Origin of the sequence: Flavobacterium sediminis, assembly GCF_003148385.1 — a bacterium.
Classification (GTDB): domain Bacteria; phylum Bacteroidota; class Bacteroidia; order Flavobacteriales; family Flavobacteriaceae; genus Flavobacterium; species Flavobacterium sediminis.
Genome location: NZ_CP029463.1, coordinates 1786765 through 2017450, shown reverse-complemented (window position 1 = coordinate 2017450; position 230686 = coordinate 1786765). Strand labels below are relative to the sequence as shown.

Here is a 230686-nt window from a genome sequence, read left to right as displayed (position 1 = left end):
CCACTCGTTATACAAGCTTTGTAACATTTTGAACTGTTCTATCTGTTTTTCAGACAAATCAGGAAAGTATTGCAAAATTTTATCCATCTCATAAATTTTCAACAAAAATACATCTTTTCGTTAAGAAATATTTTTTTTAAGTCGCATTTCGCAAAAGAATATTAGTACCTTTGAAACCATCAATGAATTAATGAATTATGCAAAATAAAACCCCTATTTTTTCAAAAACCAATAACGCTGCTTTTTTCAGAACGTTAAATAAAAGAGTAAACACATACTTCAAGGAAAATAACTTAAAGAAAACAGGAAACTGGAGACTTCACCTGAAAACCATTATTATGTTTAGCTTATTTCTGGCTCCTTATTTCTTTTTAATTGCAATGGATATGCCTTTTTGGGTATACTTACTTCTGAGCATTGTAATAGGAATCGGAATGGCCGGAGTAGGAATGAATGTCATGCACGATGGCAACCATGGGTCTTATTCTACAAAAAACTGGGTTAACAAAATAATGGGTAGCAGTATCTATATTTTGGCCGGAAATGTTTATAACTGGCAAGTTCAGCACAATGTACTACACCATACATACACCAATATTCACGGACATGATGAAGATTTAGACGCCGGAAAGATCATTCGTTTTACCGAAAAAGCAAAATGGCACAAATTCCATAAATTTCAGCACTATTACTCTATTTTCTTATACGGCTTATTAACTTTCAACTGGGCTATCACTACTGATTTCCTTCAAATGAAACGTTATTTAAAACGTCAATTATCTTACGGTGCATTTAAAAAACCTGCTTTTCAGTGGACTACATTAATCATCACTAAAGCCATTTACTTTTCCGTTTGGTTGGTTATCCCGATGATCTTGGGAATTGTTTGGTGGAAAGTACTCATTGGCTTTATTGCAATGCACTATACTGCCGGTTTAATTTTAAGTGTTGTATTCCAATTAGCACATGTGGTGGAAGACACTACTAATCCGGAACCAAACGAAGAAGGTGAAATGGAGCACACTTGGGCAGCGCACCAATTGTTTACTACTGCTAATTTTGCGCCTAAAAACTGGTTGGTCAATTATTTTACCGGTGGCTTAAACCATCAGATTGAGCATCACATTTTTCCGAATATCAGCCATATTCATTATAAAAAAATATCTAAGATCGTAAAAGAAACGGCTCACGAGTTTAATTTACCGTATTACGAATTCAAAACAACCCGTCAGGCTATTTATTCGCATTTTAAACATTTAAAAGAATTAGGAAGAAAACCACAATTTACCTAGTAAAAGTAACACAACAATAATAAATCTAATATGAATCACGTATTATCTGATCGTATCAACAATTTGGCTGTTTCGCAAACTTTAGCCATGGCTGCTTTAGCACGCGAATTAAAAGCTCAAGGAAAAGACATCATCAGTTTAAGTTTGGGAGAACCTGATTTTAACACTCCCGATTTTATTAAAGAAGCGGCAAAAAAAGCTATTGACGACAACTGGAGCGCTTATCCTCCGGTAGATGGTTATGTTGATTTGAAAGAGGCTATTTGTCACAAATTCAAACGCGATAATAATTTACATTATACTCCTACTCAAATTGTAGTTTCAACCGGTGCTAAACAATCCTTATACAATGTAGCACAGGTTATGCTGAACAATGGCGACGAAGTTATCTTGCCGGCTCCTTACTGGGTTAGCTATTTTGAAATCGTAAAACTTTCGGGAGGTGTTCCCGTTGAAGTTCCTACCGCTATTGACAGTAATTTTAAAATGACAGCCGAACAACTTGAAGCTGCCATTACACCTAAGACTAAAATGATGTGGTTCAGTTCGCCCTGCAACCCGTCAGGATCTGTTTACAGTAAAGCAGAACTGGAGGCTTTAGTTGAAGTATTAAAAAAACATCCGCAAATCTATGTTGTTTCTGACGAGATTTACGAACATATCAATTATACTACTGATTCATATTGCAGTATCGGTTCCATTCCCGGAATGGAAGACAGAACGATCACTGTAAACGGCGTTGCAAAAGCTTTTGCCATGACAGGCTGGAGAATCGGGTACATAGGTGCTCCTGAATTTATCGCTAAAGCATGTACTAAAATTCAAGGACAAGTAACCAGTGGTGCCAACTCTATTGCTCAGAGAGCTACTATAGCTGCTGTTTCTGCCGAACCTTCAGCGATTCAGTATATGGTTGACGCTTTCAAAAACCGAAAAGAAATTGTTTACCAATTACTTTCTGAAATCCCCGGCTTTAAGGTAAACCAACCGGAAGGTGCTTTCTATTTCTTCCCTGACGTTTCTGAATATTTCGGAAAAACTATCAAAGGAAAAGAAATTCAAAACGCTAATGACTTTGCCATGTTCTTATTGGCTGAAGCCAATGTAGCTACAGTAACGGGTGATGCTTTTGGCAATCCGAACTGTATACGTTTATCGTATGCTACCAGCGAAGAACTATTGCGTGAAGCGATAAAAAGAATTAAAGAAGCTTTGGCTTAACTATAAAACCTTTAAATAAATGCCCTGAGAGAACTTGGGGCTTTTTTTATAACCATCAACACAACAACCATGCGTAAAAAAATAATTTTATTAGGTTCCGGCGAATTAGGAAAAGAATTTGTAATTGCAGCACAACGATTAGGGCAATATGTAATTGCAGTTGATAGTTATTCCAATGCTCCTGCAATGCAAGTGGCTCATGAATTTGAAGTGATTAACATGTTAGATGGCGCCGAACTTGACCGAATAGTAGCCAAACACCAACCTGATTTTATAGTTCCGGAAATTGAAGCGATCCGCACCGAGCGTTTTTATGATTATGAAAAACAAGGCATCACAGTAGTCCCTTCTGCTAAAGCCGCTAACTTTACCATGAACCGTAAAGCAATTCGCGATTTAGCAGCTAAAGATTTAGGACTTCGTACAGCTAATTATAAGTATGCAACTTCTCAGGACGGACTAGAAAAAGCAGTTGCTGAAGTTGGTATTCCTTGTGTAGTAAAACCATTAATGAGCTCATCAGGAAAAGGTCAATCAACGATCAAAACGGAAGCTGATATTGAAAAAGCCTGGAAATATGCCGTAGAAGGTTCTCGAGGTGACCTTGTTGAAGTAATTGTAGAAGCTTTTGTTAATTTTCATTCCGAAATTACCTTATTAACGGTAACTCAAAACAATGGATTACCCACATTATTTTGTGCTCCGATCGGCCACCGACAAGAACGTGGCGATTATCAGGAAAGCTGGCAACCGGCAAGAGTCTCCGATCAGGATATTGCCGAAGCACAGAATATGGCTAAAAAAGTTACGGAAGCTCTAGGAGGAGCCGGTATTTTTGGTGTGGAATTCTTTTTAACTGATGAAGGTGTTTATTTCTCCGAATTATCTCCTCGTCCGCACGATACCGGAATGGTAACTTTAGCAGGAACTCAAAACTTCAGTGAATTTGAATTGCATCTGCGAACAATCTTAAGCTTGCCTATTGCTGAGATCACCTTAGAAAAAGCCGGAGCTAGTGCCGTTATTCTTGCTTCTGATTTTTCAGAGAACCCTCGATATGAAGGTTTAGAAAAAATAGCTGCTCTGCCTAAAACGGATTTCAGAATTTTCGGCAAGCCTACAACCCGCCCTTACAGAAGAATGGGGATTGCTTTAACACACGATACCTTAGACACTCCGGTAGAAGAAATCGTGGAAAAAGCAAAAGCAGCAGCTTCCTTAGTTACGGTTAAAGCTTAATTTAAAACAATATACAAAAAAACAACACCGGTAAAAATCCGATGTTGCTCTTTGCATATATTCAAGTATTTAGTTTTTGACAAATCTTAAAGTCGAACTTGAGTTTTCTGATCTTAATTTAATAAAATATACTCCTTCATGCCAATCTCCGATAGTAAGTATGAACTCTTTTTGAGTCACTTTGCCAACTTTCAAAATTTGTCCTAAATTATTATAAATCTCATACGTTAGATCATCCGTTATTTCTAATGGTATTGAAACATTGAGAATATTTTCAGCCGGATTCGGGTAAAGTGTAAAATCATTTGTTTCAAAGGCATCATTGCTTAAAACAGTTGTACTAAACGACAGGTATTCTGCAAAACTGAAACTACCACCACTTCCTACTGTAATGGCACCTGAATCAGTTGTTATACTCCAATTACCTGCACCACTTGTACAACAAATACCATCTCCGTAAGAATCATTAATTGTAAAATTATAACACCCGTCATACGGTAAGTTCCACACCATATTTGTGACAAGGTTCTGGGTACCGTTAAGTAGCTTGTTTGTATAAGGTCCTCCGGAATAAAGCACTACTCCGTTTGAATCCTTTAAATCCCATGTTGTTTCACTACCCCAACGATCTCCTACCAGATTAAACACAAAATTTTCAAACGGATAATCAGTCGGTAATTGCCCAAAATCAAATACCTTACTACTGTTATTATTTGAAGAACGCTCATCAACTCCTCCGTTTACTGAAGCAAGAGAAATATTTAATACCCCAGTCGTTTCTGTAGTATAGATCGTTATTAACTCGTATTTATCAGGCTCTATAATACCTGACCAACTGTAATTATAATTTCCTCCACCGTCAACATTATATGTTAAGGTTGCTGCAGTAAGATCAGAAGTTCCTCTATTGTAAAGGAGTATTTTATGTGTTGGGTTACAAGCCCTCCGGTACAATAGTTTTCAATTTTCACCTCAGCATCATTAGCGAATAAAGGTATCGGAGCACTGGTAGGGGATGTTTTTAAAGAAACTCTTCTGGGCGAATTATCCATGACTGCCAAGATCCTTAATTTCTGATCATTTGTAAAAATGTTCATGCATAAATCATCTGTATAATCCATATAGTTTTCAATCATATCGTTTCCTTGTCCATCCGGACAGGAATCGGTCGTATTGCAACCGTAATTAGCGGCGGCGGCATTCGGAGTATCCAAACAGAAATCATCTACCGAACAATTACCGTCGCCCCAAATATGGCGTAATCCCAAAAAATGACCAACCTCATGAGTCATTGTTCTTCCTTTATCATAAGGCGGATAGAAATTACCCGAAGTAAGATCAGAGCTGCCGAAAAATCTATACCCAGACACTACTCCATCAGTTGTATCTGTTCCATATCCACTAGTTAAACCGTCAAGTCCTGACCCGAAGGAAAAGTTGCATATCCTAAAAGGCTACCACTTGAAAAATTAACAGACCACATATTCATATACAGATTCGGATCCCAAATAGTATTTGGCTTAACGTAATCGTCGATAGCTGATGTAGACCATGACTCCTGACACATATTAACGCGATCAATTCCGTTTGTAGGATTTCCGTTCGGATCTACTTTTGCTAAGACAAATTCTACCATTATATCTGCACCTACAGGATTTGAATTATAGCCCGGAGTACCTGTCATCTTTCTAAAATCCTGATTCATTACTGTAATTTGAGATTCTACCTGCTCGTCTGTAATATTCTCTTCCGTTCCGTAAGGATCTCCGTTATGAATAACATGAACTACTACCGGAATATAAATAACTTGGGTAGGGCTAAGTAACTGTCTGCTATTTTTATATCTTTCAATGAGCGGAGCCAACCATTCTTCAAACTTATCGTTAGTTAATCTACCGGAATTTCTCTCTTGTAAATATTGTTCATATTCATCTGTTATACATTTTATATATCCGGATGAACTTATTTTATCGGCTGCTATTTCTTTTCCGAAAAATTTAGGCTTTTTTTCCATTGACTCCTGAGCATTTGAAAAAAATAAACTCACCGAAAAAAGCAACAAAAAGTATTTCTTCTTCATAATTGTTTTTTTAAAGACTGTATACGAAATTATCTAAGAATGTATTTTCTATATTTTTTTAATTACTGAAATAACCAAAATAGGATTTAAAATGAATCTATTTCTCATTGAAATACTCAACCTCACAATTTTTCTTTCTTCAAAGAGCTTACTTCTTTTAACAAAGTCTCTACTATTTGTTTCAGATTGTCTATCTCACTCTCCTGTTTTTCAATAATTGCTTGTTGCTCCTGAACCGCTTTTACCAAAGGTGATAATAAGTCATTGTAACGCACTCCATACATACCATCGTCTCCGATAGTGATCATCCCTGTATTTTGCACATTACAATTGATTAAACTCTTTTCCACCTCTTGTGCTATAAACCCATACTCCGTTTTATGACTTAAATCATTCTTACGTGTATACTTGACCGGCTTAAGATCCTTAATGAAAGTTAACCCCAAATCAGAAAGTTGAATATTTTCTTTCCATCTTTTATCGGAAGTAATTGTCCACCCTACCTGTATCCCTGCATAAGTTATATTCGTATTCCCAATTTGCACCTGATTATCTGCTGTTGCAGAAGGAACTTGAGCATCGTAGCCCACACCAATATTATTACCGCCTGATGTAACACTTGACAATGCCTGATAGCCTATTGCTGTATTATATCTTCCCGAAACATTATTATACAATGATTGTGTTCCTTGAGCTGTGTTCCACATTCCATCTACATTTCTATATAATGCTCCATATCCTCCGGCAACATTAAAGGAGCCTGATACATTACTTCTAAGCGATTGTGTTCCGGCGGCTGTATTATATTCTCCTGTAGTATTAGCATATAATGCCCAATATCCGACACCTGTATTATTCCCTCCTGTAGTATTGCTATTAAGAGCCTGTACACCGTTAGCTGTATTACCTCCTCCAATAGTATTGGCATATAATGCCTGATTCCCTACTGCTGTATTACTTCCGCCAGAAGTATTCCATCGCATAGCGGAATCGCCTAACGCTGTATTGCCGGATCCTATATTATTATTATATAAAGCTTGACTACCATTGGCTGTATTCCAATTCCCTGTTGTATTATTTCTCAATGTCTGACTTCCTGTCGCTGTATTATTTCCTCCGGTCGTATTACTATAAAGTGCCCAATAACCACTTGCCGTATTATTAGCTCCTGTAGTATTGCTGAATAATGATTGTACTCCGCTAGCCATATTCCAAGAGCCTGTATCATTACTATATAATGCTCCATATCCTGAAGCTGTATTCCATGATCCGGTAGTGTTTCCCCTCAATGCTTGTGTCCCGGCGGCCGTATTCTCTGAGCCTGTTGAATTGCTTCTCAAAGCCTGATACCCAGCTGCTGTATTATTTGAACCAGTACTGTTACTATACAAAGCATAACTCCCTTCCGCTGTATTACTTCCACCAGTTGTATTACTGAATAAGGCTCCATTACCATTTGCTGTATTATTAGAACCTGTACTATTACTATATAACGACTGGTATCCTCCAGCGGTATTATATACTCCGGTGGTATTAAAATACAAAGCTCCATATCCTAAAGCTGTATTCCATGATCCTGTGGTGTTACTATATAATGACTGAAATCCTTTAGCCGTGTTATAAACTCCGGTCGTATTATTATATAAAGCCTGATACCCTGCCCCGGTATTTCTTATCCCTGTTGTGTTGTTAAAACCGGACTGATATCCTAAAAAAGTATTTTTATTGTCTGACAGATCATCATTAGCACCTGCCTGATACCCTAAAAAAGTACTTCCGTCAGTGGCAATTCCGATCCGTCCTGCTTTCTGTGCATTCACTTTAAAATTCAATGCTGTGTTATTAATCGTTCCCAAAAAATTAGCATCATTAATCCCTGTATTCCCGTTAACAAGCCAACTCACACCATCTGTACTCGTTGTGAATCGGATCCATTTTGTACCGTCCCAATAATAATATCCGGGAGTTACATCAGCCGTTGTTGTCGTGTTATACACTAATTCTGATTCGGTGGGAGTTATTACTGTTGCTGTAGTCGTATTTACCAATGCTACTCTCGGAATTAAAATTCCGTCATCTACAGCTACAATATCTAATGCTGCTTTAGGTACAGTTGTATTTATTCCAACCTGAGCCTTGACTAACATAGTCATAAAAAAAATAAAGTAGAATTTTATTCTCATTGTTTTTCAAAATTTAGTTAATAGCATTTCATTTAGCAACTAAAAATATCAATAACGGGAAACGCTTTTCCTACTCAATATTCAATATGAACAAAAAGACAATTAAACTGAACATCAGTCACTCTTATACTAACATTTTTTAAATTGATACTTTTCAAAAGAAAAAAAAACGGAAAGCTATTCCTGTTTTAACTAACCAAAACTTATGCTTACTTTAGCAAAACCAATTTTTTATTTTATGAGTTTAATTTTAGATAATATTAGTAAACATATCACTTTGACAGAGGAAGAAAAAGCACTATTCTTATCTAAAACAAAAACCATTCATGCAAAAGCTAAGACCATGCTTTTAAATGCCGGAGAAAAAAGCCGGTATACTTATTTTGTAAACCAAGGTATTTTGAGAAGCTTCAATGTAACCGACAATATAGTGGAACACGTTTTAAGCTTTGCCTGTAAAGATTGGTGGATGGGCGACATGTATAGCTTAATCTCCGGAAAACCCGGCCATTTATTTATTGAAGTTCTGGAAGATGCCGAGTTGGTTTTACTTTCCCGTGAGGATCAGGAAGATCTATTCCATCAGATCCCGAAATTAGAACGCTTCTTTAGAATCTTAGTCGAAAACTCATTGGTAGCCCACCAAGAGCGTTTAATGGATAATTTAGGGCTAACTGCTGAAGAGCGCTACGAAAAGTTCTGTCAAAAATACCCTAGCTTAATTACTTCTGTTGCGCAAAAACACATTGCTTCTTATATTGGTGTAACACCTGAGTTCTTCAGCAAAATGAAAGCTAAACTACTCAGAAACAGCTCTCATTAACATTTTTTAACATCATTTTCAATTTTCCTGTCGGCTTTCTTAACCTAGGTTAAGTGATTGAGTATTGTCCTCATCGTAACTTTGTCATGTAAAAACAAAGGATATGAAACGAGCCGATTTTATACGAAAAGGATTTTTAGCCTCCGGACTTCTGTTCAGTAATTTATTTAAAAGTCAGGAAACAGAAAAATCGACTGCTCAAGAAAAACCTTTAGGCTTCAATCATATCCCTAACACAACATCAAAAGTCATGAAAAATGCAGTTTTACATAAAGCCGATAGCAGAGGGTATGCTAACCATGGATGGCTTAAAAGCTTTCACACGTTTAGCTTTGCTAATTACTACAACCCGGAACGCGTCAACTTTGGTGTTCTAAGAGTTCTTAATGATGACACTGTAGATCCGGGGATGGGATTCGGAACACATCCTCATGAAAACATGGAGATCATTTCCATTCCGCTTGAAGGAGATCTGAAACACAAAGACAGCATGGGCAATACCACGGTAATTAAACACGGGGACATACAAGTCATGAGCGCCGGAACCGGAGTAATGCACAGTGAATACAATAAGAACAAAGACGCTTTGGTTAAATTCCTTCAAATATGGGTTTTTCCAAACCAAAGAAATGTAGCTCCACGTTACGATCAAATCACATTAAATGTAGCTGACAGACATAATAAATTACAACAAATCGTATCTCCGAATCCTGATGATGCCGGGGTTTGGCTCCATCAGAATGCTTGGTTCAATATGGGAAATTTTGATAAAGATACCACAACCGAATATAAAGTACATGATGCGAAAAACGGTTTGTATGTTTTTGTATTAAAAGGAGAAATAACCGTCGGAGAACAGAAATTAACAACAAGGGATGGCTACGGAATCTGGGATTTTGATACTGTAACGATAAAAGCCGACTCAAATGCGGAATTCCTTTTAATGGAAGTCCCCATGTATTAAAGAATATAAATCATATAATATTAATCATTAAAAACAACCACTATGGCTAAGACAAATTGGACAATCGACACAACCCACTCAAAAGTAGGTTTTAAAGTAAAACACATGATGTTTACTAATGTTTCCGGTAAATTCAATACTTATGATGCTACAATTGAAACAGACGAAGACGATTTTACAAAAGCAGCTATTGCTTTTTCGGCAGACATTAATTCTGTTGATACAAACAACGATGACCGAGACAATCACTTAAAAAGTGCTGACTTTTTTGATGGCGAAAAATTCCCGAAACTAAGTTTTAAAGCAACTTCTTTAGCTTCTAAAGGTGACGATTACGAACTAACCGGAGACCTGACTATTAAAGATGTTACTAAAGCCGTAACCCTACCGGCTGAATTCAGCGGATTGATGAAAGATCCTTGGGGAAATACAAAAGCAGGACTAAATGTCTATGGAAAAATTAACCGTAAAGATTTCGGACTAAACTGGAATGCAGCTCTTGAAACCGGTGGTGTTCTGGTAGGAGAAGAAGTCAAATTCGAAATCGAATTACAATTACTTAAACAATAAGTTTATTTTCATAATAATTAGTTTTTGGTTACTTAATTCATACAAGCACTGCTAAGCGGTGCTTGTGCTTTTTAAAACAGTAACTATTTGCTTCTCATTAAAAAAACGTATTTTTGCCTGTTTTTGAAATTAAATATAAAAAACAGACTAAACATAAATTAAAAATATGAAAGCATACGTATTTCCAGGGCAAGGAGCGCAATTTACCGGAATGGGTAAAGAACTATATGAGAACTCTGCCGAAGCAAAAGAATTATTTGAAAAAGCCAACGAAATTCTGGGTTTCAGAATCACTGATATTATGTTTGAAGGCTCTGCCGAAGAACTAAAAGAAACGAAGGTTACACAACCTGCCGTTTTTTTACACTCTGTCATCTTATTCAAAACCTTAAATGCTCAACCGGATATGGTTGCCGGACATTCATTAGGTGAATTCTCCGCTTTAGTAGCCAACGGAGCCTTATGCTTTGAAGACGGACTGAAATTAGTTTCCCAACGTGCCATGGCCATGCAAAAAGCTTGTGAAATAGCTCCTTCAACAATGGCTGCCGTTTTAAACTTAGAGGATAAAGTAGTAGAAGATATTTGTGCGGAAATTGATGGCGTAGTCGTTGCAGCAAATTACAACTGTCCGGGGCAGTTAGTTATTTCTGGCGAATTGAAAGCTGTAGAAGAAGCTTGCGAAAAATTAAAAGCTGCCGGAGCAAAACGCGCTTTAATCTTACCGGTTGGTGGTGCTTTCCACTCGCCTATGATGGAGCCGGCTCGTGAAGAATTAGCGGCTGCTATTGAAGCAACATCGTTCAATATCCCGTCATGCCCAGTATATCAAAATGTAACGGCAAGTGCTGTTAGTGATCCGGCAGAAATTAAAAAGAACCTGATCGCTCAGCTAACCGGAGCCGTAAAATGGACCCAATCCGTTAACCAGATGATCGCTGACGGCGCAACAAGCTTTACCGAAGTCGGCCCCGGAAAAGTATTGGTCGGACTGGTTAAAAAGATCAACAATGAGGTAGAAACCATCTCTGCTTAAAACAATATAAACTCCGAAATACCATCGGAGTTTTTTATTTATCTTTGTTAAAAGAAGTTTCCGTTTATGAATTTGGATTTACGAACCGTAAATGTCATTCGCTATATTACCCCGCTTCGCGAAGGAGGCTCACTACCCGCTTTAGCAGAAGCCGATGACGATTTTAAATATGTCTTAAAGTTCAGAGGTGCCGGTCATGGTGTCAAAGCTTTAATTGCTGAATATTTAGGCGGACAAATTGCCGGTTATTTAGGCTTACCCGTTCCGGAGTTGGTTTTTGCTACCTTAGACGAAGCTTTTGGCAGAACAGAAGCCGATGAAGAAATTCAGGATCTGTTGAAATTCAGTCAGGGGCTTAACCTTGGCCTTCATTATTTATCCGGTGCGCTTACGTATGACGCTGCAGTTAATAATTGTGACGCTCTTTTAGCTTCCAAAATCGTCTGGCTCGATGCGTTTATCACTAACGTTGACCGTACGTTTAAAAATACTAATCTATTGATCTGGAAAAAAGAGATCTGGTTAATTGACCACGGTGCTTCTTTCTATTTTCATCACTCATGGACAAATTGGGAACAAAGCGCTCTTACGCCATTTGCCCTGATCAAAGACCATGTTTTGCTGCCCAAAGCCGATAAACTGGAAGAAGCTCATACTGAATTTACCAATAAACTAAACGATTCTATCCTAAAAAATATTGTAGATCGAATTCCGGAAGATTGGTTACAGTGGGAGGATAATGAATTAAGTCCTGAAGAAATCAAATCGGTTTACTTTCAATTTTTAGCAATACGGTTGAAGAATGCTTCAATCTTTTTAAAACAAGCTCAGGATGCACGAAAAACACTTATATGATTATGCAGTGATTCGTGTTGTACCGAGAGTGGAACGCGAAGAATTCATCAATATCGGCTTAATGCTTTTTTGTAAACGCCAGAGATACCTGCGCATTCAATATCACATCCCGAAAGAAAAGATCTTATCATTTTGTCCGGATTTTGATATAGAACAGCTACAGATCAATATCGAAGCGTTTACCAAAATCTGTTCCGGAAAAAAAGAGGGCGGACCTATTGGCGAATTTGAATTAGCCGAACGTTTCAGATGGCTTACCGCCGTAAAAAGCTCCAGTATTCAGACTTCCCGACCGCATTCCGGTTTTAGCGAGAATTTAGATAAAACTTTTGACCGATTATATACGGAATTGGTACTGTAATTTTTACTAAATTAGTACAACCGTAACTTCAAAACGATTTAATATGAAAAAAACAGCTTTAGCGTTGGTCTTTATCGCTATATTAACTGTTTCTTGTAAAGAAGAAACCAAAGAAAAAATTGATGATGCAGCTGATGCTGTAAAAACGGAAGTCAAAGAAAAAATAGATACTACTGCAGCTAAGATGGAAGCTCATGTTGATACTCTAAAAGTAAAGACAGGAGAAGCTTTAGAAAAAGGTGCTGAAAAATTAAATGAGGCGGCAGAAGAAATAAAAAAATAGCATAAAAAAACCGAAGCAATACTTCGGTTTTTATTATTTTTTACTTCTTTTCTCTGATCTTTTGTTCCCATTTCCAAGCACTGGCCAAAGCTTCTTCTAAAGTAGATTTCGCTTGCCAACCCAAAACGGTATTGGCCTTATCTGTATTGGCATATGCTTCCGTAATATCTCCTTCTCTCCTGCCTACAATTTTATACGGTAATTTTTGTCCGGATACTTTCTCAAAAGCATGGATGACCTCTAAAACAGAGCTTCCGGTTCCGGTTCCTATATTAAAGGTTTCTACCTTTGCCTCATTCTTGTTTTGCAGCAGTCTTTGTAAAGCCACAACATGAGCCTTAGCCAGATCTACGACATGAATATAATCGCGAACAGCCGTACCGTCTGCGGTAGGATAGTCATCTCCGTAAACTGAAAGTTCCTTCCGGATTCCCATAGCAGTTTGTGTAATAAAGGGAACTAAATTTTGCGGCACGCCTAAAGGCAGCTCTCCTATTTCTGCTGACGGATGTGAACCGATAGGGTTAAAATAACGTAATAAAACAGCATTTATATCAGATACTTTAACCACATCCGTAATGATCTCCTCTCCCATTTGTTTGGTATTGCCATAAGGAGACATCGCCTGCTGAACCGGCGCATTTTCGGTAATTGGCATTTCCTCAGCCTGTCCATAAACAGTACAGGAAGAGCTGAAAATAATATTTGCTTTAGGTTTTGACTGCAATTCCTGTAAAAGGTATACCAATGTGTTTATATTGTTCTCATAATACAACAACGGATTTTCCACGCTTTCTCCTACGGCTTTACTTGCCGCAAAATGAATGACGCCTGCTATATCACTATACGTCGCAAAAAGTTCCTGTACAGCCTTTTTATCGCGTAAGTCAATATTCTCAAAAAGGGGCTTTCTCTTGGTAATACATTCTATTCCTCCCAAAACATCTTTTGATGAATTGGACAGATTATCGACGATCACTACTTCAAAACCTTCATTTTGCAACTCCACAACAGTATGTGAACCTATAAAACCAAGACCTCCTGTGACAAGTATTTTCATAAGATTAATTTGTTGATTCGGGGACGTAAAGAAACAAATTATTAAACAAACTCTAAAACAGCATCCGTAATAAATTGTATCTGTTCATCATCTAATTCCGTATGCATCGGCAAAGCGATCACTTCTTTACACAACTGATTCGTTACGTTAAAATCAGCTTCGTTATAACGGGAATCTACATAAGCTTTTTGCTCATGAAGCGGAATAGGATAGTAAATAGCACAAGGAATTCCTTTTTCCTGTAAATGAGCCAATAAATCGTCTCTTTTTCCGTTCGTGATTCGGATCACATACTGGTGAAAAACATGATCGTCTCCATTCCAGTCAAATTGCGGAACAACAATATTTTCATTTTGCGATAAAATGTCATTGTATTTTTTTGCGGCTGTTCTTCTGGCTTGGTTATACTCGTCCAAATGCGGTAATTTCGCTTTCAGAACACCGGCCTGAATACTATCTAATCTGGAATTAACGCCAACTACATCGTGGTGGTAACGAACATACATCCCGTGATTTACGATTCCTCTCAGCGTATGTGCCAATTCATCATCATTCGTAAAAATAGCACCTCCATCACCGTAGCAACCTAAATTTTTTGACGGGAAGAAAGAAGTCGCACCTACATTTCCGATAGTTCCTACTTTTTGTTTAGCACCGTCATTCCATGTATAGTTAGCCCCGATTGCCTGTGCATTATCTTCAATTACAAATAAATTGTGTTCTTTGGCAATTTCCATGATTGCATCCATATTAGCCGCACGACCGAATAAATGTACCGGAACAATTGCTTTTGTTTTAGGCGTAATTGCATTTTTAATAGCTTCGATTGAAATGTTCATGGTATCCAAATCTACATCTACCAATACCGGAGTCAATTGTAACAAAGCAATAACCTCAACCGTTGCTGCAAAAGTAAAATCGGCCGTAATCACCTCATCACCCGGTTTCAAACCTAGTCCCATCATGGCAATCTGTAAAGCGTCTGTACCGTTAGCACAAGGAATAACATGTTTTGCTCCTAAATATTTTTCTAAATCTGCCTGAAACTGATGCACTAAAGGACCGTTCACATAGGTAGTAGTATCCAACACTTCCTGAATGGAAGCATTTACGTCTTCTTTTATTTTTTCATATTGACTTTTCAAGTCAACCATTTGTAGTTTTCTCATTTGTAAAACGAATATTTTGTATAGCAAAAGTAAGAATTAATTATGATTAGCACTAAATGGTTCTACCATTTTTACTTGTACATTTTACCGCCTTCCATTGCTCTGTAAAGAACCTTATTAGCAATTTTTTGTTTATTTTAGCCACTCAAATTCAAGTGAATGTTTTTTCTGTACAATATCGCAACTCTTTTGATTTCGCAGATCGTGAAATTGACCGCTTTTTTCAATCCTAAAATGAAGCTTTTTGTCAACGGACGAAAAGATGTCTTTTCGATCTTAAAAAATAAAATACAAGCTCAGGATAGGGTTATTTGGTTTCATGCTGCTTCTTTAGGCGAATACGAACAAGGGCTTCCGGTCATGGAAAAAATCAAAAAAGAATTTCCAGAACATAAGATCGTTTTAACATTCTTTTCTCCTCCGGTTATGAAGTTCGGAAAAACAATACGATTGCCGACGCTACAGTTTATCTACCATTAGACACTCAACCCAATGCCGTATCGTTTTTAGACCTTGTACACCCCGAAATGGTCTTTTTTATCAAATATGAATTCTGGCCTAATTATTTGAACGAACTCAAAAAAAGACAAATCCCCACTTATCTTATTTCCGGTATTTTCAGGAAAGAGCAGGCATTTTTTAAATGGTACGGAGGATTTTATAAAAAGGCACTGCAAACTTTTGAACATTTTTTTGTACAGAACGATTCCTCTAAGCAATTGATCCGATCTATAGGTTTTACGAATGTAACTGTTTCAGGAGATACTCGCTTTGACCGTGTTACAGCCATTTTAGAGCGCGATAATTCTCTGGATTTTATCGAAGATTTTATACTTGATGAAAATCGCACAACCATAGTGATCGGCAGTTCCTGGCCAAAGGACGAAGAGCTTGTAGCTAATTATATCAATCAAAGCCCCGATTCTATAAAATTTATTATTGCTCCGCACAACATTAAAAAAGAACAAATTGCTACTTTAAGATCGTTGATCACTAAAAAAACAGTTTTATTCTCTGAAAAAGAAGGCAAGCAACTTTCTGATCACACGGTTTTTATCATAGATACTATAGGAATTTTGACTAAAATATATAGCTATGCGGATATTGCGTATGTAGGCGGTGGTTTCGGAAATCCAGGGGTTCACAACATTTTAGAACCGGCAACATTTGGTGTTCCGATCGTTATCGGACCGAATTATTCTCATTTTGCAGAAGCTACAGCTCTGGTACAATCTGAAGGTTGCATTTCTGTAAAAAACCAAAGCGAACTAACTCACAGTTTTAATCTATTAGTCCAAAACATAGACGAAAGGAAGGAAAAAGGACATATTTGTGAGACCTTTGTTCAAATGAATAAAGGAGCAACCCAAACCATTTTGAATTATATTTTAACAACTAAGCAGTGCACGGCTAATTCTTAAAAACGTAAATTGCAAACCAAAAACCAATACAAAATGAAACTTTTAAAATTATTTATTCTTTTTCTTAGCTTCCCTATTTTAGCCCAGCAGGGAGGTATGTGGGTTCCCAGCATGCTAGAAGGCATGAACGAAAGTGAAATGCAACAGTTGGGAATGAAAATGACAGCAGAAGATATTTATGACACTAATACATCTAGCTTGAAAGATGCAATTGTGCATTTTGACGGTGGTTGTACCGCTGAAATCATTTCTCCTAAAGGTTTATTACTAACCAATCACCATTGCGGTTATGATGCGATCCAAAACCATTCAAGCATAGAACATGATTATTTACAAGATGGTTTTTGGGCAAAATCTCAAAATGAGGAGTTGCCGAACCCTAAAATGGTAGCTACCCTGATTGTAAGCATACATGACGTAACCAATACCGTTCTGGAAGGCGTTAGTCAGTTAACTTCAGAAGCTGAGAAGCAAAAAAAGATTCAGGAAAACAGTAACCGTATCCAGAAGAGCTTTCCGAAAGAATCCTGGCAGGAAAACAAGATCAAAACCTTTTATGAAGGAAACCAATATTTATTATTCGTTACCGAAACATTCAAAGACATCCGTTTAGTGGGAGCACCGCCAAGTTCGATCGGTAAATTCGGTTCTGATACCGATAATTGGGTTTGGCCCCGCCACACAGGGGATTTTTCCATCTTCAGAATTTATGCCGACAAAAACAATAAACCAGCCGAATATTCAAAAGACAATGTTCCGTATACTCCGAAACATTTCCTGCCCATTTCATTGGACGGGATCAGTGAAGGAGACTTCACTATGGTTTTCGGTTTTCCGGGTAGAACTCAGGAATATTTACCTTCATTTGCCGTAGAACAAATCATAAATACATTAAATCCGGCTAAAATAGAGATCCGCGACGCTGCTTTAAAAGTTCAGGATGGTTTTATGCGTAAAGACAAAGCAATAAAAATTCAATACGCTTCAAAATATGCCCGAATTGCAAATTATTGGAAAAAATGGATCGGAGAAAGTCAAGGGCTAAAGAAATCAGATGCCGTTCAATTGAAGAAAGACTTTGAAACCGAGTTTCAAAAAAGAGTTGTTGCCCAAGGAAAACAAGACACTTATGGTAATCTTTTAAGCGATTTTGAGAAAAACTATAAAGCAATCAACGATTATGCACTGGCCAGAGATTATTTTATAGAAGTCGTTTACCGCAATACCGAACTATTGAATGTTGGCTTCCGCTTGTATCAATTGGAACAAATTTACAAAACCAAGGGAGAACAAGCTTTCAACGACAGAAAAGAAAATACCGTTAAATCTCTTGAAAATTTCTACAAAGATTTCAATGTAAATGTAGACAAACAAGTCTTTGAGAAGTTAATTGCTCTGTACGGTCAGAAATCGCCATTGATCCCGACCGAATTTAAAACTATGGATTATGGTAAAACTACCGATGAAATCTATAGTAAATCTAAATTGACTTCTTACAAAAACCTGCAATCTCTTTTAAGCGGAGAAGCATCAAAAGTCATCAAGGCATTACACAAAGACAAAGGGTATCAATTGGTTAAAAAATTAGCCGATAATTTCTATGAAAACATTTCACCTAAATATGATGCAATTGATTTAGAAATCGGAGGATTACAAAGAGACTATATGAAAGCTCAACTGGAGCTTTTTCCCGATGGACGCTTTTTCCCTGATGCAAACAGCACATTGCGTATTACCTACGGACAAGTAAAAGGATATCACCCCAGTGATGCCGTATACTATGAAACTTCCACTCATTTAGAAGGCGTTATGGAGAAATACATTCCGGGTGATTATGAATTTGATGTTCCTGCTAAACTGATCGAACTCTATAAAACTAAAAACTACGGTCCGTATGCAGAAAACGGTAAAATACCGGTTTGTTTTATTGCTACCAACCACACAACCGGAGGGAATTCAGGAAGCCCTGCTCTTGATGCCAACGGAAATTTGATAGGTTTGAACTTTGACCGTGTTTGGGAAGGCACTATGAGTGATATCCACTATGACCCTGAAATATGCCGAAACATCATGGTTGACATTCGTTATGTACTATTTATCATCGACAAATATGCAGGAGCTGAGAATTTAATAGACGAAATGCAAATGGTACACCCTAAAAAATCGACAAAAAAATAAGAAATATATAGGTATTTTTTAATAATACCCCTTATAAATCAAGGGGTTCGAAAAAAAAATATTTTTTCACAAAAAAAAATCTAAAAATATTTTGACAAGTCAAAAAATTTATATCTTTGCTATGAATTAATAATTAACCTTTTATAATTTAGTAAGATGAAAAAAGTTGTTTTAAGCTTAGCATTAGTTGCTATGATGTTCGTATCTTGTAAAGAAGCTGCTGAAAATACTGAAGCTGCTGCTACTGAGGCTACAGAAGCTGTTGAAGCTACTGCTACTGAGGCTACAGAAGCTGTTGAAGCTGCTGCTGACACTACAGCTGCTGCTGTTGAAGCTGCTGTTGATAGCACTGCTGCTGCTGTTGAAGAAGCTGCTCACTAATATTAAGCAAACAGTACAAAAAAAGCCCTGCAAAATTGCAGGGCTTTTTTATTTTCATTTCTTTTCTTCTTCTATAGCTCCGAATATATCTATCGAAGCAGAAAAATCTAAGATCTCTGCTGTCTCCATATACTTTTTTATTTCATTGACTCCTTTTTCCATTAAAAGCTGAGTAGTATACTTCCTACTGATAGCAATTTCTTTCTCATCCAGAATCAATTTAAAAAAATATTTACCACTACCGGAACGAAAGTTCATAAAAAAGATCCGATCAATATGTTGTTTAATGTGTTCTATTTCTTCTTCACACTCAAAACGCAATTCAAACGGATTACTGGTGAAAATTGTTTTCCCTTTTCTGGATGTTAATTCGTACTTGTAGAAACCACTTGGTCTTTTTGTGATTATAAAAGTTGCCATAAAAGTTTTGTAATTGCTAAAACGTTATGTTTAAAAATTGAGTTCTGCTTTAAAAGTACTCAAAAAAGTATAAAACAAAAAAGCCAAATATTAAATTTGGATCTGACATCTTTTTAAGAAGGTTTATTTTGCAACACCTTTTTATTGATAAAGTATTTCAGAATATAGAAAACACTTCCTAAAAAAGGTAAGAACAGGAGCAACAGTATCCATAAGAAAATAACCATTGATTTTTCATTTTTTAGCACTAATACTAAAGCTGTAATAGTGATCAGTAAATAAACGATCGAACCCACCACAATATCTGACGGATTAATTATACCTAAATAAATAATCAATTCCATAATTTTATTTTTTAGTTACAACAAAAAACACACGGATTAAATATACTATTCCTTACTAAATACTTTTCTTACTCTTAAGCTTTCAGCTTAATTATTATATATGAAACAGCAAGAACAATACCGGCGGCTACGAGAAAATAAAAAGCTAAATCATAATCTTTAGTAAAGTAAAAATACACACTGGCTCCCCAAAAAAATACAGCATAAGGAGCAACTTTTTTAATTCTGTTCAAAATAAATTCCCCATACCTTAAATTTAATATGTGAATTTACACTTAAATAAGAAAATTTTAAACAAGAATGATAAAAATTATGTAATAGTAAAAAACAAAAAAGCCTTGACAATCTTAGATTAATCAAGGCTTTTGTACTCAAGGCGGGACTTGAACCCGCACGGACATTACTGTCCACTGGATTTTAAGTCCAGCGTGTCTACCAATTCCACCACTCGAGCTAATATCTTTATCTTGGTAGTTGAGCGAAAAACGGGGTTCGAACCCGCGACCTCAACCTTGGCAAGGTTGCGCTCTACCAACTGAGCTATTTTCGCGTTTTTAAAGAACTTCGCCATACTTGTTCCGTATTGCGAGTGCAAATATAGAACATATTTTTATTTCTACAAGTACTTTTAAAAGAAAAAAATAAACTTTTTTCTAATGTTTTGATAACGAATAGCTTATTTTTAAATTATTTTTTAGCCAACATTCGCTTTATCTCATTCAGCTTCATCAAGGCCTCAACAGGCGTTAATGTATTAATGTCAATATTGACAATCTCTTCCCGGATTTCTTCTAAAAGCGGATCGTCTAAATTAAAAAAGCTCAATTGCATTTCTTCTTCTGCGGCATCTTTCAGTCCGCTCAATTCGGCTCCGGAATGTTCTTTCTCTAACTTTTTCAACATCTTTTGCGCTTTTTGGATTACCGTTTGCGGCATTCCGGCCATTTTGGCTACATGAATACCGAAACTATGTGCACTTCCGCCTTTAACCAACTTACGAATAAACAATACGGTATCTTTCAACTCTTTTACCGAAACATTGAAGTTTTGAACACGTTCAAAGAGTCCTTCCATTTCGTTCAATTCGTGGTAATGGGTCGCAAACAATGTTTTGGGTTTATGAGGGTGTTCGTGCAAATACTCTGAAATTGCCCAGGCAATCGAAATTCCGTCATATGTAGAAGTTCCACGTCCGATCTCATCCAACAACACCAAACTTCTTTCAGAAACATTGTTCAAGATAGAAGCCGTTTCATTCATTTCGACCATAAACGTAGATTCTCCCATCGAAATATTATCACTCGCTCCTACCCGAGTAAAGATCTTATCAACAACTCCCATTCGCACGCTTTCGGCCGGTACAAAACTTCCCATTTGTGCTAACAATACAATCAAAGCCGTTTGTCTCAGAATAGCGGATTTACCCGACATATTAGGCCCGGTGATCATGATAAGCTGTTGCGTTTCTCTATTTAAGAAAACATCGTTAGAAATATAAGGTACGCCTATCGGTAATTGTTTTTCAATAACCGGATGCCTTCCTTCTTTAATATCCAGATCAAACGAATCGTCCAGTTCCGGTTGGATATACTTATTTTCAATGGCCAACTGTGTGAATGACTGCAAACAATCAAGTTGGGCTACCAGATTCGCATTATGTTGAACCGGTTTTATATACGTGGCCATCCAGTTGATCAACTGTTCAAATATCTGGCTTTCCAGTGTTTGAATCTTCTCTTCCGCGCCTAAAATCTTAGCTTCATATTCTTTTAGTTCTTCCGTAATATAACGCTCTGCATTGACTAATGTCTGTTTACGGATCCATTCCGAAGGAACTTTATCTTTATGAGCATTCCGAACTTCAATATAATATCCAAAAACATTATTAAAAGCCACCTTCAAAGACGGGATACCGGTTCGCTCACTTTCTCGTTGTTCCAGTTCTTCTAAATACGATTTCCCGTTTGCAGAAATATTACGCAATTCGTCCAGTTCCGGATTCACTCCTACTGCGATGGCATTTCCTTTATTAATATTAACCGGTGCTTCCGGATGAACTGTAGTTCCTATCTTTTCCCGTAACAGTTCACAGGCATGCAGACTATCACCGATCGCTTTTAATGCTTCATTCTCGCTTTGTAAAGCCAATGTTTTAATGGGAATAATAGCATCCAGTGAGTCCTTAAGGTAAATAACTTCTCTCGGCGACACTTTTCCGGCTGCTACTTTAGAGATCAAACGCTCCAGATCGGAAATTTGCCGGATCTGATACTGAATTTGCGTCAGAATTTCTGAATGTTCTTTTAAATAAGCAACCACTTCATGTCGGCTTTTAATTCGGGAAACATCTTTCAACGGCAAAGCCAGCCATCGTTTTAACAGCCTTCCTCCCATGGGGACAAAGTCTTATCGATAACATCCAAAAGCGTTACAGCATTTACATTCGCTGAATGATACAATTCCAGATTGCGAATGGTAAAACGATCCATCCACACATATGCATCTTCAGCGATACGCTGAATATTAGTAATATGTTGTATCTTATTATGTTGCGTTTCCGAAAGGTAATACAACACTGCTCCTGAGGCAATGATTCCCTCCGGTAATTCTTCGATCCCGAAACCTTTTAACGAATTGGTCTGAAAATGCTTGGTCAGGTTTTCTAAAGCATAATCTTCTTTGTATATCCAATCTTCCAAATAAAAAGTATGAAAATCTTCCCCGAAGGTTTCTTTAAATCTATTTTTGAATTGTTTGGACACTAAAATCTCACTCGGATTAAAGTTTTGCAGCAATTTATCTACATATTCTTCATTGCCCTGAGCTGTTAAAAATTCTCCGGTTGACACATCTAAAAAAGTGACTCCTAAAAGTTTCTTCCCAAAATGAACAGATGCTAAGAAATTATTGGATTTTGCGTGCAGCACCTCATCGTTCATTGCCACTCCCGGCGTTACCAGTTCCGTTACTCCGCGTTTTACAATGGTTTTGGTCATTTTAGGATCTTCCAGCTGATCACAGATCGCTACGCGAAGTCCTGCTTTAACTAACTTAGGTAAATACGTGTTCAGAGAATGGTGCGGAAATCCTGCGAGTGCTGAATTTTCTCCTCCGTTATTTCGATTGGTCAATACAATTCCAAGTATATTTGCTGTACGCACCGCATCTTCACCGAAAGTCTCATAAAAATCTCCTACTCTAAACAACAAACAAGCATCAGGATATTTTGCCTTGATAGTGTTATACTGCTGCATTAACGGGGTTTCTTTTTTTGCTTTTTCTTTCGTTTTAGACGCTTCCTTTTTTGCCACAATCTTTAATTTTAGTCCTTGCGAAGGTAAGAAATTCATGCACAATTGCAAGATCAAAATTCAATTACAATTAACTCCGTTTATAAAACTATCAAACTTTGTATCTTTGCAACTTTGTGACTTATCCACTGTATCAAATGAGAAAATTAGCCAACGAAGAGTTAAACCGTATTAGCAAAGAAGAATTTAAAACTGCTGAAAAGACACCTATTATTGTAATTTTAGATGATATCAGGAGTTTACATAATATCGGTTCTGTTTTTAGAACAAGTGATGCTTTTTTACTGGAAAAAATATATTTATGCGGCATTACGGCTACACCTCCTAACAAAGAGATACACAAAACGGCTTTAGGTGCTACGGAAACGGTAACTTGGGAATATACCAAAGATGTTTTGGAAGTTATTCAAAAACTAAAAGAAGAAAAGATCAATATCTTTTCTGTAGAACAGACTGAAAATTCAATTATGCTGAATGATTTTCAGGTTCAGGTCAATGAAAAATATGCTTTAGTTTTCGGAAATGAAGTAAAAGGTGTTTCCCAAAAAGCAATTGATCTAAGTGATGGTGTCATTGAAATCCCGCAATTAGGAAGTAAACATTCTCTGAATATCTCTGTTAGTGCAGGAATCGTTATCTGGGATCTGTTTCAAAAACTTGGATTTAAGGCTGAGAACTAACCTTCCTTTGTCTTTTTATGGATTTGATCTAAAATAAAAACATAATCTTCCTGCTTTTTCACAAAATCGAGGTCCGTAACGTCTAAAATCAAAACGTTCAAGTCAGTTTGTATCTTGATGTAATCCAAATAGCCTCGATTGATGTTTTCCAGATACTCTGAAGGAATTTCCTGCTCATAACTTCTGCCTCGTTTTTTAATGTTTCCTAAAAGGCGATCGGTATTTTGATACAAATACACATACAGGTCAGGCTTAGGCATTTCCTTGTGAATAATATCAAACATTGTTTTATACAAGCGGTATTCGTCTTCCTGAAGTGTTACTTTAGCAAAAATCAACGACTTAAAAATATGATAATCTGCTACAATAAAATCTTTAAATAAATCAAACTGCGCCAGATCATCCGTTAACTGTTGGTAACGATCTGCCAGAAAAGACATTTCCAGAGGAAAAGCATAGCGATTTTGGTCTTTATAAAACTTCGGTAAAAAAGGATTATCAGCAAAACGTTCTAAAACCAGTTTAGCATTGCAATCTTCTGACAGTTTGGTTGCTAATGTTGTTTTCCCGGCTCCTATATTCCCTTCAATAGCAATATAATTATACTGTTCTATTCCCAAAGTTGCTAATGGTGATCCCAATCGTTCCGGAAAAACCGCACAGTCGGAATCATCCTGAGTTTCCTGTAACAACTCTCCCGCTGTTTTCTTTAAAACCGGATGTTTCCATTGGCTATCAATATCCCTAAATGGGAGCAACACAAACTTTCGGTTCTGCATTTGCGGATGTGGAACAGTCAGATCATGGGTTGTTATAATATCTTCATTAGCCGCTATAATATCCAGGTCTATCGTTCTTGCCTGATACCCTGCTCCTTCTTGTCTTACCCTGCCTAACTCTTTTTCTATTTTCAATAGTTCTTTTAAAACTTTAGCAGGACTCTTAGTGGTATGAACCAAAATCGCTAAATTTAAGAAAGCTTCGCTTTCAAATCCCCAAGCCGGTGTTTCATATACTTTAGACACTTTTACGACCGTTGCAACTCTTTCATGAATAAGACGAATTGACTGTTTTGCATAATTACGTCTATCTCCTGTATTACTGCCTATGGAAATAATTATTTGATTTTGGTTTTTCATACAAGGGCAAAATAACAAACTATTTTACACTTAAAACCGAACAAATTTATTTTTTTATGAACATGTAACATTTTAACATTTTAACAGACATATTAGTCCAGATTATTTAATCAAACGAAAATGAAATTTTTAGGAAATGTATTAGCCACAGTTGTGGGAATCTTTATTTTTTGTATGTTATTCTTCTTCGGACTGCTTTTTATCAGTGTAATAGCAGGCGGAGATGGCGATAAAATTACACTAAAAGATAATTCGGTTATTGAACTGGATTTATCGAATGTAAACCTTGATTATGCAGGAAAAGTAAATTTTAAAGACTTTAATTATATTGAGACCAACCATAACGGTCTGATTGATGTTTTAAATGCTATTGATTATGCTAAAACAGACGAAAACATCAAAGGAATCTCTATCCTGAATAACTTTTCAGAATTGGGATTAGCTCAAAGTAAAGCCCTTCGCGACAAATTAGAAGATTTTAAAAAATCGGGGAAATTCATAGTTGCTTATTCTAATTACATGACGCAAAAAGACTATTACCTGAACTCGGTTGCCGATACTCTGTATTTAAACCCTGTTGGCGAACTTGATTTTAAAGGTTTAAGCTCTGAGATCCTGTACATGAAAGAGCTTCAGGAAAAAACCGGTATCAAAATGGAAGTTATACGTCACGGAAAATACAAAAGTGCAGTAGAACCATTCCTTTCACAGGAAATGAGTCCTGAAAACCGTGAACAGATGACTGTTTTATTAGAATCGGCTTGGAAAACCATTGTCGATGACATTTCTATCAGCCGAAACATTTCTGTAGATAGTTTAAACAGTATTGCTAATTCATTAGGCGGCCGTACTCCGGAATTAGCTTTAGCTAAAAACTTAGTCGATAAAATAGCTTATGAAGACGTTTACCACGAAGCTATTAAAACTGCTCTGAAAGTGAAACCTTCTGATGATTACAACAAGATTGAAATCTTAGATTATGCTAAAAAAGTAGCAACGACCGCAAAAGATTTCGACAAAGAAGATATCATTGCCATTATCTACGCACAAGGCGAAATTGCCGGCGGTGAAGGAGACATCAATGTTATTGGCGAAGGTGCTATCCGCAAATCATTAGAAGAAGCCCGTAAAAACAAAAATATTAAAGCTGTCGTATTACGTGTTAACAGTCCGGGAGGAAGCGCTTTGACCTCTGATCTGATCTGGAGAGAAATCGAACTTACCAAGAAAGTAAAACCGGTTATTGTTTCTATGGGAAATTATGCCGCTTCCGGTGGTTATTATATTTCGTGTAATGCCAATAAGATCTTTGCCGAGCCTAGTACTATTACCGGATCGATCGGAGTTTTCGGTATGCTGCCTAATATGAACCAATTGGCTAAAAACATCGGGATTAATGCAGAACAAGTAAAAACTCATGAAAACGCCGGTGGATACAGCATCTTTGAACCCTTAGATGAAAACTTCAAAAACTTTACACTGGAAAGTATTGAAAATGTATACGATACTTTTGTAAAAAGGGTTGCAGACGGCCGAAAAATGTCTCCTCAAGCCGTTGATGCCATAGCACAGGGAAGAGTTTGGACAGGAGCTGACGCTCTTAGAATTGGTCTGGTAGATGAATTAGGAGGATTAGACGACGCTATTGCTTATGCTGCAAAAGTGGCTAAAACCGATTCTTACAAAACAAAGAATTTCCCTGAATATGAGAAAAATTTCCAAGATCTGTTAGCCAATTATACCGGACTAGCTATGTTTAAAACACGCGAACAAATGATCAAAGAAGAGATCGGGGAAGCTAATTATCAGGTTTTAGAACAACTAAGACGTGTTCAAAACCGCAAAGGCATTCAAGCTATTATGCCTTATGAAATTAAAATTGAATAGTATTTCAAAAAAATAAAAAGCAAAAAGCCATTCTTCAGGAGTGGCTTTTTTTATGCACGTTTAAGTATCTTTGTGTAATTTTAAACAGAATGAGTAGTACAGATAAATTTTTAGCCCAACGCATCTATTTTACACTAAGTGCCCTGTTTATATGTTCTCTGGTTGTTTCCAATCTGATTTTTCAAAAGTTCTTCTATTGGTATCCATTCGGAGATATTGAAATTTTCGGCACTAAACTTTTTGAAATATCAGTAGGTATCATTCCATACCCGATAACTTTTTTAGTAACAGATATCATTTCTGAGATCTACGGAAAGAAAAAGGCTAATCAGGTCGTTACCACAGGAATCTTTGCTTCTGTTTTTTCCCTGGGAATAATCTATACTGCTAATCTAGCTCCTGCTATAGAGAACTCTCCGGTAAACGACGAACTTTTTACTAAAGTTTTCGGACAAACAGCTTTAGCCGTACTGGCTTCTATGATCGCCTATTTAGCCGCTCAGTATATTGACATTCAGGTTTATCATTTTTGGAAAAGAATTACAAAAGGTAAAATGCTTTGGGTTCGCAACAATTTCTCAACCATGACCTCACAGGCCGTTGACACGTTCTCTGTGTTATTCTTACTTTGTGCTTTTAAAATCCTGCCTTGGGAACTCTTCGGAAAATTATTTGTAAGCGGTTTTGCATTTAAAGTTTTTATTGCTTTACTGGACACTCCTTTTATGTATTTAGCCGTATATTTATTCCGCAAAAAGTTCAAACTGAATGTTAATGAAGAATTATTCATTGATTAGCTTCATTTTTTTAACGTAATATTAAATATTTTTAAATCAATAGCTTTTATTTTTGTAACTTACTTAGTTCATTTTTAACACTAAAAACCTCAATACGTTATGCTAAAAAAGATACTTAAAGGCGTTGGGATTTTCTTATTGATATCCATTATTGCCTTAGCTGCTGCTCCATTTATTTTTAAAGACAAGATCAAAGCACTTGTTTTAAAATCCATTAACGAAAATGTAGATGCGGAAGTGTCGTTTGCCGACGTAGATCTTAGTTTACTGCGAAATTTTCCCAATGCCAGCGTAAACATAGCCGATCTGAGCATCATCAACAAAGCTCCTTTTAAAGGAGACACTTTGTTTTATGCCGGAGACCTTAATGTAAAAATGAGCATTAAAGAGCTTTTTAAAGGCGAAAACGAAGCCATGAACTTAGAAAGCTTCTCTTCTTCAAATGCTTTAGTAAATCTGATCATCAACAAAGACGGAATAGGTAATTATGACATTGCTTTAAAAACAAATGAAGAAGACACTAAAGAAGATTCCGAAAGCCAACCTTTTAACCTAAACATTCAAAACTATGAGATCAACAATCTGAGAATGGTCTATTTTGATGAAGGTTCTAATATGAAACTGGCATTAGACAGCCTGAACCATAACGGAACAGGTAATTTTGCCGAGCAAAAACTGGATCTGGACACTCATACCAACACCAAGCTCTCTTTTGATATGGACGGTACAAACTACATGAGAAATGTGGCTTTATCTTTAGACGCTGTTTTAGGAATTGATCTGGACAATATGAAATTTGAATTCAAAGACAATAAAGCCCTGATCAATCAGCTACCTCTGGAATTCGACGGATTTCTGCAAATGGTAGAGGACGGGCAATTGTACAAGCTTACTTTCGGTACGCCGGACTCAGATTTCAAAAACTTTTTAGGTTTAGTTCCCGAGGCATATTCCGGAGATATCAGTAAAGTAAAAACAAGCGGAGAATTTAAAGTTTCGGGTAAAGTAGACGGAAAACTAACGGAAACAACTATTCCTAAATTTAACATTGAATTAGCCTCTAAAAATGCTTCATTCCAATATCCTGACCTTCCAAAATCGGTTAAAAATATCGTAATTGACACACATATTGTGAACGAAACCGGTAACATGAAAGATATCTATGTAGATCTGAACCAGTTGTCATTTGCCATTGACCAGGATGTATTCAATGCTAAGGCTAATATTAAAAACTTAACAGAAAACGCTCTTGTAGATGCAAAATTAAACGGCGTGATCAACTTAGCCAATGTTACTAAAGCGTATCCGGTACAGTTAGACCAACCTCTTTCAGGAGTTTTAAAAGCCGATGTAGCTACAAAATTTGACATGAAGTCTGTTGAAAACAGCCAATATCAAAACATACAAAACTCGGGTAATATAAGCTTAACAGGATTCAACTACGAAGGACCTGAATTAGCAAAACCGTTCAAAATCAATAATACTTCCATCACTTTTAACCCTAACCAGATTAAATTAAATGATTTTGATGCTGTTACCGGATCAAGTGATATTAAGGTAAGTGGCGGATTGGATAATTTCTACGGATTCTTGTTCAAGAATCAAACTTTAAAAGGAAATTTTGATCTGGCTTCTAACAAATTGATCGTTTCTGATTTTATGGCTCCTACGACCACTACTGACGAAACTACCGGAACAACCACTACTGAAGCTGTTAAAATACCGGCTTTTCTGGATTGTACCTTATCTGCTAAAGCCAACACTGTGGTTTACGATAATTTAAACCTGAAAAATGTTTCCGGTAATTTAGCCATTAAAGATGAAGCCATTACTTTGAGCAACCTCAAAATGGATATCTTCGGAGGAAATATCGGTTTAACGGGAACAGTTTCTACTAAAGAGAACACACCGAAATTCAATATGGATCTGGGATTGAACAGTGTTAATATTGCCGAATCCTTTACTCAGGTTGACATGTTAAAGAGCATTGCTCCTATCGCTAATACGATTAACGGTAAACTGAATTCCACCATTAAATTATCCGGTAATTTAACTAATGACATGACTCCCGATTTAAAAACTATTTCCGGAGATCTATTCGGACAATTACTATCAACCTCAGTAAATACTGAAAACTCCAAGTTATTGTCTTCATTAGCCTCTAACGTTCAATTCATAGATGTAAGCAAATTGAACTTAGACGATGTAAAAGCCTCTTTAACATTCAAAGACGGTAAAGTTGCTCTAAAACCAATGAACTTAAAATATCAGGATATCAACATGACCGTTGACGGAACACATGGCTTTGACCAGTCCATGAATTACAATGTTACTTTTGATGTTCCTGCCAAATATTTAGGCACTGAAGTTAACAATTTGATTTCAAAACTTTCTGCTTCAGACCAACAGAAAATCGAAAGTGTTCCGGTTACAGCAAATCTTACAGGAAGCTTTACCAGTCCTTCTGTAAAAACAGATTTAAAGCAAGCTACGACCAATTTAGCTTCGCAATTGGTACAAATGCAGAAAGAAAAATTAATTAATCAGGGAACAGGTGCATTAAGCAACTTACTAGGAGGTAACAAAGATGCTTCTTCTAATTCAGCCACTTCTGATTCTACTAAAACAGAAACAAAAGAAGACGTAAAAACTACAGTTAAAGAAAAAGCTTCTGATGCGATTAATAGTTTATTCAAGAAAAAGAAAAGTGAATAATCAATGATAAAATGAAAAAGCCGATTTTTAAAAATCGGCTTTTTTTATAATGATAGTTTTACAACATATCCCTCATACGTCCGTACATTAAAGACCGTACCATCTTCAAACATCAGGTATTGCCCTTTTATACCGGTTAATGTCCCTTTGTAATCAGGTACTTTTTCCAGATTTAGACTACTTACTTTTTTAGGGTAATGCAAAACCGGATAATGCAAATCATAAATTTTAGCATATTCCGTATAATATGGTAAAATTTCTTTAGGTAACCAATTCTGCACTTTCTCTCTTTCCTTTACCAGATCAGCCTGAACCACATCATTTTTTAGCATTTTCTGCCAACTCGTTTTATCCGTAAAATGTTCTTTTAATGCTACTTCTGTAATTCCGGCTAAATATCTGTTAGGCACTTCTACTATCGGCACTGCTTCAATCGCTCCCTGATCGATCCAACGAGTAGGAACCTGAGTTTTCCTTGTAACTCCTACTTTCACTTCACTTGACAAAGCAAGGTAAACAATATGCGGTTGCAATTGTACTCTTTTTTCATATTCCAGATCACGATCTTCAATCCCCAAATGTGCTGTACTCAATTCCGGTTTCATAATCCAGTCGCCTACTGCGGGGCTCTTCATAAAACAATCGTAACAAAAACCTTGTCGGAATATCTTTTTCGGTTGTCCGCAATTTAAGCACTGATAGCCTTGAAACTGAATTTCTAAATTTTTACCTAAAACCTGATTAAGATTTAGAAAACTATCTTCAAAAACCAGATAATAATCTATAGGATCCGTTAATTCTGTTTGCATTTTTTGCAGAACTCCTTGGTATGTCATTACTATTTTGCTTAATAATTAGATTTAAAATTTAAAAAAAATATTATTTTTGGTAAAGTTATAATTCATAAATTGTAATTCATAATTATACTTTTTAAAAAATGCCTTTACCTATAATTAATTCTATTGCTTCATGGCTTCTTAAAAAACGAGTCCATCAAATGGAATTGTTTTTGAAATATCCCCATGAAGTACAGGAAGAACTGCTTTTCAATCTTTTGAAAATAGCTGAAAACACTGTTATAGGTAAAAAATATGATTTTGGATCTATCAAAAGCTACGAAACTTTTTGCGAACGAATCCCGATCTCGAATTATGAAGATCTGGAACCTTTGATTGAACGAACGCGCAGAGGCGAGCAAAATGTTTTTTGGCCTACTTCCATCAAGTGGTTTGCTAAATCGAGCGGAACCACTAATGCTAAAAGCAAATTCATTCCGGTAAGTACGGAAGCACTGGAAAACTGTCATTACAAAGCCAGTAAAGACCTGTTGTGCCTCTACCTGAACAACAATGAAGATTCAGAATTATTTACTGGCAAAAGCTTGCGATTAGGAGGTAGTAAACAATTATATGAAGACAACAATACTTTTTTCGGAGACCTTTCTGCCATCTTAATTGACAATATGCCTATCTGGGCAGAATTCAGTTCAACTCCGAGCAACAAAGTGTCGCTGATGGGTGATTGGGAAACCAAACTTCCGGCTATCATTAACGAAACCGTTCAAGAAAACGTTACCAGTCTGGCTGGCGTTCCGAGTTGGATGATGGTTCTGCTTAATAAAACATTAGAAACCACAAAACGAGGAAGCATCCTGGATATCTGGCCTAATGTAGAAGTCTATTTTCACGGTGGTGTAAGCTTTGAACCTTACAGAGAGCAATACCAGAAGTTGTTCCCGAAAAAAGACTTCAACTTCTATGAGATTTATAATGCATCTGAAGGCTTTTTTGCACTTCAGGACCAGAATAACTCCAATGAGTTATTATTAATGCTTGACTACGGAATTTTTTACGAGTTCATTCCAATGGAAACTTTCGGCACACCGCAGCAGCGAACAATTCCTTTACATCAGGTTGAATTGCATAAAAATTATGCTTTGGTCATCAGCACCAATTCCGGATTATGGCGTTACTTAATCGGTGATACCGTGCGTTTTACATCACTCAATCCCTACAGAATTATGGTAACCGGCAGAACCAAGCACCACATCAATGTTTTCGGCGAGGAGCTTATGATTGAAAACACAGATAAAGCACTTGCCAAAACTTGTCAGGAATTAGGTTGTGAAGTGATTGATTATACTGTAGCTCCGATTTTTATGAAAGAAAAAGAAAAAGGGGCTCACGAATGGTTGATCGAGTTTAAGACCTATCCCATGAACACAGAACACTTTGCTTTACTTTTAGATGAGAATTTACAAAAGCTTAATTCTGATTACGAAGCCAAAAGACATAATAACATGACGCTTAATGCGTTAAAATTGAATATAGCACGTCCTCATTTGTTTTACGACTGGTTAAAAGAGAAAGACAAACTTGGCGGACAGCACAAAATTCCAAGACTGTCTAACAATAGAAGTTATTTGGATGAATTATTAAAAATGCAAATCCTACAAATGAAATAAACATGAAACATTGTATTAAAATTGTAAGCTTGGTGATGATAATCGGTATGACTTTGGTCTCCTGCGGACCGAGACGATACAAATGCGGACCTTACAGAAAATGTGAAGTAAAAGAACAGAAGTCGGAAAACACACCTATTCTGATACTTACAAAAGAAAACAAGGCTAATTGCTAAAAAAGTTTTGCCTTTTCAACCTATAACGCGACCTAATTGTATTAGGTCGTTTTTTTTTGTATTTAATCGATTTTAAGACTAACTTTTTTTTATTATATGATAAAAATCATGTGAAACTTATATTTTTGCACTCGTTTCTTAACTAAAAGCTAACTAAAAATTAAACAATTACTTTCTTATGAAAAAACTAATCGTTCTTTCAGTGATTGCCCTTTTCACACAACTAAAAATATTTTCTCAAGAACCTCAGCGAGTTGAAGGACTGGATTCAATCGTTGACATCCTAAACACTTCAACCAAAGGGAACCGTTATGTTTTAAGTGACACCGGAATCAACTCTGAGTTATCTGAAATAGGAACTTCTTTTTTTATGAATAAATATGTTATTTTATCTAACAAAAAAAGAAGACATTACGAAACCACTAAAAACGAAAAAACAAATACTTTCAACAACAACCTGTATTGCGTTAATGTTGATTCAGAAGGAAATTTATCATTCCCATTATTGTTTTCCTCAGCTCTTGACTCAAAAAATAATGAAGGATCATTAGCTTTTACACCGGACCAACAAACGATTTACTTTACTCAAGAAACCGACCCTGAATCCGGAAAATTTGAATTATTCAGAGCCACTTTAGCCAGTGAAGGTAGCAAAAAATTCTGGTCTGACATCACTAAAATAGACTTAGATAACGGCAACTATTCTATAGAAACACCAAGTGTTGCTCCTGACGGAAAGAAATTATACATCTCAAGTAATAAACCTGGTGGATTCGGTGGATATGACATTTATGAAGTAGCCATTTTAGAAAACGGAAGCTTCGGAACAATGAAAAACTTAGGCGCAAACGTTAACACTGCTGAAGATGACAAATATCCGCATTTAACTCCTGATGGTAAATACTTTTACTTTTCATCAAAAGGTCATTTAAACATCGGAGGATATGATGTTTTCCGCTCTTCAATTGTAAATGAAAAATATTTAAAAGCATTAAATTTAGGCCCTACGCTAAACTCACGAAAAGATGACTTGGCATTTATTTTAGTCAATGACAAACAAGGATATCTTTCTACAGACAAATCCGGAACAGATAATTTTGACATTTTAAAATTTGAAATCAAAAATCTGGAGAAGGGCAACAAAACTTTCCAAATTACAGAAAAGAACTCTCAATTACCATTACCGAACGCTAAAGTTGTGATCAAAGACGAATTCGGGAACATCGTTTCTCAAACGGTATCTGACAACAACGGTAATATAAAAGTTGATATCAATCCGATCTCTTACAATTATATCAGTGTTGAAAAAGACGGATATGAAAATTATGAGAATGATTTTACTTCAGAAAATATTTTGAAAAGCCCTATTGTTTTACAACAAGCTAAGCCTATCATTACGGAAGATGCTATTGTTATTGAAAATATCTATTTTGATTTTAACAAAGCATCCATTAAACCGGAATCTGAATTGTCCCTGAATAAGATCAAAATGGTATTAGAAGAACATCCTGAGTTTAAAATTGCTATCAACGCTCATACTGACACTAAAGGTTCGGACAGGTACAATCTTCAACTATCCGATAAAAGAGCAAAATCAGCATATAATTACTTAATTAAAAACGGTGTCGCTCCTGAAAAACTAACTTCTAAAGGATACGGAGAATCACAACCGTTAAAAAAATGTACTAGCTGTACTTCTGAAGAAGATCAGGCAAACAGAAGAATTGAATTCAAAATTATAAAACAACTAAACCAAATATAAAACAAAATGAAACGAAAATTAATTGCCTTATTCGCAATCTCAGGAACTATTTTAATTACTTCTTGTTCAAGTGGCTGGAGTTGTAAAGCCAGTTATTGTAAAAAAGATTCTACAACAAAAATGAAATCGGAGAAAGCTGAAGCATAGAAATTAAAAAGGGGAAGTTTAAAACTTCCCCTTTTTATTTCAATAATCTTTATGAAGCGGTTTTTAAACGCTGTAATAAATTTTTATTTAAACTATGTTCTGCGAACGTTTTTGTAACCACGAGTTCTTTCTCTGAAGAGCTAGGCAATTCAAACATTACATCTGTCAGAATAGCTTCGCACAGCGAACGTAACCCTCTGGCTCCTAATTTATATTCCAAGGCTTTGTCTACAATAAACTGTAACGCTTCCTCTTCAATTGAAAAATCAACATCATCCATTTCAAACAGTTTTTTGTACTGTTTTACTAAAGCATTTTTAGGCTCTGTCAAAATAGCTCTTAATGTTTTACCATCAAGTGGGTCCATGTGAGTCAGAACAGGCAAACGCCCTATGATTTCAGGTATCAAACCGAAGTCTTTCAAATCTTTGGGTACTACATATTGCAACAGATTGTCTTTATCAATAACATCAGTATTTTTTGAGGAACCGTATCCTACTGCCTGACGATTCAATCTTTTGGAAATAATACGTTCGATACCGTCAAAAGCACCTCCGGCTATGAACAGGATATTTTGCGTATTAACCTCAACAAATTTCTGATCTGGATGTTTTCTTCCTCCTTTAGGCGGCACATTAACTACTGTTCCTTCTAACAATTTTAATAATGCTTGCTGAACACCTTCTCCTGAAACGTCTCGTGTTATAGAAGGATTATCACTTTTTCGGGCTATTTTATCTATTTCATCTATAAAGACAATCCCACGTTCGGCTTTAGACACATCATAATCTGCTGCTTGTAACAGACGGGTTAAAATGCTTTCCACATCTTCCCCAACATATCCGGCTTCTGTTAAAACAGTTGCATCAACAATAGCCAACGGAACATTTAACATTTTAGCAATGGTTTTAGCTACTAATGTTTTTCCGGTTCCGGTTTGCCCCACCATAATAATGTTACTCTTTTCAATCTCCACCTCATCATCTAACTGCTTTTGCATTAAACGTTTATAGTGGTTATAAACAGCAACGCTCATCACTTTTTTTGTCTGATCCTGTCCGATGATGTATTCATCTAAAAAAGTCTTAATTTCTTTTGGTTTCAAGAGAACCAATTCAGCCATTAAATCACTTTTTCCACTTTGTTTTAACTCTTCTAAAACAATTCCATGCGCTTGTTCAATACAACGATCACAGATATGCGCATTAATCCCTGCGATCAATAAATTGGTTTCTGGCTTTTTTCTACCACAAAACGAACATTCTAATACTTCTTTAGCCATTTTTTTTAAGTCAAGGGTGAAAGGAAAAAGGTTAAGGCGAAAGGAAATGAAAAATACTCATTACCTCATACCGTTTACCAATATCCTAAAAAAATCATCTGGTTAATACTTCATCGATCATTCCGTATTCTTTTGCTTCGCTGGCAATCATCCAATAATCTCTGTCACTATCGTCATTTACCTTTTCAATAGTTTGTCCTGAATGTTTAGAAATAATCTCGTATAATTCTCCTTTTAATTTTAAAATCTCACGTGCTGTAATTTCGATATCTGATGCCTGTCCTTGCGCTCCTCCTAACGGTTGATGGATCATAACGCGAGAGTGTGGCAATGCACTTCTTTTTCCGGCTGCTCCGGCACATAACAATACCGCTCCCATTGAAGCTGCCATACCTGTACAAATAGTTGCTACATCCGGCTTAATGAACTGCATGGTATCATAAATACCTAAACCTGCATAAACACCACCTCCCGGAGAGTTTACATAAATCTGAATATCTTTGGAAGCATCCAAACTTTCCAAAAACAATAACTGCGCTTGTACAATATTAGCAATCTGATCGTCGATCCCCGTCCCTAAGAAAATGATTCTATCCATCATTAAACGAGAGAACACATCCAATTGCGTTACGTTTAACTGACGCTCTTCCATAATATAGGGAGTCATTCCTACAGGAGGTGTTACACGGCTCATAATTTTATCGTAATACAAGCTGTTTATCTTGTGATGCTTTGTAGCATACTTCTGAAATTCTTTACCAAAATTCATACTGAATTAAATTAAGGGTTTACAAAAAAATAAACGTCAAACATTAATGTTTGACGTTCAAAGATAATTATTTTTTACGAAAAAATTATTCTCCGTACATCTCTTTAATAAACTGATCGTAGTTTACTTTTTTAGATTTAGCTCCTACTTTTTCTTTGAATAGGTCTAACATCTTTTCGCTCATCACTTGTTCAGACAAACGTTTTACCTCTTCTTGATTTGAAAGCACACGCGCTACAATTCCTTCAACTTCTTCATCAGACGGATTTAGCTGACCAAATTGAGCCATTTGTTTTTTGATCAAATCTGCAGTATGTGCTTTTAAGTCTTCAAATTGAATTTGTAAATTATTATCTGCAATAATCTTGTTCTCGATCAACTGATAACGTAATCCTTTTTCTGATTTGCTATATTCTTCCTCTGCTTGTTCAATAGTTAACGGATTCTCTCCAACAGTTTGAATCCATTTTTTCAAGAATTCAGCAGGCAATTCGAATTTTGTGTTTTCAATTAGACTTTCAATAACATCATTCAAGAATTTTTGATCAGCTTGTTGTGCAAATTGTGCTTCAGCATCTTCTTTAATTTTTGCTTTTAATTCTTCAACAGACGTTACTTTTCCTTCTCCGAACAATTTATCGAAAAGTTCTTGATTCAATTCAGCTTTCTCTACTTCGTTAATCTCTTCGATTTTGAAATCAACACTGATATCTAAACCATGAACATCGTCATGAGATATTTTTAAATAATCCATTAGTTTGTGGTCATCATCAAAAAGCCCTTTAGTTGCTAAAGTCACTACATCTCCAACTTTTTTACCTACAAACTGTTTTGCTGTTTTCTTATCTTTAAAGATATCTAATGTAATATTTGCTGCATTATTAATGCCTTTTTCTTCATTAGAAAAAGTACCACGGATCGAGCTGTCTTCTGCAACTTTATCTTGAGGAACTAATTTTCCGTATTGTTTTTGAATACGCTCTACTTGTTCGTCTAACATTTTATCGTCTGCCTCGATATCGAACTTAGTCACTTTCGTTTTAGCTTCTAAATCAACTGTAAATTCCGGAGCAAGTCCTAATTCAAATTCAAAAGTAAAGTCATCTTTATCCCAATCAAAATCTTCGGTTACTTTAGGAAGCGGATTTCCTAAGATATCTATTTTTTCTTCTACTAAATAATCATTCAATGATGACTGTAATAATTTATTAACCTCATCAAACAATACTGATTTACCATATTGCTTTTGAATAAGGCTCATAGGCACTTGTCCTTTTCTAAATCCCGGGATATTAGCATTTTTTCTATAATCAGAAAGTACTTTTTCTACTTTGTCTGCATAATCTTCTTTTGAAATAGCTACTGTTACAATAGCATTTAATGCATCTACCTGCTCTTTTGAAATGTTCATTATGTTACTAATTTAATGTCATAAAATTTGGGTTGCAAAATTATAGAATTTTTACAACCCAAACAAGTTTTTAACCAATTGAATTTCAGTTTACTATTTTTTAGTTTTCCTCTACAAATATTTTATTGAGGATAGATTGTAAAACGGACAGAATGATACTAAAAAATAGTGCACTCCAGAATCCGGAAACATAAAAGCCTCCTACAAAATGTCCGGCTAATAAAATAATTACTGCATTAATCACAAATAAGAACAAGCCTAATGTCAGAACTGTTGCCGGAATTGTCAAAAGAACTAATACTGGTTTTACAAATACATTCAACAAGCCTAAAACGACAGCAACCACTAAAGCCGTTTGAATACTATTCACATTTATTCCCGGTAAAAAATGAGACAAAACCACAATTAAGACAGTGGTTATGATCAATTTAATAATTAGCTTCATCTTCTTAATCTTTATTAGTTATTTCCTTTTAAAACTGAAATTTAAAAAATAAAAAAGACACCAAAAAAATATTGGTGTCTTTTCTTAAAATAAAATATATAACCCAAATTTATTTTCTAGTTTGAGCCTACAATATGGATCCCCGGATAGTCATTCACATACTTCAACGGTAAATTTGCATTGTAGTATTGGTTGATCAAATTAATGATCGAATTCGTAATAACTGCATATCCTTTTGCATTCGGATGAACACCGTCTAAAGAAAACAATACTTCATTTTCAGTTTCAATACCACTAAAATAATCAGCAGTAAAAATCTGACCGGTTTCGATTCTCAATCCGTTTACTAACAAATTCATCATTGTATTCATATCTGCCACAGCCAAATCATTTGTATTAGCAATGGAAACAATCGTAGCATTGAAAGCATCAGTTGCCGCAGCTACTTTCGCTTTTTCATTAGCTGTTAACACCCATCTGTTTGCCATAGGATAAGAAACACCATTAATGTTTAACCCTAACGATGCTAAAGTTGCCGAAGCCCCTGAATTAACCGTACCGATAACTGAAGATGCCGGTAAAACTACTAAATCAGCAGTATTTGCCTGACGTGCTTTACCATAAGCCATTCCTATTTCATCAGCAATACTTGCCGGATACCCCTGCATTTGTAAAGCTCCGGAAATTTGAGCTGTTCTATCAGCTGCATCTGCATCATAAATTAAAATCGGATTAACTGCAACTGAGGAAAGCGGATTAATTCTATTAGGTTCGCCATAAGCAGTAAAAACTGCATCCAATGGTCCGTATAAATTTGCATTTAACAAATCAATATTAGACTGTCCTCCTAGAGCTGCTGGAGAAAGCGGAGCATAAGGAACTGTTGTAAAATAAGGGATTGATGTTACACTAGGAATTGTTGCTACCACCCCTTTAGCACCACCGGAAGTCAATGTATTCACAATTGTTGAATAAACATTTCCGAATACCATTGCATTTGTAATATCATTACCTCCGTAAGTTGAAGGATCCATATTTCCTGTTTCATTGTGATCTTCAGCCGGAGTCATTCCGTCATCTTGAGCACCACCGTTAGTTGCATATGCCAAAACATCATTAGAACCGATCCAATTTGTAAAGAAAGTCGGATCCATAGCCATTGCATCTGCTAAAACCGATGTACTAGAACTACTAGCCATTCTTACAAAATACGGATTAGCTGCCCCAATAGCAACTCCTGCGACATTCCCATATCCATTTGCTACTAAATGAAATGATTTTGCGCCCGGAACCCCCATATTATTATAAGGTCCTGCATGAATATCCGATACTTCTATTGTAGGCGTTCCTGTTATATTTTCCGGTCTTCCTTCAGAAGCATCAATTACCAATCTTGTCGAAGCAATCTGAACCCCTCCTAAAGTCAATCCTCCTAAATTATTTGCATCATCTCCGTAATAAGGCTGAGTAAAACTTCCACCTCCTACTAAAGCAAATTGTTGTGCCAGCATATTAGGATACGAATTCATCTGACCTGTTTTATAAACAGTACCGTCCATATAACCTGCAGTTAATGAATTACCTACTGCTACATACGATGTAAAATCAGCATTCCCAGAGGTGTAGTTAGCATCTACATCATTTTCAAACTCCGGCTCACATGAAGCAAAACCGGCAGCTAAAATCGCTAAGTATATAAATTTATTTTTCATTTTTTTCTTGTTTAAAATCAATATTAGAAACTATAAGTTACACCTAAACCAGGAGAAAACACCACTGATTTATAAGTACCTCCGAAAGACGGATTAGGTTGTCCTGAGATCGGATCTGTTGAATAATCGTATGAATTATCAATTTGATCGAAATGTAAGTACAAGAATGAGAAATCAACTCCGAATTTTTGGTTCAATTGATAAGTCAGACCTCCTGTAAAGCCCATAGAATCATTTCTAGGTGTTTCAGGAGCAAAGTACCCGTCTTGTACAGGACTTTGATCATGATACCATCCGGCTCTGAATGTAAATTTATCATTTGCCTCGTATTGAGTACCGATTCTGAATGTACTTGAATTTTTATAATTTCTAGGATTTAAAGACTCACTTCCGTTAGCAAATTTAACATCTAAAGCTTTATAAGTATCCCATAAAGTATAGTTGTAGTCAAAAGCCACCAACCATTTATCAGTAACTTCATAAGAGAACCCTACTGTTAACTCAGCCGGTAACGGAAGGTCTGCATTAAAAGTAGTATTTTGAAAACTAGGGTCATTAGTAGCAAAATCAGGCACATTATAGAAATTAGCATCTCCTCCACGAGCTTCCATCGTAATTTCAGAACGATAATTCATCCCTAAACGCATTTTATCGGTTGGATTAAACATGAAACCTAATGTATATCCCCAAGCTGTGATTCCTGAATCTTCAATTGTTAAATTAGTTCCTGTTCCATCAGCAGACTGAAAAGCCTGATTCATCGTAACATCTCTATTGAAAGTAACCTTCCCTATAGCATAGATTGGCCCACCACCAACGCTAAAGTGCTCTCCAAGACGAACTGAAATTGAAGGCTGAACAAAAATAGCTTGCAGATCAATATTATTTACGAGGTGCGCACCTTCCCATCCTTGATCCCATTCTACTGCACTACCATAAGGTGTATATACAGACAAACCTGCTGTTAACCAATCATTCAAACGATACGTGGCATAAACTTCTAATGGCGTTCCTACATTTGTCGTTGACGCAGTCCAATTATAGGTAGAATTTTGAAACTTAGTTTTAGCAACCAAAGCGTTAGCTCCTACAGATAAATTAAACTTATTTTCCAAATAAGCCATCCCCGCAGGATTAAAAAATGAAACCTCTGCACTATTAACTACAGCAACACCTGTATGCCCCATAGCCAACTGCTTTTGCCCTTGCATCGCTACTCTATATCCTCCTGCATAAACAGAAGTACCAGCCAGTGCTAAAAGCGCTAAAGAAAGTAATTTTCTCATAATTCTGATTTGTTAGTTTTTTTCGAATAAAAATTTCTACAATTCAAAATTATAACAAAATATGGAATATGCAATTTTTTACGCAAAAATATTATGAACGCATAATATTTTTATCCTTATTTTTCCAAATACTCAAAAACAAAGTCATAAAACAATTCCGGATTTTCCGCATGTAGCCAATGCCCTGCACCTTCAATTGTTTTTAGTTGCATCAATGGGAATTGTTCTTTAATACGTTCTACGTCTGAATCTAAAATATAATTCGAAACCGACCCCCTTACAAACAAACAAGGTCTAGCAAAATGTAAAGTAGTCGGAAGTCCTTGCCCTATGTTTTCTATTTTTTTATTAAAGACCTCTAAATTAAATCTAAAGGCTAATTGCCCGGGCTCTTTCCAATACAAACTTTTTAGTAAAAACTGCTTCGTCCCGAAATCATTGATATATTGGGATAAAATATTATCTACCTCCTGACGCGATGGTTTTAAACTGAAATCCACAGCATTAAGCGCTGCTAATATTTGTTGATGATGTGGCGGATAATATTTAGGTCCGATATCTGCTATTATCAATTTCTCAACTAGATCCGGGTTTTTACAAGCCAGTTGCATGGCAATTTTACCTCCCATAGAATGACCTAACAACACTATACTATCAAGTTGATGGAAACGACAATATTCCAACACATCCTGAGCCATAACCTCATAATCAAACACTTCTGAGTGAAAACTTCTACCATGGTTGCGCATATCAAGCAAATGTACCTGATATCCTAATTCGGAAAATTTAAGTCCTAACGTTTTCCAATTGTCAGACATTCCTAAAAAACCGTGAAGGATTAAGAAAGGCTTCCCGCTTCCTTCTATTTTTGAATACAACATTCTCTTAAATTTTTTTCTTAAACTATAGCCAGTTCTCTATTATTATTTTAATCGTTGTAAATACATATTCACTACATTTTCTAACCCTAAATAAATTGATTCGGAAATCAATGCGTGTCCAATAGAAACCTCTAACAATCCCGGAATATTTTCTTTAAAAAACTTTGTATTCTCCAAATTTAAATCATGTCCGGCATTAATTCCTAAGTCCAACTCATTTGCCTTGATCGCCGCTTTCACATAAGGATCGATCCCTTTTAAATTACCTAAACCGTATTCATGCGCATAACTTTCCGTATACAATTCAATTCTATCCGTTCCGGTTGCTTTAGCACCTTCAATCATTTCCTCTATCGGATCTACAAAAACAGACGTCCGTATTCCATTCCGCTTAAACTCATTGATAACTTCAACCAAAAAGCCTTTGTGTTTAATCGTATCCCAACCCGCATTTGATGTTATAGCATCGTCTGCATCAGGAACTAATGTAACCTGAGTAGGTTTTATTTCTAAAACCAGATCTATAAATTTTGCTACCGGATTGCCTTCAATATTATACTCTGTATATACAACATCTTTTAGGTCCCGGGCATCCTGATATCTGATATGCCGCTCATCCGGTCTTGGATGAACCGTTACTCCCTGAGCTCCGAACTTCTGCACATCCTTCGCTACCTGCAACAAATCCGGCACATTACCCCCTCTTGAGTTCCTTAAAGTTGCTATTTTATTGATATTAACTGATAACTTTGTCATGTTTTTATTTTATTTTTACAAAAATACAAAGTATGCCTCGCTTAAATGCTCTTTTTTGATTAATTTGCATGAAATTTTGGTTACCTATATATGAATCCACTCTTAGAATACCTTAACAACTCCATAAAACCCCTTAAAAGCTCTCAGTCATTAAAAGAAGCCGAAGAGTTATTTTATGAATTATCTTATTCCCACTTCCCGGTAACTGAGAACAACATATATATAGGAGTGATCAACAGAGAGAGTGCAGAGATAGGTTCAGCAGAAACTATTATTTCAGACAAACGATACGATTTCGATCGTTTTTATGTTCGCACTAATATGAACTGGTTGGACGTATTAGAAGTTTTTGCTAAAAACGAAACCAATTTAGTACCGGTTTTAGATGAAAAGAACCAATATGCCGGCTATTATGAATTAGAAGACGTTATTCGCTTTTTACACGAAACGCCTTTTCTTAAAGAGAACGGAGGAATTTTAGTTGTCAAAAAAGAAGCAAATGCTTTTTCAATGAGTCAAATTGCTCAAATTGTAGAAAGCAACAACGGTAAGCTTTTAGGCTTGTTCGTTTCTAAAACAGACGGACATTTTGTTGAAATTACACTAAAGATAAGCCAAACCGGATTAAATGAAATCATTCAAACCTTTAGAAGGTATGAGTATGAAATTATTTCGGAGCACCAAGAGGATTCTTATCTAAAAAACCTGAAAGATCGATCGGATTATTTAGACAAATACCTAAATATTTGATATTATTGCAAGCGAAAAAACACTAAGCATTATAACTCAGCTATGAAAATCGCGATTTACGGTCAATATTACCAGAACAACACAGAGGAAATTGTCTCCAAAGTCATTACTATTCTTAAAAAGAATGATTTTGAAGTATTCATAGAAAAAACATTTGCTGAAAATCTTTCAACTATCTCTACCAAAGAGTATAAAACATTTTCATGTCACGAAGAATTAGATGAAAGCACGGCTTTCCTAATCAGTATAGGAGGCGATGGCACTATTCTCAGAGCAGTGACCTATATTCGTAACAAAAACATTCCGATCGTCGGGATCAATTCCGGAAGGTTAGGTTTTTTAGCTACTGTTCAGATAGAAAACATAGAACTTTTCATCAATAAAATGATTCAAGGGAATTATACCATATCCCAAAGAACACTTTTAAGTTTAAGTTCAAAACCTATCAATCATGATTTAGACGATCTGAACTTTGCTTTGAACGAAGTTAGTGTTTCCAGAAAAGATACCACTTCCATGATTACTATTGAAACGTATCTGGATAACGAATACCTTACCTCTTATTGGGCTGACGGCCTGATCATCTCTACTCCTACAGGTTCAACCGGCTATTCTCTAAGTTGTGGCGGCCCGATTTTAACCCCTGAAGTCAAAAGTCTCGTAATAAACCCCATAGCACCACACAACCTGAATGCCAGACCATTAGTAATTCCAGATAATACTGAAATCAAACTAAAAGTATCCGGAAGGGAAAATGAGTATTTAGTTTCATTAGACTCCCGCATTACTTCTGTAAATAACGAGACCGTTCTTTACGTTAAAAAATCTGATTTTTCGATACAATTAGTTGAATTTCCAGAGGAAGGTTTTCTTAAAACCATAAGAAAAAAACTGTTGTGGGGAGAAGACCGAAGAAATTAGTTGCTTAAAAATATAACATTTTGAATTTTTTACGTTTAAAATAAAAATTTCCTTTACATAATGGTAAAGAAATCTATATTGTTATATTTGCAAACTGTTTAAAAAATGAAGCGCTTATTTTTTTACATATTAGTAGTATTAGGATTAAACCTATCATATAGTCAGATCAATGAATTAGGAGTATTTGTTGGTGGTGTTAACTATATAGGTGATGTAGGTCCTACAGATTATATTTCCCCTAACAATCCGGCCATTGGTTTAATTTACAAATGGAATAGAAGTCCCAGACATGCTTTCCGATTTGGTTTTACCACCGGTAAACTTGAATCTAAAGACATTGACAGCGATGTTCCGAGCCGCTATCTGAGAGGTTACAGTTTTGAGAACAACGTTATGGAATTCTCTGCGGGACTGGAATTTAATTTTTTCGAGTTTGACTTACACGAATCGGGTTTCTTAATGACACCTTATGTTTCATCCGGAATTAATTATTTTATTTACAAAGAATTATATATTTTAAACGATAAAAGCGAAGTAGACTATAGAGACAGTACTTTTGCTATACCAATGGTTGTAGGGCTCAAAGCTCGTTTAACAGAAAGTATCATTTTAGGTTTTGAAGTAGGAGCTCGTTATACTTTCACTGATAACTTAGACGGTAGTAACCCTAAAAATGACAATTTTGAAACGTTGCGTTTCGGTAATTTAAACAGTAATGACTGGTATGTCTTTACAGGTTTTACCTTAACCTATACCTTTGGTCAGAATCCTTGTTTTTGTGTAGAATAATTATGAGTTTATTAGAACAAATAGATACAAACAATTTACCCAAGCACCTGGCCATCATCATGGACGGTAACGGGCGCTGGGCAAAACAAAGAGGACTTCTGAGAACTTTAGGGCACGAAAGCGGCACTAAATCGGTAAGAACAACTGTTGAGACTTGCGCTAAACTGGGGATCGAAAACCTTACATTATATGCTTTCTCTACTGAAAACTGGAACAGACCCAAATTTGAAGTAGATACATTAATGAAGCTTTTAATCTCTTCTCTTAAAAAAGAATTAAAAACTTTATCAAAAAACAACGTCAGGTTAAATGCTATAGGAAATTTAACAAATTTACCAACAAAAGTTCAAACCGAACTACAGGAGGTTATTGCTAAAACTGCTGATAATTCAAGACTTACCTTAACTTTAGCTTTAAGCTATGGCTCCAGAGAAGAACTTGTTCAGGCTGTTAAAAAAATTAGTGATAAAGTTAAAAATAATATAATTTCTTCTGACGCTATTGACGAAACAATTATTAATCAGCATCTTTACACGCATAATTTGCCAGATGTAGACTTAGTAATAAGAACCAGTGGCGAACACAGAATCAGTAATTTTTTACTTTGGCAGATTGCATACGCTGAATTTTATTTCACGAATGTTTTATGGCCCGATTTTAAAGAAGAAAATTTATATGAAGCCATCATTAGCTATCAAAAACGAGAAAGAAGATTTGGAAAAACAAGTGAACAAATTTCATAATAACAAAATGTTTAAAAAGAGGATAAAATTACTATTTACCTTTATCGTTTTAGGAAATTTCGGTGCCTTAGTGGCTCAGGAAACAAAATTAGAAAGCGGAAAAGAATATATTTTAGCGGATGTTGAAGTAAGCGGTAAAAGTCAATATAGTGAGCAAACCGTTGTGACTTTCACCGGATTGGAAAAAGGGCAAAAAATCATGGTTCCGGGAGAAGACATCAGTACTGCTATTAAGAAATTATGGAAACTTGGTCTTTTCAATGATGTTGCATTCTATATCAATAAAGTTGAAGGCGACAGCATTTATCTTGACCTTCACCTAAATGAACTTCCGAAACTTTCGGATGTAAAAATCCAAGGAGTAAAGAAAGGAAAAGCTGAAGAACTTATCAAAGATACCGATCTTAAGAAAGGAAAGATCGTTAACGAAAATTTGTTGACTACAACAAAGAACTATATCGAAAACAAATACAAAAAAGACGGATATTACAACGCTAAAGTTAACATTAACACTATTCAGGACACCATAGATTCGCAAGTGAAAATGGTTGTTGGTATTGATAAAGGCGATAAAGTAAAAGTAAAATCTATTGATTTCAGCGGGAACAATGAAATATCTGACCGAAAACTAAGAAGAGCTTTTAAAAATACAAAGCAAAAAAATCCGATACGTATCTTTAAACGATCTAAATATATTAAAGACAAATACAAAGAGGATTTGGTTTCTGTTATTGATAAATACAAAGAAAACGGATTCCGCGATGCCAGAGTTGTTTCAGACACTGTCTCTTACAACAAAGAGAAAGACATGATCGCTATCAAGGTAAATTTAGAAGAAGGAAAAAAATATTATTTCGGTAACATTCGCTACATCGGAAACACTGTTTATACGGAAAATCAATTGAATCGTATTTTAGGTATCAAAAAAGGAGATGTGTATAATGGTGTTTTACTTCAGAAACGTATTGCCGACCAATCTAAACCAGATGGCGAGGACTTAACAAACCTTTACCAAAATAACGGTTATTTGTTCTCAAGCATCAATCCGGTTGAAGTAAAAACATACAATGACACCATCGATTTTGAAATCAGAATTACGGAAGGTCCTATTGCTTACTTCAATAAAATCACCGTTGTAGGTAATGACAAGACTAATGATCGTGTGATCTATCGTGAACTTAGAACAAAACCGGGAGAAAAATACAGCAAAGAATTATTGATACGCTCTATTCGTGAGATCGGACAATTAGGTTTCTTCGATGCTGAAGCCATTAAACCTGAATTTAAAAACGTAGACCCTCAAGCGGGTACGGTAGATATTGAATATAGTGTTGTAGAAAAAGGATCAAGCCAGGTTGAATTACAAGGGGGTTATGGTAGTGGTAGTTTTATAGGTACTTTAGGGCTTTCATTCAACAACTTCTCTATGCGAAACATCTTTAAAAAAGACGCTTACAAACCACTTCCTATGGGAGACGGACAAAAGTTAGCTTTGCGTTTACAAGGAAGTTCCTATTTCAGAACGTATAGTTTATCTTTCTCAGAACCATGGTTAGGAGGAAAAAAACCAATTAACTTTTCGACCTCTATTTCTCACAGTAGACAATACTCTTATAACTATTCTACAAGTAACGTTGATAAAAGTCAAAGCTTTAGTATCACTTCATTAACGGTTGGTTTAGCTAAAAGATTGAAAGTACCGGATGATTACTTTGTGTTATCTCAAAGTGTTTCTTTCCAATATTATGCCTTGAGCAATTATTACACCGGATTATTTACTTTCGGAGACGGTTCATCAAGAAACTTAACATATACTGTTGCCCTATCGCGTAACAGTAAAGGATTTAACCCTATCTACCCGACTTACGGTTCTGAATTTACAATCAGTGGTAAATTTACACCACCTTATTCATTATTCAACGGTGTAGATTATGCTAACCTTGGCGACAAAGAAGAGAACAAACAAAGAAATACAGGTGATAGTTATTTTAACGATAACGGTAACTGGGTTCCTTCCGGATCTTATCTTGATTCAAACGGTGATGCCGTAGCAACATATCAACAGGCTGCAACCGATCAGGGAAAAGTAGATCAGATAAAATTCAACTGGTTAGAATACTATAAAATCAAAGTGAAAGCGGATCTATATACTACAATATACGACAAGTTAGTTTTAAGAACTCTCGGTGAATTCGGATTTATGGGTGCCTATAATCAAGACAGAGGCTTGGTTCCTTTTGAGCGTTTTTACTTAGGTGGTGACGGTATGGCAAACTACTCCCTTGACGGTAGAGAAAACATTCAGTTACGAGGTTATCAAAACAACTCTCTTTCGCCTATAAACAGTAGTGGAAGTCAGATTGGGGCAACTGTTTACAACAAGTTCTCCATGGAATTGCGTTATCCGATCACTTTGAGTGGAGCGGCTTCAATTTATGGTCTGACCTTCTTAGAAGCCGGTGCTGCATTTGCTGACTTCAGCTCATACAATCCTTTCACAGTACAACGTTCAGCTGGATTCGGATTACGTGTATTCATGCCGGCATTCGGTCTATTAGGAATTGACTTCGGACACGGATTTGATGCTGTACCGGGATCAACAACTAAAAGTGGTTGGCAAACACACTTTATTATTGGACAACAATTTTAACAATTTGACGTTTTTAGTTTAATTTTAAAAGGAGTAACAAAAAAATTATATTTAAAAACTAAATTTTTATGTACTTTTAATGATTAATTAAAAAGGCAACTATGAAAAAAATACTTTTTATTCTTCTGTCAATTACTGCTACTTTTGCTTTTTCTCAAACCAGAGGCATTAGGATTGGCTACATAGATATGGAATATATTTTAGAAAAAGTTCCATCTTATGCAGAAGCCAATAACCAACTGGAATTAAAAGCACAAAAGTGGAAGCAAGAAATTGAAATTAAAAAGAATGAGATCACAAAATTAAAAGAGGCTTTAAAAGTTGAAAAACCGCTTTTAACAAAAGAATTAATAGAAGAACGAGAAGAAGAAATTAGTTTTTTAGAAAAAGAACTTTTAGATTTTCAAGAAAAAAAATTCGGAGCTCAAGGTGATCTAATAGTTCAGAAGTCAACTATAGTTAAGCCTATTCAGGATCAAGTATTCACAGCTATTCAAGATATTGCCGAAAAGAAAAAATATGATTTTATCTTTGACAGATCTTCAGATTTAACAATGTTATTTGCCAAACAGCAACATGACATAAGTGATTTAGTTATCCGAACTATTCTTAGATCTGAAAAAAGAGAAGAATTGACTAAAAAGCAACTTAAGGCACAAGAAGCACAGGAAGCTAAAGAGGACATGTTAGACGAAAATCCTGATTTAGCAGAAAGACAGAAAAAGTTAGACGAAAAAAAGGCTGCTCGTGAAAAAATGCTCGAAGAAAGAAGGTTAGCAAGAGAAAAACTGATCGAAGAACGCAAACAAGCTGCTGCTGACAAACGCAAAAAACTGGAAGAAGAAAAAGAAAATAAAAAAAGTGGCACAGAAATTGAAAATGAAAATATAGAAGAAAGTGCCGGTGATCAAAAAATAACAGATGACACGTCTTCAGAAGATAAATCAGAAGCTGAAATCTCAGCTGAAGAAAAAAGAGCTCAAATACAAGAAGAACGTAAAAGAAAATTAGAAGAACGTAAAAAAGCAATAGAAGAAAAGAAACAAAAGGCTATTGAGGCCAGAGAGGCTGCAAAAAAAGCGAAAGAAGAAAACAACAATAACTCGGAAGAAAACGAAAATCAATAAATTTAACTTAAGAATATAAACATGAAACAAATTAAAACTTTAATTATTGCATTAGTATTATTTGTAGGTACTCAAGTATCAGCACAATCAAAATTAGCTCATATCAATGTGCAGGATTTGATGGAGAATATGCCGGAAATGAAAGCTGCTAAAGCTCAATTAGAAAAAATCCAAGAGCAATATGACAAAGAATACAAAACTATGGTACAAGAATACCAAACTAAATTACAAAAATACGAACAGGAAGCGCCTACTGCCGGAGAAGCTTTGAATGAAACCCGTTCAAAAGAAATGCAGGATATGGGAGCTCGCATCCAACAATACCAACAAACTGCTGGTAAAGATCTACAACAAAAAGAGTTAGACTTATACAAACCTATCTTAGAAAAAGCTCAGGCTGCAATTCAGAAAGTGGCTAAATCTAAAGGTTTTGAATATGTTCTTGATTCAACAACCGGTAGTGGTGTATTAGTAGCAAACGGTACTGATTTACTTCCTGAAGTGAAAAAAGAACTAGGTTTTTAATTAATTCAAAAAAACTAAAACAAACCAACTGTCCAAAAGTAATTTTGGGCAGTTTTTTTTTAAATTTGTCGGTACAATATGGACGAGAATAAACAACCTATCGGCTTTTTTGATTCCGGAGTGGGCGGAACATCAATTTGGAAAGAAGTTAACGCACTTTTACCTCATGAGAACACTATTTACCTAGCCGATAGTAAAAATGCTCCATATGGCTTAAAATCCAAAGAAGAGATCATAGCTTTAAGCATTAAGAATACCGAATTTTTATTAGAACAAAACTGTAAGCTCATTGTAGTCGCTTGTAATACGGCTACAACAAATGCTATAGATGAATTGAGAGAAAAGTTCTCCGTACCGTTTATAGGTATAGAACCGGCTATAAAGCCAGCTGCACTACAATCTGAAACCCACAAGATCGGAATATTAGCTACTAAAGGAACTCTCAATAGCGAACTATTTCACGAAAAAGCTAAAACCTATACGGATGTTCAAATTATTGAGCAAATAGGTCATGGTTTGGTCCAACTCATAGAAAACGGAGATATGGATTCACCTGAAATGGCTGAATTATTAGAGAACTATCTTCAACCAATGATAGAACAGAATATAGACTATCTGGTTTTAGGATGTAGTCATTACCCTTATTTAATTCCTCAGATCAGAAAAATCATTCCGTCAAAAATCACGATAATTGATTCCGGAGAAGCTGTTGCAAAACAAACCAAAAACATTCTGGCTCAGCAAAGCATGTTGAATAATTCTACCGAACCAGGTAATAATGCTTTCTACAGCAATAGTGACATTGAGGTACTCCGGACAATATTAAACAAAAAGGAAAAAGTCTTTTATTTAGATTTCTAATTTACCGCTATTACTCCTCCTTAAACCAAGAGGAATACATGACATAATTATTTGAAATTCGTTCGATCTCGCCTGCAAAATCACTGGCATTGATGTCTTTCACTTTCTTAGCAGGAACTCCGGCATAAATAGTACCCGATTCCACAACTGTATTTTGAGTAACAACTGAACCCGCAGCAACAATAGAATTGCTTTCTATGACACAATTGTCCATAACTATGGCTCCCATGCCGATCAAGACATTATCTTTAACCTCACAGCCATGCACAATGGCATTATGCCCGATAGACACATTATTTCCTATAACTGTAGGGTGCTTCTGATAGGTACAATGAATAACTGCTCCATCCTGAATATTTACTTTGTCTCCAATAATTATAGTGTTAACATCTCCCCTAACCACGGCATTAAACCAGATGCTACACTTTTCCCCTAAAACAACATCCCCGACAATAGTTGCATTCTCTGCTACAAAACAATCTTCCGGAATTTGAGGATATTTCCCGTTTACTTCTTTTATCAACATATTATAAAATTAAAAAAGTCCCGAAAATCGGGACTTTAATATTAAACATTATATTTTTAGTTTACAGCAGGACAATTACAGTCCCAAGCAGCAGCTTTACAGAATACATCAATACCTAAAGTAATTTGATGGAAACCTCCTGTATCAAACTTAACATCTCCCATAATATGAGAATACGTATAAGCAAACATAAACTGCTTGTAATTGATCCCTATTATCGGGGTTAACCATTGAAGTGATTGTGTATCAACTGCATTACCGTTAAGATACTCCGTTTTATCAAAACTTCTTCTATAAGACAAACCTCCCCATACTCTACCGAAATCCATACTTTTATAAACTTTCAAGTTCAAATCAATAGCTTTTTCCGTAGTTTCTTCTGTATACTGAAATAAGAATGACGGCTCAAACATCAATCTGTCACTATCCCGAAAACTGCCCCTGCACTCCACAAATACTTTCTTAAGTTATCAGATTCGAAACCTTCTGTATAGATCTCTCTTCTGTTTGCCAAGAAATTTTTAATTGTAAAATGGGTAAAGAAATCCATGTAGTGGTATGAAGCTCCTAAATCAACATTAAAATAAGAATCTTTTTGATAGATACCACCGTAAACAAACGGATCAAATCCTTGAAATTCTGTCTCATCCAATTGACTTTGAATAAAAGCAGCACTTAAACCAAAAGATAACTGATTCAAATCTACCGTATTTCTCGAAAAACGAATATGGTGAGCATATGTCAATTTAGCTCCCTTTTGCGAATGGTAACCATTTTTGTCATTAAAAGCGATTAAACCGATACCTGATATTCCGTCTTCATCAATTGCAGTATTGAAACTTAATGTCTGTAATGATGGTGCGTCCTCTTGACCAAACCATTGTTGGCGCCCCGTTAATCTAATTTTTCCACAATTAGACGCTCCTGCCATTGACGGATGAATTAAATAATAATTATCAGATAAATAATCTGAGTACACCGCAATACCTTCCTGAGAAAAAGATACTTGCGAAAATAATACTAATAATAAAAATAAATAACTTCTCTTAAGATTCATTTTAGGTTATCGTTTTAATGAAAAATGCGCTTTAAATTCTTTAACTACTTGATTTTCTAGATATTCAACAGAAAACCAATAATCTGTTGACGGTAGAGGATGTCCATTGTAAGTCCCATCCCAACCTTCGCCTTCAGGACTTATTTGTTTTATCAATTTACCATAACGGTCAAAGATATAAATTTTTGTATTATCTGTGGCATTTAATCCAACAATATTCCAAGTATCATGTATTCCGTCTCCATTCGGTGTAAAATACTTAGGATAGTCTATCACCGTTACCGTATCCTGTAAGAAGGTACAGCCTTGTGTATCCACTACCGTGATCTGATGTTCTCCCGAGCTTACTCCGGTAAACACATTGCTCGATTGTAACGATTCCTCATCCAACTGATACAGGTAATCTCCGTTATTTCCTCCGGATACCGTTACCACTACCGTTGCACTATCCGTAAAGGCATCCGTTACCGTAGTCACTATATTTGTCGCAGGATTGGTCTCCTCTACTACTACAGTATTGGAGATCCCTTCACAATTCGTGTCCAGATTCGTTACCACTACATAATAACTCGCTGCCTCTGATACCTCTAACGTTGAATCATTAGATAACGTTGCTACTGATACAGGACCACTTCCATCATCCATAAACCATTCAAACTGATAGTTACCGCCACTGAAATCTCCTGCATTCAATATCGTGGTCTGATAAACCACACCGCTCACCTGTTCCACACAAATGGCACTGTCTTCTAATACCGGTTCAGGCAATGGGTTAACATAAACCGTAATGTATTTGATCTCGCCCATACAACTACCTAACTGTGTCCAGACTTTGTAGATCACATATCCCTGACTATCGCTTGTTGTAAACAACTGATCAGGTATTTCTGCAGGCAATACATTCGTATTACCCGGTAAAGCTCCTGTTACGCCTACGGCATCCTGTACTTCCCAGTAAACCTCTACACCTGTTATATTCGGATAACCTACATAAATATCCAGATCGTCATAAACAATCTCTCCGCTACAGATCTCAGGTGCTACTGTTGGCTCTAAAATACTACCCGGTATCGGATTTACTGTTATGGTATCGCTCACGATCACAGGACCTACACAAGTCCCTAAAACAGGGGTAATCTCAAAGTATACTGTTCCGGACTGCATAGGATCATTCACCGTAAACGGTAATGAGATCGTACTGTCTGTTGTTCCGCTGGTGGAACCTGTTGTACTCAATCCGCTGGTTTGTGCTACCCAGTTGAAGTCCATACCTGTAGGAAGACCTGAGATATTAACCTCTACCACATCTCCGCTACATACAGATACTGAGGCTATGTTAATGTCGATATTTGCCGGATCAGGCATCGGATTTACCTGTATGGTAAATTCTTCTTCTATTCCTGAACAACTACCTCCACTTAATACCGGTGTAATCTGAACCGTAATGTAACCTACCTCCAATAAATCTTGTAGGTTCACTACCTGGTTGATCGCTACGGTTTCATCTCCGCCTTGTACATAAGTGGTATTGTCAATATTCACAATCGTTGCACTCCAATAGTACGACGTTGTATTGTTTAATGTAAAGGAGATATCTGTTGATGTTCCGTTACAGATCTGATCGGAATATACCAAATCACTAATAGATGGTGTCGGATTGATCGTTATCGTTACATTATCTCCTAACGGTTGTACACAAGCAGGTGTCGTTAAAGATGTTACACTTACTAAAGTGTAAGTCGTATCTACTGTTAAGTCAGGGGTTGCCCAATTCGTATAACTTCCTGACGCATCTAATTGTACCTGATAGGTTGATGCTCCGTCTGTAAATTCTATTGTTGCATTTGGTGTTCCGCTAAAATCCAAGAACGTTGCTCCGTTTAAACAAACTGCACTGCTTTGCGCACTGATACTTGCTGTCGGTAAAGGCAATACTGATAATGTACTGCTGTTTCCTACCGTACTTGAACACGTAGTTGAAAGGTTGGTTATCATACTCAACTCCAAGTTTTGATCTACCGTTACATTAGCTACCGGTACACTTCCTGTCCCTGATGATGATAATGTTACACTACCCGGGGTTCCGTTTAAGGTATACTCTACCTCTGATCCCGGAGTTCCTGTAATGGTAAAACTACCCGAGGTTCCCTCACATACCGGACCGTCATTAGTCACAGAGGTAATACTTGGCAGAGGATTAACGGTTACCGTACTGTTCTGACCGACTACTACCGTACAACCATTATCTATAGATATTATATTTACTACTACATCTGATGTAGCATTGTTAACCGAAATACTACCCTGACCTGATGTATCTAACTGTACTTGTGTGCTGCTTCCTCCGTCAATTGTATACGCTACATAAGCATTTGCTGTTCCTTCTACATAAAACGTTGCCGTTTCTCCTGAACATATCGGGCTGTTATTACTGATACTTACAAAAGTAGGACTCGCATTTATAGTTACATTTACTGCTTCCATAGCTGCACAACCATTAACTGAATTCATAATATAATATGTGCCGCCGGCATCTATTGCTGTAGGATCGGATACCGCTACCGTTGCTGCTGCATCTTCCCAATAACTCAATGTCCCTATTGTTGTACTGCCGCTAGTTACAGCAGGATCCGTTATGTCTACTGTACTTGGTGTACATACCGATGCAGGATCATTCACTACAAAACCAGGAACTGAATTAATTGTCACTGTTACAGGCTGAATATCACTACAACTACCTAAACTACTCATAATGTAATACGTGCCGCTGACATCTATCGCTGTAGGATCGGATACCACTATCGTTCCGGCTGCATCTTCCCAGTAACTCAACGTCCCGCCTAAGGTACTACCTGCTGTTACAGCAGGGTCTGTTATGTCTATCGTTGTAGGTGAACATACCGATGCAGGATCCGTAATCACTAAACTTGGCGTTGGATTGATCGTTACCTCTACAGGCTGGATATCGCTACAACTACCTTGCGCATTCATAATATAATATGTTCCACTGATATCTATCGCTGTCGGATCGGATACTGCTACCGTTGCTGCTGCATCTTCCCAATAACTGAAAGTCCCTAAGTTTGTACTACCGCTGGTTACAGCAGGATCCGTTATGTCTACTGTATTAGGCGAACATACCGCTGAAGGATCTGTAATCACTAAACTTGGCGTCGCATTGATCGTCACTACTACAGGCTGAATATCACTACAACTACCTAAACTACTCATAATGTAATACGTGCCGCTGACATCTATCGCTGTAGGATCGGATACCGCTATCGTTCCGGCTGCATCTTCCCAGTAACTCAACGTCCCGCCTAAGGTACTACCTGCTGTTACAGCAGGGTCTGTTATGTCTATCGTTGTAGGTGAACATACCGATGCAGGATCCGTAATCACTAAACTTGGCGTTGGATTGATCGTTACCTCTACAGGCTGGATATCGCTACAACTACCTTGCGCATTCATAATATAATATGTTCCACTGATATCTATCGCTGTCGGATCGGATACTGCTACCGTTGCTGCTGCATCTTCCCAATAACTGAAAGCCCTAAGTTTGTACTACCGCTGGTTACAGCAGGATCCGTTATGTCTACTGTATTAGGTGAACATACCGATGCAGGATCTGTGATCACTAAACTTGGCGTCGCATTGATCGTCACTACTACAGGCTGAATATCACTACAACTACCTAAACTACTCATAATGTAATACGTGCCGCTGACATCTATCGCTGTAGGATCGGATACCGCTATCGTTCCGGCTGCATCTTCCCAGTAACTCAACGTCCCGCCTAAGGTACTACCTGCTGTTACAGCAGGGTCTGTTATGTCTATCGTAGTAGGTGAACATACCGATGCAGGATCCGTAATCACTAAACTTGGCGTTGGATTGATCGTTACCTCTACAGGCTGAATATCACTACAACTACCTTGTGCATTCATAATATAATATGTTCCACTGATATCTATCGCTGTCGGATCGGATACTGCTACCGTTGCTGCTGCATCTTCCCAATAACTGAAAGTCCCTAAGTTTGTACTACCGCTGGTTACAGCAGGATCCGTTATGTCTACTGTATTAGGTGAACATACCGATGCAGGATCTGTGATCACTAAACTTGGCGTCGCATTGATCGTCACTACTACAGGCTGAATATCACTACAACTACCTAAACTACTCATAATGTAATACGTGCCGCTGACATCTATCGCTGTAGGATCGGATACCGCTATCGTTCCGGCTGCATCTTCCCAGTAACTCAACGTCCCGCCTAAGGTACTACCTGCTGTTACAGCAGGGTCTGTTATATCTATCGTAGTAGGTGAACATACCGATGCAGGATCCGTAATCACTAAACTTGGCGTTGGATTGATCGTTACCTCTACAGGCTGGATATCGCTACAACTACCTACTGTTGTGCTTATATAATAAGTACCACTGACATCTATTGCTGTCGGATCGGATACTGCTATCGTTGCTGCTGCATCTTCCCAATAATCAAATGTCCCTGTATTGCTACTGCCGGCCGTAACGGAAGGATCTGTTATGTCTACTGTATTAGGCGAACATACCGCTGAAGGATCTGTGATCACTATAGACGGAACTCCCAAAACATTTAACTCAAAAGTCGTCGTACCGTAATCTCCTGTAGCATTTTCCTCTAATCGAACGTAAATCGTCTGGGGATTACTCGTATTGAGATAGGCATTGAAAGGTGTCGCTAAATCTATAGTTCCGTCATCGGCTCCGGCCTGCGTCGTATGGTACGTTATCGTATAATCAGATGCAGGTGTATACGACCCTAATACTGTAGCATCTTGCTGCGTTAAATCAAATGACTCTACTCCGTCTCCGTCTAAATCACATAAATATAAATCAGAAGGCTGTGTTGGGGTTATTACGGCGCAATTTTGCACCTCTGCAACAAAACTAGTATATGAAGGACATGAAAAGTTAAAATCTTCAACTTTAACATAAACCGTTAAAGGGCTTACATTAGTAGTATAAGTTGCTGGTATTTGAATATCGTCTATTGCATCTTGTTGAGACAAATAGAAGTATGTACTGAAATAATAATCCATATAATTAGGAGTACCTATAATTTCACTTAAATGATCTAAAAAATTATAGGTATAGGTTCCTGTACCATCATCACAAACAACATAATTCCCAGGAGTAGGATTAACTTCAGGTCCTTCTAAAAACTCTACTAAAATACAGTCACTTTGTATACAAGAGGCACCGGAAACATTACTCGCTTCAACACAGTATTGCCCCGGCTCACTTACCATAATACTCGGCCCGGTTTCAGAAGTTATAATCGCACCATCTTGATACCAAACAAAATTATAATAATTAGGATCTAAACCTGTATTAATTTCCCTAACTGTACCCGAACATGCAGCATAACCAGTCTCTACAGTCATATCTTCCGTAGTTGTATCGAGTCCAGCATAATAATACAAATCTGCAAGTCCTACATTAAAACTACCGGCTTCCAAGAACACTGCAGAATCGAATAGGTTATCATTATAATCACCAATTGCTAATTTAATCCTATAGTTGTTATTCGGCACAACCGTCGCTGAAGCTGTCATCGGAATCGTGTACCCTCTCATATTCATGATTGAATTTGGATTCCCACATTATACGTATCAAAATATTGGGAATTTGACGAAGGACAAGAACCATTATAAGCAGTATCTCTTATATTTGTAACCGATACCGGTATATTTGTTCCGGGGATTACCGCTAAATTTGTTGAAACCCCAGTGGTTAAATCCGTTAATATAAAAGCAAAAACATCAGAAAAACCACACTGATACTGACCGTATTCATTAGATGCAAAAATAAAATTAAAAGAGAAATTATCTGTTAAGGGTGTAAAATCAAATTGAATATAAGTAACATCATTTATTGAACCAGTATTACCATTATTATCACTAATCGTTTGCAAATCACCATCTCCAGTTCCTGAACAAGTAGAAGACATAGTAGTTCCAGTATAGGCTCCTTGTGAAGCTATAACATTTCCATTTCTTAAAATAACTCCGGAAGCAAAATCAAAATCAGCATTGTTACTATCGAAATAGCCTATCCCACATATAGGAGAACTTGTGATATTATAAACCTGAGCACATGCTGAATGAATTAACACATCATTAACCAGCTCCTCAACAGTATAAGTTGTAGCTGTATTCGAATTATTTGCTTGCTGAACAGAAATAGTTTTCGGAGCCGGTGTATCCGTATCCGTACAAGCAGAACATCCAGGATTAGGATCGGTTGTTTGACTTGTTACTGAAACTGTATTTGTTAAGTTTGTATTTTGATTATAATTCTCCGGCACCGATAAGGTTACATTAAATGTCACCATTTCATTAACTCCTAAATAAGGAATGAGGTAATTTATATTTCCTGTTCCTGTACCTCCTAAACTGTTTACCCAAAACATCTGAGTGTTTGAAGGTTGATTATCTGTAACATTTACATTGTAAGCATCACTTGGTCCGTAATTGGTTATACTTATAACGTATGACACATCTTCTCCGACTGTATAATTGGATTGATTATTTGTTTTTATGGTAACAATATCTGCTAAAGAATTTGGCATATCAGCATCTACACAACCCGTACAATCCGGATCAGGATCAGTTGTTGAAGAAGAAACGGACACACTATTGATTAAGTTTCCGTTACTTTCATAATCACTCGGAACAAAAATTGTTATTTGATATGTAAAAGTTGCTCCATTTGCTAACAATGGAATGGTTTCATTTAAAGCTCCTATTCCTGTTACACTATTTTGGTCAACCCAAATTATATCTGTCACATTCAAAGGCAGCCCTCCTAAAACATTAACATCTACAGCATCTTCCGGTCCATTATTCGTTATTGTTAGGGTATATGTTATGTAAGTACCCGGCGTATATGTAGTCGCATTATCTGTCAATTGAACCTCTAGATCTGCTCCTGTTGTATTCACAGGCGCATCTGTATCTATACAATCTGTACACCCCGGATTAGGATCTACTGTATCCATAGACAAGATCGTCGTTTCACTCGTTAAATCTCCGGTATAAGATACAGGAATGTCTAAAGTAATTGTATAGGTAACTGTAGAACCTGATGCCAATGCTGCAATGACATCATCTAAATCCGTATTAGTTCCGGAAGAACCATTACTTCCAGTCCACGAAAAATTAGTAATACCGGTTGGTATACCATTAAATACATTTACATTAGTTGTGGCATCAGGACCATTATTAGTTACTGTTACAGTATAAACAACGGTAGTTCCCGGCGTATATTCCGTTTGATTATTTGTATTGGTAATTACAATATCACTACCCGAAGTAACCATTGTATCAGTGTCTTCACAACTCACACAAGTAGTATCAGGATCAAAAGAATCACTATTCATAGTTACTAAACTCACTAAATCCCCTGTAAAAGTTACAGGAACATCCAATACTACAGTATAAACAACTGACTGCCCTACTTGCAAATAAGGTATTGTATCTACTAAATCCACATCTGCTCCTGTACTACCATTAGTTCCAGTCCAAGAAAAGCCAGTAATTCCGGCCGGGATTAAATTTTCTATTTGCACATTAACTGCGTCATCAGGACCATTATTAGTTACTGTAATAGTGTATGTATTTGTAGTACCCGGAACATATACCGTATTATTATCTGTATTTGTAACAACAATATCTGCTACATTTCCTTGCACATTAACATCCTGAGCAGAATTGTTTGCCGTTTCAGAATCAAACATAACAGTACTGTTTGCACTTGCATCCAACACCAAATCTCCTGTAAAACCTGACGGCACATCCACAACAACAGTATATACAACTGTCTCATTAGGACTAAGACTGGTTATTACATCATCCAAATCTGCATTTACACCACTATTTCCGTTTCCTGTCCATGAAAAAGATGTTATCCCTGTTGGCATTGGCACCAAAACATCTATGTTTGAAGATATCTGTGGACCATAATTCACAACTGTAACAGTATACGTTATTTGCCCTCCCTGATCATAAGTTGATGTATTATCTACTATACTAACCGCTACATTCCCAACAAAAGAATTACTGTTAATATCTGTATCCTGACTTGTATTATTTGCCATATCAGGGTCGAAAGTTGAACTAGTAGCCGAAGCCTGATTTGTAAAATCACCCGACACACTAAAAGGTACTTCAAGCGTGATTACATAAGTAATTGTTTGCCCTACCGCAAGAGAAGCAATTGTGTTATTCAAAGGAGCATTTATTCCATACGAACCGTTACTTCCTGTCCAACTAAAATAAGTTATCCCAGCCGGAATAGGATTAGAAACGACAACATTTGTTGCTACTCCAGGCCCATAATTAGTTACTGTCACATTATATATCAATGACTCTCCTCCGGTATAATACATCTGATTATCAGAGCAATTCACGACCACATCAGCAGTATTCATCTGTAGATCAGTATCTGTACTTGTATTATTTGTCATATCTGGATCAGTTGTATCGCTAGTAACAGAAGCTTCATTACTAAAATCTCCTGTAGCTGAAGAAGCCACTTCAACAGATAAATTATAAGTTACTGTTTGACCTGAAGTCAAAGTACCTATCGCATCATTGATTGCAATATTGTTACCTGAAGCTCCTAAACTGCTCGTCCAGTTAAAACTTATCGCTCCTGAAGGTATCGCATTTTGAACAACAACATTTGCAGCATCATTTGTACCCAAATTTTGAACCGTAATCGTGTAATTCAACAATTGGCCGGGATAATATTGAGCCTGGCCGTCCGTGACTGTAATAGTCAAATCAGCCTGACCAAATCCGACCGACGAACTCAGTAAGCATAATAAAAAGATAAAGAAAAAGTATTTTTTTTTCATAATAATGTGTTATGGTTAGTTTGTAGTTGTGTTTCTGGTTATATAAATGTTAATTTGTCGTTAATGGACAAATATAAAAAATCATCTATCATTTTCTTTATTACTTTTGCGAAAACGATGTTAAAATGAATAAATTAACGATAAAAAACACAAATAACCCCTCAATTGTTAAATTTGAATTTGACGATTTCATTGTTCGTAATCAAAGTTTTGAGTTTAAGAACATTGACGAAACAAAGAACTCTCCTTTAGCTCAAAAACTTTTTTATCTACCTTTTGTTAAAACGGTATTTATTTCAGGAAATTTTATAGCTATCGAACGTTTCTCAATTGTTGAATGGGAAGATGTACAGGATGCTGTAGCAAAGGAAATAGAAGATTTTATTGAGCAAGGCGGAAAAATTATTGAAATAGACGAAACGACAAAAAAAATACCGGTTACAGTTTATGGTGAAACCACTCCTAATCCAGCTGTAATGAAATTTGTCGCTAACAAATTGCTCACCAAAACCATGGTGGAATGCAAAAGCATCGACGAAACGAAAGCTGCTCCATTGGCCAAAGAATTATTCAATTTTCCGTTTGTCAAAGAGATCTTTATCGACGAAAACTACATTTCTATTACAAAATATGAAATTGCCGACTGGGACGAATTGACTTTAGAAGTCAGAACGTTTATCAAAGAGTATTTGGAAAACGGTAAAGCTGCTGTAGATGAAACTTTAATCACTGCAACGGCAAATCATGAAAAGCAACAGGAATCTTATTTTGAAAATTTAGATGCTACTTCTCAGCAAATCATCAATATTTTAGAGGAATACGTTAAACCGGCTGTTCAAGGCGATGGCGGAAATATTATGTTTGAATCTTACAATGAAAACAACAAACAAGTTAACGTTATACTTCAAGGGGCTTGTAGCGGATGTCCTTCTTCCACTTTTACTCTTAAAAACGGAATTGAAAATATGTTAAGGCAAATGCTTAATGATAATGAATTAGTTGTTATCGCTAACAATGCTTAAGAATACTATTTTCTACATATAAAAAAGGGAAGCAAAGCTTCCCTTTTTTATTATACTATCATTTTACCATTCTTCGTTTTCACATGCTTATCAAACTCCTGAAACAATTCCAAAAGATTCATTGTCGCCTTTATCAGATCATTTGTTTCCAATAACAGCCCAAAATAAAGTTTACTGTTTTTAGGACTGTTTTCCGTTGTTCTGATTCTTGTAATTTGTTTTTGAATCAGTTCAGAAATCGTATTCAACAATTCATCTTTTTCTTCCAATACAATTGCAAGAGCTTCAAACTTTTCATGAGCAAAACTATTTTGCAACCTCACAAATAAATGATGTAATTGAGCATCAACTGATTTTAAATCCCTAATTTGGTTAAACTTAAGGTTTTTATGATTGTTATTGATATGTTGGTAACTATTATTTGTAATATACCCTATTGATTGCACCATGTCTTGCAGGTACCCTAAGATAAGTATATAAAACTTACTTCCTTCAACAGAAGTTTCATCTAAATTTTTAATAAAATAGTAGACATTTCCTTTTAGTTCATCAACATCTTTTTCCAGTTTTTTTAGCTTCTTTTTACTATCTTTTAACTTATTCAGATCCTGAAGTCCTAAATTATTGACCACATCAGTATACAACAATTGTGCTTTATTGATAACACGTGCAATTTGAGCCGAACTCTCTGACATTACTTCTTTTATAGTGGCAATATCTTCTCTTTTAAGCTTAGCTTCTTCCTCTTGCTCTTTTGATCTCTGCAAATACTTTCTACCGCTTCTATACAATAGAATCCCCACTAAAATCATCAGACCTACGAAAGCAAACACTTTTCCTACTTTTAATAAAAACACTACTGTTACTGCCATTGTAAAGGCCACTATTGCTGTTACAAACCATCCTCCGATAACATTAAAAACGCCAGCTACTCTATATACGGCACTTTCCCTATCCCAAGCCCTGTCAGCAAAAGAGGTCCCCATCGCTACCATAAAAGTAACATAGGTTGTTGATAAAGGCAATTTCAAAGAAGTACCAACAGCAATTAAAATACTGGCAACCATAAGGTTTACAGCTGCTCTGACCATATCAAATGCCGGTTTTTCCTCTTTCTTTTCGTATTTTCTAGCTTCAAACTGTCTGTCAATTTTAATTTCCAATGCTTTAGGCATTACATAGTTTAGCATTTGACCTACATAAATACTTCCTCTAACAATAATTCTGGATAAATTATTCGCATCGAATTTTTCCGAACCTTCACTTTGGCGCGATAAATCCACTCCGGTTTTAATTACCTCTCTGGCTTTTTTCGAGGTCCACAAAGTGTATACCATGATTCCTCCACCAAACAACAGTAACCAAAAATTAGCTCTTATCTCATTAGAAGCTAAAGCCCCATCAACATATTGGCATCTCTTCCGTTTGCTACAAAAATATCATGCGATTGCAAAGCTGCAATCGGCACACCTATAAAATTCACCAAATCATTTCCTGCAAACGCTAAAGCCAATGCAAATGTTCCTATGATAATGATGATCTTAAAAATATTCTGTTTAAGAGTAATAATGATTTGGGAAAAAATAGCCCAAAAAACAAAATTCCCCAATATAATATAAACTTGATTTGCCTTCATCATATCCTTCAGCTCAGCTGTCATGAAAGAAGAACTCTTAATCCCTTTAAACAATATGAAATAGGTAATTGCCGTAATCCCTATCCCTCCGAAAATAGCACCGAAATACTTAATTCTTCTCTCATAATGAAATGAGAATACAATACGAGAAATGTACATTACTATAGCTCCGACTGTAAAAGATATAATTACAGAAAGTAAAATACTGGAAACAATTTCGGAAGCTTTTGCCGTATTAATATAAGAAGCCAATGTATTTATATCACCATCTTGTGTTACTATCTTATAAATAGCCAAACAAACGGCACCTCCTAACAATTCAAAAACTACTGAAACTGTGGTTGAAGTCGGAAAGCCCAATGAATTAAAGATGTCTAGCAATAAAACATCGGTAATCATTACGGCTAAAAATATAATCATAACATCTTCAAACGTGAACATGGACGGAACAAAAATTCCACTTCGAGCAATTTCCATCATTCCACTTGAGAATAACGCCCCTAATGCGACCCCTATACTAGCTACGATCATCAACGTTTTAAAAGAGACCGCTTTAGAACCTATACCTGAGTTTAAAAAATTAACTGCATCATTAGCCACTCCCACCATCAGATCAATAATTGCTAAGATGGCTAATGCAACGAGCATTACAATATAAACTTGTTCCATTTAAGTATTTTTATTTTCTGCAAAATTCTTTTAACTTTTTCTTTTCCATGTTAATTTAACGTTATCAATTTTAAGACAATCTAAAAAACACGCTGTTTTTTTAGATCAAAAATAAGTATCTTTATCACATTCGACATGTTCAAATAATGGATTACGTTATTTTTTTTAACTTTTTAAAGTGACAACAAGGTTTTTTCAACAAAAAACATCCGTCCAAACTAATCCGATATATCTGTTCTATCAATAAGAACATTCTATAATTAAAATCGATAAGTCTAATTGGGTTAACGCAAATATAAAATTTACATTTGTAGTACAACTATGTAATTTCACCGAAACTATTCATTATAATTAATAAATATTTTATCTATGGAAATTGAAAAATGGCTAACTAAGATCATTGAATTAGGTACAGAGTACGGACTTAGGTTATTTGGTGCTTTTCTGATATGGTTTGTAGGAAACTGGATTATAAAAAAACTAATTGCCGGCAGCAGAAAGCTCATGCAAAAACGAGAATTAGAAGAAAGCCTTCAAAAGTTCTTACTCGATTTACTAAGCTGGCTTCTAAAAATACTATTGATCTTAGCCATATTAGCAAAATTAGGCGTTGAAACCACTTCATTTGCCGCTATATTAGCTTCTGCAGGTTTAGCTGTCGGTATGGCATTACAAGGCTCATTAGGCAATTTCGCCGGCGGTGTTCTGATTATGATTTTTAAACCTTTTAAAATAGGGGATTTGATTGAAGCTCAAGGTGAAACCGGAGTTGTAAAAGAAATCGAGATCTTTACTACTAAACTTATCGGTTTATCGAATAAAGAGATTATTATTCCTAACGGAGTTCTGTCAAACGGAAATATTATAAATTACAATACTGAGGGTACCCGAAGAGTGGATCTGATCTTCGGAGTAAGCTATGACGCTAATATCAAAGACACAAAAGAAGTCCTAATGAACGTTTTAACCGCACATCCGCTTGTTCTAAAAGACCCTAAACCAACTGTTAATGTATTAGAACTGGCTGATAGCTCCGTAAACTTTGCCGTTAGACCTTGGTGTAATACGACCGACTACTGGACTGTTTATTTTGATGTTATGGAAAACACAAAACTGGCTCTTGATGCTGCCGGAATTGAAATCCCGTATCCTCATCAGGTTGAGATCAAGAAAAACTAAACTTTTATTTATTTAAAACAAAATCTTTTAAATAATACGGTTCAAAATAAGCGACATCTTCAAAGTCGCTTTTTTTGTATTTCTCAAAAGACAAAAAGCTCATTTCTTGGGTTGATGGATAAACTATTTCAGGATGGTATATAAATTTAGAAGCTGTTAATGTTTCCTGTAATTTTTGAGCTCCATCTCCTATCAAATGAATATCTTCTGAGATTTCCCGATACGAATCCACATCAATAATTTCGGCCTGAGTATCTCTGATCTTTCTTTTTCCGGTATTAAAAACGGCAGAGAACACCTCCATTCGTCTGGCATCTATCATAGGTACAATTACTCCGGATGTCACTGTAAGAGCATTTGCCAGTATCTCTAAAGTATCAACTGAAATAAGCGGCAAGTCTAAAGCATAACACAAGCCTTTAGCGGTTGAAACCCCAATCCGTAAACCGGTATAAGACCCCGGGCCTTTGCTTACGGCTACTGCATCCAGATCTTTAAATGTCAGTTGTGTTTCTTTTAAAAGCTCTTCAATAAAAACATGTAATTTTTCGGCATGAGAGAACTGCTCTGTCGCGATTTCTTTTATCCCGATTGTTTTTCCGTCTTTTGCCAAAGAAACCGAACAGTTCTTAGTAGCTGTTTCTATGTTTAGAATAGTCGCCATACATTTATAATTGAACGCAAAAGTACAAAGTTTAGCTGAAAAAAAATAAAGCACGAATTTGATTCGTGCTTTATCTTAAACCCAAAACTAAAATTTAAAATGCTATCATTTCTTTTGACCTGTAGCCGTTTCCGTTTTTACTTTATCACCGGAAACCAACTCTTTAGAAACAACAGTATAAGGTCCTGTTATAATTTCTTCTCCTTTTTTAATTCCCGAAACGATCTCAATATTTGAATCGTCCTGAATTCCGGTTTTCACCACTCTTAGCTTAGCCTGATCGCCTACTTTAACAAAAACACATTCAAATTTTTTATCAAAGCCTGAAGCCGTTTTGTTCTCTTTTTTCTCAAGCTCAGCCATTACATCTTTTTTAACGGAAGTCGTATCATCTTTAATGACTACCGCGCTGATCGGTACTGCTATCACATTTTCTCTTCTCTTTGTAATGATATCCACTGTAGCGGTCATTCCTGGTCTGAACGGTGAATAGTTTTCCGGTTTCCCTTCTAACAAGTCTTTGTAGGACTCTTTCAGAATACGAACTTTTACTTTAAAATTTGTTACTTGATCGGCTGTTAAGTCTGAACTGGCAGAATTTGAGATACTTGTTACAATCCCTTTAAATTCTTTTTTCAGATAAGCATCCACTTCTATTTTCGCTGAATCGCCTATACTCACTTTCACAATATCATTTTCATTCACATCAACTTCCACTTCCATATTATTCAGATTCGCCACACGTAAAAGCTCTGTTCCGGTCATTTGTTGCGTTCCTAAAACACGCTCTCCTAATTCCACTGATAAAAGAGATATGGTTCCGTCTGCCGGCGCATAAATTGTTGTACGCCCCAAGTTGTCTTTTGCTTCCGTTAAAGTTGCCGATGCACTTTGCACGTTAAAATAAGCTGATTGTTTAGAAGCTACAGCCACATCATAAGCTGAAACGATTTTATCCCATTCTGATTTTGAAATAACCCCTTTTCCAAACAACACTTTATTTCTGTCATAATTTGCTTTAGCCTCTTTTAACTGAGCCTCTGCCTGATTCAATCCTGCTTTTGTAGTAGAAAGTGAGGCTGCGGAACGATTTACTCCCGACACATAGATATCCGGATTGATCTTTACCAATAAATCTCCTTTTTTCACTTGTTGCCCCTCAACAATAGGCAAATCAATGATCTCCCCGAGACTTCCGATGATATCTTCACCTCTACTTCGGGCTGTATTTTTCCGGTAGCTGAAACTGTTTCAACAATTGTGCTTTGAGAAGCTTTGGTAATTTCAACTGTTTTACTATTTTCATTATTTCCTATCACACCGGCCTTCTTCAAGCCTAAAAGAACAACAAAAAGAGTAATTGCAACACCTCCCAGTATATAAATAGTTTTCTTTGACATGGTTAATTATTTTGAATTATAGGTATTCCGAAATAAAATTCTAAAATTTTGGTTCTAAAGATATAATCGTATTTTGCTCTGATCAGATCAGCCTGAGCATTATCAAAATTGGTTTTAGACTGCATAAAATCATAACCGTTCATCATTCCGATATCGTAACGTTCCTGTGAAAACTCATAAGCCGACTTACGCGCTTCTAAAGTTTTTTGAGCCGCTAAATATGTTTTTTGAGCGCTTATAGCATCATTATAGGCTTGATACACATTTTGCTCTAAGTCCAATTCGGATTGCTTCAGCAGGAACTCATTATTCAACTTGCTTAATTTAGCTCTTTTTACAGATGCTCTGGTAGAAAAACCATTCAGAATAGGAACTGTCAATTGAAGACCTATTGCTGTACCGTCTAATAAATATAACTGTTCCCTGAAACTCAACACTTGACTTTCAGACCAACGTGTATTATACCCTAAAAAGCCTGATATCCTTGGATAATAAGCAGCTCTTGCTATACTTAAATCTTTTGCAGCCAGATCAAAATTAGACTGTGCTACTTTTATATCATTTACAACATCTCTTGCTTTTTGATAAATGGCATCCGGTGTTTGGTCAAACACCTGAGACAATTCAGGGGTAAATGTTTCATCTGCAATATCAAAATCCACATAATCCTCAATCAACAGCAATTGGGCTAAACCCACTTTTGCAAAGACCAAAGTATTTTGAGCGGCAATTAATTGTTGTTCTTGGGAAGCCAATGTTGCTTCGATCTCAAAAATGTCTCCGGCAGGTAATTGTCCGGCTTCTATTAATTCCGATGTTCTTTTATGATTTTCTTTGGTTAGCAAAATTTGGTTCTCCAACACTTTCACCTGTTCCTTTTGTAACAAAATCTGGAGGTAGCCATTCGCAACATTCAGTGCCACATCATCCTTCATTTTATTCAAACGGTATTGATAGGCAATGTTATTCAGTTTGGCACGTTGCAATCTTTTCCAGTTAGCCAATCCGTTAAACAAATTTATCTGTGAATTAGCGCTGGCTGAAAAGGACTTAAACGTACTGTTTTCAAACTGGTTTGTCGTAGGATTAATATTAGCTCCTGTATTTACATTATAACTTGCACTACCATTAAGCGTTGGCAGGAAGTTACCTACTGCTTCTAATTTATCCACCTTTGCTGTCTCCCAATTAATCAGAGCTTGTTTTACTGATATATTGTTTTCTAAGGCATGCATCACACATTCCTGAAGTGTCCACTTCTTGTCTTGTGCTTGTAATGCCAGGGGTACTAATAAAAGTAAGGCTATCTTTTTTAGCATTTGCTTATGAATTTTACTATATGACCCTTTTTTAGCTTTTTTGTTACAGTAAAACGATAAAATTTTAATTTTACATAAAATTCAACTTATGAAACCGTTTTTCATCTTTGCTTTACTAAGTGTTTTGATAGTACTTTGCCTTACAGCCTGTAGTAGTGCTTCTCCTAAAATAGAAGCTATAAAGCCACTTCCTTCCGACAATACTCCTATGGTTTACACCAATAAGACATCTTTTATTTCCCTTCCGGTAGAAATAACGTTAAAAGACATCGAAAAACAACTAAACAAGAACCTGAAAGGATTGATCTATAATGATTCTATTTTAAAAGATGATAATTGCGAATTAAAGATCTGGAAGTCAGATCCCATAACTTTAGAAGAAGAAAATGGTGTTATCCTGTCAAAACTTCCTTTAAAAATATGGACCAGAATAAAATACGGCACCGACTTTTTAGGTTTAAACGATACTCGTGAAATCTATCTGGACGGGGTCTTGACCTTAAAAAGCAAAGCCCATTTAACCAATTGGAAATTAACTACTACTTCTGCTATAGATGATTTTGAATGGAATGAAAGTCCGGCTATTGTAATTGCAGGAAAGAAGATCCCTATAACTTACATTATTAACCCTACGCTTAGTTATTTTAAAAAAACTATTGCTCAGCAAATTGACAAAGCTATTGATGAGACCTGTGATTTTAAACCTCACGTTTTTGATGCTTTAGACAAGATCAGCGAACCTTTTTTGGTTCATGAAGCATACGAAACATGGTTTACAGTTATTCCTGTTGAATTATATGTTACTGAAGCCCGTTTAAAAGACAAACAGATTACTCTTGACATGGGGTTAAAATGCAATTTACAAACCATGATAGGTCAAAAACCGATGAAACAATTTGACCGCAATTCAGTTATTCTGAAACCGGTAAGCAAAATGCCGGACAAGGTTTCTCTGGCTTTAGCCGGCGTTTCAACTTATGAAAGCGCTTCAAAGGTACTGACTAAAAACTTTAAAGGACAAGAGTTTTCTTCCGGGAAACGAAAAGTGGTTGTTCAAAAAGTAGACCTTTGGGAAAAAGATAACAAACTGATCATTTCCTTAAGTTTAACCGGTAGTATTACCGGAGACATTTATTTAACAGGCTATCCAAGCTACAACTCTGCTACCCAAGAAATCTATTTTGACCAATTAGACTATATCTTAAGTACCAAAAGTGTTCTGTTAAAATCGGCCAATTGGTTAGCACAAAGCACTATTCTGCGAAAAATTCAGGAAAACTGCCGTTATTCTATTAAAGAGAATCTGGAAGAAGGCAAACAAAACCTAAGCCCTTATTTAAACAATTATTCCCCTATGTCGGGAATATATGTCAACGGAAACTTAAATGATTTTGAATTCGAAAAGATCGAACTAACAAATAAAGCTATAATTGCATTCTTATCTACAACAGGAAAAATCAGAATTAAAATAGACGGACTAGATTAATGCTCTTCTTTTTTAGCGTATCTGATTTTATAAATAGCATAACCGGCGGCGGCAACTAATACATACGGAATAACCATAAGGTAAACGATTCCGTCGTTGATTCCTTCAGCCTTTACCCCGCTTTCTTCACTCTCCAATGCAGCTCTACACATGGCACACTGTGAATAAGAAGAAAGGGAAAAGAAGAAGAACGAAAAAAGAAGAAAAAGCAAGGCTTTTCCTCTTTTTGTTAAATATCTTCTTAGAATTTTATTTCCTCTATCTTGCATAATAAGGTGAAATCATTAAATATACTACAACTCCTGTAACTGCGACATACAACCAGATCGGAAACGTAATTTTCGCTATTTTTTTATGTTTATCAAATCGTTTTGCTAAAGCTCTTACATAAGTAATCAACACCAAAGGAATAATTGCTATAGACAATAATATATGCGAAATAAGGATAAAGAAATACACATATTTCAAAACACCTTCTCCTCCGTATTTTGTCGAATCAGAAGTCATGTGATAAGCCACATACATAACCAAAAACATTACAGAACAAAGAATCGCTAACTTCATCAAGTTCTCGTGTAATTTACGATTCCCGTTTTTGATAGCCCAAACGGCGACGATCAGTAAAAAAGCCGTAACTCCATTAATAGCAGCATAGATCGGAGGTAAAAAAGTTAAAGGTTTCACATCAAAACCCATTTTTTTCAGGTTTACTCCGAATAAAACAGCAACTGCTAAAGGAATAATCACAGACAAAGCAATGATCAACTTATTGTATTTAGTTTCTACGGTATTTTTATTTTCCATACAATTTTCTATTCGTTTAATAATTTCTTAATATCTTCTGTTATTGCCGCTACTCCTTCCGGTTCGATCCCGTCATAATACAGGATCGGATTTCCGAATTGATCCTTCCGGCATCGGATATTTCCTTTTTTATCAATTAGAGCAAACATTCCCGAATGTTCAAAACCACCTGTAGCATTATTATTCTCTGCAGCATATAAGTTAAATCCTTTATTCGCTAAATCGTAAATATACTTTTGATCTCCTGTTAAAAAATTCCAGTTCGCATGCTTTACTCCCAAAATTTCCGCATGTTCTTTTAAAACCTGTGGCGTATCATTTTCAGGATTAATTGTGATTGATACAATTCCGAAATCATTTTTATCCATAAATTCATCCTGAATTTTCAACATATTCTGATTCATCTTCGGACAAATGGTCGGACAGGTGGAAAAGAAAAACTCCAATACATATACTTTTCCCAAATAATCTTTATCTGTAACTTTTTGACCTTCCTGATTTGTCAATTCAAATCTCGGTGCAGAACCTATTTCTACCAAATCAGAAGGTTTGAAATAACGTGCTCTGATTTCTTTTACTGTCCAGATCCCAAAGATCAGAACAATGAATGAGATTCCTATATAGGATTTATTTTTCATAATTAATCGTTTATTCCGCTTTCTATTTCTTCTGTAATCTTATCCCTGAATTCGTCTTTGCGCTTGTCATTCTTTTTCAAGGCTAAACGATATTCTCGCAACAATATCTTTACATCATCTCCCATTTCGTTATGCAATTCGGCTGCCGAAACAGTGTTATAACTTTCTTTAAACTCTTCTTCTCCTATTTTATTTTTCCCTTTTCTACCTCTGTGAGAAAGATTTTTATCGATAATATAAACTGCCGGGGTTCCGTGATTTTGATCCAATTGCCCGACAAAATGAAAAGTATTATAATATTGTTGTATAGAATCGGGAGTAGTAAACACAAAATTCCAACCCGACAGATCCTCCGTAACAGATTCTAACTTTCTCAAAATCTGTTTACAATCATCCTCTGTCCCTTTTGGCATTACCATTACCATTTGAAAATCCTTAAACCCGAAATATTTGTTATAGATTTTCTGGTTCAGATTAAAAAGATTCCCTTTTATTTCTGCAATATTAGATCCCGGAAAGCCTAAAACGGTAATCTTATCCTCTAAAGTAGCTGATTTCCCTTCTAATGTTTTCCACTGAAAAGGAACATCTTGGTTATTTTTAGAGATTACGGGTAAAAAAAGTGAATTGTGTTTTGCAGATGCGAAGATGAGATAGATTACAATCGGCAACGCAAAAAGTATAATTAAAATAATTTTATTTTTATTCATCGGGTTTTAAATACTTTTGCTTCTAACACTCTTTTAAAAGCATAAATTAACCCCACAAAAATAATAAAAAAATCCCGCTCGAAGCGGGATTTTAACTATATGTAAATATTTATTAGAATATCCATTCTAAGTGTCCTGTTTTATACACATGGTATACGTAATTACCTTCTACCAATAAAATAAAACATAGATACAAAATTAAGAATACTAAAGGACCTACAATTGACCAACGGAAACTTCCTTTTTCACCTTCTAAGTGCATGAATGCCCACATAATATAATAAGCTTTCACTAAAGTTAAGATGATGAAAATCCAATTTAAAGGGCTAGTCCCTAAAAATGAAGTCATGTGAAGTGCATCCGGTTTTAAGATACCTAAAGCAACTTCTACAGTCGTTACTACTGATAATATACCGAATACTGTCCAGATTCTTTTTGTGTTTGATTCGTGTGCGTGTGCCATAATAATATCTTTTCTAAAATTAAACCAAATAGAAGAATGTAAATACAAATACCCACACTAAATCCACAAAGTGCCAGTATAACCCCACTTTCTCAACCATTTCATAACTTCCTCTTCTTTCATAAGTTCCTAACAACACGTTAAAGAAAATGATAATATTAATCATAACTCCTGAAAAAACGTGGAAACCGTGGAATCCTGTAATGAAAAAGAAGAAATCAGCAAATAATTTATGTCCGTATTCATTATGAGCCAAATTAGCTCCTTCCACTACATATTTAGCATCTTCAATACGCTTTAATGATTCTTCTCTTGAAAGAACAATCTTCTTTTTATCTTTATTAACAAATTCTGAACGAATATAGATGTCCGGATTGGCTTTGAATCCTTCCGCAACTTCTGCTACAGAAAAAGAAGGAATTGAACTTTCCCCCATAAACCAAACTCCTTTATCACGAGTTAATGTTTCTCTTTCTTCCGGTAAAACTTTTGCAAAATCTGCCAAAGCTACTCTTTTACCGTCTTTATCTACAAATTGAAGAACAGAACCTCCGGTTGTTTCTAAAGCTCCGTATTCTCCTTTGATAAAGTTTTTCCATTCCCAAGCCTGAGAACCTAAGAAGATAAAACCTCCGACAATTGTCAAAAGCATGTAAACCGCTACCTTGGTCTTTTTCAATTGATGTCCTGCATCAACAGCTAAAACCATAGTAACAGATGAGAAAATAAGAATAAACGTCATCAATGCAACGTAATACATAGGAGCATCTACTCCATGTAAGAAAGGAAAGTGTGTAAACACTTCATCGGCTATTGGCCAAGTTTCAATAAACTTAAATCTTGAAAAACCATATGCTGCAAGGAATCCAGAAAATGTTAAGGCATCTGATAAGATAAAAAACCACATCATCATCTTACCATAGGTAGCTCCTAACGGACCCGGCCCTCCGTCTAACAAAGCGTGTTCATTTGTAGTAACTGTCGCTCCCATATTATATTAAATTGTTAAAAAGTTCCCAAATTTATTATTTTTTTTCTATTTGTAAAAGTAGAAAAATAAAAACAAGTATATCCAAATAAAATCCATAAAATGCCAGTACATCGCACTTAGTTCAATCCCAAGGGTTTGTGAGGCATTATATTTTTGTTTATAATGATTATAAATTACGTATAACAACGAAATAAATCCACCTAGTAAATGTACCAAATGCACAATCACCACTATGTATAAAAATGAAGTTGTGATATTACTCTCACTACCTGTAAAATAATAACCTTCTGCAATTACTTCATTGAATCCTTTGAACTGAAACACCACAAACAAGATACCTAAAACTAAAGTAGCCCAAAGCATCATTGTCGTTAAGCTTCTGTTATCCTTTTTAATTGCTTTCTTAGCAAGAATAAATGTAACACTACTCAACAGTAACAGAGCCGTACTCACAGAAAAAGCAACAGGCAATTTAAAATCAGATAACCAGTCCGGTCTTGTTTTACTAACAACATAAGCACTGGTTAAGCCCGCGAAAATCATCAAAATACTGATCATTCCGAAAATGAGCAACATTTTATAGGTCTTTCCCTTTTGTGTTTCGTTTTCCTTATATGAATTATTTGTTCCCATTTCTTAATGAATAAACTTATCAATTACATAAATAATCTGCAATAAAGAAATGTATGAAACACTTACAATCATTAGTTTTCGTGCTGCTTTAGCATCCATCTCTTTATATAATTTAACAGCATAAAACAACATCCAAAACCCTAAAAGGGCTACTATAACAGCAGCCACAACGGAAAGATGTAGCCTCCCTGTAAAACCAAAAACCGGAATTAAAGAAGCCGCGATCGTCCAAAAAGTATAAAGTATTGTTTGTAAGGCTGTTTTTTTATCTCTTTTACCTGTTGGCAACATATAGAACCCTGCTTTCTCATAATCTTCATACAGAAACCAACCAATAGCCCAAAAATGTGGGAATTGCCAAAAAAACTGAATAATAAATAACGTTCCTGCTTCGATACCGAAATGTCCTGTAGCGGCTACCCAACCCAACATAAACGGAATAGCGCCCGGAAATGCTCCTACAAAAACAGATAAAGGTGTTACTGTTTTCAACGGTGTATACAAACTCACATACATGAAGATCGATATAGCACCAAACATGGCTGTTTTAGGATTTATAATGTATAAGATCACTAATCCTACAAGGGTTAAAACAAAACCGAGAATCAATGCTGTTTGTTTTGAGATCATTCCGGAAGGAAGAGGTCGACTTTTTGTTCGATCCATTAATGCATCCAAGTCTTTTTCAATCACCTGATTGAAAACATTAGATGCCCCAACCATACAATAGCCTCCTGTTGCTAACAATAGTATTGTCACCCAACAACCGGCATTCCACTCTTCAACTCCCAATAAAAACCCTGCTACTGTAGAAAACACAACACTAATTGCTAAACGCGCTTTGGTTATGGCAACAAAACTTGAAAAAAGGGACGGTTTAGCAACTGAAGCACTCAAGGAATTCAAATTATTTTTTTATTTGGGCGCAAAGATACAAAGAAGATTTTTTAATCTCAGTAGTTTTTAACGTTAAAAATTTTAATAATCAAAATACCAATTAAACAAGTCACTACGCAATCCTATAGAGAACCAAGTTGTGGTACTTTTTATTGTTGAAGCCGTTTCAACAGTAGGATCAAAATTACGATACATAAATGTTCCGAACACTTTCAAATTAGAAGCAGGATTCACGATATACCCCAATTGCAAATCTGCAATCATTACATTCGTTTTATTTCCCTGTGCGATTGTAACACCGGTATCGTACGGACGATCCTCTTCATAACTTAAAAATATATTTCCTCCGTAATTATAGGAATCTGCAGCTGTATTATAATCAAAACCTCTTTGACCGTAAATCAACTTAGCTTCACCGTAACATCTTCCTTTAAAATAACGAGCGATACCAATCAACTCTCTGAAATTAGCCCCCAAAGGTGCCCCATGCTAATATTATTATGCGCATAATTAGTGATCGGGTTACTATGTGAGTATACATACGGACGTACTTGATTGTATTCCAATTGAAGCATTAAATTTTTCACTTTAAAAGCATCGTAGTATTTCGCTCCGATTTGGTAACCGAATTTATTACGCCAACTTTTATTTCCGGCTTTTACATCTCCTATCGCAAATTCATCTAACAAGAATTGACCGTAAAAATTAATCTGATTATTCCATTTGTATTTTGCTGTCGCACCTAAAACTGCATTCCCTGACTTTGAAGACGAGGAGAATTCAACAGCTCTGTAAAATATAACCGGATTGACAAAATTCATATCAAAACCTCTATCATTTGTATTGGTCCAAACTACATTTTCAAACAAACCAATATTTAATCGTTTTGAAACATTATAGCTCAAATAATGACTTGCCATGTATTTCGTTGCATAGGTCCCGTCGACAGTTACATCCGGACGAACATCTTTTAACCACATATAAGTATTTGTATACTTGATCTTCCAAAATGTTGTATTGATCTTGAAATACGGATACGGACTTGTAGCATCACTCTGCAACAATGAGCGGTAACCGTCTCCTATAAAATTTCTCCCGTAGCCCAGTTGCAGATCAATAAATTCACTAGGTTTGTATTTGATATTCGCTTCTGCCATAGGAAAGTCATAAGCATCTTCTTTGAATCGTTTTGCGATACCGATTCCCGGAATGATTGCCGGGTTTCCTCCCGATGGCTTTATACTTTCTGCATAAGCATTGTAATAATCTGCAAATCTTCCCTGACTTTCATAAATAGATGCCGAAAATGTCAGTTGTTTACCCAAACCTCCTTGTATCTGTACTCCACGCGTATTCACAAAAGTATTGGACAACTCACTGTCTGTATCTTTACCTAAACGGAAATCCACTACAGGATTAAGTGTAAACCAATATCCTTCACCCTGAATCGCTACTAAATTTTCATTCCAAAGTTTTCTTCCCAACCAGGTACTTTTATCTTTTAACTGACTCTTGTAAACCGATTCAAAATCATAATATTTAGCTACTTCGGCATAAGAATACGGTTTTACTGCCGTATGGTTATTAGCTCCTACCTGATTCATAAGCGCATCAAAATTCATATAATTCAAATGCGTAAACGGAATATTCAGATCGCTTTTAAACTGTGGATTTTCAAACTCTTTATAATTATCAGCAACCGCCTCAAACTCTTTTAGCTCTTTTGAATTATCTATAAGTTTGGTATTACTTTTATCCTGACCTTCATCCTCCTCTTTTGTCCCGTAAGGTTTAGGCGCTTCGAGCGGGATTGCAATTTTTACCGTATACTTTGCATATACTTTTCTTCCTGAAAAAGTAGCCGGCTCCGGCTTAGGCATTTTTTGAAAAACCTCTTCTGTTGCTTTTTTCAATTCTTCGTCAACGGCGTCAATATACAAAGGCTTTATTGTTCCTGTTGTATCCACTTCAAACAACACATACACATCTCCTGTATAATTTCGTTTTGAAGTACTTTCAGGCACCTCAAAATTATTGTATACAAACTCCTGTACCGTATTATAAAAACACGCTTCTAACTCATTCTGATTTACTTCTTTACATTTTTCAAAAACAGGAGGTTGTTCATTTCTGCCCCCTTTTTGAGCAGTTGCAGCCAACGAAAACAAAAATAAAAGGATAAAGATTTTTCTCATTATACTATTTTCAATTCAAATTAATATCCAGATTGTGAAATTCCGCCGTTTGCTATAACTTTTGCAGCTGATGTCCCGATCCTTTTAACGCCTAATTTTATCATTTCCACTGCTTCGTCAAATGTACGCACCCCTCCGGCCGCTTTAACAGGCAAAGGAAATGAATTTTCAATCATTAATTTTACCGCCGGAATAGTAGCGCCGTTAGGCTCTCCATTTGGTGTCGGATAAAAACCGGTTGACGATTTAACAAAAACATTTTCGTATTCGTCCTCTTTAAAATGTGCTACAATACTATTCTTGATCAAAGCAGATATCTGCACTATCTGATGGTTGTCCAACGCAGCAATCTCAATGATCCACTTTACGATCTTTCCGTGTTCTAATCCTAATTTGGTACAAGCCAGAACCTGGTTTTTAACCAACTCAAGCTCTCCCCTTTTAAACGCTTCATAATCGATAACAAAATCCAGATCATCAACCCCATCCTCAATGGCTTTAGTTGCTTCCGCCATTTTATATTCTAACGACTGCGCTCCTTTCGGAAAATCGATTACCGTTCCGATCGTTACTTTTGACTGAGCCTCATTAATCATCTTTCTGGCTTTTGCCACAAATTCCGGACGAATCATGATTAACTTAAAATTCTCATCAATAGCTTCCTGAATGGCTTTTTCCACTACTTTTTCATTTTCTTCAGGTAAAATCCCTGCCTGTTCTGCCGTTTTAAGATAGGTAGAATCTAAATATTGCTTAATATTCATAACCAAGATATATTTGGGGTAAAAATAAAAAAATCCCAAACAATTGGGATTCTTTTTAGAATATTATTTCGGCTTTTATTGAATTCTAAAACCTATCGGCAAAGTATACTTCACTTTTACAGGAGCATCACCTTGTTTGGCCGGATTAATTTTTTTCAACTTCTTCACCGCTTTCTCTGCCGCCCTAATCATTTCTAATGTTGCCGTTGTTCTCTTGTTATTCTCTAAAACTTTAACATCAGAGAACTCTCCTTTTTCATTAATCGTAAACTCAACTAAGGCAACTCCTTGCCTTCCTGCACTATAATCGTCTTCCGGGTAGATCAAATTTTTAGAAACTGCTTTCCGTAACTGCTCTTCAAAGCATTGCATTTGTTGGTTTCTGGGCAACCCTTTACAAGCCGGAAAAGCCGGCAACACCTCTACTGTCAACAAGGTAGGAGCCTTTTTTTGAGGCATATTATTTGCAACCGAACTATTTTGACTCTCACTTTGGTTTTTTCCGGATTCAACCACTGCCTCTACCGATTCGGTAACTTGTTCTTGCACCTCCTCTTCTTCAGGCTCTTCTATTTCCACTTCGTTCTTTTTTATCTCAACTTCACTTAAATCAGCAGGCTTTGGCTCAACCTTTGCTACCACCTTTTCACTACTTCTTTCTTCTCTTATAATATTAACAGGATCAAAAGAAAAAGCCTCTTCATCAGTTATTTCGATCTCCACACCCGGTTTGTAAGTATGAATTATTTTCTCAAAACGAAATTCTAATGCAAATAACACCACAACTAACACTGCAATCAAGCCCACTTGAAAAAAGATCATTAAAGGCTTTTGTTTCTTACCAAAGTCAACATTTTGTCTCATAATACGATTTTTAGGTTAACACTTTTTTAGTAAGAGAATACAAATGTTATGCCAAAAAAAATCCCATCACTTAGGATGGGATTCTGTTTTTATTTTTGATAAATTATTGTAATCTAAAAGTAATCGGCAAACCGTATTTTACTTTAACCGGTTTTCCTCTTTGTTTACCGGGAGTAAACTTAGGTAGCTTAGAAATGATACGTTTTGCTTCTTTTTCCAATAAATCCGAATCGGCTTTTACACCTCTTGCTCTGGTCAAGATATCAACCACATTTCCTTCTTTATCGATCGTAAACTGAACCGACACTGTACCTTGAGAACCATTTTCGGCAGCTCTTTCAGGATAAGTAAAATATTTTTTAATGTGCTTGTTCATGTGCTCGTTAAAACAGTCCATTTGTTTGTTTTTCGGCAAACCTTCACACCCCGGAAAAACAGGAATGTTTTCGATTACTGCAAACGGCATCTCATCCGGAATATCATCCAAACTATCACCTTCTCCGCCTACTTCAGATGCTTTTACCACTACAACAGGTTTATCCTCCTGTACTTCAGTAGTTTCTATCTTTTTCTCTTCCAGTTTGATCTCATCTTTTACCACTTCGATCACTTCCGGAGCCGGTGGTGGTGGTGGTGGTAACCTTTGAACCGGAGGCAAAGTTATAATTGTTTCCTCTTCATCAATAACATTGTTATCTGTGATAAACTCATTTGAAGTCTCTACCGATTTCTCATAAGTTTTCATCTCAATTCCAATATACGTCAATGCTAACACTGAGGTTAATCCAATTAAAAAATAGAGTCCACTATTTCTCTTCGGGTCTACATCAGGATTCTTCTTTAGTTCCATAATTACAATTTTGAGCTGCTAATATAGTTATTTATACTATTGAAATAAAATTTTTTTAAGATAAACTCTTTTAAAGCTTAGGCTTTAAAATTAACATCGCCAGCACTGCTCCACAGGTATTTGCCAAAACATCAAAAAAATCAGCTTGCCTGTTTACAGTACACACTCCTTGTAAAACCTCAATAATTATGCCATAAATAACAGCAACTATTACTATATAAAAAATTTTATCACTTTGTTTAAAGGTCTTGCTCCAAAAGTACACAAAGAAAAAATAAAATAAAAAGTGTACGATCTTGTCTTTGTTAGGGATCGGCAAAAAGGATCCTGCCGATTCCGTATCAATACTAACAAGACTTAAATAAGTAATTGCTAATGTCCAGAGGATTGCAACAAAGAAAAACTTACGCTCCGATAAGCGCTGCATAATCTTCACTTGACAATAATTGGTCTATTTCTGAAGCATCGCTGATTTTTACTTTAATCATCCAACCGTCTCCATAAGGATCGGTATTAACATTTTCCGGTGTAGTTTCTAAATCCTCATTGAATTCAAAAATTTCTCCTGATAACGGCAAAAACAGATCAGATACAGTTTTAACAGCCTCTACTGTTCCGAAAACTTCATCTTTAGCCAATGTTTGATCTAAAGTTTCTACTTCTACGTAAACAATATCACCTAATTCTTTTTGTGCAAAATCAGTGATTCCTACAGTCGCTACATCGCCATCAACAAGAACCCATTCGTGGTCTTTTGTGTACTTTAAATTGGTTGGAATATTCATTATTATTCATTTTAGTTAGACGCACAAATGTAATTGTAATAATTCAAATGTAAAATAGCTTTTTTGTTATTTTTTTAATTTATGAATCAAAAAAAATACAATTATTAAGGGATTAACAAATAAACTCCCGATATAAAATTAATTACCAAAACTATAACGCAACGTAAAGCCTGCTCTTATGTTTGTTATCGGATAAGAAGTCGAGACTACAGCATTAGTAAATTGATGATCGTAATATAGGATAGCCGTGAAATTTTTACTGAAAGAATAATCTGCCGTTAATTTAACAGACCACATATCCTGACCTCCGACTAATTCATTATTATTATAATCCAGATAACGAACAATTGTATTATTCTTTCTTAATGTAAAATCAGTTTTAATATTGATATCACTTTTTATGACTCCTGTCGGGTTATCAGCCAAGGCGGAATTAATAGTCACGTCTTTAATTCTATATCCCAGACCAATGGTATATTCATTTCCGCTTACTTCAGTCAAAAGGTTATTATCAAAGCTCAAGTTCAACGTTCGGTCTTTTTTCATTTCAGCTAATATGCGTATAGAATTCTTCATTTCAAAATCAACCCTCATTAACGGGCTGAACTGTTCCGTTAAGTTAACATTAGACATTAATTTCGAAGCATAGAAATTACCGTTAGCATCTACCGGCGAACTATTCAAATTAGAGGTATACGCATTAATATTATAACTTGCTCTGTACCCATGCTGTAACGAAAAACGCTTGAACTTATCTTTAAACCATTTGTAGCGCATTAATCCGGTATATTTCACATTCCAGTTTGGCAATGGTATATCTCTAAATAAGCCTGTAGATACTTTAGATGCATCTGAACCGGAATATGCCGCAATGAAAGCCGGCAACAATACTTGCTGACTATTTTTTCCGAATCCTACCGGATATCCTTCGGCATCAGTAGGAAAGGTTGTTGTCCCGTAATACTTTTCCGCTAATCGGTTTGCTATTACAATTCTATTATCTCTGAAGTCCTGAAATGCCTGCGAGAAATTAACATCACTTTGCGTAAAAGAGGTTCTGATCAGGATAGTAGAAATACTGAAGTTTCCGTAATTATAGGGTGATCGGGAATTATACTGTCCATTGCTTACATCATATTGTTCAGAGAAATTGTCGGCGTACATTCTATCTCCTGTTAAGTCTATTTTCAAGTCCGGAAATAATTCCATCTGAGCTGTAAAATTGAGCTGCTTATTGGTTACCTGTGTAAAACTTTGATTAAATTCCGGATAATTGGTCAACCAACCTCTTCTGGCGGCTTCGTAGCGAACATCAGATTGGCTACCGAAAACAAATCCTAAACTTGGTTTTGCTGAACCGAAGAAGCCTAAAGACGGTAAATACCCTGGCAAAACAGTACCATTTGTTTCACTATAATTGATCTGAATATTTTTCACACTTGTTAAAATTCCTTTCAAACCATTAATAAAAATATTGCCATCTTTATTCTCGTTTGATTTTGCAGCCGCCGAAATCTTTTGTCCCGGTAAAGGCACTGCTGCTTTTTTAGCCGGTACATTTTTTCGTTTCTTTTTACCTGTTAATCCGATATAACGATAAAAAGCCTCCATATTGAATGATGTGTTCAACTTATGGGAATTAGCATTCTGAATCGTATTCCCCAGTTGATATACAGCACCGCTTTCCGTTGTAACCGATGTAAAAGCATCTGATGAACGTTGCCAATTATAATCTCCCGTATAAGTATACGTGGATTTAACAAAACTGAATATCGGTAACTTATTGATCGGCAAATCATAGTTAACCGTTAACTTCTGATTGAACTGATTCGGATCACCTATATCCCAATAGTTATCCCAAATATCTAATGTATTGTCTGAAGTTCCGTCCTGATTCAGATAATTGCGTACTATATTATTTCGTGATGCCTGGAAATTTAATTTCAGTGATTTAGAGATGGTATAATTGAACCCGTAATTATAATTAAAGAAGTAATTTCTTCTATATAAAGGATCCAGTCCGATCCCCTGAACATCGACCAATCTGTATTGTTGTCTGTTGTATTGCCTTATAATATTTGTACTGAAAGCAACATTTGAAGGCAAGAAATTAAAATTAAAATCAGACAGCATTTTATAGTATCCGTTTTTCTTGAACTTTTTAGAATTTTTAAACGGTTCAAAGGTTGCCGGTTTGAACGAATAGGCATAGTCGACAGTACTTTTGTTCTGCTGATCTAACAAACTTTCTACTTCATAATCATGGTGTTCTGTTTCGTTATACGAATATGACAACGTCAGATTTTCCACATCATAAAAATGCTGTTTCTGTTCAGGCGCTCTGTTTTTCTTAACCCCAATAAAATTGACACTTGTCCGTTTTGTATAGTCTATTGCTCTGTTTTCAATGTTAGAACGTTGATCCGGATCAGTTGTTATATCTATCAACTCCTGCAATTCTATATCCTGATAATACGGATCATATTTCGGTGTAATAGTTGTTTCTCCGACTCCGTAATTGAATGGCAGATTGATACCCCATTTCTTAGGCAATAATTGTCCCAAGTTTACATTCGTGACTAAATCGTACTGAAAAAGATCTTCTCTACTACGTTCATTCGGACCTTCTTCAATTCCTCCGAAACCTATTGTACTAACTCTTGTTGTTGCTGAGACATTCGCAAAATCAGCTAAATTAGAATCCAAACTAGCTACGGCAGCATAGCCTCCTTTATTATCCATATCCGACAATCGAAGCTCATTAAACCATACTTCTCCTCGAATAATCTGACTACTTCCGTTCTTAAGACCCACCATTAAAGTACGTACCAATCCGAAATTAGGATTACCTTTAATACCTAATGTCAATTTACTACTTTCAGACCCGATTGCTTCTTCTTCAACGTAACCAATTCCGTTTGCATCATAAATAATCGAAGAATCATTATTGATTAACATCACTTTTAATTTAGTCAGTAAAGACAATGGCAACTCTATTTCATTATCCGTCGGCCAGATATCTTCCGCAGTAACAGCATTCTGACCGGTTACTTTCAACGGAATTTCCACTTGATAGAAATTTTCAGTAAAATCATTACCGAAACGTATAAAGGCTATCATCTGATCGTCTTGTAAAGGCAGGGTTTCAGGAGGTGTCGGTAATGCTTCCGCATGTAAAAACATACGTATCTTTTTATATTGACGCATGTCTACACTTACATTTTTAAACACCCCTCTTGAATCTCCGGGTTCCAATCCATTTACATAGCCTCCCAGTTTATCATAAACTCTCAACGACAAAGCTTGTTCGTTCTGATTGATAACAGTATTGTTGTTGTACAATTGTTCTCTTGTTACTCCAGGAGGAGAAACATAAGGAATAGGATAACGATTTGTGTTTTCCTGAATATTTACAGAAACTACATCAAAACCGGTTTCATCATCATCAGGGTTTGTATCATTAGCATCTAAAGTACTTGTGTATCTTCTCCATGTTCCTCGTACTAAATCTAAAGCTCCGAAACGAAGTGTGATATCATCTTTAAATCCTGTCAGGTACATTCTCATAAAACGGATAGATCGCAAATCTTCAATGTTCCCTATTTTTTCTGCATTTTCTATATCTTGGATCGGAATTTTATATAAAATCCATCTTGCACTACCTGTTTGTCCGTTTGGCAGAGCAATGCTGTTATCTATACGCGCATCTACCACATAATTTTGTCCGATGGTAACTCCGTCTGACGTTGACGGATAATACTGTATCGGAACCTCAAATTTAAAATATGCGTTTATGGTATTCATCGTATTATCTCTGTTCACATCTTCAACATCCGGATATGTTGTATTCCCTCTATCTGCATCAGTAACATTTACCGGAGAGTTCCCTGAAAACCGTTATAACTTTTATATCTATTGATAACATCACCTGTAGCACTTAAATAAAACTGGTAATTATCCCCTGCCGGGTCACCATAACCTGCATATTCAGTAAATTTCGCCGCCTCGTCTGCATCTAATAATCCGTCGAATCCGGCATCCTGCACATCTCTATTGGCTTGATCCGTATCAAAAGCATAGATCAAAGACTGAGAACTTGGAATTTGTCCCCAACTGGTTTGAATGGTCGGCTCAATTGCACCTGCTTCCGGCAATCCGTTTTCATATAGTTTTCTTCCGTCTTTCAGAATATCTTCTGATATTTCACCAAGGTTTATTACGAGTTTCCCCACATTCGTCGGATCTACATAATCATCCGGATTTCCGTTATTATAAAACGGATCCATCATCCAGAACTGGATATACTCGACATTTGATTGTTCAAAATTTGTCGTACTGATCGCTCTCATTATACCACCCCAGTTGTCCGGCGCATCGACATCCGAAAATATCCCGCCATTAGGTGCAATAGAAGAGTTAAAGTTATATTGCCCTCTTTCCTTAGGGAAATACGAAAGGTCTAATGTATTTACAACATTACTTTGCCCTTGAGCAACATCCGTATTAGGGTATAGCTCACTCATATAAACACGACGTGTTCTGTTTAATGACAAGTCATTTTCGCTTATCCCACCCGGGGTCTGAGAATAAAAGACCGGATCAATTGAATACCAAGCTAAATGTGCTCTTTTGTCACCAATGTGAATATCATCAGTCGTTGACTCATTATCTGTAGGGTCTCCGTCAAAATTTCCTTCCAGAGGTACACTGGCAAGTGTCCAACTTGATGCTGTTCTCAAATCTATTGTAGATTGAGAACCTTCAAAATCATCAACATAGGTCGTTGGCTCTCCATTGAACTGATCTGCTTTAGAAGCATCCGGCATCAAATATGCTATTTCTCCTCTGAAAGACACGTTTGAAGGCACATCTGTATCAATATTCGGTAATTTATTTACTAATCTGGTTAAGAAAGGTACCTCCGTAGAGAAATTAGTATTAAACCCGATGATCGTATTATTTACTGATTCCTGTCCGTAATTTGACTTATTCGTAAAAGGTCTTTCAGATAGTTTCAGAAAAGTACCTCCGACCATAAAATCTTTATTGAAACGATGCTCTACATTAACCCCATAGAAACGCTTGGTTTGCTGACCGAAAACGGAATTGTTCTCAACAGAAATCTCGATCGGTGTATTAGAAGCCTGCAATGAAGCATCGAGTATCTGAACTTTACCTAATTGATAATTCACTGTATAATCTACTCCTTCCACTAAAGTTCTACCTCCGGCAGTAACTACTACCGATCCTTGCGGTATATTATAGGCTCCGATGGAAATACCGTCTCCTCCCGTAGATTTGAATCGTCCTTTGAACTGAAATTTATTCTTTTCACTTTCCTGCAATGAAGCAGCTTGTGTTTTGGTATACATCGTTCTAAATACATACTTTGATTGATTCTCATTGTATGTCAAAGGATCTGTATAATCTTCTGAAGCTGTATTATCATTTAATTTACCGAACAAATGCTCTCCGAAAGGTTCTTTTACCGGAAAGATAATTCTAGCGTATTGAACATCTATTGTAATACCGGAATAGAAGTCAAAGAAACCGTCTCCTCCTTCCTGCGGGTCATTGGTATAATTCAAGCGATCCACATTAAACACTCTCAACAAAGGTGTTTCCTCAACATCAGCAGGCAAATTCGGTGCAGTGCTACTCGCTTTTGTAATATAATTTAAAGGTGAAGGATCTGTATAAAATATATTTAATTTAAAATCTTCTTGTTGTAATTGATAGGCTCCCGGTATCTGATAGATATTTTTCATCATCAAATTCCAAACCGGCATAGTATAGCTCCCGGATGAAACCGTATTAGTCACCAGAGTAAGGTTACTCTTTAACATTTTAAGAATAAGTGCCTGCGAACTCGGAACACCTGAATTATCAACATTAGTAGCATCTACACCATCGGTTCCGAATTCTCCCACTTGGTATACCTGATCTCCAACTGTATATTGATAAGCTACAGCTAACACTTCATCGTTTGACAAACTCTGATTTAAAGACACATATCCTAACTGCGGATTATAAGTATATTCTGAAGTTGTTAACTTTCTGGCATTTTCCAACTTGGCATAATCAGTTCCTTCTTCTATCCCTGAAATATTAAATCCGTTATTTGCCGTGGCAACATCTCTAATATTTGAATTCAGGTAATTACTTCCTATCAGATTAGGATTGAATTGATTGTTACCGTTATTAGTCGGCGTATCCAAAGATGTTGTTCCGAAAAAGCCTGCATTAGCTCCTAAATCTATAGCAACAACTTCCTGAGAAGCTAAATTTGTCAACGGCCCTTCTCCTAAATCTTGTAAAGCCACAATATTTCGGATATTATTTTCAGTAGAATTAACTCTGTTCTGTTTATTGGTAACCCAAACTTCAATACGAGTAATCTGAACCCGGCTATCTATTACCGGATAGTTTCTTAAAGCTCTATCGTATTTATCTCTAAAATATTGTGATAAGAAAAAGTGTCGATTCGCATCGTAATCTAATGCAAATAATTCAAACTCTTGCACTGTTCCGCCACCTTGTGATGTTACCGTCTTTGTCTGAGATTTTTGCTCAGAAAAAACGCCAGTTACAGTCGTTTTTCCAAATTGAAATTGTGCTTTTACACCGAATAAACTTTGAGCACCACGTATCAACGAATTAGACAGGGGAAAACTAACATTTCCCACTTCTAATTTTTGTAAGATATCATCTTCATTGGAACCGTACTCTAGCTTGATCAGGTTTTGAAAAGCGAAGGTAGACTGTGTATCGTAGTTAACATTTACATTTAAACGGGTTCCGACTTTCCCTTGTAAACCTACACTAATTCTCTGATTAAAATCAAAAGTTGTGGTTTTTCTGTTCCTTGGAGAAAGTGCCGGATTATCCTGTTTGGTAAAACGTACCCCTAAATCTATTTCTACAGAACCTGTCGGTTTAATATCAATGGTATTACTACCGAAAATAGTTTCAAAAAACTTAGAATTTACATAATACCTTGGCAACAGGTCCTTTTTAGCTTCTTCACTTCCCTCTTTTTTACCGTCTATCGCTGCAGATTTTTGCTGATAATATTCACGCATTTGCTCTCTTAACACCAATTCCTGATATTGTTCCGGTGTTAAAACCATTGGATAATTAATGTTAAAACCGTCAAAAGTTCGGGTATAAATATAACGATCTGTTATGGGATCATAAGTATAGGCTTCGACAATACTTTTAGGGTTCGGAACTTCTATCTTTCCGACATCGACACCTGTTTTAATAGAATCCTGTTCTTCTGTTTGTGCAAAAGAAATAACCGGAGCAAAAAAGAATAAAATTCTAAAAATAGAAATAATACTACTTAGTGAATTTTTTGTATAAGTCTGTTCCAAATTATAAATTTTTTAATGCTTCTTTAATTAATTGTTCTACTGAGGCATTTGGGACATCTCTAAAAACTTTGTCAATTGCTTTTTCAGCAGCTTTTCTGGCAAAACCTAAAACTTCTAATGCTGATAACGCTTCTTCTTTATTTGTATTGTCTACAACAACCGAAACATCGTCTAAATTGTAAACTTTTAACACTTTTTCTTTTAAATCCAATATGATACGCTGTGCTGTCTTAGCTCCGATCCCTTTTATCCCTTGAATAGTGGCCACATCATTTGATGCGATTGCCTGAATAATATGAGTGGGCGGAATGGAAGACAACATTGTTCTCGCTGTACTTGCACCTACTCCTGAAACCGATAAAAGCAATTTAAACAATTCTCTTTCTTGTTTTTCAACAAAACCGTATAGTGTATGTGCATCTTCTTTAATCTGTAAAAAAGTAAATAATTTTAAATTTTCAGAATCTGGAAGTAAAGAATATGTGTGAAGTGAAATATTAATAAGATAACCCACTCCATTGCAATCAATCACAACATCAGTAGGTGTTTTTTCGACTAATCTTCCTTGAATATGGGTTATCATTATAAATTATTTTTCTGTATGTTTATTTTTTCTCTCTTTTTCCTGAGCATCAACAACAGCTACCGCCGCCATATTTACCATTTCTTCAACACTGGCTCCTAATTGGAAAATGTGAACCGGTTTATCTAATCCTAAAACGATAGGTCCAATGGATTCAGATTCATTTAATTCCTTCATCAATTTATAAGTAATATTAGCCGCATCCAGATTAGGGAAGATCAACGTATTTACTTTTTTATTCACCAATTTAGAGAACGGGAATTTACTTTTCAACATCTCAGAATTTAATGCAAAGTCCGTTTGAATTTCTCCGTCTACGATCAGTTCCGGATTATTTTTATGCAAATACGCTACTGCTTCTCTGATTTTTTTAGCCGTTTCTTTTGAGGAAGAACCGAAATTTGAAAAAGATACCATTGCCATGATCGGTTCCATACCAAACATTCTAACCGTCTTAGCCGTCATTAAGGCTATTTTTGCTAAATCTTCCGCACTAGGATCCGGATTAATTGCTGTATCTGCCAAGAAAAGCGGACCGCGCTTTGTCATCATTAAATTGGTTGTTGCAATTTTTGAAACCCCTGCCGCTTTAGGAATCAGTTCCATAACAGGTTTCACAACCGCCGGATAACTTCTGGAATACCCTGTCACCAAAGCATCTGCTTCTCCCTCATTAACCATCATAAGAGCAAAATAATTGCGCTCTCTCATCCATTTTTCGGCTTCTAAAAGCGTAACTCCTTTTCGTTGTTGTTTTTTCCAGAATGAATTAGCGTAACGTTTTCTTGTTTCGTCTTCATCCTTAGTCTTAGGATCTAAAATTGCCACATTAGCATCAAAACCTATTTCCGATTTTAACTCCTGAATAGTTTCTTTATTTCCTAACAAAACCGGAATCCCTATTCCTTCTTCATAAACTATCTGAGCCGCTTTTAAAACATCTAACTGATCAGCTTCAGCAAAAACAACTCGTTTCGGATCTGTTTTAGCTCTATTCATCAGCAAACGAAGCATTTTATTATCTGCTCCTAAACGATCTAACAACTCAATTTCATATTTTTCCCAATCTAAAATCTCCATTTGAGCTACGCCCGAATCCATAGCCGCTTTTGCTACAGCCGGAGCTACGGTTGCGATCAATCTCGGATCAAAAGGTTTAGGAATGATATAATCTCTACCGAATGTTAATTTTGTTTCTCCGTAAGCAATATTCACTTGCTCCGGAACCGGTGATTTTGTCAGATTCGCCAAAGCGTGAACGGCTGCCATCTTCATCTCCTCATTAATTTTAGTCGCTCTTACGTCTAACGCACCTCTGAAAATATAAGGAAAACCTAGCACATTATTCACCTGATTAGGAAAATCAGAACGTCCGGTTGCCATAATAATATCTTTACGTGTGCTTACCGCCAGATTATAATCGACCTCCGGCACCGGATTTGCCATAGCAAATACAATCGGATCGTTATTCATTGCCAAAAGCATATCCGGCGTCAGCACATTCCCTACTGACAACCCTAAAAACATATCAGCTCCTTTTATGACTTCGCTTAATGTCATAGGCTCGCAGTCTTTAGCATATTGCATTTGAACGTCTAATAAATCCGTTCTGTTGGTTGTCAACATGCCGTCTTTATCAAACATGTAGATATTTTCTCTTTTTACACCTAACAGTACATAAAGGTTAGCACAAGCTAAGGCTGCTGATCCTGCTCCGGAAACTACTAATTTAATCTTATCGATTTCCTTTTCGGCTAATTCCAAAGCATTCAACAAGGCCGCTGACGAAATGATCGCTGTTCCGTGTTGATCATCGTGCATAACAGGAATATTCAATTCCTCTACCAATCTTCTTTCAATCTCAAAGGATTCAGGTGCTTTAATGTCTTCCAGATTGATCCCTCCGAATGTAGGTGCAATATTTTTTACCGTCTGAATGAACTCTTCTATATCTTTAGTTCCTACTTCAATATCAAATACATCAATACCGGCAAAAATCTTAAAAAGTAAGCCTTTTCCTTCCATCACGGGTTTTGAGGCTTCTGCTCCGATGTCGCCCAGACCTAAAACGGCAGTTCCGTTAGAAATCACGGCTACTAAATTTCCTTTTGTAGTATATTTATAAACGTTATTTACGTCTTTTTTAATCTCTAAACAGGGTTCAGCAACTCCCGGTGAATAGGCTAATGATAAGTCTCTCTGTGTTGCATATTTCTTAGTAGGTACCACTTCTATTTTCCCCGGTACGGGTTTAGCGTGGTATAATAAAGCTTCTCTTCTTTTTGTATCTTTATGCATATAATAAGTTTTATATGAACTTACAAAGTTAAAATAAGCTTTGAAAGAAAAAAATTTTAGGACTACTCTTTTATAAAAATGAAAAAAATATTCGTTTGATTATCTTTTTAATGAAAAATCCCCTTTTTGTACTCGATCATTTATCATATTTATTATATACCAATAATCCGATGAAGGCATGTTAATTGCATCAAAAGTACCGTCCCAACCTTGAGAACAAGGAAGAAATTTGCTTTAATAATTTTCAACATCTATCAAAAATGTAAATAAATATTTGATTTCCAAATCATTCATCAAATCCTTTTGTATTCCAGAAATCATTAATTCCAGATCTAGAAACATTAAAAGGAACACTTTGATTAGTAAAGGCTTGTATATAGTTTTGGCAATCATTTGGTAAATTTTGACTAAATAAGAAGCAAAAGAACAATCTTTTTATTACAAAATTTGTGATTGGCATCAAATATTAGGTGTTTAAAATTTACTCTAAATCAATATCATTTGGAAGATTCCCTATATTTTGAAGTTTTATAGAAGCCAGTTTTTGAGCAATTGTAACAGATTCTTCTATTGTTTTTTTATTTATTTGAGCATATAAAAAACCAGCCCAAAAAGCATCTCCAGCGCCAGTAGTATCTTTTACTTCTTTTACATATATAGCTTCTTGAAAAAACAGACCTTTCTTTAAATCCGAAACTACAACTCCTTTTTTCCCTTTTGTTAAACAGATTGTGGTGACTCCTAAATTATGAAAATAATCAAAAATAAATGTTTCTGATTTTACTTCTGCAAATAGCCTGTAACAATCGTCTTCACTTAATTTAACTAGCGGATCATTTGATAAATAGTAACTTAAAACCTGTTTAGCTTCTTCTCTATCCGGCCAAATTCTTTCTGAAAAATTAATATCTATACTTAATTGAACTCCCAATTCTTTTGCCTTCTTAGCCCTATTTAAAATAGTTTCTCTTGCAGGATTCTTGCTCAATGCGAAACAGGTGGTGTGAAAAACTTTTGCTTTTTCAATACTATCATCTGTTAATTGCTCGATTGTTATATTACAATCTGCTTGTCTATAAGGAATAAAATCTGGTGTATCTGTCGATTTTGAAACAAAAATCACCGACGTTGGTTCCGTATTTACTTTTTTAATACTAGACATATCAATAGAGTTTGATTTCAGTTTTCTAATAATATAATCCCCAAAACCATCTTGTCCACAAGAAGCCACAAGTAAAGGTTTTAAACCTATTTTTGATGCATTAACCGCTACATTAGTAGGAGACCCCCCTAAAAACCGATGATAATCTTTAGTTCTATTTATTGAGGTATTCATCTGATGACCAATCAAATCAATTAAAACTTCACCTATACATATTATATCTATTGTTTTCAATTTACAGTAAGATTTTAAAATTAGTACATAAAGATTGTTGCAGTAAGATTGCTGCTGCTGCACTCCATGCGCAGAAAGATACTCCGTTTGGCATTGAAGTATTTGAATTAAAATTTTCAAAAAAAGAAAAATCATTTAATGAATTCGCTTCATTTATTCTATCTAAAATAGCTTTTGCTTTTGTTTGTTCTGATTTAAAAAGTAATGCTAAACCAAAGAAACCATTCACCATTGGCCAACTTCCTCCATTATGAAATTCATAAGGATAATTTCTAAACTCATATTTACAATTATCTTTTAGTAAGTTCCAATGTTCATCATTTTCAAAAATTGGGGCCAAAAAGCTGGAAGCAATCCTAACTTTGTACTTAATGCTAAATCATATGAATGATTAACGATTTTATTTTGAGTTTTTTTCGTTCCGATATTTAACAATAAAGCTAATGAATTTGCAAAAGCATCAAACTGATTTTTATATCCTGATGGAGAGAAAGAACAGGGCAAATAATCTTGGAAATCCATTTCGTAATAAGCTCTTTCATGAATTTTTTGCCCTTCAGAATTAGGTAAGAAATTAATTTCAATTTGCTTTTCAATTTTTTCAATTTTAACAGAAATAGTTTTGCTTTTTTTAAAATAGTTATAACATTTTAAAGCCCAAATACGAAGTAATTGATCGTATAAAACGTAACCATCAGTTATATATTCATCTGCCCAATTACCAGATAACGGAACATATATTAGGTGTCTATTATTAAACTCCCAAGCTTCTAATAATCGTAATGCTTTTTCTATTTCATTCTCATGTTTCCAAATAAAGGAATCATCTTTTGTATGAAAAGCATATTGACAAACACCAATAATAAACCAAGTTACTGCATCTACTCTACCGGCCAATCCACCATAACTCACATCTACTTTATCGACACCTATTAACACATTAGATGGGATTGTTCCTAATTCATGTTGGTATTTAGCTAATGTTTCAAGTGTGTTTTTAAATGTTTTAATTAATTTTTCGTCACCTGAAGCTAAAGCAGCTAATCCACAAATTACACCATCGCGAGCCCAGACTCTTTGATAATTAGAAGTGTTTTCTGCACTTGCTAAAAACCCATTTGGTGTTGACACTTTATGCAATAATTCTATTGCTTTATCATAGTATATAGTTTCCATGACTATTTATGCTTTCTTAATTTCTTTTTTATTCTTAATTAACATAGTACAAATTGAAGCTAGTGCTAATAAAACCCCTGCAAATGTTATTGCATTTCTTGGATCGTTATTTAAAAAAGTTCTTAATATATAACCAAATGAAAGGTTTTGGACAATCATTGGTATTACAATCATCATATTAATAATTCCCATGTAAACTCCATAACGTTCTTTAGGAATATCAGAAACCACCATTAAATATGGTATTCCCATCATACTCGCCCACCCAATTCCAAAACCTGTTATCGCGAAAAATAAGAAGTTTTTATTTTCTATATGAGGAAAAATAAGAAACCCTATAGCTGCTAATAACAAACAAAAAACATGCACCCATTTTGCTCCATATTTTTTTGCAAAACCAACTAAAACAAATGCAATTAAAAATGTAACTACATTATACCAACCATTAACTAGACCTGTCCAACTTACCGCCTTTTCATAAGCTTCAGGATCAGACTTAGGAGTTGCATTCCAAACCGAAAGCGCTATACTTTTTGAGGAATTTTGCCAATAACAAAATAAAGCATACCACTGAAACAAATAAACTAAAGCCAGTTGCCACATTACTTTTGGCATAGCTCCAATGGCTGAAAAGATTTCAATTAACGGTTCAAAAAGGCCATTTTTTTTACTTTTTATCAACGCTAATTCTTCTTCCGTAGGTTGTATTTCAGAAGTTGTTTTCATACTCCACCAAATAGAGCCTATTGAACAAGCTGCACCTAAGAAAAAAGAGGCATAAACCCATGTAGGCAAAGAACCTGTTTTCCCTACAATGATTAAAGGAAAAATAAATAGTGATAAATTAGCCAACGTTTGACCAAAACCTGTAAAAAAACTTTGCATTTGAAATCCAAGAGGCTGTTGTTCTGGAATTAATTTATCCGCTACAAAAGCACGATAAGGTTCCATTGCCATATTATTCCCTGCATCTAAAATCCAAAGTAAACCAGCTGCCATCCATAAAGAACTACTAAAAGGAAACATTATTAAACTTAAACTACACAACAACGCACCAATTAAGAAATAAGGCTTCCTACGTCCCCATTTTGGATGCCAAGTCTTATCGCTTAATGCTCCAATTATAGGTTGAACCAATAATCCTGTCACTGGACCAGCAAGATTTAATAACGGAATTTCATCTGGAGTTGCTCCTAAAAAATCATAGATAGGATTTACGGCACTTTGTTGCAAACCAAAACTATACTGAATTCCAAAAAAACCAACATTCATGTTTAGGATTTGCCAAAAACTCAGTTTTACTTTTTTTATCATTATTCGTAATATGTAAAGTTTGCTATTCCGTTTTAACTCAAGTTATTAAAACAAATCCCATACCTAAAATTCGTATACTTTTAGGTATAGGGATTTATCTAATAAAAATCTAACTAAAAATTTAAAATCTATATGACAAAGCCATTGATAATGATCTACCAGGTAAAGGTCTAGCCCTTACAATATTTGTTGTATTATCTGTTATACTTCCTTCTTCTGCTTCAGTAATTGCCAGTGTATCAAATAAATTATTCCCTGCAATATTTAATGCTAAATCTTTTACTAAAGTAAATTCTAAAAAGCCATTCACAATGACAAAACCATTCATTACTAACTCATTAGTGTCTTGCGCGAATGCTTTAGATTGTCCTATAAAGCTTAATCCAAATGTATTCTTCTTCTTTGAAAAACTATATGTCGGAATAAAATTATACATTAATTTTGGTTGTCTTCTAGCTTCATTACCATCGTTTGGTCCAGAAGTAATTTCTGCTTTTGTATAAGTAAAAGCACCTCTAAGATTTAAATCTTCAGTTACATTATAAGAAGATTCTAATTCTAAACCTAATGATTTGTAATCATTCTCAATAATTCTATTTGATGTTGCTTCAAAGCCTCCTTCTTCATTTGTTGTCGATTGGAAAGCTGTTACAAATACATAACCATTTGTGAATTTTCTTTTATAACCAATCTCTAATTGGGCTAAAAAATCTCTTGCATTAATTTTATCACCATCTAAATAATTTAAACCTGAAAACAAAATCCTATCTGCTTTAGCAGAAGCTCCTTTACTATATCTTGCAAAAACAGATGATTGTTCATTTAACAAATAATTAGCTCCGAAAGTATAGGACACATAACTGTACTCATAATCTACAGCCGTTGTATTAGCATTATCAATTGCAAATACATTTTGTTCAGGGACTGAAATAGATCCGTCATTATTGATATCATAAGTCGTACTAGTTCCTCCAGCAAATGAACCATTAACTCTACCTTTATCATAACGAATTCCACCTTCTACAATTAAATCATCATTTATGTCTAAAGCTACGTTCAAATAAGGAGCAGAAACATTGTATTGTGTATCATAATTTCTAGCTAAATTACCCCAAAATGGTGTCCCATAAGCATATAATCCGTTTTCTGATAATAAATTCCCTCCCGCATCAGTAACATTAATTAAACGAGGATTATTATCAGACACTTCTTGAAGATAAGAGTTCCACAACCAAGAGATTGATACATTTTGAATCGATTTAAAATAACCTGCAGTTATTCCTAAACCAATTTCATTAAATTGTTTTGACACTCTCAAATCATTCATAAAGTTATTTAAATTATTTAATTTAGCATCAAACATATGGATTCTTGAAACTAATCCATTAGCAGTATTAAAAAGAGAACCATCATTAGCATAAGTCAAGGTTGAACCCACTCCAAACGAATCTGCAATCTCAGCAGCAGTTGCTACTTGTGCTGGAAAAGGAGCTATAAACTGTCCGCTATTAGCCGAAAATCGACCGTTATTATTCACTTTCCAACCTTCTCCTAAATTGAAATCCAAATTGGCTCCTATAGATTTTGAAACAGGATGCATTCCATCACTTACTGCAGTTCTATTTAATTGTCCATCTGGACCTAGACCTACATTATGATTTAAATAAATTGACTGTTGCGTTCCAGAAGTAGCATCATAACCACTAACACTTCCCCAATTAGGATCTGAGTTTGTTCCAGTTACTTGTATTGGCATTGGCATATAAGCTGCAGCCCTATCGTTTAAAAATTTAGTATAAATTGTAATAGATCCTTTTTCAAATTCTTTGGTTATATTAAACTTAACTTGACCACCATTATTTGCTATAAATCCTGGACTTCTCACTCCTTCTCCTAACCTATAAAATCCACCGACATGAAAGTATAATCCTTCCCCGATTTTAGTACCATATTCTAAATCTGTTCTAAAAGAATTATAATCTACGCCAAAAGTTGTTGCTAAACTACCTCCTTCTGTCCTACCAGTTTTACTAATAAAATTAATAATTCCACCAGGCGAATTAGACGATAAAGTAGATGCTGAACCACCTCTAATAGCTTCAATTTTTGCTATATTTCTATCAAATCTCGTAAAAATATCTGCTGTTGCAAAGGACATATCACCATATAAAAGCACTGGTAACCCATCTTCTTGTATTTGCAAATATTTTGAACCTCCAGAAGAAATTGGCACCCCTCTAACAGAAATATTCGAATTTCCTTCACCACCAGAAGACTCTGAACGAATACCTGGAATGGTTCTAAAAATTTCTGCTGTAGATCTAGGGGCGGTCTGTTCTACTTGCTCAATATTAACCGATGTAATAGAAACACTAGATTTTAATTTTGTTGCTTTATTTACAACTCCCGTAACAACAATATCTTGTAATTCAGTTGCATCTTCTTGTAAAACAAAATCTAAAGTCGTTTCTCCTTCAATAAGAACTTCTTTCTTTATCATTTTAAACCCAAGATATCTTGCAACAACAACAGCATTCCCAGATGGCACATCATTAATTACATAATTACCCTCAAAATCTGTTGAAGCACCTTTAGACGTGTTCTCAATGGTTAGATTAACTCCAAATAGTGGATTCCCAAAATCATCTTTAACATTTCCTGATAACTTCCCATTTTGAGCAAATGAGAAACTCATTGAAAAAAATAAAATGAAATAGAAAATTTTTTTTAAGCTAAAAATCACTTTCATGATGTAAAATTATTTAAGTTAATTGATTTTTTTGATTTAATTATTTCGAAATTATTATTTTTTTTATATTTAAATTATCGAAAACGTTTTCGATTTTTATTTTCCCTTTTTTATCATATTTGTATAATGAATAATATAACACTAAAAAGAATAGCAGAAATTTTAGGAATCTCAATTACCACTGTTTCTAAAGCCTTAAAAAATTATCCTGATGTAAGTAAAAAAACCCAAAAGGCAGTTTTGGATCTTGCGAAGGAACTTAATTATACTCCAAATAGTTTTGCCGTGAATTTAAGAACAAAAGAATCTAAAACTATTGGATTAATAATTCCTGAGGTAGTTCATCATTTTTTTTCTAATGTTATTAATGGCATTATTGATGAAGCAGAAAAAAATGGCTATTTAGTCATTACACTTCAATCAAACGAATCTTTGGAGTTAGAAAAAAAGCAAGTAGAATTATTACTTAATAAAAGAGTTGATGGAATAATTATGTCTCTTTCTAATCAATCCAATTTTGACAATCATATTAAAGAAATTATTTCGAGAGGAATTCCATTAGTCTTATTTGATAAAATCTCAAAGCTTGTCAATTGTTCCAAAGTAATTATCGATGATAAGAAAGCAGCTTTTGAAGCTGTAGAACATTTAATCATAAAAGGGTGTAAAAAAATAGCCCATATTCGTGGTCCAATAAATCCACAAAATGCCATAGATCGTTTTTTAGGTTATAAAATGGCATTAGAAAAAAACAACATCCCATTTGACCCAAAATTAGTTTACACTTGTGAAAACGTAACATTTGAAGAAGGTAAAACTTTTGCTAAAGAAATTATAGAGCAACACAAAGATATTGACGGCATATTTGTAATTACCGATTTAGTAGCTGTCGGAGTTTTGGCTTGTTTTAATGAAATTGAAATTAAAGTCCCTCAACAAGTTAAAATAATAGGGTTCAGCAATTGGTTTATGTCTCAAGTTATTACTCCAAAATTGAGTACCGTAGACCAACCTAGTTATGAAATGGGTGTTCAATCTTTCAAACTATTATTTGAAGAAATGACTCATAAAAAAAATGGAATTCCATTTGCTCCAAGGACTATTTCACTTGAAACAAGTATCATAGAAAGAGAGTCTACAAATAATTCTTAACCTTTTAAAAAATCAACATTTCTTTTAAAACCCTCAAATTTTGTTCTCTTAACTGCTGAGTTTTTAAATATTTGATTGAATGCTTCTTTCGATAGGTTTTCCCAATCATTCTTTGTAAAATGTAACAAGTTAAAATTAGGCTCAAAGGCAGTCTCATTGTGTGGCTTTGCGAATCGATTCCAAGGGCAAACATCCTGACAGGTGTCACAACCGAAGAACCAATCGTCAAATGTTCCTTTAACATCTTCCGGCAGTGCTCCTTTTAATTCAATGGTAAAATAAGAGATACACTTACTTCCGTCAACTACATAGGGTGCTATAATCGCTTCAGTAGGGCAAGCGTCAATACACGCCGTACAAGTTCCGCAATGATCAGTTGTAGGTGAATCATAGTCCAATTCCAGATCAATAATCAGTTCAGCAACAAAATAAAAAGAGCCAATCCCTTTTGTTATAAGATTAGCATTCTTTCCAATCCAACCTAAGCCTGCCTTAGCCGCCCAAGCTTTATCTAAAACCGGTGCTGAATCCACAAAATAACGCCCATTGACCTCTCCGACCTCAGATTGGACAAAATCTAACAATTGTCTTAATTTGTCTTTTATAACAAAGTGATAATCTTCTCCGTAAGCATATTTGGAGATTTTATAGGAGTCGTTACGTTGTTTTTCTTCCGGATAATAATTCAATACTAATGAAATGACGCTTTTTGAACCTTCAACTAATAAACGCGGGTCTAAACGTTTATCAAAATGATTCTCCATGTAGCCCATCTCTCCGTTTCGTTGTTCTTTCAGCCATTTTTCTAATCGGGGCGCTTCCTCTTCCAAAAAATCTGCTTTAGCTATACCACAAGACAAAAAGCCGAGTCTTTTCGATTCGGCTTTGATTAATTGTGAATATTTTTCTTTGTTGTTAATCAATTTAAAACAATTCTCCTTGATTAAACCCTTTTATCCTTCCTAAATGCTTGTAAGCTTTCTCTGTGACTTCTCGACCTCTAGGAGTTCTGATAATAAACCCTTCTTGAATCAGAAACGGCTCATATACTTCTTCAATCGTTTCACCGCTTTCTGAAACTGCTGTAGCCAAAGTTGTTAAGCCGACAGGACCTCCTTTGAATTTATCTATAACGGTTGTCAATATCTTATTATCCATTTCATCCAATCCGTGTGCATCAACATTTAGAGCTCTCAAAGCAAATTTAGCGATCTCAATGTCTATTTTTCCATTCCCTTTTATTTGTGCAAAATCGCGAACTCTTCTCAATAAAGCATTAGCAATACGAGGCGTCCCCCGACTTCTTCCTGCGATTTCGATTGCTGCTTCCATTGATATAGGCATTTTCAAAATAGAGGCACTACGTTGCACAATTGTTGTCAGTAATTCAGTATTATAATATTGTAAACGACTTTGAATCCCGAAACGAGCTCTCATCGGTGCAGTCAACAATCCAGAACGCGTTGTAGCTCCAACCAGAGTAAAAGGATTTAAATTGATCTGAACCGTACGTGCATTAGGCCCTGTTTCTATCATTATATCAATTTTATAATCCTCCATAGCAGAGTAAAGGTATTCCTCCACAACCGGACTTAAACGATGGATCTCATCGATAAACAGAATATCCCGTTCCTCCAAATTAGTCAACAATCCGGCCAAATCTCCTGGCTTATCTAAAACCGGACCTGAAGTAATCTTAATTCCTACTCCTAGTTCATTTGCCAAGATGTTAGCCAATGTTGTTTTCCCCAAACCCGGTGGTCCATGAAACAATGTATGATCCAGAGCATCATCTCTCAGATTGGCAGCCTGAACAAAGACCTTCAAGTTTTCCAAAACCTGATCCTGCCCGGCAAAATCATCAAAAGAAAGTGGCCGTAAAGCTCTTTCTATATCTATTTCCTGAGGCGTAAAACGTTCTTTATTCGGATCCAAATTTTCGTTCATAATCATCAAATATCAGCAAAGATAAAACAAAAAACCTTTCCAATCGGAAAGGTTTTCTTTATTAACGCTATATGAATTTAGTGATGTAATTCTTCTTCTCCTTCTTTCATAGGAACATTTTGCGGTACAAAATCATCCTCATGCCCTGGTTTACTATAATCATAAGCCCAACGGTGAACTACCGGTAATTCTCCCGGCCAGTTTCCGTGAATGTGCTCTACCGGAGTAGTCCATTCTAAGGTGTTAGCTTTCCAAGGATTTTCTGTTGCTTTTTTACCGTAGAACATGCTGTAGAAGAAATTCCAGAAGAAAACGATTTGGAAGATCGAACCTACAATTGCAAATACAGTAATCAATACATTAACGTCAGCTAATTCATCAAATAAAGGGAAAGCTGAATTTGTATAGTAACGACGTGGTAAACCAGCCATTCCTAAGAAGTGCATCGGGAAGAATACTCCGTAAGCACAAACTGCAGTTACCCAAAAATGAACATAACCTAAATTTTTATTCATCATACGCCCGAACATCTTAGGGAACCAGTGATACACTCCGGCAAAGAAACCGTAAAGTGCAGAGATACCCATTACTAAGTGGAAGTGAGCTACAACGAAATATGTATCGTGAACATTAATATCTAATGTACTATCTCCTAAAATAATACCTGTTAAACCACCTGTAATAAATGTTGAAACCAATCCGATAGAGAACAACATAGCAGGATTTAACTGTAAGTTACCTTTCCATAAGGTAGTGATATAATTAAATGCTTTTACTGCTGAAGGAATTGCGATCAATAACGTTGTGAAAGTAAACACAGATCCTAAGAAAGGATTCATACCTGACACGAACATGTGGTGACCCCAAACGATAGTTGACAAGAAAGCGATTGCTAAAACAGAAGCAATCATTGCTCGGTAACCAAAGATAGGCTTTCTTGAGTTTGTTGCAATAATTTCTGAGGTAATACCTAAAGCCGGCAATAATACAATATATACTTCAGGGTGACCTAAGAACCAGAATAAGTGTTCGAACAATACTGGAGAACCTCCTTGGTAGTGTAGTACTTCACCTGAAATAAAGATGTCTGATAAATAGAATGATGTACCGAAGCTTCTGTCAAAGATCAACAAAAGAGCAGCAGAGAACAATACCGGGAATGAAACAACACCGATGATCGCTGTTACGAACAAAGTCCAAACTGTCAATGGTAATCTTGTCATTGACATACCTTCAGTTCTCAAATTAATTACTGTAACAATATAATTCAATGATCCCATTAAAGAAGATGCAATGAAAATTGCCATAGCTACCAACCAAAGCGTCATACCAAGACCTGAACCCGGAATTGCTTGCGGTAATGCACTCAACGGCGGATAAATTGTCCAACCTGCTGAAGCAGGACCTGACTCAATGAATAGTGAACTCAACATGATAACACAAGAAAGGAAGAACAACCAGTATGAAAGCATATTCATAAAACCGGAAGCCATATCTCTTGCACCGATCTGCAATGGAATTAACAAGTTACTGAACGTACCACTTAATCCGGCAGTTAACACGAAGAATACCATAATGGTACCGTGTATTGTTACCAATGCTAAGTAAATATCTTGACGCATTACTCCGTCAGGAGCAAATTTTTCACCTAATAAAACTTTAAATATTCCAAATGATTCTTCAGGCCAAGCAATCTGCAAACGGAATAAAATCGATAATAAGATACCTACGATACCCATTACCAAACCAGTAATCAAATATTGCTTAGCAATCATCTTGTGATCATAACTAAAAATATATTTTGTTATGAACGTTTGTTTGTGATGACCGTGTTCTAGTGCTGACATAATCTATAATTCTATATTATTGATCTAATTAATTTAAATTTTGAGCTAAAACTTTAGTTGTATCCACTACTGTTTCCATAACTTCCGGAACTACAGGAGCCGTTTCAGCAGGAGCATTAGCCTCTTTCCATTGTGAAGCCAATGTAGGCTTTTCTGCTAACCAAGCTTTGAATTCTTCCGGAGTTTCAACTACAATCTTCATTTGCATATTGTAGTGAGAAGCCCCACAAATCTTATTACACAGTAATAAATAATCAAATGTATAAGGCTCTAAAGCAGATTCTCCTTTTGCTTCAAGTTCTTTACTCTTTTTAGCTCTAATTTCATTAATTCTAGCTACGTTTTCTTTTATATTATCATCTTCACGCATATCTGCTGTTGTTACAGTAGGAACATACGTAAATTGTGTAATCATACCCGGAACACAGTTCATTTGAGCTCTAAAGTGAGGCATATAAGCCGAGTGAAGAACATCTTGTGAACGGAACTTAAAAACTACTTTTTTACCTTTTGGTAAGTGTAATTCGTTTGTTACTTTATCGTCTTGTGCAGCAGGATCAGCCAAATCAACTCCCAAAGTATTGATACCTTCAATAAAACGAACATTCGCTTTACCTAAAGTATTATCAGTACCGGAATATCTAACTTCCCATCCGAATTGTTTAGCATATACTTCTACATACATTACATCCTCTTCATTATCATAGAACATAATGTTATTCCAAGTATACAATCCGTATAAGATCAAACCTGCCAAAGTAATTACGGGAATAATTGTCCAAACTGCTTCTAATTTACTATTATCAGCAAAATATAAAGCTTTCTGACCTTGTTTTCCTCTATATTTAAAAGCAAAATAATGCAACAAGAACTGTGTAATTGTTTGTACAATAAATATAATAACCAATGAAATAGCCATTAAGTTATCATAATCAGGGCCATGTTCTGAAGCCGGTGTACCTAAAACCAGATGTCCCCAAGCATAAATTGAGTATATAGTAAATATATATATAAACCCAACGAATGCAAACATTAAATATCCGTTAACACTATTATCTCTATCATCAGCAACTTCTGTACTAGCTGTGCCAACTTGAGTTAAATCAAATATTTTAGTTAACTGCCAAATGGCAACTCCGACTAAAACTAAAATAATAAATACCAATAAACCTGTCATTTGTTTATTTCTTTAAATATTAATAATGAAAATGTTTGCTTTCTTCCATTAACGGATTTCCTTTTGCTACTAAAGGTGCTTTTGTCAATGCAGTGAACACTACAAAAATAAACAATCCTAAGAAAAATAAGATAGCACTAATTTCAGGTAATCCGATGAACCATTGGTCACCAACTGTAGCCGGCATCACCATGTTATAAAAATCAACGTAGTGACCTGCTAAAATTACAATACCTGCCATAACTACAATCCAAGACAAACGTTTAAAGTCTGTATTAACAAGGATCAATAACGGGAAGACAAAGTTCATTACTAACATACCGAAGAACGGTAATTTGTAATGTTCGATTCTGGTTACGAAATAAGTAACCTCTTCCGGAATATCTGAATACCAAATCAACATAAACTGAGAGAACCATAGGTAAGTCCAGAAAATACTGATACCAAACATGAATTTAGCTAAATCATGGATATGACTGGTATTCACTTGCTCTAAATAGCCTTTAGATTTTAAATAAATAGTAACCATTGCTATAGCTGTGATACCACTAACAAAGAAGCTAGCAAAAACATACCAAGCAAATAAAGTACTATACCAATGCGGATCTAGTGACATAATCCAATCCCAAGACATTAATGACTCAGAAACGATGAAGAACACTAAGAATGATGCGGCCATTTTAAAATTCTTTTTATAAAAAGTCACACCATCTGCATTATCTTGTGCAATAGAGTTCTTTCTTGAAAAGAATCTATATAAATTCCAAACACCTAAAAATAATACGGCTCTGATTAAGAAAAATGCAACATTCAAGTAACCTGATTTCCCTTGGATTAAATGGTCATTAGCAACTACTTCAGGATCCATCCATGTAAACAAGTGGTTCATGTGTACTCCTGAAAGAACCAAAACCAACAAGAAGATTACTGAACCGGGTAATAAATAAGCCGTAATACCTTCCATAACTCTGAAAAGTATCGGAGACCACCCTGCTAATGCTACTTGTTGAATTGCATAAAAAGCCAGAACACCAACACTCAGCAACATAAAGAAAATACAAGCTACATAAAAAGCAGCCCAAGGTTTGTTTTGCAATTGGTGGAAAACATGGTTCACATGTTCCTGATGAGCAGCATCAGCGTGTGCGTCATGTGCTGCATGCGCATCGTGAGAAGCTACTTGATCATGATGACCATGGCTTTCTTCTAATAAGATCGTTTCAACTTCTTCTACAGTTTTTGGTGCACTCCAAAAACCTACTCCAATCCCGATAGCTCCAATCACCATCAAAATCAAAGAAAAAGTTTTTAATTTACTTGAAAACGTGTACATATCAATTATTTTCAAAAGTGTTTTACAATTATAATTCTGATTTTAGTTTTAAAACGTAATCTGCTACTTGCCATCTTTCTTCTTGAGACAATTGATTAGCATGAGATCCCATGGCATTTAATCCATAAGTTATTACGTGATAAATACTACCTTCTGTAATTTCTCTATCTTTATAGTTAGGTACCCCTAAGAATTTTTCTCTTTTCACTAAAGTTCCTTTACCATCGCCTTTTTCGCCGTGGCAAATAGCACAATAGATATTAAATAACGCCTTACCTTTTTCAGTATCTAACGCTAAAGAATCTAATGGGGATTTCAAAGTTTCCTTTGCCAAAGTGTATCCTTCCGGAGTATTCGGAATTTCATAAGGTACAAAACCCCTCTTGATAGTTCCTTCTACCGGCAACAGACCTTCTTTACCTCCTTTAAAAACTTCATGTTCTGAATAGGTCTCGTAAGGAACCGCTTCATACATGTTCGGGAAAAATTGATAGTTAGGCTTGTTCTTGTTGAAACAAGAAGTTGCAACAATTGATAGACCAACTACAGCTACAATTTTATATAAGCTTTTCATACTTGTTAATGCTTTTCAATTACTTTTACTTCAACTGCTCCTGTAGACTTAAAGAAAGAAACTAATTCTTCTTCATCACCATGAACACCAACTTCCATTAAGAAATGATCATCAGTAGTTCTTACATCCGGGTTTTCAGCTTTTTTAAATGGCCATAATTTACTTCTCATGTAGAATGTAATTACCATTAAGTGAGCTGCAAAGAAAACAGTCAACTCAAACATAATAGGCACGAATGCCGGCATGTTATCAATAAAACTAAAACTTGGTTTACCACCAATATCCTGAGGCCAATCAACGATCATTATATAATTCATCAATGTAGCTGCAAAAGACAATCCTATTAAACCATAAATGAACGAAGCAATTGCAATTCTTGTTGGCGCTAAGCCCATAGCTTTATCTAAACCGTGAACCGGAAAAGGTGTATAAACCTCTTCAATATGATGATGAGCTGCTCTTGTTTGTTTAACAGCATCCATTAACACATCATCATCATTATATATAGCGTGTATAACTTTATTACTCATGATATTAATGATTATCAGAATGATTGTGATCGTTTAATTCTCTCTCTCTTTTGTAATTATCACCTGAAGACTTCAAAATAGTCTTAACTTCAGCCTGTGCAATTACAGGGAAACTTCTTGAGTACAATAAAAACAATACAAAGAAGAATCCAATAGTTCCTATATAAATACCTGCATCCACAAAAGTTGGTTGGAACATTGTCCATGAAGAAGGTAAATAATCTCTATGTAATGACGAAACAATGATTACAAAACGCTCAAACCACATACCGATATTTACAATGATCGATATAACAAATGAAGCTGCAATGCTTGTTCTGATCTTTTTAAACCACATTACCTGAGGCGAAACAACATTAAAGCTCATCATACATAAGTATGCCCACCAGTAAGGTCCTGTTGCTCTGTTTAAAAACGCATATTGTTCATACTCAACTCCTGAATACCAAGCAATGAATAACTCAGTAATATAAGCTGTACCTACGATTGAACCTGTAATCATAATAATAAGATTCATCAATTCAATGTGTTGTAAGGTAATATAATCTTCAAGTTGTGATACTTTTCTCATGATGATTAACAAGGTCTGTACCATGGCAAATCCTGAGAAAATAGCCCCTGCAACGAAGTAAGGCGGCAAGATTGTAGTATGCCATCCCGGAATAACCGATGTTGCGAAGTCAAATGATACGATCGTGTGTACTGAAAGTACAAGAGGCGTTGCTAAACCGGCTAACACAAGAGAAACCTCTTCAAAACGTTGCCAGTCTTTTGCTCTACCACTCCAACCGAATGATAATGTAGAATAAACTCTTTTTGTAAAAGGAGTAACCGCTCTATCGCGAAGCATAGCAAAGTCAGGTAATAAACCAGTCCACCAGAAAACTAATGATACCGATAAATACGTTGAGATTGCAAATACGTCCCACAATAACGGAGAGTTAAAATTCACCCATAAAGAACCGAATTGATTCGGAATAGGTAACACCCAATATCCTAACCATGGACGCCCCATGTGAATGATCGGGAATAAACCTGCCTGCATTACCGAGAAAATCGTCATTGCTTCTGCAGAACGGTTAATAGCCATTCTCCATTTTTGACGGAATAATAATAATACAGCAGAGATAAGTGTTCCGGCGTGACCAATACCTACCCACCAAACGAAGTTAGTGATATCCCAGGCCCAGCCAATTGTTTTATTTAAACCCCAAGTACCAATACCAGTAGATACTGTATAAATCATACAGCCTAAACCGTATAAGAAAGCAGCAAATGCTATCGAGAATACAATCCACCATTGCTTATTTGCACGACCTTCTACCGGTTTTGCAACATCTACCGTAACATCGTGATAAGATTTGTTTCCTACCACTAAAGGTTTTCTAATGGGTGCTTCGTAATGAGACGACATAATCCTTTATATTGTTTCTGTTAATTAATATTTTATTTTTCGTTTCTAACTTTAACGTGATAGAATACATTCGGTTTAGTTCCGACATGTTCCAGTAAGTGATACATTCTTGCATCTTCAGCTAATTTAGCCACTTTACTTTCTTTATCATTCACATCACCAAATACCATTGCACCACTAGAACAAGCTGCAGAACAAGCCGTTTGGAATTCTTCGTCTTTTACCGGTCTTCCTTCACGTTTTGCTTTTAATTTAGAAGCTTGTGTCATTTGGATACACATAGAACATTTTTCCATCACCCCACGAGAACGCACGTTAACATCAGGATTCAATACCATACGACCTAAGTCATCGTTCATATGATAATCGAATTCACTATTCTTGTTATACAAGAACCAGTTGAAACGACGTACTTTATACGGACAGTTGTTTGCACAGTAACGAGTACCTACACAACGGTTATAAGCCATGTGGTTTTGACCTTCTCTACCATGAGACGTTGCTGCAACAGGACAAACTGTTTCACAAGGTGCATGGTTACAATGCTGACACATTACCGGTTGGAAAGCCACTTGAGGATTCTCAGCCGGATCTTCCATACCTCTGAAAGTTTCAATTGAATTCATCATTCCTGACGTTTCTTCTTTCAACTCAACATCTCCTTCAAATGTATCCTGAGAAGAATAGTATCTATCAATACGCAACCAGTGCATATCACGACTTCTTCTTACTTCAGACTTACCTACTACAGGAACGTTATTTTCAGCATGACAAGCAATTACACAGGCACCACAACCCGTACAAGCGTTTAAGTCAATTGATAAATTAAAGTGATGCGCTACACTTCTGTCAAAAGATTCCCAAAGATCCACTTCCGTAGAAGGCGTTTCTTTGTGATCTAAAGATACTAATGGAATAGGATTCCAAACTTCTGTATCTTTAGTATTGAATACCTCTAAAGTAGTTTCTTTAATGATATCTCCTCTACCCATTAATGTTTTGTGTAACTGAACACAAGCAAATTCATGCTCACCTTCATCTTTTGTTACAGTAACATTTTGAACAGTATTAAAATTATTATAAAGAGCGTAAGCATTAACACCTACCTGCATTTCTTCTTTTAAAGCAGCGGTTTTACCGTAACCGAAAGCCAAACCTACAGTTCCAACAGCCTGACCTGGTTGAATAACTACAGGAACTTTAGTTAAAGTAGCATTACCCACTTTTAAAGTCGCATAACTACCGTTTAAACCTCCGTTAGCTACATTCCAGTTTTCAAAACCTAGCTTTTCAGCATCTTTTTTCGAAACAGTAACATAGTTATCCCAAGAAACTCTTGTAATCGGATCAGGAAACTCTTGTAACCAAGGATTATTAGCCTGTTGTCCGTCACCCATTCCCGTCTTAGTATACAATACTAACTCCATACCTGAAACTTTTGCAGCAGCTAACTTAGAAGCCGAAGCCAAAGCATCAAAAGAAGCAGCTTCTAAAGGAGCAACTTCAGTTTGAGCAAAACCATCATGAACTACCTGATTCCAAGACTTACCACCTAATTGAGCAGCTGCGAAACCTTTCAAATAATCATAATAAGCCGTACTATTACCTAACAAGCTTAATAAAACTTCTTGGAATTGTTTTGTATCAAATAATGGACGAATAGTCGGCTGCATAATACTATAGTGTCCTCTTTCTATAGACACATCTCCCCAAGATTCTAAATAATGCGGAGCAGCAGCAGCTATTGTAGTTAAAGTAGCCGTTTCATCTTCTTTCAAAGAAAAAGCTACTGATAATTTCACTTTTTTAAGACCTTCAGTAAAGTCTTTTGCATTTGCTAAAGTATAAACAGGATTAACTCCATTCATAATTAAAGTATGAACAGCACCTGATTTCATATCTGCTACTAATTGAGCAACTTCTTTAACATTACCTTTTCTTGTTAACTTAGTTACACTAGGATTAAAGGCCTCAGAACTGATAGCAGCATTAATCGCTAATACCAATAACTGAGCATCCAAGTCATCTAACCCGGTTACCACAACACCTTTAGAACCTGCCGCTTTTAATTGTTGAGCAGCTTTAGTTACTTCAGCATTTTTCAATCCGGAAGCAGCCCCGCCTACAACAGCACTATACAAGTCTACTAATGCTTGTTTTTGCTGAGCAACTGTTAAAGGTATACGTTTATCAGCATTTGCGCCAGCCAAAGACATATTAGCCTCCATCTGGATATGCTTAGACATTTTTCCGTTTTTAGGAACTCTCCCCATAGCATAACCGGCATCGTATCCACCACCTTGCCAATCTCCTAAGAAATCAGCACCAACAGAAACAATAACATCTGCTTTAGAAAAGTCATAACCAGCAAAACCTCTAACACCATAAACCGTTTCAAAAGCATCTAAAGCATTTGATTCAGAAACAGCATCATAAACCACTTGTTTTACGGTCGGATATTTAGCTTTTAATTCAGCTAATAAAGCATCCGTTGAAGGACTAGCAGAAGTTGAAGTTAACACTACTACATTTCCGCCTTTTTCATTAGCCTCATCTAAACTCGATTTAATTTTCGCAGTTACTTCAGCCCAAGTTGCATCTTTACCCGCAATCTTAGGTTGTTTTAAACGCAAACTGTCATATAGAGACAAAACCGAAGCATGAACTCTGGCATTTGCCCCAGAAACAGCTCCTTTTAATTTATTGTTTTCAACTTTGATCGGACGGCCTTCTCGTGTTTTGATCAAAATGTTTGCAAAATCAAATCCGTCTGCAACAGTTGTAGCATAATAATCTGCTACTCCGGGAATAATTTCTTCAGGTTGCACTACATAAGGAATCGATTTTACTACAGGTCCTTCACAAGCAGCCAAAGAAGCAGCAGCTGTACTAAAACCTACGTATTTCAAAAAGTCACGACGAGTTGTCCCCGCTGTTGATAAATTCTCTTTGTTCCCCAAAAATTCATCTACAGGAATTTGTTCAACAAACTCATTGTTTCTTAGCGTCTCAACAATAGAACTATTTTCATTTAGCTCCTCAACACTTTTCCAGTATTTTTTGTTTGATGCCATATTATATATTGATATTAGCTTCTTAAATTAATTTATTAATAGTGGCATTTACCACATTCTAATCCTCCCATTTGAGCAGCTGTTAACTTGTCAACACCATACTTTTTAGAAAGCTCTTCATGAATCTTTTTGTAGTATTCATTATCTTCAACTTTCACATTAGTCTCTCTATGACAGTTCACACACCAACCCATAGTCAATGGCGCAAATTGCTCCATAACCTCATACGTTTCAACAGGACCGTGACATTTCTGACACTCAACCCCTGCAACCGTTACGTGCTGAGAGTGATTAAAGTATACAAAATCCGGAAGGTTGTGAATTCTTACCCATTTAACCGGTTGCGTTTTTCCTGTATACGCTTGCTTAGCCGGATCCCAACCAACAGCAGCATATAATTTTTGGATCTGCTCATCATAAAACGCCTTAGAATGCTCCTCTGTAGCAGTCGACTCAGCAACTTCACTAATGTTTTTATGACAGTTCATACACACATTCAACGAAGGAATACCTGAAGTTTTACTCACTCTGGCAGACGAGTGACAGTATTTACAATCAATAGCATTATCTCCGGCATGAATTTTATGCGAATAATGTATTGGCTGAACCGGAGCATAACCCTGATCCACACCTACCTGCATCAAATAGCCGTAAACAAAATAAGCAGCAACTAACAAGAACACAATTGCAGAACACAATACTAAAAATTGATTTTTAGCAAATGCTTTCCACAACGGTAATGATTTTTCCGAAGTACCAACTTCGATTCCGTTAGCCTTAGCAATTCTTCTTAAAACATTGTTAACCAACAACAACATTACAACAAGCATTGCCAACACCAATGTCAAAGCACCCAAAATCACTTCATTTGAAATACCTGAAGCATCCTGAGTTTGACCATCGGTACCAGGAACATTCGCCACCTCTTTAGGCTGCGCTGCTGGCTCAGACGTATACGCTAAAATATTGTCAATATCCTGATTTGACAATTGAGGAAAAGCCGTCATCGGGATTTTCCCGTTTTCTTCAAAAACTTTTACCGCTTGAGCATCCCCTGCTTTAATCAACTCTGCACTATTGCGAACCCACTTATAGATCCACTCTTTGTCATACTTATCAGCAACCCCCCTTAAAGCAGGTCCTGTTGCTTTTTTGTCTAATTTATGACAAGCAGCACAATTGGCATTAAACAACTCTTTACCTTTTGCCGGATCACCTGCGCCTGCAGCGGCTTCCGGAGCAGCATCTTGAGAAAATACAGATAAAGAAAAAGATAGCGTTAGCGCTAAACTGAAGAAAATCTTTGAAAATGATTTATGGTTACCCACCTTTTTCATATTTATTATGATTATCGTGTCATTTTTGGTATGGTTTTAGCACTATAAAACTAGTCTCCGCCACCACACTTTATTTTAAACTCCGACAAAAATACGACATTCGAACTATTATAAAAACCTTAATTTTATCTTAAAAGATAATTTATATCTATTCTAAATAACCTTTGTGTCGCGGTATAATAAGATTAATTGTATTTTTGTTTTAAATAACTATTCAAAATGAGAAATTTAGCTTTCAAAAGATTAACAAAAATTGTTTTTATAACCTCTTTCTTCTCAATTGGTATACATGCGCAAAGCGGAAAAACCACACTAAGCCAAGATGAGAAATTTTCAGAATTATTAGAAGAAAAAGCAAAAATCAATGCAAACTTATCAATAAACAACAGCTATAAGATACAAATTTTCTACGGAAACAGCTCGGATGCTAAAAATCAATTAGCCACATTTAAAAGAGATTTTAGCGGTATAGAAGGCACAATTATATATACCAATCCGACCTATAAAGTCTATGTCGGAAATTACAAATCCCGCTTACATGCTGAAAAAGCTTTAATCGAAATCAAGAAAAAATATCCGACCGCTTTACTTATTAAACCAGGAAAATAAACAAATCGCTCCCTTCAAAATATAAAAAAAGCCCGAACCAAATGTCCGGGCTTTTTTATATAAAATCTCTGTTCTTATTTTAATTTTTTCTTCACTTCAACTTCCTGGAAAGCTTCGATAGTATCATACTCTTTCAGATCGTTGTAATTCTTTATCTGTATACCACAATCATATCCTTTTGACACTTCTTTAACATCATCTTTAAATCGTTTTAACGCAGCTAATTCACCGGTATAGATAACCACTCCTTCTCTGATCAAACGAATCTTAGAATTTCTGAAGACTTTACCGTCAGTAATCATACATCCGGCAACAGTTCCCACTTTAGAAATCTTGAACAACTCACGAACTTCTGCAGTACCGGTAACTTCTTCTTTTAATTCCGGCGACAACATTCCTTCCATAGCATCCTTCACATCGTCTATTGCATCATAAATAATAGAATAATTACGGATGTCAATTTCTTCTTTTTCAGCTAAGGCTTTCGCACTTCCCTGAGGACGAACATTGAAACCTATAATGATCGCATCTGAAGCTGAAGCCAACAAAACGTCTGATTCTGTAATAGCTCCTACTCCTTTATGAATAATATTGATTTGGATTTCTTCAGTCGATAATTTTGAGAATGAATCCGAAAGTGCTTCTACAGAACCATCCACATCCCCTTTCAAGATAATATTTAACTCTTTAAATTGTCCTAAAGCTATACGACGTCCGATTTCTGCCAAAGTAATATGTTTTTGTGTACGAACAGATTGCTCACGTAATAATTGAGTACGTTTTGCTGCAATTTGTTTTGCCTCTCTTTCGTCTTCGTAAACATTAAATTTATCACCCGCTGTCGGCGCACCGTCTAACCCTAAAACAGATACAGGTGTTGACGGACCGGCTTCTTTTACATTATGTCCGCGTTCATCAAACATCGCCCGGATCTTACCGTGATGTTTACCCGCTAAAACATAATCACCGATTTTAAGAGTTCCGTTTTGAACTAAAATAGTTGTCACATACCCTCTACCTTTATCTAACTGTGCCTCAACAACTGTTCCCTGCGCTAACCTGTTCGGATTCGCTTTTAATTCTAGGATCTCTGCTTCTAACAACACTTTTTCCAAAAGTTCCTTAACCCCTAATCCTGTTTTAGCAGAAATATCCTGAGATTGGTATTTACCACCCCACTCTTCAACTAACAAGTTCATAGCTGCTAACTTCTCTTTGATCTTATCCGGATTAGCCGTTGGTTTATCTACTTTATTGATCGCAAAAACCATTGGCACTCCCGCTGCCTGAGCATGACTAATCGCCTCTTTTGTTTGTGGCATGATGTCGTCGTCCGCTGCAATCACAATAATTGCAATATCCGTTACCTGAGCACCACGAGCACGCATAGCCGTAAAGGCTTCGTGACCCGGTGTATCTAAAAACGTAATTCTTTGTCCTTCTTCTAATTTTACGGAATAAGCCCCGATATGCTGCGTAATACCTCCTGACTCACCGGCAATAACATTGGTCTTACGAACATAATCCAGAAATGACGTTTTACCGTGGTCAACGTGTCCCATTACAGTAACAATCGGTGCACGTTCTTCCAATTCTTCCGGTGTATCTTCAATCTCTTCGATCGCTTCTTCAATATCTGTCGTAATAAACTCAACCTGATAACCGAATTCATCTGCCACGATTGACAATGTCTCGGCATCTAAACGCTGATTCATGGTAACCATGATTCCCAATGACATACAAGTTCCGATAACTTTTGTAATCGGCACATCCATCATTGTGGCAATTTCACCTACCGTAACGAATTCTGTTACTTTCAAGATTTTACTTTCTAAATCTTGTTGTTGCATTTCTTCATCTAAACGCTGACGGTGAGTTTCACGTTTATCTTTACGGTACTTAGCAGCTTTAGATTTATTTCCTTTCCCTTGAAGTCTTTCAAGAGTTTCTTTAATCTGGTTTTTAACTTCTTCCTCAGTAGGCTCAACTTTTTGGATTACCGGTTTTTTACCTTTGTTGAAACGATCTCTTCCGAAATCTTTCTTTCCTCCTTGTTGGTTTTGCCCGTTTCCACCTTGAACCGGTTTAACAATACGCTTGCGTTTATTTTTATTTTCGCCTTCTTTTTTATTTGCGTTATTATTGTTATTCTGTCCCTGATTATTTCCGTTATTGTTCCCTTGATTGTTTCCGTTATGATTTCCTTTTTTGAAGTCTTTTTTATCTTCTTTCTTCTTTTTAGGTTTTTCAAACTGAGACAAATCTATTTTCTGCCCTGTAAACGTTGCTCCGGAAAGTTTTTTGTATTGCGTCTGTATCTTTTCATCTTCTATGATTAACCCCTCTGCTTTTTTCTCTTCTACTTTCTTTTCTTCCTGTTTTTGAACAGGTTCAGCCTTTGGAGCTGATTCAACAGGTGGAGTTACTTCTTCAACACTTTTCTTAGTTTCTTCAGGTTCCGGAGATTTTACCTCTTCTGATATGTTTTGCTCAACAGCTTCAACTTTCTCTTCCTGCTTAGGCGGATTCAAATCGATCTTTCCTACTGCCTTAGGCGCAGTTACAACAACTTTTGCTTTTATAATTTCCTGCTCCTTCCTCAACTTCTCTTCCTGCTGACGTTTCAGTTCTAATTCTCTTTCCAACTCTCGCTTTAAAGCTTCTTTCTCTTTCTTCTTTTCTTCACTCACTTCAATCGAAGCCTCTTTTTTGCCCTTATCAGCAGAAAACTGTCGACATAAGACATCATACTCCTCTTGAGAGATCTTGGCATTAGGACTCGATTCAATATCATGCCCTTCTTCTTTTAAAAAGTCCACAGCTCTATCAAGAGAAATATTTAGTTCCCTTAAAACTTTGTTGATTCTTATAACTCTTTTATCAGACATATAATGTTTTTAATTTTTCTAAAATTCAGTTTGTGTTGTGTGTTTAGCAATTATGTCGAGTTAGTCTTCCAATTCTTCTTTTAGAATTCTAAACACATCTAAAATAGTTTCTTCCTCTAAATCTGTTCTTCTTATCAGATCTTCCACATCTTGTCCTAACACGCTTCTAGCCGTATCTAATCCGATTTTTTCAAACTCTTCGATTACCCAGTTCTCGATTTCATCTGAAAACTCTCTCAATTCTACATCATCCACTTCTTCAACACCTTCACGAATAACATCAATATCATAACCCGTCAACATACTTGCTAAACGAATATTGTGTCCTCCTTTACCGATAGCTTTTGATACCTCGTCGATTTTCAAGAAAACTTCTGCTTTTTTGGTTTGTTCATCAATCTTAACCGATGAAACTCTAGCCGGGCTCAATGCTCTGGTAATATACAACTGCGGATTTGTAGTATAATTGATCACATCAATATTCTCATTTCCTAATTCACGAACGATACCATGGATACGAGAACCTTTCATTCCCACACATGCGCCAACAGGATCAATTCTGTCGTCATAAGAATCCACAGCTACTTTTGCTTTTTCACCAGGAATTCTAACCACTTTCTTAACATTAATCAAACCATCAAATACCTCTGGAATTTCTTGCTCAAAAAGCTTCTCTAAGAAATCCGGAGATGTTCTTGACATCACAATCTGCGGTTTATTTCCTTTTAATTCTACAGACTCAATAATTCCTCTTACATTATCTCCTTTTTTGAAATAATCATTTGGAATTTGTTTATCTTTAGGCAATACGATCTCATTTCCTTCATCATCCATCAAAACTATCATTTTAGGACGAACATGGTGCACTTCTGCTGTGTAAATATCACCTATAAGATCTTTAAACTGTTTGTAAAGATTTGTATTATCGTGTTCATGTATCTTAGAAATAAGATTTTGACGCAAAGCCAAAATAGCTCTTCTTCCCAGATCAATCAACTTCACTTCTTCCGACACCTCTTCTCCGACTTCAAAATCCGGCTCTATTTTACGAGCTTCAGAAAGTGATATCTCAGAATTCGGATCCTCAACCTCTCCATCTTCCACAACCGTTCTGTTTCTCCAGATTTCCATATCTCCCTTATCCGGATTTATAATAATATCAAAATTATCATCAGAACCGTATTTCTTCTTTAACGCATTGCGAAATACATCTTCCAAGATCGCCATCAAGGTAACTCTATCGATAAGCTTATTATCTTTGAACTCTGAAAACGAATCGATTAACGCAATATTCTCCATGTCAACTTATTTGTTTTTTAAAATGATATTATAACTGTTGCTTCTTTAATTTCAGCATACGGCAACACTTCTTTTTTCGCCACCGTTTCTTTTCCTTTACCTATTTTTTTAGGCTCTCTGGCTTTCCATTCCAAAGTAATACCCTCTTCATCAGCAGCAGTTATTTCTGCTTCTATTTCTCCCCCGAATTCTTTTTAACTTTAAGCTTTCTTCCGATGTTCTTTTTAAACTGTCGCACTAATCGCAACGGACTAGCAGCTCCGGCAGAAGCGACTTCAAGTGAAAAATCTTCTTCTTCTCGATCAAGATTGTGCTCTATAGCTCTACTCACATCAATGCAGTCCTGCAAATTTACACCATTATCTCCATCTATCACAACATTTATTTTATTTCCTTCGCTAATTTTCAAGTCAATAAGAAACAAATCCTCACGTTCTTCCAACGCTGAATTTAACAAATGCTGAACCTTATCTTTAAAACTCATATTTTATGAAAAGAGGCACGCTGTGCGTGCCTCATTATTTAACTAGTAATAAATAATTTGCAGCAAATATACGCATATTTTTTTAATTAAAAAAAAATTGTAGTTTTGATGCATATTTACTAACTTTATTATGTAAATCTTTACATCCAACCTTTTAAAAAACAAACTTTATGAAACGAATTTTAGTACCCACAGATTTTTCTCAACATGCCGAATATGCGTTAAAAGTTGCTGCCCAAATTGCTCAAAAAAACGATGGAGAAATTTTCCTAATCCACATGCTTGAGCTTCCGACATCCGGAAACGACGCTATTTCTACCGCACACGAGATGCCGGAACTAATGTTGTTTAAAAATGCTGCCATTGCCAAATTAGACACTTTAATGAGCGCGCCTTACCTTAATGACCTAAAAGTCACAAAGATAATTCAGTTTGAAATGGCTTTCAGCGGTATCATCAGAAACGCAGAAGAACACAAGGTTGACCTGATTGTAATGGGATCCCACGGAGCAAGCGGATTCCAGGAAATGTTTATCGGATCAAACTCTGAAAAAGTAGTTCGTAATTCTGAGATCCCTGTTCTGATCATCAAAAAAGAAGATGACAACTTCAATGTTGATCATTTTGTTTTCGCTTCAGATTTTTCAGACGAAATCAAAAAACCTTTTGAAAAAGTAGTTGATTTTGCTAATGAATTTAATGCTCACCTTCATTTGGTAACCATCAACACTCCTAACAATTTTAAATCTACTCGTGTTGCTCAAAAAATTATGGATGAATTTGCAAGCAATTTCAAAATCCATAAATTCTCTACCCACATCTACAATGATATCAATGTAGAGAAAGGAATATTACACTTCGCCAAAGAAGTAAATGCCGATTTAATAGGAATGAGTACTCACGGCAGAAAAGGAATTTCCCATTTCTTTAACGGCAGTATCAGCGAAGACCTTGTTAATCATGCTAAAAGACCTGTAGTTACATTTAAAATTTAAGTTCTGAAATTATTAAAAATAAAAAACTCCGCTTAAAAGCGGAGTTTTTTTGTTGGCCCACAAGGACTCGAACCTTGAATGACGGTACCAAAAACCGGAGTGTTACCATTACACCATGGGCCAATACCCTGACAACCTTTTCGATTGCGAGTGCAAATGTAATACATATTTTTTATTCTGCAAATTTTTCTAAAAAAAATATTAAAAATTATTTTTTGGCTTTTCCTTAAACAAAAAAATAGTTTCTTTGTAGAAGTTTACAAGCTATTTAAAGTTAAAACAATCTCTATGAGTTCATTCAATTTCAAGAAATGGAATACCGTCTTAGGATGGATTACTTTTGCCGTTGCATTAACCACTTACTCTTTAACTGTTGAACCTTCCATGAGTTTTTGGGATTGTGGCGAATACATCACAACTTCAGCAAAATTAGAAATTGGACATCCTCCCGGAGCTCCCTTATTTCAAATGCTCGGTGCTTTTTTTGCCATGTTTGCCACCAGCGCATCACAAGTAGCTTTAATGGTCAACATGATGTCTGTGTTTTCAAGTGCCTTTACAATCTTATTCATGTTCTGGTCCCTAACCCTTTTAATGAAAAGATTATTTATTCCTGAAGATGCGAGTAACTCTAGCTATATTACAATTTTAGGGGGAGCATTTATCGCTTCGCTAGCCTATACATTTTCTGACAGCTTTTGGTTCAACGCTGTTGAAGCCGAAGTTTACGCCATGGCTTCCTTTCTGATCGCAATCCTGTTTTGGTTAGGCTTGCGTTGGGAACAAGAAATCGATACCCCAAGAGGAAATCGCTGGCTTTTATTGATCTCCTTGATTATAGGTCTTTCATTCGGAGTACACTTTATGGCTTTATTAACACTGCCTTCTATAGGCTTCTTATATTTCTTTAAAAAATATAAAAACGTTACCGTAAAAAGCTTTATTATAGCCAATATAGCTATTGTAGCTATTTTACTCTTTATTTTCAAACTACTTTTACCTTATACATTAGCTTTCTTCGGAAAAACCGAAATTTTTATGGTAAATAGTTTAGGACTACCTTTTAATTCAGGAACTATTTTTGCCTTCTTAATGATTGTAGCGCTCTTTTATTTCGGGCTTAACTATACCCGAAAAAAAGGATATGTTTTATACAATACCATCTTGTTATGTACCCTGTTCATCTTGATTGGTTTTTCAACCTGGATGATGTTGCCAATCCGCGCAAATGCAAACCCTCCGATCAACGAGAATAAACCTTCAGATGCGGCAGAGGTTTTAGCTTATTACAACAGAGAACAATACGGAGAACAAAAATTATTTTACGGTCCTCAGTTTTCAGACACTTATTCAGGACTAGACGAGGAACAACCTTACCTTGACGGTAAACCTAACTACGAAAGAGATTACAAAACCGGAACGTATATCATTACTAACAATTACAAAAATTCCGTTCAAAATACCGACAACAATCACAAAGCCTTCTTACCGAGAATGTGGAGTAGCGAACACAATGTAAATTACATGATGTTCACCGAACCTTTAGATTTTAGAATCAAACCTGAATATGCTGACGAGCATGAATTAGTTGAAGTCGTTGCCGAGTTCAGAAGCGGTTTTAATCAAGGTAAATTTGATCTGGACGAGTATGATAAGTTCTTAAAAGGTTATGGTGAATACCTAATTGTTGAAAAACCTAGCTTTTTAAGCAACATGAAATTCATGTTCCAGTTTCAATTCGGATATATGTATTGGCGTTACCTGATGTGGAATTTTGTAGGTCGTCAAAGTGACAATCAATGGAAAGGAGACACATTTGACGGTAACTGGATCAGTGGTATCACTTTCTTAGATGAGTTGCGCTTAGGAAATCAAGAAAACCTGACTCCTGACATGCTGAACAACAAAGGAAGAAATACTTATTTCTTTTTACCTTTCATTTTAGCCTTAATCGGAATGATTTTTCATGCTAAAAAAGACCTTAAAAGTTTCTATGTTCTTTTAGCTTTATTCCTATTTACCGGACTGGCTTTAAAAATATATCTAAACGAAAGACCTTTTGAACCGAGAGAACGTGATTATGCATTGGTAGGTTCATTCTATGTATTTGCAATGTGGATGGGCTTTGGTGTTTATGCTCTTTATGACGGTATTAAAAAAACACTACAACCTAAGATTACCGTACCGATTGTATTAGCCGTTTGTTTCCTTACTTCGCCGTTTTTAATGGCCAAAGAGAATTGGGACGACCACGACAGAAGTAACCGCTATACTGCTATTGCAATGGCTAAGGCTTATTTAGATTCTTGTGACAAAGATGCTATTCTCTTTACTATCGGAGATAACGACACTTTCCCGTTATGGTATGCTCAGGAAATTGAAGGTTACAGAACAGACATAAGAATCGTCAATACAAGCTTATTCATGACTGACTGGTATATTGACCAAATGAAGCGCAAAGCTTACAATTCAGATCCTGTTCCTATTTCATTTACCAGGGAACAGTATAGGGGTAGTAATCGGGATTATAGTTTCTTAATTGAACGCACTAAAGACTCTATCTCTCTTGACGATTTTATCAAGTTCTTATCTTTAGATGATGAGCGCGCTAAAGTACAATTGAGAAGTGGACAATGGATCAACTATTATCCTACGGATAAGGTTTTCATCCCGATTGACAAAGAAAACATTATTGCAAACAAAGTTGTCTCTCCTAAGCTATATGACTCCATAGTTCCGGTTATGCATTTCCAGATCAAAAAAGATGCCTTATACAAAAATCGTTTGATGATGCTTGACATTATCAACCAAAACAACTGGAAAAGACCTATCTATTTTACCGGAGGAAGTTTTGGTGAAGATGATTATCTATGGATGAAGGATTACTTAGAACTGGATGGTTTGTGCTTCAAATTAGTTCCGGTGAGAACGCCTCAAAAAGGCAAACCAAACCCTATGGAAATGGGATTGATCGATACGGACAAAATGTACAACATTGTAACCAACTGGTACTGGGGAATAGTGGTAGTCCTGAAATCTATCACGACCCGGAGACTCGCAGAAACGGCATTACATACAGAACAAATTTAGCCCGATTAATGGAAGCCCTGATCATTGAAGGTAAAAACGACAAAGCTGAAAAGGTTATTGATCTGGCTATGGAAAAAATGCCTGTTAAATATTTTGAATACTACACCATAGTTGAACCGTTTGTTCAGGGGTATTATGAGATCGGCAAAAAAGACAAAGCCAGAAAACTACTGACTGAGCTTATTCAAAAATATCAGGACGAATTAACGTTTTTCAATAGCATGTCATCTAATGGACGTTATGATAATCGATACGACATTGTAGGTAGCATAGAGCGCTACAGAAGCCTATTAGAATATATGAAAGACGCTCACGATGAAGATTTCTATAATCAGGAAAAAGTAAAATTCAACAATTTCAACAAACTCTTCCCCGAATTCAGAAGAGAAATGGAATAAAAAAATAAATTAAATGAGCCACGAAGTTTTTATTCGTGGCTTTTTTGAAATTATGAATTGGGTAAAAACACATCCTATAGTTAAATCCTTATTTCCGAAGTACATTTGGACAGTGCCAGATTCGCCCAAAAAAGTATATCTTACTTTTGATGATGGTCCGATTCCCGACATCACGGAATGGGTTTTAGATCTATTAGAAAAAGAAAATATTAAAGCAACTTTTTTTTGTATCGGGACAATATCAGAAAACACCCAGAAATTTTTCAAAAAGTAATCGCTAAAGGGCATTCCATAGGAAATCACACGTATAATCATTTAAACGGATGGAAAAACCCGACTCAGAACTATGTCCGTAACTTTGAAGAATGTAATAAGATCATTGAAGAATATGGAAATCCCACAAAGCTTTTCCGACCTCCTTACGGAAAAATTAAACCTTCCCAAGCCAAAATCATCCGTAGAAGCGGATATACAATTGTAATGTGGGACATTATCTCGTATGATTTTGATGTGAATACCACTCCTGAAGAATGCTTTCAAAATGTAGTCAAAAATACACAAAACGGAAGCATTATCGTATTTCACGACAGTATAAAAGCATGGCCTAATTTACAATTAGTCCTTCCTAAAGTGATACAAGAATTAAAAAAACAGGGAGTTGAATTTGGAAAACTGAATTATTAAGCTTGCTCCTGTACCAAAGTGATCAATGTATTAGCGTCTAATTCTCCGCTTTGTCTCCATACCATTTGACCTGCTTTGTAAATCATTAAAGTTGGTAATCCTTTAACTCTAAGAGCGTCTGCTAATTCTCTATTTTTTTCCACATCAATCTTAATAACCCTTGCCTTATCTCCTAACGCCGCAGCAACGTCACGAATCACTTCATTCATCGCAACAGACGGCTCGTTCCACTCTGTAAAAAAATCGATTAATACAGGAACTTTAGCATCAATTAACTCTCCGAATTTTGACATAAAATTGATTTTATACTATCAAAAAATACATTTTCCTCAGAAAACAATATACAAATGTAACATTTTTACTGAATTATGCTACATTTTCTCCTTTTTTTAGTTCAATAACTGTTATTTCTGGCATAATACCTACTCTTCCGGGGTAAGCATGGAAGCCAAAGCCTCTGTTTACATACACATATCGTCCCGCATTCTCATACAATCCCGCCCATTGTTTGTACATGTATTGTACAGGACTCCATTTGATCCATCCGGGAATTTCGATCCCGAACTGAAAACCGTGTGTATGTCCCGAAAGCGTTAAATGATAATTGTTCGAATGCGTTTTCACTTCATGCTCCCAGTGGCTCGGATCGTGACTCATTAATATCTTAAAATCTTTCTGTTGTATCCCCTCTGAAGCCTTGGCTAAGTCACCGGCCTTTTTAAAATGCATCCCCCAATTTTCAACACCTACTAATTTGATCTCACCAGCACCTCTCTTAATGGCTACATTTTCGTTCAGCAACAGCTTAAAATCAATCTTTTTGTGCAACTCTTTTATTGCCTGAAAATTTTGATCTTTCGCTCCTTGGGAATTCCATTGATAATATTCACCGTAATCGTGATTCCCTAACACTGAATATTTACCCAAAACCGGATTATGGATCTTCTTAAAAATATCAATCCAGGGCAACATTTCTTTGGCATGAGTATTTACAATATCTCCTGTAAAAAGTACCAGATCTGATTGCTGTTCATTTATCAGGTCAATTGCATATTGTATTTTCTCGGCATCGTCAAAACTTCCGCTATGAATATCGGAAATATGTGTAATGGTCGTACCGTCAAAATCGTCCGGTAAATCAGGAAAAAACAAGGTTTGCTTCATCACCTTGAAATTATATTTCCCTTTAGTCATACCATACAGAAGAGAGGTAAAAGGTATGGCGGCCAACCCTAATGCAACCTGACTGACAAACTTTCTTCTTCCCGGCAAAAAACTTTCCCCGGAATTGCTTTGCACAAAATGAGTGATTACACCTTGTCCCAACCTGAAGATATCTTCAAAAAGTAAGACTACAGTCAATATGATCTTAGGAAGATACATAAGAAGGAAGAATCCCATGGTCCATTGAAAAACACGATCTTGTCCCTGCCCTCTATCATGACTTAAAAAGTAATATATCAAATACAGTAAAAATGAAACAGAAACAACTAAATAAGCCGCAAGTATCCATTTTGATCTTGCAATTGTCTTAACTGCCTGAAAAGAATATATTTCTACAAAAAGAAAAAGAAGTATAGGTATAATAACACGGTACATAAATCACATTTTATGCAAAGTAAAGAATTCTTCGCCTAGAAAATTGATTCTCAGTAAAGTTTAACTTGTTTCTAACAATTTCCTACACTAAAAACAATACTATCACATTCAAAATCAACATACAAATTGAAAGGACAAAGAGTAGATTATAAAAAGTTTCTTGTTTCTCCATAGTACAAACCTAAATCATATCTCTCAGTGCCTGATATAAAATGTCATAAACCTGTCTTTTTAAGGTATAAAACCCTGTTTTGAGTTTATGAATATCTGTTCAGGTAAAAAATTAAATTTTCTTATCTTCGTGATCATAAAATGAATCTATATGTCAACACAAAAACGATTATTTCTACTTGATGCCTACGCTTTAATTTTCAGAGGTTATTACGCATTTATCAAAAACCCCAGAATCAACTCAAAGGGAATGGATACTTCTGCTATCATGGGATTCATGAATTCTTTAATGGATGTCATACGACGCGAAAAACCGGATCATTTAGCTGTTGCATTTGACAAAGGAGGAAGCACTTATCGTTTGGAAATGTTTGAAGACTATAAAGCGAACCGGGATGAAACACCGGAAGCTATTAAAATTGCTGTTCCCTACATTCAGGAATTGTTGAAAGCCATGCAAATTCCCATTATTGAAAAAGCAGGCTATGAAGCTGATGATCTGATAGGAACTTTATCCAAACAAGCCGAAAAAGAAGGATTTAAAGTTTTCATGGTCACTCCGGATAAAGATTTTGCCCAACTGGTATCCGAAAATATATTTATGTACCGCCCTGCCCGAATGGGTAACGGAATTGAAATTTGGGGAGTTGATGAAGTAAAACAAAAATTTGAAATTGACAATCCGTTACAAGTCATTGACTTTTTAGCCATGATGGGCGATGCTATCGACAACATTCCGGGATTACCGGGTGTAGGCGAAAAAACAGCGAAAAAATTCCTGGCTCAATATGGCTCTATAGAAACTCTTTTAGAGAACACTCACGAGCTAAAAGGTAAAATGAAAGAAAACATAGAAGCCAACAAAGAAAAAGGAATCCTATCTAAAAAATTAGCGACCATATTACTCGACTGTCCGGTTGAATTTGATGAGGATGATTTTGAACTATCAAAACCGGATGTGGAAAAAACAGACGCTATCTTTCAGGAACTGGAATTCCGTCAAATGAAAGCCCAATTCGATAAATTATTCGGTTCCGGAAAAGAATACGACGAAATTGAAAGCAATAGAAACGGGGATGGCTCTGCAAAAAAAGCACCACAGAAGAAAACAACCGAAAACCAGATGGATCTTTTCGGATTCAGCGAACACGAAGAAGATACCGCTTCTAATTCATTTTATGCTACTTTAGAATCAACTGAACATTTTTACCAGATTGTTCAAGGTGATTTAGGGCTAAAATTATTTTTACAAAATCTAGAAAAACAAACCTCTGTTTGCTTTGATACAGAAACTACAGGAATTGATGCACTCAATGCCGAATTAGTCGGAATTGCCTTTTCATGGGAAAAAGGAAAAGGCTTTTATATCCCGTTCCCGGAAAATCAAGAAGAAGCAAAAATTTTAGCTGAAAAATTTATTCCTTTCTTTTCTAATGAGAATATCGAAAAGATCGGACAGAACATGAAGTATGACCTGAAAATTTTAGCCAACTATGGTATTGAAATTAAAGGACCGTTCTTTGATACTATGATCGCCCATTATCTGATCAATCCGGATATGCGTCATAATATGGATGTGTTGAGTGAAACTTATTTAAAATACGCTCCTAAACCTATAGAAGCCTTGATCGGTAAAAAAGGGAAAAACCAGCTTTCCATGCGTCAGGTCGAAGTAGAAGCTGCAAAAGAATATGCTGTAGAGGATGCTGATGTTACTTACCAGTTAAAACAGCACTTTCAACCTATTTTAGAGAAAGTAGGAACCAAAAAACTATTTGACGAAATCGAAATCCCGTTGGTTCAGGTTCTGGCTGATATGGAACGGGAGGGTATCCGTTTAGATGTTGATTTCTTAAAAGCCATTTCTACAGATATGGAAAAAGAGATTGCCGCATTTGAACAAAAAATATACGAAGAAGCCGGTGAAAGTTTCAATCTGGCTTCGCCAAAACAATTAGGTGACATCCTGTTCGACAAATTGAAAATCGGAGGTCCGAAACCTAAGAAAACAAAAACGGGACAATATGCTACGGGTGAAGAAGTTTTGAGCTACTTAGCCAAAGATCATGAAATTGTACGCAATATTTTAGAATGGCGTCAATTGGTCAAACTAAAAAGCACGTATGTGGATGCCTTACCTGAACAGGTTGATGCGAAAACGCAGCGCATTCATACCGATTATATGCAAACGGTTGCTGCCACAGGACGTTTGAGTTCCAACAACCCGAATTTACAGAATATTCCGATCCGTACGGAAAGAGGTCGGCAAATTCGTAAAGCATTTATTGCCCGCGATGAAAACTATACCTTAGTAGATGCCGACTACTCACAAATCGAATTGCGTATTATCGCTGCTTTATCCGGTGAAGAAAACATGATCAAAGCCTTTCAGAACCATGAAGACATTCACAAAAGTACGGCCGCAAAAGTTTTTAATGTTCCTCTTGAAGAAGTGACCAAAGAGCAACGTAGCAATGCCAAAACGGTAAATTTCGGAATCATTTACGGTGTTTCCGCTTTCGGATTGAGTAACCAGACTAATCTGACCCGAAGTGAAAGTGCTGCTTTGATCGATGCGTATTACAAAACTTATCCAAGATTAAAAGCATATATTCAGGAACAAATTGAATTTGCACGCCAACATGGTTATGTGGAAACGATTTCAGGAAGAAGACGCTATCTGAAAGACATTAACTCAGCCAATGCTGTAGTACGCGGTGCTGCCGAACGAAATGCCGTTAATGCCCTATTCAGGGAAGTGCTGCCGATATTATCAAAATTGCCATGATTAACATTCACAAACGATTGAGAGCAGAAAACTGGAAATCGAAAATGTTGTTACAGGTTCATGATGAATTGGTGTTTGATGTACACAACTCGGAATTAGAAAAAATAAAACCTCTGATCAAAAGCGAGATGGAAAATGCTTTCCAGCTAGCCGTTCCTTTAGTAGTTGATATGGGAATCGGACAAAACTGGTTAGAAGCACATTAATTTTAGTTTACAGTTTTAATTTGTCATTTCGACACAGGAGAAATCTTATAGAGTTATTTAGACAATTTGATTTCTCACTCTGTTCGAAATGACAAAAAAACATAATACACTCATTTTATACCTAAAAAGAAACTCCTAAAATCAGCTTTTAGTTTTTATCTTTTTATATAAATTTCTAATAAGATTTTTTAAATTTGAAAAAAATTGCACGCTAAATTTTGAAAATCTTACAACCCTTACTGTATTTCTCTTTATTTAACCACCCGTTAAAAAAAGAGGAAATACTTCATTATTCATCTCATACTACCCAAAAAGATTTTGAGGAAGAAATAGCGCTTGCACTTTCAAAAAACATCATTGAAAAAACAGCCGCTTATTACCACCCGCATCTAAACGAAGAATATATTACTAAACGGGAAACAGGATATAAAAATGCGCAAAAAGCAATGATAAAAGCTAAAAAAAGAGCCCGCTTTGCCTATACGTTTTTCCCTTTTATCGACGGAATAGCAATTTCAGGCTCGCTATCTAAAGGCTATTTCGACAAGCACAGTGATGTTGATTTTTTTATCATTACAAAACCCGGTCGTTTGTGGTCGTGCAGAATGGCTTTGATCCTTTTTAAAAAAATATTTCTGTTCAATTCCAGGAAGTATTTCTGTATGAATTACTTTATTACTTCTGACAATTTGGAAATCATAGAAAAAAACAGGTTTACTGCTACTGAAATAGCAACGCTGATTCCGCTACACGGATCTGTTTTTGAACATTTTTTTAAGGCTAACAACTGGTATAAACACTTTTTACCGAACAAAGATTGTAATTGGAGTGAATTAGAAAACATTCCTAAAAAACTGCTGTTGCAATACTATGAAGCATTATTCAACAATTCCATAGGAGAATTTATTGAACGTGTTTGCTTCAGTATAACATTTGCTGTCTGGAAGATCAAATACAAAGAAAAAATGAGCAGTGAAGATTTTGCTATTGCTTTTAAATCTTCCCAAAATGTTTCGAAACATCACCCTTCAAATTTTCAAAAAAAGGTTATTGATGCTTTAAATAAAAAATACGACGAGATCCGAGAAAAATATCAAATAGAATTACCGGAAGAACATGCTTGATATCTTATTTTCGCATTCTTATTACTATCGGTTAGATCCGAAACAATGGAAGAACAAGACCCCTTTTCCTCCATTAGGAACACTATATGCTGCTGCTTTACTGCGTAAAAATAGTTTTTCAACAGAACTGTTTGACACCAATCTTTTAGACAGTCCCGAAACGATAATCCCTGTTCTGCAGGAAAAAAAGCCGAAATACTTAGTGATCTATGACGACGGCTTCAACTACCTGACCAAAATGTGTTTGACCAATATGAGGGAAGCTTGTTTTGAGATGATCGGAATGGGTAAACAAAACAACTGTATTGTCATTGTTAACAGTTCGGATGCCACTGACCATTATGAAAAATACCTCAATGTAGGAGCTGATTTTGTTATTCAGGGTGAAGGCGAAATAACCTTACTGGAACTTATCAATGCCTTAGAAAATAACACCTCTTTAAATAAAATTGACGGAATTGTTTTCAAAAAGGATAGTGAAATTCAAAAAAACAAATCCAGAGCTGTCCTTCAGAATTTAGACGAACTCCCTTTGCCCGCATGGGATCTGGTAAACATGGATGAATATCGAAAAATCTGGAAACAAAGTCGTCAGGAATTTACACTGAACATTGCCACCACCCGCGGATGTCCGTATAAATGCAACTGGTGTGCAAAACCAATCTATGGCAATCGCTACAACGCACATTCTCCCGAATATATCGTTAACGAAATAAAATATTTACGGAAGCAATTCAATGTAAGTCGGTACTGGATGTGTGATGATATTTTCGGACTAAAGCCTAATTGGGTTCAGGATTTCAATACCCTTCTCAAAAAAAACAAGCTCCGTATTTCCTATTATATTCAAAGCCGCGTTGATCTGCTTTTAAAAGAAGATGCCATTGACTGCTTAGCCGAATCGGGCTTAGAAGAGGTATGGATAGGAGCCGAAAGTGCTTCCCAAAAGATACTGGATGCTATGGACAAAGGCACTACAGTTGAGCAGATCTACACAACCACCCGTTTGTTGCAACAAAAAAATGTGAGAGTTGCTTTTTTTCTACAATTCGGCTATCCAGGCGAGGATCAGAATGACATTCAAAAAACCATAGCAATGGTTAAAGAACTACAGCCGGATAACATCGGGATTTCTGTATCTTATCCGTTGCCGGGAACTCCGTTCTACGACAAAGTTAAAGAAGACCTTAAAATCAAGGCAAACTGGACTGATTCGGATGATTTTGATATCATGTTCAAAGGAAGTTACAACACAGAATATTACAGAAAACTGCAGCGCTTTGTTCACAAAGAGTTCCGAAAAACGCAAGGATTAAACGCACTAAAAGGGATTCTGAAAAAACCTCAGCTTTCAGATGTTCAAAAAATAAAGACAATAGCTAAGTTACTGTATTATATTCCGAGCTCTTTTATAGATAAAATAAGGCTAAATCAATTAAAAAATGAAAGCTAGTTTCGATGTTGAAGCCATACATTATGACTCTCACTTTACCTATACTTCAATTGGTAAAGCACAAAGAGCTATGGTATATCATCATCTTCAAAAACATCTCACAAATCCTTTGACCATTCTTGAAATAAATTGCGGCACAGGAGAAGATGCGATCTGGCTTGCCCGACAACACCATACCGTTTGTGCAACGGACATTTCGGAAAAGATGATCGAAGTTGCAAAAGAAAAAGGATCCCATCCCAGTCTGTCATTCATACAAGCGGATATCAGAGCTGTCTCAAATCACTTTAATGCTAAAGATTTCGATCTGGTTTTTTCTAATTTCGGCGGACTGAACTGTTTGTCTCCGGACGAAATGGATCGTTTTCTGAAAACAACTGATACGGTTCTGTCTGCCAATGGAAAATTAATCCTTACTCTTATGCCCGAAGGAACCTTATGGGAAAAACTATATTTTTTACTGAAAGGGCAATTTTCAAAAATTTCCAGAAGAAAAACGGCTGCTGTTGCCACACTCGGTGAAGAAAAGGTCATCACGTACTATTATAACCCGAAAGAAATTGTAAATTTATCCAAAGATAAGTTCAACACCATTGAAGTTAAACCCATTGGTTTTTTTATACCTCCGTCCTATCTGGAGCCCTTTTTTAAAAACAAAAAGCTTTTTTTTAAAGTATTGACCCGATTGGATAGCCTTTTTAAGAACCTGTCTTTTTTAGCTAAATATTCCGATCATTATTTAATCGTATTAGAAAAGAAATGAGCCTTGTTCTGACACATGCATATTATTTATCTGAAGACCCTAAGGAGCAAAAGATCATGAAACCTTACCCTCCGCTCGGGCTTTTGTATGTGTCCGGTTATTTACTTAGCAAAAACATTAAACATGAGGTATTTGACAGCACTTTTTCCACACAGAAAGAACAACTGACCTATCTAAAAGAGAAACAACCGGAAATCGTTTGCATTTACACTAATCTTATGACAAAAATAAATGTCATACGGTTGATCCGGATTCTTCGTTCCAAAGCATACGGGACTCCGAAAATTATTTTAGGCGGACCTGATGTTACTTATAATGTTACTAATTATCTGAAAGCAGGTGCTGACTTTTTAGTCATCGGTGAAGGTGAAGAAACCACTTATGAACTTTGTTGTGCACTACTTAACGGCAAAGATTATCACAATCTGGATGGTATTGCTTTTCAGGAAAACGGCAAGGTCATTCAAACTAACCCAGAACAAAATTAAAAGATCTGGCTATACTTCCGCTGCCCAACAGAGCCGCTATCAATATCAACCGATATCTGGAAACATGGAAGAACAACCATGGTAAAAGTTCTATGACCATTTCTACTCAAAGGGGCTGTCCTTATACTTGTAAATGGTGTAGTACCGCCGTTTACGGACAAAGCTACAGAAGACGCCCTGTTCGTTTAGTTATTGAAGAAATAAAAGAGTTAAAGGCTACTTATAACCCAGACATGTTGTGGTTTGTTGACGATGTTTTTACGGTAAGTCATAAATGGCTCAAGGAGTTCCATTCTGAAATACTAAAAGAAAATATTCACATTCCTTTTGAGTGTATTACCCGGGCAGAACGATTGAATGATGATATTCTGCAACTGCTTAAAGAGTCCGGATGTTACCGGATATGGATCGGTGCTGAAAGCGGTTCCCAAGCTATTATAGATGCTATGGACAGACGAGTTGACGTACAAACTGTAAAAGAGATGATTCAAAAAACAAACCGGATCGGTATTGAAACCGGAACTTTTATTATGCTCGGTTATCCCGGAGAAACCATAGCCGATATCAAAGAAACCATTACTTATTTGAAAGAAGCCAACCCTACTCACTATACTATTACCATAGCCTACCCCATAAAAGGAACCGGTTTGTATTATGAAATTAAGAACAAAATAACACATCAGCCGGACTGGGAAACTTCAACCGACCGGGATATTGATTTTGAACGTAGATATCCGAGAAAATTTTATGATTATGCCGTACGAAAAGTGGTTAATGAAGTAGAGTATTTCAGAAACCTATCTCATTCCAGATGGAAAGCCTATAAATTTAAGATAAAATCTATTGCAATAACTGCCTTGTTAAAACGGTATACGAAATAGTCTATGCTTCTATTAAAAAACATAAAAAACACATCGCTCTTTTTGGTTATATTAGCCATTGTATGGGTTGTTTTTCGCTTTTTTCTTGATTTTGACGGGCTGTATGGACAAGACAGTTATGAGTATTTACGATATACTAAAGCTCTGAACCTGTATTTCAGAACCGGTACTTTTCCCGGCGATTATTTTTGGCCTCTCTACTATCCTATAGCAGGAGCCGTTCTTTCTTTTGTACTAAAACCGGCAATAGCTTTACAAATGGTTAGTTTTATCTCTTATTTAATCGTTATATTATATAGCTTTAAAATTATAAAACTCATTTATCCGCAAAACCAAAATGCCCGGATCTTTTGTATGCTCTTTCTGGGTTATCTCCTTATATGCTTCGGCTGAGTCTCTCCGTAATGTCTGACATGCTGTCAACAGCTTTCGTAGTATTGTGTTTTTATAACGGTTTTTTCTACCTTAAAACCTCATCCCTTAAAAGCTTATATCTGGTAGTTATTTTCGGATTAAGTGCCATCATGACGCGTTATGCAACATTTGTCGTTTTACTACCGCTCAGCTTATATATTTTGTACATTTATATATCGAGAAAGGAGCACTTCAAACATTTACCTTTTTTCATTTTGACTGGCGCAATACTCCTATTGCCTCATTATCTCATCCGGTATGAAAATACAACGGAGTTTCTACAGCACAACTGGCTGAAAAGTTGGTCTGTACAAAACTTTTATAAAAGATCGTTTACCACTCCGGACGGAACAAACTATAATTTTTTACCCAACATTATATATGCGTTCTCGTCCTTGTTCCATCCTCGCTATTTATTTTCAGGTATTTTATTCTTTCCGTTTCTTTTTAAAAACTTTCTGAAAAAACGAGCCGTTATTTTATTGACTCTCTCCTTCTTAGCTTATAGCTTTTTTTTATCGGGCATCCCCTTTCAAAACAGTCGCTTTTTAATAGTATCTTTCCCCTTGCTCCTTATAATTCTTTATCCTGGCTTTCAACTGTTAGCAGCTACGTTTTTATCCTTAAAGATTTATATTGCAACGGGCATAGCAACTTTTGTTCTTCAATTGTTCCTTTGCTATCTAGCGTTAAAACCGACTCAAGAAAGGAATCATTTGGAAAAAGAAATAGCTCAAGAACTGATACCTTATCAAAATGCTGTTTTATACTCTTTTGACATGGATGTTGCGCTGCAAGGCAGAGGGTTACATTTTGAATATCAAAATTTGTGGCAACAGGAATACGTCACAGTACATGAAAATTCTTTACTTTTATTTAATTCGCAAAAGTTTTCACGGCAATGGGAAGGTAAAAACCCTATGAAAAACTGGAATTTTATATCTAACAACTATCGTTTACAAGTTTTAGAGGAATTGCCGGAAGGATGGAAACTGTACAAAATAATTAGTCCTATTGAATAGCTCCATATCTCATATCGTTTTTTTAACTCCCGGATTTGCGGTTTCTGAAAATGACTCTGTAACAATCCCTTCATTACAGGTCTATTTAATGGCTTTGCGAAAGGCTTTACCTCAAGCCAAATTGACTCTAATACCATTCCAATATCCTTTTACAAACAAAAAATACAATTGGAACGGGATTGATGTCATTCCGTTGAACGGATGTAATAAAAAATCAAGAAAAATAGCAACTTGGTATACATCCTATAAGTTGCTTCAAAAAATCCATTTAGAGACCCCGTTTACTGTAATCCATAGCTTCTGGATCGGAGAATGTTCCTTAATAGGTCAACTTTTTGCCCGCCAAAAAAATATTTCACACATTGTTACAGCAATGGGACAAGATGTTTTTAAAAACAGTTATGCCAAATTCATCCATGAAAAACACTCAAAAGTAGTCACTCTTTCTAAGCATCATCAATCCGAATTATATAAAAATTACGGTTTAAAATCGGAGATCATACCCTGGGCATTGATACGGACTCTTTTCCGAAAATCAAAGATGCTAAAATTGATATTTTAGGTGTCGGTTCTCTAAACAGCATCAAAAATTATCCTTTTTTTATTGATGTTATTAAAAAGGTCGTTGAAAAAAGACCCGATTTAAACGTGGAAATTATAGGAAGTGGAAATGAATCTTCAAAAATCAGATCTCTGATAAAAAGTCACAATCTGAATGAACACATAACTTTGACGGGAGAACTATCCAGAGACAATGTTTTACAAAAAATGAGTATGTCAAAAATATTGCTCCATACCAGTAAATACGAATCATTCGGTTATGTTTTTTCGGAAGCCCTTTATTCAGGAATGCGAATTGTCTCTTTCGATGTCGGCGTTTCGCAGAAACTGCCGGAATGGAAAGTGTGTAATTCTGAAGAATCATTCGTTGCAAATTGTTTGAACTTGCTTAGTAATGAAAATCCGGAAAGAAAAAGAGTTTTATTATATGATACTGACTTTACATTAAAAGCTTATCTTACATTGTATCATGAATAGGTTTTTAAAAATAGGCATTAATATCATTCGAGGAATTACCGTTCCTCTCTTAAATTTTATTATCATCCTTTCCGGGATTAAACATTTCGGAAAGAACGATTGGGGAGAATATGTAAGCACCATTGTCTGGATCTCTTTTTTTACTTTTGTTGCTAACTGGGGAAATAAAGATTATCTGATCCGGAAATACAGTCAAAATCCTTCGGAGATCTATTCTAATTTTTATATGAATCTCTTCAGCAGAGGGCTACTGATCCTTCCTTCCTTTGTTTTATTTGCTTTTTTCCCGTCTAAAATTGCATTGTTATCGATTTTCATTATCCTTATCAGTTATGCTTATAATTCCTTTGAAAGTTTAGTAATCTATCAGCAAAAGTTCGGTCCACAATTAGTTGTTGAAATCATTGGGTTTAGTTTTTTCTACGGAGCATTATACAAGCTTTCCATATTTGATCTCGCCAGTGTTTTAGAATTTTATGCTCTAAGTATAATCCTCAAACTTATTCTGATATCTTTTCTGTTTAACCTTCGGAATAAACCTTTCAGATTAAAGATCGCTTTAAATGAGCTTATTCTCAGCTTTCCGTTTTTTATTTTGGGATTGAGCGGAATGATTAGTTCTAAAATAGATCTGTATCTGGTAACTGTTTTTCTGCCAAATGAAATAATCTCTTCATATCAAACCATTACTACTGCCTTTTTAATGTTACAAGCCCTTTCTGTTTTTATAACAGCTCCGATAAACAAATCCTTTTACAGGTCAAACACAAAAGTGATCTCTAAACTAAAAATACTATTTAAAAAAATAGCGATCCCTATAAGTATTTTGGGTTCGTTGTCTATCTGGCTATTATTAGAGCACTATATTAAACTAGGTTTTGAATGGCATATCTATCTCTTATGTTTTTTGTCCAGTCTTCCTGTATTTTTTTATGTTATTCCTATTCTAAACTTGTATAAAGAAAAACTGGAAAAAAAAATAGTATATTCTAACCTCCTTATTGCGATCTTAAATTGCGCTCTCGGTCTGATTTTATTAAAAAGAATAGGTTTAGAAGGAATTTTCATCAGTGTATGTGTATCACAATGGTTGTTCTTAATCCTCATCAAGAAACTTGAAAACTCAATATCTCAATCATAAAGACCCTGAATACAAAGCAGAGAACAAGAGTCAAACATGTGATATATGAACTATTTAAAATATATAGCGAGAACCGGAAGAATCAACCAACATCCACAAGGTCGATTAGGAACTCATCTGCTCCTAAAAAAAATTCCGCATACCTCCGAAGCTAAGACTATATTAGAGATCGGTTGTGGTACAGGACATACAGCAGCCATTTTGTCAAATAATCCTTTTATTTATTATGAAGGGATAGACAATATGCTAGAAATGATTCATTTTTGTAATAAAAGGAAAAAGAAATTAAACCTGTTCAATTGCAATTTTAAGCATCACACCAAAAATAGTTTCCCTTATCAAGATAACTTTTTCGACATTGTCATTTGTGAATCTGTATTGGCTATACAAAGCCCTGAACAATACAAACAGATCGTTACAGAAGCTTTCAGAGTATTAAAAGACAAAGGGCTTTTTATTTTTAATGAAACCATTTGGTGTCCGTCAACTTCTTCAGATACAAGGCAGAAAATAAATACTATTTCTTTATCTTATTTTAATATCATTCAGGCAGACGAATCGGCAAGCTTAACAAGCTGGGAAACGACACTTATTAATCACGGATTTAAGATAAAACATATTGAAGAAATCCATGATCTTGAAAAAACAAAATATAAATTTGTGATTAATGATTTTGAACTTAAAAGTTTACACTATTCTGATAAAATGAAGTATCGTACTCTTTTTAATCCCAAAGAACTATCTTTATATCTGTATTTTAAAATAGTCAACCGAAAAGTAAAAATCGAAAAAGGAATATTAGAATCGTATATTATCACTTGTGAAAAAAATTCCCTCACGTATGAAAAACCATAATATTATAATTGTCCTTGCGCTCATTTGTTTCACTTTTTTTTCCTGTACTAAAGACGATGAGTCAACAACAGGCGATCTCCCTTTAATTCAGGTCTCAACAGGAGAGTTATATCCGGAATTTAATCCTGAAATATTCGATTATTACATTACGTCACTTAATACATTAAATGAAATAGAAGTTACATTAAACGATTTCAATCCTTTCAAAAAAATATTCATAAATAATGAAAAAGTTACAGGCAAAACAACCCCAATTAAGCTAACTCCGGGTGAAGATATTGTCATTCAAATGGAGTCCCCTACAGCAAAAACGTATACAATACATTATTTACCCGAAGATATGCCAGGCATTAATTTAATAGCTAAAAACAATCCTTCTGACGGCTACCTATTCATAAACCTTTACAAACTTTCGCCATCTGCTGCAGATGATTTTACCTATATTGCTATCTTAGACAATAACGGTTTCCCTGTTTATTATAAAAAATTAGCTTATACCGGTGCTATCAATTTTAAATTCTTCGAAACTGTTCAGGGTAAAAGATTCACTTATACTATTAATGACACTAAAAAGACCATTGTAATGGATGAAAATTTTGAAGTCATTAAACAAATTGACTTTTTACCTCCCGATAACGCCTACGATTATAGTATTGAAAACCACGATTTCATCTATATTGATGATGACCACTATATTGTTCCGGGTCAATACATACGAGAAAATGTAGACATGACTGCATACGGCGGTAGTAATGCTGTTAAACTTGTTGAATTTGTCTTTCAGGAAGTCCTGAACAATCAGGTAATTTTTGAATGGGATACGGCTGAACATCCTGAACTTCTAAGCGCTACCGATCCCTTATACTATACTCAATATGCTACAGCTGAAAAGGTAGACTACTTTCATTTTAATTCTATAGCAATTGACCCAAACGATGAGAATTTTATTGTCTCTGCACGACACACAAACCAAGTTTATAAGATCAACAGAACTACAGGAGAAATAATGTGGCGATTGGGAGGAAACAATGATGATTTCAATCTAACCGGAAATACTATTATTTCACATCAACATCATGCCAACATCCTGAATAATGGTAATTTGTTATTATTTGACAATGGAGTGACAAAGAACCCGCAACAAAGCAGAATTGCTGAATTTGAGCTGAATGAAACGAATCTAACTGCAAATCTTGTATATGAGTATACGGAACTCGGTCGCTATTCTGATATTATGGGCTCTGTTCAAAAATTAAGCAACGGAAATTACTGTATTGGTTGGGGTGGAAATATAACGTCACAAAGTAATGCTAATAAATCAGATATTACAGAGGTAGATCCTAATGGTACTATTGTTTTGGATATTAGTTTTACAAACTATCCGGATAGTTTTACTTATTCTTACAGAGCTTTAAAATATAATTTGACTTTTAATTCCGATCAGAATGTTCAGAGCAGCAATTAAAAAAAATCTAATTTATCCAAGAAAGAATTACACGGAAATATATTTGTAAAAAATGACTAATCATAAGATCATCATATTTAACCCGAAGAGCGCTAACAGCAAACACCGGATCCCTAATTCCATTTTGCAGGTAGGAGCCTCTGTTCATGGAAAATACGATTATGTTTTTATTGATGGGAATTTAGAACAAGATCCATGGCAAACTATAGCGAATTATTTAAAGACCGGAGAATTCAAATACTTCGGTTCAACAGTAATGCCCGGACCTCAACTGCTAGAAGCCATTCCTTTTACTAAAAAAATCAAAACATTATTTCCTGACATCATCACTATCTGGGGAGGGTATTTTGCCTCAAACCAGTACAAAGTATCTTTAGAATCCGGTTATGTAGATTATATCGTAAATGGACCGGGAGATCAAACATTTCCGGAACTCATCAATACTTTAGAATCGAACCGAAAGGAAGATACTATTCATATCAAAAACCTGATCTTTAAAAACAATAACGGCGAAATCATAAAAACAGCAACTGAAGCATTGTTAGATCAGGATAGTCTGCCTAAATTTCCCTACGAATACCTCAACACCTTTTATCCGGTTAAAAATTACCTGGCTAAGACCTTCATGGGAAGTAAAACCCTGTCTTATCATTCCAGTATGGGATGTCCGTTCAGTTGTTCCTTTTGTGCTGTTGTCCCTATATACAACGCCCGCTGGAAAGGAATGTCAGCCGCCCGTATATATGAAGACATAAAATACTTTAAAGAAAAATACCAGATCGATGCCGTTGAGTTCCATGATAACAATTTCTTTACCTCAAAAAAAAGAGTGTTGGAATTTTCAGAGTTAATTAAGAATGACAACATAAACTACTGGGGAGAAGGCAGGATAGATACGCTTAACATGTATTCAGACGATGAGCTGAAGTTCATGCGAAAAGCAGGATGTAGGATGATCTTTCTCGGAGCAGAAACCGGAAATGATAAGATCCTAAAACAAATGAACAAAGGCGGTACACAAACCGGACAAATGATTAAGGATTTTGTTCTCAGAATGAAAAATGCGGATATTATTCCTGAATTATCCTTTGTTTTAGGGCTACCGGCTGTAACTGAAAAAGAAGTTTATGACCAAATTTTATGGGACATCAATTTCATCAAAGAGATCAAAGAGATCAATCCTAAAGCAGAAATCATTATTTACTTATATAGTCCGGTTCCTACTGAAGGCTCTGAATTATACCAACAAATTATCGATGCCGGTTTTTCTTTTCCATCTACATTAGAAGATTGGATTTCACCAAGCTGGGAAAATTTCGACTTGCGAAAAAATCCGCTTACTCCTTGGTTAAAACCTTATATGATTGACACCATTAAAAACTTTGAAACGGTCTTAAACGGCTATTACCCTACTGCTTCTGATTTCAGAATAAAAGGCTGGAAAAAAAGACTGTTACAACTTCCGTCAAGTATCCGGTATAAAACCGGTATTTATAACTATCCTTATGAAATAAAATTAATGCATAAGATCTGGAAATACCGCCAACCTGAAATTGAAGGTTTTTATTCTGAATAATACAACATGAAAAACATTAGAAACTTCATAAAAAAATGCACTCACCCGTTTCTGAAATCCGGACTGAAACTGTATTACTCAAAACCCAGAAAGTATTGTTATGAATCTGTCTGTGTACAAGTGCATCCCGATGTATTTCCTCCTCATTTAACATTCAGTACAAAAATACTTTTAGATTTCATTAAAGACCTCGAACTAAACAACAAAACTTTCTTAGAATTAGGCTGTGGTAGCGGAATTATTTCTCTATTGGCATCGCAAAAAGGGGCTATTGTAACAGCAAGTGATGTTAACAAGATTGCTCTGAATTATTTAGAAGAAAGTGCTATAAGAAATAACCTTAAGGTCAGAACCGTTTATTCTGATTTATTCGATGAAATTGACAAAACCAAATTCGATTTTATCATTGTGAATCCGCCATATTATCCTAAAAAAGCAAAAAACGTCAAAGAAAAAGCCTGGTTTTGCGGAGAACATTTTGAGTATTTCGAAAAATTATTCTCTCAACTTACTGAAATTGAATTTGACAATTTTTATATGATCCTTTCACAAGACTGCGAAATAGAAAAAATAGTATCAATAGCCCAAAAAAACAATTTAAAAACCCAAGAAGCTTCTAAAATTAAAAACAGTTTTGAAAATAATTTTATCTATAAAATCACAAAAATGAACTAGTAATTGTTTAAAACAAAGTATAAACAAAAGGAGACACCGAACTCTCGGTAAATAGTACTATCAAACCTAATATTATCTAAACAATAATAACTTGATAAATAACTGTATCAGGATGATATTGTTTTAATTTATCTTTTAAAAAAGACTTGTTTTGTTTAATGCCTGTACCCGAAACAGAAAAATTAAGAAATGCTTTATCAGGATATATAGTCTGTAAACAACCTCAAACAAAGCTATTGTTATACATCCTATTATTTTGCAAAATAAACAATCTGTTTAAGAATTTTATTTAAAATTTTAACCTTCATTAATTAGTGAAATTATTTCGAAATGTAATTATCAGTATAAAGAAAATAATAATTTCTGATAAAAAAAGAGGTTATTTAAAAATAATATTTAGATATTTGTCTAAATATATAAATATCGTGAACACAATTTTTAAAGCTCTAAACGATGAAACCCGACGAGAAATTTTAGAATTGCTTCGTGAAAAAGACAGAACAGCCGGTGAAATTGCGGAGCATTTTAATATTTCCAAACCGAGTATTTCCCATCATTTGGATTTGCTCAAACAAGCCGATCTGGTTACCAGTGAAAAGCAAGGACAATTCATCATATACTCACTTAATACAACTATTGTAGACGACATCTTAAAATGGTTACTAACCTTAAAACAATAACTATCATGGCTACTTTAAGAAAAGAACTTCCTTTTATAATTATCGCATTAATCCCTTTTGTCTATTTGGCATACGTATGGAATCAACTTCCGGAAACCGTTCCTCTGCATTGGAATGCAGCCGGTGAAATTGATCGTCGGGGAGACAAAAAAGAATTATTAGTTCCCATATTTCTATTATCCGGTATCGCCTATTTTATTTTTCTTATTCTACCGAAAATTGATCCGAAAGGAAAACTAAACAAAATGGGAAATAAACTGAACCAACTCCGGTTTGTAATATCCTTATTTATGTCGGCTATCTCGGTTTTTGTTATTTATAGTGTCCAACAAAACAGTCATTCTAAACCTACATTCATTTTTGCTGTGATCGGTTTACTTCTGGCTGTACTTGGCAACTATTTCAAAACCATTAAACCTAATTATTTCATTGGTATTCGTACCCCTTGGACTTTAGAAAATGAGGAAGTCTGGAAAAAAACACATTTGTTAGGCGGTAAATTATGGTTTGCCGGCGGCTTATTGATCTTCTTGTTGTGCTTGGTTCTCAATTCAAAATATGCATTCTACGTTATGATGGGAATTACTATCATCATTTCTGTCATTCCAATAGTATATTCCTATTTAACTTTTAAAAAAATTAAATCCTCTGAAACCAAATGAAAAAAAGTATAATCCTATTTAGTATCCTTTTCTTATATACTTCTATTTCAAAAGCACAGAATAGTACAAAACCAGCACTTATCGAGAACGGCATTACTTTGCAAACCGAAACAGGTGATTTATCCGGTACATTGTGTATGCCTGTAAACCCCAAACAAATGCCTGTGGCTCTGATTATAGCAGGTTCAGGACCAACAGACCGGAACGGAAACAATTCGATGATGCAGAATAATTCATTGAAATTTCTGGCTCATGAATTAGCAAAAAGCGGAATTGCCTCTGTTCGTTATGATAAAAGAGGTATCGGCGAAAGTTCCTCGATAGTACAAAACGAGACTACACTTAACTTTGAAGACTACATACAAGATGCTGCTGACTGGATCGCATTGCTAAAAAAAGACAACCGATTTTCCAAAGTCATTGTTATCGGACACAGTGAAGGTTCTCTTATCGGAATGATCGCTGCTAAAAGTGCCGATCTGTATATTTCCGTTGCCGGGGCAGGTGATGCCGCCGATAAAATATTAAAAAAACAATTGGCTCTTCAACCCCAGTATATTAAAGACATGACTACCCCGATAATCGACAGCTTAAAAAGCAGGAAACAAGTCAAAGATGTAGTACCCATGCTTAACTCTTTATTTAGACCAAGCGTTCAACCTTACCTGATATCCTGGTTCAAATATGACCCGCAAACCGAAATAAAAAAACTAAATATTCCCATCCTGATTGTTCAAGGAACAAAAGATATACAGGTCTCTACTGAAGATGCTAAAAAACTGGCGGCTGCTTCACCGGAAGCTCGGCTAATATTAATTGAAAATATGAATCACGTCTTCAAAATAGTCGAAGTAAACGGAATCAGTAACATGGAAGGTTATAACAATCCAGATTTGCCTGTTGCGGAAGAGATGGTAAACAGCATAAAAAGTTTTATCTTTAACTTTTAAATTTCCGAAAAAATGAAAAAACTGATTTTTCTAATTGCATTAAGCTTTTCAATAATAGTATCCGGTCAAGATCGTTTTGAAAAAATGGATCAGTACCTTACTTATCTATATGAAAACAACAAATTTATGGGCAGTCTTTGCATCCGAGAAGGTGAAAATGTTGTTTTCAGCAAAGCTTACGGATTCTCCGATGTTGAAAATAAAATTACAGCAGATCGATTAACTACCTATAAAATCGGATCTATCAGTAAGACCTTTACTGCTGTAATGATCATGCAATTAATCGAAGAGAAAAAATTACGTTTAGAAAGTAAACTCACCAAATTCTTTCCGAAAGTTAAGAAAGCCGACAGCATTTCCGTTGCCGACCTATTATACCAAAGAACCGGAATACCGGACTTTGTTAACCACGACAGTATAACATCAAAAGAATTGAAAACATTGAATCTTAAAGAGGCTATTTATCAAAAGATTGCAAAATACGATTCGCGTTTTAATCCGGGGAGCCAATTCGAATACAGCAACTCAAACTACTTTCTGTTAGGTGGAATTATTGAAAAGATCACTAAAAAATCATTTGCGGAAAATCTGGAAGAACGAATCGTTAAAAAAGCAGACTTAAAAAGCACCTACTACAAACCTGATACAACGGATACCAGGAACAAAGAAAGCTATTCTTATTCTTATGACGGCGAATGGAAACTATACCCGAATGGAACAACGACGTTGCCTTCTCTTCCGGTGGAATTATTTCAAACCCTGCCGACCTGACCCGCTTTTTAAATGCTCTTTTTGAAGGCAAACTACTAAAACCTAAATCCATAGAGGAAATGACTGAGATGAAAGACGGTTATGGCATGGCACTCTATCAATTTCCTTTCGGTGACAGAAAATTTTTCGGGCATAACGGAAGAATAGAGAATTTTAACGCTACTATGGGATATAATCCTAATGAGAAACTCTCTGTTTCACTAATATCAAACGGAAGCAATTATAGTCTGAATGATATGATGATCGGCATTCTAAGCATCTATTACAAGCTCCCTTTCCCTTTCCCAAGTTTCGAAAAAATCAATCCTGAATTAATTGCAAAATATTCCGGCACTTATAGCTCAAACGAAATCCCTTTAAAATTAACTGTTTTCGAAAAAAATGAGGAATTAATGGCCCAGGCAACCGGACAATCAGCCTTTCCGCTAACGCTCCGAGACGAAAAAACATTTATATTTGCAGCAGCCGGAATCGAAATAGACTTTGGCGATAATTCCTTAATTTTAAAACAAGGAGGAATGAAATTCAATTTCAGTAAAGAATAATGCAAAACGACACTGCAATAGCCAATTCTCCCCTTTTAACCTTAGTTAAAAGAATTACTAACAGTCAATACCTAGACATTATAGGAGTCGCTATTGTTGTGTCTGTATCTGTCTATCTGGAATATTACAAAACCGTTTACAATTTTCATTTCAAAGGAAAAACATACGTTTTTTACTTAGGCTATTTCTCTATTTTAAATACTTGTTTTTCCATGATGGCGACCCGTTTAGTCACTAAAAAGAATAATTTCGGTAACCTGATAGGCACCTGTAATACTGTTCTAAGCGGAACTATTGACTTTTTATTAGGGAATGTCGGAGCCATTTTAACCTATCCGGTATCTTTCATCGGAAATTATATTGCTTTCAGGATCTGGAAAAAGAAAAGGTTTTTAAATCATATTGATCTGATTTTCTTTCGAAATATGGCTTTAGGGTTAACGCTTTCGTTCGTCCTTAATTTCATTGCCTTCTATTATTTATCTGAAGGTTCAATTAACTGGCAACTCTTTTTTGCCATTACTATTCCCGCAGGAATCAGTTTTGGCGGTACATTTAATTTAGGAAGAATGTATCCGGACAATTGGGTTACCTGGCAAGTATACAATCTGTTTAAAATTGTACAAAACTTAATGTTACTTAATATTGCCAACACCACTAAATACGTATTCTATCTGTTCAACGCCACTCTGGGGTACATTACCTGGCGAGATGACCGAAAAAGACAAGACCGTGAATTATCCTAATTTACGGGTCGATTCCCGTTGCCTTAATTCCGTTTTAATCGTATACGTATTGTATCGGTAATATTCGTCATCGTTATTAATACGTTCTATTAACAATTCTGCCGTTTTCTCACCTATTTCAGGTGCATGCTGACTCACAGTAGACATACTCGGCGTCAATCTCTTTGACCAAACACCATCGGCAAAGCCTATTATAGATAATTCTTCCGGAATTTTATAACCCGCTTTTATGGCCAACTTCATTGCCATAGTAGCAGCATGTTCGTCTAAAGCAAAAATCCCGTCTATGGTCTTTGCATCTATTAATTCTTTAAGCTTCTCGTTAAACGTATCAATATCACTTTCCGACAATACCACCATTTGGTCTTCCATCTGAGCCTCAACCATTGCTTTTTGAAAACCATCCAGACGAAGTTGCCCGACACTTAAATTAGATATTGTGGTTATTACTGCAATTTTTTTACATCCGGTTTTAATCAAATGTTGTGCTGCATCAAAAGCCGAATCAAAATCATCCACAACAACTTTATCACAAACCACTTCATCCACAACACGGTCAAACATTACAATAGGCGTTCCCCATTTGATCACATTATTTAGATGGTCATAATCTTTTAATGCCTGCGTCTCTTCGGCAACCGAAAGTATGAAGCCATCAATCGTACCGTTGTTCAGCATTTCGATCACCTGTTTTTCCTTTTGACAAGATTCATTCGAAATCCCTGTAATCACATTATAACCAAGCTCAATTGCCTTTTTCTCGATACCCGAAAAAACTTTAGCAAAGAACGGATTTAAGATATTCGGCAAAATAACCCCTAAAGTATTCGTTCGCTGATTTTTTAAATTCTTAGCAATACTATTCGGCTTATAATTCTTAAAAGCAGCATACTCCTTTATCTTTTCTTTTGTTGCTTCACTAATTTCCGGACTATCGTTTAAAGCTTTAGAAACAGTTGAAACAGACACCCCTAATTCTTTTGCTATTTGTTTTAAAGTGGCTTTTGGTTTCATATTGTCAAATTAGAAAGTAAAATTAATAAAATTTATATATTTCTCAATAATAATATAAAATATTGACAAGACGTAAATTACCTTAAAAAGCAACTCTTTTACTGCTAATAGAATAAAAATCAAAATACTATTTGCTTTTATATTAAATAATTGTACTTTTGCACTCCCTTAATTGGGAATGGAATGTTTAATTAAAATTAATTATTGTGAACACATTAAGCTACAAGACAGTATCAGCTAACAAAGCTACTGCAGACAAGCAGTGGATTGTTGTAGACGCTGAAGGTCATAACTTAGGTCGTTTTGCTTCAAAAGTAGCTATGCTATTAAGAGGTAAATACAAACCAAGTTATACGCCGCACGTTGACTGTGGAGATAATGTTATCGTTATCAACGCAGAAAAAATCAACCTTACCGGTAACAAACTGACTGACAAAATTTACATGCGTCATACAGGTTACCCGGGTGGTCAAAGAACTTTAACTGCTAGAGAACAACAGGCTAAAAACCCTGCTGTATTAGTAGAAAAAGCTGTAAAAGGAATGCTACCTAAAAACAAATTAGGGGCACAGTTATTCCGTAATTTAAATGTATATGTAGGTTCTGAGCACAAACATGAAGCTCAACAACCTAAAACTGTAAACTTAAACGATCTTAAGTAATGGGAGTTATTCACAAAATCGGTAGAAGAAAAACCGCTGTTGCTCGTGTTTATGTTACTGAAGGTACTGGTAACATCACAGTAAACAAAAGAGAATTCGCTAACTACTTCCCTACACCAACATTACAGTACAAAGTAATGCAACCTTTAGCTATGACTGAGAATGCAGGAAACTTTGACGTTAAAATAAATGTTTATGGTGGTGGAACAACTGGTCAGGCAGAAGCTGTACGTATGGCTATTGCCAGAGCAATGTGTGAAGTAGAAGCTGAAAACAGAGCTATTTTAAAACCAGAAGGATTATTAACAAGAGATCCTCGTATGGTTGAACGTAAGAAATTTGGTCAGAAAAAAGCACGTAAGAGATTCCAATTCTCTAAACGTTAATCAATTTCTTGTTCATTTATTATTGAAATTAAAAACACAGTTGCCGTTATTCCTTTTCAAAAGGGAATTAGTTTAGCATCTAAATGGATAAGACCGATATTCGCTACTTGTCCATTGCTAATCAACGGAACGTAAACTATTACAAAAATGGCAAACAAAATAGACGTTAAAGAGTTATTAGAAGCTGGTGTTCACTTTGGACACATGACTCGCAAATGGGATCCTAACATGGCTCCTTACATCTATATGGAGCGCAATGGCATCCATATCATTAACTTATACAAAACTGCAGCTAAAATTGAAGAAGCTAATGAAGCTTTGAAAAAAATCGCTGCTTCAGGTAGAAAAGTACTTTTCGTTGCTACCAAAAAACAAGCAAAAGACATCGTTGCTGAAAAAGCAGGTGCATGTAACATGCCATACATCACAGAAAGATGGCCAGGTGGTATGTTAACAAACTTCGTTACGATTCGTAAAGCCGTTAAGAAAATGGCTTCGATTGACAGAATGAAGAAAGACGGAACATTTAACACCCTTTCTAAAAAAGAGCGTTTACAAGTTGACCGTTTACGTGCAAAATTAGAGAAAAACTTAGGTTCTATTTCAGACATGACTAGATTACCTGCGGCTCTATTTGTAGTTGATGTGAAAGCAGAACATATCGCAGTAAAAGAAGCATTAAAATTAAACATTCCAGTTTTTGCAATGGTGGATACTAACTCTGATCCTCGTCCGATCGATTTCGTAATCCCTGCAAATGATGACGCTTCTAAATCAATTGATAAAATTCTTTCATTAGTTTCAGGTGCTATCGTCGAAGGTTTAGCTGACAGAAAAGCTGAAAAAGAAGAGGCAACAAAAGAAGCTGATACAAAACAAGAAGCTACAACAAACAAAGAATAATTATTCATAATAATTCCAAAACAAATCCCAAATTCCGAAAAGCTTATTTGAAACATAAAGTTGATAATAATTTAAAATTGGAATTTGGTTTTTGAGTTTTGGAATTTTTACATTTAAAAACAAAAACAAGTTATGGCAAATATTACTGCTGCAGACGTAAATAAATTGAGACAGACTACCGGTGCCGGTATGATGGATTGTAAAAAAGCTTTAGTAGAAGCAGAAGGTGATTTTGATAAAGCAATTGAAATCCTTAGAAAAAAAGGTCAAAAAGTTGCTGCTAACCGTTCTGACAGAGAGTCTACTGAAGGTGCTGCTATCGCTGTTGTAAATGCAGATAAAACAGCTGGTGTTGTAATTACATTAAACTGTGAAACTGACTTCGTAGGTAAAAATGAAGGTTTCGTAAAATTAGCTACTGATTTAGCTACTCAGGCTTTAAATTATGCTACTAAAGAAGAATTATTAGCTTCTGATTTCGGTGGTATTACTGTAGCTGAAAAATTAATTGAGCAAACCGGTGTTATCGGTGAGAAAATCGAAATCGGTTCTTTCGAGAAATTAGAAGGAGCTTTCATAGGTTCTTACATCCACGCAGGAAACAAAATCGCTACTTTAGTTGCTTTATCAGCAAATGTTGAAGGAGCTGAAGAAGCTGCAAGAAACGTTGCTATGCAAGCTGCTGCTATGAACCCTATCGCGTTAAACGAAGAAGGTGTTGATGCAGATACAATTGCTAAAGAAATTGAGATCGCTAAAGATCAATTACGTGCAGAAGGTAAACCGGAAGCTATGTTAGACAACATTGCTAAAGGGAAATTAAACCGTTTCTTCAAAGACAACACTTTAGTTAACCAAGATTACATTAAAGATGGTTCTATGAGTGTTGCTGCTTACGTAAAAACTGTTGACGGTGGTTTAACTGTTACAGGTTTCAGAAGAGTTGCTTTAGGATAATAAATCTTGATACAAGATAGAAATGAAAAACCTCAATCAAAATTTGATTGAGGTTTTTTTATTATTTTTACACTATGCAAGAAAACAATCCTCTTCACGGAAAAACGCTAAAAGTCATTCTTGAAACTTTGGTCGGCTTTTATGGATTTGACACCTTAGGCGAGTTGATTCAGATACGTTGTTTCAATGTAGACCCGTCAATAAACTCAAGTCTGAAATTTCTCAGAAAAACGGATTGGGCCAGAAAAAAAGTAGAAGATTTGTACATTAGAACCTTACCTAAACTTAATGACTAAAATGACTTCAAAAAACAGATGCGCTTGGTGCGAAAAAGATGATTTATACCGCAATTACCACGACAATGAATGGGGAAAACCTGTTTACGATGACCCTACTATTTTTGAATTCCTGATTTTAGAAACCTTTCAGGCCGGATTAAGTTGGTATACCGTTTTAGCTAAAAGAGAAAATTTCAGAACAGCTTTTGAATCCTTTGACGTTCAAAAAGTAGCCGATTTCAGTGAAGAAAAAATAATTTCACTCTGTGAAAACCCTGGAATCATTCGCAATAAACTGAAAATAAGAGCAGCTGTAACTAATGCACAAGCTTTTATAAAAGTCCAGGAAGAATTCGGAAGCTTTTCTAAATACATATGGGGCTTTGTTGACGGCAACCCTATTGATAATCAACCGCAATCTTTGTCTGAAGTTCCGGCAACAACTGAAATTTCAGATAAATTAAGTAAAGATCTTAAAAAAAGAGGATTCAAGTTTGTTGGCTCTACAGTAGTTTATGCACACATGCAAGCCACAGGTATGGTTAACGATCATATTACTGATTGCTGGACGAGAAGTTAAAATCATCACTTTTTAAGCAAGTCACCTTTTTTAATTCCATCACCTACATATCCTTCAACGAAATCATATCGAATAGATTCATAGTTGTAATTTTCGCTTAATTTTAACATATGAAAATGCAAATGCGGTTCGGTCGAAAAACCTGTATTTCCGGAAATAGCTATAGGTTGATTCGCCAAAACTTTCTCTCCAATATTTACTAAACTTCCATCTTTTCTTAAATGAGCATAAGAAGATATTAAATTCATTTTAGGATGATAAATCCAAATAAAATTATCAAACCCTTTCCACTTTTCTTGTTTGCCTCCAAATTGATACCCTTCAACCATTTCAACCACGACTCCTTCTGCTACAGCACAAATAGTATCTCCGACATTCATTTCAAAATCTAAGGCATATTTACTTTTTAATGTATTATGACTGAAGTCACCATTATATCCTTGTAAAACCCTGTATTCTTTCCCTTTCGGAAAAGGCAAATTAATTTTAGGCTCTATTTCAAATTTTTGTTTGGCGTTTATTGTTGAAATGGAAATATCTCGAAATTCAATTAAACTAAGTTCTAACTTTAGAGAATCTCTATCATTAACAACATTTGAATTCCTATTCACTAACAAGGAATCCATCATTTTGTCTTTAGAATAAAGGTAAAAAGGAGTTTCAGCCTTATTGTAAATGGTCAAAAAAATAGAATCACTACTCTTTCTTGATTGTACAAAATAATTTTTTTTTGAATTAATTTTCTGTACCTCAAAAACACTTTTCTTAGTCTTACAAGAAAAAAGAGTCAACAAAAGAAATACCGATACTTGACAAACTATTTTCATTTTTTCAATATCATCATAAAATCATCGCGCTCGATTTCTACACAACCCAAAGAAGCTAAATGTTCATTATATACTTGGCAGTCTAAAATTCTGTAGTTAGCACGTTCTAATTGCTTTGCCAAATGAATAAATGCCACTTTGCTAGCATTAGATGCTTTTGAAAACATACTTTCACCACAAAAAACATGTCCTAAATCTACACCATACAAACCTCCGACCAACTCACCTTCTTGCCAAACCTCAACACTTTTTGCTAAACCTAATTCATTAAGCTTACAATACGCTTCCACCATCTCATCCGTGATCCAAGTTCCCGGCTGATCTTTACGCACTATCTTTTTACAATTTGTAATAACTTCCCTAAAAGCCGTATTGAACGTCACTTTAAATTTATTTTGATTTAGCACGTTTCGCATACTTTTGGAAATTTTAAGATCTTCAAAAAACAAAACCATACGTTCCGGAGGAGACCACCACAAAATAGGTTCGTCTTCATCAAACCAAGGAAAAATTCCGCTCTTATAAGCCAATAAAAGCCGCTCCGGAGATAAATCACCACCAATAGCCACAATGCCTTCTATAGACGCTTCTTCTACCGGCGGAAAATACAATGCTGACGTTAAGAAATACAAAACTCTTTTTTTGCAAAACTATAAATTCTTAATCACTTTTTGTTGTTTTTGAGTATATGCTTTGGCTTGATCTTTTAAAACACCAACCCAATGTTTTCGCTTTTCATCATATAAATCAGTATCATTGACCAATTCACTTTTCAATTTATCCTGAATTTCATTTTCCACTTGCTGAATAACTTCCTGCTGCTCTTTAAATTGTACCAGAATTTGCTTCACAGCATTCTCTTGATCTTCCAGTTTAAAGTCATATTCCCCTCTAGCTGTCATCATTTTAACCAGAACCGGAGCTGTTTCTACCGCTAAAAACAATAGCATAATAAAAAACGAAGGCCAAAAAGACAATTCCCCTAAAGCATCTATTCTGGCCATGATCCCATTGTACTCTTTAAGTACCGGTTGAACCGATTTAATTTTTGCTTCTTGGTTTTTTTTCAATTCTTCTACCTGGCTCTCTAACGCTTTAATTTTTATTGCATTGCGATTCTTTAGCGTATCTAACTCTTGCAAGGCTCTATCGTGTTTTTCGCGCTTTTCTTTATAGACCAGACCCTTACCCATCTTTTTAGTTCCGGAAGTTCCCTCTGCTTCTGTAATATAAACCGAATACAACTCATTTACCTCTTTTTCCTTTTTACCAATCTCAGACTTCAGACTATCTATCTGTTGCTGATTTTGTACTAAATCCTTTTGAAAATAAGAAGCGACTTGCTCTTTATTTTGCAGAGCCAACTGATTTTGTTCTTTTACTAAAACCGTATTGATCTCTTTTTCGAAAATTTTAAGTTCCAATGGCTTTGAAATTACAATAGCAATAATAATCGCCAAAACCAATCGTGGTGTTGCCTGCAACAATTCACTTTGCCAATGGTTCCGCTTACGAAGCGTTGACACAATAAACCGATCCAGATTAAAGATTAGCAAACTCCAAACCAATCCGAAGGCAACAGCACTATAATAATTATCAAAAACAGTATAAAGCGCATAACTCGCCGAAAGAAAAGCCATAACTGCTGTAAAGAAAACAGTAGCACCTATACCAACAAATTTATTTTGTTCGCCATTACTACAAGTGGCCATAATATCTTTGTCCGCTCCCGAACAAAGAAGAAAGAATTTTTTAAGCATGATTTTGTTTTTTGATGATGATACTTCATTAGTCCAAAAAACATGCTAAATGTTTCAAAAACAAGCTGTCAATTTGTAAAAAGAAAACCCCCTCACTCTGGTGAGGGGGTTCGATATCTAAAATTTTTTCCTGAAGTCTTATTAATATCTGTAATATTCCGGTTTGAATGGTCCTTCAACCGTTACTCCGATATATTTAGCTTGTTCTTCAGATAAAGTTTCAAGTTCTACACCAATTTTTTCTAAATGTAGTCTAGCTACTTTTTCATCTAAATGCTTCGGCAACATATATACTTTGTTTTCGTAAGCGGCACTGTTTGTCCATAACTCAATTTGAGCTAAAGTCTGATTAGTAAACGAATTACTCATTACAAAACTTGGGTGACCTGTAGCACAACCTAGATTTACCAGACGTCCTTCAGCCAAGATAATGATATCTTTCCCGTTAATAGTATATTTATCAACTTGAGGTTTAATTTCATTCTTAGTTGAACCATGATTTTTGTTTAACCAAGCCATGTCAATTTCATTATCAAAGTGCCCTATATTACAAACGATGGTTTTATCTTTCATTGCCTCGAAATGACGACCTACTACGATGTCCTTATTCCCTGTTGTTGTAATAACAACATCTGCATTTCCTACAACTGTTTCTAAACGTTTTACTTCGTAACCGTCCATTGCCGCTTGTAATGCACAAATCGGATCAATTTCAGTAACCGTCACAATAGAACCCGCTCCACGGAAAGAAGCCGCAGTACCTTTTCCTACATCACCGTATCCGCAAACCACTACTCTTTTTCCTGCTAACATAACGTCGGTCGCACGACGAATAGCATCAACCGCAGATTCTCTACATCCATATTTGTTATCAAATTTAGATTTGGTAACGGAATCGTTTACGTTGATCGCCGGAATGTGTAATGTTCCGTTCTCCATTCTTTCATACAAACGGTGAACTCCCGTTGTAGTTTCCTCTGATAAACCTTTAATCCCTTTAATTAATTCAGGATATTTATCAAAAACCATATTGGTCAAGTCACCACCATCGTCTAAGATCATGTTTAACGGTTGTCTTTCTTCACCGAAGAATAACGTTTGTTCAATACACCAGTCAAATTCTTCTTCATTCATACCTTTCCAGGCATAAACCGGAATTCCGGCAGCAGCAATTGCAGCAGCAGCATGGTCTTGTGTTGAAAAAATATTACATGAACTCCAGGTTACATCAGCACCTAAAGCAACTAAGGTTTCAATTAATACTGCCGTTTGAATGGTCATGTGCAAACAACCGGCAATACGAGCTCCTTTTAATGGCTGACTTTCTCCATATTCTGCACGTAAAGCCATTAATCCTGGCATTTCAGCTTCTGCTAACTCAATTTCTTTTCTTCCCCAAGCAGCTAAAGAAATATCTTTAACTTTGTAAGGAACATAAGGGATGGTTTTTGTACTCATCTATGTATATTTGTTATTTTTATTAGAAAGTGCAAATTTAAGCATTTCCTTTTTATTTCATAAATTAATTAGCTTATTTTGCGAAATGTTTAACTAGTTAAGCATTTGAAAAACAACAGAATAATACATGTCCTTTTACAAATCCATAGTTATAAACGAAACCACTACTGCTTATTTTTGGGAAATAACAGAAGATTTTAATGTTCTTTTCAGACAGGTTACATTGAAAGACATCTCATTGGCCCGGTTAGAAAAAATGAAATCTGAAAGCCATCAAAAAGGTTTTTTAGCTGTCAGAATGTTGTTGCAACACATCGGTTATTCTGATTTTGACCTGTATTACGACGAATTCGGAAAACCACATTTGAAAAATACAAAAGAAGAGCTTCATATTTCCATTTCTCATTCGTTTGATTTCTCCAGTATCTGTATTAGTAAAAGCAAACCTATCGGAATAGACATCGAAATTGTAAAACCTAAAATTTTAAAGATTGCGCCCCGTTTTATGGACATCAGCCATCTGAAAGATCTGTCGGAACCTGATAAAATCCGTAAAGCAACGATCATCTGGGAATAAAAGAGTCTATTTTTAAGATTAAAAATGAGAAAGGAATTAGTTTTCCCAAACATATTTTTGAAAACCCGTTCTGTTCCATTACTGAAACGAACTGTACTGCAGAACTTCGGTTCAATAATACAAAAGAAGAATTCGATATTCAATATTATCAGTTAGAAGATTATATCTTTGTATGCGCTTTACCTAAATAAGTAATGAGTATTTACCAAAACATCATACAATCTGCTGAAGAGAATAAGAAACTTTTAGCCATTTTGATCGATCCTGAAAAAATTGCTTTAGAGCATGTTCCTCACCTGATTTCACGAATAAAAAAATCGCCTGCAACGCATATCCTTGTGGGAGGCAGCACTTTTGACGGACAAAATCTGGACGATTTAATCAGCGGATTAAAAAAACATTGTGATTTACCCGTTTTGCTGTTTCCGGGCGGATTTCAGCAAATCTCAGCACAAGCAGACGGCATTCTCTTTTTAAGTTTACTTTCGGGAAGAAATCCCGATTATTTAATTGAACATCAGGTAAGATCTGTTCCTTATTTAGAGCAAACCCGATTGGAAGTTATTCCAACCGGTTATTTACTGATCGAAAGCGGTAAAGAAACTGCCGTTGCAAGGGTCAGTCAAACACTACCACTAAGCAGAGAGAATATAGAGTATGTTTCCCAAACTGCAAAAGCGGGAGAATATTTAGGTAAAAAACTAATCTATCTGGAAGCCGGAAGCGGTGCCAAACACGCCGTTCCTATAGAAATGATACGAAGAGTCAAAGACGCCCTTAATATTCCGTTAATTGTGGGAGGTGGCATTCGTTCCAAAAATGCTATTGAAGAAGCTTTTAACGCTGGAGCCGACATGGTCGTTATCGGAACCGCTTTTGAAAATGATAATACTTTTTTTGATGTTTGAAACACTATTTGAACCTTATCGTTATTATTCTACAGAGGCTATCATCTTAGAAGTTATTGCTATCTTCTTTGGCTTACTTAGTGTTTTTTTAGCCAAGAAAAATCATATAGGCGTTTATCCCACCGGTCTGGTCAGTACCGTTCTATATGTTTACTTGCTCTGGCAATGGGGGTTGATCGGAGACATGCTTATCAACTTCTATTATTCCACTATGAGCATCTACGGTTGGTTTCTATGGACTCAAAAACACGATAAAGAATACGACTACCCTATTAGTCAAATGAACCGCACTGATTTTCACAAATCTATCGTTATATTTCTATTAACCTGTATTTTTGTTATTGTCATTTACAATTTATTTAATAAATTTACGAATTGGACGGCTTATGTTGACACATTCACAACCGGTCTTTTTTTCGTCGGAATGTGGCTCATGGCAAAACGCAAGGTAGAAAACTGGATCTTGTGGATCATTGGTGATTTTATTTCGGTTCCATTGTATTATTGCAAAGGATACACGCTAACAAGTATACAATATCTGGTTTTTACGATTATAGCAATTTATGCATATAAAGAATGGAAGAATTATTTACCCCAAAAGATATAGAATTACTTGACCAAAAAGGCATCTCTATTGAAAAAATAAACCAACAATTAGAATATTTTATTTATGGAATTTCTAAAATAAATCTGGTTAAGCCTGCTACACCGGAATCCGGAATCTGGATTCTTTCCAAAGAAGACCGACAAAAGTACAGTACTCTTTTCGATACCAGTAAAAATCAAAAAAGCATTCTAAAATTTGTTCCGGCATCAGGAGCAGCCAGCAGAATGTTCAAGTTTCTATTGGAATTCCTGAACGACTTCCGAAGAGGAAATGAAACCGTTAATGCTTATATTAACCGAACCCGATGTACCGAGCTGTCCGTCTTTCTGGTCGGACTTAAACGGTTTCCGTTTTACAGAGACTTAAAAACGAGAGTACGTGAACTTTACCCTGATTTTATTCAACTGGAGAACGACGAAAAGAATTACTACTTAATAAAAACGTTATTAGATAAAAACGAATTTGATTTTGCCAGTAAAGCAAAGGGCGTTTTGCCTTTTCATGCAAAAGAAGACAAAAACCTGACTCCGATTGAAGAGCATTTCAGAGAAACTCTTTTTTATCAAAAAGAAGATAAAAAAGCTCAGGTACACTTTACGATTTCAAAAGAACACCTGACTAGCTTCCATTCGGTTTGCAATCAATATCCGGACATTGATACTTCTTTTTCTTTTCAGTGCGAATCTACCGACACTATTGCTGTGACTCCTGAAAACACCCCGTTTCGAGATGAAAACAACAATCTGTTTTTCAGACCCGGCGGACACGGAGCACTTATCAAAAACCTGAATGATTTAGAGGCTGATGTTATTTTTATTAAAAATATTGACAACGTTTCACAAAACCATATCATTCCCATTTTTGAATACAAAAAAGTACTTGGCGGCGTATTGCTGGAACTACAAGCTCAAACCTTTTACTATCTGAAAGAATTAGAAAACCAATCCGTTTCAGAAGAACTAATCAATGAGATTACCGGTTTTGCTACTCAAAAGTTAAATATTGTTCTGCCTAAAGATTTTTATAAATACCAGACACAATACAAGGTTGAAACGCTACAATCTTTCCTTAACAGGCCTATCCGTATTTGCGGAATGGTAAAAAATGAAGGGGAACCAGGCGGAGGACCTTTCTGGATTAAAAATGAAGAAGGAGAAATTTCACTTCAGATTGTGGAAAGTTCTCAAATTGATTTCAGTAGCCCAAAACAACTTGCTATTGCACAGCAAGCTACTCATTTTAATCCGGTGGATATTGTTTGCGGGATCAAAAACTATAAAGGTGAAAAGTTTGACCTTACCCAATTTGTTGATCATAACACCGGCTTTATCGTAGAAAAAAACAAAGACGGAAAACCTATAAAGTCATATGAATTACCCGGTTTATGGAATGGCGCCATGGCAGGCTGGATCTCAATTTTCGTAGAGGTTCCATTGGTTACTTTCAATCCGGTAAAAACAATCAACGATTTGTTGAAACCGGCTCACCAACCTGAAAATGAATAAAGAATACATTCAAAAGGAGTTACGATTCAAAGCTGTAAGAAGCAGTGGCGCCGGAGGTCAGAATGTAAATAAAGTAGCTACAAAAGTCGTTTTAAATTTTGATGTTCCAAATTCTTCGGGACTTACTGCTGAAGAAAAAGCATTACTTCATGAAAAACTGACTACAAAAATATCTCAGGAAGGAATTTTAATTTTATCCTGTGACGAAGACCGGAGCCAACTTAAAAACAAAGGAATTGTTACTCAGCGCTTTTGGGAATTATTATCCAAAAGTATGAAGAGACCTAAAGTCAGAAAAGCGACTAAAACACCCCGATCTGCCCAAGAAAAAAGACTACAATCAAAAAAGAAATCATCTGAAATTAAGGCAAACCGAAAGAAGCCAAACTTTTAGACCTATAAACTTGGAACTTTAAGCGAAAGAATTATATCTTTGCGTCGTCTCAAAGGGGTGCTCAAAATAAAGAGCTGAGATCATACCCATAGAACCTAGAACAGGTAATGCTGTTTAGGGAAAGCTGAGCATTGAGAAAATGTATTTTTACATTTTATGGAAAAATGTGCAGGCGCGCAAGCTCATTTTTCACGTTATGCAACCAGCAAGAGTATCAATTTTTAATAGTAACCTAAGAGTAATTACCCCTTTTATTCGTAAATTTTAATTACGGATGAAATTATTATTCACAAAAAGTGCCAAGCACAAAGTCACAAACCCGAAAACTCTTTTGAGTTTAACTGCTGTTCTTGTTTACTCTGTTTCATTTTCACAGGAAAGAGCAAAAGACACAACAAAAGTCACCGATTTAAAAGAAGTAACGGTATCAGCCGTTAGAGCAAAAGACAAAAACCCGATTACTTTTACAAATGTTTCTGAAGAAGAAATCGAATCAAAGAACTTAGGACAAGACATTCCTATTTTATTAAATTATTTACCGTCGGTAGTTACTACTACCGATGCCGGAAACGGAGTAGGTTACACCGCTATGAGAGTTCGCGGATCTGACGGTTCCCGGATCAATGTAACGCTTAACGGTATCCCTTTTAACGACAGCGAAAGTCAAGGATCTTTTTTTGTTGACCTACCTGACTTTGCATCTTCTTTAGAAAGTGTTCAGCTACAAAGAGGTGTCGGAACTTCTACAAACGGAGCCGGAGCCTTCGGAGCCAGTCTGAATATGCAAACCAAAAGTTATCAGGAAAAAGCACATGCAGAGATCGCTAATTCAGTAGGATCATTCGGCACGCAAAAACACACTTTGTCGTTCGGAACAGGGCTACACGGCAATTTTGAAATGAACGGACGTATCTCGCAAATTGAATCTGACGGTTATGTAGATCGTGGATCCTCTAATATGTTCGGCTACCTTTTCAATGCCAATTATGTGAAAGAAAATACTCTGATTAAACTGATCGCTTTCGGCGGAAAAGAAAAAACCTATCAAGCTTGGTGGGGACAGGACACTGCGGCAATGGAAGGGTTGCGTGCTACTAATCCCAATTTTGATTTTGGCAGAAAATTTAACGTTTCCGGAATTATGATGAATGATAACGGGGAAATTACAGGATATTACAACGACCAGACAGATAATTATTGGCAAAACCACTTTCAATTACACTGGACTGAAAAGTGGACTGAAAATTGGACCTCTAATACCGCCTTACATTATACGAAAGGAAAAGGGTATTACGAAGAATACATAGACAATTATTACTACTCCAACATTTTATTTGAGGACGATTCTTACCTGTCTTTCTTCGGATTAGATGACATCACTGTAAACGGGAACACCATCTCTTCAATGAACTATATCCGAAAAAGATGGCTAGATAATGACTTCTTCGGAGCTACTTTTTCAGCTAATTACAAAACAGCTAAAACGGATATTTTACTTGGCGGAGCTGCGAATCGTTACCTAGGAAAACATTACGGAGATGTTGTCTGGACTCAATATGAAATTCCTGATTTAGGTCGTTATTATAGCAATTACGGTAACAAAGACGATGTCAATTTCTACGCTAAAGCTTCACAACAATTTAACAAATTAAATGTTTTTATAGACCTACAATACCGCTACGTGGGTTATCAGGCTACTTCTTATAAATTTGCAGATGTTAATGACACATTTCACTTCTTCAACCCTAAAGTTGGCTTAAACTACCAATTAAACACTAAAAATGCTTTCTACGGTTTTGCCGGAGTAGCCAATAAAGAACCCAGAAGAAGTGATTACGAAGATGAAAACATCAAACCGGAACGCCTATACGATTTTGAATTAGGCTGGAAACACAATAGTTCTAAGTTCAAACTATCAGCCAATGGATTTTTCATGTACTACCTTGACCAGTTAGTTATGACAGGTGCTTTAAGTGACACCGGTTCGCCTATTTTTACCAATTCAGGAAAAAGTTACCGTTTAGGAGCTGAAGTGGAGTCCGTAGTAAAAATCACTAACAAATTCAATGTTCAGGCAAATGCCACTTTAAGCGATAACAGAAATATTGATTTTTATTTCCAACGTGATGGCGAATTAAAAAACTTAGGCAATACCACTATTGCTTTTTCTCCGAAAATCGTATCCGCAGGAGCTCTGAACTATTTACCTCTTCAGAATTTACAATTAAGCCTTTTAGGTAAATATGTAGGAAAACAATATATGGGAAATATTGATTCTGAAGCTTCAGCGTTGAAGGCTTACGGAACGCTTGATTTCAATGCTGTTTATGAGTGGAAAATAAACAAAGGATTAAAATCAATTGTTTTTACAGCGCTTATTAATAACCTATTGAATTCAAAATATAGCTCTAACGGCTACTTCTATACTTATGACGATGACTGGTCTAATCCGGGAAGTGTAAGTACCATTGAAGGTACCGGCTATTACCCGCAAGCCGGAATCAACGGATTAGTGGGTGTTACACTTAAATTTTAAGAGTTAATACAAAAAAGGCTGTTTAATTAACAGCCTTTTTTTATTAATTATAAACTCTTAGACTATATTGATCTAGGACTTCAACTCTATATTGTTTCATCGGATATTCTTTTCCTTGTGATTGCCCTGTAAATAAACTATATTCGGCATCATCGCAAGGGCAAATAGCTTTAATACCATCTAAGCTCATAGTTGAGCAACTGCTCAATTCCTGATTAGGACATGCCGCATCAAAAGCTACATAACCGGAACCGGTATTAAATACAAAAATTCCTCTAACTCCTTCTGAACCGGTAAAGACATAAACTGCATTAGCCGGATATAAAAGGGTATTATATTGCGGAAGTGATAAATTCAGTGTTGTAGAAAAACCATAATTCGGTAAATAGGGGTTGGAATTATTAAAACTGTCTTTAGTACAAGACAATACAGAAAAAACAGCAAACAGTAATAACACACTCTTCTTCATAAACAATAAAATATTAATCATTTTGATGTAACAAATTTAAATTAAATATTTTTGCCTTGCGTTAAGATTAACATTAATATTAAAAAATTCACTATATTTGCGTTAAGGAATCCCACAATGGATTCTTTCTATTTATATAAACATGACGTTATGAGTAAAGTATCTTATTATACAGCAGAAGGATTAAAAAAATTAAGAGACGAGTTAGAATATTTGAAAAGCGTGGAACGTCCAAAAGCTTCTGATGCTATTGCAGAAGCACGAGATAAAGGTGACCTGTCTGAAAATGCAGAATATGATGCCGCTAAAGAGGCACAAGGGTTACTTGAAATGAAAATTGCCAAAATGGAGGAGCTTTTAGCGAATGCCCGCTTAATTGATGAATCTCAACTGGATGTTTCTAAAGTTTTAGTACTTTCTACCGTTAAGATCAAAAATCAGGCTAACGGTATGGAAATGAAATATACTTTAGTAGCGGAGAGTGAAGCCGATTTGAAAACCGGTAAAATTTCCGTAACTTCACCTATCGGAAAAGGCCTGTTAGGCAAAAAAGTCGGAGAGGTCGCTGAAGTTCAGGTTCCTAACGGAGCTTTAAAATTTGAGATTTTAGAAATCACACGAGATTAATTAACTGGTATAAACATGGCTTCTATATTTACTAAAATAATAAACGGTGAAATTCCGTGCTATAAAGTTGCAGAAGACGACAATTATTTAGCTTTTTTAGATATCAATCCCAATACTCAGGGGCATACCTTATGTATCCCGAAACAAGAAGTGGATAAGATTTTTGATATGGAAGAAGAACATTATATGGGATTAATGGCTTTTTCCAGAAAAGTTGCCTTAGCTCTTGAGAAAACCATTCCTTGTAAACGTATTGGAGTTGCCGTAGTAGGTCTGGAAGTCCCGCACGTACACGTTCATTTAATTCCTCTGCATGACATGGATGATATGCGTTTTCAACGCAAAGTGAATTTAACAAAAGAAGAGTTTGAAGATTTAGCTGCTAAAATAAGTGCTAATCTATAAACTACGAGAAAGAATATCATATCAAAAAAGCCTTGCATTTATGTTATGCAGGGCTTTTTTAATTTACTGTATCTGACTCTTTGTCAAACTTACCTGTATTGTCGTTCCTTTTCCTATTTCTGAATGCACTACTTTTATTTTTCCTTTATGGTAATCCTCCACTATCCGTTTCGTAAGAGACAATCCTAATCCCCAACCTCTTTTTTTAGTTGTAAAACCCGGTTCAAATATCTTTTGAAATTGATTTTTAGGAATTCCTTTTCCCGTATCTGTAACCTTTATGTGAATCTGATTCGGCAAGTCTTCTATTTCAACATGAAGTTCACCTTTTCCTTTCATGGCATCTATAGCATTCTTAACCAGATTTTCAATGGTCCAGCTATGTAGTGCCGGATTAATATTGGCAAAAACAGGATAATCGGGAGCCTCAAAGCTAAATTTCACTTGTTTGGAAGCTCTGCTCTTCAAATATTCAAATGACATTTGAGTTTCTGCAATAACATCCAATCGTTCTAAAATCGGCTCGCTTCCTATTTTTGAAAAACGATCCGTTATTGTTTGTAAACGCCCGACATCTTTTTCAATTTCATCAACGATATCTTCATCTACATTTTCCGTTTTCAATATTTCAACCCAACCGATCAAAGAGGATAATGGGGTTCCGATTTGATGAGCAGTTTCTTTAGCCATACCTGCCCAAAGTTTGTTTTGGCTCGCCATTTTAGTCGCCCGGTAAAAATTATAGACCACAGCTCCAAACAAAAAAATGATCAGTAATAAAGCTATCGGGTAATATTTCAGTTTATTCAACAAAGGTGAATTACCATAATACACCAATTGATAATTCTGCGCGGAAAGTTCCATTTTTATCGGCTGATTCTCCGATTTCATCTGATTAAGGTATCCTTGCAACGCAATTGTATCATTAGAATCTGAAAGTTCAATATTATCGAAATTGATAATTCTGTTAGTAGTATCCGTAACGATCATAGGGATCGTATTATTTTTACTGATTACCTGAAAAGGCAATTCCACATCGGTATATTCATTAGCATTTGCCAACGTCTTTTGAGCTGTAGCCCAAAGTTCCATTCGCACTCGCTCTTCATTTTTAAAAATCTGAAAGAAATTATACGTATTCCAGACGATAAGAACTACGATAAAAAAAGAGGCTGAGATAATAAACCAACGGGTAATATTTCGTTTGTCGGTGAAATACATAATAGCTATTTGTTAGTAAAAATACTAATTTCATAAACAAGTACAAGTTCCTGCGTTTATTATTCTATCTCTGTCACGCCTTTCGTCCGGTTGCTCCACAAAGAGCAGAAACATCAGGAGCAAATCCTTCTAAAAGTTTATCCTAAATAATTATCTTTGTACCAAACTAAAAAACATGCTGACCATAAATCCTAAAGAAGTTTCTCCGGCTAAACTGCAAGGCTATTTGCAAGGAGCCGTAGGACCGAGACCTATTGCTTTTGCCAGTACGGTTGATCCTAATGGAACCCTAATTTATCGCCTTTTAGCTTTTTTAATATTTTCAGTTCTAACCCGCCGATATTAGTCTTTTCGCCGGCAAGAAGAGTGCGTAATAATACGGTAAAACACACTTTAACGAACTGCGAAGCTACAAAAGAAGTTGTAATCAATATTGTAAACTACGATATTGTACAGCAAATGTCTCTTTCCAGCACAGAATATCCTGATGGTGTTAATGAATTTGAAAAATCTGGGTTAACTATGTTAGCTTCAGACCTTATAAAACCATTCCGGGTAGCTGAAAGTCCGGTTCAATTTGAATGCAAAGTAAATGAGATCGTTCCTTTAGGTCAAGAAGGAGGCGCCGGAAATCTAGTGATCTGTGAAGTGATTAAAATTCATATTGATGAAGCTGTTTTAGATGAAAACGGAGGAATAGATCAACATAAAATTGATCTGGTTGCTCGAATGGGAGGCAATTGGTACACCAGAGCCAATATGGGAATGTTTGAAGTAGAAAAACCCCTTACAACCTTAGGAATAGGCGTTGACAACATTCCTGACTTTATAAAAGAAAGCTACTTTTTTAACGGAAATGATCTGGGAAAATTAGGTAACATTGAAGCCATTCCAACTGAAGAAGAAATTGCTATCTTTGTAAAAGAGGATTTTTCGGTAAAAGCTGCTTTAAGTTCTGACGATCAATTAAAACAAATGCAGCTTGCAAAAAAATTATTAGACGAAAATGAAGTTCTGAAAGCATGGAAAGTGCTTTTAGCAAAAAAATAAATTATTTAGATATATGGAAGTAACAGGGAAAGTAAAAGTAATTAATCCGGTACAACAAATAAGTGCCACTTTTAAAAAAAGAGAATTAGTTGTGACTACTGAAGAGCAGTATCCTCAACATATCATGATTGAATTCACTCAGGATAAGACAGATATTCTAAATCAATTTAACATCGGTGATTTAGTAAAAGTTTCAATTAACCTAAGAGGTAGAGAATGGGTTAATCCACAAGGTGAAACTAAATATTTCAATTCTATCCAAGGTTGGAGAATAGAACGCGTTGCAACGGAAACTCCGGCTGCTTCAGCTCAAGGGATGCCTACCATGCCTCCTGTTGATGCTTTTGAACCGGCAACAAACTTCAATGAAGAAGAACACGACGATTTACCTTTCTAAGAAAAAAGATCTCATATAAAAAGCGCCGTTCAGATGAACGGCGCTTTTTTATTTTTAATTATGGTAAAAAAGAATACCCGTTTTTGGTTTTCCATAAAAAGTATTTTTCAAATAATATTTTATTAAAATCATAAATCACATTTGGAATCATAATAGCAAAACTTCTTGGTTTAAAAAGTTTATCTGATACAATAATTACTTCTTTTTTTCCGGCATCCATAATACACAAGCCCGGAATTTTACCCCAAGGTTTTTCTTTTAACTTGGTTTCTCCTTTCGTCACCCGAATAATATTTTCGGCTACAACTTTTCCGGTTTCATCAGAAGGATAACCGGTTTTCGGAGCTGCAAAAGGAACTGTTTTAGGTGTAAAAGGCAACGGAACATTTACAGCGATTCCGGCAGTCCAGATATTAGGATAATCCGGATGTCTGTAATCATCTCCTGCTGGGACATACCCGGCAGCATTTGCATGAAGTTCCGGAGAATTGGTCACAAAATCCACTCCTATAAACGGCGGCATCAACATTGTAAATTTACTTGGCAACACTTCTCCGTTAGTTAAAATCACTTTGTCTTTTTCCATTTCTTTAACACCTACCTGCGTTCTGAAATGAATATTGAACATTTTCATAAAGCCGGTTAACATGGATTCTGCTAAAGGCATTCCGTCAATTCCGAAGTGTCCTAAATAATCTTCCGGAGTAATCCAGTATAAATCCACTTTTTTACGGATTTTTTGATCTCTAAGCCATTTTTCAATATTGAATAAGAATTCGTAAGCTGCCCCCATACATCCTGCATTTTGGGTCGCCCCGACAACAATTGGTCCGGGATCTTTTTTAAATTCTTCTAATGCTTTACGGATTTTCATTGCTCCGTTTGGCGTTCCTACATAATAAGCATGCTCGGCTACACCGGGAGCTACATCATATTTTACTTTCGGTCCTGTCGCAATAACCAAATGGTCATATTTGAATTCCCCTTTATCAGTATAAACCACTTGTGTTTTCGGATCGACTTTTAATGCCTCTGCATTTATAAAATCAACCCCTTTTTTTTGAAGAATTCCATCTTTTCTAAAAGAAATATCTTTAATTTCTCTTCTTCCGAATGGTACCCAGATAAGAGAAGGAATAAATAAAAATAATGGTGATTTATCTATCAAAATGACTTTGTGAGCTTCTTTCCCTTTTCGTTTAATCTCGAGGGCTGCTGTCATTCCGGCAAAGTTCCCTCCTATTACTACAGTAGTTGTCATGATGTCAATGTTTTTTAGTTTTGTTATTTAAAGTTAGACCTTTATATCAATCCCTACTGTTACAATTGTTACAAAAAAAAGCTCGGTTTTATTGAGAAATTTCAGTTTGCAACTTTTTAGACAAACTCGAAAAAACCAAATCGTACGAATGCCACAACATTTTTACAACTTCCTTATCCTCAACATCTTGATTTACCGAAACCGTATTCCAATGTTTTTTACTCATGTGATATCCGGGCTGAACCCCCTGATAACGAGCTCTCAATTCTAAAGCCTCTTCAGGATCGCATTTTAAATTCAGGGATGGTTTCCCGTTTTCCCAACCGGCTAACGATGTTAAACAGAACATTTTTCCTCCTACCTTGAAGACTAAGGTATCCTCATCAAAAGGGAAATGCTCGGTTACCCCTTTCTTTGACAAACACAACTCATATAATTGCTGAATATTCATTACTTTCCTATATTATCTAAATGTGTAAATTTAAAACCTTTTATATATTTCAACCCATACCCGAAAACTCGATCCATTGAAGCATGGGAAAACAAGATAATTCCAATAATCTGTACTATTTCTGAATGAAAATATAGTCCCAATCCATAAATTCCTAATGCCAATCCTTTATGATGAAAAACATTATATACAAATGCTCCTGTTTTATTGTTTATACTATAGCCTATCATTCCGACATCAGGTACTAGTATCAACACAAAGAACCACCAAACAGGAACATTAAGTTGATAAAAGGCTATAAATCCCGCTATAAACAAGGCTAACTCTTCAAGTTGTAAGATCCTTTTCATCCATTAATTTTTGATTATTAGTCTTTTACCTCATCCTATTGTTACTCAATTTTATACAAAATCGGTTTTCCGGGACTGGCATCATTTTCAAATGAAGCAATTTGTAAATTGAGTAAATAGGTTCCGTCTTTAATTGTATTATCAACGAAAATCATTTCAGTAATGGTACAATCTAATCGGGCATCGTTATTCAAATGATGTACGTCTGTTACATTCCAAAAAGCTTTATGCGCCAATAACTTTCCTTCATCATGCTCCTTATCTACACTTGGTAAATCAATCAATAAATGTTTGATATTCATTTCTCTAATGTAAGCCGCGGCTTTCTCTGACAAATAAGGTGGATTTGAATTAGAATAGTTTTTATGTCTTTTCTCTGCTAAATTAGGCAACGTTCTGATGATTAGAGCTTCAATTTGATGAAGCGACTTCTCGACTCCGCCCGGAGTGACAATAGAAGATTCTATCTGTCCTTTCGTTATCACTAAATCTTCACCTACAGAAATCGGCTCAACTGAAATCAGTTCTGCCAGAAAGAAAAACTGTTGTAAGGACTGATTAACACTATAAAAATCATTGGTTATATGACCTAAACATTCTGTATGTGTTCCGTGCGCATGCGGATTAAAGAAAATATTATTGAAATTAGTTGACGATTTTCCTTCGGAAACTTTCCCTATCCAATCACCCATTTTAACGGGTTCTATTTCCGGCTCTTTCTGGTACCAGGCAATAGGATTTTTATCATCATTCGTTACAGGTAACGAAATATCTATCGGTTTTGATAAATCAACTGTAAAATTTTGACCTTTATACTCTAAGACTGCTTTCAATTGGAATTATTTTTATTCCAAATTTAGCAAAAACAAATCACTCGCTATCCCGTCTGTCAGAAATTTACCTTTTGGGGTCGTTTTTAAAATCTTTCCCGCCTCGCCGGGAATGACAATCTCCAAATATCCCTGCTCAATGAATTTCTGACTTTGCCGGTTAAGGTACTCTGAAAATTTTGTTCCGAATTCACGCTCTACTCGTTCCAATGAAACGCCCCAAATGGTTCGTAGTCCGGTCATAATATATTCGTTATAACGGTCAATTGTTGAAAGTGTTTCCGCCTCAGAAGGTCGTTTATTTTCCTGAATGAACTTGATATAAAGTGTATTATTGGCAAGATTCCAACTTCTGTTTCTTCCGTCATAACTATGTGCTGACGGGCCGATACCGATATATTTTTTACCTAACCAATAAGCTGAATTATTTTTGGAAAAATAATTCGGTTTTCCAAAATTCGACAGTTCATAATGTATAAATCCGGCTTCTTGCAGTCGATTGACCAGCAAATGAAAGTGCTCGTTAGCTACCTCATCTTTAGGAGCTTGAATTGTTCCTTTTTTGATAAAGGAATCTAAAGCTGTTTTAGGCTCTACCGTTAAGGCATAACTCGAAATATGAGGGATCCCGAAAGACAAAGCGGTTTCAATATTTTCCAGCCAACGCTCATTTGTCATCCCCGGAATACCATAAATCAAATCGATTGTAATATTATCAAAATATTGGGTAGCAGTTTCCAGACATTTTTTAGCTTCTTCAGCATTATGTGCCCGATTCATCAGTTTTAAGTCTTCTTCAAAAAAAGACTGGATTCCGATAGAAAGGCGATTAATCCCTATTTCTTTTAGATCCTTTATGGGATGCTTTGCTGAACTTACGTTTCCCTCATCGGATTGAAAGCTCAAATCATCAGGATTAGCCTCTAACGTAATTTCAGGGTTTTCAACTACTTCGAAATTTTCATATACTGTATCAATCAGAAACTGAATTTCTGTAACAGAAAGTATGCTTGGCGTCCCGCCACCAAAATAAATAGTTTCTACTTTTTCATTTCCCGGTTCATTTTTTCGCATTTGGATTTCTTTGGCTAAAGCCAAAACCATTTCCTCTTTTTTCTTCAAGGATGTAGAAAAATGGAAATCGCAATAATGGCAAGCCTGTTTGCAAAAAGGGATATGAATGTAGATGCCTGACATATTTAGTGTAACGTTATGATTGCAGTTGCTATTACTAAATCTAAAAACTATTTCTTGATACGATTCTCATTTTGCTTCACAAAAGCATCCCAACCGGAATAACTTTTCCCTACTTGGGTTTTGCCTGAATTAAAAAAATGACAAACTGCTGCTGCTAAACCATCAGTTGAATCTAAGTTCTTAGGCAACGTTTTTAGTCCTAATAATTGTTGTAACATTTTGGCAACTTGTTCTTTACTGGCATTACCGTTTCCGGTTATGGCCATTTTAATTTTCTTAGGTTCGTATTCGGTAATAGGAATCTGACGCGATAAACCGGCTGCCATGGCAACTCCTTGTGCTCTTCCCAGTTTTAACATCGATTGCACATTTTTACCAAAGAAAGGCGCTTCAATAGCAATTTCATCCGGGTGATAGGTATCGATCAGCTCTATAGTGCGCTCAAAGATACGTTTCAGTTTTACGTAATGGTCGTCTAATTTGCCCAATTGTAATTCGTTTAACTGGACAAATTCCATTTTTTTATTGACTACTTTAATGAGTCCGAAACCCATAATAGTTGTTCCCGGATCGATCCCTAATATGATTCGTTCGTTTGCCAAAAGTTTTGTTTTGCGTTTAAGGTTTCATGTTCAAAGTTTTATGTTACTTTGCAACATGATTGTTATTTCTCACAAAGCTAAACAATTCTTGTTAGTTCTCGCCAAAGTTTTGATTGTGAGTCTGGCCTTTTTTTACATTTACAACAGATTGCAAACTGAAAAAGAAATCACCCTAAAACAGTTGATTCACTTTTTAAACGTTCCTGCAATTGCTATCCTTTTCCTTTTTTCTTTAGCCAATTGGTCCTTAGAAATTCTAAAATGGAAAACCTTAGTAAGCAGTTTTAAAACGATTTCTTTTAAAGAATCAGTCTATCAGACTTTAGGTTCACTTACTGCTTCTGTATTTACCCCTAACCGAATCGGAGAATATGGTGCAAAAGCCTTGTATTTTCCAAAAGAAAAGGTCAAAAAAATTGTCTTTCTGAACTTTATCCATAACAGTAGTCAAATGCTGGTTACTACCTTGTTTGGAACCATCGGTTTGCTTTTTTTATTCTTCTTACACGATAAGAACAACCCGATCTTTCAATTTTCGTTCAAGATCAATAACCTTATTATTTTATTGGTCTCCATTGTACTTTTGGTTCTTTTCTTTATTTATGGACGGAAAATGGAAATTTATGGTTTTTCGATTGAAAAATTACTTCAGAAATTCAACGCTCTTCCCTCTGAAATCCGACTAAAAACTTTTATTTTTTCTTTATTGCGTTATCTTGTTTTTTCACATCAGTTTTTCTTTTGTCTTTTTATTTTTCATACCAAAATTGATTATCCAACAGCACTAATCACTATATTTTCCATGTATTTTCTGGCATCGGTTATCCCGAGTATTCACCTTATGGATGTTGCTGTAAAGGGAAGTGTTGCTATTTACCTTTTTAATACTTTAAATATCGAAAGTGAGAAAATTATTTCCGTAACTTTGCTGATGTGGATTTTTAACTTAGTTTTTCCGGTTATCTGGGGAAGCTATTTTGTTTTACGGTTCAAACCCAAACCGAAACAAGTATGATACTTTTATTTATTGTTTTAGGCATTTATGTAGTAAGCATAAGTGTCTTGATTTTAGGATTCACTAAGATGAAGCCTATTCACTTTCACAATGCCATTCCTCAAACCCGTTTCAGCATTGTAGTTCCTTTCCGTAATGAGGCTCAAAATTTACCTTTGCTCTTAGCCTCTCTCGAAGCGTTAGATTATCCTAAAGATCAGTTTGAAGTTCTTTTAGTTGACGATGCTTCTGATGATAATTTTATACTTCCGCCAACAACTATTGACCTGAAGATCATTCCGAGTAAACGCAAAACACTTTCACCTAAGAAAGATGCTATTAATACAGCTATTACATCTGCTAAATACGAATGGATCATTACTACGGATGCTGATTGTGTTGTTCATTTTAACTGGTTGAAGGTTTATGACAATTACATTCAGCAAACCGATAGAAAAATGATTGCTGCCGGAGTTTGTTATATTCCTAAAAAGGGCTTTTTACATGCTTTTCAGAATTTAGATCTGCTAAGTTTGCAAGGAGCTACTATCGGTAGTTTCGGTGTATTTGGTCCGTTTATGTGTAATGGTGCCAATTTTGCCTACAAAAAAGATTTTTTCTTTGACCTGAACGGTTTTGAAGGCAATGAAAATATCGCTAGCGGCGATGATGTGTTTTTATTACAAAAAGCGGTAAAAAAAGACAAAAAGAAAGTGGGTTTCTGTATGCACGAAAACAGCATTGTTGCTACCCAAAGTTTAGACTCGTGGAAAGCTTTGTTTTATCAGAGAGTCCGATGGGCCGCTAAGAGTCCGGGCTATTCGTCAAAATTCGGGAAATTTTTAGCTTTAGTAGTCTTCCTGACTCATTTAGCCTTACTTTCTGCTTTAATTTTATGGCTTTCCGGTTTTATGGATCAGAATTATTTTATGCTGTTTTTTGGCGTGAAATTTTTAGTCGATCTGGTACTGTTAATACTTTCCGCCCGACATTTTCATTCCGGATTAAACGGACTGTTACTGACTTCTCTGTTGCATCCGTTCTTTAATTTTGCCGTTGCTGTTTACAGTTTGTTAGGATCCTACCAATGGAAAGGAAGAGTATTCCAAAAATAATTACTCTGTCACATTTAAGATTACCGGAAGTACAAATTGAGATTTTACTTTTATTCCTTGTTTGATTGCCGGCTCAACAGTCGGGAAGTCAGAAAGTCGGTTTTGCAAAATACTGTCAATAACCTTAATATCATATGAAATTGAATCCTGCGGTATCTCTGTCTGAAATTGTAAGGTAGCATCGGGGTTTATGGTTACCTTAACCGAAATCGTATCCAGTTCAGGGTATAAAATATGAATTGTATCAATACCTATTCGATTCTGGATCGTTTCGATAAGAAAATCAAACAAACATTGTTTTTGAGTTTCTTTGTCTAAAATAGTATCACACGAAGCTACGGAAGGGTATTGATCGACTTGATTCCAATTTATTTTTTGCAATTCCTGCTGCAACAACTCTTTTTCATCCGGCACTTTTTTATCAAAAAGTTGGCAGGAAGTTAAAAGCATCACTAAAAATAAAATTAGAATTTTGTTCATTTATGCACTAACTTTGTTACTGTTAAGACTGTCAAAAATAATAATATTAATGGAATACTTTCTCCTAATCGTCGGATTTTGTTGTATGTTAATAGGAATTGCCGGTAGTTTATTACCTGCTTTACCCGGACCACCTATCAGTTGGATCGGGCTTTTATTACTTTATCTGAGCCCGAAAATAGAAAATAATTACTGGATATTAGGTATTACACTTGCCATTGCTGTACTTATTGTTATCTTAGATTATGTGATTCCGGCACAAGGAACGAAACGCTTCGGAGGAAGTAAATACGGGATTTGGGGAACCAACATCGGATTGATCTTAGGGTTGATTTTACCTATTCCTTTCGGTTTCATTATAGGTCCGTTCGTTGGAGCATTAGCCGGTGAACTTTTATTTGACAAACAAAATGTCAACAGAGCTTTTAAGGCCGCTACCGGTTCTTTTTTAGGCTTTCTGGCAGGAACTTTCATGAAATTTGTAGTAAGCATCGCTTATTTCGGATTATTCATCGCTTTATTTTGGAACAACAGATCCGTTTGGTTTTAATTTACTAAAAACATGTTTGCCTTAGTCGATTGTAATAATTTTTACGCTTCCTGTGAAAGGATATTCCAACCGCAATACCAAAACCAACCGATTGTGGTATTGAGCAACAATGATGGTTGTATCATTTCGAGAAGTGAAGAAGCAAAACGATTAGGAATTCCTATGGCTGCACCCGAATTCAAATTCAAAAAACTTTTGGCAGAGCACAACGTTAAGGTTTTCTCTTCAAATTACCCGCTTTACGGAGATATGAGCAGCCGGGTTATGAATTTATTGCATCACTTTACGCCCGACGTAGAGATTTATAGTATTGACGAAGCCTTTTTAAATTTTAAAACCGTAAAAATTGACCATTACTATAGCTATGGTCAGGATATAAAAAACTATATCAAGAAATGCCTCAGTCTTCCTGTTTGTGTTGGTATTGCGCCTACCAAAACCTTAGCCAAAGCCGCAAACCGAATCGCTAAAAAATTTCCGGAAAGAACTAACGGTGTCCACGTAATAGATTCAGAAGAAAAACGCCTAAAAACACTAAAATGGTTGGCAATTGAAGATGTTTGGGGAATCGGTTTTCGGTTGAGCAAAAAATTTAGAGCCAAAAATATTAAAACAGCTTATGATTTTACGTTACCCGAACATGAAAACACCATCAAAACATTAATGGGAATAACCGGACTTCGTTTGAAAATGGAACTGGAAGGCACACCCGCTATCGAATCAAACGACTCCAATGAAAAAAAGTCAATTGCCATAACCCGAAGTTTTGAACATAGCATCAGTGATCTTAAGGAGCTAAAGGAACGCATCACAACTTTTACTTCTGTTTGTGCCGAAAAACTTCGCAAGCAAAACACCTTGTGTAACGGTATTATTCTATACCTGAGAAAAGACAGCTATGACCCAAAAAACACTAGGTATAACTATACTTCATTCTATACATTACCTTTTGCGTCAAATTCGACCTTAACAATTAATACTATTGCTTTAAAAATGCTGAATGACCTTTATGAGGAAGGTTCCGTTTATAAAAAAGCGGGAGTTATTGTAACTCAAATCGTCAAAAGCGAAGAGGTTCAACTTTCCATTTTTGAAAACGAAAACCCTAAGCATCAACATCTGATGCATGCTATTGATACATGCAATAAAAAATGGGGGCGTAAAATACGACTAGGTTCACAGGACCTGAAACGGACCTGGAAGATGAAACAAAATCACTTGTCCAATCAATACACCACTAAAATAAACGAGATCCTTACTGTAAAATGTTAAACAAAAAACTCCATTTCTTTAAACCCGATTTTTCTAAACCTAAAAATGTAGTTATGATTAGTGAAGGAATCAAAGCCGGATTTCCTTCACCTGCTTCTGATTTTGAAGAGCAACGCATCAGTCTGGATCAATACCTGGTAAAAAACAGTGAAACTACTTTCTATGCCCGGGCAAGCGGTAATTCTATGATCAATGCCGGAATAGAAGACGGAGACCTGTTGATCATTGACCGAAGTTTGGAAGCCAGTGATAATGTTATTGCTATTTGTTACATTGATGGCGAATTCACTGTAAAACGCATTAAAAAAGACAAAGACAAAGTAATTCTTCTACCAGAAAATGAAGCCTATGCTCCCATTGAAGTTTCGAAAGAGAGTGAACTGCTTATTTGGGGAGTTGTAACCTATGTGATCAAGAAACTTTAATTTCAGCCTTTTTCCACATCTCAACTTATTTCCTCAATTCAACCAATCTCATCATAAACGATATTCAATACTCAGACAAGCTAAAATGGAGATGAACAACCATTTTTTTAGGTAATTCTGTTCACAAACAAACGTTTCAACCTTTAAGAGAGCAAAAACAGTCAAAACCTTTCCCAAAAACTTCATTCGTCGCAAAAAAAAGAAAGAAGTAAGCTCTGCTTTTATTTTTGGAACTCAATTTAAAAACAGAATTATTATGAGAATGCCATTTACAGAATTTATTGCTAGTGGAGACCCGAAGTTTATCATTGTTTTTTTAATTTTCAGTTCAATAGCGGTCTTTCATTTCATTAAAAAATTAAAAACAAAACCTGAAGATCAAAAATTGATCTCTTATTACAATTCTAAAATAGACCATGCTGCCTTTTGGATCCTTATATCCGGCATCCTATCCCTTTTACTGGGATTAATGCATAGCTTTTATTTTGTTGGAAAATCCGGAGGTATTGCTCCGAATTTAATGTTCCAGGGTATCTCTTATACCTTAATTACTCCTGTATTAGGAATCAGTTTGTATATGATCTGTAAAATACTCAAAGGTCTTTTTAATTCTAAGAAAAACAAAGCATAAGGACATGAAAAAGTATCTAAAAACAATAATCCTGCTATGGATCAGCCATAGCTGTTTTGGACAAACTGCAATTTCTGAAGGCGATAGTTTACGACAAAAAGGAGAATTAGACCAAGCAATCATAGCTTATAAGACAATTTACAAAAAAGATCAAAACAATCGGAAAAACGTTTATAATCTGGCATGTGCCTATGCTTTAACTTTTCAAAGAGACAGTGCTTATCATTACTTAAACATTGCTTTACAAAATGATTCTTCTTTATGGGCATTGGCAGATACCGACTTGTACGCTCTAACACAAGATCCCCGTTGGCTTAATATCGAAACGCAACAGATGGAAAAATTCCAAAAAGTAAATGGCAAACTTAAACAGCCGGAATACACAAAAAAATTGCTCCACATTATCATGAAAGATCAGGTACTGGACTATTACATTGAACAAGCCAAAAAATTTTATTCAGAACAAGGCTATATTCCGCAATGGTATTATCCGTTAGCTTATATGAAGCAAAAAACAGCTCAGGACAACTACACGGACATGGAAGAACTAATTAAAACGTATGGATGGCCTAAATATTCTAATGTAGGTCAATTGGCAGCTGATGCTCCTCTTCTTGTCATTAATCATCATGAAAGTGATAGCATACGAAAAAAATACTTGCCTGTAATAAAAAAAGCCTGCTTAGACGGAGAAGGAAGTTGTGTAGAATATGCCAAAATACAGGATCGGATATTGGTTAATGACAACCAACCTCAAATTTACGGAATGCAATTTCGTTATAATGCAGAACGAAGCCTTGAACCCTTTCCTATTCTTGAACCTGAGTATGTGGACCAACGCCGGAAGAAAATCAGTTTAGAGCCTCTAAAAGTGTATTTAAAAAGGAAGATCAACTATGATTGGGAAATTGTACAAAGAAAATAAAGAAGCAACCTTAAATATCAAAAATTGTAATCATTAAAGCCTAATAAGATGTCCGGAAAGACATTCATTAGACTTTCAAATTTAAACTTTGCTATTCATAAAGCAAAATCTGACTTCTTTTAACCATCCTATAAAAAGTCATCCGAACGAATAAACAATCTAAAAATAACATTTAGTTAATTAAAACTTTAAATTAATTATTTAAGCGATTGATTTTTTAAGAAAAAAGATGTGAAAAATGCAATAGAGAAGTCTATATAAACAAAAAAGCCCTTCCGTAAACGGAACAGCTTTTCATTGGTCTAACTACTAAACCTTTGGCACTTTCGTGCCTAAACAACACAACTATCTTTAAAAATGTAAGAGGGCAAAAAAGCTCCGTTGTTCACGGAGCTTCCTCTTTTTCTGGCGGTCTGGACGGGACTCGAACCCTACGTTTTAAACATTTAAAAATCAAATAATTAAAATAAAAAAATTATTACTATCCTTTTATACGACTTTTAAGAGTAAATAATTATTTCGATTTTATAATAATCTCTTTATTGCTTTACTATCTGAATCTAATTCAATAAGTTTATAATTCTCTCGTGAAATTCCATCTAAGATTTTATATATATCAAGTTTTTCATCATTTTCATTATCTAAAACTTTATCAACTGACGTAAAAATTATCACTTGTCTATCATAAAAAGTAGAACAAACTTGGAAGAATTTTTCTAAACTGCTCATTTTAGTTTTATGTTGACCAGGCTCATCAAACATTACGATTCCTATATGATTTAACCCCTCACTCAACAGTGTTAATGTGTAAGCCCAAATATTCCTAACAAAATCAGAAGCTGACGAGTTGATACGAATAGATTGTTGAGGAGCTTGTCTGTTCTGCTGATAAACTGGAAAATATTTAAATGGTTCTTTATCTGATATATTCACTTCCCATTTTTCATTACTATCATATTCAAAATCAAACAAATAGTCCTTATATTGCTTTTCAAATCTTCTTACCTTATCATCATCTTCTTCTTGTTTACTCTTTAACCCCCTAACCTTACTAAGTTATTATGATATTTAGTTGCTAATTCTTTTAAATCTTCAAATAGTTCTCTAATTTTTTTATCAATAAAATTTAGTTCACTAATCTCTTTTTCCAATTGAACTTTTTTTAACACATCTGATTCAGAAAAATCTCTATCATCAGCAATTAAATCATTTGATAATGATTTAATTAATTCTTCTTTATTTCGAAGGTTCTTTTTATAATATTTTAAAATAACATCTTTCTCTTCTATAACTTTTGTTAGCGATTTTAATGAAGTTTGTATTAATTTTTCTTGCCCTACCAAAAACACTTTATTATCTTCCAATGTTAACTTAGGAATATGAATCTCTGCTGAGGATATTAAATCATAACTAACTTTTTGAGTACATGTTGGGCAAATATTTCCGTTATTTCTATTCAAAAAATTTTCATCAAAAACTTTTATTAATGAATTATGATCTTTAATTTCTTTAGTGATTTTTTCTTTTTGACTATTTAAATTTTCAAATTGTAATTTTTGAAGACTTAAATTATTAGAAAAAGTATCAATTTTTTGCCTTAGTAATTTATATTCAGCTTTTTCACTTTCAAACTTTTCAAGAACTTCCAATTTGTTATCTTGTATTTTTGAAATAGGCTTATTCTTTAATATTTCATAATCATCTTTTTTGGATTCTATTAAACTATTTAATGTTTTAATTTCATCTACATCTGTTTTAAATAATACTTTTATTTGATCTATTTCACTTTTTTCGACGGTTAACTCTTTTGGTAATTCTTGAATTTCTCCATTAAATTCACTAATTATTAACTCTAAAGATTTGATTCTTTTATTCCATTCGTCAGACAAATAATTCTTCTCTTTTAAGATTTCATCCTTTTCTAATGAAGTATCAAGTTCATTAAGATCCAATGTAAATTCAATAATTTTTTCTTTAGCCTTTGGAATTCCAAAATATGGCATAGTCGCAAAAAAATCTGACCATCCTTTTGTTTGCTCAATGAATAATGAAGAAAATATTGTTTGCATATATAATGGACTATAACCGTCTTTCTTTGAATTATTAATTACTAATGGCAACTCAACTCCTATAAATTCAGAAAGCCAATTATAAAATCCATTTTCATTTTCATTATTATTGTTACCTCTGACGAAAAGTTTGGTGATCTCAGCTATATTAACTCCATCAATATTAGAATTAAATACTTTGCATAGTTTATTATCCTCAGAACTTGACTTTATATATCTTTCAATCGTTTTTGTTTCTCTAGAATTTGAAACTTCCAAGAAAACTTTAGATACTAAAATATCATGATTAATATGTTCTTCCCATTAATAGTTGTAAAATTTTCTTTTAATGACTTATCTAAAGCTTTGTCATTTTGAGCGCCCAATAATTCTTCCATACCTAAAGCGTAGTAAATACAAGAATTAATAGTTGTTTTACCCCTTGAATTTTGTCCAGCAATTATATTTAATCCCTCCTTAAAGGAAAAATCAAATCCATATATATTATCATCACTATCTTGATCAGATGTAATAATTTCCAGTCTTAATCTTTTTAAAATTAGCATAACTTAGACTATATTAATTTCCAATTTGAATTAGCTTTTTTAATTCTGTTTTTAGGTATCTGTCCTATTGTTTTTATTCTATTAATTTCCTCTACAAATAATTCCTCTTTAATAATTTCTTCCAAAACTTGATTTCCATGCTCTGTTAAACTTAACTCTATTTCTCCTCCAGAAACTTCTTTTTTACAAAGTTCATTTATGAAAGCTAAAGCTAATATTTTTTCAATGCCTGTTTCAAAAGACCAAGGCACTAAACTTGATCGAATTTGCTTCTGTATTTCCATTATAACGGTATAATTTTCATTGGATCGTATACTCCAAAAAATTAAATGTATCAATGTGATTGATGCTTTCCCACCTCTCCCACAATACTTTATTATTGCCAACATTAGTATTAGCTTGTAATAACCATTGTATTTAATTGGGAAAGATACTTCCTTACTTTTTAGAATTATATTAATCATTTTTCTTAGGTATAAAATTTAAAGTGCAGTCCATTAACCATTCAATTATTTGATATTCTGTAATATCTAATTTCATATCAGCATTAAATATCTTTTCAAGTTCTCTTTTTAAGCTTTCGTTTAAAGAACGTCTTACTTCTTTCGCTACACTTGAATTTTCAACTTCACCAGTAAAATCATACTCTACAGTATCCTTATATCTCTTTATTATTTCTCTAAATTTTTTAAACAATTCAGGATATTTATCTTCATATTCATCTATATTATTTTTAATGGATTGATATTTTTTTATATCAATACTAGTTTTTCTATCTGCTATTTGGTTATCACCATATAGAACTTTATTTTTCCTGATTATATCTTCAAATTGTTTAACATTACTATTTTTCCATTCTTCAATTTCTTCTTCAACACTTCTGTTTTCTAAATTCTCAGACCATTTATCTAAATAATCCATGTCTGATAAATCCTGACATTCAGAAATATATTTGATTAAATTGGTTATAAGACAGCAATCAATATCATCATTAAAACCCTTTTCATCCTTTATAGAACATAAAATACCTATTAGATATGGTTTTCCATCTTTAATTACGTAGACACCACTTCCCGACAATCCTTCCGCTATACTAACCGCATCTTCTCCTGCTTGTTGAAAACTTTTACCTTCTAGTGTAATCTTAAATGAAGAAGTTGCTAAATCTAATATTTTTGCATCCCATTTTCTTCTATCTCTCTCTAATATGTTTTGATATCCAGAAAAACTAACTACTTCGTCAGCTATAAAATTTTTAGCAGTTTTAATGTTTTTTAAATCATCATCTTGATAATCTACTTCAAGTAGCATCCAATCATTATCTATATCAAACTCTACTTTTGATATAATTTCAATTTTTTCAAAATTACTGTTATAATGTTCTTGTCTTTCAATGATTATATTTTCAATTTCATTATCGTCAACGCAATGATATGCTGTCAATACATAAAATTTACTACTAAAATGAATAATAACACCACTACCTTGCTTTACTGTCTCTCCATCTATAATAATAGAAACTTTTACACAACTTTTTTTAATTAGTTCTAATGCCATTTGATTTAAAATTCATTCTTATTAAGATACTCCCAATTACCATCTTTAACATCATTCTCATTTATAAATACTCCTGATTTTTTCTTAATTTCTTCAATAGGGTAATTAAAATATATATATCTTTTGTTATTAAAATTCCGTTTTTCATTATAAACTATTCTCGCAATCGTTTCCCTTGATGGGTGTTTATGTTTTGCGGTCCCGCCATTTGTAGAAATAATATAATTGTCACAGTCGATATAATCCAGCATTTTTTGGGAAGTATTGTTTTTACTTCCGTGATGGGACACTTTTACATAATCTACTTTAAGCTTTTCTTCACTATAGTTTTTTACTAAATATTCCTCAATAACCTCTGGTCTTGAATCAGCTAATAATAATAGTTTCAAATCGGGACAATCAAGAATTATAGAAATTGAAGATGCATTTATTAAATCATTTTGAACACTCTTGTCTGGATTAAATGGAATTTTGTTTAATTCAACTAACGCTTTTCGATTAATCGTATTATTATTTTTTGAAACATTAGTTTCAGAAATATCTTTTGCCTTTTCTATTTTTTCTATTTTTGGCCAATTCTTATATAGATCATCTAATATTTCTTTAGTTGGAGAAACTACATTAATATCAAACCCTTCTATATTTATCTTATCCTTGCCTGAATGAATATAGTTAAGAATTTCTGTTTTAGGCATTTTTACTTTTATGAGTTTTTCTAAAGTTTTAGCTTGATTAAAACTTATTTTTTCACCACCAGAAACCTCAATAATATCTGGAAAATTAACCCAAATTTGTTTTACTTCAATTTTCTCAATTATTGAATTTTTAAAAAATCTTATTAAACCTCCTATGTGGTCGGAATCTATGTGTGTTAAAATTATTAAATCTATTGATTTAGTATTTACGAGCTCCTTTTTTAAACTATAATCGAAAGTTGATGCAGTTCCTCCATCAATTAATATATTAACTTCACAATTCTCTTTAACATGCTTAATCAAAATACAATCACCATGATAAGCTTTCAAAACCTTAAAAACAGGAATAGCCATACTCAACAAAAATATTTAGCTAATCTAAATATTTTTATTTCTTTTTCCTACAAAAAAACATTTAGTTCATCATAAAAAGAAATTTAATATAGAATTCCTTTTAGTCAGACAATTTCCAAATAAAGTTTCCTGCCTTATTTCTTTCTCCTCTACGGCATTTTGCAATAGAACTATTGTTAACTCCAGTAATTTTTGAAGCTTCTAAAATTGAATCAAACGAATTTAAATATTCATTCTCTAAAGAATATTGTTCAACTTTATTTCTTCTTTTGTCTTCTTTAATATTAAATGTTGCTGTATAATTCCAATAATAACCATCACATGTGTTCCTATCACCTGTACAAGCCTTACTAATTGAAGAAACTGGAATATCAGCAGATTTTGAGGCTTCGGCTAATGACTTAAATGTTGTAATTAATTCCCCAGTTAAATTAAATTGATAAATAATCTTTTTAAAGCCTCCTCCCCTATCAGAATTATAACCATTATTAAACGAGTCGTATTTTTCAATATAATCTGACTCCTTAAGTGCTAATTCATTTAAATTAGTCGCTGTATCAATTTCTTCCCAAACAAAATTCTCACACCCATATTCTCCTAACGCTTTATGGAATTTATGACCATATTCTTTATTAATTTTATTAATATGGTCTTTTTTACGTTCACTCAATTTTTGAGTTGTTGCTCCTATGTAAACTTCACCATTAATCGTATTTGTTGCTCTGTAAATTATTCCTTCTATCATCATCTTTTCTTTTTTTAATTTATTATTCAGCTACTGTGGATACTCCAAATTCTAATATCACTTCATTCATAGTTTTTTTAACTATATCAACTTCACTTTCTTTACACCCTAAAGCATCATAAATATATAAGACGTAAATTTCTTGTTTGTTTAATCTTTGTATTACTTCTGTCATAATTTGCACCTCTAGTTGGAATAGTTTCATAGAGGTTACCTTATGCCTATATTTAGAACCTTTTTTGTCAGCTATTATATTTTTCAATAATTCTGACTCATACTGGTTGTAATAATCATATAAGGGACTTCTTTTCATCCCACTGATTCTTCTATTAAAAAATGATACGTGTTCTCTCTTTACCTCTTGTAAGGTAATTCCAAGCGTATTTGCGAGATCTTGATGTTTTATAAACTTAGTTGAACCATTGTAAATTTTCATCGCTAAATTCGGGTGCAAAGCTTTAAAGTCAACTTCAACAATTTTTTCACCATCAATAATAACAAGCTCTCTTATCCAACTTGACATCAAAGTAAAACTATCCACAACTCTCCCTCCAGATTTTAAATCTCCAATTGATGGCATAAAAAAACCATTCTTTGTTAAATAATTAAATTGCTTAATATTGTCTTCAACAAAACTTTTATTTTTAAAGTCTTTAATATTTTCTCTTTTTCTATTATTTAATCGAGTTAATAATTTACCCTTCTTTGTTTCAAAATCATCTTTAATTAATGTACTTGCTTTAATTTCTATTTGCTTATTAGTTGGCAATTCAATATTTTTATAAACTTCCAACAAATTTTTTCCAATTGGATTCTGAATGGTTTGAGATAGTCTTTCTAAATGTTTTTTCCTTTTTTTACTTATCAAATCTTCATTTTTAAGACTATAAGAAACAAGGCTGTCAGTATCAAAATATGAATTTAATTTATACGATTTTGAAAACTCATTAGACAAATATGACTCATTGCCATATTCATTTTTCTTAATTTCAATAATTGGATATGTTGAAATAGTAGAATATTGGAGAGCTTTAATAATGTACCTATAAATATAAGTGTTATTTTTACCTTTTCTATAGGTTTCATCGAGGTATTTGGAACTTAGATTCCTCCATTTATCTTCTTCCTCTTCATAAAAAATAGATCCTGTAAAATTTGAAACAAAATCTAAACATTTTTCAATTGCTACATTTTTATCCTTATCAATTTTGTTTAAAACACCTTTTGGTAATCCACTAACTGCTCTTTTCACTTTTTTAGGAATTGTAATAGATTCACAATTACTTAAATAAGTCGGAAAAGTGTCATTAAAACTTTGGTAGTAATCTTCAAATTTATGCCCTGTAACTTCAGTAAATAAAGGCTTTTTTAAACAATCTTCACCTTCAATACCATAAGTAACATTATTAATAGTATTAGTAGGTTGATTAGTAGTTAGATACTTAATAGAATTAGAATAATTCTTCTCTTTAATCCTTTCTTCATTTAAATTCATAATTTATTAATTTAATTAAACATTATTGTTTAATCAGCTTTATGAATTTTTTGAATTGTAGTATTTGTTAAATTTTTATATTATTTTTAAAAAACTGATAAAAATCATGTAAACATACAAAAAATATTTGAATTACGCAAATTTTTTTTAATTTATTTTACTAAAAAATAAATTAATCATTAATCATGTATAGAAACACCTCATATAAGGTGTTTCTATACATATTAGCTAACATCTTTTTCAGTGGTTTTGTTTCACGTGTAAACCGTCTCAAAAAGTTGGTTATCCCATAATACAGCATAAGCACGAGATAGTAATACTATCTTTTTTTGATATAGAAACTATGTTTCAACGATGATTTCAAAATAATAATAGTAATAAGCTTTTTGATTAATCACAAAAATGGTTGTTAATTCCATATTTACTTTAACTTCGTCAACTAAAACAACTTCATCTTCTTTTATTACACCAATATCCTGCTTTGCTTTAACTTTAAAAGGACAATAAAGCTTTTTTAATATATTATTCCATGTAACAATATAAAGCACTTTAGGAGAAGCGTATTTTAGTATTTCTGCAATTTCTTTTTTAGTCATTTTTATTTATAATTGATTTATAGAATCGGACTAAAACGCTATTATATTATTATGTAAGAAGTAATTTGAATGGTTATTTTTAAGCAAATTCCCTATATATTTCATAAACTCACACGCATTTACATTTCGTTCTAAATTAGAATCAATGTAAGTGCTTTTATTTGCTTCGGTAAATAAATTATATAGACTCCATAAAGAAATTTTATTATCCTTTTTAGAAAAATACTTGTCAAAATGATAATCTTTTACTATTATATTTATCTGCGAGTCATTAATCATTAATGGGAATAATGTCTTTTTATGTCCTTTTTCTAAATGAGAAAATAATTTCATTTTACCAATAAGATGAGCGAATTGACTTTCTGATAAATAGAAATCATTCAATTTTTTCATTTCTATTAAATGCTCTTTCCTGTCATATTCATTAACCAATTGTATAATGGATTTCTTCAATTCTTCAACTGAAGAAACTCTCAAATCCGATAACAAGCCATCTGTTGAAATGCATAGATTTGTGCAAATAGTATTTTGAAACCCAATGAAGACTTTAAATTTCTCAATACTTTTTTTACTAAAAAGATTTTCTTGATTATAAGCTCTAACACCTCCGATACAGAGATTGAGTTTATTACCATTAACTTCTTCGGATATTTGAGGGATTTCAAACAAAAAAGCCATTCTCTCATAGTAAATGGTTTTTTCTTTTTCTAAAAGTTCTTTTGCGGGTTTACCAATGGCACTTGGAACTCTACCTTTAATTATATGACTGACCCTAATATCTGGTATTAAATCGCCTTGGTAATCTAATATTTCTTTAATCGCACTTTTAGTTGTATTAATAAACTGATAATGGGAAATGGTTGTTTCATTATCTTTTGCAAATACAGGTATAATACATTCATCTTTTAAATGATTTATGTCAACTTGTATAGTATTTGCTTCTATGAAATTTCTTTTAGGATGTGATTTTACAATTTGTGATTCTTCAACCACAATCCCTTCTTGTCTTGTAGTAACTAATTCCATCGTATTAATTTTATGGTTGAACAATATTGTCATTTACAACTTGAGAATTAATTGAATTTAATTCTTCATTCCTTTTTATAATTAAAGGATATAGTTCCGTTTTAAATTGAGTGTTTTCATTATAAATATTTTTCAATTCATCGGTTGAAGTTGTGCTTTCAATCATCACTTTTAACTCTTCAAAAGATGTTCCTTGATTACACCAATCCAATAGTTTTTTACCTGTAGAAGCGTTAATTATAAATTCAGGTTTACCCACAAAAAGTCCAGTTCTGTCTTTGCTTACAGTAACTAGGTGTTTATCATTTAAAAACTCAAAGTTTACGGTAATTTCATATTCGTAACCCTCGCGTTGAATTTCCTTAGTTCCCAATTTCATCACTTTAGTTTTACCATTTGAATCTTGGTCTAAACTATAATCTACTTTTCTTCTTGAAGTTGTTATAACATGAAGTTTAGATTGAATAATCGCATCTAAAAACGAATTATGACGGGGAGTTACTTTATTCCAATCTTGGAATCTTCCTCCAAGCTGTTCATGTATCTCTAAACAACCTCCTTTTCCATTCCACTCGTGCGAAATTGAGTCAATAATTAAAACTTCAATTCCTTCGTTTTCGCAAACTTTAATAGCTTCAATATAACGCTCTGGAGTAAAGGGTTCATTTAAAGTTAACACATTAAATTCTCCTAAATGAGAATATAAACTTGCACTATTATTCTCTGTATCTATAATAGCTATCTTATTCCAATCATTAGTCATTCCAAAAGCTAATAATAGTGCACTATAGGTTTTCCCATAACCACTTGGTCCTGACAAACCAATTTTTAATTTTACTTGTTGTCTTTTTGCTTTTTTTAATTGCATGGCTTATATATTTAATTAAACATTTAAAAAATAAAAAAAGGGCTCTCTGTAGAACCCTTTTGTTGCATGTAATAATCTGTATGGCATATACTAAATTTCTTCTTGAATGACATGCTCATTCATAGTGACTTCTTCATCAGTCATAAACACATTACGATGATTTCTCTCGATTTCTTCACCAGTTTCTTCATCAATATAAGAGTAAGGTTCAACTTCTACTTTAGTAATTTTACCTTCTAGATTAGTTCCAATTAAACTCTTACAAGTTGGTTCGTCAAATGTGCATGAAACTGAAGCTTTATTTGCAGTTAAATAAGTTCTTCCTGTAACTTTACTAACTACTGCTTCAACACCACCTTGAACAATTAAAGAGTAAAAATTTTCTCCATCTTCTCTTTTAAATTCCTTGTAACCTACAATTTGTACCATAGTCTTTTAAATTTTTAAGATTAAACAATATTGGATTTATCCCAAACCTTGAATAAAGCGGAATGATTAAAATAACTTCCATATTTATACTAGGGGGATAACCCAAAATTTTGAAGAAGTCGGGGGATGATGTTGGCTTAATAGGTACTTTCGTTTTTAATAAACGTTCTGAAAAAAATTAAAAAAAATTTTTAAGAATAAATATAGCTTTGAAAAGTTAAGCTATAGTTTTTACATTTTGGACAATAATTATTTATCTGATTTAATTCTAAATCAAAATTTCTAAAAATATATCCATCTTCATTATCTCCTTTAATTTCGTCATTTGAATAAAAAACGTAGTTTGAATTTTCTTTTTCAGTCAAAAAATTTACACTTTCTATTTCTTCTGTAGTTTTATTAAATGCGGGAACTGGATTGTTTGTTAAATAATCGAATTTCCCTCCACCATATTTAACCTCTACTTTGTAATTACAAATTCTACAGTTTGCTTTTAATATTTCTGCCATATTTTATAATTTTAAAACATATTCTTCTAAAAAAGTAATTAACTCGTAGTTTTCTGCGTCAATGATTTTAGTTAACATGATACTTTTTCCATCTTCATAAACTCTTCTAACAAAATGCACTTCTAAAATTGGGTCATAAACCAGAACAAATATTGCTTTAGGAAAATTGTCTTTACAATAAACAATAAAATTTTTTGCAATTAATACTTCATTATTCTGTTCATCTACAACATCTTCAAAATCATTATATAGTATATCAAAATAACTGTTATTATCATCATTATATTCTCTATGTACATCTATATAAAATTTAAAACCATCAATTCTATAAGTATTATAACTTCCCTCACCAAGTTCGAATCCATATTTTTTTCTAAAAAAAATCTTTAATACTTTTTCTAATAATTTTTCAGATTCGAATTGAAAAACCAACAATCCCATAATTATACTTTCTTGTGACTTACTTTCTACTAAAAACATTTTTGCTGTTTCTATATTAAAACAAAAGTCATAGAATATATAATTAATAAATAATTTTGTTTTATCTAATTCGCTAAATGAGTTTTCTATGAGAATTTTTTGAGACTTATAATTTTCCAAATCTTTATGATTAACACTTTTTGTCATTAGATGATTAGAATCTTTAAAAACCTTTGAATTATTTTTATTTTCTCTTTGAATATTACTTAATTTTTCTTTGCCTTCAATAAACAAAGTAATAACTACTGCCATTACAACGCCCATTATTACTAAAATTCCTAAGAACTCTAAAATTGAATTTGGTTCATTCATAATCTAATTTAGTTGGATCTTTTTTAAAATAATTTCCCCTCTTATTTTAACTCTTAAGTTTATCTTGAAGTTGTTGCAACAGCAAATCCGTCACAATCAAATACATTAATCTGATTAATTCCAGTTGTATAATTCAAAGAATTTAATAAGTTTTCAGCAAAAATTTGAGCATCATAGTAATCATCAACATAACAATTTAATTGAATTTTTAATATTTCATCCTCGATACGTGCTTTTTTAATATAATCTTCATTTTCAAGTTCAATAATAAAATTATTATGAACTTCATTTAAAAGTTTTTGCCTGTTTAATGCATTTTGAACCATATTTTGAAAGTGAATGTCTGCTATTTTTTTATTACTTATTCTTCTCTCTCTATCAACAGCTTCTCTTGTTTCATTTTCTTTAATTCCTGCAATAATAAAATATATAATTACAAGTGTTATAATAATTAAAATTGTAAACATATTCATCTAATAATTTTATTATAAAAAACATCCATATATTCCATTGTCATTAATGACATATAAGGAATGAAATTATTATCACTATTTAATTTATATAAATGTATTTCTTCTCTCTCAGACTTATCCATAAGGAAAAATATACTATACAAATCACCAGAGTCTTCAGTATAGACTCTTCTGTAAATTTTACGTTGCTCATCGACGAAATATTCGTTAACCTCTTCTGTGTTACCTGAAGGTTTCAGTTCTAAAATAAGTTTTGATTCATCTTGATGATTTTCAAATACACTTACCCAATCTTTTTCAGGATGATCTATAACTACTGTTATTGGCATCTCTATTAAATCAGCTGTATTTTCTTGATACAGAATATAAGAAGCATACGCAAATTGAAGCAATTCACCTTTTTGTGCAAACCCAAAAATTGGGATTACTAATAGAAATAAAAGTTTAGTTCTCATGTGTAAAAAGTTTTAATTAAACAAATATAGGCAAATATGCCTACTAAATAAATATCCTATTGTTCGAATTTTATCCTGTGTTAGCAAAGGATAAAACAGAAATATTAAAATTATTTGGTAAAAACCTTAGAAAACTAAGAGAATCTAAAGGTTTAACTCAGGAGCAACTTGCCAATGAATTAGGTTTGGAAATTTCCCAAATAAGTAGAATAGAAAGAGGTGTAATAAACACCTCAATCTATACTCTTTACCAGATTTCTTCTTTCCTCAACATTGATATGAATGAACTTTTTAAAACAACAGAATAAATTCAAATCAATTTTAAGACATAAAGACTTCTAATCCTTACGGTTTTCCTCATTCTTATTTAATTTTTCTGATAACGAATTCATTTGCTCACTAACTTTCTTTTGAACCACCTTTGCATAATGTTCTTGTGTTGTAGATAATTTAGAATGCCCTAATAGTTCAGACACTACTTCCATTGGCACATCATTATATAACAAAACTGTAGTTGCAAAAGTTTTTCTAGCAATGTGATGGGTTAAATTGAGTTGTATTCCTACCACATTCGCTATTTCCTTTAAATAGGCATTGAATTTAGGATTTGACATTCTTGGAAATACATAATCTGTTTCATTTTGATATTTCTTAATCAAAACTTTTGCAATAGGTAATATTGGAACATAATAAACTCTACTGGTCTTATTACGCTTAACACTCAGCCATTCGTTTCCATCAAATCTTTCAATGATGTTAGAATATTTCAAACCCATCATTTCTTTAAAACCTAAACCTGTATAACAACAAAACACAAACATATCTTTAATTTGTTGCAGTCTAACTATTTCAAAATTTTTACACTCTAAAGCTTTTAATTGATTTGAATTTAGAAATACTACTTCTTTTTTTAATCTTTTTGCTTTATAAGCGTAAAAAGGATCTCTATCTAAATAGCCTTGACTAATTGCAAAAGAAATTACTTTTCTAAATCTTTGAATAGCTTTATTAAGTGTACTCAATTGAAGATTTTGTTCAGTCTTTAAAAAATACTCATACTCTGTTATAAAAGGATATTTTAATTCTAACACCAAAATATCCTTTTGCTTATATTTCGACTTTAGAAAGGCTTTTAAATGCCTTAAAGACTCTATATACTTGTTATAGGTAACCAGTTGAATATCCTTTCCAACTAACTTTTCAATTCGTAGTAAATAGTTATTATACACTTCTACTATTCCAAATTCCTTTTTAGTTGGTTCTCCTTTATATTTTCTCAAAATATCTTCAACAGTGAATTTAGTATCATTCACTTGTAGGTATAAAAAAACCTGATTAATTTTTGTCTTAATCAGGTTTAGTTGTGAATTAACAATATTACTCCCATTGGAATTTTTTACTTCTTGGCTTTTTCCATCCCAATAATCAGGATTTATAAATATTCCGGTAGAGAATTCCTTTCTATTCTTATCATATGTTACTCTACATTTAATAACTATTTTGTTATCACGTCTAACTTTACCTTTAGGTAAAATAAATAAAATACTTAATTTTTTCATGGCTTATAAACTATAATTAAAATTGATTGTATAATGGGACACCTATAGGTTTTTATGGGACACCTAAAAGGACACCTTTTTTGAGGAAAAGAATTTATGAATTTAGTCTGTATTAGGAAAACGACAGTTTCCCAATTATCGAAATTACTGAAGACAGTGACGAATTAGTGATTTGGGGTGTGGTAACCTATGTTATCAAGAAGTTATATTTTTTGACAAAACACGTCAAAAAAAGAATTTAACAAATTTAAAACGGAAATTTATTGTTTAGTTAACTTGCTTTTTAAGAAAAAAGATGTGAAAAATGCAATAGAGAAGTCTATATAAACAAAAAAGCCCTTCCGTAAACGGAACAGCTTTTCATTGGTCTAACTACTAAACCTTTGGCACTTTCGTGCCTAAACAACACAACTATCTTTAAAAATGTAAGAGGGCAAAAAAGCTCCGTTGTTCACGGAGCTTCCTCTTTTTCTGGCGGTCTGGACGGGACTCGAACCCGCGACCCCATGCGTGACAGGCATGTATTCTAACCAACTGAACTACCAAACCAGTGCTTCATTGCGGTTGCAAATATACAACGGTTTTTGATTCCTGCAAATGTTTTTCTAAAAAAAAATCACTTTTTTTCACCGCTTTTAAACAAACTTCTGTTTTTCAATCAAATAGGATATTAAAATTTTTTCAAAATTTTCTCCCACAGCTGCCGGTACATACTGAATTTTATATTGTAAACAATTTTCTTTAATTTTCTGAAAGTACATTTCAACTGCTTTTTGATAACTCTCTTTTACATTTTCAGCAAATAGCTGAACGGATTCTCCTGTTTCCACATCTATAAATTTCTTAGGTGCATCTGAAAATTGAAACGAGAATTCTTTATCCTTATCAAAAACATGGAAAACCACAATTTTATGCTTGTTGTGTTTCAAATGTTGTAGCGCTTTAAAAATCTTATCTTCATCTTCTTTCTGAAACATATCTGTAAACAGAATAATCATAGAGCGACGGTGTATTTTTTCAGCAATCTGATGTAAAAAAGTAACCGTATCTGTTTTCTTATTCTCCGGGTTTTTATCCAAAAGTTGTTCCAACTGATGCAGCAACATACGATGATGGCGCTCACTTCCTTTTTCCGGCGCATAATATTCATATTCATCTGAATAAATACTTAAGCCTACCGCATCACGTTGTTTTTTCAGTAAATTCATAAGACTGGCTGCTGCCAAAACCGAAAAACCTATTTTGCTATGATAGAAAGGCATTGAACGCTCTAAAGCCGGATAATGCATCGAAGAAGAGTCATCTATGATAATATGGCAACGTAAATTAGTTTCTTCCTCAAATCGCTTCGTAAACAGCTTATCGGTTTTAGCAAATAACTTCCAGTCGATAAATTTGGTACTTTCTCCGGGATTGTAAATCTTATGCTCTGCAAATTCTGCGGAAAAACCGTGAAACGGTGACTTGTGCATTCCCGAAATAAAACCTTCAACAACCTGATTTGCTAAAAGCTCCAGATGCTGTATAGCTGCTACTTTTTCTAACTGTGTTTCAATCTTCATATTATCAAAGATACAGTTTTTTCTTTTGTTTAAAATGCTCCTCTCCTATATGCTAATAAAAGAAAAGGGCAAACATTAGTTTGCCCTTTTCTTTCTTTTTCATAATGTTTTTACAACAATGCATCAATTGCATCTGTGTATGTTTTTTTAGGAGCTACTCCTACTTGACGTCCTACTACTTCTCCGTTTTGGAAAACTAAAACGGTAGGAATGTTACGTACTCCGTATTTTGCTGCAAATTCTTGGTTTGCATCTACATCAACTTTACCTACAACAGCTTTTCCGTCGTATTCTGTTGAGATTTCGTCAATAACCGGACCCACCATTCTACAAGGACCACACCATGCCGCCCAAAAATCTACCACTACCGGTTTATCTGATTTTAATACTACTTCTTCAAAAGTAGCATCAGTTATTGCTAATGCCATATCTTTAATTTTTTAGTTTTACTTTATTGCACAAATGTAAGGAATTATTTTATTACACTTATGCAACTTAAATTACTTTTGGTTATGTATAAATAGTTTTTATTGATACTAACTAGTTCAATTTGAAGTTTATCTGATTCTCTTCCAGTTCTCTTAATAATTCCGTTGAAATCTTCACTTTCATTTTCCGGCTTGGCATACTTAATTTAGTTACCACTCTGATCTCCTCCACTTCCGTACGCAAAGGTTCTATTTCTGTCTCTAAACTTTCTACATCCAGATTTTCGTCTATATCATCAGTCTCAGGAAGTTCAGCCGTTACCTGTGTAATGACTTCTTTGGTTACTTTCTCCAGTTCCATCACTTCTATCGTAACCTGATGATCTCCTTTTTCTCTTTGGAACAAAGTATGTAATGAATGAATCAGATTTTCACTTAATTCGGCAATATTGAACTGTAAGATTAATTTTTTAGCAAATGTAGTCAGTACATCTTGTAAATACTGAACAGCTAAAAACTGTATCTTCGGGTCAGAACGTCTTCCGTCTGCATTTATCCAACCTTCTTTTACCATGAAGCGAAGGAATGTAAAATTGTTTTGTATTAGAAAATGTCTGAATTTTAAATACTCTTCTCCGAAAATCTTAAACTCATAACTCTCCTCATACCCCTCTAATACAAAGACAGCCCATCCTTTTCCGTTTTTAGACACACGGTGTTCCACATTGGTTATAATTCCTCCTACTGAAATATTTTTCCCTACATGGTTATTCAGCTCTCTTAAATCATCTAATTTAGTATTGCAGAAATAATGCATCTCATATTTAAAATCATCCAAAGGATGCCCCGAAATAAAGATCCCTACCACTTCTTTCTCTTTTGCCAGTTTTTCCATAGTGTTCCACTCTTCACATGGCGGGACAACCGGTTCGGGAATTTGAACTTCTGAAGCATCACCAAACAAACTCACCTGAGCGGAATTCTCATTTTCCTGATATTTAGCACCGTATTTCATAGCTTTTTCTAAGAAAGAGATTCCGTCTCCCTCATTATGAAAATATTGCGCCCTATGTGTATCCTCAAAACAATCAAAACCTCCGGCCAAGGCTAAATTCTCAAATGCTTTTTTATTGGCAGCCCGCAGATCAATTCGCTTGGCTAAATCAAAAATGGATTTGTATTTTCCGTCTTTTCTGTTTTCTACAATAGTATTTACGGCGCCTTCTCCCACACCTTTTATCGCTCCCATACCAAAACGAACAGCATTTTGTTCGTTTACCGTAAACTTATAGTACGACTCATTCACATCCGGACCTAAGACCTGTAAGCCCATTCGTTTACTTTCTTCCATAAAGAACGAAACCTGTTTGATATCGTTCATGTTATTCGAAAGTACTGCCGCCATATATTCTGCCGGATAATGCGCTTTTAAATAAGCCGTTTGATAAGCCACCCAAGCATAACAGGTAGAGTGCGATTTATTAAACGCATATTGCGCAAAAGCCGTCCAGTCTTTCCAAATTTTCTCCAACTTATCTTCGGCGTGTCCGTTTTTAACTGCTCCTTCAATGAATTTGGATTTCATTTTTTCCAGAACATCGATCAACTTTTTACCCATCGCTTTACGCAACACATCGGCATCACCTTTTGAGAAACCGGCTAATTTTTGCGAAAGCAACATTACCTGCTCCTGATATACAGTAATTCCATAAGTTTCAGCTAAATATTCTTCACAAGCATCTAAATCGTAAACGATCGGTTCTTCTCCGTTTTTTCTTCGGATAAAAGAAGGAATATATTCCAACGGTCCCGGACGATACAAGGCGTTCATCGCAATCAAATCGGCAAAAACCGTAGGTTTCAGCTCTTTCATGTATTTTTGCATTCCGGCGGACTCGTATTGGAAAATACCAACTGTTTCTCCACGCTGGAACAACTCGTACGTCTTTTGATCGTCAATCGGGAACTGTTCCGGATCCAATTCTATTCCATGTCGGTATTTGACTAATTTGACTGTATCTTTAATCAGGGTTAATGTTTTCAACCCCAAGAAGTCCATTTTTAGTAATCCGGCCGATTCTGCTACTGAGTTGTCAAACTGCGTTACATACAGATCAGAATCCTTTGCTGTAGCCACCGGAACGAAATTGGTAATATCGTCTGGCGTAATGATCACTCCACAAGCGTGAATACCGGTGTTACGCATAGAACCCTCAATGACTTTGGCCTGCTGAATCGTTTCTGCTTGCAAATCGGTTTCCTGTGCAATGGCGATCAATTCCTTCACACGCTCAAATTCGTCAGCCGACTTCAGTGCTTTCTTTACATCCTCTTCATTTTCGGAAAGGAATCGAGCCAAATTCCATTTGCTCGGCATCATTCCGGGTATCAATTTCGCAATCCTATCTGCCTCATACAAAGGCAAATCCAATACACGAGCGGTATCACGAATAGCCGATTTAGTTGCCATTTTACCGTAGGTAATGATCTGCGCTACCTGATTGGCACCGTATTTTTGAATTACATAATCCATAACACGGCTTCTTCCTTCGTCATCAAAATCGATATCAATATCGGGCATCGACACACGATCCGGATTTAGGAAACGCTCAAAAAGCAAATCGTACTTAATGGGATCGATATTCGTAATTCCTAAACAGTAAGCTACGGCTGATCCTGCTGCTGATCCACGTCCTGGACCTACGGAAACTCCCATGTTTCTGGCTGCGGCAATGAAATCCTGAACAATCAAGAAATAACCTGGGTATCCGGTTTTTTCAATAGTCGCTAATTCAAAATCCAAACGTTCCGAAATTTCTTCATCAATTACTCCGTAACGCTTTTTAGCACCTTCATACGTAAGATGTCTTAAATATTTATTTTCGCCTCGTTTTCCGCCATCTTCATCATCTTCTGCTACTTGAAATTCTTCCGGAATATCAAATTTGGGAAGTAACACATCGCGATACAAAGAATATTCTTCTACTTTCTCTATTATTTCTTCGATATTGATGATGGCTTCAGGCAAATCTTTAAAGAGCGTTTTCATCTCTTCAACTGATTTGAAATAATATTCCTGATTAGGCAAACCGAAACGATAGCCACGACCACGACCAATAGGTGTTGATTGTTTTTCACCATCTTTTACACACAACAAAATATCGTGTGCATTTGCATCTTCTTTTTTAACGTAATAGGTATTATTGGTTGCTACCAATTTGACATCGTGCTTTTTAGCCAACGAAATCAATGTGTCGTTTACACGATTTTCGTCTTCCTGATTGTGGCGCATTACTTCCACGTAGAAATCTTCACCAAATTGTTCTTTCCACCACATCAAAGCTTCTTCCGCCTGATTTTCACCGATATTTAAAATTTTATTCGGAATCTCTCCATTTAGATTTCCGGATAAAACAATGATATCTTCTTTGTATTTTTTTACAATTTCTTTATCGATCCTCGGCACATAATAAAAACCGTCAATATGTGCAATGGAGGACATTTTGGCTAAATTGTGGTAGCCTTTTTTATTTTTTGCCAGAAAGACCACTTGGTAACCCGAATCTTTTTTGGTTTTATCCAAATGATTTTCACAAATGTTAAATTCACAACCTACAATTGGTTTTACCGGAATTTCGGCACATTCTTCTCCTTTTTCTTCGGCTTCTTTAATTTTAGCCAAAACGCCTTTGTTATAATTCAGAACAGCACTTACAAATTGAAAGGCTCCCATCATGTTTCCATGATCGGTCATAGCAACTGCCGGCATATTAAATTTAGAAGCAGCTTTTACTAAATCCTGAATTCCAATGGTAGATTGTAAAACTGAAAATTGTGAATGATTGTGTAAATGCGCAAAATGAGCCTGTTCAAATTGCTCCAGAATTTCTTCTGAAATAATTACTTTACCGGCATCACCCTGAAGTTTTTGCAAACGGGCTCTTACCTCATCCGATGCTTTTTTTAAGTTGATATGTTTTAAGCCAATCAACTGTATCTGCATCGGGTTTTGCTCACGGAATCGTGTGTAATAATCTACCGGAACGTCTAACTCTTCTTTCGGAAAAATTTCTCTTTTCAACAATTCCAAGAAACAGCGAGTAGTAGCCTCCACATCGGCTGTAGCATTATGGGCTTCTGCGAAAGGTTCGCCAAACAAATATTCATGTAACTCGGTCAATGTTGGCAACTTAAAACGTCCCCCTCTACCTCCGGGTAATTTTAGTAACTCGGCGGTCGTTTCGGTACACGTATCTAAAACCGGTAAATCGGCTAAATCCGTCCCAAATTCCATTCTGTGGAACTCACATCCCATGACATTAACGTCGAAACCCACGTTTTGTCCCACAACATATTTAGCTTTCGACAGTGCAATATTGAACTTTTCTAAAGCTTCTACTAAAGAAATTCCTTGTTCTTGCGCCAATTCGGTAGAAATACCGTGAATTCTTTCAGCGTCATACGGAATGTTGAATCCATCAGGTCGAACCAAATAATCCTGATGCTCTACCAAGCGCCCCATTTCGTCGTGCAACTGCCATGCGATCTGAATACATCGAGGCCAGTTATCCGTATCAGTAATAGGAGCCGTATAGCTTTTAGGTAATCCGGTAGTTTCGGTATCGAAAATTAAATACATAATTGAAAATGAATATTTTAATCTTTACAATTCGGAATAAAATGCAATTCTCAAAAATACTATTTTTTTACTATACCATAAATTTAAGTTGTTAACAAGCTAACTTCCCCAAACTCTGTTTTTGAAAATATCGAACGTTTGTTTCAAATGTTTATTGAACAATAAAAGCACTGTCAATAACAGTAACACGTAACCCAAAGCGGTAAAGATTTCCATATTACCTAACAACACAGATTGTTTAGAAAGCGAATCTAATACTTGCCTGATAGCCAATTTCCCGGCATCATCCGTCGCATATCCTTTAGCGATAAAGCTATTGGTATATTGTGAAATTCGTTCTTGTGTTTCCGGACTTTCCCAAAGAACACTTTGACTTAGTTTCGTGTAGTGTTTTTTCTGAAGAAATACTTGTGCATTTTGCATAATACAAAAACCGATAGTACTTCCCCAAAATCGTCCCGAAACCCCTACAGTTCCAGAAAAAGGAGCATATTCAACCGGAACGGAAGAAACTGTAAATAAGACTAACGGTACAAAAAGTACACCAACCGCCATCCCTTGTATAGTGTAAGGCAAAGCTATATCTCTTAAAGCAGCATCAGGCACAAACAAAAACGTAAACCACAAATGGTAAACTGCAAGAAGAAAAAAGCCAAGCATAAAGGCATATCTGGAGGCTAAACCTTTAGCCAGAATAAATCCGGCAGTAATCATACCGATCAGGTTGCCGATCACGTTTAAATATTGTACGTGCGCAACTCTTGAAGGTTCCCAATTCCATACCGAAAACATGGTACTATGGCAAATATTAAGCGTTGCTCTTGAAATATAAAAAATGATAAAGAGTAAAAACCCGATCCTTAAATTATCGAATTGAAACACTCCCATATCAAAACATGGCCTTTTAAGTACTACCTGCCGGATCACAAATAAACCTCCGGTTATGAATGCCACAACAATTGCTGCTTTAATCGCTATAGAATCAAACCAATATAGTTTTTCACCATAAATAAAAACAAAGGCTCCCGATAAAATAGCGGTTAAAACCAAAATATAACTGGACCAATCTACCTGATACAGTGGAATTTTTTTATGAAAACGATTTTCGTTAAACGTCAGCATAACCAACCCCACACAAATGATTTGGAACATAGCTGAGCCATATGCCATATATTTCCAATCGTAGTTTTCCAATAACCACACCGCAATATTCATAATAAAAGGCGAGGCCAAAAGTAAGGTTCCGTAATTAAAGGTAAACCCGAGAATAACTGCATTTTTAGATTGAAAACGTGTAATCAACAATTGCCGTAACGGAATCCAAGGTAACGCCATAAGGACTCCTTCTACCATTCGCAATACTATGAACAACGAAAAATTATCAGTATATGCAGACAGTATAAATGTAATAGCTGCTAAGCCATAAATCGTGACAAAATACTTTTTCGTCGGAAAGAATTTAAACAATCGGCTTTCGATGAGGATCGTAGCCAAAAAAGTTCCGTAGGTTACACAAAGTGAAAATTGCAAATCTTCTACTTCAACATCCAAGAAACTTGCAGAATAGGTAATATTTGAGGTATACACTCCCAATAAAACCATGGAATGCAACATACAAAACACCAAAACCAAGATGATAAGCCAATTGGGAACCCAAGGCTTAAACACGTTTCCTTGTATCATTTTTAGTTATGCTTAGCTACTACAATAACATTCATTCCTGCTTTAAGCAGTTTTGATTTCGGATCGGTTTCATCGATTTGAATACGAACCGGAATACGTTGTTCGATCTTCACAAAATTCCCTGTAGCATTGTCCGGTGGAAGCAGGGAGAAACGGGCACCACTTGCCGGTGAAAGCGATTCAACTGTTCCAGAGAATTCATGACTACTGATCGCATCAGCTTCTAAAGTTACTTTTTGCCCTACTGCTAAATATTCGATTTGAGTTTCTTTAAAATTGGCCGTCACCCATTTTTCCTGACTCACCATAGAAACCAAAGCTTGGCCTTCTTTTACTAATTGTCCGGGTTGCAACACTTTTCGCCCGACCCAACCGTCATAAGGAGCAGTAATTACAGTATAGGATAAGATGAGATTAGCATTATCAGCGACAGCTTTTTTAGCTTTAATCACAGCTACGGCAGTTGGAATTTTAGCCTCAGCTTCACCCGTATTCGAGTGCGCTACGCTGATACTGCTTAAAATTTCATTATAATGTGATCTTGCTGCATCATAGTCGGTTTTCACTTTTTCCACCTGTTGCATGGTTGCAGCTTCTTCCTTATACAATTCGGAATAACGATCATACTCTTGTTTAGCCTTCCACATTTCAGCTTTTGCAGCAGCTAATTGCGATTTTCTAACCGAAACATTATTAGCCGTCATTTCGACTGTTTTTTGTAACACATTAATATTTTTTTCAGCATTTTCAATTTCAGCTTGTGCCAAATCTACTTTTGCTTTAAACTCTCTGTCATCAATAATGATAAGTGTATCACCTTTGTGTACAAATTGATTTTCTTCGTATCGAATATCTTCAATATAGCCGGTTACCCGTGCAATAATTGGCGTAACATATTGTTCGACCTGAGCGTCATTGGTTTCCTCATGGTTCTTATAGAAAACGTAAAACCAAACAGCCAAAATCACTCCGCTTACCACTAATAAGGTAGCAGAAACTGTTACTAATAGATGGAACGCACGATGTGAAAACAAAAATCTTGTTATTTTCATTTGGAAAAAATTAGGAAATGAATATTATTTTGCAAGCTGACCTGTCGTATGCAGTAGTTCGTAGTGTTTCATTACAGCATCGATCCGAGTGGCAATCTGATTGAACTTAGCCTGAATCAAAGCATTATCCGCATCGACCATTTCTGTAACCAAAGCTAATTGATTCAAATATTTCAATTTGACAATTCGATAGTTCTCAGTTGCTAAAACAACTGCTTTATCTGTTACTTTAAACTTATCAGTAATCTCTTTGTACTCGGTAAATTGTTTAAAAACTCTGTCCGACATTTCGTCTTTAACTCTATTTCGTTCATTCTCCTGCATTTCCATTTTGGCTTTAGCCAATTGCACACGGGATTTATTTTTATATAATCCCGAAATATTAAACGTAGCTTCAAATCCGACTTGACCCAAACTATACAAATACGGATCAGGCGGAAAAAACATATAATTGGGATATCGTAAGTTATAATTTCCAAAGAAACTGATATTGGGATAAAATCCGGCTTTAGCTAATTGTACTTCTGTCTTTTTAATCTCAACTTCCTGTTCTGCAATTCTGACGTCTTCGTTTTGCAAAGCCAATTGATGGTAGTATTCCAAATCTAAAAAAGCATCTTCTTGTAACAAATCGGTTGTATCAATGGTAATTTCAGTATTTTCCGGAAATTGCAGGATCGTTTTTAAATCGTGTAGTACAATATCAATATTCTTCTCATTGTTCATGGAATCTAACTGCCGTTCGGAAAGCTGTAATTCAGCACGCAACACTTCGTCCTTTGTTACTGTTCCATGTTTTTTAAAAGAGGAAACTTCTTTTAATCGCTCGCGCTCTTCTTCAATGTTCTCATTAATGATTTTTTGAAGCTCCATCATTTTATAAATACCCAAATAAGAAGCTACAACTTGCAACTGTACGTCATTCTCCGCTTTTTCCAGAACAATTTTACTGATCTCATGTTCTTGTTTTGCTTTTTTAACCAGATTGTTAATCTTATTCCCTGAATAAACCGGCATTCTTAAAGAACTGCTGATGTCATAAATTTCAGGAATAGTTCTCGTAACCGCTTTATCTTTTAAGAAACCTCCTTTGAATTCTGTTAAATTGGTAATCCGGGAATAAAGAGAATGAAAATCTACTTCGGGAAGCCTTAACTCTTCCTTTTCGCGAATCTCTTCCTCAGTTATTAGCTGTAGTAATAGCCCTTTTTTAACCACAAGGTTGTTCTCTTTTGCTATCTCTAAAGCTTTCTGTAATGAAATCTTTTGTTTTTCTTGTGCATTTAATGCACTGTCAGCAAATACGATAAAAAAAATAGATGTTAAAGTATTTAATGAATACGTTTTAATAGAGTGTGAATACTCCTGCCTCTCTGACCACATTTGAATATTACTAAATTCTAAACAAAGTTCTATGATTTTAGCATTCAGTATCGAGTAAAAAAAGTCAAAATTTTATTCATTTCAGACAAAATATTGAACTAAAAAAAGCTGCCTAAAAAAGCAGCTTTCTATTTTAAAATATCAATAGTTATTAATAAACCGGTACTTTATAAAAGTTCCCTTCTGAGAAAGTAATCATTTCTCCATCTTCATTTGCTGCATTCAATTTGAATGTTCCGGTAAATGTTCCGTTTTCAAAAGATTCAATAACAATCTCACCGTTACTTTGCTGTACATTAAGAATTCTTACTCTGGCACTGCCATTACCTCCTAAAATAGTAACTATATCACCTGCTTTATAACCGTCTCCTCTCGCAACTATTACAGCAGAAGTAACTTTTCCGGTAGCATCAGTCTGAATCGATAATTTCATACCGGATCCTGTTCCGGTATAACTTTGCGTTAAAGCTCCTGTCGTGTTACTATAATCAGCTCCACCATTTAATATAGAAGCAATTTTATAGGCCGGACCGTAATACGTATCTGTATCATAATACGCTTCTATTCCTTCGCTATTGAAGTAGTACGACGCAAAATTATTTTGATTAGTAGTTCCCAACACATATGTCCCGGGTTTGTAGAAGATGTCTCTAACACCAACTCTTCATACGCCGTAAAAGCTGTGATTACAATACCATTATTTTCTCCTAATGAAACCCTTGCGTCATTAGCACGCCAGTTCGCATCATTAATTTTTGCCTGAAAAGCAGGAGTATTTGTCTTGATATCCTGATTACAGGAAACCAAAACAACTGCAAACAACGCTAAAGATAAAATTTTTTTCATTCTCAATTATTTTCTATAGATTTAAGGTTGTAATAGTTAGCTGTGAAATTCTTCCACTCCGACAAAAGTAATTTTTTTTCGTCAACTTTACAATTAATCAAAAAAATATTTACATAATATTAGTCCATTGTTTTACAAACTTTTGTATATTTGCGCCCTTAATAACTGAGGTCGGGAACCTCAAATTTAATCAAAAAGATTATGCCTGTAAAAATTAGATTACAAAGACATGGTAAAAAAGGAAAACCTTTTTACTGGATCGTAGCAGCTGATTCACGCTCTAAAAGAGATGGTAAATTCCTTGAAAAATTAGGAACTTACAACCCGAACACTAACCCTGCAACTATCGACTTAAACTTAGACGGTGCTGTACAATGGTTACACAACGGGGCTCAGCCTACAGACACAGCAAGAGCAATCTTGTCTTACAAAGGAGCTTTATTAAAACACCACTTAGACGGAGGTGTACGTAAAGGTGCTTTAACTCAAGAACAAGCTGATGCTAAATTAGCTACTTGGTTAGAAGAAAAAGCTGGTAAAGTAGGAGCAAAACAAGATGGTTTAGCAAAAGCTAAAGATGACGCTAAAGCAAAAGCTTTACAAGCTGAAAAAGAAGTAAACGAAAAACGTATTGCTGCTAAAGTTGAAGCTGAAAAAGCAGCTGAAGCTGAAGCTACTGCAACTGAAGAGGCTGCTGAAGAAGCACCTGCAGTTGAAGAGAACAACGAAGAAACAGAAGCTTAATTTTAAAGACCGTAACACATGCGTAAAAAAGATTGTTTCTATTTAGGCAAGGTTGCGAAAAAATTCAGTTTCAAAGGGGAAGTTCTGATCTACTTAGACACGGATGAACCCGAAATTTACGAAAATATGGAATCAGTTTTTGTTGAACTCAACAAAAGTCTGGTTCCATTTTTTATTGAAAGAAGCCTAATTCACAGAGGAGATTTCCTGAGAGTTAAATTTGAAGATGTCAGTTCCGAACAAGAAGCAGATGAGATCATAGGCTGCGAAGTTTATTTACCGCTCAGCATGCTCCCTAAACTGGAAGGCAACAAGTTTTATTACCACGAGATAGAAGGATTTCAGGTGGAAGATGTAAGATTGGGCACAATAGGCAAGCTCATTCGTGTAAATGACAACAACACCCAAGCCTTATTTGAAATCGACCACGAAGGAAGTACTATATTAGTACCGGTTATTGATGACTTTATAGTAGAGGTTAACCGAAGAGAACAAAAACTGATTCTAAATACTCCCGAAGGTTTAGTCGACTTATATCTGGGATAAGTTCTATGTTCCGTTTTAAACAATTCTCCATCAACCAAGAGCGTACTGCCATGAAAGTAGGTACTGACGGCGTGTTATTAGGTGCTTGGTCTCCGCTAAAAAATTCCCCTTATAATATTCTCGACATCGGATCCGGAACCGGTCTTATTGCATTAATGCTGGCTCAAAGAAGCCATGCTGAACAAATAGATGCTCTTGAGATCGATGAAAATGCTTATGAAGAATGCGTAGAAAATTTTGAAAATTCACCTTGGAATGATCGATTGTTTTGTTATCATGCCGATTTAACAACGTTCACAGAAGAATTTTTTGAGGAGGAAGAATATGACCTCATTGTTTCTAACCCTCCTTTTTATACCGATGCTTATAAATCTCAAAACACAGGTAGAGATCTAGCCCGATTTGAAGAAGCATTGCCTTTTGAAGAATTAATTGAATGCACTGTAGCTTTACTTTCAGAAAAAGGTGTTTTCAGTGTTATCATTCCGTTTAAAGAAGAAGAACATTTTATTACGATCTGCCAATCGTTTGATCTTTATCCATTTCAGATTACACGTGTTAAAGGAACACCTGAAACTGAAATTAAAAGAAGTCTTTTGGCTTTCTCTTTTGAGAATAAAGAAACGGAAATTTCAAGTTTAACAATTGAAACTAACCGCCATGAATACACAGCGGAATATGTTGAACTTACCCAAGCGTTTTATCTGAAAATGTGATATAAAAAAAACGGGATAACCCGTTTCTTTTTCTATTCCTGAGACTCACCTTCCTGCATTTGCATTTGCATATTTTGCTTTGCTTTCTCCAGTTTTTCTCTGGTTTCTTTAATTCGCTCTTCAGCTTTAGCTATTTTTTCAAGACGCTCCTGAGATAAATTTTTATCTTGTTTTGCCTTTTTTAATTTAGTCTCCAATTCATTAATCCTTGTCTCTTGCTCATCTAATTTTTTAAGTGTTGCTTTAGCTTGTTCTGAACGTTCCTTCCCAAACTCTTTCCCACTCAACTCTCCTTTTTCCTTGCCATAAGCATTGCCTTCGTTTTCTTTAGCCTCTTTTACTCTTTCTTTGGCTTCTTTCATTTTTTCTTTAGCCTCATCTGACTTTTCTTTTGCTTTCTCTTTGCCTTGCTCCCGAGTTTCATCCATCTTTTTCTCCATCTTCTCTTTTTTCACTTCAAGGTCTTTCCCTTTTCCTTGTGCCATACTAAAAGATGTTGTGATAAGCATCATAGACACAAGCACCAACTGAACTACTTTCATTTTTTTCATATTTAATATCGTTTAATCTGTCATAAATTTACCAAAGTTTATCCTTCCAAACAAATTAATTTCTAAACTCTATTTTTAAATATAACATTTACCCATTGATTTGTTAAAAATCTTTGTTTACATTTGTTTACCAAAACAAACTAAAATGAAACCAGATTTATTTCAGTCCCCTGATTATTATTTATTAGACGATCTATTATCAGATGAACATAAATTAGTCCGTGAAGCCAGCAGAGCTTGGGTAAAAAAAGAAGTTTCTCCTATTATAGAAGAGTATGCCCAACGTGCTGAATTTCCGAAACAACTTATAAAAGGATTAGGAGAAATTGGCGGATTTGGCCCATACATTCCGGTTGAATACGGAGGAGCTGGACTTGACCAGATCTCGTACGGATTGATCATGCAGGAAATTGAACGTGGTGATTCAGGTATACGATCTACTTCATCTGTACAGTCTTCATTAGTTATGTATCCTATTTGGAAATACGGAACAGAAGAGCAAAAAATGAAATATCTTCCTAAACTGGCAACAGGAGAAATGATGGGGTGTTTCGGTTTAACGGAACCCGATTTCGGATCCAATCCGAGCGGAATGATCACTAATTTTAAAGACAAAGGTGATCACTATCTTTTGAACGGTGCCAAAATGTGGATTTCCAATGCTCCGTTTGCTGATATTGCAGTAGTTTGGGCTAAAAACGAAGAAGGAAGAATTCACGGTTTAGTTGTGGAACGAGGTATGGAAGGCTTTTCAACTCCTGAAACCCACAACAAATGGTCACTTCGCGCTTCAGCGACAGGTGAACTGATCTTTGACAATGTAAAAGTACCTAAAGAGAACTTGTTACCTGGAAAATCAGGTCTTGGTGCTCCTCTAGGCTGTTTAGATTCTGCCCGCTATGGTATTGCCTGGGGAGCTATCGGAGCTGCTATGGATTGTTACGATACGGCTTTGCGTTATTCTAAAGAGCGTATTCAATTTGACAAACCCATCGGAGCTACACAATTACAACAAAAAAAATTAGCAGAAATGATCACTGAGATCACTAAAGCACAATTATTAGCCTGGCGTTTAGGTGTTCTCCGCAATGAAGGAAGAGCTACTTCTGCTCAGATCTCAATGGCAAAACGCAACAATGTTGATATGGCAATTAAAATTGCTCGTGAAGCCCGTCAAATGTTAGGGGGAATGGGAATTACCGGAGAATATTCAATCATGCGCCACATGATGAATTTAGAGTCTGTAATTACGTATGAAGGCACACACGATATCCACTTACTGATCACCGGAATGGATGTAACCGGTCTTTCAGCATTCAAATAAATAAAAAAGCAGGTTAAAAACCTGCTTTTTTTAAACACTATTATTACCTCCGTAAAGTTTAACTTTTCATAAACTCTTTTCATCAATCATTTCAGTTACTTTAGTCGGGAAATTTATTGATTATGAAAAATATATACCTATGCCTTTTTCTGTTTAGCCTTACTTCTTTCTCTCAGACAGGAATGATGGGCGGAGGCATGAGAGGACAAAGACCTTCCGGACCTCCATCTGGAAATCAGTTTGAACAAAAAGATTCAAGCGCTACTAAAATGTCTGTTGAAGAACAATTGAGTTTTTTGAAAGAACACTTGAACCTTGATGAACTTCAGGAATTATTGGTACGAGAAGAGTTGATCGAAGAGGAAAAAAAGCGCACTACATCTTTCAATCCTAATACTTCTCCTGAGGAATTAAAAGGTAAGATGGAAGCTGAGAAAAAGAAAAAAGAAGAAAAATTTAAAAAGATTCTGTCTGAAGAGCAATTCCGAAAATGGAAAGAACTAGAAACCAATTCTCCAAAAGGAAGCAAGTTCCGTAAACAAAACATAATGACCGTTTTTCAAGAAAATGTCAGCGATCTAAACTTAACGGAAGTACAAAAAAAAGCTATCGACAACTTTACCGACCCGGAGCAAATAGATACGTCTGAATCTTTCGATCCGCAAAAGAAAGAAAAAGAATTTGAAGAGTTCCTAAAATCGACTTTAGACAAGAAGCAATATAAAATCTGGAAAAAAATCTTAAAAAAGCACTCTTTGGAATAATCTTTGTTTAATTTTCTTTTGAAATTTAAAATTTACATCAAAATACTTCTGTAATTAGAGAAGCATTTTTAATTTTGTATAAAACATTAGTGCTATGAATACCCAAACGATCCATAAAACAATTGAGCCGTACAAAAAACAATTGCTTCATCATAACTTATATCATGAAATAAAAAGTTTAGATGATTTGTACTGCTTTGTAGAAAATCATGTGTATGCCGTATGGGATTTTATGTCGTTGTTAAAAGCTTTACAAAATAAATTGACCTGCACGACTACTCCTTGGGTTCCGGTAGGAAACCCTGAGGTTCGCTATTTGATCAATGAAATTGTATTAGCAGAAGAAACAGACATTAATCAGGCAGGCAAAAGAAAAAGTCATTACGAACTATATTTAGATGCAATGGAAGCTTGCGGAGCTAATACCTCAACCGTTTTAGACTTTTTGCATGATGTCCAGGAAACACAAAATATTTTCGTATCTATAAAACATAGCTCTTTGCATGAAAATGTAAAAGACTTTCTGGACTTTACTTTCAGAGTAATTGAAGAAGGCAACGTACATCAAATTGCTGCTGCCTTTACTTTCGGAAGAGAAGACCTAATACCGGAAATGTTTACCGAGATTCTAAAAAACTTCCAAAATAACTTCCCTGACACTGACCTATCTCAACTGATCTACTATTTTGAAAGACACATTGAGCTTGACGGGGACGAACATGGCCCTATGGCAATGAAAATGATAGAAGAACTTTGCGGTGACGATGACAAAAAATGGCAGGAAGCAACCGATATGGCGATACTTGCTTTAGAAAAAAGAATCAAACTTTGGGATGCTATCAGCGAACAAATAATGTTGAAGCAAGAACTGGTTTAAAAAACAAAAAAAGGCTATCCAAACTTACGATAGCCTTTTTTCATAACACAAACACAATCTAATATTTATAGCAATTCATATTCAAAAACAGGATATCCTCGCACTCCGTTATCATTTGTCAATGCTAACAATCTTAATTTATAGATATTCCCGTCTGTATCTTTAACCACGTAAAAACGATCGTCTTTTATACTTGGACCGGAAGAAGGTCCTCCGCCATTTCTCCAATTGCTTCCAATAACTCTTTGATCCGTAATTGACACCCAAAAATCAGCATCTTCAACATCTTCCAATGCAAAATCCGCATACGCAGTCTCCGTTTGTGTTGCATCACTAACAACTACTTCATACACTTGTGTTCCTCCGTGGATATTAGTTGTAATAAAATCTGAAAAATAGTAAGTGATCTGACTGGTTCCGTAAGGGTAGTAATTTGTAAAACCGGTAAAGTTCAAATCCCATTTATCCGATTCCGGCTCAACATTTACTGTTTGTCCGTTTGTTAAACTTACAAACACAAAGTTATAGTTTGCATTTTTAGAGATTGTTACAGATTGAGCGGTTGTAGCATCCAGATCCGCATATTGCAACACATAATCATTGCCTTGTTTAGTAATTCTTATTTTTTTCCAGCCTCTTGCTTCACCGTCTAAAGCTACAGATCCGGCTTCCGGCGTAGTAGTTCCTACTTCATACCCCAGATTGACCAAGTAAACCTTATTTTCCTCATCATTATCTGAAACTTCTGCAATTGCCGTTCCTTCCCCATTTCCGACTCCGGTTAAAATTCCGGTAGGATTATCAACATAGCCCAGATCCGCTAAAGTGGTATATCCTACAGACACAGAAGCATCTTCTTCCTGAACTTCTGTTATATCGGTTGTGTTCAACTGCTTTACAGCCATTTTGATCGAACCGTTAAGGATCACCCGGAATTCACTGCCACTATAAAATCCTAAATCCCAACTGTCCCGTTGAATACTTGTTTCCTGAGCGCTACTTAAATCTACAAATACCTGATTAGGTTCATTGGCACCGCCTACGAAAGGAGCAACTACAGCCTCATCTACCGGTAAAAGGGCTGTTTCTCCTCCGGTTGTTGAATCATCATCACTTGAACAAGAAGCCATAAATAAGGCCACTGCTGATACAATAAAAATACTTTTTTTCATAATTACAATAGTATTGAGTATATTAAAAATTAAGGTTATACGTTAGTTTTACAAAGTAACTCCTACCATAAGCCAATAACATTTGAGACGATACAGCATGTCCGGCACCTTGATTGAGGTTGGATTGATTAACATTAGTAATATCAAAAAGGTTACGGGCACCAAGAGTCAATTCTATTTTGTCTTTCAGAAAATATTTTCGTACCGATGCATCCAGCCAACTATATGGCTCTATTTCAGAAAGAACATATTCATCCGTTCCGGCGACATATTGTTGGGACTTACCGGTATATTTATAGTATGCTGAAAAAGTAGTTTTCCATTTCGGAACCAAATAAGAAACACTACTATTTATGTTGAAATTGTAGAGATAACGATCATCAGAAGAGAACTCAAGATTGTCCATTGATCTGGAAATTCCGGTTAAAGACATCCCGAAATTAAAATTCCAGTTTCCCGTTTTAAGCTGATTGGTAGAAGAAATCGTAATGCTGTTATATTGGCTTATGTTGATGTATTCATAGATCGGAGTTGCCGCCTCATATCCGGTAAGCGCACTTGTAATCCTGTCTTTTACATCAATATAGCCCGCCATTAAACTATTAGACAAGACAGATCCGGACTCAAATACGGTTCTCTTTTTTAAACTGACTTCATACGAAGTACTTTTTTCCGGAACCAGATCTTCATTTCCTACAAAATAATGTCCGTCAAAAATGATTTGACTATATAGCTCTTCAAAAGTAGGTGTCCGAAACGATTTTCCTACTGAAGCCCTTATTTCAACATTTTTTGGCAATAAATAGCGCCCCCCTAATGAAATAGCATATTGGTTATCAAATAAAGATTGTATAGAATATCTTGCTCCAGGACGAATTGACAATTTATCGCTAATATTGATCTCAGAAATAGCAAAAAGGTCCACATTATCGATTCCTTTACTTACTTCTTTGGTTTGATTGTCCTCATCATCAACAACCGCAAAGCCATTGTTCTTAACAGCTTCATATCCGAGTTGAATATCAAATCTCTTTTTCTTAAAAAAGTTACTTAAAGTCCCTCTGGAATAAAACACTTCCATAGATTGATCCTTGTTCCTTGAATTGTTCATTTCCACATCGTTAGTAATATTGTATCTGAAATCTTCTACTTCTCTTTTCTGGTACTGATGCGAAATAGAAACATTATAATTAAGCTGCGAGAACAATTTGCCTACCACATTCAAATGATGGTACAATCTGTTTGTATAATACCTCTGATCTTCACCATATTTATAGGCACCGTATTCAGAACTGTATCCGGACTGAGCTGCCGAACCGTAAAAATCGATTACTTCATCTAAAATTTCAAACTTGTAGAATGCTCTGAAATTATTCTTTTTATAAGAGATCAATGCATTTCCCTGCCATTGTTCTTTAGGCAACCAGCTATATCCTCTGGTTCCGTCATTAATTGTATGATATTTCCCTTCCATATCTCCTAAAAAACCTTTAAAATCATTATGAGTACCTCCCACAGAGGCAAACCAATGCTCAGAAATAGTATGTGCTGCTTTTACATTTTGAATATGCTTTCCTTCTTCAAAAAAAGAGAATTCTTTACCCACAGTCTCTTCCTGAGCAGTAGCTGTTATTGCCCATTTTTCAGGAGTAGACTTCTTAGTTATAATGTTTAAGATTCCGGAAACTGCATTGGCACCATGTGTTACTCCCATAGAACCTTCAATTATTTCGATCCTCTCAATATCATTCAGATTTATCTGAGACAAATCGATATTGTTTCCGAAACCTCCTTCATTTACCAATGGAACATTATCTATTAAAATCTTAAAATATCCGGCATCCAGACCAAACATTGAAACTGTAGAACGACCTGTATTACTACTGGGGCGAACGGTAATATTTATATATTGGTTCAAAACGTCACCGAGAGTATTAGCTGCTAAATTCTGTATGTCTGCAGCAGTAATAACTCTAACATTATGAACTGATTTTTTTAACGATTGCGGTTCAAACTGAGCCGTTACAACGACTTCTTTAAGTCCGTTAACACTTATAGAATCCCTCTCCTTTTCTTGAGCTGTAAGTTTCAAAACACCTAATATAGCATACCCTATTAGAATTCCTTTTTTCATTATTTATAATAAATCTTAATTAAAATAATTTCAGCAAATGTAAATATTATTTTTATTTATTCTAAATAAATTTTATATTTTTGCTTCGAAATTAATTACTAATACTCATGAAAAAAACAGTCCTTTTAGCTCTATTTCTGCTTTCAGCCTTTGTGTATCCTCAACAAAAATCTTTGAGAATCATAAGTTTAAACGGTGCCGTAACTGAAATCATCTGCGAGTTAGGTTTTCAACAAAACATTATTGCAACTGATGTTACCAGCACCTACCCTTCCTCTTTAAAAGTCAAAAACTTGGGGCATGTTCGAAATCTTTCCGTTGAATCTGTAGTAGCTTTAAAGCCCGATCTGGTTTTAGGAACTGAAAAAGACATCAATCCTACTCTGGCAAATAATTTAAAAGCAGCCGGAATAAAAACGATATTTTACAAGCAAGAATTTTCTGTATCCGGAACGAAACAATTGATCGCAGAAATTGCTAAAACACTAAATCATAAAGATTATGCATTTCTCCAGCATAAAATTGACCAGGAGATTTCAAAAGCGAAAGAACTGACTGTAAAACCTAAAGTATTGTTCATTTATGCCAGAGGAGCCGGTACTTTAATGGTAGCCGGTAAAAATACTCCCATGGAAAAAATAATTGGTTTATCCGGCGGCATTAATGCCATTACAGCATTTGAAAACTTTAAACCCTTAACTCCTGAAGCACTCTTGGCTGCAAATCCTGATTACATCTTGTTCTTTTCAAGCGGTATGGAAAGCTTAGGTGGTATTGATGGTGTTTTAAAAATAGATGGTATTGAAAAAACAAAAGCCGGCAAACTCAAAAACATCATAGCTATGGATGGCACTTTACTTTCAGGGTTTGGCCCCAGACTGGGAGAAGCTATAGTAGCATTAAATACATTATTACGAGAAAATGGAAAGTAAAAAGTACTTCTTTCTATCGGCAATTATAATGCTATTGGTACTCCTTACAGCTACCTCTCTGTTTGTGGGTGTATATGAATTTGAAATGCCTTATTCTACCCTTTTAAAAAACACTTTCTTTCATAAAGACCGTATCCCGGAAACCGATTTCTATATTCTTTATGAATTACGCTTACCCCGAATTATTATGGCTATACTGGTAGGAAGTGCCCTAGCTGTTTCAGGAACAAGCTTGCAAGGAATGTTTAAAAATCCTTTGGCTACGCCTGACCTGATCGGAATAACTTCCGGAGCATCACTTTTTGCCGCTATTTCAATTGTTCTCGGGGCGCATTTGAAAAATTTACTTCCTGAAGTTTTCCATTTTTCATTAATCAGTATTATGGCATTTCTGGGTTCTGTCATTACTATGATCTCTGTATATAAAATTGCTACAGTAAAAGGAAAAACCAATGTTGTCGTGATGTTGTTAACAGGAGTTGCAATTACCGCACTAGGTTTTGCTTTCACCGGATTTATGATTTACCTCTCAGAGGACGATGAATTAAGAGATCTTACTTTCTGGAATCTGGGAAGTCTTGCTGCTGCTAACTGGACAAAGAACGGTATCTTAGTTTGTGTCATCACTGTATCTTATTTCTTTATCCTCAAAAAAGGAAAGGCGCTCAATGCCATGATGCTGGGAGAGAATGACGCCGCTCACTTAGGCATTCCGGTTGAGCGGACGAAACAACAGATCATTTGGTTTTCCTCTTTATTAGTTGGCACTTCAGTTGCTTTTTGCGGTACTATCGGTTTTATAGGACTTATTGTTCCTTATATCTTACGGCAATTGTTCAAATCAAATTACCAGATCATTTTACCTTTTTCAGCAGTAACCGGAAGCGTTTTATTACTGGGAGCTGACACCTTAAGCAGAACTATTGCTGCTCCTTCAGAACTGCCTATCGGTATTTTAACAGCAATTATGGGAGCCCCCGTATTTATTGCTATTTTAATCAAAAACAAAAAAACGTTATAAGTCATGTTAGAAGCAGAAAAATTATCCTATAGCGTAAAAAACAATACCTTACTCCGAAACGTTACCCTCAAAGCAGAACGGGGAAAGCTAATTGCTATTGTAGGCCCGAATGGTGCCGGAAAATCCACTTTACTTCGTTTGCTTTCCCACGAAATCACGTCAAAAGGTCACCCTATTTTATTTAAAGGGGAAAAGCTAGAAAATTGGAGTTCTACTGAATTGCCAAAACACAAAGCTAAATTCTCTCAGCATTATCATCATGATATTCCTCTTTTTGTGGAAGATGTCGTGTTAATGGGGCGCTATCCTTATTTTAACTCCCAGCCATCTTTACTTGATAAAGAAATTGTAGAAAATAAGCTATTGGATTTAGGCATTGAACATTTAGCTAAAAAAAATTACAGCCAACTATCCGGTGGCGAGAAACAACGGGTTCATCTGGCCAGAGTTATGGTACAACTTGAGAATACGGTTGAACATAAGCTTGCTTTTTTTGACGAACCGCTGAACAATCTAGACATTCTACATCAACACCGGATCATGAAAAACATTAAAGATTTTACACAATTAAACAATACTGTGATGGTGGTTCTTCACGATCTGAATATAGCGGCTCAATATGCTGATTCGATCGTATTGATGAAACAAGGTCAAATTGCAAAACAAGGTCATCCGGAAGACGTTTTTACCAATGATATTATTTCTGACGTTTACAATTTCCCTTGTACTATTTGTCGAAATCCTGTTACGAACAACCCACTGATTCTATTTGGAAATTAAAATTTTAAACACATAAAAATATGGATACAACCGCAACATTAAGAGAAAAATGGGATGAATTAAAAGCAAAAAATCCTTCTCTTAGAATACGAAATGCTGCACTTGAGTTAGGTGTTAGCGAGGCTGAACTTTTGGCCACCAAAATTGGAGAAACTGTAATCCGGCTACGTCCGGAGATCACTTCGATCCTACAAGAGATAAAATCTTTAGGAAAAGTTATGGCACTTACCCGCAATGAAGAATGTGTTCATGAGCGTAAAGGAGTTTATCTGAATGCTGACTTTTCAAGCCCCTATGTCGGCTTGTTTGTAGGTGAAGATATTGATCTACGGATCTTTCCTTCAGTTTGGACAAAAGCCTTCAGTGTAGAAGAAACATCAGAACACGGCACTCGAAAAAGTCTCCAGTTTTTCAGCAAAGACGGATTAGCGATTCATAAGATTTATCTAACACCTCAGAGCAATGACGAGGCTTTTAACGCATTGGTCTCAAAATACAAAAGTGATAATCAAGAAGCTATAGAAACTGTTGAGTCTGTTTCACTGGATCTGAATGAAAAACCGGATCATGAAATTAACATTGTTAGCTTTCAGAAAGAATGGGAAACCTTAAAAGACACACATGATTATTTCGGTCTACTCAAAAAATACAATGTTAGTCGTACTCAAGCCATGCGACTGGCTCCGAGCGAATATTATGCAACTCCTATAGGAAAAGAAAAAATAACCTCCATGCTGGAGACTGTTGCAAAAGAACATTTCCCTATTATGGTTTTTGTCGGAAACAAAGGCAATATCCAGATCCACACAGGCGAGGTCAAGAGAACACTATGGCACGGAAACTGGTTTAACATCATGGACCCCGACTTTAATCTGCATTTAGATATGTCAAAGATCGCGCAAACATGGATCGTCAGAAAGCCTACAGAAGACGGTATTGTTACTTCTATTGAAGTTTTTAATGAAATGGGAGATCTGATCGTTCAGTTCTTTGGAAAACGAAAACCGGGAATTCCTGAAATGAAAGAATGGCAGGATGTAGTAGCTAATTTATAATAAACTTAAAAAGGCTGTTTTTTTAATAATAAGACAGCCTTATTTTCTTCTTTTCCAAATAAATCCATCCAGTAAATAATGGGTGAATTGGGGAACCGTTAATAAAGGAACGGCAATTATTTGCCAGGAAGAATCTAAATCAGAAAAGAAAGAAAAATGATCTTCCCACACTAGAACTTCCCATAAAAACTCTTCAGCAAAAGCAATAACCAAAAGTGTAGCAATAAATAAAAAAACAATTGTCTTAGTTTCCAATTTCCATTTAAGGACTGATTCAAAATTATTTTTAATTTGCTGTTGCTCTTTAATAAAAACTAATGCCATATACGGAATTCCATGCGCTACAACATTAAGCAATGTAAAAACCAAATCATTATTATAATATACAATTCCTAAATACCAAGACAAAGCAGTACTCAAGACCAAAAGATTCTTCGGGATATTAAAATACCTGTTCTTTATGTATTCAGTGATAATTTTTATAACATAAATAGCAATAATTAAAACATAAGCTATAGTAAGTATTCTAACTAAAACCGGACTTTCAAACGTAAAAAACTCATTGTCTGTGAACCAATTAAAATTTTTCTTCGGTGTACAAAACCAGTATAGCATGGGATATACCGTTGATGCGTAGATCATTAAATTATCAACTAACTTAGCCGATCGGTTTTGTTTTTCATTACGAGCATATAAACGCATAAAGCCATATTGCTGCCGGATAAAATGAAAAACAGCGACATACGCCAGAACTGACCAGAAAAAGGCTCTTCCTATTGAGAACAGAACCAAAGAAATGGCTAAACAAAAAAGGGGTAAAATGATATAGTGAGTCTTATGCTTTTGAAATTCTTCTTTGTTAAAATAGGTTTTAAACAAAGTTGCATAAACATGTGCCACGTCAATAAAAACGACAATCAATAACCAAATCAAAAACGAACTGCTTGTTTCTATTTCTTGCAGCCAGTTTTGAAAAAACACAACACAAAAAATCACCAAAAAAGTTGGCGACAAAATAAATAGCAAATCTGTTCCTTTCTTATGAATCCAAGGTTGTATCATGCAAAATCGTATTTACGGCATCAATCCCCTGATGAAATGCTTCTTCAAAAATTGAAATTCCGGATAAATCTGAATGGGCAAAAAATATTTTATGCGCTATAGATTGCGCAGCTTTTTGTTTGTCATTACCAAAAATAAAATCAGGAACCGGAGAAATCATCCCATGCCCTATATAGTGTAAGTGTATCTCTTGAATGTTCTCTTCTATAGTAGGGTGTGCAACTTTCAGATCATTTAAAATATAGCTTTTCCAATACTCCTGATTCTTTTCTCTGAGTTTTTTTCTGCTTTTTAGCGTGTCTTCTTCAGCTAAGCTCAAGTAATATGTAATCACCTTTTTAGGCTGCACTTGCCCTAATGATTGCTGTTGATTGTAAATATATCCTAATCCTTTGGCTCCGTAAATAACATTGTCCCAAGACAAAGGATAACTATTATTATCAAAAAGATGGTTCACTGTTAAAGTAGTCAGAACCCAAGGGGCGTATTTAAAACTTTTAGTAATTTGTTTTCTATCCTGAAACAAATATTGATTGACATATTGAGGAGTAGCTACAATTACTTTTTCTGCTATGACCTTTTTGGAACTATTCTTTTCAGCATCAAAAAGGTTTAATTCTACCTTGTCATCTTGTAACTGAACATTATAAACTACATGTTTTGTCAAATGTTTTTTCTCTACATATTTTTTCAACAATGAAGTCAATCGGGCATTTCCTTCTGGCCAAGTTAGTACATTGTCTTCATAACCAATAAAATCATGTTTTCTCCCGGCAAAATAATGGATACCTGCCCAAGCCGAGATGTGTTCTGCTCCCAATCCATAATCATCTCTACAGCAATAATCAATATATTGAAATAACACTTTCGATGTCAATAACTCTTTTTGAAGCCATTCTTTCATCGTGATTTTATCAAAAGCTAAAACATCACCGTTTCTTGACGCTTTCTTTAAGGGAATATCGAACCAATAGTTTCCTTTTTCATCTTTAGCTTTTTTAAACGCTTCTACTTTCACAAAGAAACGTTCAATATCTTGCTGATCTTGCTTAGATATTCCAATTTTAGGAATTAAACCTTCTACCCAAGTATTTTTATAGAATAAACGTTCCTGCGGAGAAAAACTAAGCTGTTCTTCATCAAAAACAGGTTGGTTATTTTCGTACCCTACAATTATTTTTTCTTCTTCCAGAAACTGAAGCAGTTCTTTATCTTCTTTATTCGGAATAGGTAAATAATGAGCTCCTAAAGGATATTTCGAATATTGGTTTTCTCCGTTTGAAGAATTTCCGCCTAAATGATCTTCCAGTTCAAACAGCATAAAATCCTGAATTCCTTTTTTTACAAATTGTCGGGCAGCACTCAAACCTGAAATCCCACCTCCGATAATAACATATTTGATATGAGAAACTTCTGTGACTTCCGGAAAATCTTTTAACCACAAACGATGTCCCAAATTATAATTGGTCATCGTTTTTTTAAAATAAAACGAAACAATCTTTTCCTTACAAGATGTAACCGCCGCAGACAAAACACCCAAAAAAGCTACTGTTTTAAAAAATGTACGTCGTGTTATTTTATAATTTACTCCACTCTTCATCAAAATAGCGAACTAGTATTTGGTTGTTCAACTTATTAATTTCAACTTGAGAGATTTTCATGTCTTTCGAAAAATCATTCAGCTTTTCAAAGTCATAGTCATAAAATCTTAAGCCTTTTACTTTTCTATTCACTTCGCTAAAGCTTGTTTGAGGATTTTTAGCTGCAATTGTAAATCCCCATTCTCCAAACGAAGGCACATAAACATGAAGCGCATCTGCATTCGGAATTGCCTGCTTCACAGTCTCATTGATACACCAAAAAGATTTAGGTGCAAAATAAGGCGATGTGGTTTGGATAATCACTACTCCCTCGGTCGTTACACATTGATTCAATGTTCTGTAGAAATTTAGTGTATATAATTTTCCTAAACTATAATTAGACGGATCGGGAAAATCAATGATTACAACATCGAATTTTTGATTGCATTGCTTTAACCACAAATAAGCATCACTATTTACTACAGTAACTTTTTCATTTTGCAGAGAACTTTTATTAAAGTCTAAAAGCACTTTATTTGTCATGAAAAGTTTAGTCATTCCCTCGTCTAAGTCTACCAATGTTACTTTTTTAACTTCCGGATATTTCAAGATCTCTCTTACAGCCAAACCATCTCCTCCTCCTAACACAAGAATGTTCTCCGCCTTTTTGGCAATGGACATCGCCGGATGCACTAAAGTTTCATGATAGCGGTATTCATCTGCCGAACTGAATTGCAGATTATTATTCAAATACAATTTGTAATCGTTTTTCACATGGGTCAAAACAATTCTTTGGTAAGGTGTTGAATGCGTATACACAATATTTTCACCATATAATTTAGACTCTGAATACGATAATATATTCTCTGAAAAGATGAATGCAACGAGAAGTATCACAAAAGAGGCAATGGCTTTTATTTTAAGAAAAAGAGGTTTCTTTAACTCACTTGTCAAGATAAAACTTAATCCTATTGCTATACTAATATTTATCATCCCGAAGAAAAGAGACGTTCTTACCAATCCTAACTGGGGAACTAAAACCAAAGGAAAAAGTATCGAAGCTAATAAAGCCCCAATATAATCGAACGTGAAAACATTGGACACCAAGTTTCGGAACTTCACCCTGTCTTTTAAGATATTCATCAATAAAGGAATCTCAAGTCCGACTAAACATCCGGTTGTAAAAACAAATAAATATAAGATGAATTGAAAATAATAGACACTTTCAAAAAGTACAAACAAAACCGTTGAACTTAAACCTCCTATTACTCCCACTAAAATCTCTATCTCAATAAATGTATTGAGTAGTTTATTGCGAATAAATTTTGAAAAATAAGAGCCTACTCCCATTGAAAAGAGATAAACTCCAATGATAAAAGAAAACTGCTTAACGGAATCTCCTAATAAATAGCTTGCTAAAGTTCCTGCGACCAATTCGTAAACTAAGCCACAGGTAGCAATAGTAAATACCGCTAAAAACAGTAAAAATTCAAATTTAAAAAACTTATTACCCATGAATTGCCGCACTGATAATCATCGAAATTCCTATAATAAAAGCTGCAAAAACAATCGCAACTGCAATATTATTCTTTTGAACAATTTCTTTCCATGTATTTTCCGGAGTTAACTTCTCAACAATAAAATATGCGATTAATAGAATAAAAAATCCAATAAATGAAAATAGGATAGAATTAAAAACTGGCGTTGTAAAAAAATTCATCTTGTTAAAATTTATTTGTGATAAAAACTGTTAATGGTTCTGTGGTTATTATAATTAGTTTGCTTATAATTTTCTGTTGATTCGCAATCGCAAATTCTATTTCCTGCATATGTGTAATAGGCATAAAGTGTATAAAATAACAAAGCGATCAACAAACTCATCTTGTTATTTACTAAAAATGAAATCAATTTTTCCATAATTATTATTCGTTATAAGGGCTATAATCACTTTCTGACCATCTGTAGCGTTCAAACAGCACCTCGCCATAATAGACGATGGCACCAAAAACAGCCATAAATATAAAAACCATATATAAATTTCTGGAGGAAGCCTGATTCCAGGTTGCTCTTACCTGAACGCTGCGATTACTTAAATCATTTGGTGCCTTTTGAGCTGAAATTACCAAATGGTATTTTCCTTCCGGAACTCCGCAAATATTAAAACTTTCACCGGTACTTCCTTCTCTCCATTGTTCTCCATCTGCATAACCGTGATAATATTCAATATCTTTACTTGCATAACGTTCTTCTCCTGTCTTTTCATTAACTAAAGCTAACTGAACATTTGCCCACGAGTTATCAACATTAGAAGCAACTTTAATTCCTAAAGGTGCCGAACCTCCTTTTAGTTCAAATGATTTACTTATAAATTCATTAGATGTCTTGGAAAACGGGATCGATTCATTTACTATATTTTGATCACTTTGATTTTTATATATCGCAAAATGGGTTCCAAGAATTAACAATGCCGTCACACAAAGAATCATCCATGTATTCTTTACATTAACATAAAATGGTTGAATTGCTCCTACCCCTGACCTGTAAGGAACAGAACAGTTAAATCCGTTTCGTATTTCCCTCGCCGAAATATGTTCTCCAAAAAATTCGGAATAAAAAGTTGAATGCTTTTCAAAGGACATAATGAACGGCGGATTGATATATTCCGTTACTCTGATTTTATCATTCGGAACGGCATAATCAAAAACACCTTTGGCTAATTCTATTCCTACATTTGAATATTCAAACAAGTAAAAGTCTATATCATTATATTTAATCTGTTTAGGTCTTTTTTTGATTATCAAATCCGTTCTTACTTCTTTCAAAAAGATCCAATGCCCGTTACACTCTGACAAATACACGATTTCCCCTTTTGCATTCATCAATGTATACTCAGCCCATTGAGCCTGAGCATAAACCTCTTTTAACACCAGTGCTATAACTGTGTATTCAATTCCTTTTAAAGTTCCTTTATTACCGACCTTTAAAGTTTCCTCGAACGTAATATTACTTCTATCTCTTCCTTTTCGTAAAAATAGCTGCTTTCCATTCTTAAATTCATATTCAGACCTGCACCCGGGACAAATATATTCGACTACATCAAAATCAATATTGAAGCTGTGTGAAGTCTGACAGTTAGAGCAAGTAAAAATCATTTATCTTAAAATTTCAAATTCTTTAATAACTTCAGCTTCAAAATAATCTTTATACTCAGCAGCTATTTTCTTTACTTTTCCTGAATTCTCTTTTAAATAGTTACACAAATAAACATCCAATGTTAACTGATTATATTCAGGCCAGGTGTGAACACAAATATGCGATTCTTTTAAACATACTGCCGAGGTAAAACTTTTATTTTCAAACTCGTGAATAGTTTCCCCTACTTTCTCTAAACTGTATTTTTTAAGGATTTCGTCTGTAAAGCGACTAAATAAACTATGGTTAGTTAATTTTTGAATATCCGAGGTTTCCAATGTTAAAAGAACATGCAATCCCGGAAAATTGAAAGTAGAACTCATTGTTGTGGTTAAATATTACACTTCTTATACGGAAGTGTTAAAGTTTTGTTACAAAAAAAGCGAGAAAAAATTCTCGCTTTTTTTATTGTTCCAGTGCAATTTGTATTGCTAAACCCTCTAAATTTTCCGTTATGGGAATTTGGCAACCCAACCTGCTATTTGGCTGAACATGATAGGCTTCGTCCAGCATCGCTTCTTCATCCGGATTTCGGTCAATAGGTACCACATCATTTAAGATATATACCTGACAAGATGCGCACATAGCCATCCCTCCGCAAATTCCTAAAGTACCTTCTTCGGCTAATTCATAGGAACGGATTAACTCCATCAGGTTCATATTCATATCGGTAGGAGCTAAAACTTCGTGAGTCACTCCGTTTCGGTCTGTTATTTTTATGTTTACGTCTTGCGCCATTACTCTATTGCTTTTACAACTGCTTTTTCTGCTTCTTTACGAGTTCCGTCAAAACCATCAACACCGGAAACGGTTGTATATTTCAACACATAACGTTTTCCCGGATTGATTCGGTTATAAACACTCTGGCACATTAGAGTTGCTTCGTGAAAACCACATAAGATCAGTTTTAATTTTCCCGGATATGTATTCACATCGCCAATAGCATAAATCCCGTCAATATTGGTCTGATAATCTAAAGCATTATTTACTTTAATAGCATTTTTTTCGATTTCCAATCCCCAATCAGCTATGGGTCCCAATTTAGGTGTCAAACCAAACAAAGGAATAAAATAATCGCACTCTACATTCATACGAGCACCATTAATTTCAATATCGACAGCTGTTATTCTCTCACTACCATTAAATCCGACAACTTCTGCAGGAGTAATCAATTTAATTTTTCCGACATCTTTTAATTCTTTTACTTTTTCTACTGAATCTAATGCTCCTCGGAATTCATTTCTTCTGTGAACTAAAGTCACTGATTTCGCTACATTTGACAAAAAAACAGACCAGTCCAAGGCTGAATCTCCTCCTCCGGCAATCACAATATTTTTATCTCTGTATTTTTCAGGATCTTTTACGAAATAGTCAACACCTCTGTCTTCTAACTCATAAAATTCAATGTCTTTTAAAACCGGCTTACGAGGTTCAAAAGTTCCTAGACCACCGGCAATAGCAACTGCTTTAGCTTTGTGCTTTGTTCCTTCTTTAGTCGTTACAACAAAGGTATCGTCTTCTAATTTATCAATTGTTTCCGCAGTTTCTCCTAAGGTAAAACCCGGTTGAAACTGTTTAATTTGTTCCATTAAATTATTTACCAAATCTCCTGCTAAGACTTCTGGATAACCCGGTATATCAAAAATAGGTTTTTTAGGATATAATTCTGCTAATTGTCCTCCCGGTTGCGGAAGTGCGTCAATAATGTGGCATTTCATTTGAAGCAGTCCGGCTTCAAAAACGGCAAAAAGACCAGTAGGCCCGGCACCGATTATCACTATATCTGTTTCAATCATTTTAAATATGGTTTTTTACAGGGCAAAGTTCTTTTAAGTGAAACTTAATCCCTATGACTTTTATCAGTTTTTGCATGGGACTTTACGGTGTAAAGTTTACTCGTTTTGAGACGCCCCAAACGCAATACTAAATTAACTTTTTCGAACAGTTCACTCTGTAACCTAAGCTACATTCTCTACTGTTTCTATTTGCGGTACATATTTTTTGATAGTCGTTTCTACTCCGGCTTTCATTGTGCTGATACTTAAACTACAACTTGTACAAGCTCCTTCCAGTCTAACCTTTACGTGTTTACCGTCAACGATCTCAACCAATGAAATATCTCCACCATCAGAATTTAAGAACGGACGGATTTCGTCCAGTGCTTTTTCAATATTATTTTTTACTTCTTCTTGTGTCATACCTTTTGTTTATGCGCTATGAAAGGCATTATTTTTTAACAGCAGAACATCCTGCCATAGTTGTTATTTTTACAATTTCTGTAGGAGGAAGATTGTCATTTCTGTTTACCGTTTCCTGTACTACATTACGAGCTAATTCCTCAAATGCTTTTTCAAGCGGAGTCGCTGTCTGCAAAGCTGCAGGGCGTCCGTAATCGCCCGCTTCACGAATACTTTGTACTAAAGGAACTTCTCCTAAAAACGGAATTTGTAGATCTTCTGCCAGATTTTTAGCTCCTTCCTGACCAAAAATATAATATTTATTCTCCGGTAATTCTTCCGGTGTAAAATAGGCCATGTTTTCAATTATACCTAATACGGGAACCTTGATATTTTCATTCTGGAACATTGCCACTCCTTTTTTGGCATCAGCCAGAGCAACCGCTTGCGGAGTACTTACCACAACGGCTCCTGTAAGAGGTAAAGATTGCATAATTGATAAATGGATGTCTCCTGTTCCCGGAGGAAGGTCTATCAACATAAAATCGATGTCGCCCCAGTTCGCATCAAAAACCATTTGGTTCAGTGCCTTCGCCGCCATTGGTCCTCTCCAAATAACCGCTTGATCCGGTTTAGTAAAAAATCCGATCGAAAGGATTTCGACACCATAGCTTTGAACAGGTTGCATTTTTGATTTGCCCTCCACTTCAACAGATACCGGTTTCGCATTTTCCACATCAAACATAATAGGCATTGAAGGTCCGTAAATATCAGCATCTAAAACACCGACTTTAAAGCCCATTTTTGCCAAAGACACTGCTAAATTAGCCGTAATCGTTGATTTTCCGACCCCTCCTTTACCGGATGAAACGGCAATAATATTACTAATACCGGGAATCTGTTTTCCTTTGATTACGTTCTCTTCTTCCTTTTTTTCCGGAACTTCTACTTTAACATTGACCTTTACTTTTGCTTTCTCATACACCTTTTCATGTATTACTTTCATAATATCAACCTCTGCTCTTTTTCTGATATGAAGAGCCGGCGTATTAAGCAGCAAATCTACGACAACCTCATCTCCGAAGGTCAGTACATTTTGTATTGCTCCGCTTTCCACCATATTTTTACCTTCTCCGGCAACTGTAATGGTTTCTAACGCTTTTAATATATCTTTACGATCTAACTTCATTGTACTTAGTAATTTAATTTCCTTATTTACAATCTTTTATTAAGACTGATTTTAGATTGCAAAGATAAGTTGAAAAAGATAACGGGCAAAAATCAATTTGTAAAACTTTTGTTATTTTCCGCAAATAAAAAAAGCATCCTTGTCTAAGGGATGCTTTTAAAAAACCAAATTTAAAACTATCAATATCTAAAATAGAGGTCAAAATCTATTTCAACTTGATTGTTTACTACTATTGCTCCAAGGAGTTTTTTGGGGGCTTTAAGGGAAAAATCTTGAATATCAAGGTTAAGTACTCCTTTTACATTATTGTCTTTTGCATGGTATTGTACCGGAATTTCATAGGCTTTTCTTTGACCGGCAATCGCAACATTGACTTTTGCCGTTAGAGGGTACTGTGTGTAAGTTCTATAAGTTCAATTGTAATATTCGGAAACTCATCGGTTCTTAAAATGCTTTTTAGGTCTTTTGTAATCATTCTATGTTTACAATCGAATCCGTCACTTTTGATCGCTATCACAGCTCCGTCGCAAATTGTACTGTTTTTAGCTTTCAAAAAGGTGATACAATACTCTTCTTTCAGCAAAGCCGAATCGTACTGACATTGAAACGTATTAACATTAGACTTGCCTTTTATAATAATCTGGCTTTGCTCTGTAATCATCACTTTAGTAGTTTCTACAGGTGTAAAACCTAAACTAAAGATTAATACTATTACAAATGTAAGCGCTTTCATAATTTCTGTTTTTTAGGCACGAAGACCAAACATGATCTTCGTGCCTCATGAAAAAAGTTATGATTAGAAGCTGATTATCGCTTCAGCAACAAATCCGTTAAATTTACCGCCATCCAGTTTATTTCCGGGTGCAAATCCGTCGTATTTTTGATTTACATATTCTACTTTAGCTAAGATGTTTTTAGTCATAAACCAGCCGCCGCCAATATTAAATCTGGTAATATCGACATCATATCCTGAAGCATCTTCTGCTGATACTGTATTATAACGTCCGCCAAAATAGAAGTTTTCATTACCTCCGAAACGATATAATAACTCTGCTCCTAATTGAGTGGCTTTTCTTCTATCTGTTTCGCCTAAATTTCTACCATTTGTAAATTCTAATACTCCAAAGAATTCTAAACCTTGGTATTTTACAAACGGGTTAAACATAATAGCAGTTAACTTATTATTGAAACCCGGATCGTATCTACCTGATCTGAAATCTGTCGCTGCAGTAGCATCCGGAGCTGACATTACCATATAATATCTCGCACCGGCTCTGTCTCCTGCATATAAATAAGTTCTGGTTGCCCAAGCTGTATTGTAAACAGATCCTGTTAAACGAACTCTTAAATCATCGCTTAATTGTTTGTCAAAACCTAATTTACCCACAAATGAAGGACTTGCATTACCATTAGTTTCATCGCTGACCACACTTTGATTTAATTTTGTATTAGTCACTGCTGCCATAGCTAAAAAGCCATCTTTTCTGAAATAAACTTCACCACCTACTTCGGTTGTAAATGAATCCATAATATAGTTCCCTACAAACGGATTAAATATAGCTTGTGCATTATCACTTCTTCTGAAGTGAGTATCCCCATAGTTGATCTCCATATGTCCTACTTTAATAGTCACATATTTCATCAAATCTGAAGCTAAACCTTCTTTAACAAAATCTAAGTTGTCAACTTGGAAATAACCTCCTTTTACATACGGTTCATTATGGTGACGAGATGACAAATAGGTTCTCAAGTGCATACGAAGTCCTTTTGCTAATGCAACATCCATATCTAAGTTAGCTGTAGCTAAGTTAAAATTGTTAGTTATTGCTATCAAATCAGCCGCTCCATCTGCGTTTTCATGATCTATCGCCTGATACTGCAACGCAAAGGAACCTCCCATTCTTACTTTTACATTGTCAAAAGTTGAAGCGGTATCTTTTGGTGATTCAAAAACATTCAACCCTCTTTTGTCCGGTTGTCTAAAATTATCTAAGTCCCTGTTTTGAGCCTCTAAACTGCTGCATAAGCTTAACAAAGCTATTATAAATGCAGATTTAATAATTGATTTCATACCTGTTGATTTTATGTTGATTCGTAAAATTTTATTGATATACTACTGAAAAATTTATTGTTACACTTTCGCCTGTTTTAATAGTTCCTAACAGTGCTGTAGGCGGTTTTACACTATAGTGCGTCATATTAAGCGTTTGTTTACCGGTTAACTGAATTTTATTAGCAATTAGCTTAGCGGTAAAATTTTGTGTAATCTTTTTAGTTACCCCATTAATGGTAAGGTCGCCCTGAGTCTCGATCAAAAAAGTTCCGTTTGTATTTTTAGCTACTTTAAGAACTTTCGTCACTTTATAATTAATGGTTTTATATTTCGAACTATTCAGCGCTTTAAAAGTATTTTGATCCATTCCTTTTTTTCCGCTTTTCAATTGTTCTACTTCAACCACAAAAGTTAAATTTTTTAACGCTGTAATATCTGTACCGGAAACTGTAAAACCTGCCGTTCCTGACATTGTTTTTGCTTCTATTGTCCAATCGTGTAAATTAGAAGTCCCGTCAACTGTTAATTTACTTTCACTTAATAAAAGTTTATATTCTTGTGCATTTAAAAAACTGAATGTCAAAAACATAAACATTACTAATCCTACTATTCTATGTTTTGCTTTCATAACCTTTTCATTTAAATTATAGAACAAATTTCGCCTGAAATTTTAGTAGAAAACATGACTTTTGTCACTTTTGTTACAAAAGCCTGTAGAGAAGAGCAACTCAAACGTTATAGTTTATGTTTTTTTCAAAAAAAAATCCTAAAAGTGTTTTTCAACCTTTAGGAATAAGAAAAATAACAACTATTTCTTTTAAAAAAACAGAATTAAAAGCTCATTTACAACTCGTTATATTTTAAAAGATTCATCTTAATTGTAGTAAACCGAATCATTAATTGATTTTTTAAGACATCATATTGTGATTGTAACAACTGATTTTTTACGGAGTTAAATGTCACTGCTTCTATTTTACCACTCTCAAATTTTGACTGAGATGTTCTGTACGAGAGTTTAGCAAAATCTAAAACATCGCTAAACCGGGATTCTAACTGTTTGTATTGTGCTTTTCTTTCATTTTCCAAAGCCAGTTGTTTCTCCAGTTGTTGTTTCTCAAATGTCATCTGCACTTTGCTTTTCTCTGTTTCTATTTTAGCAGACGCTATTTGTTTGCTGTTTCTAAATCCGTTGAATATAGGAATATTAAGTTGGAGACCTATTTGATGGTTCTTATTGTCCTGTAACTGGGTTTGTAAATCGCTGACCGCAACATCCGGTTGATTCAGAGGTTTGTAATAAAAAGTCGAAAACTGATAATAAGCTGATAATGACGGTAAACTATTCGCCCGATATTGTAAAATTGTTTTTTTACTAATCTTAAAATTGGTCTCTGCTAAATCTAATTTCGGATTTTGTATCTCCTTATCTATGGTTCCTGATGAAAAATCTTCTAATACGATCTCTTGTACCTCAACATCTGTTTTATTGATCAACTGGAACAATTGCAATTTTAAAAGAACTAACTGTTGTTCACTGTCTACTAATTGTGCCTGCTCTGACTTATAAGACAATTGCATGTCATACTCATCACTTTTCGGTTTACTTCCTATTTCAACTTCTTTCAGAACTCTGTCTAAATTATTTTTAGAATTTTTAAGTTGTTCGCTTTTAATTTTAACCAACTCTTGGGTATATAATGCCTGATAATAGCTTTCTGCTATTTGTAATTTATACTCATTTTCAAAAACTTTTCTTTCGGCTTCTGCTCTTTCAAGCTCTAATTTACTTTTGCTTTTCAGTGCCAAATTATTAAAATCTAACACATTGACAGATGCATTGAGATAGAAATTATCGTATAAAATATTGGAACTGACCCTGCCGTTTGTAGCCGGATCAATTGTAGATCCGAAATTATATGAATGATTTCCTGCAAGATTTACGGTTGGTAGCCAATAATGAATCAACGAAGTTTTACTTCTTTCTGCTCTTTTTACTTCCAACTGCCTGATCTGCTCTTCTAAACTTTGCTCTAAAGCGGTATCAATACATTCCTGTAACGACCAGATTTTTGCCTGGGCGGTAACAAGAAGACTAAAAGTCAATAAAAGCGTAGTATATATTAGCTTTTTATTCATATTTCAAATATTTTAAAACATCTACTTTAGTCGCCTGATATGCTCTTGACAAGACTACTACTAATGTTAGTACCAATAAGGCTATGAATCCGATAACAAACGGCATTATACTGATCGATATCCTGAAAGCAAAGTTCTCTAACCATTTTTCCAGAAAGTAATACGTTGGCAATATGGCTAAAGCAAAACCGGCAATACCAAATACAATATATTGTTTCGACAATTCTTTTAACAAAGAACCGGTTTCTGCCCTAATGTTTTACGAATGGCTATTTCTTTCATACGACGCTCAATGGAAAAGGCTGCTAAAGCAAATAAACCGAAAAGCGCTATTAATATCACCACCAGATTAAGAAGTGAGAACAAGTTTTTCTGTTTTACGTACTGTTCATACGTACGGGCATAATTTTTATCCACAAAATCATAATCAAAAGGATATTCGTTGTCCACATTCTGAACCCAGAATTTTTCTATTTCAGATAGTGTCTGTTCTAAATTTTCAGGATCAACTTTTACATACATCTGACTAAGATTTGACAACATCCAGTCGATCGTTTTGAAATGAAAAAATGCCATTGGCGGAATTTCGGCCTGTGGTCCGTAAATATGAAAATCTTTAACGATTCCTACTACTTTTAATTTATGATCGTTCCAGTTTACTTCTTTCCCTACTAAAGCACTATCTTTCATCATCTTTGCAGCAGTTTCATTGACTAACATGGAGCTTATGGTATCAGAAGCATACTTAGATGATAAATTTCTCCCTTCTTTTATTTTAATATTCATCATAGGAAGCATGTCAAAATCAATGGCCATATTCTGCCCCTGAATATTCACATTATTATAGATAAAACTGGAAGATGAAGTTGCTCCGCCACCAAAGTTAAAGGCTCCGGATGCTACCTCACGAACTCCTTTTATTTTTCCGAGTTCTTGTTTGATCATTTCAAAACGAGAGAAGTTTTTCTTCATATAACCTTCCTCGTTATGTCCGTATTTATTTCTATAAGAAATCCGGATCACTTGTTCTCCACTAAAGCCAAGATCCTTGGTTGCCATATAATGCACTTGTTGGTATACAATATAAGAACCTACAATAAAAAAAGAGGCTATGGCAAATTGTACGATCAACATGGCGTTTCTAAGCCAAATGCCTCTTTTGCTTCTGCTGAAATTTCCTTTTAAAACCTTCAGCGTTTCAAAATTGGAAACATACAAAGCCGGAAATATCCCGGCAAAAACAACTACGGCAAAAAAGATCAGGATTAATTGAATAAAGAACAGGCTTCCGTTCAACTCTAATGATTTACCGAGAAAATCGTTATAATAAGGCAATGCTAATTCTACAATCACTAAGGCGAACAGAATAGAGAACAAAACGAAAATGACAGTTTCAAAAACGAATTGATAAATAATATTATTTTTGGTAGCGCCCAATATTTTTCTAACACCTACTTCTTTTGCCCGTTTTATAGTATTGGCTGTCGCCAAATTAACATAATTTACGATGGAAAGAACCAGGATCAAAACGGATAATCCCAGCATAATCATTAGAAACTGATAATTGCCTTTAGATTCCGGATAACTATCAATAACGGAATGTAAATGTGCTGTTTGCAAGGCTTCAAGGATTACTTTATTTCCTTCTTCATCATACTTTTTCAGCCACTCTTCCGGAGTTAAACCTTCTTCTTTTGCCCATTTGACCAAAGTATTCTCATACATCACCTTCTCTATCTTAGTTCTTACCTCAGGTGCTGTATTAGGGTCTTTAAGCTTAATAAGTAGTCCGAAATTATAATTTCCCCAATGATCCTTATTGTTTTTAAGCTTTGATTCTAATAGATTGGTAACAGCTTCCGGTGCTATAGAAGATTTAGTGTTTAATTTATACACTCCTTTAACTACTAATTTTCTACCGGAATATTCAACTTCTCTGTTGATCGGGTTTTGATCTCCGAAAATACGTTGTGCGGCAACATCTGAAATTGCCATACTGGATTCGCTTAAACATGCCTTAGGATCTCCCTGAAGAAATTCAAAGGGAAAGAAATCAAAAAAGTTTTTTTGGGCATCAACAAATTTTAATATTTCTTTTTTGTCTTTATACTTTATGATCTCATTATAATACCAATTATTGAAATAACAATACGATTCTACTTCCTGAAATTGGGTTTCAAAATATGCCCCTAAAGGTGCCGGATTATTAGCCCAGATATTGCCTCCGCCCAAGTCCTGTAACACTTCAAAG

General features: G+C 35.1%; 206 protein-coding genes, 4 tRNA genes and 12 pseudogenes (2 of these 222 running past the window's edge). 92 read left to right on the top strand and 130 right to left on the bottom strand.

Annotation, left to right across the window (positions count from 1 at the left end):
• A protein-coding gene (gene rsmG, locus DI487_RS09350; protein ID WP_109569407.1) for a 16S rRNA (guanine(527)-N(7))-methyltransferase RsmG crosses the window boundary here: on the bottom strand, window positions 1-87 show its start. 549 nt of this gene lie to the left of the window's left edge; only the first 87 of its 636 coding nucleotides appear in the window; its start codon is at window positions 85-87; its stop codon lies off the left edge, out of view.
• A 110-nt stretch (window positions 88-197) separates the two neighbouring features.
• Here rsmG and DI487_RS09345 point away from each other — a divergent pair, with 110 nt between their 5' ends.
• The 3 genes from DI487_RS09345 (at window position 198) to purT (ending at window position 3752) form a co-directional block, all read left to right on the top strand.
• A complete protein-coding gene (locus DI487_RS09345) occupies window positions 198-1292 on the top strand; it encodes a fatty acid desaturase family protein (RefSeq protein ID WP_109569406.1) in 1095 nt (364 codons plus the stop codon).
• 30 nt (window positions 1293-1322) lie between these two features.
• The gene (locus DI487_RS09340; RefSeq protein ID WP_109569405.1) at window positions 1323-2513 is read left to right on the top strand and encodes a pyridoxal phosphate-dependent aminotransferase; all 1191 of its coding nucleotides are present in this window, start codon (window positions 1323-1325) and stop codon (window positions 2511-2513) included.
• 69 nt (window positions 2514-2582) lie between these two features.
• Window positions 2583-3752 carry a formate-dependent phosphoribosylglycinamide formyltransferase gene (purT, locus tag DI487_RS09335; protein ID WP_109569404.1) on the top strand — a complete coding sequence of 390 codons (1170 nt, stop codon included), beginning with the start codon at window positions 2583-2585 and terminating at the stop codon, window positions 3750-3752.
• Between the two features lie 69 nt (window positions 3753-3821).
• On the opposite strand, the gene DI487_RS09330 is transcribed toward purT, so the two are convergent.
• The 4 genes from DI487_RS09330 to DI487_RS09315 form a co-directional block, all read right to left on the bottom strand.
• A complete protein-coding gene (locus DI487_RS09330; protein ID WP_109569403.1) occupies window positions 3822-4706 on the bottom strand; it encodes a T9SS type A sorting domain-containing protein in 885 nt (294 codons plus the stop codon).
• On the bottom strand, window positions 4625-5122 hold the full coding sequence (locus tag DI487_RS09325) for a M43 family zinc metalloprotease (RefSeq protein WP_146193423.1): 498 nt from the start codon (window positions 5120-5122) through the stop codon (window positions 4625-4627). Before DI487_RS09325 ends, DI487_RS09330 begins: the two co-directional genes overlap by 82 nt.
• A gap of 35 nt (window positions 5123-5157) precedes the next feature.
• Window positions 5158-5832 (bottom strand): zinc metalloprotease, encoded by a 675-nt coding sequence (locus DI487_RS09320; protein WP_146193421.1) that lies wholly within the window; start codon window positions 5830-5832, stop codon window positions 5158-5160.
• Between the two features lie 122 nt (window positions 5833-5954).
• Window positions 5955-7985, bottom strand: a complete 2031-nt coding sequence (locus DI487_RS09315) for a tail fiber domain-containing protein (protein WP_218925766.1) — start codon at window positions 7983-7985, stop codon at window positions 5955-5957.
• A 268-nt stretch (window positions 7986-8253) separates the two neighbouring features.
• Between DI487_RS09315 and DI487_RS09310 the strand changes: the two genes are divergently transcribed.
• The 7 genes from DI487_RS09310 to DI487_RS09280 all read left to right on the top strand — a co-directional run bounded on the left by DI487_RS09310 (window position 8254) and on the right by DI487_RS09280 (window position 12907).
• Window positions 8254-8838: a Crp/Fnr family transcriptional regulator gene (locus DI487_RS09310; protein WP_109569399.1), complete on the top strand. Its 585-nt coding sequence runs from the start codon at window positions 8254-8256 to the stop codon at window positions 8836-8838.
• Window positions 8839-9088: 250 nt separating this feature from the next.
• Window positions 9089-9802: a pirin family protein gene (locus DI487_RS09305; protein WP_109570649.1), complete on the top strand. Its 714-nt coding sequence runs from the start codon at window positions 9089-9091 to the stop codon at window positions 9800-9802.
• Window positions 9803-9844: 42 nt separating this feature from the next.
• Window positions 9845-10372, top strand: coding sequence for a YceI family protein (locus tag DI487_RS09300; RefSeq protein WP_109569398.1), 528 nt, complete (start codon window positions 9845-9847; stop codon window positions 10370-10372).
• A 166-nt stretch (window positions 10373-10538) separates the two neighbouring features.
• Window positions 10539-11408 (top strand): ACP S-malonyltransferase, encoded by an 870-nt coding sequence (gene fabD, locus DI487_RS09295; RefSeq protein ID WP_109569397.1) that lies wholly within the window; start codon window positions 10539-10541, stop codon window positions 11406-11408.
• Window positions 11409-11474: 66 nt separating this feature from the next.
• Window positions 11475-12263, top strand: coding sequence for a HipA family kinase (locus tag DI487_RS09290; RefSeq protein WP_109569396.1), 789 nt, complete (start codon window positions 11475-11477; stop codon window positions 12261-12263).
• Entirely contained in the window at window positions 12241-12624 is a 384-nt protein-coding gene (locus tag DI487_RS09285) for a DUF3037 domain-containing protein (protein WP_109569395.1), read from the top strand. The genes DI487_RS09290 and DI487_RS09285 overlap by 23 nt, the downstream gene beginning before the upstream one ends.
• 43 nt (window positions 12625-12667) lie before the next feature.
• The gene (locus tag DI487_RS09280; protein ID WP_109569394.1) at window positions 12668-12907 is read left to right on the top strand and encodes a hypothetical protein; all 240 of its coding nucleotides are present in this window, start codon (window positions 12668-12670) and stop codon (window positions 12905-12907) included.
• A 40-nt stretch (window positions 12908-12947) separates the two neighbouring features.
• On the opposite strand, the gene galE is transcribed toward DI487_RS09280, so the two are convergent.
• Window positions 12948-13967: a UDP-glucose 4-epimerase GalE gene (gene galE / locus DI487_RS09275; RefSeq protein ID WP_109569393.1), complete on the bottom strand. Its 1020-nt coding sequence runs from the start codon at window positions 13965-13967 to the stop codon at window positions 12948-12950.
• Between the two features lie 41 nt (window positions 13968-14008).
• Window positions 14009-15136, bottom strand: a complete 1128-nt coding sequence (locus DI487_RS09270) for a DegT/DnrJ/EryC1/StrS family aminotransferase (protein ID WP_109569392.1) — start codon at window positions 15134-15136, stop codon at window positions 14009-14011.
• 159 nt (window positions 15137-15295) lie between these two features.
• Here DI487_RS09270 and DI487_RS09265 point away from each other — a divergent pair.
• From DI487_RS09265 to DI487_RS09255, 3 genes and pseudogenes are all read left to right on the top strand, one after another.
• A pseudogene (locus tag DI487_RS09265) lies at window positions 15296-16557 on the top strand (3-deoxy-D-manno-octulosonic acid transferase).
• A gap of 33 nt (window positions 16558-16590) precedes the next feature.
• Window positions 16591-18735 (top strand): S46 family peptidase, encoded by a 2145-nt coding sequence (locus DI487_RS09260; protein ID WP_109569391.1) that lies wholly within the window; start codon window positions 16591-16593, stop codon window positions 18733-18735.
• Window positions 18736-18891: 156 nt separating this feature from the next.
• On the top strand, window positions 18892-19116 hold the full coding sequence (locus DI487_RS09255) for a hypothetical protein (RefSeq protein WP_109569390.1): 225 nt from the start codon (window positions 18892-18894) through the stop codon (window positions 19114-19116).
• A 54-nt stretch (window positions 19117-19170) separates the two neighbouring features.
• Here DI487_RS09255 and DI487_RS09250 read toward each other — a convergent pair whose 3' ends face one another.
• The 5 genes and pseudogenes from DI487_RS09250 to mutS all read right to left on the bottom strand — a co-directional run bounded on the left by DI487_RS09250 (window position 19171) and on the right by mutS (window position 23134).
• Window positions 19171-19536: a YegP family protein gene (locus DI487_RS09250; RefSeq protein WP_109569389.1), complete on the bottom strand. Its 366-nt coding sequence runs from the start codon at window positions 19534-19536 to the stop codon at window positions 19171-19173.
• A 113-nt stretch (window positions 19537-19649) separates the two neighbouring features.
• On the bottom strand, window positions 19650-19880 hold the full coding sequence (locus tag DI487_RS09245; RefSeq protein ID WP_109569388.1) for a PLDc N-terminal domain-containing protein: 231 nt from the start codon (window positions 19878-19880) through the stop codon (window positions 19650-19652).
• Between the two features lie 368 nt (window positions 19881-20248).
• Window positions 20249-20334, bottom strand: a tRNA-Leu gene (locus tag DI487_RS09240).
• Window positions 20335-20357: 23 nt separating this feature from the next.
• A tRNA-Gly gene (locus tag DI487_RS09235) sits at window positions 20358-20430 on the bottom strand.
• 137 nt (window positions 20431-20567) lie between these two features.
• Window positions 20568-23134 (bottom strand): annotated as a pseudogene (gene mutS, locus DI487_RS09230) (DNA mismatch repair protein MutS).
• Window positions 23135-23328: 194 nt separating this feature from the next.
• On the opposite strand from mutS, the gene DI487_RS09225 reads away from it, so the two are divergent.
• Window positions 23329-23871, top strand: a complete 543-nt coding sequence (locus tag DI487_RS09225; protein WP_109569387.1) for an RNA methyltransferase — start codon at window positions 23329-23331, stop codon at window positions 23869-23871.
• Here the strand turns inward: DI487_RS09225 and folK are convergent.
• Complete coding sequence (folK, locus tag DI487_RS09220; RefSeq protein WP_109569386.1) at window positions 23868-25010, bottom strand: 2-amino-4-hydroxy-6-hydroxymethyldihydropteridine diphosphokinase; 1143 nt, start codon at window positions 25008-25010, stop codon at window positions 23868-23870. The two genes, DI487_RS09225 and folK, sit on opposite strands and share 4 nt — an antisense overlap.
• Before the next feature lie 120 nt (window positions 25011-25130).
• Here folK and sppA point away from each other — a divergent pair, with 120 nt between their 5' ends.
• From sppA to DI487_RS09205, 3 genes are all read left to right on the top strand, one after another.
• On the top strand, window positions 25131-26897 hold the full coding sequence (sppA, locus tag DI487_RS09215; protein ID WP_109569385.1) for a signal peptide peptidase SppA: 1767 nt from the start codon (window positions 25131-25133) through the stop codon (window positions 26895-26897).
• Between the two features lie 89 nt (window positions 26898-26986).
• Window positions 26987-27694, top strand: a complete 708-nt coding sequence (locus DI487_RS09210) for a queuosine precursor transporter (protein ID WP_109569384.1) — start codon at window positions 26987-26989, stop codon at window positions 27692-27694.
• A 99-nt stretch (window positions 27695-27793) separates the two neighbouring features.
• Complete coding sequence (locus tag DI487_RS09205; protein ID WP_109569383.1) at window positions 27794-30409, top strand: AsmA-like C-terminal region-containing protein; 2616 nt, start codon at window positions 27794-27796, stop codon at window positions 30407-30409.
• Between the two features lie 44 nt (window positions 30410-30453).
• On the opposite strand, the gene DI487_RS09200 is transcribed toward DI487_RS09205, so the two are convergent.
• Window positions 30454-31245 carry a DUF2797 domain-containing protein gene (locus tag DI487_RS09200; protein ID WP_109569382.1) on the bottom strand — a complete coding sequence of 264 codons (792 nt, stop codon included), beginning with the start codon at window positions 31243-31245 and terminating at the stop codon, window positions 30454-30456.
• 101 nt (window positions 31246-31346) lie between these two features.
• Here DI487_RS09200 and DI487_RS09195 point away from each other — a divergent pair, with 101 nt between their 5' ends.
• The 4 genes from DI487_RS09195 to DI487_RS16040 all read left to right on the top strand — a co-directional run bounded on the left by DI487_RS09195 (window position 31347) and on the right by DI487_RS16040 (window position 34958).
• Complete coding sequence (locus DI487_RS09195; protein ID WP_109569381.1) at window positions 31347-32873, top strand: GH3 auxin-responsive promoter family protein; 1527 nt, start codon at window positions 31347-31349, stop codon at window positions 32871-32873.
• Between the two features lie 2 nt (window positions 32874-32875).
• Window positions 32876-33049 (top strand): hypothetical protein, encoded by a 174-nt coding sequence (locus DI487_RS16045; RefSeq protein ID WP_170108190.1) that lies wholly within the window; start codon window positions 32876-32878, stop codon window positions 33047-33049.
• 178 nt (window positions 33050-33227) lie between these two features.
• Window positions 33228-34811, top strand: coding sequence for an OmpA family protein (locus tag DI487_RS09190; protein WP_109569380.1), 1584 nt, complete (start codon window positions 33228-33230; stop codon window positions 34809-34811).
• A gap of 6 nt (window positions 34812-34817) precedes the next feature.
• Window positions 34818-34958 (top strand): hypothetical protein, encoded by a 141-nt coding sequence (locus tag DI487_RS16040; protein ID WP_170108189.1) that lies wholly within the window; start codon window positions 34818-34820, stop codon window positions 34956-34958.
• Between the two features lie 49 nt (window positions 34959-35007).
• Here the strand turns inward: DI487_RS16040 and clpX are convergent, their stop codons facing one another.
• The 8 genes from clpX to DI487_RS09150 form a co-directional block, all read right to left on the bottom strand.
• Window positions 35008-36240 (bottom strand): ATP-dependent Clp protease ATP-binding subunit ClpX, encoded by a 1233-nt coding sequence (gene clpX / locus DI487_RS09185; protein ID WP_109569379.1) that lies wholly within the window; start codon window positions 36238-36240, stop codon window positions 35008-35010.
• A 94-nt stretch (window positions 36241-36334) separates the two neighbouring features.
• Entirely contained in the window at window positions 36335-37009 is a 675-nt protein-coding gene (gene clpP, locus DI487_RS09180; protein ID WP_109569378.1) for an ATP-dependent Clp endopeptidase proteolytic subunit ClpP, read from the bottom strand.
• Window positions 37010-37094: 85 nt separating this feature from the next.
• Window positions 37095-38420 (bottom strand): trigger factor, encoded by a 1326-nt coding sequence (gene tig / locus DI487_RS09175; protein ID WP_109569377.1) that lies wholly within the window; start codon window positions 38418-38420, stop codon window positions 37095-37097.
• A 100-nt stretch (window positions 38421-38520) separates the two neighbouring features.
• Window positions 38521-38865, bottom strand: coding sequence for a phage holin family protein (locus DI487_RS09170; protein ID WP_109569376.1), 345 nt, complete (start codon window positions 38863-38865; stop codon window positions 38521-38523).
• 116 nt (window positions 38866-38981) lie between these two features.
• Window positions 38982-40577: a G-D-S-L family lipolytic protein gene (locus DI487_RS09165; protein ID WP_109570648.1), complete on the bottom strand. Its 1596-nt coding sequence runs from the start codon at window positions 40575-40577 to the stop codon at window positions 38982-38984.
• Between the two features lie 23 nt (window positions 40578-40600).
• A complete protein-coding gene (locus DI487_RS09160) occupies window positions 40601-41863 on the bottom strand; it encodes an OmpP1/FadL family transporter (RefSeq protein WP_179948675.1) in 1263 nt (420 codons plus the stop codon).
• Window positions 41864-41979: 116 nt separating this feature from the next.
• Window positions 41980-42744 carry an alpha/beta fold hydrolase gene (locus DI487_RS09155; protein WP_109569374.1) on the bottom strand — a complete coding sequence of 255 codons (765 nt, stop codon included), beginning with the start codon at window positions 42742-42744 and terminating at the stop codon, window positions 41980-41982.
• A 42-nt stretch (window positions 42745-42786) separates the two neighbouring features.
• Window positions 42787-43500 carry a pyridoxine 5'-phosphate synthase gene (locus tag DI487_RS09150; RefSeq protein WP_109569373.1) on the bottom strand — a complete coding sequence of 238 codons (714 nt, stop codon included), beginning with the start codon at window positions 43498-43500 and terminating at the stop codon, window positions 42787-42789.
• A gap of 90 nt (window positions 43501-43590) precedes the next feature.
• Here DI487_RS09150 and DI487_RS09145 point away from each other — a divergent pair, with 90 nt between their 5' ends.
• From DI487_RS09145 to murI, 8 genes are all read left to right on the top strand, one after another.
• Entirely contained in the window at window positions 43591-44250 is a 660-nt protein-coding gene (locus DI487_RS09145) for a CBS domain-containing protein (RefSeq protein WP_109569372.1), read from the top strand.
• A gap of 42 nt (window positions 44251-44292) precedes the next feature.
• Window positions 44293-45171, top strand: a complete 879-nt coding sequence (locus DI487_RS09140) for an NAD kinase (RefSeq protein WP_109569371.1) — start codon at window positions 44293-44295, stop codon at window positions 45169-45171.
• A gap of 105 nt (window positions 45172-45276) precedes the next feature.
• Complete coding sequence (gene porG / locus DI487_RS09135) at window positions 45277-45960, top strand: type IX secretion system protein PorG (protein ID WP_109569370.1); 684 nt, start codon at window positions 45277-45279, stop codon at window positions 45958-45960.
• A 2-nt stretch (window positions 45961-45962) separates the two neighbouring features.
• Window positions 45963-46703 carry an isoprenyl transferase gene (locus DI487_RS09130; RefSeq protein WP_109569369.1) on the top strand — a complete coding sequence of 247 codons (741 nt, stop codon included), beginning with the start codon at window positions 45963-45965 and terminating at the stop codon, window positions 46701-46703.
• A complete protein-coding gene (gene bamA / locus DI487_RS09125) occupies window positions 46636-49353 on the top strand; it encodes an outer membrane protein assembly factor BamA (RefSeq protein WP_109569368.1) in 2718 nt (905 codons plus the stop codon). Before DI487_RS09130 ends, bamA begins: the two co-directional genes overlap by 68 nt.
• Before the next feature lie 101 nt (window positions 49354-49454).
• Complete coding sequence (locus DI487_RS09120) at window positions 49455-50480, top strand: OmpH family outer membrane protein (protein WP_109569367.1); 1026 nt, start codon at window positions 49455-49457, stop codon at window positions 50478-50480.
• A 21-nt stretch (window positions 50481-50501) separates the two neighbouring features.
• A complete protein-coding gene (locus DI487_RS09115) occupies window positions 50502-51005 on the top strand; it encodes an OmpH family outer membrane protein (protein WP_109569366.1) in 504 nt (167 codons plus the stop codon).
• Between the two features lie 78 nt (window positions 51006-51083).
• Entirely contained in the window at window positions 51084-51866 is a 783-nt protein-coding gene (murI, locus tag DI487_RS09110; RefSeq protein WP_109569365.1) for a glutamate racemase, read from the top strand.
• Window positions 51867-51876: 10 nt separating this feature from the next.
• Here murI and DI487_RS09105 read toward each other — a convergent pair whose 3' ends face one another.
• The 5 genes and pseudogenes from DI487_RS09105 to DI487_RS16480 all read right to left on the bottom strand — a co-directional run bounded on the left by DI487_RS09105 (window position 51877) and on the right by DI487_RS16480 (window position 62360).
• Entirely contained in the window at window positions 51877-52392 is a 516-nt protein-coding gene (locus DI487_RS09105; protein ID WP_109569364.1) for a gamma carbonic anhydrase family protein, read from the bottom strand.
• 56 nt (window positions 52393-52448) lie between these two features.
• Window positions 52449-53449, bottom strand: a pseudogene (locus DI487_RS09100) (PorP/SprF family type IX secretion system membrane protein).
• A 6-nt stretch (window positions 53450-53455) separates the two neighbouring features.
• Complete coding sequence (locus DI487_RS09095; protein ID WP_109569363.1) at window positions 53456-56920, bottom strand: T9SS type B sorting domain-containing protein; 3465 nt, start codon at window positions 56918-56920, stop codon at window positions 53456-53458.
• A 47-nt stretch (window positions 56921-56967) separates the two neighbouring features.
• Window positions 56968-59076 carry a choice-of-anchor L domain-containing protein gene (locus DI487_RS16485; RefSeq protein WP_146193419.1) on the bottom strand — a complete coding sequence of 703 codons (2109 nt, stop codon included), beginning with the start codon at window positions 59074-59076 and terminating at the stop codon, window positions 56968-56970.
• Window positions 59077-59078: 2 nt separating this feature from the next.
• Window positions 59079-62360, bottom strand: coding sequence for a choice-of-anchor L domain-containing protein (locus tag DI487_RS16480; RefSeq protein ID WP_109569361.1), 3282 nt, complete (start codon window positions 62358-62360; stop codon window positions 59079-59081).
• Between the two features lie 125 nt (window positions 62361-62485).
• Between DI487_RS16480 and DI487_RS09080 the strand changes: the two genes are divergently transcribed.
• The gene (locus DI487_RS09080; protein WP_109569360.1) at window positions 62486-63382 is read left to right on the top strand and encodes a NifU family protein; all 897 of its coding nucleotides are present in this window, start codon (window positions 62486-62488) and stop codon (window positions 63380-63382) included.
• A 50-nt stretch (window positions 63383-63432) separates the two neighbouring features.
• Here the strand turns inward: DI487_RS09080 and DI487_RS09075 are convergent.
• Window positions 63433-65687: pseudogene (locus DI487_RS09075) on the bottom strand (5-bromo-4-chloroindolyl phosphate hydrolysis family protein).
• A gap of 369 nt (window positions 65688-66056) precedes the next feature.
• Between DI487_RS09075 and DI487_RS09070 the strand changes: the two are divergent.
• The gene (locus DI487_RS09070) at window positions 66057-66866 is read left to right on the top strand and encodes a mechanosensitive ion channel family protein (protein ID WP_109569359.1); all 810 of its coding nucleotides are present in this window, start codon (window positions 66057-66059) and stop codon (window positions 66864-66866) included.
• Between the two features lie 4 nt (window positions 66867-66870).
• Here the strand turns inward: DI487_RS09070 and tsaB are convergent, their stop codons facing one another.
• From tsaB to DI487_RS09055, 3 genes and pseudogenes are all read right to left on the bottom strand, one after another.
• Window positions 66871-67530, bottom strand: coding sequence for a tRNA (adenosine(37)-N6)-threonylcarbamoyltransferase complex dimerization subunit type 1 TsaB (tsaB, locus tag DI487_RS09065; protein ID WP_109569358.1), 660 nt, complete (start codon window positions 67528-67530; stop codon window positions 66871-66873).
• 105 nt (window positions 67531-67635) lie between these two features.
• Window positions 67636-68930: pseudogene (locus tag DI487_RS09060) on the bottom strand (efflux RND transporter periplasmic adaptor subunit).
• A gap of 2 nt (window positions 68931-68932) precedes the next feature.
• The gene (locus DI487_RS09055; protein WP_109569357.1) at window positions 68933-70249 is read right to left on the bottom strand and encodes a TolC family protein; all 1317 of its coding nucleotides are present in this window, start codon (window positions 70247-70249) and stop codon (window positions 68933-68935) included.
• 88 nt (window positions 70250-70337) lie between these two features.
• On the opposite strand from DI487_RS09055, the gene DI487_RS09050 reads away from it, so the two are divergent.
• Window positions 70338-71735, top strand: a complete 1398-nt coding sequence (locus tag DI487_RS09050) for a DUF4403 family protein (RefSeq protein WP_109569356.1) — start codon at window positions 70338-70340, stop codon at window positions 71733-71735.
• Here DI487_RS09050 and DI487_RS09045 read toward each other — a convergent pair.
• The 24 genes and pseudogenes from DI487_RS09045 to DI487_RS08940 all read right to left on the bottom strand — a co-directional run bounded on the left by DI487_RS09045 (window position 71732) and on the right by DI487_RS08940 (window position 99221).
• Entirely contained in the window at window positions 71732-72004 is a 273-nt protein-coding gene (locus tag DI487_RS09045) for a hypothetical protein (protein ID WP_245896332.1), read from the bottom strand. The genes DI487_RS09050 and DI487_RS09045 overlap by 4 nt on opposite strands.
• Window positions 71994-72539: a DUF420 domain-containing protein gene (locus DI487_RS09040; protein ID WP_109569355.1), complete on the bottom strand. Its 546-nt coding sequence runs from the start codon at window positions 72537-72539 to the stop codon at window positions 71994-71996. Before DI487_RS09040 ends, DI487_RS09045 begins: the two co-directional genes overlap by 11 nt.
• Before the next feature lie 8 nt (window positions 72540-72547).
• Window positions 72548-73177 carry an SCO family protein gene (locus tag DI487_RS09035; RefSeq protein ID WP_109569354.1) on the bottom strand — a complete coding sequence of 210 codons (630 nt, stop codon included), beginning with the start codon at window positions 73175-73177 and terminating at the stop codon, window positions 72548-72550.
• Window positions 73178-73179: 2 nt separating this feature from the next.
• Complete coding sequence (locus tag DI487_RS09030) at window positions 73180-73887, bottom strand: hypothetical protein (RefSeq protein WP_109569353.1); 708 nt, start codon at window positions 73885-73887, stop codon at window positions 73180-73182.
• Window positions 73888-73999: 112 nt separating this feature from the next.
• The gene (locus DI487_RS09025) at window positions 74000-74350 is read right to left on the bottom strand and encodes a cytochrome C oxidase subunit IV family protein (protein WP_109570646.1); all 351 of its coding nucleotides are present in this window, start codon (window positions 74348-74350) and stop codon (window positions 74000-74002) included.
• 19 nt (window positions 74351-74369) lie between these two features.
• Window positions 74370-75341: a cytochrome c oxidase subunit 3 gene (locus tag DI487_RS09020; protein WP_109569352.1), complete on the bottom strand. Its 972-nt coding sequence runs from the start codon at window positions 75339-75341 to the stop codon at window positions 74370-74372.
• A 45-nt stretch (window positions 75342-75386) separates the two neighbouring features.
• Window positions 75387-75974, bottom strand: coding sequence for a cytochrome c oxidase subunit 3 (locus DI487_RS09015; protein ID WP_109569351.1), 588 nt, complete (start codon window positions 75972-75974; stop codon window positions 75387-75389).
• Window positions 75975-75977: 3 nt separating this feature from the next.
• Window positions 75978-76880, bottom strand: a complete 903-nt coding sequence (gene cyoE / locus DI487_RS09010) for a heme o synthase (protein ID WP_109569350.1) — start codon at window positions 76878-76880, stop codon at window positions 75978-75980.
• 72 nt (window positions 76881-76952) lie between these two features.
• The gene (locus tag DI487_RS16630; RefSeq protein WP_317046206.1) at window positions 76953-77348 is read right to left on the bottom strand and encodes a hypothetical protein; all 396 of its coding nucleotides are present in this window, start codon (window positions 77346-77348) and stop codon (window positions 76953-76955) included.
• Window positions 77324-79066: an energy transducer TonB gene (locus DI487_RS09005; RefSeq protein WP_317046205.1), complete on the bottom strand. Its 1743-nt coding sequence runs from the start codon at window positions 79064-79066 to the stop codon at window positions 77324-77326. The genes DI487_RS16630 and DI487_RS09005 overlap by 25 nt, the downstream gene beginning before the upstream one ends.
• A gap of 20 nt (window positions 79067-79086) precedes the next feature.
• Entirely contained in the window at window positions 79087-79830 is a 744-nt protein-coding gene (gene deoC, locus DI487_RS09000) for a deoxyribose-phosphate aldolase (RefSeq protein WP_109569349.1), read from the bottom strand.
• Window positions 79831-79905: 75 nt separating this feature from the next.
• A complete protein-coding gene (locus DI487_RS08995) occupies window positions 79906-80694 on the bottom strand; it encodes a TonB family protein (RefSeq protein ID WP_109569348.1) in 789 nt (262 codons plus the stop codon).
• Between the two features lie 103 nt (window positions 80695-80797).
• Window positions 80798-81544, bottom strand: a complete 747-nt coding sequence (locus DI487_RS08990) for an energy transducer TonB (RefSeq protein WP_109569347.1) — start codon at window positions 81542-81544, stop codon at window positions 80798-80800.
• Window positions 81545-81614: 70 nt separating this feature from the next.
• The gene (locus tag DI487_RS08985; protein ID WP_109569346.1) at window positions 81615-81971 is read right to left on the bottom strand and encodes a VanZ family protein; all 357 of its coding nucleotides are present in this window, start codon (window positions 81969-81971) and stop codon (window positions 81615-81617) included.
• The gene (gene gcvH / locus DI487_RS08980) at window positions 81949-82329 is read right to left on the bottom strand and encodes a glycine cleavage system protein GcvH (protein WP_109569345.1); all 381 of its coding nucleotides are present in this window, start codon (window positions 82327-82329) and stop codon (window positions 81949-81951) included. The genes DI487_RS08985 and gcvH overlap by 23 nt, the downstream gene beginning before the upstream one ends.
• A 138-nt stretch (window positions 82330-82467) precedes the next feature.
• Window positions 82468-89705: pseudogene (gene sov, locus DI487_RS08975) on the bottom strand (T9SS outer membrane translocon Sov/SprA).
• A gap of 1 nt (window position 89706) precedes the next feature.
• Window positions 89707-90288: a Holliday junction branch migration protein RuvA gene (gene ruvA, locus DI487_RS08970; RefSeq protein ID WP_109569344.1), complete on the bottom strand. Its 582-nt coding sequence runs from the start codon at window positions 90286-90288 to the stop codon at window positions 89707-89709.
• A gap of 6 nt (window positions 90289-90294) precedes the next feature.
• Window positions 90295-92586, bottom strand: a complete 2292-nt coding sequence (locus tag DI487_RS08965) for an NADP-dependent malic enzyme (protein WP_109569343.1) — start codon at window positions 92584-92586, stop codon at window positions 90295-90297.
• Between the two features lie 99 nt (window positions 92587-92685).
• Window positions 92686-92793, bottom strand: a pseudogene (locus DI487_RS16330) (T9SS type B sorting domain-containing protein); the annotation flags it as partial.
• A 274-nt stretch (window positions 92794-93067) separates the two neighbouring features.
• Entirely contained in the window at window positions 93068-93982 is a 915-nt protein-coding gene (locus tag DI487_RS08955) for a carbohydrate kinase family protein (RefSeq protein WP_109569341.1), read from the bottom strand.
• A gap of 1 nt (window position 93983) precedes the next feature.
• Window positions 93984-94322 carry a glucosidase family protein gene (locus DI487_RS16325; protein ID WP_245896330.1) on the bottom strand — a complete coding sequence of 113 codons (339 nt, stop codon included), beginning with the start codon at window positions 94320-94322 and terminating at the stop codon, window positions 93984-93986.
• Window positions 94280-95158 (bottom strand): glycoside hydrolase 100 family protein, encoded by an 879-nt coding sequence (locus tag DI487_RS08950; protein WP_245896328.1) that lies wholly within the window; start codon window positions 95156-95158, stop codon window positions 94280-94282. The genes DI487_RS16325 and DI487_RS08950 overlap by 43 nt, the downstream gene beginning before the upstream one ends.
• Window positions 95159-95164: 6 nt before the next feature.
• Window positions 95165-96472, bottom strand: coding sequence for an MFS transporter (locus DI487_RS08945; protein WP_109569340.1), 1308 nt, complete (start codon window positions 96470-96472; stop codon window positions 95165-95167).
• Window positions 96473-96593: 121 nt separating this feature from the next.
• Window positions 96594-99221 (bottom strand): TonB-dependent receptor domain-containing protein, encoded by a 2628-nt coding sequence (locus DI487_RS08940; RefSeq protein WP_109569339.1) that lies wholly within the window; start codon window positions 99219-99221, stop codon window positions 96594-96596.
• Between the two features lie 126 nt (window positions 99222-99347).
• Between DI487_RS08940 and DI487_RS08935 the strand changes: the two genes are divergently transcribed.
• Window positions 99348-100373 carry a LacI family DNA-binding transcriptional regulator gene (locus DI487_RS08935; RefSeq protein ID WP_109569338.1) on the top strand — a complete coding sequence of 342 codons (1026 nt, stop codon included), beginning with the start codon at window positions 99348-99350 and terminating at the stop codon, window positions 100371-100373.
• Here DI487_RS08935 and queG read toward each other — a convergent pair.
• The 10 genes from queG to DI487_RS08885 all read right to left on the bottom strand — a co-directional run bounded on the left by queG (window position 100370) and on the right by DI487_RS08885 (window position 113606).
• Window positions 100370-101296, bottom strand: coding sequence for a tRNA epoxyqueuosine(34) reductase QueG (gene queG / locus DI487_RS08930; protein ID WP_109569337.1), 927 nt, complete (start codon window positions 101294-101296; stop codon window positions 100370-100372). The genes DI487_RS08935 and queG overlap by 4 nt on opposite strands.
• 1 nt (window position 101297) lies before the next feature.
• Window positions 101298-102320: a Holliday junction branch migration DNA helicase RuvB gene (gene ruvB / locus DI487_RS08925; protein ID WP_109569336.1), complete on the bottom strand. Its 1023-nt coding sequence runs from the start codon at window positions 102318-102320 to the stop codon at window positions 101298-101300.
• Window positions 102321-102397: 77 nt separating this feature from the next.
• A complete protein-coding gene (locus DI487_RS08920; RefSeq protein ID WP_109569335.1) occupies window positions 102398-104167 on the bottom strand; it encodes a cytochrome c oxidase subunit I in 1770 nt (589 codons plus the stop codon).
• Window positions 104168-104195: 28 nt separating this feature from the next.
• Entirely contained in the window at window positions 104196-105344 is a 1149-nt protein-coding gene (locus tag DI487_RS08915; RefSeq protein WP_109569334.1) for a cytochrome c oxidase subunit II, read from the bottom strand.
• Between the two features lie 19 nt (window positions 105345-105363).
• Window positions 105364-106677 (bottom strand): quinol:cytochrome C oxidoreductase, encoded by a 1314-nt coding sequence (locus tag DI487_RS08910; protein WP_109569333.1) that lies wholly within the window; start codon window positions 106675-106677, stop codon window positions 105364-105366.
• A 28-nt stretch (window positions 106678-106705) separates the two neighbouring features.
• Entirely contained in the window at window positions 106706-107251 is a 546-nt protein-coding gene (locus DI487_RS08905) for a c-type cytochrome (RefSeq protein WP_109569332.1), read from the bottom strand.
• A gap of 5 nt (window positions 107252-107256) precedes the next feature.
• Window positions 107257-107781: a DUF3341 domain-containing protein gene (locus DI487_RS08900; protein ID WP_109569331.1), complete on the bottom strand. Its 525-nt coding sequence runs from the start codon at window positions 107779-107781 to the stop codon at window positions 107257-107259.
• A 4-nt stretch (window positions 107782-107785) separates the two neighbouring features.
• Window positions 107786-109195, bottom strand: a complete 1410-nt coding sequence (nrfD, locus tag DI487_RS08895; protein WP_109569330.1) for an NrfD/PsrC family molybdoenzyme membrane anchor subunit — start codon at window positions 109193-109195, stop codon at window positions 107786-107788.
• 32 nt (window positions 109196-109227) lie between these two features.
• Window positions 109228-112269 (bottom strand): TAT-variant-translocated molybdopterin oxidoreductase, encoded by a 3042-nt coding sequence (locus tag DI487_RS08890; protein WP_109569329.1) that lies wholly within the window; start codon window positions 112267-112269, stop codon window positions 109228-109230.
• A gap of 35 nt (window positions 112270-112304) precedes the next feature.
• Window positions 112305-113606: a c-type cytochrome gene (locus tag DI487_RS08885; RefSeq protein WP_109569328.1), complete on the bottom strand. Its 1302-nt coding sequence runs from the start codon at window positions 113604-113606 to the stop codon at window positions 112305-112307.
• 219 nt (window positions 113607-113825) lie between these two features.
• Between DI487_RS08885 and DI487_RS08880 the strand changes: the two genes are divergently transcribed.
• Entirely contained in the window at window positions 113826-114215 is a 390-nt protein-coding gene (locus tag DI487_RS08880; protein WP_109569327.1) for an SPOR domain-containing protein, read from the top strand.
• Between the two features lie 74 nt (window positions 114216-114289).
• Here DI487_RS08880 and infB read toward each other — a convergent pair whose 3' ends face one another.
• From infB to rimP, 3 genes and pseudogenes are all read right to left on the bottom strand, one after another.
• The gene (gene infB, locus DI487_RS08875) at window positions 114290-117103 is read right to left on the bottom strand and encodes a translation initiation factor IF-2 (protein WP_109569326.1); all 2814 of its coding nucleotides are present in this window, start codon (window positions 117101-117103) and stop codon (window positions 114290-114292) included.
• A gap of 60 nt (window positions 117104-117163) precedes the next feature.
• Window positions 117164-118402 carry a transcription termination factor NusA gene (gene nusA, locus DI487_RS08870; protein WP_109569325.1) on the bottom strand — a complete coding sequence of 413 codons (1239 nt, stop codon included), beginning with the start codon at window positions 118400-118402 and terminating at the stop codon, window positions 117164-117166.
• Window positions 118403-118419: 17 nt separating this feature from the next.
• Window positions 118420-118886 (bottom strand): annotated as a pseudogene (gene rimP / locus DI487_RS08865) (ribosome assembly cofactor RimP).
• A gap of 170 nt (window positions 118887-119056) precedes the next feature.
• Here rimP and DI487_RS08860 point away from each other — a divergent pair.
• Window positions 119057-119881 carry a universal stress protein gene (locus DI487_RS08860; protein ID WP_109569324.1) on the top strand — a complete coding sequence of 275 codons (825 nt, stop codon included), beginning with the start codon at window positions 119057-119059 and terminating at the stop codon, window positions 119879-119881.
• A gap of 52 nt (window positions 119882-119933) precedes the next feature.
• On the opposite strand, the gene DI487_RS08855 is transcribed toward DI487_RS08860, so the two are convergent.
• A tRNA-Gln gene (locus tag DI487_RS08855) sits at window positions 119934-120004 on the bottom strand.
• Window positions 120005-120169: 165 nt separating this feature from the next.
• On the opposite strand from DI487_RS08855, the pseudogene DI487_RS08850 reads away from it, so the two are divergent.
• Window positions 120170-123369: pseudogene (locus DI487_RS08850) on the top strand (glycosyltransferase family 117 protein).
• A 13-nt stretch (window positions 123370-123382) separates the two neighbouring features.
• Window positions 123383-124053, top strand: a pseudogene (locus DI487_RS08845) (polysaccharide deacetylase family protein).
• Here DI487_RS08845 and DI487_RS08840 read toward each other — a convergent pair.
• Window positions 124050-124346 carry a thioredoxin family protein gene (locus DI487_RS08840; RefSeq protein ID WP_109569323.1) on the bottom strand — a complete coding sequence of 99 codons (297 nt, stop codon included), beginning with the start codon at window positions 124344-124346 and terminating at the stop codon, window positions 124050-124052. The pseudogene DI487_RS08845 and the gene DI487_RS08840 sit on opposite strands and share 4 nt — an antisense overlap.
• Window positions 124347-124419: 73 nt before the next feature.
• Complete coding sequence (locus tag DI487_RS08835; RefSeq protein WP_109569322.1) at window positions 124420-125652, bottom strand: metallophosphoesterase; 1233 nt, start codon at window positions 125650-125652, stop codon at window positions 124420-124422.
• Between the two features lie 322 nt (window positions 125653-125974).
• On the opposite strand from DI487_RS08835, the pseudogene polA reads away from it, so the two are divergent.
• The 21 genes and pseudogenes from polA (at window position 125975) to DI487_RS08740 (ending at window position 146066) form a co-directional block, all read left to right on the top strand.
• Window positions 125975-128817, top strand: a pseudogene (polA, locus tag DI487_RS08830) (DNA polymerase I).
• 218 nt (window positions 128818-129035) lie between these two features.
• Window positions 129036-129941, top strand: a complete 906-nt coding sequence (locus tag DI487_RS08825) for a nucleotidyltransferase domain-containing protein (RefSeq protein WP_109569321.1) — start codon at window positions 129036-129038, stop codon at window positions 129939-129941.
• A complete protein-coding gene (locus DI487_RS08820; protein ID WP_109569320.1) occupies window positions 129934-131394 on the top strand; it encodes a B12-binding domain-containing radical SAM protein in 1461 nt (486 codons plus the stop codon). Before DI487_RS08825 ends, DI487_RS08820 begins: the two co-directional genes overlap by 8 nt.
• Window positions 131384-132157, top strand: coding sequence for a class I SAM-dependent methyltransferase (locus DI487_RS08815; protein WP_109569319.1), 774 nt, complete (start codon window positions 131384-131386; stop codon window positions 132155-132157). Before DI487_RS08820 ends, DI487_RS08815 begins: the two co-directional genes overlap by 11 nt.
• On the top strand, window positions 132154-132645 hold the full coding sequence (locus DI487_RS16320; protein ID WP_245896325.1) for a B12-binding domain-containing radical SAM protein: 492 nt from the start codon (window positions 132154-132156) through the stop codon (window positions 132643-132645). Before DI487_RS08815 ends, DI487_RS16320 begins: the two co-directional genes overlap by 4 nt.
• A gap of 92 nt (window positions 132646-132737) precedes the next feature.
• Window positions 132738-133526 (top strand): B12-binding domain-containing radical SAM protein, encoded by a 789-nt coding sequence (locus DI487_RS16315; RefSeq protein ID WP_245896323.1) that lies wholly within the window; start codon window positions 132738-132740, stop codon window positions 133524-133526.
• Between the two features lie 42 nt (window positions 133527-133568).
• Window positions 133569-133919: a hypothetical protein gene (locus DI487_RS08805; protein WP_146193415.1), complete on the top strand. Its 351-nt coding sequence runs from the start codon at window positions 133569-133571 to the stop codon at window positions 133917-133919.
• A gap of 11 nt (window positions 133920-133930) precedes the next feature.
• The gene (locus DI487_RS16175) at window positions 133931-134962 is read left to right on the top strand and encodes a hypothetical protein (protein ID WP_218925765.1); all 1032 of its coding nucleotides are present in this window, start codon (window positions 133931-133933) and stop codon (window positions 134960-134962) included.
• Window positions 134955-135524, top strand: coding sequence for a glycosyltransferase (locus DI487_RS08795; protein ID WP_109569316.1), 570 nt, complete (start codon window positions 134955-134957; stop codon window positions 135522-135524). Before DI487_RS16175 ends, DI487_RS08795 begins: the two co-directional genes overlap by 8 nt.
• Window positions 135452-136000, top strand: a complete 549-nt coding sequence (locus DI487_RS08790; RefSeq protein ID WP_109569315.1) for a glycosyltransferase — start codon at window positions 135452-135454, stop codon at window positions 135998-136000. The genes DI487_RS08795 and DI487_RS08790 overlap by 73 nt, the downstream gene beginning before the upstream one ends.
• Entirely contained in the window at window positions 135993-137141 is a 1149-nt protein-coding gene (locus tag DI487_RS08785; protein WP_109569314.1) for an MATE family efflux transporter, read from the top strand. Before DI487_RS08790 ends, DI487_RS08785 begins: the two co-directional genes overlap by 8 nt.
• A 45-nt stretch (window positions 137142-137186) precedes the next feature.
• The gene (locus DI487_RS08780) at window positions 137187-137996 is read left to right on the top strand and encodes a class I SAM-dependent methyltransferase (protein WP_109569313.1); all 810 of its coding nucleotides are present in this window, start codon (window positions 137187-137189) and stop codon (window positions 137994-137996) included.
• Window positions 137983-139461: an aryl-sulfate sulfotransferase gene (locus tag DI487_RS08775; protein WP_109569312.1), complete on the top strand. Its 1479-nt coding sequence runs from the start codon at window positions 137983-137985 to the stop codon at window positions 139459-139461. The genes DI487_RS08780 and DI487_RS08775 overlap by 14 nt, the downstream gene beginning before the upstream one ends.
• 52 nt (window positions 139462-139513) lie before the next feature.
• Window positions 139514-141037 carry a B12-binding domain-containing radical SAM protein gene (locus tag DI487_RS08770; RefSeq protein WP_109569311.1) on the top strand — a complete coding sequence of 508 codons (1524 nt, stop codon included), beginning with the start codon at window positions 139514-139516 and terminating at the stop codon, window positions 141035-141037.
• 6 nt (window positions 141038-141043) lie between these two features.
• Complete coding sequence (locus DI487_RS08765) at window positions 141044-141712, top strand: methyltransferase (RefSeq protein ID WP_109569310.1); 669 nt, start codon at window positions 141044-141046, stop codon at window positions 141710-141712.
• A 425-nt stretch (window positions 141713-142137) separates the two neighbouring features.
• Window positions 142138-142392: an autorepressor SdpR family transcription factor gene (locus DI487_RS08760; RefSeq protein ID WP_109569309.1), complete on the top strand. Its 255-nt coding sequence runs from the start codon at window positions 142138-142140 to the stop codon at window positions 142390-142392.
• Between the two features lie 5 nt (window positions 142393-142397).
• Complete coding sequence (locus DI487_RS08755; RefSeq protein WP_109570645.1) at window positions 142398-143054, top strand: SdpI family protein; 657 nt, start codon at window positions 142398-142400, stop codon at window positions 143052-143054.
• Complete coding sequence (locus tag DI487_RS08750; protein ID WP_109569308.1) at window positions 143051-144004, top strand: alpha/beta hydrolase; 954 nt, start codon at window positions 143051-143053, stop codon at window positions 144002-144004. Before DI487_RS08755 ends, DI487_RS08750 begins: the two co-directional genes overlap by 4 nt.
• Window positions 144005-144016: 12 nt before the next feature.
• On the top strand, window positions 144017-144775 hold the full coding sequence (locus tag DI487_RS16475) for a serine hydrolase domain-containing protein (RefSeq protein ID WP_262497988.1): 759 nt from the start codon (window positions 144017-144019) through the stop codon (window positions 144773-144775).
• Complete coding sequence (locus DI487_RS16470) at window positions 144700-145320, top strand: serine hydrolase (protein ID WP_262497987.1); 621 nt, start codon at window positions 144700-144702, stop codon at window positions 145318-145320. Before DI487_RS16475 ends, DI487_RS16470 begins: the two co-directional genes overlap by 76 nt.
• Window positions 145320-146066, top strand: a complete 747-nt coding sequence (locus DI487_RS08740; RefSeq protein WP_109569307.1) for a nicotinamide mononucleotide transporter family protein — start codon at window positions 145320-145322, stop codon at window positions 146064-146066. Before DI487_RS16470 ends, DI487_RS08740 begins: the two co-directional genes overlap by 1 nt.
• Here the strand turns inward: DI487_RS08740 and DI487_RS08735 are convergent.
• Window positions 146058-147080, bottom strand: a complete 1023-nt coding sequence (locus DI487_RS08735) for a LacI family DNA-binding transcriptional regulator (protein ID WP_109569306.1) — start codon at window positions 147078-147080, stop codon at window positions 146058-146060. The genes DI487_RS08740 and DI487_RS08735 overlap by 9 nt on opposite strands.
• Window positions 147081-147286: 206 nt before the next feature.
• On the opposite strand from DI487_RS08735, the gene rplM reads away from it, so the two are divergent.
• From rplM to DI487_RS08705, 6 genes are all read left to right on the top strand, one after another.
• Window positions 147287-147742: a 50S ribosomal protein L13 gene (rplM, locus tag DI487_RS08730; RefSeq protein WP_109569305.1), complete on the top strand. Its 456-nt coding sequence runs from the start codon at window positions 147287-147289 to the stop codon at window positions 147740-147742.
• Window positions 147742-148128, top strand: coding sequence for a 30S ribosomal protein S9 (gene rpsI / locus DI487_RS08725; RefSeq protein WP_109569304.1), 387 nt, complete (start codon window positions 147742-147744; stop codon window positions 148126-148128). The genes rplM and rpsI overlap by 1 nt, the downstream gene beginning before the upstream one ends.
• Before the next feature lie 147 nt (window positions 148129-148275).
• A complete protein-coding gene (rpsB, locus tag DI487_RS08720) occupies window positions 148276-149031 on the top strand; it encodes a 30S ribosomal protein S2 (protein ID WP_109569303.1) in 756 nt (251 codons plus the stop codon).
• 132 nt (window positions 149032-149163) lie between these two features.
• Entirely contained in the window at window positions 149164-149988 is an 825-nt protein-coding gene (gene tsf / locus DI487_RS08715; protein ID WP_109569302.1) for a translation elongation factor Ts, read from the top strand.
• 74 nt (window positions 149989-150062) lie between these two features.
• Window positions 150063-150284, top strand: a complete 222-nt coding sequence (locus DI487_RS08710) for a VF530 family protein (protein ID WP_109569301.1) — start codon at window positions 150063-150065, stop codon at window positions 150282-150284.
• Window position 150285: 1 nt separating this feature from the next.
• Window positions 150286-150846 (top strand): DNA-3-methyladenine glycosylase I, encoded by a 561-nt coding sequence (locus tag DI487_RS08705; protein ID WP_109570644.1) that lies wholly within the window; start codon window positions 150286-150288, stop codon window positions 150844-150846.
• 5 nt (window positions 150847-150851) lie between these two features.
• On the opposite strand, the gene DI487_RS08700 is transcribed toward DI487_RS08705, so the two are convergent.
• The 4 genes from DI487_RS08700 to ahcY form a co-directional block, all read right to left on the bottom strand.
• On the bottom strand, window positions 150852-151673 hold the full coding sequence (locus DI487_RS08700) for a M23 family metallopeptidase (protein ID WP_109569300.1): 822 nt from the start codon (window positions 151671-151673) through the stop codon (window positions 150852-150854).
• Window positions 151670-152305 carry a leucyl/phenylalanyl-tRNA--protein transferase gene (aat, locus tag DI487_RS08695; protein WP_109569299.1) on the bottom strand — a complete coding sequence of 212 codons (636 nt, stop codon included), beginning with the start codon at window positions 152303-152305 and terminating at the stop codon, window positions 151670-151672. The genes DI487_RS08700 and aat overlap by 4 nt, the downstream gene beginning before the upstream one ends.
• An 18-nt stretch (window positions 152306-152323) precedes the next feature.
• The gene (locus tag DI487_RS08690) at window positions 152324-153433 is read right to left on the bottom strand and encodes a DUF4407 domain-containing protein (protein ID WP_109569298.1); all 1110 of its coding nucleotides are present in this window, start codon (window positions 153431-153433) and stop codon (window positions 152324-152326) included.
• Window positions 153434-153574: 141 nt separating this feature from the next.
• On the bottom strand, window positions 153575-154891 hold the full coding sequence (gene ahcY, locus DI487_RS08685; RefSeq protein ID WP_109569297.1) for an adenosylhomocysteinase: 1317 nt from the start codon (window positions 154889-154891) through the stop codon (window positions 153575-153577).
• 127 nt (window positions 154892-155018) lie between these two features.
• Here ahcY and DI487_RS08680 point away from each other — a divergent pair, with 127 nt between their 5' ends.
• From DI487_RS08680 to DI487_RS08655, 6 genes are all read left to right on the top strand, one after another.
• Window positions 155019-155468 (top strand): 4'-phosphopantetheinyl transferase family protein, encoded by a 450-nt coding sequence (locus DI487_RS08680; RefSeq protein WP_245896321.1) that lies wholly within the window; start codon window positions 155019-155021, stop codon window positions 155466-155468.
• A gap of 194 nt (window positions 155469-155662) precedes the next feature.
• Window positions 155663-156376, top strand: a complete 714-nt coding sequence (locus DI487_RS08675) for a geranylgeranylglyceryl/heptaprenylglyceryl phosphate synthase (RefSeq protein WP_109569296.1) — start codon at window positions 155663-155665, stop codon at window positions 156374-156376.
• Complete coding sequence (gene pnuC, locus DI487_RS08670) at window positions 156369-156983, top strand: nicotinamide riboside transporter PnuC (protein WP_109570643.1); 615 nt, start codon at window positions 156369-156371, stop codon at window positions 156981-156983. Before DI487_RS08675 ends, pnuC begins: the two co-directional genes overlap by 8 nt.
• Window positions 156953-158488, top strand: coding sequence for a DUF4301 family protein (locus DI487_RS08665; protein ID WP_109569295.1), 1536 nt, complete (start codon window positions 156953-156955; stop codon window positions 158486-158488). Before pnuC ends, DI487_RS08665 begins: the two co-directional genes overlap by 31 nt.
• A complete protein-coding gene (gene arfB, locus DI487_RS08660) occupies window positions 158481-158882 on the top strand; it encodes an alternative ribosome rescue aminoacyl-tRNA hydrolase ArfB (RefSeq protein WP_109569294.1) in 402 nt (133 codons plus the stop codon). The genes DI487_RS08665 and arfB overlap by 8 nt, the downstream gene beginning before the upstream one ends.
• 274 nt (window positions 158883-159156) lie before the next feature.
• Window positions 159157-161418 carry a TonB-dependent receptor gene (locus DI487_RS08655; RefSeq protein ID WP_109569293.1) on the top strand — a complete coding sequence of 754 codons (2262 nt, stop codon included), beginning with the start codon at window positions 159157-159159 and terminating at the stop codon, window positions 161416-161418.
• A 43-nt stretch (window positions 161419-161461) separates the two neighbouring features.
• On the opposite strand, the gene DI487_RS08650 is transcribed toward DI487_RS08655, so the two are convergent.
• The gene (locus DI487_RS08650) at window positions 161462-161887 is read right to left on the bottom strand and encodes a Rieske (2Fe-2S) protein (protein WP_109569292.1); all 426 of its coding nucleotides are present in this window, start codon (window positions 161885-161887) and stop codon (window positions 161462-161464) included.
• Window positions 161888-162037: 150 nt separating this feature from the next.
• Between DI487_RS08650 and greA the strand changes: the two genes are divergently transcribed.
• Both greA and DI487_RS08640 read left to right on the top strand, forming a co-directional pair.
• Entirely contained in the window at window positions 162038-162514 is a 477-nt protein-coding gene (gene greA, locus DI487_RS08645) for a transcription elongation factor GreA (protein ID WP_109570642.1), read from the top strand.
• Between the two features lie 15 nt (window positions 162515-162529).
• Window positions 162530-162919, top strand: coding sequence for an HIT family protein (locus tag DI487_RS08640; protein ID WP_109569291.1), 390 nt, complete (start codon window positions 162530-162532; stop codon window positions 162917-162919).
• 63 nt (window positions 162920-162982) lie between these two features.
• Here the strand turns inward: DI487_RS08640 and DI487_RS08635 are convergent, their stop codons facing one another.
• Window positions 162983-164140 carry a sensor histidine kinase gene (locus DI487_RS08635; RefSeq protein WP_109569290.1) on the bottom strand — a complete coding sequence of 386 codons (1158 nt, stop codon included), beginning with the start codon at window positions 164138-164140 and terminating at the stop codon, window positions 162983-162985.
• A gap of 175 nt (window positions 164141-164315) precedes the next feature.
• Here DI487_RS08635 and DI487_RS08630 point away from each other — a divergent pair.
• Window positions 164316-165190: pseudogene (locus DI487_RS08630) on the top strand (flavin reductase family protein).
• Between the two features lie 13 nt (window positions 165191-165203).
• Entirely contained in the window at window positions 165204-165587 is a 384-nt protein-coding gene (locus DI487_RS08625; RefSeq protein ID WP_109569289.1) for a DUF3127 domain-containing protein, read from the top strand.
• A gap of 58 nt (window positions 165588-165645) precedes the next feature.
• On the opposite strand, the gene DI487_RS08620 is transcribed toward DI487_RS08625, so the two are convergent.
• The 6 genes from DI487_RS08620 to ruvC form a co-directional block, all read right to left on the bottom strand.
• Window positions 165646-166848 (bottom strand): NAD(P)/FAD-dependent oxidoreductase, encoded by a 1203-nt coding sequence (locus DI487_RS08620; RefSeq protein ID WP_109569288.1) that lies wholly within the window; start codon window positions 166846-166848, stop codon window positions 165646-165648.
• 88 nt (window positions 166849-166936) lie between these two features.
• Window positions 166937-167299, bottom strand: a complete 363-nt coding sequence (locus tag DI487_RS08615) for an MmcQ/YjbR family DNA-binding protein (RefSeq protein ID WP_109569287.1) — start codon at window positions 167297-167299, stop codon at window positions 166937-166939.
• The gene (locus tag DI487_RS08610) at window positions 167299-167649 is read right to left on the bottom strand and encodes a DUF4260 domain-containing protein (RefSeq protein WP_109569286.1); all 351 of its coding nucleotides are present in this window, start codon (window positions 167647-167649) and stop codon (window positions 167299-167301) included. Before DI487_RS08610 ends, DI487_RS08615 begins: the two co-directional genes overlap by 1 nt.
• 41 nt (window positions 167650-167690) lie before the next feature.
• Window positions 167691-168482 (bottom strand): cyclase family protein, encoded by a 792-nt coding sequence (locus DI487_RS08605; RefSeq protein WP_109569285.1) that lies wholly within the window; start codon window positions 168480-168482, stop codon window positions 167691-167693.
• Between the two features lie 12 nt (window positions 168483-168494).
• The gene (hemW, locus tag DI487_RS08600) at window positions 168495-169676 is read right to left on the bottom strand and encodes a radical SAM family heme chaperone HemW (RefSeq protein ID WP_109569284.1); all 1182 of its coding nucleotides are present in this window, start codon (window positions 169674-169676) and stop codon (window positions 168495-168497) included.
• A 47-nt stretch (window positions 169677-169723) separates the two neighbouring features.
• The gene (gene ruvC, locus DI487_RS08595) at window positions 169724-170278 is read right to left on the bottom strand and encodes a crossover junction endodeoxyribonuclease RuvC (RefSeq protein ID WP_109569283.1); all 555 of its coding nucleotides are present in this window, start codon (window positions 170276-170278) and stop codon (window positions 169724-169726) included.
• 55 nt (window positions 170279-170333) lie between these two features.
• Here ruvC and DI487_RS08590 point away from each other — a divergent pair, with 55 nt between their 5' ends.
• Both DI487_RS08590 and DI487_RS08585 read left to right on the top strand, forming a co-directional pair.
• A complete protein-coding gene (locus DI487_RS08590; protein WP_170108188.1) occupies window positions 170334-171293 on the top strand; it encodes a lysylphosphatidylglycerol synthase domain-containing protein in 960 nt (319 codons plus the stop codon).
• Window positions 171290-172387, top strand: a complete 1098-nt coding sequence (locus DI487_RS08585) for a glycosyltransferase (protein ID WP_109569281.1) — start codon at window positions 171290-171292, stop codon at window positions 172385-172387. The genes DI487_RS08590 and DI487_RS08585 overlap by 4 nt, the downstream gene beginning before the upstream one ends.
• Here DI487_RS08585 and DI487_RS08580 read toward each other — a convergent pair whose 3' ends face one another.
• Complete coding sequence (locus DI487_RS08580; protein ID WP_109569280.1) at window positions 172388-172867, bottom strand: hypothetical protein; 480 nt, start codon at window positions 172865-172867, stop codon at window positions 172388-172390.
• 49 nt (window positions 172868-172916) lie between these two features.
• Between DI487_RS08580 and DI487_RS08575 the strand changes: the two genes are divergently transcribed.
• The 5 genes from DI487_RS08575 (at window position 172917) to DI487_RS08555 (ending at window position 176670) form a co-directional block, all read left to right on the top strand.
• Window positions 172917-173417: a DUF456 domain-containing protein gene (locus DI487_RS08575; protein WP_109569279.1), complete on the top strand. Its 501-nt coding sequence runs from the start codon at window positions 172917-172919 to the stop codon at window positions 173415-173417.
• Window positions 173418-173429: 12 nt separating this feature from the next.
• Window positions 173430-174689 carry a Y-family DNA polymerase gene (locus tag DI487_RS08570; RefSeq protein ID WP_109569278.1) on the top strand — a complete coding sequence of 420 codons (1260 nt, stop codon included), beginning with the start codon at window positions 173430-173432 and terminating at the stop codon, window positions 174687-174689.
• 53 nt (window positions 174690-174742) lie between these two features.
• Window positions 174743-175114, top strand: coding sequence for a LexA family protein (locus tag DI487_RS08565; RefSeq protein ID WP_245896319.1), 372 nt, complete (start codon window positions 174743-174745; stop codon window positions 175112-175114).
• Between the two features lie 256 nt (window positions 175115-175370).
• A complete protein-coding gene (locus tag DI487_RS08560; RefSeq protein ID WP_146193411.1) occupies window positions 175371-175745 on the top strand; it encodes a hypothetical protein in 375 nt (124 codons plus the stop codon).
• 4 nt (window positions 175746-175749) lie between these two features.
• The gene (locus DI487_RS08555; RefSeq protein ID WP_109569275.1) at window positions 175750-176670 is read left to right on the top strand and encodes a DUF6624 domain-containing protein; all 921 of its coding nucleotides are present in this window, start codon (window positions 175750-175752) and stop codon (window positions 176668-176670) included.
• Window positions 176671-177195: 525 nt separating this feature from the next.
• Here the strand turns inward: DI487_RS08555 and DI487_RS08550 are convergent.
• The 16 genes from DI487_RS08550 to DI487_RS08475 form a co-directional block, all read right to left on the bottom strand.
• Complete coding sequence (locus DI487_RS08550; protein WP_109569274.1) at window positions 177196-177642, bottom strand: hypothetical protein; 447 nt, start codon at window positions 177640-177642, stop codon at window positions 177196-177198.
• Window positions 177643-177704: 62 nt separating this feature from the next.
• Window positions 177705-178997, bottom strand: a complete 1293-nt coding sequence (locus DI487_RS08545) for a hypothetical protein (protein WP_109569273.1) — start codon at window positions 178995-178997, stop codon at window positions 177705-177707.
• A gap of 14 nt (window positions 178998-179011) precedes the next feature.
• Window positions 179012-179284: an AAA family ATPase gene (locus DI487_RS08540; protein WP_109569272.1), complete on the bottom strand. Its 273-nt coding sequence runs from the start codon at window positions 179282-179284 to the stop codon at window positions 179012-179014.
• Window positions 179285-179292: 8 nt separating this feature from the next.
• A complete protein-coding gene (locus DI487_RS08535) occupies window positions 179293-179748 on the bottom strand; it encodes a hypothetical protein (protein ID WP_109569271.1) in 456 nt (151 codons plus the stop codon).
• A complete protein-coding gene (locus DI487_RS08530; RefSeq protein ID WP_109569270.1) occupies window positions 179741-180841 on the bottom strand; it encodes a trypsin-like serine protease in 1101 nt (366 codons plus the stop codon). Before DI487_RS08530 ends, DI487_RS08535 begins: the two co-directional genes overlap by 8 nt.
• A gap of 5 nt (window positions 180842-180846) precedes the next feature.
• Window positions 180847-181890 carry a ComEC/Rec2 family competence protein gene (locus DI487_RS08525; protein WP_109569269.1) on the bottom strand — a complete coding sequence of 348 codons (1044 nt, stop codon included), beginning with the start codon at window positions 181888-181890 and terminating at the stop codon, window positions 180847-180849.
• 100 nt (window positions 181891-181990) lie between these two features.
• The gene (locus DI487_RS08520) at window positions 181991-182638 is read right to left on the bottom strand and encodes an NUMOD1 domain-containing DNA-binding protein (protein ID WP_109569268.1); all 648 of its coding nucleotides are present in this window, start codon (window positions 182636-182638) and stop codon (window positions 181991-181993) included.
• Window positions 182639-182657: 19 nt separating this feature from the next.
• Window positions 182658-184130: a hypothetical protein gene (locus DI487_RS08515; RefSeq protein WP_109569267.1), complete on the bottom strand. Its 1473-nt coding sequence runs from the start codon at window positions 184128-184130 to the stop codon at window positions 182658-182660.
• A 341-nt stretch (window positions 184131-184471) separates the two neighbouring features.
• Window positions 184472-184726 (bottom strand): hypothetical protein, encoded by a 255-nt coding sequence (locus DI487_RS08510; RefSeq protein WP_109569266.1) that lies wholly within the window; start codon window positions 184724-184726, stop codon window positions 184472-184474.
• 30 nt (window positions 184727-184756) lie between these two features.
• Complete coding sequence (locus DI487_RS08505) at window positions 184757-185752, bottom strand: DUF3871 family protein (RefSeq protein ID WP_109570641.1); 996 nt, start codon at window positions 185750-185752, stop codon at window positions 184757-184759.
• A 10-nt stretch (window positions 185753-185762) separates the two neighbouring features.
• Window positions 185763-186620 (bottom strand): AAA family ATPase, encoded by an 858-nt coding sequence (locus DI487_RS08500; protein WP_109569265.1) that lies wholly within the window; start codon window positions 186618-186620, stop codon window positions 185763-185765.
• A gap of 90 nt (window positions 186621-186710) precedes the next feature.
• Window positions 186711-187049 carry a hypothetical protein gene (locus DI487_RS08495; RefSeq protein WP_109569264.1) on the bottom strand — a complete coding sequence of 113 codons (339 nt, stop codon included), beginning with the start codon at window positions 187047-187049 and terminating at the stop codon, window positions 186711-186713.
• A 191-nt stretch (window positions 187050-187240) separates the two neighbouring features.
• Window positions 187241-187558 (bottom strand): hypothetical protein, encoded by a 318-nt coding sequence (locus DI487_RS08490; RefSeq protein ID WP_109569263.1) that lies wholly within the window; start codon window positions 187556-187558, stop codon window positions 187241-187243.
• 3 nt (window positions 187559-187561) lie between these two features.
• Entirely contained in the window at window positions 187562-188350 is a 789-nt protein-coding gene (locus DI487_RS08485) for a hypothetical protein (protein WP_109569262.1), read from the bottom strand.
• A 59-nt stretch (window positions 188351-188409) separates the two neighbouring features.
• The gene (locus tag DI487_RS08480; protein WP_146193409.1) at window positions 188410-188817 is read right to left on the bottom strand and encodes a hypothetical protein; all 408 of its coding nucleotides are present in this window, start codon (window positions 188815-188817) and stop codon (window positions 188410-188412) included.
• Window positions 188818-188819: 2 nt separating this feature from the next.
• Window positions 188820-189278, bottom strand: coding sequence for a hypothetical protein (locus DI487_RS08475; protein ID WP_109569260.1), 459 nt, complete (start codon window positions 189276-189278; stop codon window positions 188820-188822).
• Window positions 189279-189355: 77 nt separating this feature from the next.
• On the opposite strand from DI487_RS08475, the gene DI487_RS08470 reads away from it, so the two are divergent.
• Window positions 189356-189586, top strand: coding sequence for a helix-turn-helix domain-containing protein (locus tag DI487_RS08470; RefSeq protein WP_218925764.1), 231 nt, complete (start codon window positions 189356-189358; stop codon window positions 189584-189586).
• A 30-nt stretch (window positions 189587-189616) separates the two neighbouring features.
• Here DI487_RS08470 and DI487_RS08465 read toward each other — a convergent pair whose 3' ends face one another.
• From DI487_RS08465 to DI487_RS08420, 10 genes are all read right to left on the bottom strand, one after another.
• The gene (locus tag DI487_RS08465) at window positions 189617-190837 is read right to left on the bottom strand and encodes a site-specific integrase (RefSeq protein WP_109569258.1); all 1221 of its coding nucleotides are present in this window, start codon (window positions 190835-190837) and stop codon (window positions 189617-189619) included.
• A 472-nt stretch (window positions 190838-191309) separates the two neighbouring features.
• Window positions 191310-191386 (bottom strand) — tRNA-Asp (locus tag DI487_RS08460).
• An 86-nt stretch (window positions 191387-191472) separates the two neighbouring features.
• Window positions 191473-192399: a DUF58 domain-containing protein gene (locus DI487_RS08455; RefSeq protein ID WP_109569257.1), complete on the bottom strand. Its 927-nt coding sequence runs from the start codon at window positions 192397-192399 to the stop codon at window positions 191473-191475.
• Between the two features lie 110 nt (window positions 192400-192509).
• Window positions 192510-192827, bottom strand: coding sequence for a thioredoxin (gene trxA, locus DI487_RS08450; protein ID WP_109569256.1), 318 nt, complete (start codon window positions 192825-192827; stop codon window positions 192510-192512).
• Between the two features lie 112 nt (window positions 192828-192939).
• On the bottom strand, window positions 192940-197466 hold the full coding sequence (gene dnaE, locus DI487_RS08445) for a DNA polymerase III subunit alpha (RefSeq protein WP_109569255.1): 4527 nt from the start codon (window positions 197464-197466) through the stop codon (window positions 192940-192942).
• A gap of 99 nt (window positions 197467-197565) precedes the next feature.
• Window positions 197566-199149 carry an efflux MFS transporter permease gene (locus DI487_RS08440; protein ID WP_109569254.1) on the bottom strand — a complete coding sequence of 528 codons (1584 nt, stop codon included), beginning with the start codon at window positions 199147-199149 and terminating at the stop codon, window positions 197566-197568.
• 2 nt (window positions 199150-199151) lie between these two features.
• The gene (locus DI487_RS08435) at window positions 199152-200201 is read right to left on the bottom strand and encodes an HlyD family secretion protein (protein ID WP_109569253.1); all 1050 of its coding nucleotides are present in this window, start codon (window positions 200199-200201) and stop codon (window positions 199152-199154) included.
• A 24-nt stretch (window positions 200202-200225) separates the two neighbouring features.
• The gene (locus tag DI487_RS08430; RefSeq protein WP_109569252.1) at window positions 200226-201584 is read right to left on the bottom strand and encodes a TolC family protein; all 1359 of its coding nucleotides are present in this window, start codon (window positions 201582-201584) and stop codon (window positions 200226-200228) included.
• A gap of 151 nt (window positions 201585-201735) precedes the next feature.
• Window positions 201736-202206 (bottom strand): DUF6252 family protein, encoded by a 471-nt coding sequence (locus tag DI487_RS08425; protein ID WP_146193407.1) that lies wholly within the window; start codon window positions 202204-202206, stop codon window positions 201736-201738.
• Window positions 202146-202430 carry a DUF6252 family protein gene (locus DI487_RS08420; RefSeq protein ID WP_109569250.1) on the bottom strand — a complete coding sequence of 95 codons (285 nt, stop codon included), beginning with the start codon at window positions 202428-202430 and terminating at the stop codon, window positions 202146-202148. Before DI487_RS08420 ends, DI487_RS08425 begins: the two co-directional genes overlap by 61 nt.
• A 201-nt stretch (window positions 202431-202631) precedes the next feature.
• On the opposite strand from DI487_RS08420, the gene DI487_RS08415 reads away from it, so the two are divergent.
• From DI487_RS08415 to DI487_RS08405, 3 genes are read left to right on the top strand one after another with little or no spacing between them, the layout of a single operon-like run.
• Window positions 202632-203174 carry a 30S ribosomal protein S16 gene (locus DI487_RS08415; protein ID WP_109569249.1) on the top strand — a complete coding sequence of 181 codons (543 nt, stop codon included), beginning with the start codon at window positions 202632-202634 and terminating at the stop codon, window positions 203172-203174.
• An 18-nt stretch (window positions 203175-203192) separates the two neighbouring features.
• Complete coding sequence (gene rimM / locus DI487_RS08410) at window positions 203193-203720, top strand: ribosome maturation factor RimM (protein ID WP_109569248.1); 528 nt, start codon at window positions 203193-203195, stop codon at window positions 203718-203720.
• Between the two features lie 5 nt (window positions 203721-203725).
• On the top strand, window positions 203726-204436 hold the full coding sequence (locus tag DI487_RS08405) for a tRNA1(Val) (adenine(37)-N6)-methyltransferase (protein ID WP_109569247.1): 711 nt from the start codon (window positions 203726-203728) through the stop codon (window positions 204434-204436).
• Between the two features lie 32 nt (window positions 204437-204468).
• Here the strand turns inward: DI487_RS08405 and DI487_RS08400 are convergent, their stop codons facing one another.
• Window positions 204469-204978 (bottom strand): hypothetical protein, encoded by a 510-nt coding sequence (locus DI487_RS08400; RefSeq protein WP_218925763.1) that lies wholly within the window; start codon window positions 204976-204978, stop codon window positions 204469-204471.
• Window positions 204979-205132: 154 nt separating this feature from the next.
• Here DI487_RS08400 and DI487_RS08395 point away from each other — a divergent pair, with 154 nt between their 5' ends.
• The 3 genes from DI487_RS08395 (at window position 205133) to DI487_RS08385 (ending at window position 207952) form a co-directional block, all read left to right on the top strand.
• Window positions 205133-206311: an acyl-CoA dehydrogenase family protein gene (locus DI487_RS08395; RefSeq protein ID WP_109569245.1), complete on the top strand. Its 1179-nt coding sequence runs from the start codon at window positions 205133-205135 to the stop codon at window positions 206309-206311.
• A gap of 122 nt (window positions 206312-206433) precedes the next feature.
• Complete coding sequence (locus DI487_RS08390) at window positions 206434-207075, top strand: hypothetical protein (protein WP_146193405.1); 642 nt, start codon at window positions 206434-206436, stop codon at window positions 207073-207075.
• A 94-nt stretch (window positions 207076-207169) separates the two neighbouring features.
• Entirely contained in the window at window positions 207170-207952 is a 783-nt protein-coding gene (locus tag DI487_RS08385; RefSeq protein ID WP_109569243.1) for a DUF3050 domain-containing protein, read from the top strand.
• Window positions 207953-208017: 65 nt separating this feature from the next.
• On the opposite strand, the gene DI487_RS08380 is transcribed toward DI487_RS08385, so the two are convergent.
• Together DI487_RS08380 and DI487_RS08375 are read right to left on the bottom strand one after the other, a co-directional pair.
• Window positions 208018-209124, bottom strand: coding sequence for an HmuY family protein (locus tag DI487_RS08380; RefSeq protein ID WP_109569242.1), 1107 nt, complete (start codon window positions 209122-209124; stop codon window positions 208018-208020).
• Between the two features lie 22 nt (window positions 209125-209146).
• On the bottom strand, window positions 209147-211258 hold the full coding sequence (locus tag DI487_RS08375; protein ID WP_109569241.1) for a TonB-dependent receptor plug domain-containing protein: 2112 nt from the start codon (window positions 211256-211258) through the stop codon (window positions 209147-209149).
• Window positions 211259-211365: 107 nt separating this feature from the next.
• Here DI487_RS08375 and DI487_RS08370 point away from each other — a divergent pair, with 107 nt between their 5' ends.
• Genes DI487_RS08370 through DI487_RS08355 form a run of 4 tightly spaced genes read left to right on the top strand, consistent with a single transcriptional unit; the run spans window position 211366 to window position 215046 of the window.
• Entirely contained in the window at window positions 211366-212190 is an 825-nt protein-coding gene (locus tag DI487_RS08370) for a heme/hemin ABC transporter substrate-binding protein (protein WP_109569240.1), read from the top strand.
• The gene (locus DI487_RS08365; protein ID WP_109569239.1) at window positions 212180-213211 is read left to right on the top strand and encodes a FecCD family ABC transporter permease; all 1032 of its coding nucleotides are present in this window, start codon (window positions 212180-212182) and stop codon (window positions 213209-213211) included. Before DI487_RS08370 ends, DI487_RS08365 begins: the two co-directional genes overlap by 11 nt.
• A gap of 3 nt (window positions 213212-213214) precedes the next feature.
• Window positions 213215-213991 carry a heme ABC transporter ATP-binding protein gene (locus tag DI487_RS08360; RefSeq protein WP_109569238.1) on the top strand — a complete coding sequence of 259 codons (777 nt, stop codon included), beginning with the start codon at window positions 213215-213217 and terminating at the stop codon, window positions 213989-213991.
• 20 nt (window positions 213992-214011) lie between these two features.
• Window positions 214012-215046 (top strand): hemin-degrading factor, encoded by a 1035-nt coding sequence (locus tag DI487_RS08355; RefSeq protein WP_109569237.1) that lies wholly within the window; start codon window positions 214012-214014, stop codon window positions 215044-215046.
• A gap of 39 nt (window positions 215047-215085) precedes the next feature.
• Here the strand turns inward: DI487_RS08355 and DI487_RS08350 are convergent, their stop codons facing one another.
• From DI487_RS08350 to DI487_RS08275, 16 genes are all read right to left on the bottom strand, one after another.
• Window positions 215086-216108, bottom strand: coding sequence for a hypothetical protein (locus DI487_RS08350; protein WP_109569236.1), 1023 nt, complete (start codon window positions 216106-216108; stop codon window positions 215086-215088).
• Window positions 216086-217579 (bottom strand): flavin monoamine oxidase family protein, encoded by a 1494-nt coding sequence (locus DI487_RS08345; protein WP_245896317.1) that lies wholly within the window; start codon window positions 217577-217579, stop codon window positions 216086-216088. Before DI487_RS08345 ends, DI487_RS08350 begins: the two co-directional genes overlap by 23 nt.
• A 106-nt stretch (window positions 217580-217685) precedes the next feature.
• The gene (locus DI487_RS08340; protein ID WP_109569234.1) at window positions 217686-219203 is read right to left on the bottom strand and encodes a polyamine aminopropyltransferase; all 1518 of its coding nucleotides are present in this window, start codon (window positions 219201-219203) and stop codon (window positions 217686-217688) included.
• A complete protein-coding gene (locus tag DI487_RS08335) occupies window positions 219196-219408 on the bottom strand; it encodes a DUF350 domain-containing protein (protein WP_109569233.1) in 213 nt (70 codons plus the stop codon). The genes DI487_RS08340 and DI487_RS08335 overlap by 8 nt, the downstream gene beginning before the upstream one ends.
• Window positions 219409-219610: 202 nt before the next feature.
• Window positions 219611-220840 carry a DUF4178 domain-containing protein gene (locus DI487_RS08325; protein WP_109569231.1) on the bottom strand — a complete coding sequence of 410 codons (1230 nt, stop codon included), beginning with the start codon at window positions 220838-220840 and terminating at the stop codon, window positions 219611-219613.
• Window positions 220841-221203 carry an S-adenosylmethionine decarboxylase family protein gene (locus DI487_RS08320; protein ID WP_109569230.1) on the bottom strand — a complete coding sequence of 121 codons (363 nt, stop codon included), beginning with the start codon at window positions 221201-221203 and terminating at the stop codon, window positions 220841-220843.
• 82 nt (window positions 221204-221285) lie between these two features.
• Window positions 221286-221618: a 2Fe-2S iron-sulfur cluster-binding protein gene (locus tag DI487_RS08315; RefSeq protein WP_109569229.1), complete on the bottom strand. Its 333-nt coding sequence runs from the start codon at window positions 221616-221618 to the stop codon at window positions 221286-221288.
• A complete protein-coding gene (locus DI487_RS08310; RefSeq protein WP_109569228.1) occupies window positions 221618-222676 on the bottom strand; it encodes an NAD(P)/FAD-dependent oxidoreductase in 1059 nt (352 codons plus the stop codon). Before DI487_RS08310 ends, DI487_RS08315 begins: the two co-directional genes overlap by 1 nt.
• Before the next feature lie 162 nt (window positions 222677-222838).
• Window positions 222839-223078, bottom strand: coding sequence for a NifU family protein (locus DI487_RS08305; protein ID WP_109569227.1), 240 nt, complete (start codon window positions 223076-223078; stop codon window positions 222839-222841).
• A gap of 28 nt (window positions 223079-223106) precedes the next feature.
• Window positions 223107-224246 carry an Mrp/NBP35 family ATP-binding protein gene (locus DI487_RS08300; protein ID WP_109569226.1) on the bottom strand — a complete coding sequence of 380 codons (1140 nt, stop codon included), beginning with the start codon at window positions 224244-224246 and terminating at the stop codon, window positions 223107-223109.
• A gap of 382 nt (window positions 224247-224628) precedes the next feature.
• Window positions 224629-224979, bottom strand: a complete 351-nt coding sequence (locus DI487_RS08295; protein ID WP_109569225.1) for a hypothetical protein — start codon at window positions 224977-224979, stop codon at window positions 224629-224631.
• 63 nt (window positions 224980-225042) lie between these two features.
• Window positions 225043-226317 carry a hypothetical protein gene (locus DI487_RS08290; protein ID WP_109569224.1) on the bottom strand — a complete coding sequence of 425 codons (1275 nt, stop codon included), beginning with the start codon at window positions 226315-226317 and terminating at the stop codon, window positions 225043-225045.
• A gap of 31 nt (window positions 226318-226348) precedes the next feature.
• Window positions 226349-226927 carry a YceI family protein gene (locus DI487_RS08285; RefSeq protein ID WP_109569223.1) on the bottom strand — a complete coding sequence of 193 codons (579 nt, stop codon included), beginning with the start codon at window positions 226925-226927 and terminating at the stop codon, window positions 226349-226351.
• Between the two features lie 215 nt (window positions 226928-227142).
• Window positions 227143-228435 carry a TolC family protein gene (locus DI487_RS08280; RefSeq protein ID WP_109569222.1) on the bottom strand — a complete coding sequence of 431 codons (1293 nt, stop codon included), beginning with the start codon at window positions 228433-228435 and terminating at the stop codon, window positions 227143-227145.
• Window positions 228428-228658 carry a hypothetical protein gene (locus DI487_RS16620; RefSeq protein WP_317046201.1) on the bottom strand — a complete coding sequence of 77 codons (231 nt, stop codon included), beginning with the start codon at window positions 228656-228658 and terminating at the stop codon, window positions 228428-228430. Before DI487_RS16620 ends, DI487_RS08280 begins: the two co-directional genes overlap by 8 nt.
• A gap of 5 nt (window positions 228659-228663) precedes the next feature.
• Window positions 228664-230686 carry the 3' portion of an ABC transporter permease gene (locus DI487_RS08275; protein WP_317046200.1) on the bottom strand. The gene runs 170 nt beyond the window's last position, so 2023 of the gene's 2193 nt are visible here — the last part of the coding sequence; its start codon lies off the right edge, out of view — the gene reads right to left on this strand; the stop codon is at window positions 228664-228666.

Excerpts from the sequence above, each read along its gene's own strand:
- DI487_RS09280 (WP_109569394.1), top strand. The coding sequence starts at position 12,668 with ATGAAAAAAACAGCTTTAGCGTTGGTCTTTATCGCTATATTAACTGTT.
- DI487_RS08405 (WP_109569247.1), top strand. The coding sequence starts at position 203,726 with ATGTTCCGTTTTAAACAATTCTCCATCAACCAAGAGCGTACTGCCATG.
- DI487_RS08620 (WP_109569288.1), bottom strand. The coding sequence starts at position 166,848 with ATGACAACTACTGTAGTAATAGGAGGGAACTTTGCCGGAATGACAGCA.
- tsaB (WP_109569358.1), bottom strand. The coding sequence starts at position 67,530 with ATGGCGACTATTCTAAACATAGAAACAGCTACTAAGAACTGTTCGGTT.
- DI487_RS08370 (WP_109569240.1), top strand. The coding sequence starts at position 211,366 with ATGAAAAAAACAGTCCTTTTAGCTCTATTTCTGCTTTCAGCCTTTGTG.
- DI487_RS08615 (WP_109569287.1), bottom strand. The coding sequence starts at position 167,299 with ATGAATATTCAGCAATTATATGAGTTGTGTTTGTCAAAGAAAGGGGTA.
- DI487_RS08635 (WP_109569290.1), bottom strand. The coding sequence starts at position 164,140 with ATGTATTTCACCGACAAACGAAATATTACCCGTTGGTTTATTATCTCA.
- ruvB (WP_109569336.1), bottom strand. The coding sequence starts at position 102,320 with ATGAACGAAAATTTGGATCCGAATAAAGAACGTTTTACGCCTCAGGAA.
- DI487_RS09025 (WP_109570646.1), bottom strand. The coding sequence starts at position 74,350 with ATGGCACACGCACACGAATCAAACACAAAAAGAATCTGGACAGTATTC.
- DI487_RS08395 (WP_109569245.1), top strand. The coding sequence starts at position 205,133 with ATGAAACCAGATTTATTTCAGTCCCCTGATTATTATTTATTAGACGAT.
- galE (WP_109569393.1), bottom strand. The coding sequence starts at position 13,967 with ATGAAAATACTTGTCACAGGAGGTCTTGGTTTTATAGGTTCACATACT.
- DI487_RS09290 (WP_109569396.1), top strand. The coding sequence starts at position 11,475 with ATGAATTTGGATTTACGAACCGTAAATGTCATTCGCTATATTACCCCG.
- DI487_RS08585 (WP_109569281.1), top strand. The coding sequence starts at position 171,290 with ATGATACTTTTATTTATTGTTTTAGGCATTTATGTAGTAAGCATAAGT.
- DI487_RS08345 (WP_245896317.1), bottom strand. The coding sequence starts at position 217,579 with ATGACCAATTATAATTTGGGACATCGTTTGTGGTTAAAAGATTTTCCG.
- clpP (WP_109569378.1), bottom strand. The coding sequence starts at position 37,009 with ATGAATTTTGGTAAAGAATTTCAGAAGTATGCTACAAAGCATCACAAG.
- DI487_RS08325 (WP_109569231.1), bottom strand. The coding sequence starts at position 220,840 with ATGATTTTTACTTGCTCTAACTGTCAGACTTCACACAGCTTCAATATT.
- DI487_RS08455 (WP_109569257.1), bottom strand. The coding sequence starts at position 192,399 with ATGAAGATTGAAACACAGTTAGAAAAAGTAGCAGCTATACAGCATCTG.
- DI487_RS08995 (WP_109569348.1), bottom strand. The coding sequence starts at position 80,694 with ATGAGACAAAATGTTGACTTTGGTAAGAAACAAAAGCCTTTAATGATC.
- DI487_RS09160 (WP_179948675.1), bottom strand. The coding sequence starts at position 41,863 with ATGAGAAAATTACTTTCTTTAGCGCTTTTAGCACTGGCTGGTACTTCT.
- DI487_RS09270 (WP_109569392.1), bottom strand. The coding sequence starts at position 15,136 with ATGAGAAAACTACAAATGGTTGACTTGAAAAGTCAATATGAAAAAATA.
- DI487_RS09305 (WP_109570649.1), top strand. The coding sequence starts at position 9,089 with ATGAAAAATGCAGTTTTACATAAAGCCGATAGCAGAGGGTATGCTAAC.
- DI487_RS08540 (WP_109569272.1), bottom strand. The coding sequence starts at position 179,284 with ATGCTAATTTTAAAAAGATTAAGACTGGAAATTATTACATCTGATCAA.
- DI487_RS09120 (WP_109569367.1), top strand. The coding sequence starts at position 49,455 with ATGAAAAAAATACTTTTTATTCTTCTGTCAATTACTGCTACTTTTGCT.
- DI487_RS08705 (WP_109570644.1), top strand. The coding sequence starts at position 150,286 with ATGACTTCAAAAAACAGATGCGCTTGGTGCGAAAAAGATGATTTATAC.
- DI487_RS08985 (WP_109569346.1), bottom strand. The coding sequence starts at position 81,971 with ATGCAGCGCTTATCGGAGCGTAAGTTTTTCTTTGTTGCAATCCTCTGG.
- DI487_RS08915 (WP_109569334.1), bottom strand. The coding sequence starts at position 105,344 with ATGACAGGTTTATTGGTATTTATTATTTTAGTTTTAGTCGGAGTTGCC.
- DI487_RS08835 (WP_109569322.1), bottom strand. The coding sequence starts at position 125,652 with ATGTACCGTGTTATTATACCTATACTTCTTTTTCTTTTTGTAGAAATA.
- DI487_RS09210 (WP_109569384.1), top strand. The coding sequence starts at position 26,987 with ATGAGTAGTACAGATAAATTTTTAGCCCAACGCATCTATTTTACACTA.
- DI487_RS08570 (WP_109569278.1), top strand. The coding sequence starts at position 173,430 with ATGTTTGCCTTAGTCGATTGTAATAATTTTTACGCTTCCTGTGAAAGG.
- DI487_RS08625 (WP_109569289.1), top strand. The coding sequence starts at position 165,204 with ATGGAAGTAACAGGGAAAGTAAAAGTAATTAATCCGGTACAACAAATA.
- DI487_RS08495 (WP_109569264.1), bottom strand. The coding sequence starts at position 187,049 with ATGGTACAAATTGTAGGTTACAAGGAATTTAAAAGAGAAGATGGAGAA.
- DI487_RS08860 (WP_109569324.1), top strand. The coding sequence starts at position 119,057 with ATGAAACGAATTTTAGTACCCACAGATTTTTCTCAACATGCCGAATAT.
- DI487_RS09145 (WP_109569372.1), top strand. The coding sequence starts at position 43,591 with ATGAATCCACTCTTAGAATACCTTAACAACTCCATAAAACCCCTTAAA.
- DI487_RS09190 (WP_109569380.1), top strand. The coding sequence starts at position 33,228 with ATGAAAAAACTAATCGTTCTTTCAGTGATTGCCCTTTTCACACAACTA.
- tig (WP_109569377.1), bottom strand. The coding sequence starts at position 38,420 with ATGAACATTTCAAAAGAGCAGGTAGATGCATTAAATGCTATTGTAACA.
- DI487_RS09050 (WP_109569356.1), top strand. The coding sequence starts at position 70,338 with ATGAAACCGTTTTTCATCTTTGCTTTACTAAGTGTTTTGATAGTACTT.
- DI487_RS09035 (WP_109569354.1), bottom strand. The coding sequence starts at position 73,177 with ATGAAAAATAAATCCTATATAGGAATCTCATTCATTGTTCTGATCTTT.
- DI487_RS08690 (WP_109569298.1), bottom strand. The coding sequence starts at position 153,433 with ATGCTTAAAAAATTCTTTCTTCTTTGTTCGGGAGCGGACAAAGATATT.
- DI487_RS08490 (WP_109569263.1), bottom strand. The coding sequence starts at position 187,558 with ATGGCAGAAATATTAAAAGCAAACTGTAGAATTTGTAATTACAAAGTA.
- DI487_RS08770 (WP_109569311.1), top strand. The coding sequence starts at position 139,514 with ATGACTAATCATAAGATCATCATATTTAACCCGAAGAGCGCTAACAGC.
- DI487_RS09115 (WP_109569366.1), top strand. The coding sequence starts at position 50,502 with ATGAAACAAATTAAAACTTTAATTATTGCATTAGTATTATTTGTAGGT.
- DI487_RS08465 (WP_109569258.1), bottom strand. The coding sequence starts at position 190,837 with ATGAAAAAATTAAGTATTTTATTTATTTTACCTAAAGGTAAAGTTAGA.
- DI487_RS08650 (WP_109569292.1), bottom strand. The coding sequence starts at position 161,887 with ATGAAGAAGAGTGTGTTATTACTGTTTGCTGTTTTTTCTGTATTGTCT.
- DI487_RS08945 (WP_109569340.1), bottom strand. The coding sequence starts at position 96,472 with ATGATAAAAAAAGTAAAACTGAGTTTTTGGCAAATCCTAAACATGAAT.
- DI487_RS08430 (WP_109569252.1), bottom strand. The coding sequence starts at position 201,584 with ATGTGGTCAGAGAGGCAGGAGTATTCACACTCTATTAAAACGTATTCA.
- DI487_RS08820 (WP_109569320.1), top strand. The coding sequence starts at position 129,934 with ATGCTTGATATCTTATTTTCGCATTCTTATTACTATCGGTTAGATCCG.
- DI487_RS08375 (WP_109569241.1), bottom strand. The coding sequence starts at position 211,258 with ATGAAAAAAGGAATTCTAATAGGGTATGCTATATTAGGTGTTTTGAAA.
- DI487_RS08755 (WP_109570645.1), top strand. The coding sequence starts at position 142,398 with ATGGCTACTTTAAGAAAAGAACTTCCTTTTATAATTATCGCATTAATC.
- DI487_RS08310 (WP_109569228.1), bottom strand. The coding sequence starts at position 222,676 with ATGATTGAAACAGATATAGTGATAATCGGTGCCGGGCCTACTGGTCTT.
- DI487_RS09250 (WP_109569389.1), bottom strand. The coding sequence starts at position 19,536 with ATGGCAACTTTTATAATCACAAAAAGACCAAGTGGTTTCTACAAGTAC.
- nusA (WP_109569325.1), bottom strand. The coding sequence starts at position 118,402 with ATGGAGAATATTGCGTTAATCGATTCGTTTTCAGAGTTCAAAGATAAT.
- DI487_RS09095 (WP_109569363.1), bottom strand. The coding sequence starts at position 56,920 with ATGAATGCGCAAGGTAGTTGTAGCGATATCCAGCCTGTAGAGGTAACG.
- DI487_RS08320 (WP_109569230.1), bottom strand. The coding sequence starts at position 221,203 with ATGAGTTCTACTTTCAATTTTCCGGGATTGCATGTTCTTTTAACATTG.
- nrfD (WP_109569330.1), bottom strand. The coding sequence starts at position 109,195 with ATGTCGTCTCATTACGAAGCACCCATTAGAAAACCTTTAGTGGTAGGA.
- tsf (WP_109569302.1), top strand. The coding sequence starts at position 149,164 with ATGGCAAATATTACTGCTGCAGACGTAAATAAATTGAGACAGACTACC.
- DI487_RS09045 (WP_245896332.1), bottom strand. The coding sequence starts at position 72,004 with ATGCAAGATAGAGGAAATAAAATTCTAAGAAGATATTTAACAAAAAGA.
- DI487_RS09055 (WP_109569357.1), bottom strand. The coding sequence starts at position 70,249 with ATGCTAAAAAAGATAGCCTTACTTTTATTAGTACCCCTGGCATTACAA.
- DI487_RS08700 (WP_109569300.1), bottom strand. The coding sequence starts at position 151,673 with ATGAAAATAGTTTGTCAAGTATCGGTATTTCTTTTGTTGACTCTTTTT.
- DI487_RS08355 (WP_109569237.1), top strand. The coding sequence starts at position 214,012 with ATGGATACAACCGCAACATTAAGAGAAAAATGGGATGAATTAAAAGCA.
- DI487_RS08735 (WP_109569306.1), bottom strand. The coding sequence starts at position 147,080 with ATGAAACCAAAAGCCACTTTAAAACAAATAGCAAAAGAATTAGGGGTG.
- DI487_RS08280 (WP_109569222.1), bottom strand. The coding sequence starts at position 228,435 with ATGAATAAAAAGCTAATATATACTACGCTTTTATTGACTTTTAGTCTT.
- DI487_RS08610 (WP_109569286.1), bottom strand. The coding sequence starts at position 167,649 with ATGAAAAGGATCTTACAACTTGAAGAGTTAGCCTTGTTTATAGCGGGA.
- DI487_RS08520 (WP_109569268.1), bottom strand. The coding sequence starts at position 182,638 with ATGATGATAGAAGGAATAATTTACAGAGCAACAAATACGATTAATGGT.
- DI487_RS08525 (WP_109569269.1), bottom strand. The coding sequence starts at position 181,890 with ATGGCTATTCCTGTTTTTAAGGTTTTGAAAGCTTATCATGGTGATTGT.
- DI487_RS08510 (WP_109569266.1), bottom strand. The coding sequence starts at position 184,726 with ATGACTAAAAAAGAAATTGCAGAAATACTAAAATACGCTTCTCCTAAA.
- DI487_RS09195 (WP_109569381.1), top strand. The coding sequence starts at position 31,347 with ATGCCTTTACCTATAATTAATTCTATTGCTTCATGGCTTCTTAAAAAA.
- DI487_RS09260 (WP_109569391.1), top strand. The coding sequence starts at position 16,591 with ATGAAACTTTTAAAATTATTTATTCTTTTTCTTAGCTTCCCTATTTTA.
- DI487_RS08380 (WP_109569242.1), bottom strand. The coding sequence starts at position 209,124 with ATGAAAAAAAGTATTTTTATTGTATCAGCAGTGGCCTTATTTATGGCT.
- DI487_RS08900 (WP_109569331.1), bottom strand. The coding sequence starts at position 107,781 with ATGAGTAATAAAGTTATACACGCTATATATAATGATGATGATGTGTTA.
- hemW (WP_109569284.1), bottom strand. The coding sequence starts at position 169,676 with ATGTCAGGCATCTACATTCATATCCCTTTTTGCAAACAGGCTTGCCAT.
- DI487_RS08935 (WP_109569338.1), top strand. The coding sequence starts at position 99,348 with ATGAATAATATAACACTAAAAAGAATAGCAGAAATTTTAGGAATCTCA.
- DI487_RS09030 (WP_109569353.1), bottom strand. The coding sequence starts at position 73,887 with ATGAATAAAAATAAAATTATTTTAATTATACTTTTTGCGTTGCCGATT.
- DI487_RS08965 (WP_109569343.1), bottom strand. The coding sequence starts at position 92,586 with ATGCATAAAGATACAAAAAGAAGAGAAGCTTTATTATACCACGCTAAA.
- DI487_RS16175 (WP_218925765.1), top strand. The coding sequence starts at position 133,931 with ATGTCTGACATGCTGTCAACAGCTTTCGTAGTATTGTGTTTTTATAAC.
- fabD (WP_109569397.1), top strand. The coding sequence starts at position 10,539 with ATGAAAGCATACGTATTTCCAGGGCAAGGAGCGCAATTTACCGGAATG.
- DI487_RS08785 (WP_109569314.1), top strand. The coding sequence starts at position 135,993 with ATGAATAGGTTTTTAAAAATAGGCATTAATATCATTCGAGGAATTACC.
- DI487_RS08435 (WP_109569253.1), bottom strand. The coding sequence starts at position 200,201 with ATGAAAATAACAAGATTTTTGTTTTCACATCGTGCGTTCCATCTATTA.
- DI487_RS08350 (WP_109569236.1), bottom strand. The coding sequence starts at position 216,108 with ATGATACAACCTTGGATTCATAAGAAAGGAACAGATTTGCTATTTATT.
- DI487_RS08415 (WP_109569249.1), top strand. The coding sequence starts at position 202,632 with ATGCCTGTAAAAATTAGATTACAAAGACATGGTAAAAAAGGAAAACCT.
- DI487_RS08385 (WP_109569243.1), top strand. The coding sequence starts at position 207,170 with ATGAATACCCAAACGATCCATAAAACAATTGAGCCGTACAAAAAACAA.
- gcvH (WP_109569345.1), bottom strand. The coding sequence starts at position 82,329 with ATGAATATTCCAACCAATTTAAAGTACACAAAAGACCACGAATGGGTT.
- DI487_RS08485 (WP_109569262.1), bottom strand. The coding sequence starts at position 188,350 with ATGAATGAACCAAATTCAATTTTAGAGTTCTTAGGAATTTTAGTAATA.
- DI487_RS09340 (WP_109569405.1), top strand. The coding sequence starts at position 1,323 with ATGAATCACGTATTATCTGATCGTATCAACAATTTGGCTGTTTCGCAA.
- DI487_RS16315 (WP_245896323.1), top strand. The coding sequence starts at position 132,738 with ATGACCATTTCTACTCAAAGGGGCTGTCCTTATACTTGTAAATGGTGT.
- DI487_RS09300 (WP_109569398.1), top strand. The coding sequence starts at position 9,845 with ATGGCTAAGACAAATTGGACAATCGACACAACCCACTCAAAAGTAGGT.
- DI487_RS08750 (WP_109569308.1), top strand. The coding sequence starts at position 143,051 with ATGAAAAAAAGTATAATCCTATTTAGTATCCTTTTCTTATATACTTCT.
- DI487_RS08360 (WP_109569238.1), top strand. The coding sequence starts at position 213,215 with ATGTTAGAAGCAGAAAAATTATCCTATAGCGTAAAAAACAATACCTTA.
- murI (WP_109569365.1), top strand. The coding sequence starts at position 51,084 with ATGGACGAGAATAAACAACCTATCGGCTTTTTTGATTCCGGAGTGGGC.
- DI487_RS09140 (WP_109569371.1), top strand. The coding sequence starts at position 44,293 with ATGAAAATCGCGATTTACGGTCAATATTACCAGAACAACACAGAGGAA.
- DI487_RS08580 (WP_109569280.1), bottom strand. The coding sequence starts at position 172,867 with ATGAACAAAATTCTAATTTTATTTTTAGTGATGCTTTTAACTTCCTGC.
- DI487_RS08515 (WP_109569267.1), bottom strand. The coding sequence starts at position 184,130 with ATGAATTTAAATGAAGAAAGGATTAAAGAGAAGAATTATTCTAATTCT.
- DI487_RS09310 (WP_109569399.1), top strand. The coding sequence starts at position 8,254 with ATGAGTTTAATTTTAGATAATATTAGTAAACATATCACTTTGACAGAG.
- DI487_RS08815 (WP_109569319.1), top strand. The coding sequence starts at position 131,384 with ATGAAAGCTAGTTTCGATGTTGAAGCCATACATTATGACTCTCACTTT.
- infB (WP_109569326.1), bottom strand. The coding sequence starts at position 117,103 with ATGTCTGATAAAAGAGTTATAAGAATCAACAAAGTTTTAAGGGAACTA.
- DI487_RS08655 (WP_109569293.1), top strand. The coding sequence starts at position 159,157 with ATGAAATTATTATTCACAAAAAGTGCCAAGCACAAAGTCACAAACCCG.
- DI487_RS08285 (WP_109569223.1), bottom strand. The coding sequence starts at position 226,927 with ATGAAAGCAAAACATAGAATAGTAGGATTAGTAATGTTTATGTTTTTG.
- DI487_RS08920 (WP_109569335.1), bottom strand. The coding sequence starts at position 104,167 with ATGTCAGCACTAGAACACGGTCATCACAAACAAACGTTCATAACAAAA.
- DI487_RS08910 (WP_109569333.1), bottom strand. The coding sequence starts at position 106,677 with ATGTACACGTTTTCAAGTAAATTAAAAACTTTTTCTTTGATTTTGATG.
- pnuC (WP_109570643.1), top strand. The coding sequence starts at position 156,369 with ATGTTTGAAACACTATTTGAACCTTATCGTTATTATTCTACAGAGGCT.
- DI487_RS16045 (WP_170108190.1), top strand. The coding sequence starts at position 32,876 with ATGAAACATTGTATTAAAATTGTAAGCTTGGTGATGATAATCGGTATG.
- DI487_RS08840 (WP_109569323.1), bottom strand. The coding sequence starts at position 124,346 with ATGTCAAAATTCGGAGAGTTAATTGATGCTAAAGTTCCTGTATTAATC.
- rpsI (WP_109569304.1), top strand. The coding sequence starts at position 147,742 with ATGGGAGTTATTCACAAAATCGGTAGAAGAAAAACCGCTGTTGCTCGT.
- DI487_RS08880 (WP_109569327.1), top strand. The coding sequence starts at position 113,826 with ATGAGAAATTTAGCTTTCAAAAGATTAACAAAAATTGTTTTTATAACC.
- DI487_RS08940 (WP_109569339.1), bottom strand. The coding sequence starts at position 99,221 with ATGAAAGTGATTTTTAGCTTAAAAAAAATTTTCTATTTCATTTTATTT.
- arfB (WP_109569294.1), top strand. The coding sequence starts at position 158,481 with ATGAATAAAGAATACATTCAAAAGGAGTTACGATTCAAAGCTGTAAGA.
- DI487_RS09255 (WP_109569390.1), top strand. The coding sequence starts at position 18,892 with ATGAAAAAAGTTGTTTTAAGCTTAGCATTAGTTGCTATGATGTTCGTA.
- DI487_RS09225 (WP_109569387.1), top strand. The coding sequence starts at position 23,329 with ATGAGAAAATTAGCCAACGAAGAGTTAAACCGTATTAGCAAAGAAGAA.
- DI487_RS08400 (WP_218925763.1), bottom strand. The coding sequence starts at position 204,978 with ATGAAAGTAGTTCAGTTGGTGCTTGTGTCTATGATGCTTATCACAACA.
- DI487_RS09150 (WP_109569373.1), bottom strand. The coding sequence starts at position 43,500 with ATGACAAAGTTATCAGTTAATATCAATAAAATAGCAACTTTAAGGAAC.
- DI487_RS08775 (WP_109569312.1), top strand. The coding sequence starts at position 137,983 with ATGAAAAACCATAATATTATAATTGTCCTTGCGCTCATTTGTTTCACT.
- DI487_RS08335 (WP_109569233.1), bottom strand. The coding sequence starts at position 219,408 with ATGAATTTTTTTACAACGCCAGTTTTTAATTCTATCCTATTTTCATTT.
- DI487_RS08365 (WP_109569239.1), top strand. The coding sequence starts at position 212,180 with ATGGAAAGTAAAAAGTACTTCTTTCTATCGGCAATTATAATGCTATTG.
- DI487_RS08530 (WP_109569270.1), bottom strand. The coding sequence starts at position 180,841 with ATGGCATTAGAACTAATTAAAAAAAGTTGTGTAAAAGTTTCTATTATT.
- DI487_RS09020 (WP_109569352.1), bottom strand. The coding sequence starts at position 75,341 with ATGGGAGCGACAGTTACTACAAATGAACACGCTTTGTTAGACGGAGGG.
- DI487_RS08340 (WP_109569234.1), bottom strand. The coding sequence starts at position 219,203 with ATGGGTAATAAGTTTTTTAAATTTGAATTTTTACTGTTTTTAGCGGTA.
- DI487_RS08475 (WP_109569260.1), bottom strand. The coding sequence starts at position 189,278 with ATGAGAACTAAACTTTTATTTCTATTAGTAATCCCAATTTTTGGGTTT.
- DI487_RS08565 (WP_245896319.1), top strand. The coding sequence starts at position 174,743 with ATGATTAGTGAAGGAATCAAAGCCGGATTTCCTTCACCTGCTTCTGAT.
- DI487_RS08290 (WP_109569224.1), bottom strand. The coding sequence starts at position 226,317 with ATGAAATCAATTATTAAATCTGCATTTATAATAGCTTTGTTAAGCTTA.
- dnaE (WP_109569255.1), bottom strand. The coding sequence starts at position 197,466 with ATGTATTTAATTTTCGATACCGAAACTACCGGATTACCTAAAAGCTAT.
- DI487_RS08740 (WP_109569307.1), top strand. The coding sequence starts at position 145,320 with ATGCAAAACGACACTGCAATAGCCAATTCTCCCCTTTTAACCTTAGTT.
- rpsB (WP_109569303.1), top strand. The coding sequence starts at position 148,276 with ATGGCAAACAAAATAGACGTTAAAGAGTTATTAGAAGCTGGTGTTCAC.
- purT (WP_109569404.1), top strand. The coding sequence starts at position 2,583 with ATGCGTAAAAAAATAATTTTATTAGGTTCCGGCGAATTAGGAAAAGAA.
- DI487_RS08315 (WP_109569229.1), bottom strand. The coding sequence starts at position 221,618 with ATGGCGCAAGACGTAAACATAAAAATAACAGACCGAAACGGAGTGACT.
- DI487_RS16040 (WP_170108189.1), top strand. The coding sequence starts at position 34,818 with ATGAAACGAAAATTAATTGCCTTATTCGCAATCTCAGGAACTATTTTA.
- DI487_RS09015 (WP_109569351.1), bottom strand. The coding sequence starts at position 75,974 with ATGGGAACAAATAATTCATATAAGGAAAACGAAACACAAAAGGGAAAG.
- DI487_RS09245 (WP_109569388.1), bottom strand. The coding sequence starts at position 19,880 with ATGGAATTGATTATTTATTTAGGTATAATTAATCCGTCAGATATTGTG.
- clpX (WP_109569379.1), bottom strand. The coding sequence starts at position 36,240 with ATGGCTAAAGAAGTATTAGAATGTTCGTTTTGTGGTAGAAAAAAGCCA.
- DI487_RS08885 (WP_109569328.1), bottom strand. The coding sequence starts at position 113,606 with ATGAAAAAGGTGGGTAACCATAAATCATTTTCAAAGATTTTCTTCAGT.
- DI487_RS08300 (WP_109569226.1), bottom strand. The coding sequence starts at position 224,246 with ATGAAGTTAGATCGTAAAGATATATTAAAAGCGTTAGAAACCATTACA.
- DI487_RS08440 (WP_109569254.1), bottom strand. The coding sequence starts at position 199,149 with ATGATACAAGGAAACGTGTTTAAGCCTTGGGTTCCCAATTGGCTTATC.
- DI487_RS08665 (WP_109569295.1), top strand. The coding sequence starts at position 156,953 with ATGGAAGAATTATTTACCCCAAAAGATATAGAATTACTTGACCAAAAA.
- ruvA (WP_109569344.1), bottom strand. The coding sequence starts at position 90,288 with ATGATAACCCATATTCAAGGAAGATTAGTCGAAAAAACACCTACTGAT.
- DI487_RS08780 (WP_109569313.1), top strand. The coding sequence starts at position 137,187 with ATGAACTATTTAAAATATATAGCGAGAACCGGAAGAATCAACCAACAT.
- sppA (WP_109569385.1), top strand. The coding sequence starts at position 25,131 with ATGAAATTTTTAGGAAATGTATTAGCCACAGTTGTGGGAATCTTTATT.
- DI487_RS09165 (WP_109570648.1), bottom strand. The coding sequence starts at position 40,577 with ATGAAAAATAAATTTATATACTTAGCGATTTTAGCTGCCGGTTTTGCT.
- DI487_RS08505 (WP_109570641.1), bottom strand. The coding sequence starts at position 185,752 with ATGGAATTAGTTACTACAAGACAAGAAGGGATTGTGGTTGAAGAATCA.
- DI487_RS08950 (WP_245896328.1), bottom strand. The coding sequence starts at position 95,158 with ATGGAAACTATATACTATGATAAAGCAATAGAATTATTGCATAAAGTG.
- porG (WP_109569370.1), top strand. The coding sequence starts at position 45,277 with ATGAAGCGCTTATTTTTTTACATATTAGTAGTATTAGGATTAAACCTA.
- DI487_RS16485 (WP_146193419.1), bottom strand. The coding sequence starts at position 59,076 with ATGAGAGGGTACACGATTCCGATGACAGCTTCAGCGACGGTTGTGCCG.
- DI487_RS09105 (WP_109569364.1), bottom strand. The coding sequence starts at position 52,392 with ATGTTGATAAAAGAAGTAAACGGGAAATATCCTCAAATTCCGGAAGAT.
- DI487_RS08710 (WP_109569301.1), top strand. The coding sequence starts at position 150,063 with ATGCAAGAAAACAATCCTCTTCACGGAAAAACGCTAAAAGTCATTCTT.
- DI487_RS08640 (WP_109569291.1), top strand. The coding sequence starts at position 162,530 with ATGGCTTCTATATTTACTAAAATAATAAACGGTGAAATTCCGTGCTAT.
- DI487_RS16475 (WP_262497988.1), top strand. The coding sequence starts at position 144,017 with ATGAAAAAACTGATTTTTCTAATTGCATTAAGCTTTTCAATAATAGTA.
- DI487_RS08905 (WP_109569332.1), bottom strand. The coding sequence starts at position 107,251 with ATGAAAAGCTTATATAAAATTGTAGCTGTAGTTGGTCTATCAATTGTT.
- DI487_RS08480 (WP_146193409.1), bottom strand. The coding sequence starts at position 188,817 with ATGTTTACAATTTTAATTATTATAACACTTGTAATTATATATTTTATT.
- DI487_RS08990 (WP_109569347.1), bottom strand. The coding sequence starts at position 81,544 with ATGGAACTAAAGAAGAATCCTGATGTAGACCCGAAGAGAAATAGTGGA.
- DI487_RS09130 (WP_109569369.1), top strand. The coding sequence starts at position 45,963 with ATGAGTTTATTAGAACAAATAGATACAAACAATTTACCCAAGCACCTG.
- folK (WP_109569386.1), bottom strand. The coding sequence starts at position 25,010 with ATGAAAAACCAAAATCAAATAATTATTTCCATAGGCAGTAATACAGGA.
- DI487_RS08890 (WP_109569329.1), bottom strand. The coding sequence starts at position 112,269 with ATGGCATCAAACAAAAAATACTGGAAAAGTGTTGAGGAGCTAAATGAA.
- DI487_RS09155 (WP_109569374.1), bottom strand. The coding sequence starts at position 42,744 with ATGTTGTATTCAAAAATAGAAGGAAGCGGGAAGCCTTTCTTAATCCTT.
- DI487_RS09315 (WP_218925766.1), bottom strand. The coding sequence starts at position 7,985 with ATGACTATGTTAGTCAAGGCTCAGGTTGGAATAAATACAACTGTACCT.
- DI487_RS08765 (WP_109569310.1), top strand. The coding sequence starts at position 141,044 with ATGAAAAACATTAGAAACTTCATAAAAAAATGCACTCACCCGTTTCTG.
- DI487_RS08295 (WP_109569225.1), bottom strand. The coding sequence starts at position 224,979 with ATGAAAGCGCTTACATTTGTAATAGTATTAATCTTTAGTTTAGGTTTT.
- DI487_RS09320 (WP_146193421.1), bottom strand. The coding sequence starts at position 5,832 with ATGAAGAAGAAATACTTTTTGTTGCTTTTTTCGGTGAGTTTATTTTTT.
- DI487_RS09345 (WP_109569406.1), top strand. The coding sequence starts at position 198 with ATGCAAAATAAAACCCCTATTTTTTCAAAAACCAATAACGCTGCTTTT.
- DI487_RS16480 (WP_109569361.1), bottom strand. The coding sequence starts at position 62,360 with ATGAAAAAAAAATACTTTTTCTTTATCTTTTTATTATGCTTACTGAGT.
- DI487_RS09040 (WP_109569355.1), bottom strand. The coding sequence starts at position 72,539 with ATGGAAAATAAAAATACCGTAGAAACTAAATACAATAAGTTGATCATT.
- DI487_RS08555 (WP_109569275.1), top strand. The coding sequence starts at position 175,750 with ATGAAAAAGTATCTAAAAACAATAATCCTGCTATGGATCAGCCATAGC.
- DI487_RS08390 (WP_146193405.1), top strand. The coding sequence starts at position 206,434 with ATGAAAAATATATACCTATGCCTTTTTCTGTTTAGCCTTACTTCTTTC.
- DI487_RS08535 (WP_109569271.1), bottom strand. The coding sequence starts at position 179,748 with ATGATTAATATAATTCTAAAAAGTAAGGAAGTATCTTTCCCAATTAAA.
- DI487_RS09285 (WP_109569395.1), top strand. The coding sequence starts at position 12,241 with ATGCACGAAAAACACTTATATGATTATGCAGTGATTCGTGTTGTACCG.
- DI487_RS08560 (WP_146193411.1), top strand. The coding sequence starts at position 175,371 with ATGAGAATGCCATTTACAGAATTTATTGCTAGTGGAGACCCGAAGTTT.
- DI487_RS08305 (WP_109569227.1), bottom strand. The coding sequence starts at position 223,078 with ATGACACAAGAAGAAGTAAAAAATAATATTGAAAAAGCACTGGACGAA.
- DI487_RS09170 (WP_109569376.1), bottom strand. The coding sequence starts at position 38,865 with ATGAAGCTAATTATTAAATTGATCATAACCACTGTCTTAATTGTGGTT.
- DI487_RS08680 (WP_245896321.1), top strand. The coding sequence starts at position 155,019 with ATGTCCTTTTACAAATCCATAGTTATAAACGAAACCACTACTGCTTAT.
- DI487_RS16320 (WP_245896325.1), top strand. The coding sequence starts at position 132,154 with ATGAGCCTTGTTCTGACACATGCATATTATTTATCTGAAGACCCTAAG.
- DI487_RS09205 (WP_109569383.1), top strand. The coding sequence starts at position 27,794 with ATGCTAAAAAAGATACTTAAAGGCGTTGGGATTTTCTTATTGATATCC.
- DI487_RS09005 (WP_317046205.1), bottom strand. The coding sequence starts at position 79,066 with ATGAGAAAAATCTTTATCCTTTTATTTTTGTTTTCGTTGGCTGCAACT.
- DI487_RS08590 (WP_170108188.1), top strand. The coding sequence starts at position 170,334 with ATGATTGTTATTTCTCACAAAGCTAAACAATTCTTGTTAGTTCTCGCC.
- DI487_RS08575 (WP_109569279.1), top strand. The coding sequence starts at position 172,917 with ATGGAATACTTTCTCCTAATCGTCGGATTTTGTTGTATGTTAATAGGA.
- trxA (WP_109569256.1), bottom strand. The coding sequence starts at position 192,827 with ATGGCATTAGCAATAACTGATGCTACTTTTGAAGAAGTAGTATTAAAA.
- DI487_RS09070 (WP_109569359.1), top strand. The coding sequence starts at position 66,057 with ATGGAAATTGAAAAATGGCTAACTAAGATCATTGAATTAGGTACAGAG.
- rimM (WP_109569248.1), top strand. The coding sequence starts at position 203,193 with ATGCGTAAAAAAGATTGTTTCTATTTAGGCAAGGTTGCGAAAAAATTC.
- DI487_RS09080 (WP_109569360.1), top strand. The coding sequence starts at position 62,486 with ATGAATAAATTAACGATAAAAAACACAAATAACCCCTCAATTGTTAAA.
- bamA (WP_109569368.1), top strand. The coding sequence starts at position 46,636 with ATGAAGCCATCATTAGCTATCAAAAACGAGAAAGAAGATTTGGAAAAA.
- deoC (WP_109569349.1), bottom strand. The coding sequence starts at position 79,830 with ATGAATATTAAGCAATATTTAGATTCTACCTATCTTAAAACGGCAGAA.
- DI487_RS08420 (WP_109569250.1), bottom strand. The coding sequence starts at position 202,430 with ATGAAAAAAATTTTATCTTTAGCGTTGTTTGCAGTTGTTTTGGTTTCC.
- DI487_RS08675 (WP_109569296.1), top strand. The coding sequence starts at position 155,663 with ATGAGTATTTACCAAAACATCATACAATCTGCTGAAGAGAATAAGAAA.
- DI487_RS08500 (WP_109569265.1), bottom strand. The coding sequence starts at position 186,620 with ATGCAATTAAAAAAAGCAAAAAGACAACAAGTAAAATTAAAAATTGGT.
- greA (WP_109570642.1), top strand. The coding sequence starts at position 162,038 with ATGAGTAAAGTATCTTATTATACAGCAGAAGGATTAAAAAAATTAAGA.
- DI487_RS16470 (WP_262497987.1), top strand. The coding sequence starts at position 144,700 with ATGGAAACTATACCCGAATGGAACAACGACGTTGCCTTCTCTTCCGGT.
- ahcY (WP_109569297.1), bottom strand. The coding sequence starts at position 154,891 with ATGAGTACAAAAACCATCCCTTATGTTCCTTACAAAGTTAAAGATATT.
- DI487_RS09200 (WP_109569382.1), bottom strand. The coding sequence starts at position 31,245 with ATGACATACCAAGGAGTTCTGCAAAAAATGCAAACAGAATTAACGGAT.